Origin of the sequence: Clostridium ljungdahlii DSM 13528 (assembly GCF_000143685.1) — a bacterium.
Taxonomy (GTDB): Bacteria; Bacillota; Clostridia; order Clostridiales; family Clostridiaceae; genus Clostridium_B; species Clostridium_B ljungdahlii.
In genome coordinates this window covers 3574415-3805100 of record NC_014328.1, presented here as the reverse complement: position 1 = coordinate 3805100, position 230686 = coordinate 3574415, and the positions used below count along the sequence as shown (strand labels likewise).

210 protein-coding genes, 6 tRNA genes, 2 other RNA genes, 2 pseudogenes, 1 riboswitch and 3 other annotated features (2 of these 224 cut by a window edge) are annotated in these 230686 nt (G+C 30.6%); of the genes and pseudogenes, 161 read left to right on the top strand and 59 right to left on the bottom strand.

From position 1 onward, the window contains the following. Positions 1-725, top strand: the 3' portion of a protein-coding gene (gene yjfF, locus CLJU_RS17175) for a galactofuranose ABC transporter, permease protein YjfF (RefSeq protein WP_013240108.1). Its footprint begins 283 nt before the window's first position; the window shows 725 of its 1008 coding nt (coding positions 284-1008); its start codon lies beyond the left edge, outside the window; it ends in the stop codon at positions 723-725. Positions 726-795: 70 nt separating this feature from the next. Here yjfF and CLJU_RS17170 read toward each other — a convergent pair whose 3' ends face one another. Both CLJU_RS17170 and CLJU_RS17165 read right to left on the bottom strand, forming a co-directional pair. Continuing rightward, complete coding sequence (locus CLJU_RS17170) at positions 796-1545, bottom strand: DUF2812 domain-containing protein (RefSeq protein ID WP_013240107.1); 750 nt, start codon at positions 1543-1545, stop codon at positions 796-798. Positions 1546-1548: 3 nt separating this feature from the next. Beyond that, positions 1549-1881 carry a PadR family transcriptional regulator gene (locus CLJU_RS17165; protein WP_013240106.1) on the bottom strand — a complete coding sequence of 111 codons (333 nt, stop codon included), beginning with the start codon at positions 1879-1881 and terminating at the stop codon, positions 1549-1551. 203 nt (positions 1882-2084) lie between these two features. On the opposite strand from CLJU_RS17165, the gene CLJU_RS21850 reads away from it, so the two are divergent. After that, a complete protein-coding gene (locus tag CLJU_RS21850; protein WP_013240105.1) occupies positions 2085-2324 on the top strand; it encodes a hypothetical protein in 240 nt (79 codons plus the stop codon). A gap of 184 nt (positions 2325-2508) precedes the next feature. Further along, positions 2509-2781 (top strand): hypothetical protein, encoded by a 273-nt coding sequence (locus CLJU_RS17160; protein WP_013240104.1) that lies wholly within the window; start codon positions 2509-2511, stop codon positions 2779-2781. A gap of 44 nt (positions 2782-2825) precedes the next feature. On the opposite strand, the gene CLJU_RS17155 is transcribed toward CLJU_RS17160, so the two are convergent. The 4 genes from CLJU_RS17155 to CLJU_RS17140 all read right to left on the bottom strand — a co-directional run bounded on the left by CLJU_RS17155 (position 2826) and on the right by CLJU_RS17140 (position 7403). Further along, the gene (locus tag CLJU_RS17155) at positions 2826-3962 is read right to left on the bottom strand and encodes a metallo-dependent hydrolase (RefSeq protein ID WP_013240103.1); all 1137 of its coding nucleotides are present in this window, start codon (positions 3960-3962) and stop codon (positions 2826-2828) included. Between the two features lie 133 nt (positions 3963-4095). Beyond that, entirely contained in the window at positions 4096-5415 is a 1320-nt protein-coding gene (locus CLJU_RS17150) for an MFS transporter (protein ID WP_013240102.1), read from the bottom strand. Between the two features lie 258 nt (positions 5416-5673). Continuing rightward, the gene (locus CLJU_RS17145; protein ID WP_013240101.1) at positions 5674-6351 is read right to left on the bottom strand and encodes an RraA family protein; all 678 of its coding nucleotides are present in this window, start codon (positions 6349-6351) and stop codon (positions 5674-5676) included. 32 nt (positions 6352-6383) lie between these two features. Beyond that, positions 6384-7403 (bottom strand): C-terminal binding protein, encoded by a 1020-nt coding sequence (locus CLJU_RS17140; RefSeq protein ID WP_013240100.1) that lies wholly within the window; start codon positions 7401-7403, stop codon positions 6384-6386. A 259-nt stretch (positions 7404-7662) separates the two neighbouring features. Here CLJU_RS17140 and CLJU_RS17135 point away from each other — a divergent pair, with 259 nt between their 5' ends. Continuing rightward, a complete protein-coding gene (locus CLJU_RS17135; protein WP_013240099.1) occupies positions 7663-8598 on the top strand; it encodes a LysR family transcriptional regulator in 936 nt (311 codons plus the stop codon). A 1-nt stretch (position 8599) separates the two neighbouring features. On the opposite strand, the gene CLJU_RS22435 is transcribed toward CLJU_RS17135, so the two are convergent. Beyond that, entirely contained in the window at positions 8600-8767 is a 168-nt protein-coding gene (locus tag CLJU_RS22435) for a hypothetical protein (RefSeq protein ID WP_158453199.1), read from the bottom strand. Between the two features lie 457 nt (positions 8768-9224). Between CLJU_RS22435 and surE the strand changes: the two genes are divergently transcribed. After that, positions 9225-9974: a 5'/3'-nucleotidase SurE gene (gene surE, locus CLJU_RS17130; protein WP_013240098.1), complete on the top strand. Its 750-nt coding sequence runs from the start codon at positions 9225-9227 to the stop codon at positions 9972-9974. A 276-nt stretch (positions 9975-10250) separates the two neighbouring features. Here surE and CLJU_RS17125 read toward each other — a convergent pair whose 3' ends face one another. Beyond that, on the bottom strand, positions 10251-11357 hold the full coding sequence (locus CLJU_RS17125) for a uroporphyrinogen decarboxylase family protein (protein WP_013240097.1): 1107 nt from the start codon (positions 11355-11357) through the stop codon (positions 10251-10253). Between the two features lie 347 nt (positions 11358-11704). Between CLJU_RS17125 and CLJU_RS17120 the strand changes: the two genes are divergently transcribed. The 5 genes from CLJU_RS17120 to CLJU_RS17100 all read left to right on the top strand — a co-directional run bounded on the left by CLJU_RS17120 (position 11705) and on the right by CLJU_RS17100 (position 19327). Beyond that, complete coding sequence (locus CLJU_RS17120; RefSeq protein WP_013240096.1) at positions 11705-13270, top strand: PucR family transcriptional regulator; 1566 nt, start codon at positions 11705-11707, stop codon at positions 13268-13270. A gap of 65 nt (positions 13271-13335) precedes the next feature. Further along, the gene (locus CLJU_RS17115; protein WP_013240095.1) at positions 13336-14166 is read left to right on the top strand and encodes an ABC transporter substrate-binding protein; all 831 of its coding nucleotides are present in this window, start codon (positions 13336-13338) and stop codon (positions 14164-14166) included. A gap of 203 nt (positions 14167-14369) precedes the next feature. Beyond that, positions 14370-14774, top strand: a complete 405-nt coding sequence (locus CLJU_RS17110) for a hypothetical protein (RefSeq protein ID WP_013240094.1) — start codon at positions 14370-14372, stop codon at positions 14772-14774. 90 nt (positions 14775-14864) lie between these two features. After that, positions 14865-15076 (top strand) — a binding site (T-box leader). 84 nt (positions 15077-15160) lie between these two features. Continuing rightward, the gene (locus CLJU_RS17105; protein ID WP_013240093.1) at positions 15161-17809 is read left to right on the top strand and encodes a valine--tRNA ligase; all 2649 of its coding nucleotides are present in this window, start codon (positions 15161-15163) and stop codon (positions 17807-17809) included. Between the two features lie 171 nt (positions 17810-17980). Next, on the top strand, positions 17981-19327 hold the full coding sequence (locus CLJU_RS17100) for a bifunctional folylpolyglutamate synthase/dihydrofolate synthase (protein WP_013240092.1): 1347 nt from the start codon (positions 17981-17983) through the stop codon (positions 19325-19327). A 562-nt stretch (positions 19328-19889) separates the two neighbouring features. Here CLJU_RS17100 and CLJU_RS17095 read toward each other — a convergent pair. Next, the gene (locus CLJU_RS17095; protein WP_013240091.1) at positions 19890-20141 is read right to left on the bottom strand and encodes a TIGR03905 family TSCPD domain-containing protein; all 252 of its coding nucleotides are present in this window, start codon (positions 20139-20141) and stop codon (positions 19890-19892) included. A gap of 146 nt (positions 20142-20287) precedes the next feature. On the opposite strand from CLJU_RS17095, the gene CLJU_RS17090 reads away from it, so the two are divergent. Beyond that, the gene (locus CLJU_RS17090; RefSeq protein ID WP_041705555.1) at positions 20288-21175 is read left to right on the top strand and encodes a YncE family protein; all 888 of its coding nucleotides are present in this window, start codon (positions 20288-20290) and stop codon (positions 21173-21175) included. Positions 21176-21179: 4 nt separating this feature from the next. Here CLJU_RS17090 and CLJU_RS17085 read toward each other — a convergent pair whose 3' ends face one another. Further along, complete coding sequence (locus tag CLJU_RS17085) at positions 21180-21707, bottom strand: DUF4364 family protein (RefSeq protein ID WP_013240089.1); 528 nt, start codon at positions 21705-21707, stop codon at positions 21180-21182. A gap of 190 nt (positions 21708-21897) precedes the next feature. Between CLJU_RS17085 and pdaB the strand changes: the two genes are divergently transcribed. The 3 genes from pdaB to CLJU_RS17070 all read left to right on the top strand — a co-directional run bounded on the left by pdaB (position 21898) and on the right by CLJU_RS17070 (position 24118). After that, positions 21898-22650: a polysaccharide deacetylase family sporulation protein PdaB gene (gene pdaB / locus CLJU_RS17080; protein ID WP_013240088.1), complete on the top strand. Its 753-nt coding sequence runs from the start codon at positions 21898-21900 to the stop codon at positions 22648-22650. Positions 22651-22814: 164 nt separating this feature from the next. Further along, positions 22815-23312, top strand: a complete 498-nt coding sequence (locus CLJU_RS17075) for a hypothetical protein (RefSeq protein WP_013240087.1) — start codon at positions 22815-22817, stop codon at positions 23310-23312. Between the two features lie 80 nt (positions 23313-23392). Continuing rightward, positions 23393-24118: a single-stranded DNA-binding protein gene (locus CLJU_RS17070; RefSeq protein WP_041705189.1), complete on the top strand. Its 726-nt coding sequence runs from the start codon at positions 23393-23395 to the stop codon at positions 24116-24118. A 111-nt stretch (positions 24119-24229) separates the two neighbouring features. On the opposite strand, the gene dapD is transcribed toward CLJU_RS17070, so the two are convergent. The 4 genes from dapD to CLJU_RS17050 form a co-directional block, all read right to left on the bottom strand. Next, positions 24230-24946 carry a 2,3,4,5-tetrahydropyridine-2,6-dicarboxylate N-acetyltransferase gene (gene dapD / locus CLJU_RS17065; protein ID WP_013240085.1) on the bottom strand — a complete coding sequence of 239 codons (717 nt, stop codon included), beginning with the start codon at positions 24944-24946 and terminating at the stop codon, positions 24230-24232. Positions 24947-25080: 134 nt separating this feature from the next. After that, positions 25081-25971 (bottom strand): Hsp33 family molecular chaperone HslO, encoded by an 891-nt coding sequence (hslO, locus tag CLJU_RS17060; RefSeq protein WP_013240084.1) that lies wholly within the window; start codon positions 25969-25971, stop codon positions 25081-25083. 29 nt (positions 25972-26000) lie between these two features. Beyond that, entirely contained in the window at positions 26001-26741 is a 741-nt protein-coding gene (locus CLJU_RS17055; RefSeq protein ID WP_013240083.1) for a class I SAM-dependent DNA methyltransferase, read from the bottom strand. 136 nt (positions 26742-26877) lie between these two features. Then, positions 26878-27147 carry an alpha/beta-type small acid-soluble spore protein gene (locus CLJU_RS17050; RefSeq protein WP_013240082.1) on the bottom strand — a complete coding sequence of 90 codons (270 nt, stop codon included), beginning with the start codon at positions 27145-27147 and terminating at the stop codon, positions 26878-26880. Positions 27148-27762: 615 nt separating this feature from the next. Here CLJU_RS17050 and CLJU_RS17045 point away from each other — a divergent pair. The 3 genes from CLJU_RS17045 (at position 27763) to dapB (ending at position 30584) form a co-directional block, all read left to right on the top strand. After that, positions 27763-28755, top strand: a complete 993-nt coding sequence (locus tag CLJU_RS17045; protein ID WP_013240081.1) for an aspartate-semialdehyde dehydrogenase — start codon at positions 27763-27765, stop codon at positions 28753-28755. A gap of 56 nt (positions 28756-28811) precedes the next feature. Next, positions 28812-29693 (top strand): 4-hydroxy-tetrahydrodipicolinate synthase, encoded by an 882-nt coding sequence (gene dapA / locus CLJU_RS17040; protein ID WP_013240080.1) that lies wholly within the window; start codon positions 28812-28814, stop codon positions 29691-29693. Positions 29694-29831: 138 nt separating this feature from the next. Continuing rightward, positions 29832-30584: a 4-hydroxy-tetrahydrodipicolinate reductase gene (gene dapB, locus CLJU_RS17035; protein WP_013240079.1), complete on the top strand. Its 753-nt coding sequence runs from the start codon at positions 29832-29834 to the stop codon at positions 30582-30584. A gap of 104 nt (positions 30585-30688) precedes the next feature. On the opposite strand, the gene CLJU_RS17030 is transcribed toward dapB, so the two are convergent. After that, positions 30689-31840: a pyridoxal phosphate-dependent aminotransferase gene (locus CLJU_RS17030; RefSeq protein WP_013240078.1), complete on the bottom strand. Its 1152-nt coding sequence runs from the start codon at positions 31838-31840 to the stop codon at positions 30689-30691. A 127-nt stretch (positions 31841-31967) separates the two neighbouring features. On the opposite strand from CLJU_RS17030, the gene CLJU_RS17025 reads away from it, so the two are divergent. After that, positions 31968-32630, top strand: a complete 663-nt coding sequence (locus tag CLJU_RS17025) for a L,D-transpeptidase family protein (protein ID WP_013240077.1) — start codon at positions 31968-31970, stop codon at positions 32628-32630. A gap of 140 nt (positions 32631-32770) precedes the next feature. Here CLJU_RS17025 and CLJU_RS17020 read toward each other — a convergent pair. The 4 genes from CLJU_RS17020 to CLJU_RS17005 form a co-directional block, all read right to left on the bottom strand. Continuing rightward, a tRNA-Cys gene (locus CLJU_RS17020) sits at positions 32771-32844 on the bottom strand. A 5-nt stretch (positions 32845-32849) separates the two neighbouring features. Further along, a tRNA-Gly gene (locus tag CLJU_RS17015) sits at positions 32850-32924 on the bottom strand. A gap of 12 nt (positions 32925-32936) precedes the next feature. Next, positions 32937-33012, bottom strand: a tRNA-Phe gene (locus tag CLJU_RS17010). A gap of 63 nt (positions 33013-33075) precedes the next feature. After that, positions 33076-33151, bottom strand: a tRNA-Val gene (locus tag CLJU_RS17005). Between the two features lie 329 nt (positions 33152-33480). Between CLJU_RS17005 and ytxC the strand changes: the two genes are divergently transcribed. From ytxC to CLJU_RS16940, 13 genes are all read left to right on the top strand, one after another. Beyond that, positions 33481-34365 (top strand): putative sporulation protein YtxC, encoded by an 885-nt coding sequence (gene ytxC / locus CLJU_RS17000; RefSeq protein ID WP_013240076.1) that lies wholly within the window; start codon positions 33481-33483, stop codon positions 34363-34365. A gap of 668 nt (positions 34366-35033) precedes the next feature. Beyond that, a complete protein-coding gene (thrS, locus tag CLJU_RS16995; RefSeq protein WP_013240075.1) occupies positions 35034-36947 on the top strand; it encodes a threonine--tRNA ligase in 1914 nt (637 codons plus the stop codon). A 199-nt stretch (positions 36948-37146) separates the two neighbouring features. Next, positions 37147-37668 (top strand): translation initiation factor IF-3, encoded by a 522-nt coding sequence (gene infC, locus CLJU_RS16990; RefSeq protein ID WP_013240074.1) that lies wholly within the window; start codon positions 37147-37149, stop codon positions 37666-37668. Between the two features lie 19 nt (positions 37669-37687). Beyond that, positions 37688-37885, top strand: a complete 198-nt coding sequence (gene rpmI / locus CLJU_RS16985; protein ID WP_013240073.1) for a 50S ribosomal protein L35 — start codon at positions 37688-37690, stop codon at positions 37883-37885. Positions 37886-37913: 28 nt separating this feature from the next. Further along, positions 37914-38273 carry a 50S ribosomal protein L20 gene (rplT, locus tag CLJU_RS16980; RefSeq protein ID WP_013240072.1) on the top strand — a complete coding sequence of 120 codons (360 nt, stop codon included), beginning with the start codon at positions 37914-37916 and terminating at the stop codon, positions 38271-38273. 78 nt (positions 38274-38351) lie between these two features. Next, positions 38352-39134, top strand: coding sequence for a TrmH family RNA methyltransferase (locus tag CLJU_RS16975; RefSeq protein ID WP_013240071.1), 783 nt, complete (start codon positions 38352-38354; stop codon positions 39132-39134). A 62-nt stretch (positions 39135-39196) separates the two neighbouring features. Continuing rightward, positions 39197-39421: a binding site (T-box leader), on the top strand. A gap of 61 nt (positions 39422-39482) precedes the next feature. After that, positions 39483-40496, top strand: a complete 1014-nt coding sequence (gene pheS, locus CLJU_RS16970) for a phenylalanine--tRNA ligase subunit alpha (RefSeq protein ID WP_013240070.1) — start codon at positions 39483-39485, stop codon at positions 40494-40496. A 545-nt stretch (positions 40497-41041) separates the two neighbouring features. Then, positions 41042-43423, top strand: a complete 2382-nt coding sequence (gene pheT / locus CLJU_RS16965) for a phenylalanine--tRNA ligase subunit beta (protein WP_013240069.1) — start codon at positions 41042-41044, stop codon at positions 43421-43423. Between the two features lie 162 nt (positions 43424-43585). Next, a complete protein-coding gene (locus tag CLJU_RS16960; protein WP_013240068.1) occupies positions 43586-44185 on the top strand; it encodes a cell division protein ZapA in 600 nt (199 codons plus the stop codon). Between the two features lie 82 nt (positions 44186-44267). After that, complete coding sequence (locus CLJU_RS16955; protein ID WP_013240067.1) at positions 44268-46637, top strand: U32 family peptidase; 2370 nt, start codon at positions 44268-44270, stop codon at positions 46635-46637. Between the two features lie 56 nt (positions 46638-46693). After that, positions 46694-49054 (top strand): endonuclease MutS2, encoded by a 2361-nt coding sequence (locus tag CLJU_RS16950; protein WP_013240066.1) that lies wholly within the window; start codon positions 46694-46696, stop codon positions 49052-49054. Positions 49055-49068: 14 nt separating this feature from the next. Further along, positions 49069-49533, top strand: a complete 465-nt coding sequence (locus CLJU_RS16945; RefSeq protein WP_013240065.1) for a 2-thiouracil desulfurase family protein — start codon at positions 49069-49071, stop codon at positions 49531-49533. A gap of 140 nt (positions 49534-49673) precedes the next feature. After that, on the top strand, positions 49674-50690 hold the full coding sequence (locus CLJU_RS16940; RefSeq protein ID WP_013240064.1) for an alpha-hydroxy-acid oxidizing protein: 1017 nt from the start codon (positions 49674-49676) through the stop codon (positions 50688-50690). A 229-nt stretch (positions 50691-50919) separates the two neighbouring features. On the opposite strand, the gene mntR is transcribed toward CLJU_RS16940, so the two are convergent. Next, positions 50920-51390, bottom strand: coding sequence for a transcriptional regulator MntR (gene mntR / locus CLJU_RS16935; protein WP_013240063.1), 471 nt, complete (start codon positions 51388-51390; stop codon positions 50920-50922). A 194-nt stretch (positions 51391-51584) separates the two neighbouring features. Between mntR and CLJU_RS16930 the strand changes: the two genes are divergently transcribed. From CLJU_RS16930 to CLJU_RS16885, 10 genes are all read left to right on the top strand, one after another. After that, complete coding sequence (locus CLJU_RS16930) at positions 51585-52895, top strand: Nramp family divalent metal transporter (protein ID WP_013240062.1); 1311 nt, start codon at positions 51585-51587, stop codon at positions 52893-52895. Between the two features lie 209 nt (positions 52896-53104). Beyond that, positions 53105-53446, top strand: coding sequence for a PadR family transcriptional regulator (locus CLJU_RS16925; RefSeq protein WP_013240061.1), 342 nt, complete (start codon positions 53105-53107; stop codon positions 53444-53446). 36 nt (positions 53447-53482) lie between these two features. Further along, positions 53483-54460, top strand: a complete 978-nt coding sequence (locus tag CLJU_RS16920) for a permease prefix domain 1-containing protein (protein ID WP_013240060.1) — start codon at positions 53483-53485, stop codon at positions 54458-54460. A gap of 424 nt (positions 54461-54884) precedes the next feature. Next, positions 54885-55454, top strand: a complete 570-nt coding sequence (locus CLJU_RS16915; protein ID WP_013240059.1) for an RBBP9/YdeN family alpha/beta hydrolase — start codon at positions 54885-54887, stop codon at positions 55452-55454. Positions 55455-55588: 134 nt separating this feature from the next. Further along, positions 55589-55849: a binding site (T-box leader), on the top strand. 55 nt (positions 55850-55904) lie between these two features. Further along, positions 55905-57128 carry a tyrosine--tRNA ligase gene (tyrS, locus tag CLJU_RS16910; RefSeq protein ID WP_013240058.1) on the top strand — a complete coding sequence of 408 codons (1224 nt, stop codon included), beginning with the start codon at positions 55905-55907 and terminating at the stop codon, positions 57126-57128. 113 nt (positions 57129-57241) lie between these two features. Beyond that, a complete protein-coding gene (locus CLJU_RS16905; RefSeq protein WP_013240057.1) occupies positions 57242-57430 on the top strand; it encodes a hypothetical protein in 189 nt (62 codons plus the stop codon). Positions 57431-57487: 57 nt separating this feature from the next. Further along, positions 57488-57769, top strand: coding sequence for a P-loop NTPase family protein (locus tag CLJU_RS16900; RefSeq protein WP_013240056.1), 282 nt, complete (start codon positions 57488-57490; stop codon positions 57767-57769). A 123-nt stretch (positions 57770-57892) separates the two neighbouring features. Then, entirely contained in the window at positions 57893-58321 is a 429-nt protein-coding gene (locus tag CLJU_RS16895) for a hypothetical protein (RefSeq protein WP_013240055.1), read from the top strand. 421 nt (positions 58322-58742) lie between these two features. Continuing rightward, complete coding sequence (locus CLJU_RS16890; RefSeq protein WP_013240054.1) at positions 58743-59084, top strand: PadR family transcriptional regulator; 342 nt, start codon at positions 58743-58745, stop codon at positions 59082-59084. Between the two features lie 36 nt (positions 59085-59120). Further along, positions 59121-60104, top strand: coding sequence for a permease prefix domain 1-containing protein (locus CLJU_RS16885; RefSeq protein WP_013240053.1), 984 nt, complete (start codon positions 59121-59123; stop codon positions 60102-60104). Between the two features lie 143 nt (positions 60105-60247). Here CLJU_RS16885 and CLJU_RS16880 read toward each other — a convergent pair whose 3' ends face one another. The 3 genes from CLJU_RS16880 to CLJU_RS16870 all read right to left on the bottom strand — a co-directional run bounded on the left by CLJU_RS16880 (position 60248) and on the right by CLJU_RS16870 (position 63892). After that, positions 60248-61549: a DUF4179 domain-containing protein gene (locus CLJU_RS16880; protein WP_013240052.1), complete on the bottom strand. Its 1302-nt coding sequence runs from the start codon at positions 61547-61549 to the stop codon at positions 60248-60250. A 4-nt stretch (positions 61550-61553) separates the two neighbouring features. Beyond that, positions 61554-62111 carry a sigma-70 family RNA polymerase sigma factor gene (locus CLJU_RS16875; protein WP_013240051.1) on the bottom strand — a complete coding sequence of 186 codons (558 nt, stop codon included), beginning with the start codon at positions 62109-62111 and terminating at the stop codon, positions 61554-61556. 320 nt (positions 62112-62431) lie between these two features. Next, complete coding sequence (locus tag CLJU_RS16870) at positions 62432-63892, bottom strand: aminotransferase class I/II-fold pyridoxal phosphate-dependent enzyme (protein WP_013240050.1); 1461 nt, start codon at positions 63890-63892, stop codon at positions 62432-62434. A gap of 264 nt (positions 63893-64156) precedes the next feature. Between CLJU_RS16870 and CLJU_RS16865 the strand changes: the two genes are divergently transcribed. The 21 genes from CLJU_RS16865 (at position 64157) to CLJU_RS16765 (ending at position 89991) form a co-directional block, all read left to right on the top strand. Further along, positions 64157-65884 carry a phospho-sugar mutase gene (locus CLJU_RS16865; RefSeq protein ID WP_013240049.1) on the top strand — a complete coding sequence of 576 codons (1728 nt, stop codon included), beginning with the start codon at positions 64157-64159 and terminating at the stop codon, positions 65882-65884. Between the two features lie 23 nt (positions 65885-65907). Continuing rightward, the gene (locus CLJU_RS16860) at positions 65908-66990 is read left to right on the top strand and encodes a tetratricopeptide repeat protein (RefSeq protein WP_013240048.1); all 1083 of its coding nucleotides are present in this window, start codon (positions 65908-65910) and stop codon (positions 66988-66990) included. 35 nt (positions 66991-67025) lie between these two features. Then, positions 67026-67943 (top strand): UTP--glucose-1-phosphate uridylyltransferase GalU, encoded by a 918-nt coding sequence (galU, locus tag CLJU_RS16855; protein ID WP_013240047.1) that lies wholly within the window; start codon positions 67026-67028, stop codon positions 67941-67943. A 239-nt stretch (positions 67944-68182) separates the two neighbouring features. Beyond that, positions 68183-70021, top strand: coding sequence for a nucleoside-diphosphate sugar epimerase/dehydratase (locus CLJU_RS16850; RefSeq protein WP_013240046.1), 1839 nt, complete (start codon positions 68183-68185; stop codon positions 70019-70021). A 19-nt stretch (positions 70022-70040) separates the two neighbouring features. Next, positions 70041-71222 (top strand): glycosyltransferase, encoded by a 1182-nt coding sequence (locus CLJU_RS16845; protein ID WP_013240045.1) that lies wholly within the window; start codon positions 70041-70043, stop codon positions 71220-71222. 7 nt (positions 71223-71229) lie between these two features. Continuing rightward, on the top strand, positions 71230-72342 hold the full coding sequence (locus CLJU_RS16840) for a glycosyltransferase (protein WP_013240044.1): 1113 nt from the start codon (positions 71230-71232) through the stop codon (positions 72340-72342). 32 nt (positions 72343-72374) lie between these two features. Continuing rightward, complete coding sequence (locus CLJU_RS16835; protein ID WP_013240043.1) at positions 72375-73376, top strand: glycosyltransferase family 2 protein; 1002 nt, start codon at positions 72375-72377, stop codon at positions 73374-73376. Between the two features lie 38 nt (positions 73377-73414). Further along, entirely contained in the window at positions 73415-74704 is a 1290-nt protein-coding gene (locus CLJU_RS16830; RefSeq protein WP_013240042.1) for an O-antigen polymerase, read from the top strand. Between the two features lie 51 nt (positions 74705-74755). Continuing rightward, positions 74756-75736 carry an acyltransferase family protein gene (locus CLJU_RS16825; RefSeq protein ID WP_013240041.1) on the top strand — a complete coding sequence of 327 codons (981 nt, stop codon included), beginning with the start codon at positions 74756-74758 and terminating at the stop codon, positions 75734-75736. Positions 75737-75916: 180 nt separating this feature from the next. Next, entirely contained in the window at positions 75917-77458 is a 1542-nt protein-coding gene (gene murJ, locus CLJU_RS16820; RefSeq protein ID WP_013240040.1) for a murein biosynthesis integral membrane protein MurJ, read from the top strand. A gap of 40 nt (positions 77459-77498) precedes the next feature. Continuing rightward, complete coding sequence (locus CLJU_RS16815; protein WP_013240039.1) at positions 77499-78704, top strand: sugar ABC transporter substrate-binding protein; 1206 nt, start codon at positions 77499-77501, stop codon at positions 78702-78704. Positions 78705-78785: 81 nt separating this feature from the next. Next, complete coding sequence (locus CLJU_RS16810) at positions 78786-80102, top strand: nucleotide sugar dehydrogenase (RefSeq protein WP_013240038.1); 1317 nt, start codon at positions 78786-78788, stop codon at positions 80100-80102. Positions 80103-80131: 29 nt separating this feature from the next. Beyond that, complete coding sequence (locus CLJU_RS16805; RefSeq protein ID WP_013240037.1) at positions 80132-81235, top strand: Gfo/Idh/MocA family protein; 1104 nt, start codon at positions 80132-80134, stop codon at positions 81233-81235. A 68-nt stretch (positions 81236-81303) separates the two neighbouring features. Then, on the top strand, positions 81304-82053 hold the full coding sequence (locus tag CLJU_RS16800) for an acyltransferase (RefSeq protein ID WP_013240036.1): 750 nt from the start codon (positions 81304-81306) through the stop codon (positions 82051-82053). A gap of 20 nt (positions 82054-82073) precedes the next feature. Then, positions 82074-83126 (top strand): non-hydrolyzing UDP-N-acetylglucosamine 2-epimerase, encoded by a 1053-nt coding sequence (gene wecB, locus CLJU_RS16795; protein ID WP_013240035.1) that lies wholly within the window; start codon positions 82074-82076, stop codon positions 83124-83126. A 34-nt stretch (positions 83127-83160) separates the two neighbouring features. After that, positions 83161-84420, top strand: a complete 1260-nt coding sequence (locus tag CLJU_RS16790) for an O-antigen ligase family protein (RefSeq protein WP_013240034.1) — start codon at positions 83161-83163, stop codon at positions 84418-84420. 395 nt (positions 84421-84815) lie between these two features. Further along, complete coding sequence (locus CLJU_RS16785; protein ID WP_013240033.1) at positions 84816-85919, top strand: glycosyltransferase; 1104 nt, start codon at positions 84816-84818, stop codon at positions 85917-85919. A gap of 14 nt (positions 85920-85933) precedes the next feature. Beyond that, positions 85934-87484, top strand: coding sequence for a murein biosynthesis integral membrane protein MurJ (gene murJ / locus CLJU_RS16780; protein WP_013240032.1), 1551 nt, complete (start codon positions 85934-85936; stop codon positions 87482-87484). Between the two features lie 25 nt (positions 87485-87509). Then, positions 87510-88517, top strand: coding sequence for an acyltransferase (locus CLJU_RS16775; protein ID WP_013240031.1), 1008 nt, complete (start codon positions 87510-87512; stop codon positions 88515-88517). A gap of 105 nt (positions 88518-88622) precedes the next feature. After that, complete coding sequence (locus CLJU_RS16770) at positions 88623-89276, top strand: sugar transferase (protein ID WP_013240030.1); 654 nt, start codon at positions 88623-88625, stop codon at positions 89274-89276. Between the two features lies 1 nt (position 89277). Next, entirely contained in the window at positions 89278-89991 is a 714-nt protein-coding gene (locus CLJU_RS16765) for a WecB/TagA/CpsF family glycosyltransferase (RefSeq protein ID WP_013240029.1), read from the top strand. Between the two features lie 65 nt (positions 89992-90056). Here the strand turns inward: CLJU_RS16765 and CLJU_RS16760 are convergent, their stop codons facing one another. After that, positions 90057-90470: an RrF2 family transcriptional regulator gene (locus CLJU_RS16760; RefSeq protein WP_013240028.1), complete on the bottom strand. Its 414-nt coding sequence runs from the start codon at positions 90468-90470 to the stop codon at positions 90057-90059. Between the two features lie 135 nt (positions 90471-90605). Continuing rightward, complete coding sequence (gene pdaA, locus CLJU_RS16755) at positions 90606-91472, bottom strand: delta-lactam-biosynthetic de-N-acetylase (protein WP_013240027.1); 867 nt, start codon at positions 91470-91472, stop codon at positions 90606-90608. 154 nt (positions 91473-91626) lie between these two features. Here pdaA and CLJU_RS16750 point away from each other — a divergent pair, with 154 nt between their 5' ends. The 4 genes from CLJU_RS16750 (at position 91627) to sigF (ending at position 95371) form a co-directional block, all read left to right on the top strand. After that, complete coding sequence (locus CLJU_RS16750) at positions 91627-93390, top strand: Eco57I restriction-modification methylase domain-containing protein (protein ID WP_013240026.1); 1764 nt, start codon at positions 91627-91629, stop codon at positions 93388-93390. Between the two features lie 437 nt (positions 93391-93827). Continuing rightward, positions 93828-94163 carry an anti-sigma F factor antagonist gene (gene spoIIAA, locus CLJU_RS16745; protein ID WP_013240025.1) on the top strand — a complete coding sequence of 112 codons (336 nt, stop codon included), beginning with the start codon at positions 93828-93830 and terminating at the stop codon, positions 94161-94163. Positions 94164-94177: 14 nt separating this feature from the next. After that, a complete protein-coding gene (gene spoIIAB / locus CLJU_RS16740) occupies positions 94178-94606 on the top strand; it encodes an anti-sigma F factor (RefSeq protein WP_013240024.1) in 429 nt (142 codons plus the stop codon). Positions 94607-94615: 9 nt separating this feature from the next. Beyond that, the gene (sigF, locus tag CLJU_RS16735) at positions 94616-95371 is read left to right on the top strand and encodes an RNA polymerase sporulation sigma factor SigF (RefSeq protein ID WP_013240023.1); all 756 of its coding nucleotides are present in this window, start codon (positions 94616-94618) and stop codon (positions 95369-95371) included. 77 nt (positions 95372-95448) lie between these two features. Here the strand turns inward: sigF and CLJU_RS16730 are convergent, their stop codons facing one another. Then, entirely contained in the window at positions 95449-97800 is a 2352-nt protein-coding gene (locus CLJU_RS16730; RefSeq protein WP_013240022.1) for a transglycosylase domain-containing protein, read from the bottom strand. An 81-nt stretch (positions 97801-97881) separates the two neighbouring features. Here CLJU_RS16730 and yunB point away from each other — a divergent pair, with 81 nt between their 5' ends. Continuing rightward, positions 97882-98595, top strand: coding sequence for a sporulation protein YunB (gene yunB, locus CLJU_RS16725; RefSeq protein ID WP_023162186.1), 714 nt, complete (start codon positions 97882-97884; stop codon positions 98593-98595). Positions 98596-98646: 51 nt separating this feature from the next. On the opposite strand, the gene hpt is transcribed toward yunB, so the two are convergent. Then, positions 98647-99168 carry a hypoxanthine phosphoribosyltransferase gene (gene hpt / locus CLJU_RS16720; protein ID WP_013240020.1) on the bottom strand — a complete coding sequence of 174 codons (522 nt, stop codon included), beginning with the start codon at positions 99166-99168 and terminating at the stop codon, positions 98647-98649. 308 nt (positions 99169-99476) lie between these two features. Here hpt and hflX point away from each other — a divergent pair, with 308 nt between their 5' ends. The 5 genes from hflX (at position 99477) to CLJU_RS16695 (ending at position 105802) form a co-directional block, all read left to right on the top strand. Continuing rightward, positions 99477-101264 carry a GTPase HflX gene (hflX, locus tag CLJU_RS16715; protein ID WP_013240019.1) on the top strand — a complete coding sequence of 596 codons (1788 nt, stop codon included), beginning with the start codon at positions 99477-99479 and terminating at the stop codon, positions 101262-101264. A 155-nt stretch (positions 101265-101419) separates the two neighbouring features. Beyond that, complete coding sequence (locus tag CLJU_RS16710) at positions 101420-102316, top strand: nucleotidyltransferase domain-containing protein (protein WP_013240018.1); 897 nt, start codon at positions 101420-101422, stop codon at positions 102314-102316. Positions 102317-102458: 142 nt separating this feature from the next. Next, positions 102459-103880 (top strand): MocR-like pyridoxine biosynthesis transcription factor PdxR, encoded by a 1422-nt coding sequence (pdxR, locus tag CLJU_RS16705; protein ID WP_013240017.1) that lies wholly within the window; start codon positions 102459-102461, stop codon positions 103878-103880. Between the two features lie 283 nt (positions 103881-104163). Further along, positions 104164-104808 carry a YigZ family protein gene (locus CLJU_RS16700; protein WP_013240016.1) on the top strand — a complete coding sequence of 215 codons (645 nt, stop codon included), beginning with the start codon at positions 104164-104166 and terminating at the stop codon, positions 104806-104808. A 253-nt stretch (positions 104809-105061) separates the two neighbouring features. After that, a complete protein-coding gene (locus tag CLJU_RS16695) occupies positions 105062-105802 on the top strand; it encodes a YebC/PmpR family DNA-binding transcriptional regulator (protein ID WP_013240015.1) in 741 nt (246 codons plus the stop codon). 476 nt (positions 105803-106278) lie between these two features. On the opposite strand, the gene mltG is transcribed toward CLJU_RS16695, so the two are convergent. Next, a complete protein-coding gene (gene mltG, locus CLJU_RS16690) occupies positions 106279-107073 on the bottom strand; it encodes an endolytic transglycosylase MltG (protein WP_242825685.1) in 795 nt (264 codons plus the stop codon). A gap of 316 nt (positions 107074-107389) precedes the next feature. On the opposite strand from mltG, the gene CLJU_RS16685 reads away from it, so the two are divergent. From CLJU_RS16685 to ssrS (CLJU_RS21845), 21 genes are all read left to right on the top strand, one after another. After that, a complete protein-coding gene (locus tag CLJU_RS16685; RefSeq protein ID WP_013240013.1) occupies positions 107390-108214 on the top strand; it encodes a ComEC/Rec2 family competence protein in 825 nt (274 codons plus the stop codon). Between the two features lie 60 nt (positions 108215-108274). Further along, entirely contained in the window at positions 108275-108877 is a 603-nt protein-coding gene (locus CLJU_RS16680; protein ID WP_013240012.1) for a hypothetical protein, read from the top strand. Positions 108878-109065: 188 nt separating this feature from the next. Next, positions 109066-109662, top strand: coding sequence for a Holliday junction branch migration protein RuvA (gene ruvA / locus CLJU_RS16675; RefSeq protein ID WP_013240011.1), 597 nt, complete (start codon positions 109066-109068; stop codon positions 109660-109662). A gap of 13 nt (positions 109663-109675) precedes the next feature. Continuing rightward, on the top strand, positions 109676-110722 hold the full coding sequence (ruvB, locus tag CLJU_RS16670; protein ID WP_013240010.1) for a Holliday junction branch migration DNA helicase RuvB: 1047 nt from the start codon (positions 109676-109678) through the stop codon (positions 110720-110722). Between the two features lie 28 nt (positions 110723-110750). Then, positions 110751-111776, top strand: a complete 1026-nt coding sequence (gene queA, locus CLJU_RS16665; protein WP_023162180.1) for a tRNA preQ1(34) S-adenosylmethionine ribosyltransferase-isomerase QueA — start codon at positions 110751-110753, stop codon at positions 111774-111776. A 15-nt stretch (positions 111777-111791) separates the two neighbouring features. Beyond that, a complete protein-coding gene (gene tgt / locus CLJU_RS16660) occupies positions 111792-112916 on the top strand; it encodes a tRNA guanosine(34) transglycosylase Tgt (protein WP_013240008.1) in 1125 nt (374 codons plus the stop codon). A 35-nt stretch (positions 112917-112951) separates the two neighbouring features. Next, a complete protein-coding gene (gene yajC / locus CLJU_RS16655; RefSeq protein ID WP_013240007.1) occupies positions 112952-113278 on the top strand; it encodes a preprotein translocase subunit YajC in 327 nt (108 codons plus the stop codon). A 60-nt stretch (positions 113279-113338) separates the two neighbouring features. Continuing rightward, positions 113339-113707 carry a TIGR04086 family membrane protein gene (locus CLJU_RS16650; protein ID WP_013240006.1) on the top strand — a complete coding sequence of 123 codons (369 nt, stop codon included), beginning with the start codon at positions 113339-113341 and terminating at the stop codon, positions 113705-113707. Positions 113708-113805: 98 nt separating this feature from the next. After that, a complete protein-coding gene (gene scfA / locus CLJU_RS16645) occupies positions 113806-113943 on the top strand; it encodes a six-cysteine ranthipeptide SCIFF (protein WP_013240005.1) in 138 nt (45 codons plus the stop codon). Positions 113944-114028: 85 nt separating this feature from the next. Further along, positions 114029-115396 carry a thioether cross-link-forming SCIFF peptide maturase gene (scfB, locus tag CLJU_RS16640; protein WP_013240004.1) on the top strand — a complete coding sequence of 456 codons (1368 nt, stop codon included), beginning with the start codon at positions 114029-114031 and terminating at the stop codon, positions 115394-115396. 142 nt (positions 115397-115538) lie between these two features. Then, positions 115539-116813 (top strand): protein translocase subunit SecD, encoded by a 1275-nt coding sequence (gene secD / locus CLJU_RS16635; RefSeq protein ID WP_013240003.1) that lies wholly within the window; start codon positions 115539-115541, stop codon positions 116811-116813. Position 116814: 1 nt separating this feature from the next. Continuing rightward, on the top strand, positions 116815-117690 hold the full coding sequence (gene secF, locus CLJU_RS16630) for a protein translocase subunit SecF (RefSeq protein ID WP_013240002.1): 876 nt from the start codon (positions 116815-116817) through the stop codon (positions 117688-117690). A gap of 158 nt (positions 117691-117848) precedes the next feature. Next, a complete protein-coding gene (locus tag CLJU_RS16625) occupies positions 117849-118697 on the top strand; it encodes a DHH family phosphoesterase (protein WP_013240001.1) in 849 nt (282 codons plus the stop codon). 101 nt (positions 118698-118798) lie between these two features. Further along, the gene (locus CLJU_RS16620; RefSeq protein WP_013240000.1) at positions 118799-119317 is read left to right on the top strand and encodes an adenine phosphoribosyltransferase; all 519 of its coding nucleotides are present in this window, start codon (positions 118799-118801) and stop codon (positions 119315-119317) included. Between the two features lie 106 nt (positions 119318-119423). Continuing rightward, positions 119424-121601, top strand: coding sequence for a RelA/SpoT family protein (locus CLJU_RS16615; protein ID WP_013239999.1), 2178 nt, complete (start codon positions 119424-119426; stop codon positions 121599-121601). A 14-nt stretch (positions 121602-121615) separates the two neighbouring features. Continuing rightward, positions 121616-122065, top strand: a complete 450-nt coding sequence (dtd, locus tag CLJU_RS16610) for a D-aminoacyl-tRNA deacylase (RefSeq protein ID WP_013239998.1) — start codon at positions 121616-121618, stop codon at positions 122063-122065. Positions 122066-122101: 36 nt separating this feature from the next. Next, positions 122102-122701 (top strand): MBL fold metallo-hydrolase, encoded by a 600-nt coding sequence (locus CLJU_RS16605; RefSeq protein ID WP_013239997.1) that lies wholly within the window; start codon positions 122102-122104, stop codon positions 122699-122701. A 535-nt stretch (positions 122702-123236) separates the two neighbouring features. Continuing rightward, entirely contained in the window at positions 123237-124667 is a 1431-nt protein-coding gene (locus CLJU_RS16600) for a coproporphyrinogen III oxidase (protein WP_013239996.1), read from the top strand. Positions 124668-124745: 78 nt separating this feature from the next. Next, positions 124746-125996: a histidine--tRNA ligase gene (hisS, locus tag CLJU_RS16595; RefSeq protein WP_013239995.1), complete on the top strand. Its 1251-nt coding sequence runs from the start codon at positions 124746-124748 to the stop codon at positions 125994-125996. A gap of 15 nt (positions 125997-126011) precedes the next feature. Next, a complete protein-coding gene (gene aspS / locus CLJU_RS16590; protein WP_013239994.1) occupies positions 126012-127784 on the top strand; it encodes an aspartate--tRNA ligase in 1773 nt (590 codons plus the stop codon). Positions 127785-127843: 59 nt separating this feature from the next. Further along, positions 127844-128020: non-coding RNA, 6S RNA (ssrS, locus tag CLJU_RS21845), on the top strand. On the opposite strand, the gene CLJU_RS16585 is transcribed toward ssrS (CLJU_RS21845), so the two are convergent. Beyond that, on the bottom strand, positions 128018-128686 hold the full coding sequence (locus CLJU_RS16585; protein ID WP_013239993.1) for a DUF6483 family protein: 669 nt from the start codon (positions 128684-128686) through the stop codon (positions 128018-128020). The two genes, ssrS (CLJU_RS21845) and CLJU_RS16585, sit on opposite strands and share 3 nt — an antisense overlap. Before the next feature lie 193 nt (positions 128687-128879). Here CLJU_RS16585 and trhA point away from each other — a divergent pair, with 193 nt between their 5' ends. Continuing rightward, complete coding sequence (gene trhA, locus CLJU_RS16580; protein WP_013239992.1) at positions 128880-129518, top strand: PAQR family membrane homeostasis protein TrhA; 639 nt, start codon at positions 128880-128882, stop codon at positions 129516-129518. A 394-nt stretch (positions 129519-129912) separates the two neighbouring features. Then, positions 129913-130449, top strand: a complete 537-nt coding sequence (locus CLJU_RS16575; RefSeq protein WP_013239991.1) for an MEDS domain-containing protein — start codon at positions 129913-129915, stop codon at positions 130447-130449. Between the two features lie 112 nt (positions 130450-130561). On the opposite strand, the gene CLJU_RS16570 is transcribed toward CLJU_RS16575, so the two are convergent. After that, positions 130562-131212 carry a hypothetical protein gene (locus tag CLJU_RS16570; protein ID WP_013239990.1) on the bottom strand — a complete coding sequence of 217 codons (651 nt, stop codon included), beginning with the start codon at positions 131210-131212 and terminating at the stop codon, positions 130562-130564. Between the two features lie 325 nt (positions 131213-131537). On the opposite strand from CLJU_RS16570, the gene polA reads away from it, so the two are divergent. The 4 genes from polA (at position 131538) to CLJU_RS16550 (ending at position 135562) form a co-directional block, all read left to right on the top strand. Further along, positions 131538-134168, top strand: a complete 2631-nt coding sequence (polA, locus tag CLJU_RS16565) for a DNA polymerase I (RefSeq protein ID WP_013239989.1) — start codon at positions 131538-131540, stop codon at positions 134166-134168. Positions 134169-134192: 24 nt separating this feature from the next. Next, the gene (gene coaE / locus CLJU_RS16560) at positions 134193-134816 is read left to right on the top strand and encodes a dephospho-CoA kinase (protein ID WP_013239988.1); all 624 of its coding nucleotides are present in this window, start codon (positions 134193-134195) and stop codon (positions 134814-134816) included. 19 nt (positions 134817-134835) lie between these two features. Then, on the top strand, positions 134836-135423 hold the full coding sequence (locus CLJU_RS16555) for a lytic transglycosylase domain-containing protein (RefSeq protein ID WP_023162173.1): 588 nt from the start codon (positions 134836-134838) through the stop codon (positions 135421-135423). A gap of 54 nt (positions 135424-135477) precedes the next feature. Continuing rightward, a tRNA-Leu gene (locus CLJU_RS16550) sits at positions 135478-135562 on the top strand. 175 nt (positions 135563-135737) lie between these two features. Here the strand turns inward: CLJU_RS16550 and CLJU_RS16545 are convergent. Next, positions 135738-136775: an alpha/beta hydrolase gene (locus tag CLJU_RS16545; RefSeq protein WP_013239986.1), complete on the bottom strand. Its 1038-nt coding sequence runs from the start codon at positions 136773-136775 to the stop codon at positions 135738-135740. A 64-nt stretch (positions 136776-136839) separates the two neighbouring features. Then, positions 136840-138405 (bottom strand): FAD-dependent oxidoreductase, encoded by a 1566-nt coding sequence (locus tag CLJU_RS16540; protein WP_013239985.1) that lies wholly within the window; start codon positions 138403-138405, stop codon positions 136840-136842. Positions 138406-138621: 216 nt separating this feature from the next. Here CLJU_RS16540 and CLJU_RS16535 point away from each other — a divergent pair, with 216 nt between their 5' ends. The 5 genes from CLJU_RS16535 to CLJU_RS16520 all read left to right on the top strand — a co-directional run bounded on the left by CLJU_RS16535 (position 138622) and on the right by CLJU_RS16520 (position 142033). After that, positions 138622-138828: a hypothetical protein gene (locus tag CLJU_RS16535; protein WP_013239984.1), complete on the top strand. Its 207-nt coding sequence runs from the start codon at positions 138622-138624 to the stop codon at positions 138826-138828. A 20-nt stretch (positions 138829-138848) separates the two neighbouring features. Further along, complete coding sequence (locus tag CLJU_RS16530; protein WP_013239983.1) at positions 138849-139109, top strand: spore coat protein; 261 nt, start codon at positions 138849-138851, stop codon at positions 139107-139109. A 281-nt stretch (positions 139110-139390) separates the two neighbouring features. Next, positions 139391-139581: non-coding RNA, 6S RNA (gene ssrS, locus CLJU_RS21840), on the top strand. A 255-nt stretch (positions 139582-139836) separates the two neighbouring features. Continuing rightward, positions 139837-141048, top strand: a complete 1212-nt coding sequence (gene glf, locus CLJU_RS16525; protein WP_013239982.1) for a UDP-galactopyranose mutase — start codon at positions 139837-139839, stop codon at positions 141046-141048. Further along, entirely contained in the window at positions 141014-142033 is a 1020-nt protein-coding gene (locus CLJU_RS16520; protein ID WP_013239981.1) for a glycosyltransferase family 2 protein, read from the top strand. Before glf ends, CLJU_RS16520 begins: the two co-directional genes overlap by 35 nt. Before the next feature lie 60 nt (positions 142034-142093). Here CLJU_RS16520 and CLJU_RS16515 read toward each other — a convergent pair whose 3' ends face one another. Beyond that, positions 142094-142819 carry a phosphatase gene (locus CLJU_RS16515; RefSeq protein ID WP_013239980.1) on the bottom strand — a complete coding sequence of 242 codons (726 nt, stop codon included), beginning with the start codon at positions 142817-142819 and terminating at the stop codon, positions 142094-142096. Positions 142820-143089: 270 nt separating this feature from the next. On the opposite strand from CLJU_RS16515, the gene CLJU_RS16510 reads away from it, so the two are divergent. Further along, positions 143090-144400 (top strand): VanW family protein, encoded by a 1311-nt coding sequence (locus CLJU_RS16510; protein WP_013239979.1) that lies wholly within the window; start codon positions 143090-143092, stop codon positions 144398-144400. A 254-nt stretch (positions 144401-144654) separates the two neighbouring features. Next, positions 144655-146349: a methyl-accepting chemotaxis protein gene (locus CLJU_RS16505; protein WP_013239978.1), complete on the top strand. Its 1695-nt coding sequence runs from the start codon at positions 144655-144657 to the stop codon at positions 146347-146349. Between the two features lie 64 nt (positions 146350-146413). Here the strand turns inward: CLJU_RS16505 and CLJU_RS16500 are convergent, their stop codons facing one another. Further along, positions 146414-148417, bottom strand: a complete 2004-nt coding sequence (locus tag CLJU_RS16500) for an oxidoreductase (protein ID WP_013239977.1) — start codon at positions 148415-148417, stop codon at positions 146414-146416. 280 nt (positions 148418-148697) lie between these two features. On the opposite strand from CLJU_RS16500, the gene CLJU_RS16495 reads away from it, so the two are divergent. From CLJU_RS16495 to CLJU_RS16480, 4 genes and pseudogenes are all read left to right on the top strand, one after another. After that, positions 148698-150014, top strand: a complete 1317-nt coding sequence (locus CLJU_RS16495; protein ID WP_013239976.1) for a M20/M25/M40 family metallo-hydrolase — start codon at positions 148698-148700, stop codon at positions 150012-150014. A 42-nt stretch (positions 150015-150056) separates the two neighbouring features. Further along, positions 150057-150858: pseudogene (locus CLJU_RS16490) on the top strand (DUF3100 domain-containing protein). 1 nt (position 150859) lies between these two features. Beyond that, positions 150860-151312 carry a hypothetical protein gene (locus CLJU_RS16485; protein ID WP_013239973.1) on the top strand — a complete coding sequence of 151 codons (453 nt, stop codon included), beginning with the start codon at positions 150860-150862 and terminating at the stop codon, positions 151310-151312. Between the two features lie 305 nt (positions 151313-151617). Continuing rightward, a complete protein-coding gene (locus CLJU_RS16480; protein ID WP_013239972.1) occupies positions 151618-152592 on the top strand; it encodes a D-2-hydroxyacid dehydrogenase in 975 nt (324 codons plus the stop codon). A 268-nt stretch (positions 152593-152860) separates the two neighbouring features. On the opposite strand, the gene CLJU_RS16475 is transcribed toward CLJU_RS16480, so the two are convergent. From CLJU_RS16475 to CLJU_RS16465, 3 genes are read right to left on the bottom strand one after another with little or no spacing between them, the layout of a single operon-like run. Next, positions 152861-153433: a manganese catalase family protein gene (locus CLJU_RS16475; RefSeq protein ID WP_013239971.1), complete on the bottom strand. Its 573-nt coding sequence runs from the start codon at positions 153431-153433 to the stop codon at positions 152861-152863. A 12-nt stretch (positions 153434-153445) separates the two neighbouring features. Then, on the bottom strand, positions 153446-153700 hold the full coding sequence (locus tag CLJU_RS16470; protein WP_013239970.1) for a spore coat protein CotJB: 255 nt from the start codon (positions 153698-153700) through the stop codon (positions 153446-153448). Positions 153701-153750: 50 nt separating this feature from the next. Beyond that, positions 153751-153948 (bottom strand): spore coat associated protein CotJA, encoded by a 198-nt coding sequence (locus tag CLJU_RS16465; protein WP_013239969.1) that lies wholly within the window; start codon positions 153946-153948, stop codon positions 153751-153753. A 398-nt stretch (positions 153949-154346) separates the two neighbouring features. Here CLJU_RS16465 and CLJU_RS16460 point away from each other — a divergent pair, with 398 nt between their 5' ends. Next, positions 154347-154823, top strand: coding sequence for a spore coat protein (locus tag CLJU_RS16460; RefSeq protein ID WP_013239968.1), 477 nt, complete (start codon positions 154347-154349; stop codon positions 154821-154823). A gap of 244 nt (positions 154824-155067) precedes the next feature. Continuing rightward, a complete protein-coding gene (gene moaA, locus CLJU_RS16455) occupies positions 155068-156036 on the top strand; it encodes a GTP 3',8-cyclase MoaA (RefSeq protein ID WP_013239967.1) in 969 nt (322 codons plus the stop codon). Here moaA and CLJU_RS16450 read toward each other — a convergent pair whose 3' ends face one another. Together CLJU_RS16450 and CLJU_RS16445 are read right to left on the bottom strand one after the other, a co-directional pair. Further along, positions 156037-156849 carry a lecithin retinol acyltransferase family protein gene (locus tag CLJU_RS16450; RefSeq protein ID WP_013239966.1) on the bottom strand — a complete coding sequence of 271 codons (813 nt, stop codon included), beginning with the start codon at positions 156847-156849 and terminating at the stop codon, positions 156037-156039. A 151-nt stretch (positions 156850-157000) separates the two neighbouring features. After that, on the bottom strand, positions 157001-157360 hold the full coding sequence (locus CLJU_RS16445) for a hypothetical protein (RefSeq protein WP_013239965.1): 360 nt from the start codon (positions 157358-157360) through the stop codon (positions 157001-157003). A gap of 147 nt (positions 157361-157507) precedes the next feature. On the opposite strand from CLJU_RS16445, the gene CLJU_RS16440 reads away from it, so the two are divergent. Together CLJU_RS16440 and CLJU_RS16435 are read left to right on the top strand one after the other, a co-directional pair. Next, entirely contained in the window at positions 157508-158110 is a 603-nt protein-coding gene (locus tag CLJU_RS16440) for a DUF2953 domain-containing protein (RefSeq protein ID WP_013239964.1), read from the top strand. Positions 158111-158126: 16 nt separating this feature from the next. After that, entirely contained in the window at positions 158127-158489 is a 363-nt protein-coding gene (locus CLJU_RS16435) for a GerW family sporulation protein (RefSeq protein WP_013239963.1), read from the top strand. A 204-nt stretch (positions 158490-158693) separates the two neighbouring features. Here the strand turns inward: CLJU_RS16435 and CLJU_RS16430 are convergent, their stop codons facing one another. The 3 genes from CLJU_RS16430 to CLJU_RS16420 all read right to left on the bottom strand — a co-directional run bounded on the left by CLJU_RS16430 (position 158694) and on the right by CLJU_RS16420 (position 162391). Beyond that, positions 158694-160850 carry a YhgE/Pip domain-containing protein gene (locus tag CLJU_RS16430; RefSeq protein ID WP_013239962.1) on the bottom strand — a complete coding sequence of 719 codons (2157 nt, stop codon included), beginning with the start codon at positions 160848-160850 and terminating at the stop codon, positions 158694-158696. Between the two features lie 314 nt (positions 160851-161164). Further along, positions 161165-161551: a DUF1634 domain-containing protein gene (locus tag CLJU_RS16425; protein WP_013239961.1), complete on the bottom strand. Its 387-nt coding sequence runs from the start codon at positions 161549-161551 to the stop codon at positions 161165-161167. Between the two features lie 3 nt (positions 161552-161554). Continuing rightward, the gene (locus CLJU_RS16420; protein ID WP_013239960.1) at positions 161555-162391 is read right to left on the bottom strand and encodes a sulfite exporter TauE/SafE family protein; all 837 of its coding nucleotides are present in this window, start codon (positions 162389-162391) and stop codon (positions 161555-161557) included. A gap of 131 nt (positions 162392-162522) precedes the next feature. Between CLJU_RS16420 and CLJU_RS16415 the strand changes: the two genes are divergently transcribed. Next, positions 162523-163395, top strand: coding sequence for a LysR family transcriptional regulator (locus CLJU_RS16415; protein WP_013239959.1), 873 nt, complete (start codon positions 162523-162525; stop codon positions 163393-163395). A 22-nt stretch (positions 163396-163417) separates the two neighbouring features. Further along, complete coding sequence (locus tag CLJU_RS16410; protein ID WP_013239958.1) at positions 163418-163849, top strand: hypothetical protein; 432 nt, start codon at positions 163418-163420, stop codon at positions 163847-163849. Between the two features lie 70 nt (positions 163850-163919). Here the strand turns inward: CLJU_RS16410 and CLJU_RS16405 are convergent, their stop codons facing one another. Beyond that, positions 163920-165227 (bottom strand): aminotransferase class V-fold PLP-dependent enzyme, encoded by a 1308-nt coding sequence (locus CLJU_RS16405; RefSeq protein WP_013239957.1) that lies wholly within the window; start codon positions 165225-165227, stop codon positions 163920-163922. A 125-nt stretch (positions 165228-165352) separates the two neighbouring features. Further along, entirely contained in the window at positions 165353-166984 is a 1632-nt protein-coding gene (gene aspD, locus CLJU_RS16400) for an aspartate 4-decarboxylase (protein WP_013239956.1), read from the bottom strand. Between the two features lie 188 nt (positions 166985-167172). Between aspD and sdaAB the strand changes: the two genes are divergently transcribed. Together sdaAB and sdaAA are read left to right on the top strand one after the other, a co-directional pair. Next, positions 167173-167856, top strand: coding sequence for an L-serine ammonia-lyase, iron-sulfur-dependent subunit beta (gene sdaAB, locus CLJU_RS16395; protein WP_013239955.1), 684 nt, complete (start codon positions 167173-167175; stop codon positions 167854-167856). Positions 167857-167859: 3 nt separating this feature from the next. Continuing rightward, a complete protein-coding gene (gene sdaAA / locus CLJU_RS16390; RefSeq protein WP_013239954.1) occupies positions 167860-168732 on the top strand; it encodes an L-serine ammonia-lyase, iron-sulfur-dependent, subunit alpha in 873 nt (290 codons plus the stop codon). Positions 168733-168861: 129 nt separating this feature from the next. Here sdaAA and CLJU_RS16385 read toward each other — a convergent pair whose 3' ends face one another. Next, positions 168862-169065, bottom strand: a complete 204-nt coding sequence (locus CLJU_RS16385) for a cold-shock protein (RefSeq protein ID WP_013239953.1) — start codon at positions 169063-169065, stop codon at positions 168862-168864. A 450-nt stretch (positions 169066-169515) separates the two neighbouring features. Beyond that, positions 169516-170034: a hypothetical protein gene (locus CLJU_RS16380; RefSeq protein ID WP_013239952.1), complete on the bottom strand. Its 519-nt coding sequence runs from the start codon at positions 170032-170034 to the stop codon at positions 169516-169518. A 165-nt stretch (positions 170035-170199) separates the two neighbouring features. On the opposite strand from CLJU_RS16380, the gene lplA reads away from it, so the two are divergent. The 3 genes from lplA to cbiM all read left to right on the top strand — a co-directional run bounded on the left by lplA (position 170200) and on the right by cbiM (position 173387). Next, positions 170200-171183, top strand: a complete 984-nt coding sequence (gene lplA, locus CLJU_RS16375) for a lipoate--protein ligase (protein WP_013239951.1) — start codon at positions 170200-170202, stop codon at positions 171181-171183. A 72-nt stretch (positions 171184-171255) separates the two neighbouring features. Then, a complete protein-coding gene (gene lipA / locus CLJU_RS16370; protein ID WP_013239950.1) occupies positions 171256-172107 on the top strand; it encodes a lipoyl synthase in 852 nt (283 codons plus the stop codon). Between the two features lie 281 nt (positions 172108-172388). Further along, a complete protein-coding gene (gene cbiM, locus CLJU_RS16365; RefSeq protein WP_013239949.1) occupies positions 172389-173387 on the top strand; it encodes a cobalt transporter CbiM in 999 nt (332 codons plus the stop codon). 278 nt (positions 173388-173665) lie between these two features. Here the strand turns inward: cbiM and CLJU_RS16360 are convergent, their stop codons facing one another. Beyond that, the gene (locus CLJU_RS16360; protein ID WP_013239948.1) at positions 173666-174817 is read right to left on the bottom strand and encodes an aminotransferase class V-fold PLP-dependent enzyme; all 1152 of its coding nucleotides are present in this window, start codon (positions 174815-174817) and stop codon (positions 173666-173668) included. Between the two features lie 510 nt (positions 174818-175327). Here CLJU_RS16360 and thrC point away from each other — a divergent pair. The 3 genes from thrC to addA all read left to right on the top strand — a co-directional run bounded on the left by thrC (position 175328) and on the right by addA (position 182094). Next, positions 175328-176818, top strand: a complete 1491-nt coding sequence (thrC, locus tag CLJU_RS16355) for a threonine synthase (RefSeq protein WP_013239947.1) — start codon at positions 175328-175330, stop codon at positions 176816-176818. A 373-nt stretch (positions 176819-177191) separates the two neighbouring features. Further along, positions 177192-178256, top strand: a complete 1065-nt coding sequence (locus tag CLJU_RS16350) for a sensor domain-containing diguanylate cyclase (RefSeq protein WP_013239946.1) — start codon at positions 177192-177194, stop codon at positions 178254-178256. Between the two features lie 115 nt (positions 178257-178371). Continuing rightward, positions 178372-182094 carry a helicase-exonuclease AddAB subunit AddA gene (gene addA / locus CLJU_RS16345; RefSeq protein WP_013239945.1) on the top strand — a complete coding sequence of 1241 codons (3723 nt, stop codon included), beginning with the start codon at positions 178372-178374 and terminating at the stop codon, positions 182092-182094. Between the two features lie 417 nt (positions 182095-182511). Here the strand turns inward: addA and CLJU_RS16340 are convergent, their stop codons facing one another. Beyond that, positions 182512-184224, bottom strand: a complete 1713-nt coding sequence (locus tag CLJU_RS16340) for a methyl-accepting chemotaxis protein (protein ID WP_013239944.1) — start codon at positions 184222-184224, stop codon at positions 182512-182514. Between the two features lie 193 nt (positions 184225-184417). Between CLJU_RS16340 and CLJU_RS23190 the strand changes: the two genes are divergently transcribed. After that, positions 184418-184540: a hypothetical protein gene (locus tag CLJU_RS23190; protein WP_023162169.1), complete on the top strand. Its 123-nt coding sequence runs from the start codon at positions 184418-184420 to the stop codon at positions 184538-184540. An 18-nt stretch (positions 184541-184558) separates the two neighbouring features. Here CLJU_RS23190 and CLJU_RS16335 read toward each other — a convergent pair whose 3' ends face one another. From CLJU_RS16335 to CLJU_RS16320, 5 genes are all read right to left on the bottom strand, one after another. Then, complete coding sequence (locus tag CLJU_RS16335; RefSeq protein WP_013239943.1) at positions 184559-185197, bottom strand: amino acid ABC transporter permease; 639 nt, start codon at positions 185195-185197, stop codon at positions 184559-184561. A gap of 20 nt (positions 185198-185217) precedes the next feature. Further along, positions 185218-186024, bottom strand: a complete 807-nt coding sequence (locus CLJU_RS16330; RefSeq protein ID WP_013239942.1) for an amino acid ABC transporter substrate-binding protein — start codon at positions 186022-186024, stop codon at positions 185218-185220. An 89-nt stretch (positions 186025-186113) separates the two neighbouring features. Beyond that, positions 186114-186251, bottom strand: a complete 138-nt coding sequence (locus tag CLJU_RS21835) for a winged helix-turn-helix transcriptional regulator (protein ID WP_242825684.1) — start codon at positions 186249-186251, stop codon at positions 186114-186116. Between the two features lie 260 nt (positions 186252-186511). After that, on the bottom strand, positions 186512-187480 hold the full coding sequence (locus CLJU_RS16325; protein ID WP_406541669.1) for a LysR family transcriptional regulator: 969 nt from the start codon (positions 187478-187480) through the stop codon (positions 186512-186514). Positions 187481-187818: 338 nt separating this feature from the next. Beyond that, positions 187819-188253 carry a MarR family winged helix-turn-helix transcriptional regulator gene (locus CLJU_RS16320; protein WP_242825683.1) on the bottom strand — a complete coding sequence of 145 codons (435 nt, stop codon included), beginning with the start codon at positions 188251-188253 and terminating at the stop codon, positions 187819-187821. Positions 188254-188652: 399 nt separating this feature from the next. Here CLJU_RS16320 and CLJU_RS16315 point away from each other — a divergent pair, with 399 nt between their 5' ends. The 3 genes from CLJU_RS16315 to CLJU_RS16305 all read left to right on the top strand — a co-directional run bounded on the left by CLJU_RS16315 (position 188653) and on the right by CLJU_RS16305 (position 191249). Further along, complete coding sequence (locus CLJU_RS16315) at positions 188653-190023, top strand: MATE family efflux transporter (protein ID WP_013239939.1); 1371 nt, start codon at positions 188653-188655, stop codon at positions 190021-190023. A 177-nt stretch (positions 190024-190200) separates the two neighbouring features. Continuing rightward, positions 190201-190560, top strand: coding sequence for a CidA/LrgA family protein (locus CLJU_RS16310; RefSeq protein WP_013239938.1), 360 nt, complete (start codon positions 190201-190203; stop codon positions 190558-190560). Further along, positions 190557-191249: an LrgB family protein gene (locus CLJU_RS16305; protein ID WP_013239937.1), complete on the top strand. Its 693-nt coding sequence runs from the start codon at positions 190557-190559 to the stop codon at positions 191247-191249. The genes CLJU_RS16310 and CLJU_RS16305 overlap by 4 nt, the downstream gene beginning before the upstream one ends. A 140-nt stretch (positions 191250-191389) precedes the next feature. On the opposite strand, the gene CLJU_RS16300 is transcribed toward CLJU_RS16305, so the two are convergent. From CLJU_RS16300 to thiD, 4 genes are read right to left on the bottom strand one after another with little or no spacing between them, the layout of a single operon-like run. After that, positions 191390-192634: an HAD-IIA family hydrolase gene (locus CLJU_RS16300; RefSeq protein WP_013239936.1), complete on the bottom strand. Its 1245-nt coding sequence runs from the start codon at positions 192632-192634 to the stop codon at positions 191390-191392. Positions 192635-192667: 33 nt separating this feature from the next. Beyond that, entirely contained in the window at positions 192668-193279 is a 612-nt protein-coding gene (gene thiE, locus CLJU_RS16295) for a thiamine phosphate synthase (protein ID WP_013239935.1), read from the bottom strand. Next, the gene (gene thiM, locus CLJU_RS16290; protein WP_013239934.1) at positions 193270-194079 is read right to left on the bottom strand and encodes a hydroxyethylthiazole kinase; all 810 of its coding nucleotides are present in this window, start codon (positions 194077-194079) and stop codon (positions 193270-193272) included. The genes thiE and thiM overlap by 10 nt, the downstream gene beginning before the upstream one ends. 30 nt (positions 194080-194109) lie before the next feature. After that, positions 194110-194913, bottom strand: coding sequence for a bifunctional hydroxymethylpyrimidine kinase/phosphomethylpyrimidine kinase (gene thiD / locus CLJU_RS16285; RefSeq protein WP_013239933.1), 804 nt, complete (start codon positions 194911-194913; stop codon positions 194110-194112). 128 nt (positions 194914-195041) lie between these two features. Further along, positions 195042-195143: riboswitch (TPP riboswitch) on the bottom strand. 222 nt (positions 195144-195365) lie between these two features. On the opposite strand from thiD, the gene CLJU_RS16280 reads away from it, so the two are divergent. The 4 genes from CLJU_RS16280 (at position 195366) to CLJU_RS16265 (ending at position 198834) form a co-directional block, all read left to right on the top strand. Beyond that, positions 195366-195779 carry a universal stress protein gene (locus CLJU_RS16280; RefSeq protein ID WP_013239932.1) on the top strand — a complete coding sequence of 138 codons (414 nt, stop codon included), beginning with the start codon at positions 195366-195368 and terminating at the stop codon, positions 195777-195779. A 211-nt stretch (positions 195780-195990) separates the two neighbouring features. Then, the gene (gene splB / locus CLJU_RS16275; protein ID WP_013239931.1) at positions 195991-197013 is read left to right on the top strand and encodes a spore photoproduct lyase; all 1023 of its coding nucleotides are present in this window, start codon (positions 195991-195993) and stop codon (positions 197011-197013) included. A 17-nt stretch (positions 197014-197030) separates the two neighbouring features. Beyond that, positions 197031-197768 carry an ABC transporter ATP-binding protein gene (locus CLJU_RS16270; protein WP_013239930.1) on the top strand — a complete coding sequence of 246 codons (738 nt, stop codon included), beginning with the start codon at positions 197031-197033 and terminating at the stop codon, positions 197766-197768. A gap of 4 nt (positions 197769-197772) precedes the next feature. Then, the gene (locus tag CLJU_RS16265) at positions 197773-198834 is read left to right on the top strand and encodes an ABC transporter permease (protein WP_013239929.1); all 1062 of its coding nucleotides are present in this window, start codon (positions 197773-197775) and stop codon (positions 198832-198834) included. Here the strand turns inward: CLJU_RS16265 and CLJU_RS16260 are convergent. Then, on the bottom strand, positions 198829-199563 hold the full coding sequence (locus CLJU_RS16260) for a DUF434 domain-containing protein (RefSeq protein WP_013239928.1): 735 nt from the start codon (positions 199561-199563) through the stop codon (positions 198829-198831). The genes CLJU_RS16265 and CLJU_RS16260 overlap by 6 nt on opposite strands. 177 nt (positions 199564-199740) lie before the next feature. Between CLJU_RS16260 and CLJU_RS16255 the strand changes: the two genes are divergently transcribed. The 9 genes from CLJU_RS16255 to CLJU_RS16215 all read left to right on the top strand — a co-directional run bounded on the left by CLJU_RS16255 (position 199741) and on the right by CLJU_RS16215 (position 207144). Then, on the top strand, positions 199741-200994 hold the full coding sequence (locus tag CLJU_RS16255; RefSeq protein ID WP_013239927.1) for a membrane protein: 1254 nt from the start codon (positions 199741-199743) through the stop codon (positions 200992-200994). Positions 200995-201045: 51 nt separating this feature from the next. Continuing rightward, positions 201046-201738, top strand: coding sequence for a response regulator transcription factor (locus CLJU_RS16250; RefSeq protein WP_013239926.1), 693 nt, complete (start codon positions 201046-201048; stop codon positions 201736-201738). Next, complete coding sequence (locus CLJU_RS16245; RefSeq protein ID WP_013239925.1) at positions 201728-203191, top strand: HAMP domain-containing sensor histidine kinase; 1464 nt, start codon at positions 201728-201730, stop codon at positions 203189-203191. The genes CLJU_RS16250 and CLJU_RS16245 overlap by 11 nt, the downstream gene beginning before the upstream one ends. A gap of 35 nt (positions 203192-203226) precedes the next feature. Beyond that, positions 203227-203577 (top strand): helix-turn-helix transcriptional regulator, encoded by a 351-nt coding sequence (locus CLJU_RS16240; protein ID WP_013239924.1) that lies wholly within the window; start codon positions 203227-203229, stop codon positions 203575-203577. A gap of 165 nt (positions 203578-203742) precedes the next feature. After that, positions 203743-204327: an ATP-dependent Clp endopeptidase proteolytic subunit ClpP gene (gene clpP, locus CLJU_RS16235; protein WP_013239923.1), complete on the top strand. Its 585-nt coding sequence runs from the start codon at positions 203743-203745 to the stop codon at positions 204325-204327. A 193-nt stretch (positions 204328-204520) separates the two neighbouring features. After that, a complete protein-coding gene (locus CLJU_RS16230) occupies positions 204521-204862 on the top strand; it encodes a PadR family transcriptional regulator (RefSeq protein ID WP_013239922.1) in 342 nt (113 codons plus the stop codon). Next, entirely contained in the window at positions 204855-205511 is a 657-nt protein-coding gene (locus CLJU_RS16225; RefSeq protein ID WP_013239921.1) for a permease prefix domain 1-containing protein, read from the top strand. Before CLJU_RS16230 ends, CLJU_RS16225 begins: the two co-directional genes overlap by 8 nt. A gap of 4 nt (positions 205512-205515) precedes the next feature. After that, on the top strand, positions 205516-206475 hold the full coding sequence (locus CLJU_RS16220; protein ID WP_013239920.1) for a DUF4097 domain-containing protein: 960 nt from the start codon (positions 205516-205518) through the stop codon (positions 206473-206475). Between the two features lie 54 nt (positions 206476-206529). Then, positions 206530-207144 (top strand): methyltransferase family protein, encoded by a 615-nt coding sequence (locus tag CLJU_RS16215; protein WP_013239919.1) that lies wholly within the window; start codon positions 206530-206532, stop codon positions 207142-207144. A 126-nt stretch (positions 207145-207270) separates the two neighbouring features. Here CLJU_RS16215 and CLJU_RS16210 read toward each other — a convergent pair whose 3' ends face one another. Further along, on the bottom strand, positions 207271-208653 hold the full coding sequence (locus CLJU_RS16210; protein WP_013239918.1) for an aspartate kinase: 1383 nt from the start codon (positions 208651-208653) through the stop codon (positions 207271-207273). A gap of 567 nt (positions 208654-209220) precedes the next feature. Here CLJU_RS16210 and CLJU_RS16205 point away from each other — a divergent pair. From CLJU_RS16205 to pglX, 20 genes and pseudogenes are all read left to right on the top strand, one after another. Next, complete coding sequence (locus CLJU_RS16205; protein ID WP_013239917.1) at positions 209221-210864, top strand: sigma-54 interaction domain-containing protein; 1644 nt, start codon at positions 209221-209223, stop codon at positions 210862-210864. Between the two features lie 202 nt (positions 210865-211066). Beyond that, the gene (locus CLJU_RS16200) at positions 211067-212470 is read left to right on the top strand and encodes a sodium:solute symporter family protein (protein ID WP_013239916.1); all 1404 of its coding nucleotides are present in this window, start codon (positions 211067-211069) and stop codon (positions 212468-212470) included. Then, positions 212470-212706, top strand: a complete 237-nt coding sequence (locus CLJU_RS16195) for a hypothetical protein (RefSeq protein WP_013239915.1) — start codon at positions 212470-212472, stop codon at positions 212704-212706. The genes CLJU_RS16200 and CLJU_RS16195 overlap by 1 nt, the downstream gene beginning before the upstream one ends. 22 nt (positions 212707-212728) lie before the next feature. Further along, positions 212729-213271: a hypothetical protein gene (locus CLJU_RS16190; protein ID WP_013239914.1), complete on the top strand. Its 543-nt coding sequence runs from the start codon at positions 212729-212731 to the stop codon at positions 213269-213271. Positions 213272-213293: 22 nt separating this feature from the next. Next, entirely contained in the window at positions 213294-214865 is a 1572-nt protein-coding gene (locus CLJU_RS16185; protein ID WP_013239913.1) for an HAL/PAL/TAL family ammonia-lyase, read from the top strand. Positions 214866-215120: 255 nt separating this feature from the next. Continuing rightward, positions 215121-216269: an MFS transporter gene (locus CLJU_RS16180; protein ID WP_013239912.1), complete on the top strand. Its 1149-nt coding sequence runs from the start codon at positions 215121-215123 to the stop codon at positions 216267-216269. 176 nt (positions 216270-216445) lie between these two features. Continuing rightward, positions 216446-216871, top strand: coding sequence for a YjdF family protein (locus CLJU_RS16175; protein ID WP_013239911.1), 426 nt, complete (start codon positions 216446-216448; stop codon positions 216869-216871). Positions 216872-217258: 387 nt separating this feature from the next. Continuing rightward, on the top strand, positions 217259-217474 hold the full coding sequence (locus tag CLJU_RS16170) for a helix-turn-helix transcriptional regulator (protein ID WP_013239910.1): 216 nt from the start codon (positions 217259-217261) through the stop codon (positions 217472-217474). Then, positions 217461-217841, top strand: a complete 381-nt coding sequence (locus CLJU_RS16165) for a DUF2178 domain-containing protein (RefSeq protein ID WP_013239909.1) — start codon at positions 217461-217463, stop codon at positions 217839-217841. The genes CLJU_RS16170 and CLJU_RS16165 overlap by 14 nt, the downstream gene beginning before the upstream one ends. 393 nt (positions 217842-218234) lie before the next feature. Beyond that, positions 218235-219677 (top strand): MFS transporter, encoded by a 1443-nt coding sequence (locus CLJU_RS16160; protein WP_013239908.1) that lies wholly within the window; start codon positions 218235-218237, stop codon positions 219675-219677. A gap of 138 nt (positions 219678-219815) precedes the next feature. Continuing rightward, a pseudogene (locus CLJU_RS16155) lies at positions 219816-220625 on the top strand (hydroxyacid dehydrogenase); the annotation flags it as partial. Positions 220626-220730: 105 nt separating this feature from the next. Then, positions 220731-221096 carry a MarR family winged helix-turn-helix transcriptional regulator gene (locus CLJU_RS16150; RefSeq protein WP_013239906.1) on the top strand — a complete coding sequence of 122 codons (366 nt, stop codon included), beginning with the start codon at positions 220731-220733 and terminating at the stop codon, positions 221094-221096. Positions 221097-221238: 142 nt separating this feature from the next. Continuing rightward, the gene (locus CLJU_RS16145; protein WP_013239905.1) at positions 221239-221880 is read left to right on the top strand and encodes a DUF3786 domain-containing protein; all 642 of its coding nucleotides are present in this window, start codon (positions 221239-221241) and stop codon (positions 221878-221880) included. A gap of 99 nt (positions 221881-221979) precedes the next feature. Continuing rightward, the gene (locus tag CLJU_RS16140) at positions 221980-223011 is read left to right on the top strand and encodes an epoxyqueuosine reductase (RefSeq protein ID WP_013239904.1); all 1032 of its coding nucleotides are present in this window, start codon (positions 221980-221982) and stop codon (positions 223009-223011) included. A 103-nt stretch (positions 223012-223114) separates the two neighbouring features. Then, positions 223115-223201 (top strand) — tRNA-Leu (locus CLJU_RS16135). A gap of 422 nt (positions 223202-223623) precedes the next feature. Beyond that, a complete protein-coding gene (locus tag CLJU_RS16130) occupies positions 223624-224535 on the top strand; it encodes an Abi family protein (RefSeq protein ID WP_013239903.1) in 912 nt (303 codons plus the stop codon). A 214-nt stretch (positions 224536-224749) separates the two neighbouring features. Then, positions 224750-225358, top strand: coding sequence for a DUF1819 family protein (locus CLJU_RS16125; RefSeq protein ID WP_013239902.1), 609 nt, complete (start codon positions 224750-224752; stop codon positions 225356-225358). A gap of 80 nt (positions 225359-225438) precedes the next feature. After that, complete coding sequence (locus CLJU_RS16120) at positions 225439-226023, top strand: DUF1788 domain-containing protein (protein ID WP_013239901.1); 585 nt, start codon at positions 225439-225441, stop codon at positions 226021-226023. Positions 226024-226049: 26 nt separating this feature from the next. Beyond that, a complete protein-coding gene (gene brxC / locus CLJU_RS16115; protein WP_013239900.1) occupies positions 226050-229616 on the top strand; it encodes a BREX system P-loop protein BrxC in 3567 nt (1188 codons plus the stop codon). A 65-nt stretch (positions 229617-229681) separates the two neighbouring features. Beyond that, positions 229682-230686, top strand: the 5' end (the start) of a protein-coding gene (pglX, locus tag CLJU_RS16110) for a BREX-1 system adenine-specific DNA-methyltransferase PglX (RefSeq protein WP_013239899.1). Its footprint extends 2538 nt past the window's final position; only the first 1005 of its 3543 coding nucleotides appear in the window; its start codon is at positions 229682-229684; the stop codon falls past the right edge of the window.

Below are 230686 nucleotides of genomic sequence, written 5' to 3'. Positions count from 1 at the left end.
ATGGAGTTAATCCATTTTTGGTTATGATTTTTGTCTTAATTGTAGGAATTGTATTTGGAACAGTTCAGGGGATATTAGTAGAGAAATTTGATCTTCACCCATGGATTGTAACATTAGCAGGTATGTTCTTTGCACGAGGATCAAGTTATGTTATAAGTATAGATACTATAAGTATTAAAAATCCGGTATTTACTGCTATTTCAGGTTTTAGAATACCCATTGGTCCAGGTGTAGCTATATCCATTAATGTAATTGTTAGTTTGATAGTAGCTGCAGTTGCTATATTTGTATTAAAGTATACAAGGTTTGGTAGAACCGTATATGCAATTGGTGGAAATGAAAATTCAGCTATGCTTATGGGCCTAAATACTGGAAAAGTTAAAATTCTTGTTTATACTGTATCTGGTTTTTGCTCTTCTTTAGCTGGGCTGTTATTTACTTTATATACACTATCTGGTTATGGCTTACATTGTTTGGGAACGGAGATGGATGCCATTGCAGCTTGTGTAATAGGAGGAATATTACTAACAGGGGGATCAGGATATCCTATAGGACCTGTATTCGGTGTTTTAACTATGGGTATAATTCAAAGCCTTATAATGTTTCAGGGAAATCTTAATTCTTGGTGGACAAAGATTGCAGTAGGAATGTTGTTATTTATATTTATTGCACTGCAGAGAATTATTGTTATTAGAGAAGAAAAGAAAAAGGTTGTTATAAGCTGATGAGTTTTATATTTAAAGTTAGGATAAAATAAAAGGTGTTCAATTCATAATTGGTCACCTTTTATTTAGCTTATTTTATGAACATACTTAATAGACAAGTTATGAAAGCAATTAGACAAATTAACAAAAACGCTGCTTTGCTTATAATTATAATGTTAAATATACTTAAAAGGAACAGAGATATTATTAATATAGGTGAAATTGCTGCTAATGTATCTAATAATTTTTTTAATGCTTTATGCTTTACATGAGTTGGATAACCATCCTTAATTCTATTTAATGTAGTGTAATAAGATATACAAGGTAGTCCTGTTATAATAGTTATTATTAATGTTATTATTAATGTAGGTATTAAAATAATACATCCAATTTTTATATATATATGAGGTATATAATCATATTTAGCAAGTGATGCTAAAATAGTAAATAAAATAGAGCATACAATAAGGCATAAAAGTGATGGCATTGCGATTTTTTTAGCTAATTTATACTGGTTTATATATTTTTCTGATTTAGTATCGCTGTCTGTATAAATTGGTTTTGTGTCTTCAGGGGCACTGAATATATGCATTGAATTTGATGCAGAACATACATGATTCCATCCTGCTTCTTCAAAGTATGAAAAGTATTCTTCATCTGCATTATATCTATAATCTAGAGAATATTGCAATTTTTCAGGTTTAGCTTTTTTGAGTTTGTATCCCATAAAGCTAAATTTATATAAAATCCAGCCTTTGCTTGCATAATCAGAGAGCATTTCCATTTCTTCCTCTTCTCCAAAAGCTACTCCTTTGCTCATGACATATTTTGTGTTGGACATATACTATAACATCTCCTCGTTGCTAAATATTTCTTCTGCAATTTGAACCATCTTACGTTTCCTTTTAACTTCATTTTTTAGAAATTGAATTCCTTTATCTGTAGCAATGTAAACTTTTTTTTGCTCTGATTCCTCTGTAAGTTTTATGAGTTTTGCATCAAGAAGTTTTTTTATACTTGTATATAAAGATGCAGGACCTATTGAAAACTTGCCTTCTGACATCTTTTCAACTGATTTCATAATCAAATAGCCATGTTTAGGTTTTATTAAAGATAGCAAAATATAATAGTATGCGTCTGTAAGTTCACCCATTTCCAAAGAATTATTTCTAGCCATTTTTACCTCCTATATATCATTAAATGACATATCATTTAGTATAATATATCATTAAATGATATATGTGTCAATTATTTATTACTTATTAGTGGGCTGCAATAATATATGTGCAATTATAAAATGAATGTGTAAATATATGTGATTTATATTGTCAATTGATAATTATTCAATCATATTAAAAATTATTGAAAAGAGGTGCTTTAATGAGTTTTTTCTCAAGATCATCAGAAAAAAATGGATATGGAGATAAGCATCGAGGTAGTAACTATTATAAAAGAGAAGGATTTTTAAGCCGTATATTGAGAATGTTTGGGTCACTTTCCAATTCAGGCAGGAAGTATAATAACCAGTATTCTCACAGTTTACATCAAAACCATCATTCCGATAGACGGCATTATTCAAATCAGAGACATCATAGAAGATATAAAAGTTCATGGTCATGATATCGTTTTTTAAGAAAAAGACATATCCAGCAGGCTGTTTTATTAATGAATATAAAGTTATAAGATTAATAGGTGAAGGACGGTTTGGCATATGATATTTAGTTAACAGTACTTATGCAAAATGATTTAATCATAGAAAAATCAATAGCTTAAACATTAAAGTATTATGTAAAAGGTTGTTGCTATGGGAATGCATATAGTTGTTTTGCTGTGCTCAAATGGATGGTTTAAATTAACTGTTTGCTTTCGAATGTGGATTCCAAAGCAAAAATGCGAAGATTATCACATCAAGCTTGAACTGGCAATAGATATGATAACTTTCGCTCACAAATTTGGATTACAGGTCGAATACGCAACATTCGATACCGGGTATTCCTCAAAAGATTGTAAAAGTAAACAGGTAAATGATATTACAAGTCCCATAGTAACAACCATTTGGGATAAGTTAAGTGGTTAAAGCTATTGATTTTTCAATGTTATTTTTGTGCTGCGTAAGTACTGTTAAATATTAAAATCCGTTTGACAATATGCAATCCTACCATTTTCAATTGTAAGAACTGGGACTATCAGTTGGTTTCCCTCATGTGTTGCACCTTTTGAATCACTAAATACAACTTTTTTATCTACGATTTTACAAATAGTAATATCTGCATATGCTCCTTTTTTCAGTGTTCCAATCTTACCTTCCATACCCATTAATTTTGCAGGATTAACAGTTACGGTTTTTAAAACGTCTTCTAAGCTCATACCAAAGCTAAGATATTTTGACATGACAAATGGTAAGCTCTTAACTTGTGCCGGTACATTTAAAGTAACTTTTGTCGTATCCGTACTAATTATATCCGGCAAGAACTTATTTGAAATGGATTGTTTGGCTACCTTATAATCTAAATTGAACCTTCCGTTTGCACAATCAAAAATTACTCCTCTTTTTGCAGCATCTAAAAATGCTGGTTTTATTGTACCATCTTCTTCTAGTAAAGTTGAACCTGTTCCATGATAAATATGACAGTATATATCACCTTTTCTAAGCATGCTTACCAGTTCAGCAGCATCAATTGGCGGATTAGTTGTATGAACACATACAGGTACCCCTAATTCTTGAGCAAGTTTTAACGTCTCTTCCAATGGTTTCGTACCTAAACCTCCCACAGTATTTTTACTAAAACGAATCTTTAAGCCTAATATTGTACCTTTATATTTTCTAATTAAAGATCGTATCAAATCCTTTTGAAACAATTTTGGATCAAGAGGTTCATCAATCCCTGCGCCCGGTTGGCCAATAGATGATACATTTAAAAATGCCTTTATTTTCAGTTTACTATTCATCATTGAATTTTTATAAAACATTTCAAAATTGACACATCCTGTACTTCCTGCATCAACAGCTGCTGTAACACCATTGGCTAATAATAAATCTGGTGAAACCCCAAAATCACTTCCTTCATAAATATGTGTATGAAAATCGATAAGGCCTGGAAAAACATAACAACCTTTAGCATTTATAGTCTGAATTGCTTGCCCATCTTGAGAATAATCTGCAATTTTATCATCTTTTACTGCAACTATATGCTTACCTTTATTTCCGGTAGCCGGATCCAATAAATAACCATTTCTAACAATTAAATCATATTTCATATTTGCTTTCCTCCTAATGCATTATATTTTTAACTAATGTATCTTGTTTTTATAAGGATTTTACACAATATTGAAGCTTCTTTGCATGTGGAAAATCGTTTTCATCTTAATTAAATTATACATATTTTTTAATTTATGCAGAAAAATTTTTTTCCACTTGACCGTTGTCAATTTCCACATTTTTAAATTTTACAAAGAACATACAAACCATACCAACAGCACAGATAATTCCTGCTATGATAAACGCTGCTGAATATCCATAATTTTTTACTAGAGTTCCTGTTAAAGTTGGAGCTATAAATGCAGATGTTTGTCCTAAAAAATGCATAATTCCACTAAATGTACCTGTTTTTGATGGTTCAATGTCTATAAGATTACTCCAATATATGGAGTTAGCTGCTAGAGCTGCAGAATTTCCTAAAGCCATTAAAAGTAAAACCTGCATTGCGCTTCCCATTTTAGGAATTAATAAAAAACATATAGAAGATAGAAGTAATGATATAACCGATACACTATTTCTAGCAAATCTAAGATTTCCAGTTCTCATTCGAATATAATCTGAAATTTTTCCGCCAAGTACTGTAGTAAAAATAGGACCAATCCATGGTATCATTCCTAAATACCATAGAGATGTTAATTTAAAATGATATACATCCTGGAGATACTTTGGTGTCCATGTTAGTAATAAAAAAATGATGTAACTGCAAGCAAAGAAACCAACCGTATTACAAATCAATGATGGATTTTTAAAAAAATCAAACCAGTGAATTTTATCTTGTGAAACATTATCTTTAGTTTTAAGATCGGTATTATATCTTATTTCGGCAAGTTCCTCTTTTGATATTCTAGGATTATCTTCTGGTAAACTCGTAAAAACCCTACTAAAAATTGAAGCCCAAACAAGTCCTAACAATCCCATTGTCACTAACATAACTTTCCAATTAGTTAGTGAAATAATTGTAACTGCTATAGGAGCCGTTATTACTGAACCTAGTGGAGTACCAATAAGAGTTAAAGAGGAACAAAATGTTCTTTCCTTTGGTGCAACCCAGTTTGCCATAGTACGGCTCATAGAAACAAATGAAGGACCTTCAGCAAGACCAAATAATACTCGAACTACAAAGAAACCTGCAAGAGCCGATCCGCCGAATACTGTAATTCCAATATCTCCAGCAAAGGCTGTTAACATCTCAAAAACAGACCAAATAGAACCAAATACAATCCAAGTAAATTTAGGACCTTTTTTATCTGCTAGGAAGCCGCCAAATAATCCACCAACAGCATAACCATATCCAAAGTATCCCATAACTGCTCCCCATGATTGTGCATTTAGTCCATATTCTTTAATAATATCTGCTTGTCCATAAGAAAGAGCTCCTCTGTCTATATAATTTATTGTCATAATAGCCAGTACCATGAAAATAATAAAATAACGATATCTTCCTTTCTTCAATTCAAATTACCTCCTATTTTTTCTATAAATTCTGAATTTTAAAGACATATTTATTTGTTTTATTATATTTAAAGCCTTTACCTTTTGCAAAAATCAAAATTAATAACGTTATTAATTAAATTTTAATTAGTCTACAAAAAAGAATTTATTTTTAATGAAATTGTTTACATTGATAAGATAAATGTATTATAGAAAACATTCTTCTAAAAAGAATGTTTTCTATTAATTTTATATTATTATTAAAATTAATTTAAAATTTTATAAATATTCACAACCAATTTCTTTTAGTTTAGAATCAACCCAAGGCCTAATATATGTTCCTTCTTTCATTATAATGTCCATAATTCCTTCTTCTTTTACTACAACTTTTTTAGCCTTATTAACAAGTTCTTCAGCTTCACTTGGTTTAACAATTATGATTCCATCTCCATCCCCGATAATGATATCTCCAGGATGTACAACTTGTCCTCCAAAACTGATTGTGGTATTAATCTCTCCAGGGCCATTTTTATAAGGTCCGTTAGGTGTAGTGCCTTTAGCATAAACGGGAAAATCCAATTTTGATATTTCATCATAATCTCTAATACACCCATCAACAATAACACCTGCAAGTTTTCTAACTTTACAATAATTGATCATTAATTCACCAAATATTGCACGTGAAGTGTCTCCTCCAGCATCTATAACGACTACATCACCTTCTTGAGCCATATCCATGGCTTTATGAAACATCAAATTATCGCCTTGTGCTACTTTAACAGTGAATGCAGTACCTAGTAACTTTGCTTTATTGACTGGTTTAATATCGTAATGTACAGCTGCTGTTCTGTTCATACAATCATCAATATTTGCAACAGGTATATTCCTAAATCCCTCAACTAAAGACTTATCTGGACGTTTAAAATCACTAATTATTTTGCAACCAATATTTGACATATTATTGTCCTCCTATTATTTTATTAAAATATTTATTTTATGATATTCAAATCTTCAAACTTATTTAAAACATCTTTGTTAGCTACATATTTTCTTTTCACACTTTTCTTGTTCAATACACAATCAACAAGTTCAATGGCAAGTTTAATTTGATTTTTCTGAGCATTCTCACCATAAAACGCACTATGACATGTTAATGCAACGTTTTCATTACTAATTAATGGACTATTTGGTGACAATGGTTCTTTTTCAAAAACATCTAAACCTGCATAACGAATTTCTCCATCTGCTAGTGCCTTTTCTAAATCCTGCTGATTGATAAGCCCTCCTCTTGAAACATTGATAATCATTGAAGTATTTTTCATTTGTTTAAAAGCTTTATAATCAAAAATATGACGTGTTTCTGGAGTTAATGGTGCATGAATTGAAATAATATCAGAATTTTTTAACATTTCTTCAAATGATACAACAGTTACGTCCATACTATTTTGAATACTCTTATCAATAAATGGATCACATACAATTACCTTCGACCCAAATCCTTTTTTAAAGATTTGATACAAAAGTCTCCCTGAAGCCCCAAAGCCAAAAATACCTACAGTCATTTCCTCAAGGTTCCTAGGTACATAACCCGCTGCTTTTCTCCATTCACCTTTTCGAATACCTCTATCATAAAATCCTACATTTCTAATCAAATTAAGAATGAGTGCAGCAGCATGAATGGAAAGCTCCTTTATACAAAATCCTGGCATAAATTGTACTATTACTCCCTTTTTGGTTGCCGTCTCCAAATCTATGGAATTTACACCAATTCCAAATCGTTGAACTAGTTTTAGTTTTGGAAGATTTTCTATAACATCTTTTGTAATTGGCGGATTGCCTGTACCCAGGATAACATCTGCATCTTGACATCCATTAATAATTTCCTCAGAAGTGTTATAGTGCTCTAATCTTAAATTAATTCCATTTTGAAAATATTGTTTCTTAATGTAATTTTGATTTTCAAGACTAACACTTCCATAATCTCTATCTACTATGACAGCATTCCACATAATATTACCTCCTGTATATGTTTACATATAGATTATGCATTGTAAAGGTGATGGCCATCACATGATATCCAGTGCTAAACCTTAATTAAATTATATTAACATATAGAAACTTTGTAAAATATCTATTATTATATTAATTGTATAGACAAAAAGGAATAAAGTTTGACATGCAGAGAGAAAAAGGTATATTATTAATTTATGTAGATAAAAACGTATACAGTTTGACATAGAGAGGAGTGGAGAGGAGTGGAGAGAAGATATGCTATTAAAAAATTATGAGTACTTTCTTACAATTGTTAAAGAAGGAAATATTTCAAAGGCTGCATCTAAATTATATGTTTCTCAGCCTTCACTTAGCAAATATTTAAAAAAGCTTGAGGAAAATGCAGGCACTGAGCTATTTACAAGAGCTTCTCACCCATTAAAACTTACTCCTGCAGGCGAATTATTCATGCAATACATTCAAGATGTTATTAAACGAAATAAAAAATTACAACAAGATTTTTCAGATGTTAAAAATTCAGTCAGTGGGAGAGTGACATTAGGTATTACAGTATGGAGATCCTCTATCTTACTACCAATCGTATTTCCCAATTTTAAAAAAAAATACCCTAAAATAGATATTGAATTACAAGAAGGATCCCATCAATATATGTTCTCATTGCTGAAACAAAACAAAGTAGATTTTTGTATTTTACAGTCACCTAACAGTCACCATAACATTATTTTTGAACATCTTGCATTTGAACATATCCTTTTTACTGTAAACTATCATAATCCACTATTAAAAAAATTAGACTATGATGTGAATAAAAGAATAAATTTTATGAGCCAGAAAGACTTTCTACAATTTAAAGATGAACCATTTTTTATGCTAAAGGAAGGGCAACTTCTCCGTGAAGTTTCACAAAATTTTTTAAACAAACTAGGAATTAACATTATCCCTACTATAGAAACATCAAATATAATGACCGCTGTAAATCTTGTATCTGCTGATATGGGCGTTACATTTGTACCAGAATCAATACTTAAAATAGAAGAAAACGTAAAAAATCTCATGTTCTTTAAAATAGATACTCCTCCTTTGCAATGGGAAATCACAATTGCATATAAAACAGGAACAATATTAAGCAAGCCAGCATTGTTATTTATAAAGTCTATTAAGAAAGTATATACAAATGTTAATAATGATTAGCTCAACTTTTTCCAGCCGCATTAACATATGTAAGATCACTTACTACTATTTCTAAATCACTTCTGTTATCAAATTCTCTATTTACTAAATTCTCTACTTTTATAGTATAATCTGAAACCAGCCTGTATTTGTCTATGATTTGTATTATTTTTCTCTTATAATAAACCAAGCTCCTTGGAATACCTATCGTTCTGCACATTGTGCTGATGCTTTTAATCAACCAGAAATGAATGATATCCGGTTGAAACAATGGGCAGCAGTATAGGTTACCCACACAAGTGAAGTTATTGAACGTATATTTAAGAGTGTAACATAAAAGAACAAGGATATAACTCTGCATTATCAGTTTTGAAATTAAGTAAGAGTTATTCAGGGGAACGTCTTGAAGCTGCATGTGAAATAGCTTTGCCTATGGCATGTGTACCTCATTATAAACACCTTAAATCCATTCTCGCTAGAAATCAAGATATTATCTATCTTGAGCAAAAAATGCCCATCCTAAAATTATAGATTCAAGGAGAATTATAAAAATATAAGTTGATTTTTTATTTATTTCTACATTTAATTTCCTGTATTTGTAGTAGAATAGTTTTAAATGATCAATTTATAAGTGTGGAGGCTAATTTATGAAATTATTATTGACTAACGACGATGGAGTTAATGCAAAGGGAATATATGCATTAGCTAAAGAATTAGAAAAAAAGCATGAAGTGATAATTGTTGCGCCGGATGTTGAAAAAAGTGCCAGCAGTCATTCCATAACAGTAAGAGATCCTTTATTTGTAAAACAAGTGAAGCTTGAAGGAATAAAATCGAAAGCTTACAGCGTCACTGGTACACCTGCAGACTGTGTAAAGATTGCAATAGATAAAATTGTAGATGGAAATATAGATATGGTTTTATCTGGAATAAATAATGGATTGAATATTGGATTGGACGTGTTGTATTCCGGTACGGTTTCTGCAGCTATTGAGGCTGCCATTAATAAAATACCTTCACTGGCTGCATCTATGGAAGTTGAAGATGGAGTTGAAGGAGAATATGAGGATGCAGCAAAATGTGTTTCAGAAGTGCTGGAAAAGCTTCAAGATAGACACATGAAAGATGATGTTGTATTTAATTTAAATATGCCTATGAAGATAAAAAAAGGAATTAAAGTGTGTAAAATTGGGGAAAGAGGATATACTGGTTATTTTATAGAGGTGGATTCCAAAGATGAGGGAAAGACTTTTCAACTAAAAGGTAAGATGAGTGAATCTCTTGTTATTGACACAGATGGATATTTTATAAAACAAGGTTATGCTACTTTAACACCACTTCACTATGATCTTACTAATTTTAAACTGCTTAAACAGGTTGATAAAATTTTTAGTTAATAAATCTTAGTTATCTGAAAGATCAGAAAATTTAAGTGTTTAATTTAGTATATGTTAAAGAATAGTGTTGATATTAGGCTGTATTTTAAGAATATTAAGAACAGAAAAAGAGAGCTTATTCAGGAATGCTCATTATGAGTTATCTGAATAAGTTCGAAAAGAAATTTTTAAATATATTGAATTATTGTAATATTGAAAAGGGTGTTTTTACTTAAACTTTTAACTGAAATCCATTAAGTTTTGTAAATAATGTTGATATGAATGTTTTCAAATTTATTACTTTCCTAGTGCTGCTGCCACCATTGCTTTAACATTCTCGGGTCTTGCATTTGGGGGTATACCACAGCCGGAAGCAAGTATAAATCCTCTTCCCATATCCTTTATCAACTGAGTACTGTAATTGTATATTTCATCAGGAGTTCCAAGAGTAAGTTTTGCAGCTTGTACGTCTCCTTTAATACACATACGGTCTCCTAATTTTTCTTTAATTTTATAAATATCAGTTGTTCCATCTGTTTCAAAAACACAGGTGCCTTTTGGAAAATCTTTAAAATAGTCAAGAGAACGCTGCCAATTGGCATCAATATGAAAGTTTGCAGTTAATCCTGTTTCTATTACGGCATAAGTTATCTTTTTAAGAGGGTTCCATATAAACCTTTCCCATAATTTAGGATTATAGAAGTCAGGACAGCCGCGTCCCATAGCTACGAATACAGAAATAGGATCTACAGCATTTTGAATACTCTGTTTCATTGCCTTAATATTGGCATCAGTTATTATATCCATTACTGCTTCTACCTTTTCAGGTATTCTTCTTATATCTACCATGAATTTTGCCATGGTACGGCCTCCACTCAAGTAATCAACAGGATGGGAAATTGTACCTGCGTAATAAAGAGGATATCCCTCATCCCGCATGTTTTTGTTAAATTGAGGAGCTTTAGTAATTATTTCTTGGGTTTTTTGAAAATCAACATTTATCTTTGAAGCGTAAAAATTGTTCTGAAATTCCTCAAAACCTTTATCTATTATGGTATCATAGTCATCAACGGTCATATATTCGCGCTCATCAACTTGCCAGAGCGTATTATCAGGGAGTTCACGTCCAGGAAGCTTTATATTGGAAAAAAATATCATTCCCATCATTGCTGCATTTGAAAAGGTTCCAGATGAGCCGTCAAATCTAAACATTTTTGCTCCATCTATTTGAACCTTATTTGAGATTTCCAAATTTGATACATAATCAGATAATTTAACACCGGCTACATTAGCAAGGAAAGCATCTGCATATGGAATAACAGGTGTTCTATCAGGTTTTTCAAGTGCTATTGCTTTTTTTATTCTGGTTAAACGTTCATTGTATAATTCTTGTGATGTCTTCATATTATTTCACCTCCGCTAATTTTAAACTTGTAATGTTTTACATCTTAAATATTATTCCATATGTTATAAATATAATCATATATGGTTTTTTTAAAAATAAACTTTGCTATATAATTATAACAAGTTAACGTTTTCATTACAATGAACATTAGGCTGAATATGTATACATAAATTTCAGCAAAAAGCACTGTCCTTTTTTAAAAGTTTAGGCATAACAATAGCTATAAGCTAAAATCAGTTTTTACATTAGTAACTTATGAAAGTTTGAAATACATCAAATATGATGATAATATTTTTAATAAAGGCTTTCCCCTAAGTACTATAATTGTAATCAAGAGGTGAATAGTATGGCTGTGAGTCTGAATAGCATCATACAAGAATTGATAGAGTTTAATCTGGAAGTATTTATATCACAAGATAACGAAATACTAGTACAAGCTGTTAAACTACTGGAAATTAATCAGGTAATATTTGAACCACAGTATTTATATGTTGGCTTAGTTTTAGATTTTCCCAAAAGTATCCCTTCAAATATACCAGTAAATATCATTTGTGTAACTGAAAATACACACTTTGATGTGAATTCTAAAGAGGAAAACCTAAATTTAATTTTGATACAGAGTAAAGTTGAAGTGGCTTGTATCTTTAATAAGATACAAAGTGTTTTCGCCAATGAGCAGAAAATCCAATTAAAGCGTGAGAAATTAATTAATGCATTTATTCATGGAAAGGGTCTGCAGGGTATTATTAATACTGCCTATAAACTGCTTAGTAATCCAATAATTCTTATTGACTCTAGCTCTAAGCTGCTTTCTTATTGCGGCAGTATTGAAGTAAACGATATATTTTGGAATGACTTAGTCTTAAATGGATACTTTTCCTATGAGTCAATATCTATGATTGAAGCTAAGAAGCTATCTGATATTATTAGCAGAAATGTTGACCCGGTTTATGTTGGAAAAGAAATCTTTGACGTTGCACGACTTATTTCTAAGATTGTTTCTGATAATAAAATTGTTGGTTCTATCGCCATGTTAGAGTATGAAAAACTTTTTAGCGAAAATGACATAATACTTTTCAAACTTTTATGTGAAATCATTTCTTCTGAAATGCAAAAAGGAAGATTTATCCAAAATTCAAATGGATATATGTATGAATCCTTTATTACCCAAATTCTTGATGGAAAAAAAATCAATTCTAAAATTATAAATGATCGAATTAAATGTCTTGATTTAAACCTGAAAGAAAATCTATATGTATTGACCATTCAATTTACGGAATCTGACATTATAGAAAAAGTCGATGTTCAATATTTATGTAATATTTTTGAACAAATTATAAGCGGGAGCAAATGTATTATATATGATAATTCCGTTGTAGCAGTTATCAGTTGCAGCACAAAAATGACTGCTCAGCAGAATGATATAAAAAAACTTGCAGACTTCCTTAAAAAAAGCAATATGTACGGTGGGGTAAGCAGATGTTTTTACAATATTTCCAATTTGCAAGAATACTACCGTCAATCTGTAAAGTCAATAGAATATGGAATAATTACAGCAAAGAAAGATCACCTTTATTTTTATGAGAAGTATGTTTTATACTGCCTATTGGACATTTGCCAAAGTAAAGACGAATTAATAAAGTTTTGTCATGTATCTATATTTACTTTAATTGAGTATGATAATAATCAACATACGAATAATATGAAAGTACTTTATACCTATCTTAAAAACGAAAAGAGAATAGCAGCAACAGCTGCTGATTTGCGAATCCATCGGAATACTTTGACATCACATATTAAGACTATAGAAAAAGTTATGAATATTAATCTGGACGATGTGGACACAGCGTTTCATCTCTATTTGACTTTTAAAATTCTAATGTTTACTAAGTCATTAAATTTTAAGTTTTAAGAATAGGCTGCTAAAGTTATTACTAATATTAAAGAGAACGAATTTTACACGTTCTTCGAAATATAATGCTAAAAATAAAAACTTGTGTTTTTGTAATGGTAGCAGATAAGACTATGCAGCAGGTACTTAGTAAAAGTTGTGATATTGGATTTTGTGGGCCGGAGCAGACAATATATATATATAACCAGAAGAGAAAGGATTACCCCGTACTTTTTGCACAACTTACAACTACGGATGGTTCTTTTTTAGTTGGTAGAAAAGCGGAAAAAAACTTTGATTGGAAATCTGTAAAAGGTAAAAGTATAATTGGAGGAAGACCTGGCGGAGTTCCTGAAATGGCTCTGGAGTATGTATTGCAGAAAAATGGAATTCAACCTGGAAAAGACGTTAACTTGATGACTAATATTGCCTATACTGCAACAGGAGGAGCTTTTAAATCGAAAACAGGGGATTATGTTGCACTTTTTGAACCAACAGCTAGTATGCTTGAAAAAGATAAAACTGGATACGTAGTTGCTTCAGTAGGTAAATCTGCTGGTGTGCTTCCGTATACCTGTTATTTTTCAACTAAATCCTATATGGAAAAGAATCCACAGACTATACAAAAATTCACTGATGCAATTCATCAAGGACAAATATGGGTTCAAAAACACAGTGACAAAGAAGTGGCTGAGGCTATAAAATCATTTTTCCCTGGAACAGATGAAGATATCTTGATTTCTGTAGTGAAAAATTATAGAGCTATAAATGCCTATGCGACTACGCCAGTTATAAAACAGCAGGATTTAAACAGGCTTGAGGATATAATACAAAACTATAAACCTAGTTTAATACCTTCAAGACCAGACTTTAATAAGATAGTTAATAACTCTTTTGCAGAAAAAGCTATTAAATAATTTATATACATCAATAGATTATTAGTAATTGAAAATTACATTTAAGTTAAGAATTAATAGTGAAAAATGAGTGAAAATTAATTATAACTATTAATTCTTAACTATTAATTTTAAATTTAAACTCTGCTTACACATAACTTTTGATATAATGGAATAAAATACAATTAGTCTTTTTACTGCATAAATGGTAGGTGGTGTATGTTTTGAATAATGAATATTTAGATTATATAGAAGATTATGCTCGAAAGGTTGATTTTAAGAAAATAGGAGAAGATCCATTTTATTTTGAAAAGGTGTATAGGGATATAGGTATGAAATTTGAAGATCTATATGGAGCTTCATATAATGAAATGGATGAAGCATATATTCCAGGAACTTTGTTAAATGCAGATAATGAAAAATTTATTGCTGTATTTTTTATAGGAGTAAGAAATGGTGGCATAAATTATAGAGCTATTATATTTCATCCTAAATATGGTCTTGTAGATGAAGATGATTTTCAAGATGTATTATCGGAAGAAGAATACCTTTCTATGATACACTATAAATATAGATTGTGTGTAAAATTATTGAATGATTCGCCAGGAAATATGTTTAAAAAATACTAGTTGTATAAGATTGATGTATATAGGAATTTACTATAAAAATTCTTGACAGGTTGAAAAATAACGTTATAATAGAACTATATAAATTTGAATTTGTTAACTGTGAAAAAGAGGATTAGAGATAATGGAGTATAAAGAGAGGAAAATCTGTTAGTTGAGAGGTTTTCTATATGGATTATCTTGAAGGTAGCTTTGGAGTTTCTTTGCTGAAATAACAGTAGGTAAAGACGGTTTTCTTAATCGTTATTTTTTAAGAGCCTGTATTTACAGGAAAAAAGGTGGCAACGCGGGTCTTCGTCCTTTGTGGATGAAGGCTTTTTTTGATTTAAGAATGTAAATACTTGAATTGGTATTAATATTAGAATATCTAATAATTAGGAGGAGATTTGATGGCACAAAAGAAAGAAATGGCAACTACTTATAACCCAAAAGAATTTGAAGACAGACTTTATGATCTTTGGCAAGAAAAAGGATATTTTACACCCAAAGCAGATAAAAATAAAAAATCGTATACAATAGTAATACCACCTCCAAATATTACAGGAAAATTGCACCTTGGACACGCGCTAGATGATACTATACAGGACATAATAATAAGAACAAAGAGAATGCAAGGCTACAGTACACTATGGCTTCCGGGTGAAGATCATGCAAGTATTGCAACTGAGGTAAAAGTTGAAAAAGAACTTCTAAAAAATGGAATAGAAAAAAAGAAAATAGGAAGAGAAAAGTTCCTTGAAAAGACTTGGGATTGGAGTAATGAATACAGGGGAAGAATAAGAAATCAGGTAAAGAAGCTTGGTTGTTCTACAGATTTTACAAGAGAGCGATTTACTATGGACGAAGGTCTCAATAAGGCAGTAAAAAAGTTCTTTGTAAAACTATATAATGATGGCCTTATATATCAAGGAAATAGGATAATAAACTGGTGTCCTAAGTGTCAGACAGCTATATCCGATGCGGAAATCGAGTATGAAGAGCAGCAGGGACATTTCTGGCACATAAAATATAAGATTGTAGGCAGCGATGAATACCTTGAAATTGCAACTACAAGACCTGAAACAATGTTTGGAGATACAGCCATTGCAGTTAATCCTAAGGATGAAAGATATAAGCATTTAGTAGGAAAGAAAGCTATACTTCCAATTATAAATAGGGAAATACCTATAGTTGAGGATGACTATGTAGACATGGAGTTTGGTACAGGAGCAGTTAAGATAACACCAGCCCATGACCCTAATGACTATCATGTAGGAAAGAGACATAACCTTCCTGAAATAATAATAATGAATGAAGATGGAACTATAAAATTACCTGGGACAAAATATGATGGACTTGATAGATATGAAGCTAGAAAGTTAGTAGTAGAAGATTTAGATAAGCAGGGATATTTGGTTAAAATCAAAGAACATGCACATAATGTAGGATGTCATGACAGATGTGGTACTACTATCGAACCTATGCTTTCAAAGCAGTGGTTTGTAAAGATGAAATCATTGGCAGAACCTGCTATTAAGGTTGTAAGAGATAAAAAGGTTAAATTTGTACCTGAAAGGTTTGAAAAGACTTACTTCAACTGGATGGAAAACATTCAGGACTGGTGTATTTCAAGACAGCTCTGGTGGGGACATAGAATTCCTGTTTGGTACTGTAAGGATTGTGGCGAAGTTATAGTAACAGACGGAGAAGCTACGAAATGTACAAAATGTGGTTCAACTAACTTAGAACAGGATAAAGATGTACTGGATACCTGGTTTAGTTCTGCATTATGGCCTTTCTCAACACTTGGATGGCCAGATAAGACAGAGGATTTGAAATGCTTCTACCCTAACAATACTCTTGTTACAGGATACGACATAATATTCTTCTGGGTTGCAAGGATGATATTCTCAGGTCTTTACTGTATGGATGATATTCCTTTTGAAAATGTACTTATACATGGTATTGTAAGGGATTCTCAAGGAAGAAAAATGTCAAAATCCCTTGGAAATGGTGTAGATCCAATAGAGGTAATAGATGAGTATGGGGCAGATGCTCTTAGATTTACCCTTATTACAGGAAATGCACCAGGAAATGACATAAGGTATTATCCAGAAAGAGTTGAAGCATCTAGAAATTTTGCAAATAAAATATGGAATGCTTCAAGATTTGTACTTATGAACATAGATGAAGATTTGATGAGTAAGTATAAAGACTGCAAAGATTACAGTGGTGCAGACAGATGGATAATGTCTAAATTAAATACTCTTGTAAAAGAAGTTACAGACAACATAGAAAAATTTGAACTTGGAATAGCTTCTCAGAAATTATATGATTTTATATGGGGAGAGTTATGTGATTGGTATATAGAACTTGTTAAACCTGTTATGTATGGTGAGGATGAAAAAGCTAAGGGTGTAGCATACAATGTATTAAACAATGTATTATCTACAAGTTTGCAGCTATTACATCCTGTAATGCCTTTTATAACTGAAGAAATATATACTCACCTTTATACAGAGTATGAATCTATAACTATATCAAAATGGCCAGAATATGATGAAAGCCTGAAGGATTTAAAGGCAGAAAAAGATATGGAATATATTATAGAGGCTATTAGAGAAATAAGAAATATTAGAACAGAAATGAATGTACCATTTTCCAGAAAAGCAAAAATCATGGTTCATGTAGCTGAAAAAGATGCATATGAAGCTTTTCAAAATGGAGAAGATTATTTCAAAAAATTAGCTTCTGCTAGTGAAGTTGAATTTTTAAAAGATAAAAATGATGTACCAAAAAATATAGTATCAGCAGTAACTAGAGGAGCAGAATTATTTATTCCACTTTTTGATCTAGTAGATATGGATAAGGAAATTGAAAGACTTAATAAGGAAAAGGAAAAACTAGAGGCAGAAATAAAGAGAGTAGAAAATAAACTTTCAAATGAAAAATTTGTTTCCAAGGCACCGGAAGCTGTGGTAAATGCAGAAAGGGAAAAAGGAGATAAGTACAGAGAAATGCTGAATACTGTAATTGAAAGATTGCAGAATATCAAGTAATTCTAAGACTCAGGTGGAGTTTTGCTAAGAGGAATACCTCTATCTCCATCAGAGTCTTATTAACAGTATTTTTAGTGCCTTTAGCACTTAAAATACGTTATTATTTAGGAAAAGAACTTATCTAGGGACGCAGTCGTTGGATAAAATAAAAAAATGTGGGGATGTGTTACTATGAATTATGATGAAACAGTTGAGTATATAGAAACTACTGCTAAATTTGGAAGTAACTATGGACTTGATAGGACAGAAAAGATGTTAGAGCTTTTAGGTAACCCACAGAAGAAAATAAAGACAATACATGTAGCGGGTACCAATGGAAAAGGTTCTATTACGGCAATGATAAATAGAATACTAATGGAAGCAGGATTTAAGGTAGGTATGTACACTTCACCTTATTTAGAAGTGTTTGAAGAGAGAATTCAGATAAATGGTGTCAATATACCTAAGGATGATTTGAGTAGGGTAGTAACCAAGGTAGCAGAAGTTGTTAAAAAGGTTATTGAACTCGGGTATGAAAACCCTACCGAATTTGAGATAATTACCTGTACTATGTTCTATTATTTCTATGAGCAGAAAGTTGATATAGCTGTAGTTGAAGTGGGACTTGGGGGAAGACTTGATGCCACAAATGTTATGGCACCATTTTCAAAAGAAGAAGATGGAGGAGTATTGCTTAGCATAATTGCATCTATAAGCTATGACCACATGCAGATACTAGGAAATACCTTAGCTGAGATAGCTCATGAAAAGGCAGGAATAGTTAAGTCTGGTATACCTGTAATACTTTATCCTGAAGAGAAAGAGGCAGAAGAAGCTATAGAAAAGGTATGCAGTGAAAGGGGAAGTACACTTATAAAGGTTCCTTGTGATTGTGTAGAGCCTGAAGATCAGGAAAAGGTGGACAATAACAGCAAAGAATATGTGCAAAAGATAAAGGTACATACAAAAAAAGAAGATTACCATATTAAATTATCCCTTTTAGGTAGACATCAGCTTACAAATTGTGCTTGTGCCCTATTTGCTATAGAGGAATTGTCTAGATATGGATTTGATATAGATAAGCAGACTATATTAAAAGCACTTTCTAATGTGAAATGGATTGGAAGACTTGAAGTAATGCACCGTAAGCCGCTAGTTGTAATAGATGGTGCACACAATAGAGAGGGAATTTCCATGCTGAGGAAAAACTTATGCACCTATTTTAACTACAATAAGATGATACTTATATTGGGTATATTGGCAGATAAAGAAGTTGAAGTAATGGTAAAAACTATTGTTCCTTTAGCGGAGAGAGTAATAGCCGTTACCCCAAACAATACAAGAGCTGAAAATTCAAAAGAGTTAAAAGGTGTCATAGAAAAATATAACTCCAAATGCGAAGCTTTGGATACTTATGAAGAGGCTTACGAAAAGGCACTTTCCTACTGCAGCGAAGATGATATCTTATTGATATCAGGTTCCCTTTATATGATAGGCGACATGAGAAAAATTATAAGAAAGCACAATGACATCAAATAAGTTTGAAGTTATGGCTTTTAACTAAAAATAAACTTATGCTTCGAATATTTTACAACCACAAGTACGGTTAAATATTTTGATAAGTCTAAACAGACAGTTTAAAAAAGCTAAGGACTTTTGAAAACTCGTACCTCAGACAATTCAAAAGTCCTAAGTTTTTTTACAAATTTTCTGCTAAGACTTATATACAAAATATTTAAATGTACTTGCTTATTGTAAAATATTTCTACGCATAAGTTTATTTTTGTACAAAACCTATAAATCATAAATATTATTTCCATTTACATTGAGTTTCTAATTGAAATTTTACCTTATACATAAAATATACTAACAAAATTGAAATTACATTTAAAAACTTTTATAAATAAGTCTTAGCTTGGTATTTTAGAAAACCTTAGGTACTTAGATGTGTTTGAGGTACGAGTTTATCTAAGTACCTTTAGGTTTTCAAAATACCAAGATTTAGACTTATTAAAAGTTTTTAGTGTAATGAAATTTGTTAGTATATGGCTGGTATAAGTGAACTTTCTAATTAGAAGATCTATATGTTAAATAAATTTTTTTACTTACGGCTTAAAACTAATTTTTTAAGGGCAGTTGCAAATTGATCGGGACAGGAAGTTCCTTTTCCACTGCAGGAAATTCCTTCTAATTTTTCCACAGCTTCAGCTACATCCATTCCTTCAACTAATTTTGATATACCTTGTAAGTTCCCATTACATCCTCCTACAAAATTTACATTTCTAATTTTGTTTTCTACAACATCAAAATTTATTTGACTTGAACAAACTCCTTTTGTTACATAACTGTACATTTCATCACCTTGTTTCATATAAAATAATGTATTAACAAAATAATTATATAGAATATAAAGTTAATATACAACAAAATAAAATAATTAATTAGTATTACCTATTTTAGCTAACCTTCATATTATAGTTGTAAGGGGGCGATGGTGTGTTGGAGTATCTTTATATATGTAGCACTTCTTCTGATACAGTATCAAAGGTGAATTTAGATGATTTTCATGAAGAAACTAGAATACATTTAAAATCTGAGGACATGACCTATAGAGTTGGACCCCATGGGTTATGTTTAAATGATTCTAAACTTATAACAGCAAACAAATATAATAACAGCATATCTATAATAGATATAAAAAATGAAATTCAGGAAGAAAGTTATTATGTTGGGGCATGCTGCAATGATATTATTACCTATAAAAATAATGCATATATAATATGCAGTGATTTAAATAGCCTGCTTGTTTTTGATCTTAATATGAGAAGAGTAGTTGAAGAAGTTCCCTGTGGAAATCTTCCTTATAGCATATGTTTGAATAAGGAAAGAAAGCTGCTTGTAATATCTAATATGGAAGATGATAGCATAACCTTAATAGACTGCAAAAAAAATGAACCTATAGCTAACATAAGAGTAGGATGCTATCCTACTAAGGCTGTGTTTGCAGTGGATGGACAGCATATACTTATCTGTGAAAGCAATATAGGATCGGAGTTTAGGGGAAGTATAGCCATATTATCACTTAAAAACTATAAAATTATAAATAGAATTATTGTGGGAAATTCGCCAGTAGACATATACTGCAGCAGTAGATATTGTTTTGTATCCAATTTTGGAGATGGTACAATAAGCGTTTTGGATATAAATAACTATAAGGAGAAAAAGAGGCTGATTGTTGGGGGGATGCCTGCAAGTGTATTAAAACGAAGGGGAAGTTTATATGTGGGGGATAATTATAACAATTTATTGATAAAGGTAAATTTAAAAGATGAAAATAAAAAATATATACCTATAGGTGGAGAGCCTACAGGTATGGTTGTGAAATAAATCCTTAATCTTCCATAAGTAATTCAACTATTTTATAATAAATTTCTGAAAAGTTTTTTTCCCACTTTTCACATAGTTTTTGGGCAGTTTTTTTAGAGTCCACATTTAGCTTTAAGTTCATTAAGGTGGAATTACTTTCCGATATTTTTAAATTTACCATAAAACTGTTTTTATGTTTAGTTGTATAGTTGGCATTTACTGAGATTTTACTTTTTATGTCATTAAAATGCTCGTCTATATAGCTGTCTAATATATCTATTTTATCTTTGGAAATCCTATTTCCGAAGAGGGACAACACCTTTATGCCTTTTTTTGTAATTATAAATTTATGGTTACTTTGAGAATCTATCTGCTTGATAAAATTAGAAGATAGAAGCTCATTTAAATATTGCTGAAGAGTAAAATAATTTATGAAGTCATTTTCCAGTATGACTTCGGTTATTTGATTATTGGAAATAGGAAACTTGATTTTTTTAAATATGTAAAGCAGAAGTAATTTATTTTCTGCTAGTTCTAAAGTATTTTCAAACATTTAAAATCCTCTCCATTGAATTAAGAATACTAAAATAATATATATGTATATTATAGCATAGTTGTATAAAATATTTGAATGCATATTTTTGAATGTAATATATCTACAATAAATTTTTTAAATTTTGTAATATTTGTTGTTATAAAATACTATATAAAATTATGAAATAAATATATTGTGGAGGTAAAAATTGAAATCAAGATGTATAAAAAAAATATTTATGGTGTCAATATTATTGCTTATAGCTATTGGCGTATCATTATTTGCAAATTATAGATATGAAGGGGCATTTGCAAGAGTAAATAGGAAATTACCTATTTATTGTGTTGACACAAAAGATAAAAAAGTTGCTATAACCTTTGATGTTAGTCTAGGAGATGAATACATTGATCAGATATTAAATGTACTGGATAAACATAATATAAAAGCTACATTCTTTGTAGTAGGGGACTGGGTTGATAAAAATCCCGATAAACTAAAGGAGATATATACTAAAGGACACGAGATAGGAAATCATTCAAATAGACACCCTAATATGACGAAAATATCTAGAGATAAAATTATTGAAGATATAAACATAAATGAAGCTAAAATAAGAAGCATAACAGGAAGTGGAACAAAATTATTTAGATGTCCTGAAGGATCTTATAATGATGATGTAATAGATACAGTAAAGAATTCAGGATATTACTGCATTCAATGGGATGTAGATAGTATAGACTGGAAAGAGCAGGGGGCAGATCTTGAATACAACAGGGTTATAAAAAGTACAAAACCTGGTTCTATATTATTATTTCATAATAGTGCAAAGTATACACCACTTAATTTAGAAAGGGTAATAGTAAATTTAAAGGAAAAAGGATACAAGTTTGTTAAGGTAGGGGATTTGATATACAAAGATAACTATAAAATGGACTATGACGGAAAGCAGATGAGAAATTAATATGACTTATATTAAACAGTTATTGAAAAACACAATAAATATGTATTATAATGGCAATGAGGGCAAGTATCAATGATTGGATTACAATTTAGAAAATAGTATAAAAAAAACATATCCTGTTTAAAATAATTTTAAAACATATATTTTAACAGGAGGTAATAAAGATGCAATCTATAGAAATTATTGAAACTAATGCCCAGTTTAAGAAATATTTGGTAGAGCTTTTTGATTTAATGAATTTAGACTACTCCACTTTTACAGACAATGATGTTAGTAGAAGGGTAAATTATGTAGTGCTAAATTCTATAAATGAAAGGTACAAAGTTCTAGATGGAGATTATTGTTTTATAAATATGGATTTAATAAGCAAAATGAAAAATAATGTAGATATATCCGGTTGCATCATAACCTATGGACTGGGAAGTAAGAATACGGTTACTATATCGAGCTTAGACTATTCTAGCGGATTTGTATATTGCCTCCAAAGAGATATTATATATGAGGGAAAAAGGGTGATTGAGGCTCAGGAAATTCCAGTTAATATGGCACTCAAAGATATTGATGAACTTTACGCAGCTGTAGTAGCTATAACTATAGGTCTTATGGAAGACAAGTGCATTTATGATTTGATCAAAAATAAAACATTTATGACTTTAAGCTAAATTATAAGTATATTTTTGTTTTTTGATGAATAACTATATGATAGTGAAACATTTAAAACTAAGGGAAAGAGGGGTTTATGATGGACAATTTAATGTTAAACAATAAGATCTATCTTGAAGGTACAGTAGCTTCAGAATTACAATTTAGCCACGAAATGTATGGAGAGGGTTTTTACACCTTTAATGTTGAGGTTCCTAGATTAAGTGAAAGTAAGGATATACTATTCATTACAATTTCAGAGAGACTTATAGGTGGAATGGATATCAAAGTTGGAACTGATGTAATAATAGAAGGACAGCTTAGGTCCTACAATAAATTTGTGGATGGGGCAAACAGATTGATATTAACTGTATTTGCAAGAAATATAGATTTTTGCACTGAAAGGAGTAAAAATCCAAATCAAATTTTTCTTGATGGATTTATATGTAAGGAGCCAGTTTATAGGACAACTCCCTTTGGTAGAGAAATCTCAGATATGCTTCTAGCTGTAAACAGAGCTTATAATAAGTCTGATTACATACCTACCATTGCTTGGGGAAGAAATTCTAGGTTTTGTAAGTCATTAAAAGTAAGTGACAATATAAGGGTTTGGGGAAGATTACAGAGTAGAGAATATCAAAAAAAGATATCAGATACTGAAACTGTAAAGAAAATAGCTTATGAAGTTTCTATATCTAAAATGGAAAAAGTTAACAGAGATAAAGAAAAAATGCAGGAAGAAAACGAAGAAGAGGAAAAAGAACAACCTAAAAATGAAGATGAAAATAGCTTAGGGGATAACATAGGTGATAAGCGAATATCATAAACAGAGTTCTTGGCATCGGGTGGAGTCAAAACTCCACCTGATGCTTATTTACAGGGTATAGACTTTGTCCTTGAAATTTAAGAAGGTTATACCCTGTATTTTCCATATAAATTATTTCCTTAAATCTGATAAAATTTTAGTTTTACCTTTAGTTTTGTCATCTACTGACTTTACTATTTTTGCGGGGCTTCCAGCAGCTACAACTCCTTCAGGTATATCTTCTGTTACTACTGAACCTGCTGCGATTACAGAGCCAGTTCCAATTTTTACTCCTTCTAAGATTACGGAGTTAGCTCCTATAAGTACATTGTCACCTATCTCACAAGGTGATTTACTAGGTGGTTCTAAAACTCCAGCTACTACAGCTCCAGCACCTAAGTGAACATTTTTACCAAGTTTTCCTCTAGCACCTACTACTGCATTCATATCTATCATAGTGCCTTCACCTATTTCTGCACCTATGTTTATAACTGCTCCCATCATTACTACTGCATTTTTGTCTATTTTAACTTTATCTCTTATAATAGCACCAGGTTCAATTCTGGCATTCATGTTTGTTAAATCAGCAAGGGGAATGGCTGAGTTTCTTCTATCCTGTTCTATTCTAAATTGCTTGATCTTATCTTTGTTTTGTTCTAAAAATTTTGATATTTCATCGCTTTCACCAAAAAGAATGAAAAAATCACCACTATTATAATTTTCTATACTGCCTAAATCACAATTTGATATGTCACCTTTAAGGTAAACTTTGACTGGAGTAGATTTTTTAGCCTCTTTTATATACTTTGCTATTTGGTATGGATCTGTAAGATCATATTTTGCTTCCATTTTAAATCATCCTTTCCATTTTATTTATAATCAATAAATTTTAGTCTTTTATAGTAAGCATAACTACGTTTTTAGTTTTTTAAGCAAATTATAACATATAAAAGTTTAAGTATGTAGATAATTTGTATTTAATATCAGGATTTTTTTGTGCAGTTTTTAAGTATTTCACCTATTTGATCATGAGTAAATTTATAAGATGTCTTACAAAAGTTACATTTTAATTCTTCAGTTTTTCCTTCATTATAAATCTCCTCTAAATCTTTTGCACCTATACTTATAAGAGCTTTTTCAACTCTTTCCCTTGAGCAATCACATTTATAAGTAGGTGTTAGTTCATCTAATATCTTTAATCCCATATCCTTAAAAATATCATTTAATATTTGTGAAATACTCATGCCCTTAGCTAGCATATTTGATATAGGAGGAAGTTCTTGTAGCCTATAGGTAACTAAGTCTGCAAGGAGATCTTCTGCTCCAGGAAGCATCTGAATTATGAATCCTCCTGAGGCCTTTATACTTAAATCTACATCTACGAGAACTCCAAGGGCTACTGCAGATGGAGTTTGCTCTGAAACTGTAAAGTAGTAGGCTAGATCATCTCCTATTTCTCCAGTTTGTATAGGAATTTTGCTGGAGTAAGGTTCTCTAAGTCCCATATTTCTTATTACAGTTAAATTTCCATTAATTCCAATGATACCACCTACGTCTAGTTTTCCCTTACTATTTGGGGGAAGATCTGCAGAAGGATTTCCTATATATCCTTTTACATGACAGTCGGCATAGGAAGTTACAGATATTCCTTTAGCTTTACCGCCTCCTGAAATTATAAGGGATAAGCTATCTTTAGGTGATTTTAACATTGATCCCATAAGGCTTCCTGCCGTGAGCATTCTCCCAAAGGCTGCTGCAGCTGTAGGAGCACATTCATGGATTTTAACAGCTGCATTTACTAGATTTGTAGTAGAGGCTGCTATTATTCGAATGTTATCATCTTTAGCTGTAGCTCTTATTAATTTATCTATCATTTAATTTCCATCTCCTAATCATACGTGTATTAAAGTTTAGTTACTATATATGATATTCTTTCAGAAACATCAGTTACAGTTTTATCACTGTAGTTGTCCAATTTATTTATAATTTTAAATCCACAGTTTTTCAATGTGGATTCTATATATTCGCAAGTATAAGCCCTTTCACGGTGGTTTTCATCAAATCGTTTATAAAAATCTTCATGACGTATAAAAAATGTGAGGTACATGTCCACAATGTCATCTTCCAAATAATTTTCCCACATATAGGTAATATCTTCATCGTCGTAAGTATAGGTATTGTTACCTAGTATATTTGTAATTTTGTAATAGGAATTTATATCAAACAGAAATATTCCATTGTTTTCCAAATGATTAAAGACACTTTTAAAGTAACTTTGTAAATCTGATTCTTTTAATATATAGTTTGTGGAATCGAGACAGCAAGTTATGAGATTGAATTTCCTGTTTAACTCGAAATTAGTTATGTCTTGACATATAAAGTTTACCTTTAATCCACTGTTCCTAAGCTTTATATCTGCTTCTGATAGCATTTCACTGGATAAATCTACTGCCCAGGTATTTTTAAAATAAAGTGCCAACTTTTCTGTCATATTACCTGTACCACAAGCTAAATCCAAATAATTTTCTCTATCTATATTTAATTTTTCATATATGTTCATAATTTTTTTAGCCCATGTGCTGTAATCTATATCGCTGTTTATTAGATTGTCATATATATGAGCAAATTTTCCATAGCAGTTCATTTTTGTTTCCGTTGTGAAATTTTCATAACGGTCTTTAACTCCCTTCTTACAGGTATTTTTATAGGTGTTTAAAGTTAAAAAAGGTAAAATTGTATTTATCAATTAATATTATATATTTTTGAGGTATAAGTCAAATTTATTGTTTGTCTTTGCTTTTACTATGGTTTATTATACTTTCATTTTTAGGTATATTTAATTCTTTTTTTCTCTTAGTCATCATGCCACCAATTCTTCCGGTTTCTTCAGCTGTTAAACTGCTCCAGCCAAATGAATTAACTTTATCTTTTAATCCTAGTTCTTCAGCTATTTCATATTTTAATTTTTCTCTAAGTTTTTCAGCTTCTGTAAGCTCTCTGTTTGATTTCAATTTTGCTTTTATGATTTTTTTTAAGGGCGTTTTTGACATTGATACCATCCTCCCACTTTTACTATAGATTATTTTTACCCCAAAAGCGAGATTTATACATACTATAATTATTATAGAATAAACAGAGTTCTTGGCATCAGATGGAGTTTTTAACTCCATTTGATACCTAGAAATCGTTACCTAGGGATGTACCCGCTCTTTAATCCTACTTGGATAAGTGTAGAGTGGGTAGCCATCGGATAAATACATAATATACTATAATAATTATAGTATATATTTTAAATATAATATACATTTAAAGGAGCAATTTCAATGACATGCACATAACTATAGGAATATTATGGTGATTAAATAAGTTTCCCAAGTAGAATTATTATTTGAATTTTAAACCAAAACAATTAATTTTATTCTAAAGTGCATTATATGTTGCATATAATGTATTAACCAGTATGAAGTATGCGCTATTTTTAATTCCCAATAATATTTATTTCTATGAACATATTTCAAAAGTTTAGTGTAAAATATTTAGTAAGATATATTTAAAATTAAATAGGTTATCTTTATTAAGATATCATGGTATTATATTTAATAATAGATCTTAAACTTAAATATTTAATCAATTTATATTATAAAATTTTTAGGAGGAATATTAAAATGAGTTGTAACGTGGCAGTAGTTGGCTGTACTGGAATGGTAGGAAGAAAATTTATAGAGGTGCTGGAAGAAAGAGATTTTCCAATAGAAAAATTGTATTTGTTTGCATCTGCTAAATCAAGTGGGAAAATATTAAAATTTAAGGATAAAGATTATACTGTAGAGGAATTAAAGGAAGATAACATAAAAAATAAAAAAATAGATATTGCTCTTTTCTCAGCAGGTGGAAGTGTAAGCCTTAAATTTGCACCTATATTTTCAAAATATGGTGCAGTAGTTATAGATAATAGTAGTGCTTGGAGAATGGATAAAGAGGTACCTTTGGTAGTTCCTGAAGTAAACCCAGAGGATATAAAATGGAATAAAGGTATAATTGCAAATCCTAATTGCTCAACTATACAAGCCATAGTGGCAATTAAACCTCTTTATGATAAATATGGAGTAGAAAGAATTGTATATTCTACATACCAGGCTGTATCTGGCGCTGGAATGGGAGGATATAATGATTTACTAGAAGGATATAAGGGAAATGCACCTAAGAAATTTCCATATCCAATAGCAGGAAATATACTTCCTCATATAGATGTATTTTTGGAAAATGGATACACTAAAGAAGAAATGAAAATGGTAAATGAAACAAGAAAAATATTACATGATGATACTTTGAGAGTTACAGCTACTACAGCAAGAGTACCAGTAACTTATTCTCACAGTGAAAGTATAAATGTAGAGCTTAAAAAAGACTTTAAAATAGAGGATATTTTTGAATTGTACAAGAATGCTACTGGAGTAGTGTTAAAAGATGATGTGGACAATTTAGTATATCCAATGCCAATAGAGGCAGCAGGAAAAGATGAAGTATTTGTAGGAAGAATAAGAAGAGACTTTAGCGTAGATAATGGATTAAATCTATGGGTCGTAGCAGATAACATAAGAAAAGGTGCTGCTACTAATGCTGTTCAAATAGCAGAATGCATAATTAAGGATAAATAACAATATATTTTAAGATGATAAGCATATTAAATTTGAATTGAGAAGGGGTGCTTTTAATGAGCTTATTTAAAGGTTCAGGGGTAGCTATTATTACCCCATTTAATGATAATGGGGTGGACTTTGATAAATTAAAAGAGTTGCTTGAGTGGCAAATAAAATCAGGTACAGATGCAATAATAATTTGTGGGACTACAGGTGAAGCTTCCACTATGACTGAAAAGGAAAGAAAAGATACAATAAAATTTACAGTAGATACTGTTAATAAGAGAATACCAGTTATCGCAGGAACAGGCAGTAATTGTACAGAATCTGCCGTAAACATGAGCAAGTGGGCAGAAAGTATAGGAGTAGATGGAGTTCTTGTAATTACACCTTACTATAATAAAACTACACAAAAGGGATTGATAGAGCATTTTAAGGCAGTGTCCTCAGCTATAAAAACTCCTATTGTAGTATATAATGTACCTGGAAGAACAGGATTAAATATACAGCCTAAAACTTTAAAAGAATTATGCAAATTAGATAATGTGGTAGCTGTTAAAGAAGCCAGTGGAAATATAAGTCAAATTGCTAAAATGAAAGCTCTATGCGGGGATGATATTGATTTATATTCTGGAAATGATGATCAGACAGTTCCTATAATGTCTTTAGGAGGGCTTGGAGTTATATCTGTTCTTGCAAATATTATTCCTAAAGATATGCATGATATGTGTAAATTATTTTTAGAGGGAAATGTAAAAGAAGCACTAAAGATGCAATTAAAAGCTCTTACACTTATGAATACTATGTTCATAGAAACAAATCCTATACCTATAAAAACTGCTATGAATGTTTTGAATATGAATGTTGGAAATTTAAGACTTCCACTTTGTGACATGTCTAAGGAAAATTTGGATGTTTTAAAATCAGAGCTTAAAAACTATGGACTTTTAAAATAAAAAACAAGTCTATTTAAATTATTGTGTAAAACGAAAGCTAGCTTTCTTTAATTTAACGTGAAAGATTTATTTCTTTCACGTTAATCAATATATGACTTTGTAGTTAATGATTATTAAATAATTTAAGGAGAGGTTTAAATGATTAAAATTATACTAAGTGGATGTAATGGTAAAATGGGAAAAGTAATAACCAATTTAGTAGAGGATTTCCCGGACTTATCCATATCTGCAGGAGTAGATAAGAAGGATGAAAAATCAGCATTCCCTGTGTTTGCCAATATATCAGAATGTAATGTAGAAGGAGATGTAATATTAGACTTTTCAAGACCGGATTCCTTGGATTCACTTCTACAATATGGTAAGAAACATAATATTGGAATTATATTTTGCACTACAGGATATAGTGAAGAACAAATTAAAAAAATTGAGGAAGCTTCAAAGTCTATTCCAATTTTCAGATCTGCCAATATGTCTATAGGTATAAATGTCATAAATAAAGTATTAAAAGATGTAAGTGCTCTTTTATATAAAAACTTTGATATAGAGATAATAGAAAAACATCATAATCAAAAAGTGGATGCTCCAAGTGGAACAGCATTACTTTTAGCAGATACAATAAAGGATTGTATACCAGAAAAGGTGGACTATGTAAATGGAAGAGAAGGAGTTAGAAAGAGAGTTCACAACGAAATAGGCATTCATGCCGTAAGAGGTGGAACTATAGTAGGAGAACATGAAGTTATATTTGCAGGCCAGGGTGAGACTATTGAGATAAAGCATACTGCTATTTCAAGAGAGGTTTTTGCCGTAGGAGCACTTCATGCTTGTGAGTTTATGTATAAGAGAGAAAAAGGTTTTTATTCAATGGAAAATGTAATTAATGGAAAGTAATACAAAGGGCTGCACACTAATTAATCAGTGTGTCAGCCCTTTTAAAGTGTATATATGTTTTTAAATAATTGACAATTAATAGTGGAAAGCTATGGATGGATTATTTATATTTTTAAAGTGTGTAACCATTTTTCTATTTTTGATAGGGATAATTTAAGTTCTTCCATACTGTAGGCATAAGATATTCTCACATGGTCTTCTCCACCTGATCCAAAAGCTGAACCTGGCACTATTGCTACACCACCTTCTTTTAGAAGTTTTTCACAGAAATCATTGCTGTTCATGCCAAATTTTTTTATTGATGGAAATATGTAAAAAGCACCTTTTGGTAGGTTTACCTTGAATCCCAAGGATTTTAAGCTGTTGAAAACATAATCTCTTCTTTCCATAAATTTAGATTTCATGTAGTTTACATCTTCCATACAGCTTTTTAAACCTGCATAAGCTCCCCATTGAGAAATGGAAGGAGCACAGGATACATTGTATTGGTGCACTTTTATTATCTCATTCATAAAGTATGTGTTTGCACATACATAGCCTATTCTAAGGCCTGTCATTGAGAACATCTTGGAAAAACCACCTATTAAAATAACTTTATCTTTTATTTCTTTGTATTGTGCAATAGAGTAATAATCTTTTTCAAAGCACAATGAAGCATATATTTCGTCACTTAACACTAATATATCATTTGCTTTCAGCAAATTAAATAAATTAGTGCTGTCTTCTTTAGATAAAATAGCACCTGTTGGATTACAAGGATAGGAGAGAACTATTAATTTAGGCTTTTCCTTATCTAATATTTTTTTTAAACTGTCAAAATTAATGGAAAAGTCATCGTTTAAACTGTAGTTTATTACACTTCCACCTAAAATTTTTACACAGCTTTCATAAGCAGGATAGGCAGGAGTTGGTATCAATACTTTATCACCTGTATTTACAAGAGTTGCAAATACATCCATTAAAGCTTCACTTCCACCTATGGTAATACAGGTTTCTCCTGCAGTGTAATGTATGCCTAAATTTGCAAGATATTTTGATATTTCTTCTCGGAGCTCTATAATTCCAGCATTTGAGGTATATCCGGTTTTATTTTCTTCAATAGACTGTATCATGGCTGCCTTAATTTTTTTAGGTACATTAAAATCAGGTTGACCTAAGGTTAAAGATATGGCATCCGGGTAGTTAACTAATTTGTTATAAAATTTTCTAATGCCTGAAAGTTCTATAGAACTAACATTTTTTGATATACTATTCAAATTTTCACTTCCAATCTATATATTTATTTATTTGAATTGTACTCTAATTCATAAAATTATTCCACTTTTTATATATACGTATATTTTCATTATGAAATAAAACACTAGTAAAGTGGAGGTGTAATTTTTGAGAAAAATATCTTTTATACTATTGTTAATTTTGTTTTTCCCTAATGCATCGATAATTAGAGCTAAGGAATCCAAGAAAAACCTTGGAATACTGGTAGATGTTACAGAAGAAATGCTGTATCTTATTGATAAAGATAAAAACACAATTATAAGAAAATATCCTGTGGCTAGCGGTAAATCTGAAACACCTTCACCTATAGGAACTTGGAAGGTTGTCAGTATGGCTTCTTGGAGCGGAGGCTTTGGCACAAGATGGATAGGATTAAATGTCCCCTGGGGTAAATTTGGAATACATGGTACAAATAAACCGCATAGTATAGGAGGTGAAGCTTCTCATGGATGTATAAGAATGCTTAACAGCGATGTAGAAGATTTATATAATTACGTTTATTATGGTATGATTGTAGCTGTTTATGGCGGTCCGTATGGTCCCTTCGGAAAAGAATTGAGAACATTAACTCCTGGAGTTCGGGGAGCAGATGTGTATGAAATACAGAGAAGGTTAAAAGATGCAGGATACTACTGCGGAAGTATGGATGGTATCTATGGAGAGAGTATGAAAAAATGTGTGATGAAATTTAGAAGGGATAATAAACTTCCGGAAAGCCATGATGTGGATAAGAATTTTTATAAAAAGCTTAGAATAATATTGATGGATTAATTTGCACAATAATAGCTACTATTACATAGGCTTATTATTTGTGATATATTTTGTGCACCATAAGTAATTGACTTTTAACTGTATAACAATACTCTTCATACAATAAAAAAAGCAGTCCATTGAATAGACTACTTTTTTTATGGAGGCGCCATCCAGATTTGAACTGGAGATAAAGGTTTTGCAGACCTCTGCCTTACCACTTGGCTATAGCGCCATTATTGGAGCGGAAGACGAGATTCGAACTCGCGACGTTCACCTTGGCAAGGTGACGCTCTACCACTGAGCCACTCCCGCATGTTTTAAATCTGGTGGCCAGACCAGGAATCGAACCAGGGACACGAGGATTTTCAGTCCTCTGCTCTACCGACTGAGCTATCTGGCCAAAGACAATATATTGCCTCGAACATTTACAAACTATACTTTAAAAAAGTAATAGTATACAAATTGGTGGGCACAACAGGGCTCGAACCTGTGACCCTCTGCTTGTAAGGCAGATGCTCTCCCAGCTGAGCTATGCGCCCTTACGACAATACTGCCACAACAGTTAATATTATATCTTGGTATAGGTATATTGTCAATACTTGTGCACTAAATATTTGTAATAATTTTATTCGATCGCTACCATTGCTAGCATTTACGTCCTTTCTATACTGTTAATAAGGTTCAGCTGCGGAAAGTCATCCTTATGAGTAAACTCTAGTTGAACCTAAGAATCACTTGCTAAATTAATTTTTATTGGGTATTTTTGGAGAATTTAGCTGTCGATATTTGACAATAGAAATTTGAATATAGATTTATTTTAGACACATACTATTTTGGAAGGGAGTGTTGAGAGGTGCTGTTATTGACGATGGTATATAGTAAAGAAAGAGAGTGTATAATCCAGGGAATAAGAGATTTAAAAGAATATTTTAAAAATAAAAATGTGCTCATTGGAATATATGAAAATATTGAAAAAGGTACTCACTTCCTTAAGGTATTTTGTGACGGGGAAATTAACAATAAACTTATGAATATATTTAATATGTGTGTTTCAAATATAATTTATAACATATTGGTAGATGAATTTTATGAAAAAGATGCTATGCTTTTTTTATCAGATACGTATTTCTTTTTAAAATATGAAGATTTAGAGAAAATTGGAGAAAAGAGCATGGAAGTGTTAAAGGGAAGAAGCACAATTATAGATGAAAACTCCATTTATTGTATAAATAAAAAGAACGATATCTTGAATAAAATATCAGATTGTATGGCTGAAAATAAGGAAATAAATGTAGATGGTTTCATAACTTTTAGGAGAAAAGAGATTTTTAATGATTTAGAAGTTATAGTTGATAAAGTAGTGGAAAAATATATGGTAGAAAAAGAATACGATGAATTTATAAAGCTTTTAAAGTATTTTGTGGATATCCAAGAGAGCAAAATAGATTATGTGAATATAATTATTGATAATGATGGAAGCTATATTATAAAAAATAAAAAGGGAGAAGAAATAACAGATAATTTTTTTAGAGATTTAACGGAATTAAGATATGGAAATGATACTTATTCTGATGATGTTTTAATAAGTGCACTTATAACTAATTCACCTGAAAAAATAGTTATTCACTGCGTGGAAAATTGTAAAAATACAGAACTTATTGATACTATTAAAAAAGTGTTTACTCATAAAGTACAATTTTGTAATAATTGTGGTATTTGCAAAACTATAAAAAATAGTTTAAATAGGGTGTAGATATTTTTAATTAATTTTTCATTATTAATTCTTAACTTGCGAAGCTTTGCTTCGCATTATTTTTACATTAAGTCAAAATCTCATATGTTCAGAAGTTAACTATTCAGAGTATGATTTAAATTTTGTGTAGAAGTCTCCGTATGCTATAGAATTGGACAACTATAGAATAAAAAATTTACATTCTCATATTGACATACCCATTGCAGAATAATATAATAAGCTCAAATAGGATAAAGGCCATGAAGAGGAAAAGTAAGTAAATCAATTACCTTAAGAGAGAAGGATTTTAAGCTGAAATATCCTTTAGGCAAGATTTATTGAATACCACCTTTGAGTTGTATACTGAAATTAAGTAAGTATTTCCCGCTAATCTGCGTTATGGATTCAAAGATAATAGCATGTTGCTTTTAATTTTTTAATTAAAGCAGACAGCTTAATCTTATAAGTAATTGTGAAAAAAGTTTTAATTTACATATAATATGTAGTATGATTTTTTTTGCAGTATATTTATTTGTTTTATTAAAAGGTTAATGCTATTAATTTGGGTGGAACCGTGATAATACTCGCCCCATTTTGTGGGAGAGTTTTTTTTATTGCTTAATTTTAAGTTTCAAGTACTGTTTGAATGTAAATTCAGTATAAAACTAATTATATGAGGAGGAGTAAATATGATAAAGATAGTCTTAAAAGATGGAAAAGAACTTGAAGTAGAAAAAGGATTAAAAGTAGCTGATGTTGCAGCAAAATTAAGCACTTCACTTGGTAAAAAGGCTCTAGGAGCTAAAATAAATGGTAAAGTAGAGGAACTTAACAAGGAAATTAATGAAGATTGTAAACTTGAAATTTTGACATTTGAAGATGAAGATGGAAAAAAGATATTAAGGCATACTGGATCTCATATACTTGCACAGGCAGTTAAAAGATTGTATCCAGAAGTGAAGTTAGCTATAGGACCTTCTATAGATGATGGATTTTACTATGATATGGATGCTGACTTTTCATTTACACCGGAATTGCTTGAGAAAATTGAAGGTGAAATGAATAAGATAATAAAAGAAAATGAAAAATTGGAGAGATTTGAACTCACAAGAGATGAAGCTGTAAAGTTAATGGAAGAAAAGAATGAGCCTTATAAAGTTCAGCTTATAAAAGATTTGCCTGAAGATGAAATTATATCTTTTTATAAACAGGGAGATTTTGTAGATTTATGTGCAGGACCTCATGTACCATCAACAGGTAAAGTTAAAGTTGTAAAACTTCTTTCAATTGCAGGAGCTTATTGGAGAGGAAATGAAAAGAACAAAATGCTCCAGAGAATATATGGTACTGCCTTTGAAAAAAAGAATGACCTTAAAGATTATTTAACAATGATGGAAGAGGCTAAAAAGAGAGATCACAGAAAACTTGGAAAAGAACTTGATCTCTTCAGCATACATGAAGAAGGACCTGGATTCCCATTCTTCCATCCAAAGGGAATGATTATAAGAAATGAACTTCAAAATTACTGGAGACAAGTTCACCATAAAGCAGGATATGATGAGATAATGACTCCTATTATATTAAATGAAGAATTGTGGCATCAATCAGGACATTGGGATCATTATAAAGAAAATATGTATTTTACAAAAATAGATGATGAAGATTATGCTATAAAGCCAATGAACTGTCCTGGTTCTATACTTGTTTATAAGAACAAAATACATTCTTATAGAGACCTTCCTATAAGATATGGTGAAATGGGAATTGTTCATAGACATGAAAAATCTGGAGCTCTTCATGGACTCATGAGAGTAAGATGCTTTACTCAAGATGATGCTCACATATTTATGACTAAAGATAATATGAAAGATGAAATAGTAAATGTAATAAAACTTATAGACAGTTTCTATAAAGTATTTAAATTTGAGTATTTCGTTGAATTATCAACAAGACCTGAAGATTCTATGGGAAGTGATGAAGACTGGGAAGCTGCAACTGAAGGACTTAAAGATGCATTAAAAGCAGTAGGACTTGATTATAAGGTAAATGAAGGAGATGGAGCTTTCTACGGACCTAAGATAGATTTCCACTTAAAAGATTCCATAGGAAGAACTTGGCAGTGTGGAACTGTTCAATTGGATTTCCAGATGCCAGAAAGATTTGATTTAACTTATGTTGGAGCAGATGGGGAAAAGCACAGACCAGTTATGGTTCACAGAGTTGTATTTGGATCTATAGAAAGATTTATAGGAATTTTGATAGAGAACTACGCAGGAGCATTTCCAGCTTGGCTTGCACCAGTACAAGTTGAAGTAATGAATATTACTGATGCTCAGGATGACTACGTAAATGAAGTAGTTGAAAAGTTAAAGGAAAATGATATAAGGGTAGAATCAGATATGAGAAATGAGAAGATAGGATATAAGATAAGAGAAGCTCAAATGCAGAAAGTTCCTTATATGATTGTACTAGGAGAAAAAGAAATGAAAGATAAAACTATATCTGTAAGAAGCAGAAAAGGCGGAGATATGGGAACTATGGCACTAGATGATTTCATTTCAAAACTTAAAGATGAAATAGATAAAAAAATAAGTGATATATAATTAAAATTATATATTGACTATAAGCTATAACAATAGTATAATGTAATTCGTTAAGAAGAAACTAGCCGTTTCTCACCTTACGGCACAGCCAGTAAGGTTATGAAGATTTCTTAATTAAAAGGATTCTTTATTATTGATGTATTCAAAGGACGGCGGCAGCTGTCCTTTTTTATATGCTTTGTTAAATTCCACCTAGGAGGTGAAAATCATTAATAAAAGTTTTCTTATAAATCAGGATATAGTAGAAAAAGAAGTAAGAGTTATTTCAGATGATGGAAGTCAAATGGGAATTATATTATCAAAAGAAGCATTAAGACTTGCAGAAGAAAAGGAATTGGATTTGGTTATGATATCTCCAAATGCAAAGCCACCGGTTTGTAAAATCATGAATTATGGGAAATTTATGTATGAGCAGGTTAAAAAAGATAAAGAGGCTAGAAAAAAACAGAAAGTTGTTAATATAAAAGAAGTTAGATTTAGCCCTAAAATAGAAGAACATGATATTTCCATTAAAGCTAAAAATGCAAGAAAATTTTTACTTGCAGGAGATAAAGTTAAAGTTACTGTAAGATTTAGAGGAAGGGAAGCTGATTATTCCTTTATAGGTAAAAAAATTTTAGATATATTTCATTCTAAACTTCAGGATGTTTGTGTAATAGAAAGGCAACCTAAGCTTGAAGGAAGAAACATGATAATGTTTTTATCAGCAAAGAAAGCATAATTGAGAGGAGGAATTTATTATGCCAAAAATGAAAACTAAAAGAAGTGTAGCAAAAAGATTTAAGATTACAGGAACTGGTAAGTTAAAGAGATCAAAAGCTTTTAAAAGTCATATACTTACAAAGAAAAGTGCAAAAACTAAAAGAAATTTAAGAAAAGCAGGACTTGTTTCAGAAACTCAAGAAAAAATTATGAAAAAATTAATGCCTTACGTATAATTGAAGGATTCTAAAAGGAGGTTTTACTATGGCAAGAGTAAAAAGAGCAGTAAACGCTCGTAAACATCATAAAAAAATATTAAAGCTTGCAAAAGGTTATTATGGCGGAAAAAGTAGATTATTTAGAACTGCTAATGAAACAGTTTTAAGGGCTCTAAGATATTCATATATAGGAAGAAGATTAAAGAAGAGGGACTTTAGAAAATTATGGATAGCTAGAATAAATGCTGCAACTAGAATGAATGGACTTTCATATTCCAAGTTTATAAATGGAATAAAGACTGCAGGCATTAATATGAATAGAAAGATGCTTTCAGAAATAGCTATAAATGATCCTAAAGGATTTACTGAATTAGTTGAAGTAGCTAAAAAACAACTAAATGCATAATATTATATTACATAAAAAGTACAGCATAATTATGCTGTACTTTTTTATAGGTAAATTATCATAATAAGGTGGACTATTATGGATATAATTAAAAGTAAAGATAATGCACATATAAAAGAAGTGAAAAAGTTAAAGGAAAAGAAATACAGGGTTCAAGAGGGCAAGTTTTTAATAGAAGGTTTTAGGTTTGTAAGAGAGGCACTTTATTCTGATTTCAAAATATCTTCAATTTTTCTAAGCAGTGACTTTACAGATAAGTGGGAAAAACTTTTACTAAAAGAAAATTTTCAATGTGATTTCCCTGTGTATTTTATGGAAAAAGGTGTATTTAAGGCTATGGTGAATACTGAAAATCCTCAGGGAATAGCTGCTGTAGTGGAAAATAGAGAATTGAAAGCCTCAAACAAAGAAGGATTTTATATACTGGCAGATAAGATTCAAGATCCAGGCAATATGGGTACTATAATAAGAAGTGCACATGCTTCTGGAGCTTTAGGGGTTATAATTACAAAGGGAACGGTAGATATATATAATGAGAAGACGTTGAGATCAACAATGGGCTCTATATTTCATGTACCTGTAATCTATGATGAGGACTTGAAAAAAGTAGAACTTCTCAGAAAAAGTGGATTTAAGTTGATAGGAAGTTCTCTGGACACTGATATTAGCTTTTATAGCGCAAATTTAAAAGGAAAAGTTATAATTGCGGTGGGAAATGAAGGAAATGGTCTTAGCAAAACCATACAGGATATTTCTGATATAAAGGTAAAGATACCGATGCCAGGTGGTGCTGAATCATTAAATGTGTCTGCAGCGGCGTCCATAATGATGTTCGAAGCAGTAAGACAAAATTTAATTTAATGTTGACAATATGTAAATATATATGTAGAATTTAAAGATATAATAATAAAAGTTGAATAAGGACACTTACTGTGAAAGAGAAAGTAGATATATGATTTTTATCAGAGAAAAAAAGTCAGGGCTGAAAGCTTTTTTTAAAACATTATATATTGAAGTTCCTCCTGGAGTACTGGCTGTGAAATTATAATTAGTAGTCAGCGGTTAATTATCGTTAAAATATACAAAGAGGATATTATTTCTAATAGTATCAATTTGGGTGGTAACGCGGATCAAAGTTCGTCCCTTAGAGGGATGGGCTTTTTATTTTTGTTTTAAATTAAAAAGATTGTAGTGAAAGGAGAGTTTAAAATGAAAGAAGAATTAAAACAGATAAAGGAAAATGCCTTTAACGAATTAAAAAATAAAAAGTTAGATATAGAGGATATAAGAGTTAAATATTTAGGTAAAAAGGGAGAACTTACAAAAATACTCAGGGGCATGAAGGATCTTTCCAAAGAAGAAAGACCTGCAATTGGTAAGCTTGCCAATGAAGTGAGGAGTACACTGGAAAATGCTATAGAAGAGGCATCAAAAAAGATAAAATCAAGTGCTATACAAGCAAAGCTGCAGAATGAAACAATTGATATTACTATGCCTGGCATAAAGCAAACTGTAGGAAAGCGCCATCCGCTAGAACAAACACTAGAAGAGATGAAACAGATATTTATTTCTATGGGATTTACTATAGAAGAAGGTCCTGAAGTAGAGAAGGATTATTATAACTTTGAAGCACTTAACATACCTAAAAATCATCCAGCAAGGGGTGAACAGGATACCTTTTATATAAATGACAATGTAGTGCTTAGAACTCAAACTTCTCCAATACAGGTAAGAACTATGGAAAAACAAAAACCCCCAATAAAGATGATATCTCCAGGTAAAGTTTATCGTTCAGATTCAGTGGATGCTACTCATTCACCTATATTTTATCAAATGGAAGGCCTAGTAGTTGACAAAGGTATAACTTTTGCAAATTTAAAAGGCACTCTTGAACTATTTGCTAAAAAGTTATTCGGAAATGACATACGTACAAAATTCAGACCTCATCATTTCCCTTTTACAGAACCTTCTGCAGAAATGGATGCCAGTTGCTTTGTATGCCATGGAAAAGGCTGCAGAGTATGTAAGGGAGAAGGGTGGATAGAACTTTTAGGATGCGGAATGGTTCATCCTCAGGTACTTAGAAATTGTGGAATAGATCCTGAAGTTTATAGTGGATTTGCTTTTGGAATGGGTGTAGATAGGATGGTCATGTTAAAATACGGAATAGATGATATAAGAAACATGTATGAAAGTGACATGAGATTTTTAAATCAATTTTAATAGAGTTTCTAAATAAAAGTTAACTCATTCTCCGCATGTTTTTACAACCTTCAGCCCATTAAATATTTTGATAAGTCTAAGCAAAAAATTCTAGAAAATCTAAGAACTTTTGAAAACTCGTACCTCAAACAATTCAAAAATTCTAAGATTTTTACGAATTTTTTACTAAGACTTATGTACAAAACATTTAAAAGTGCTTCATTGTTGTAAAAATATGCTTATGAATAGAGTGAATTTTTAAATTAGAAATTATACTTAAAATTTTCTATGTAAAATTTGACCTTATACCTGAGAATATGATGACAAAATTGAAAGCACGTTTAAAAAATTTTTTATAAGTCTTAGTGAGATATTTTAGAAAATCTTAGAAGTTTAGATATGTCTGAGGTACGAGTTTAGCTAAGCTTCTTAGGTTTTCAAAATATCGAACTTTAGACTTATTAAAAGTTTTTATGGTGCTGAAATTTGTCAGCATATTCGGCGGTATATGTGAATTTTTAACTAGAAGGTTTGCAAAGATTAAAAATTTGAAAGGAGATTTTTGTATGAAAGTTCCAGTAAAATGGTTAAAGGATTATGTTAAAATAGATATTCCAGGAAAAGAATTAGGAGATAGATTGACTTTAAGTGGTTCAAAACTTGAAGAGGCAATTGTAACTGGAGATGAAATCCAAAATGTAGTTACAGGTAAAATAATGAAGATAGAAAGTCATCCTCAGGCAGATAAACTTGTTGTATGTCAGGTAGATATAGGAAAAGAAGAACCTATTCAAATTATAACAGCTGCTACTAATATGAAAGAACAAGATATAGTTCCTGTAGCGCTTCATGACTCTACACTTCATGGTGGGGTGAAGATTAAAAAAGGAAAACTAAGAGGTCTTATGTCAAATGGAATGTTTTGTTCTGAGGAAGAGCTTGGCATAGCAGGAGATAAACCTGTATATGGACTTATGATTTTAAAAGAAGATACGCCAATTGGCAAGGACATAAAGGAAGTACTTGATATGACAAGTACTATACTGGATTTTGAGATAACTTCAAATAGACCTGATTGTCTTAGCATTATAGGAATGGCAAGGGAAACTGCTGCAACTTTAAATGAAAGCTACAAAATTCCGGAATTAGATTATAAGCCTTCCTGCAGCGAAAATATTCAAGATACATTAAAAGTAGAAATAAAAGATAAACTTTGCAAAAGGTATATGGCAAGGGGCATAAAAGATGTAAAAATAGAGCCATCACCTTCATGGATGCAGGAGAGACTTTTAGAAGCAGGTGTAAGGCCAATAAACAATATAGTTGATATAACTAATTTTGTAATGCTTGAAATAGGAGAACCTATGCATGCTTATGATGTAAGGGAGATAAAATCTGGCACTATAGTTGTAGACACAGCTAAAGATGGAGAAAAATTTACTACTCTTGATGAAGAGGAAAGACAGCTTAATCAAGATATGCTTACAATTAGAGATGGAGACAGAACTATCGGACTTGCAGGAATAATGGGTGGACTTAATTCTGAGATAAGAGATGATACTTCTTCTATAGTATTTGAGTGTGCTAACTTTGATGGGACTAATATAAGAGTTTCTTCACAAAAGTTGGCACTTAGAACAGAAGCTTCAGGTAGATTTGAAAAGGATCTTGATCCTAATTTAGCTGAAATTGCTATGAACAGAGCTTGCAATTTAGTTGAGATGCTAAAAGCAGGAAAAGTTATGGAAGGTACAATTGATGTATATGATGAAAAAATTGAACCTCACAGCGTAGACGTTGATTCCAACTGGGTAAATAAATTTTTGGGTACTGAAATACCTAAGGAAAATATGGTAGATTATTTAAATAGACTGGAATTAAAAACTCAGCTTAAAGGAGACATTTTACATATAGATGTTCCTACTTTTAGGGGAGATATAAATATAAGAGAAGATGTGGCAGAAGAGGTGGCTAGAATATATGGATACAGTAATGTACCTACTACTGTAATAGAAAGTGTAAGTACAAGAGGAGGAAAGAATCCAAAGCAAAAGCTGGATGATAAATTGGTAGAAACACTTATTTCAAGTGGATTAAATCAATCCATAAGTTACTCTTTTGTAAGTAGGAAAGTATTTGATAAAATACTTTTACCTGAAGATAGCAAGCTTAGAAATGCTATAGCTATAAAAAATCCTTTGGGAGAAGACTACAGCATAATGAGAACAACTACATTAGCGTCTATGATGGAATGCTTAGGTAGAAACTATTCAAGAAAAAATGAGATTGTAAGGTTATTTGAAATTGGAAGAGTGTATCTTCCACTAGAAAATGGTGATACTTTACCTGAAGAAGATAATATTGTAACCATTGGAATGTATGGTGAATGTGATTACTTCAATTTAAAAGGTATAGTGGAAAACATATTAGATACCTTAGGAATAGAGAAGATTTCTTTTAAGAGAGAAAGCGATAATCCAACTTTCCATCCTGGGAGAACAGCTGCCCTTTATGTAAATAGAAAGTTAGCAGGAGTGCTTGGAGAAATTCACCCAACTGTATGCGAAAATTATGGTATAGATGAAAGATGTTATATTGCTGAATTAAACTTAGATGTTTTGTATGAACATGCTGATTCAGATAAGAAATACAGACCTCTGCCTAAATTCCCTGCAGTTTCTAGAGACCTTGCAGTTTTAGTAGATGACAATATAATGGTACAGGAAGTAGAGGACATTATAAGAAAGCAGGGAGGAAATATCCTAGAGAAAGTTAAGTTGTTTGATGTTTATAGAGGAAAACAGATAGAAAGTGGAAAGAAGAGCATAGCTTATTCAATATCTTATAGAGCTGAAAATAAAACTCTTACAGATAAAGAAGTTAATAAAGTTCATAGCAAAATAATAAGATCACTAGAGCATAATTTAGGAGCACAACTTAGACAATAAGGATTCATTGATCAATAAGGCTGGATGAATTTAATGTTCATCCAGCTTATTTTATGATGCTTTAGCTCTTTAAGGTAAAATAAAATATTTCATATGTGAAGAATTTGTGATAGAATGTTGTTATAAAGAATTGGAAACAGCATGATCTAAGAGGGTGTTTAAATGAATATGGTGACGGTTTTTATAAATGGAATTGAATATAATTTAAAAGGTGACGAGCAAGAAGAATACCTACATAAAGTAGCAAGTTATGTAGATAAAAAAGTTAAGAGTATTATAAAAAATAATAGCAAATTAAGCACTTCCTCAGCAGCTGTTTTATCGGCACTTAATGTAGCAGACGATATGTTAAAAGCTCAGGAAAAAGAAGGTCAGTTGTCAGGAAGAGTGGAGGAGTTAGAAAGAGTAGGAAAAGTATACGAGGATCAGATCAGTTCTTTGAGAAAGCAGCTTAGGTATACGGAGGAACTTAATGCTGAACTTAAAATAAAACTAAAGAATAGCAGTAGTAGTGAGGCTTTAAAAGAAAAAGACGAGAAAATAAGCAAATTAGAAGAAGAAATAAAAATTATAAAAGAAGAAGCTCAAAAGTATATGAATGAAAATACCAAAATGGTGGCACAAAACAAAGAACTGAAATTTCAAGTACAATCGGGTAAGTATAAAATAATAGATCTTCAACATAAGCTAGAAGAAAACCAGATAAGTCTGGCAAAAGAGAGAAAAAAGAAAAATGCTCTTTTAAATAATGGAGTAAAATAAAATCCGAACTGACGATGGTCTTGGTTCGGATTTTATTAGTGAGTGAATAAATTCAAATATTTAAACAGGAGAAGATGGAATAATGAAAAAAGTAGAATTATTAGCTCCAGCAGGAAATTTAGAAAGTTTATATGCGGCAGTTCAAGCAGGGGCAGATGCTATTTATCTTGGAGGAAATAAGTTTTCTGCAAGGGCTTATGCTTCTAACTTTGATGACAAGACAATGGAAGAGGCAGTGGAATATTGCCATCTATATAATGTAAAGGTATATGTTACTATAAATACTATAATGAAAGAAAAGGAATTAAAAGAAGCTTGTAAATATGCTGAGTTTTTGTATAATGTAGGAGTAGATGCCCTTATAATACAAGATATAGGATTGGCATCTCTTTTAAGAGAAAAGCTTCCTGAACTTGAACTGCATGCTTCTACTCAAATGACAGTACATAATGGAGAAGCTGCTTTGTCTTTAAGCAAACTAGGTTTTAAAAGAATAGTACTTTCTAGAGAACTTTCATTAAAAGAAATAGAGTATATATCTAAAACTCTCAAAATAGAAACGGAAATATTTATACACGGAGCTCTTTGCGTTTGCTATTCTGGACAGTGTCTTATGAGCAGTATGATTGGAGGAAGAAGTGGAAATAGAGGCAGATGTGCCCAGCCCTGCAGGCTTCCCTATGAAATTGTAAATAAGAAAGATAAAGATAAGGATAAGGGGTATATTTTAAGTCCAAAAGATATGTGTACTATTGAAGATATTAAGGAAATAATAGAAAGTGGAGCAAGTTCCTTGAAAATAGAAGGAAGAATGAAAAGACCGGAATATGTGGCAGGAGTTGTATCGGAATATAGAAATGTCATTGATAATTTCTATCAAGACGGTAAAAAATTAAAGGATTTATCTTATATAGAAGGCAGTAAAAAAAGACTTTTGCAATTATTTAATAGACAGGGATTTTCAAAGGCTTACTTGTATAAAAATACTGGAAAAGATATGATGGCGTATTCTTTCCCTAAGAATACAGGTATAGAAATAGGTGAAGTAAATAGTGATAAAAGCGTTCTACTTACTGAAGATATATCAGAAGGAGATGGAGTGAGAATTGGAACTAGTGGTTTTACTATTTCTAAACTGGTGAAGTCCGGAAAAGAAACTGCAAAGGCTTATAAGGGAGAAAGGGTCAAAATCTTTCCAGCAAATTATAAAGCAGGAGATAGGATATATAAAACCTCTGACTTAATTCAGCTTCAAAAGTTAGAAAAGATATATGAAGATCATTATGGCAAGAAAATTAACTTATGTTTAAAAATACAATTTGAAGTTGGAAAGCCAGTTACTTTGTACTGCAATTACGATAAAAATGATTTTAGGGTAGAAGGACAAATAGTAGAAGAGGCTCTAAAGCAGCCTTTGAGCAAAGAGAGAATATATAAAAGTTTAAATAGAACTGGAAATAATATATTTAAATTTGATAGCATAGAATTTGAAATATTTCAACCTGGATTTTTGCCTATATCTGATTTAAATGAAATTAGAAGAAAACTTTTAGATGAAATCAAGCAATATATACTAAATAGAAATAAAAAAAGTAGTATTTCAAGCAAAAAAGTATATGGAGTATCTGTGCTGAAAAATAATCTTGATAAAGTATATTTACCGCCTAAAATGGTATTTGTAAATACTAATGAGCAATTAAAGGCAGTGATGGAATCAAGTTTTGAACACATATGCATAAATCCCTTTAAACAAATTAAAATAAATAATTTAAATAATCTTGAATCTAAAAAAATATATATTAAAGTTCCCAATATAGTTAAAAACGAATTTAATTATATAGAGAAATTTATAGATAAAAACTTAGATAAAATTGCAGGCATAGTTACTGCAAATTTAGGTATAATAAGTAAGTTTAGAAATAAGCTAAATATATTAGGTGATTATAAGTTAAACATAACAAACAGCTGTGCACTGGATTTTTATAGCAAAATTATGAATGGATCTTGTTTAAGTGTGGAACTAAGTAAACATGAAATAAATGAGCTAATTAGAAATAGTAATTTTAAAGCTCAAATGTTTGTATATGGAAAAGTGGAGCTTATGGTAAGTGAGTATTGTGCTATAGGAAGCACTTTTGGAGGTAAAACTACTTCTAAAAATTGTAAAGGTGCTTGTAAAGAAGGGGAGTTCTTTCTTATAGACAGAAAGAAAAAAGAGTTTCCATTAGACACGGATGAATTCTGCAGAAGCTACATATATAATTCTGTTGCAACTAACCTTATACCACATATAGAAGAACTTAGAAATATGGGAATTGATAGTTTTAGAGTAGATTTTATTGATGAAAATTATAGCAAGACTAAAAAAATATTAGAATGCTTTGAAAAAGAAGAATTTCATGGTGATTTTAGTGAGTTTACCAGAGGACATTATAAAAATAGTATAGAGTAAGGCTACGGGTAACACAAAATTAAAGTCATTTGATCTGAAGGGATTGGTAAATTTAAATGAACGAAAAATCATTAAAGGTTTTAGAATTTTATAAAGTTAAGGAAAGATTAAAGGATTACGCAAATACTGGAGCAGCTAAAGATTTAATAGAAAAATTAAGCCCTTATGACAACCTGTATGAAGTGAGAGAACATTTGCAGGAAACAAGAGAAGCTTTAAAACTTCTTGTAACTAAAGGCAATCCTCCTTTTGAAGGGGTTTATGATGTAAGACAGGGTATAAAAATGGCAGGAAAAGGTTCTACATTAATGCCAGGACAAATTCTTAAAATAGGAGCAATACTTAGGGCTGCGAGGAGAATTCAGAAGTATATAACTGTGTCGGAAGATGAAGAACATTTTAAAATTATAGAAGATATATGTGCAGGTATTGTTCCTTTAAAAAATTTAGAAGATGAAATTTTTATAGCTATAGAAAGCGAAGATGAAATATCTGATAAGGCAAGTTCTCTTCTCTACAATATTAGAAAAAGTCTAAAAGATAAAAATGCTTCAGTAAGAGATAGGGTAAATTCACTTATAAGAAGTTACTCTGATTATCTGCAGGATAACTTATATACCATGAGGGGAGACAGGTACGTGCTTCCTGTAAAAGCGGAAAATAAGTCATCCGTGCCAGGACTTGTCCATGATCAAAGCTCAAGTGGGGCAACTCTTTATATAGAACCTATGGGACTTGTAAATTTGAACAATGAAATAAAGGAACTAAAATTAAAGGAAAAAGCAGAGATAGATAGGATATTAGCTGAGCTATCTCAGCAAATATATGATAATATAACAGTGGTTGAAAGAGATGCAGATATAATATGGGAACTTGATTTTATATTTGCCAAAGCTAAATTTGGAAATGAGTTAAATGGAAATATTCCCAATGTAAGTGAAAATGGAGTAGTTAATATTATAGAAGGAAGGCATCCACTTATAAATAAAAAAACAGTAGTACCTATGGATGTATATATAGGTAGAAATTTTAGCTGTTTAGTTATAACAGGACCTAATACAGGAGGAAAAACTGTGACTCTTAAAACCATAGGACTTTTGCACATCATGGCACTAAGTGGACTTATGATACCTGCTAGGGAGAATTCTACCGTAGGGTTTTTTACAGAGGTATTTGCAGATATTGGAGATGAGCAGAGCATAGAGCAGAATTTATCTACATTTTCGTCACATATGACTAATATAGTAAATATTATTGAAAATTTTGATGAAAAATCTCTTGTATTGTTTGATGAATTAGGTGCAGGTACTGACCCTACAGAAGGTGCAGCTCTTGCAGTATCAATACTTGAAAATTTAAGAAAAAGAGGATGCACTATAGTAGCTACGACTCATTACAGTGAATTAAAAGTATATGCTTTAAAAAATGAGGGAGTAGAAAATGCATCTGTAGAATTTGACGTAGAAACTCTGAGACCTACTTATAGGCTTATGATAGGAGTACCAGGAAAGTCTAATGCCTTTGAAATATCCAAAAGACTTGGATTACCAGAGTTTATAATAGAAGATGCTAGAGAAAATATAGCTAGCGATGCCTTACAATTTGAAGATTTAATTCAAAGCCTTCAGGAAAAAAAATCAAAAGCTGAAACTTTTGCTAGAGAAGCAGAAATACTAAAAAGTGAGGCAGCTAAAATCAAAGAAAAATATGAAGAAAAAGCAAGTAAACTTCAAAATATAAGAGATAAGGCTATTATTGGAGCACAGAGAGAGGCAAAGGAAATAATAAGAAATTCTAAAGAAGAAGCAGATAAAATTCTAAAGGATATGAGAGAACTGGAAAGAATGGGATACACTTCTTCTGTAAGGCATAAATTAGAGGAAAATAGAAAAAAACTCAAGGATAGATTAGAGAAAACTGAAGAAAAGTTGTATGATAATAAAAATGATGTTGGAGAAGAGCTTAAATCTGTAAAAGAAGGGCAGGAAGTATTCATACCTTCATTAAATCAAAAAGCAGTTGTACTATCAAAACCTGACAGCAAAGGGGAAGTACAGGTTCAAGCAGGAATCATGAAAATAAGTGTGAAGTTGAAAGAATTGAGAGCTTCTAGTGGTAATTCAAAAAGTGAAAAGAAAAAGTTAAAAAGAGAAGCCAAATTAAATTTGAGAAATGTTTCAAGTTCAGTGGATTTAAGGGGAATGGACTCTATAGAGGCAACTTATACTGTAGACAAATATTTAGATGATGCATACATGGGAGGACTTAAAGAAGTTACTATAATACATGGTAAGGGTACCGGAGTGCTTAGAAATTCTATAACTGATATGTTGAAGAAGCATTCTCATGTAAAAAATCACAGGCTTGGAGAATATGGTGAAGGCGGTACAGGAGTTACAATAGTTGAATTGAAATAAGGAGTGTGGCTGGAGTGATATTAGTAAGTGCATGCTTGTGTGGCATTAATACTAAATATAATGGGGAAAATAATCTTTGTGAGAAAGTACTAAGTCTCGTGAAAGAAGGAAAGGCGCTACCACTATGTCCGGAACAGTTAGGTGGACTGAAGACTCCTAGAAATCCTTGCGAAATATGTGGTGGTACAGGTAAAGATGTGATAGATGGAAAAGCTGCTGTAATGAGTTCTACTGGAGAAAATTGTACAAGTGAATTTTTAAAAGGAGCCTATGAAACTTTAAAAGTAGCTAAGGCATGTAATATAAAAGAAGCTATTTTAAAGTCTAAAAGTCCCTCCTGTGGTTTTGGTAAAATTTATGATGGAAGCTTTAGTGGAAATATTATAGAGGGTGCTGGAGTAACGGCAGAACTTTTAAGCAAAAACAATATAAGGATATATGGAGAAGATGATTTTAATAAGGCATTTGAAAGAAAATAGGCTGGCATATGGATTAGTTATTTCTTTGAAAATGCCTAAACTTAATATTCAAATAAAATGAGTTATTTTTAATAAAATATTATTTGAAAGGGGTGAAGAACTGCTAAATATTAAAAAATTTAATATTTGGCGGCATTATTATGAACTATAAAGATATATTAAAAAATGCAAGGGAAAATTTAAATGGAAGCTGCAGGGTATGCCCTGCCTGTAATGGAAACGCCTGTGCTGGAGAAGTGCCAGGTATGGGAGGAAAGGGAACAGGAGATTCTTTTAAAGAAAATTTTAATTCTCTGAGCAAATGTAAATTAAATATGAGAGTTATACATGATGCTAAAGATCCTGACACCTCAATAGAGTTATTTGGAAAAAAGATGGACATACCTGTTTTTGCAGCACCTGTATCAGGAACTACTTTGAATATGGGTGGAAAGTTTACTGAGGAAGAGTATATTTCCTCGGTTATAGGAGGATGTCTGGATGCAGGAATATATCCTATGGTAGGAGATACAGCAGTAGATTCTTTTCTTATAACTAATCTTGAAAAGCTTAAAGAATTTAATGGAGAAGGTATAGCTGTAATAAAACCCTGGGAAAATAAAAATGTTATAAGTAAAATAAAACTTGCTGAAAAAGCAGGAGCTTTTGCAGTAGGAATGGATATAGATGCTGCAGGATTAATAACTTTAGCACTTCATGGAAAACCTGTGGGACCTAAGACTTTAGAAGAAATAAAAGAAGTTGTAGAAAGTACAAAACTTCCTTTTATACTAAAGGGAATAATGACTCCAGACGAAGCAGAACTTGCAGTTAAAGCTGGAGTAAGTGCCATAGTTGTTTCAAACCATGGTGGAAGAGTTTTAGATCAAACGCCTGGAGTGGCAGAGGTACTTCCAGAGATAGCGAAGTTAGTTAAAGGCAAGGTTACAATACTTGCAGATGGCGGCGTGAGAACTGGTGTGGATGTACTTAAAATGTTAGCTTTAGGAGCAGATGCCGTACTTATAGGAAGACCTTTTGTAACTGCATCCTTTGGAGGACAAAGAGAAGGAGTAAAGGTTTATGTAGAAAATTTAAAGAGTGAATTAAAATCAGCTATGGTTTTAACAGGATGTAAGTCTGTTAAAAATGTAGATGGTAGAATACTTTATAAATAGAATCTTACTTAGTGGGAAAATCAATAACTTCTGATTATAAAATCAGGGGTTATTTTTTTGTATCTAGAATTAAGAAATGGTACTACTTATAAGGTTCCCCTCGAAATTTTTATTGACAATAGCAAAACAAATAGTTTAGAAAAATGTAAAAACCAAAAAGGGCATTTCTGTCCTTAATGTTATTGTACAGTATAGAAATATTATAAGTTTTTATACTGATGTGCAGTTATTATTTAAAAGTATTTTTATAAGCTTTAAAACTATTAATTACTTCAGGGTTATCTCTAATAAATTCTAAAAAATCTTGAAAACATTTTGTTGTTTGCTTACTTACTGTATGCTCAATTTTTTCAGTTTCTTCCAAAACATTAGACTCTGAAACATCAAGTATCCTTAAAAAGTTTTCAATAATATTGTGACGATTTAATAATTCAGCTCCAAGAGCCTTTCCTTTCTTCTCAAGTATTAAAATTCCGTACTTTTCATATTTTAAAAGTTGCAATTCTGCTAATTTTTGTACCATTTTTGTAGCTGAAGGAGGCTGAACATTAAGTGCATGTGAAAGTTCATGAATTCTTGTAAATCCTGTATTTAAAGATAACCTATATATCATCTCAAGATAATCTTCCATGGAAGCAGTAAGATGTTTATCTTCCTTTTTCATATATTCATTAAAAGTGTAAAAATTATTTTTAGCCATATTTTCACCTACTTTCAGCTGTAGTCTTTTAATAAAGTATATGTTTGAGCAAATAAAAAATTGCTTTATTGGAACATTTTTTTTGTTATTACATAGTTTATATTAGAAAAAAATTTAGTCTTAGCTAACAAGGTTAACTAGTAATAACTATTTTATTTGTGATTAACATATCTAATAAGAAGGGTGGCATTTTAATGCAGAGTGAAAAAAGTTCAATTGATGTTAGTTTAAATCAACCAGGAGATATCTCTATAAAAAAAGATATAAATAGGAAAAATGTAATAGAACAAGGTAAAATAAAAGAATTAATAAAATTTTTAGGACCTGCTTTTGTTGTAAGTGTAGCATATATTGATCCTGGTAATTTTGCAACTAATATTAGCGGAGGATCAAAATTTAACTATACCTTAATTTGGGTAATTTTATGGAGTAATATAATGGCTATATTCTTACAAACTATGTCCGCTAAATTGGGGATAGCTACAGGACACAATCTTCCTGAAATGTGTGCCAAGGTATTCCCTAAAGCTGTAAACTGGGTGTTTTGGATTATTGCTGAGCTAGGAGCTATGGCAACAGATTTAGCAGAATTTCTTGGAGGAACATTAGGGCTATACTTATTGTTTCATATACCTATGATATATTCGGGACTTCTTACAGGAGTAATAACATTTATAATTTGCTATATGGAAAAGTATGGACAAAAAATGATAGAAATTATAATATCAACACTTGTTGCTGTAATCTCTATTGCATATATAATAGAGATATTTCTTGCTAAACCAGATTGGAGTCAAGTAGGCATCCATACAATAATTCCTATGCTGCCTAATGGTCAAGCTGTGTTAATTGCCGTAGGTATGCTTGGTGCAACAGTTATGCCTCATGTAATATACTTACACTCACAATTAGTTCAAGATAGAAGTATTGATTTGTCAGATAAAGGAAAATTAAACCATTTAAGAATGGAAAAAATAGATATTGCTATAGCTATGAATATAGCTTTTATTGTTAATGCTGCAATGGTTGTAGTATCGGCTGCAGTCTTTTATAAAAGCGGAATGATAGTAGATACAATGGAACAGGCTCATAAATCATTACAACCTTTAATAGGTTCTTTATCAAGTGGTGCATTTGGAATAGCATTGCTTGCATCAGGATTATCATCTTCAGCTGTGGGAACTCTCGCAGGTCAAACTATAATGAAAGGCTTTGTTAATTTAAGTATACCTATAAATTTAAGAAGACTTATAACAATGATACCAGCCCTAATTATTATTTCACTTGGAATTAATCCAATGTATGCTCTTGTTTTAAGTCAGGTAGCACTTAGTTTTATTTTGCCATTTCCAATAATTCAAATGTTAACTATAGCTAAACGTAAAGATTTGATGGGAATCTTAGTTAATAAAGGTTCTATACGACTGTTAGGTGTTCTAATAGCTACAATAATAATACTACTAAATATAGTACTTTTATACTTAACGTTTACTGGGCAGGCATAATATTTTCTCTTATTTTTGAGTATTATTTTGCAAGTGAATTTGTTAATTAGAAAGTAAGGGTTCGTTTATCGTACTTTAAAATTCGGGGTACGTTAAATAAAATATGGAAATGTTATCACAAACTACTTTACATTATGCAGTAGTTTGTGATAACATAAAAATGTACTACATTATATGAAGTAATCCTTATTATAAAGAAGAGGTGTGGAATGAAATTTGAAAAGGAAGTTTTAAAAGGGTATATAGACACAATGATACTGTCAGTTCTGTATGAAAGGGATATGTACGGTTATGAAATATCAAAGAGAATTAGAGAAAAGTCTAATGATGAATTTCAAATGAAAGAAACTACACTATATGTATGTTTAAAAAGATTAGAAAAGAAAAATTACATTGAAGGCTACTGGAATGATGAAAAAAATACTGGCGGGGGAAGGAGGCGTTACTATAAAATTTTAGAAGAAGGAAAAGAGATTTTTAAACAAAAGACAAAAGAATGGAAGGCATTACAAAAGATAATGAACCGTTTCGTTTTAGATACTGATGAGTAAAGAGTTGATTCAAATTAAGTTTGGGAGGGGAAGGTCATGGACAGAATTAATAACTACATTAAGCAAATTTATAAAAGCTTTAATAATAAAGATAAAGATGTTAAGATATTAAAAGAAGAAATGAAAACTCACTTGAATGAGCGAACAAAAGAGCTCCAGAATAAGGGATTAAATGAAGATGATAGTATTGATATTGCTATAAAAGAGTTTGGACCAGTAAAGGAAGTAGATGCTGAATTATCATTAATTATTTCAGAACAGAAAAAGTTTTGGAAGTGTTTGTTTTTATGTGCTATAATTATTTACTTAATAGGCGCTGCACTAGGGTTAACATATAATAAAAATTCGAATATCCTTTATAAAAATGGTTTTGGTACCCATTACTATAAACAGTCTTCCTACATAGTTGTAGCTGAAATAACGGATATTTTAAAAAACGAAGATAACTTTAGTAAAGACACTGAAAAAAAAATAACTGAAAAACTTGATAAATATAATTCTCAAAACAATAATGGCATTTATTATTGTTCTGTATGGAAAGATCATAAAGAATTATTTTCATATTATAGAGAAAATAAAATTCCAATGTCAGAAAAGAATTCTGATTTTAAAGTACCTTATATTTATGCTAAGGATAAAAAAACTTTAAAATATAGTGTTACCTTCAAGTATACAAATAGTCAAAATAAGCTAGACGATAAAGCAATGGCTGAGTATGACGATTTGTATTATAAGAGCATTTGGAGTAAATTTAGAAATTATAGCTATATATTATACCTTGCATCATGGATAGTATTTGCTATAGCATTTTTAGGCATAATTTATTCAGAAAAAAAATTACCTATATTTTTTATAGTATTAGTTTTTCTAGAAACTGGTGGGTTATTTTATCTACTCTTTGATAAACAAGGTTTGGTTGAATTTATGTCAAGATTTACTATAGCAGCAATAGTTATTACTGGATTAATATCTGCAATCTTATATAAAAAGATAAATTCAAGGAAAGTATTTTAAATTTGTTGATTTATGGCATACTAAGTTAAGCGTGGGCGACTTTTAAATGATTATTTTAAACAATATCATATTTGTACTTAGCTTATAGTTATCGAAAAGAACAAGGCGCATTACTTGTTAGTGCGCCTTGTTTCAATACATTGATTACTTTAATTTTATGGTGAACCTAGAGGCATCATATAATTTATAAAAGTCTTCTAGATTTTTTTTAAAGTTAGAATATCCATATAGGTTTTCAAAATGCCAAGCTCTAGATTTATTAAAAAATTTTTTGAATGTGATTTTCAATTTTGTCCTCATATTTTCCGAATATAAGTCAACTTTTAGTTATATAAATATATTTGAAATATGAAACATTAATAAATTCAAAATAATAAATAATTATGAAGTAAAAATTATCTATATAATTAGGAGAAATAATAAAATGAAAAGTACTAATATTTATGTTATTCATGGTTATACATCTTCCAATCAAGCAGAGTGGTTTCCATGGCTAAAAGAACAGTTTAAAAATAATCCTGTTAAAATTCATATTCCTAACATGCCTGATTCGGATAATCCTCATCTTGAATCCTGGCTTAAACATCTTCGTAAAAATGTTTTGGATATTGATGAAAATACGATATTTATTGGTCATAGTCTGGGATGTGTTACGGCACTTCGCTATGTTCTTGAAAAAAACATAAAAATTAAAGGTGCAATACTTGTTTCAGGTTTCATAAATGAAAATCCCATGGAGAAACAAACAGAAGGTCTACAAGAATTTGTAGATGGACCACTTGACATTGAAAGAATAAAAAGTCTAGTTCAATCAAGAATTGTTATTACTGCAAAAGATGATGATATTGTTCCAACCAAAGCAACACAAAAATTAGCCCAAGAGTTAGATGCAAATCTTATGATCCTTTCATCAGGAAAGCATTTTATTGCTCGTGATGGATATATTGATTTTCCTGTTTTATTGAATGAAATCCAGAATTTAATTAATGCTTAATATTCTCATTGTAAATTTTAGGGTCGGTGTGATTATATTCATAATGTTTTTATTTTATAAGTGATCATTTAAATGAAAGTATCTAATAAAAATTGACTTGCATTAGATTTAAGTGATATAATATGAGCTAAATATTCAAAACTGCGATGAGAAGAAGTAGAAATCATAAGTTTTCAACAGAAAGCTACCGGTTGATGAGAGGGGTAGAAAACAGATTTTGAAATACATCTCTGAGTGGTACACTGAAAAGATTTATATCTTAGTAGGTTGTTGCCGGGTGCGACCGTTACATCGCTAGGGTATAAGCCTTTTGTGCCGTACCCGATGAGGTTTATACAGTGATGTATAAATAAATTTTGAGGTGGTAACACGTGAGTAAAACTCCCGTCCTTTGCGTAATGCAGCGGACGGGAGTTTTTAATTTTTTGTTTATAAGAAAGGATGACAGAAATGAAAGATGTTGAAGAACAGTTTAAAATTATTATGAAAGGTGTAAGTCAGGTTGTGAGCGAAAAAAATTTAAAGCGAAAGCTGGAGAAAAGTGTGTCCTCAGGAATTCCTCTTAGAATTAAGCTCGGACTAGATCCTTCTGCACCAGATATACATCTTGGTCATGCAGTTGTACTTAGAAAAATCAAACAAATGCAAGATTTAGGACATCAAGCAGTAATCATAATTGGTGATTTCACTGGAAAAATTGGTGATCCTTCAGGAAAAAGCAAAACCCGCAGACAATTGACAACGGAGCAGGTGATTGAAAATGCTAGGACTTATGAAAAACAGGTATTTAAAATACTTGATAGAGATAAAACAGAAGTTAGGTTTAATAGCGAATGGTTATCTAAGCTTAATTTTGAAGATGTGCTAAAGCTTGCTGGAAAAGTTACTGTTGCAAGAATACTAGAAAGAGATGATTTTGAGAAAAGATATAAAAACAATAAACCTATAGGATTACATGAATTTTTTTATCCATTGATGCAGGCGTATGACTCTGTGGCGGTAAAGGCAGATATTGAAATGGGTGGTACAGATCAAACCTTCAATGTTTTAATGGGGCGTACACTACAAGGAGATTATAGCCAGGAAAGTCAAATAGCTCTATTTATGCCTTTACTTGAAGGTACGGATGGTGTTGAAAAAATGAGTAAAAGTTTAGGAAATTATATTGGAATATGTGAGGATGCCATTTCAATTTACCAAAAGATAATGACTATCCCAGATAATCTCATTATTAAATACTTTGAACTTGCCACAGATATTCATCCAGATGAAGTTGAAGCAATTAAGTTAAAGCTTAATAATACAGAAACAAACCCCCGGGATATTAAAATGCAGCTTGCAAAAGAAATAACAACCTTATATTGCGGAGTAAGTGAAGCAGAATCTGCTGAAGAGCATTTTAAGACTGTATTTCAAAAAAATCTCATTCCAAATGATATTGACGAATTTATTTTGTCTCAAGATTGCTTTGCATCAAATGACGAGGTGAATTTAGTAAAAATTATTACAGGAAGTGGAATTGCAGCTAGTAATAGTGAGGCTAAGCGCCTTATAGATCAAAATGCTGTAAGAATAAATGGTAAGAAGTATAATAATTTTCTAATGCAAAATTCAGGTAATAGTTTTGTTATTCAGGTTGGAAAGTCTAAGTTTGTTAAGGTAAGGAATGTTTAGTAATATCTATACATGAGGTCTAAGCAAAAAATCAACTTATACTAATGTTAGTTAGTACAGAATAGTACTTTATAACGAAGAAAAGTTATTTGTATGTAAAGGAGTAATTAAATATGAAAATATATATCGTTGGTTCAGTATCAAGTGGCAAGTTAACACTTGCAGAAAAATTGTCCCTAATATTAAAAATCCTTTACCAACCAATTGATGAAATTGTACATATCTCTGATAAATTAAACCCTTGGGGTAATCGCAAAAGACCCGTTAAGGAAAGGGATAATCTGTTTTATTCAATAATATAGCAACCAAGTTGGATTATCGAAGATACAGGGAGATCTTGTTTTGAAGAGGGGTTAAAGATGGCAGATACAATTATCTTACTTGAAATTTCGCCGAAATTAGGGAATTACAGGATTATTAAACGCTGGGTAAAGCAACGACTTGGTATTGAAGAATGTATTTATAATCCACGATACCAAATGCTTAAATGTATGTTGCAATGGTCAAAAAATTATAATGAAGGAAAAGACAATTTAAAAGATAGAATTTCCCCATACAAAGAAAAAGTTATTACTTTAAAAAACAATAAGGATATTCATATATTTCTTGAGGAATGTCTTAATACAAAAAAATTAGCATAATGTTGGTACGCAACATGAAGTTTATATGCATTAATCTATAAAGTCAAATATATGAATGTTCTTTGAAAATTAAACAATATGGTGTATAATGTAATTAATGTTGTTAAAAGGAGATAATTGGTTATGTTAAGAACCAGAACTAAAATTATACTTACAATTCCAGTGTGTATTTTATCACTTATTTTAATATTACTTTTAGCTATGTTTTTTAGTAACTCTAATGGAAGAGGAAGTTTTACATCTACTAAATCCATTGAATATAATACTAAGAATAGAATGATAATGTATTACTTTAGTTTTATTGGTTACAAATATACTCCTATAAGTCTTAAAAAGGGTGATAAATTGGTCTTAGATGTATCAGTAACTACCAAAGAAGGTAACTTAAAAGTAAGTTTAGAAAATGAAAATAATAAGGAATTATTTAGCACTGAAAATCCTAAAAAACATATTACTAAAACAGTTAATATAAATGAGAATGGTAATTACAAAATACAAGTTGAAGGAAAACATCAAGGTGGCTATAATGTTAAATGGAATATAGAAAGTTAATTAACAGTTTTCTTATTTAATATAACAATTAAAAAGTGAATAATTTACTGAAGCACCGTATTATTTTAAAAAAATTTTACGGTGTTTTTATGTTCGCAAATCAAATAATTATGTTTGTGTATTACAAATTTATGATAGATAGATTTTTAATTATAAAGAAGTAAAGGATATATATGACCATATCGAAAAATATATACGTAAAACATCGTTAGAGAAATCCTATTATTTAGAAGATAAAAATAGAAAATATTTTTTTAAACTGGAGATTTTTGAAAGAGCGAAAAGCTTTAAAATTCGGGGTACGTTAAATGGAATATGGAAATATTATCACAAACTACTTTACATTATACAGTAGTTTGTGATAATATAAAAATGTACTACATTTTATGAAGTAATCCTTATTATAAAGAGGAGGTGCAAAATGGAATTTGAAAAGGAAGTTTTAAAAGGGTATATAGACACACTGATACTGTCAGTTCTGTATGAAAATGATATGTACGGTTATGAAATATCAAAGAGAATTAGAGAAAAGTCTAATGATGAATTTCAAATGAAAGAAACTACACTATATGTATGTTTAAAAAGATTAGAAAAGAAAAATTACATTGAAGGCTACTGGAATGATGAAAAAAATACTGGCGGGGGAAGGAGGCGTTACTATAAAATTTTAGAAGAAGGAAAAGAGATTTTTAAAGAAAAGACAAAAGAATGGAAGGCATTACAAAAGATAATGAACCGTTTCGTTTTAGATACTGATGAGTAAAGAATTGATTCAAATTAAGCTTGGGAGGGGAAGGTCATGGACAGAATTAATAACTACATTAAGCAAATTTATAAAAGTTTTAATGATAAAGATAAAGATGTTAAGATATTAAAAGAAGAAATGAAAACTCACTTGAATGAAAGAACAAAAGAGCTCCAGAGTAAGGGATTAAATGAAGATGATAGTATTGATATTGCTATAAAAGAGTTTGGACCAGTAAAGGAAGTAGATGCTGAATTATCATTGATTATTTCAAAACAGAAAAAGTTTTGGAAGTATTTGTTTTTATGTGCTATAGTTATTTATTTAATTGGTGCTGCACTAAGTTTAATATATAATAAAAATAGGATTACTTTTTTAAAAGACGGTTTTGGTACCCAATACTATAAACAGTCTTCCTACATAATTAAGGATGAGCTAGCGGATATTTTAAAAAACGAAGATAACTTTAGTAAAGACACTGAAAAAAAGATAACTGAGAAACTTGATAAATATAATTCTCAAAACAATAATGGTATTTATTATTGTTCTGTATGGAAAGATCATAAAAAATTCTTTTCATATAATAAAGAAAATGAAATTCCAATATCAGAAAGGGATTCTGGTTTTGAAACATCCTTTATCTATGCTAATGATGAAAAAACTTTAAAATATAATGTTACTTTCAAGTATACACATAGTCAAGATAAACTAGATGATAAAGCAATGGATGAGTATGGAAATTTGTATAGTAAGACCATTTGGAGTAAATTTGAGTATTATAGCTATATAGTATACTTTGCATCATGGATAGTATTTGCTATAGCATTTTTAGGTATAATTTATTCAGAAAGGAAATTACCTATATTTTTTATAGTATTAGTTTTTCTAGAAACTTGCGGTTTATTTTGCATACTCTTTGATGATAATAACCATGGTTGGATGGGATTTATGTCAAGATACACCATAGCAGCAATAGTTATTACTGGATTAATAGCTGCAATCTTATGTAAAAAGATAAATTCAAGGAAAGTATTTTAAATTTATCAATTTAGGGTATATTAAGTTAAGTATGTGCAACTTTTAAATGATTATTTTAAACAATATTATATTTGTACTTAGCTTATAGTTTTCGGAAAGAAAAGGCGCATTACTTGTTAGTGCGCCTTGTTTCAATACATTGATTACTTCAATTTTATGGTAAACTTAGAAGCATCATATAATTTATAAAAGTCTTCTAGATTTGATGTACCTATTTTGTATTTTTTATCCTTAGAGACACCTTTAAAATACATTATAAAGTCATGCTGATTTGATGGATTTATGTTAGTATTATATCTATTTTCACTGATTATACTTTTATTAGTTTGTTCATCTAATAAAAGTAATTTTTGTGATTGCTCAATAGGTATTTTTCCTTCAGCAGAATAGTAGACTTTTAAAACATCATTATCCCATTCTAGTTTGTTCACTATTAATTTCCCTAGTTCTCCTTGAGATAGTTCAAGTGGAAGTTTATCCATATTATAAAATCTTGGAGGTACATAATCTTCTTTATAGTCAAAAGGCAAAAAAGTGAGTGATTTTGTATTGCGGTTTGTTAATGCATTATAATAAAGTTCTCCATGGGATCCATCTCCAGAGCCGCTTTGAGAAATTATCATATTACCACTATCATCAAATAAAAAACAAGAATGCCTAGAAATATCTCCATCAACTTCTATACTAGTAGATAAGGGGGTGATACATATCCTTTTTATTCTATACTTTGTATTTCCAATGCTAATATTTTTGTTAACATTATAAGTTTTAGTTTCTTTTTCTATATCCTTATTATCTACTTTGATATTGAATTTCCAGTTACCGTTTAATCCAGCTATTTGAGTAATATTCATAGATAAATAGAATGTATTTGGAAAGTTATGTTTCATTATATCTATTTCCATAACACCATCATATCTTTTATCACCAATTTGATTTTCACTTCCTATAGAATCACCAAAGGTAAAATTTTTTTCATTAATTTTCAACATTCCCGTAATTCCACCTGGAACGTTCAATGTGTTTTTTAAACTATTGTCACCAATGATAGAATAAGAAATCATAATTTTATTATTGTCACTTGCTATTTCATTAATTACAAATTTAATATTTTTATCATAGGCTGTTAGACTAACGTGCTGAGTATATTTTTTATAGTCTGCATAATCACCTCGTATATTTGCTATTGATTGCGTTAGAGATTCCTTTATATTAACAGCTAAGGTAGGATTACTTATTGCAGCGGTACTTAAACATATTAATATACATGCTGTAACAGCATATTTTATTTTGTTCTTTCTTTTTTGTAATTTCTTTTTAAGGTTCTTTTTAATTCTTTTTGAGGTTAAATCATCTAATTCAAAGCTTTCATCAAACTTATCATCAATTTCAGCATAATTTAGTAACTCAAATATAATATCTTCATCACTATTTACAGTTCCCATATAATTACCTCCCCATAAGCTTTTCCCATTTATTTTTTATAAATTTTCTGCCCCTAGATAATCTATTGTCAATTACAGTTCTGGGTAGATTTAAATATTCAGCAATATTGTTAATATTTTCATTTAGAATATATCGCTTTATAAATATTTGTCTGTCAACTTCACTCATGTTTTTTATAATACCTAGAATAGTATTAACATCATTAGTTTGAATGATTTTTTCCTCAATATTATCATTGGATATTGCTGTATCATCTTTAAGTTCAACGGCTTTAGGTGTTTTATTTAGCTTCCTTATGTAGTCAATTGCTTTATATTTTGATATAGCAACAAGCCATTTTTTAAAAGTTGTAATATTAGCATCATATTTGGCGGCACTTTTCCAAAGTGATATAAAAATATCACTTACGCACTCTTCAATATCCTGCTTAGATGCTGTATCTTTTAATAAATCAAAAACTACCATATATACCAATCCAACATATTTTGAATAAGTGTAATCCAATGCTTTACTATTTTTTCGCTTTAGTTCACTTATATAATTACTTTCATCTATCTTCATCATATACCTCCCGAAGAGCTATTCATAAATCTAATACGATGGTTAATACGTATTTCTATCAAACATGAATAAAATAATTATACAAAAAAATAAAATTACACGGAGAGATATTTTTACAATAATGAAGCCCATTTAAATATTTTTCATATAAGTCTTAGTAAAAAATTTTTGAAAAACTTATGGCTTTTGAATTGTCTGAGGTACGAGTTTTCAAAAGTTATTAGTTTTTTTCAAAATTTTTTACTTGGACTTATCAAAATATTTAATGGGCTGAAGGTTGTAAAAATATCCGCAGTGTAATTTTATTTTTGTTTGAGAAATTATTTTACTACTTTGATATATTCAACTTCAGGGTCTTCTGTGCCTTGAACATACAATCCAGTATCTTTTAGTTCTTGCACGTAGTCTACAATTTCTTTTGTTATTTCTTCACCCGGGCAAAGCACTGGTATTCCAGGAGGATATGCCATTAAAAATTCTCCACTTATCATACCTATGCTGTCTTTTAACAGCACCGGCGTTTTTTCAGAATTAAAAGCATCTCTCGGAATTTTTAATTGTACTGGTATAGAAGGCATATCCAGAAAGTCTGATTTTCTAGTTCCTCTCCCATAGTATTCTGTACTTACTTCTTCTAGAGAATTTATAAGGGCATCTATATTTTCTTTAGTATCGCCAAAAGAACCAACAGCTAAAATATTATATAAATCTGAGAGTTCCATTTGTATATGATACTTATTTGATAAAATCATATCTAAGTCATAGCCTGTAATACCTAAATCTCTACAGGTTATGGTTATTTTGGTAGGATCAAGGGACACTACGCCGGGATTACCAACTATTTCTTCACCAAAACAGTAGAAGCCTGGTACATTGTTGATTTTATACCTGGCATAACTTGACAGGTCAATAGCTTTACTCAGCAATTCTTTTCCATGGAGAGCTATTTGCCTTCTGGCACAATCCAGCGAAGCCATTAAGACATAAGAAGGTGAAGTTGTTTGCAGTAGAGATAAAACTTGTTGAACTTTGTGTATATCAATACGCTCTGAACGAACGTGAAGCAGCGAACACTGAGTCATAGCACCTATTATTTTATGAGTACTTTGGGAACACATATCGGCACCAGCTTGCATAGCTGATATTGGCAAATTATCGTTAAAACCAAGGTGTGGTCCATGGGCCTCGTCTACAATTAAAGGAATATCATAATTGTGTACTATATCTGATATTTTTTTAATGTCTGCAGCTACTCCGTAATAGGTGGGATTTATAATTAAAACAGCCTTTGCATCAGGATTTTGTTTTAAAGTATTTTCTACGGTTTCAGAAGTAACACCATGGGCAATTCCTATTGTTTTATCTAGTTCAGGTTGCATATATACAGGTATTGCACCACTTAATATAATTCCAGCAGTAACGGATTTGTGCACGTTTCTTGGAATTATTATTTTATCTCCTGAATTCACTACAGACATGATCATGGTTTGTATAGCACCAGATGTTCCATGTATTGAAAAAAAAGCAGCATCAGAGCCATAGGCATCTGCAGCTAATTGCTGTGCCCTTTTTATTGGACCAGTAGGATGGTGAAGACTATCCACTAATTTAAATACAGTAACGTCAATTTTAAAGGGGTTTTCTCCCATGAAGTTTTTAAACTCTTCGTCTATACCGTTCCCTTTTTTATGACCTGGCACATGAAAAGGAATGGTATTCCTATTTACATATTCCATTAATGCATCAAACAGTGGAGTTTCACTTTGATCTAATTTATACACCTTGATAAACACCTTCCTTCAAAAAAAATACCCTTTAACTCTTGGAATTAAAGGGATAACCATACTTAGTAAAAACTAATATCATTATATGTTAATTCATATAGAGATTCAATAATACCAATTTATATAAATAAATTAACCTAAAATTAAGAAATAAGTTATATATATATATTATGAGGTAAAAATATGGTTGTATACATGTTTTTAGATATAGTTTATAGTATAATAGTAAATGTTAAATATTGCATATAGGAGGTAAAGATAATGTATAGAGAAAAATATGAATATTGGTTGAGTTCACCTTATGTGGATGATGATGGAAAAATAGAACTAAAAAATATAGAAGATGAAAAGGAAATAGAAGATAGATTTTATAAGGATTTGGAATTTGGCACAGGAGGTCTTAGAGGCGTAATAGGTATAGGCAGTAATAGAATGAATATATATACTGTTGGAAAAGCTACAGAAGGATTATCAAAATATCTTATAAAGAAATATAATACAAGTATTTCCGTATGCATAGCTTATGATTGTAGAATAATGTCCAAGGAATTTGCAGAGGCTGCTGCAAGTAATTTATGTGCCAATGGTATAGAAGTAAATCTTTTTAAAACTCTCCATCCAACACCAATGCTCTCCTATGCGGTAAGAGAACTTAAGAGTAAGGCAGGTGTTGTTATAACAGCATCTCATAACCCAAAGCAATATAATGGATATAAGGTATATGGGGAAGATGGTGGACAGGTAACAGATGATTTTGCAAATGAAATACTATCTTGTATAGAAAGTATCAGTGATTTTTCAGAAATAAAACATATGGATTTAAAAGAAGCTGAAAACAAAGGTATACTTCATATGTTGGGAGAAAATATAGATAAATCCTATATAGAGAAAGTAAAGAACCTTGCTATAAGGAAAGATCTTATAGAGGCACATGCAAAAGATTTAAAAATAATATATACTCCACTGCATGGAACTGGTAATATTCCAGTGAGAAGGGCGCTTAAGGAACTTGGATATGAAAATGTGAATATAGTAAAAGAACAGGAAAGCCCAGATGGGAGTTTTCCAACAGCAGAATATCCTAATCCAGAAGATCCTAGAGTTTTTAAACTGGCTTTAGATATGGCACAGGCTATAAAGCCAGATATAATATTTGGAACAGATCCAGATTGTGATAGAATAGGGATAGTAGTGAAGAATGTAGAAGGCCAGTATAAAACACTTACTGGAAATCAAGTAGGTGTTCTTTTAACCCATTATATTCTTTCATCCTTAAAGGAAATTGATAAATTGCCGAAAAATGGTGTTGTGGTAAAAACTATAGTAACTACGGAGATGGTTCAAGATATAGCAAAAGAATATGGAGTAGAATTAGTAAATGTGTTAACTGGATTCAAATATATAGGAGAAAAAATAAAAGAATTTAAAAGCAAGGAAAATAAAGAGTATATATTTGGATTTGAAGAAAGCTACGGCTATCTGGCAGGAGATTTTGTAAGAGACAAGGATGCTGTAATTGCAGCTACGCTTATATGTGAAATGACGCTGTACTATAAAACGAAGGGCATGAGTCTTTACGAGGCTCTATTAAATCTGTATAAAAAATATGGATTTTATAAAGAAAAGTTGATTTCAGTAGAACTTAAAGGAAGAGAAGGTCACGAAAAAATAGAAAAAATTCTCCAGTACATGAGGCATTCCATGAAAAGAACACTTGGTGATGCAAAAATAGTTAAAAAATTAGATTATAAGTTAAGTGTAGAAAAAGATTTAATAAATATAAATGAAAATATAATACATTTACCTAAGTCAAATGTGCTGAAATTTATTATGGAGGATAAGTCTTGGTTTGTAGTTAGGCCTTCGGGAACGGAACCTAAAATAAAAATTTATCTTTCAATAATAGGAAACAGCTTGAAAGATGCTGAAGAAAAAATGAATGTATTTGAGAAAAGAGTTATGAAAATAATAGACGATGTAAATTGCTAATAAATTGTGTAGGTGGTAAATTAATGGATATAAAATCACATTTTGCAGAAAAATTATCTAAATTATTATTTGTAGAAGTAAATGAAAAAAGTTTAGAAAAAATATTTAAAGTTACTTTCCCAGAAGATATATATTTGCCTTTAAGTTCTAAAAATATAGTTGACGATGTTAAAATTAAAAACAATATGGATAGAATACCAATAGGGTATTTTATTGAAGGCATGTTTTACGTATTAGGTGCAGATGAAAATTTTAAGTTTAGCAAGCAGTATAAGAGCATAATAACCGGAAATAATGAATACATTAGATTTATAAAAGGCATAATAGCAAAGAATGTTAAAAATAAAGAATATGAAGATGCCTATATATTATTAAAAGGGTTATCTACTATGGAAGATTCTATAGAAATATATGACAAACTTATAGCTATGGTAGATGAGATTAGAAAAACCAACAAAATATATAAGGAAGAGGAATTGCAAATATTAAAAAGAGCCGAATCCAAAGAAAATTATGCACTGCCATATCTTTATGAATCCCTTATTAAAAGAGAAGAGGGAGATTATGAAAAAGCATTGTTTTATATAAATAACTATGTAGGAAAAGGCGGAAAAGAAACCTTAGAAATAACAGATATGAAAGAAGAACTTAAATCTATTGTACACTATGACAGGGGAAAAGAGCTTTTGGAAGATAATCCTGAAGAAGCATTAAAATTGTTAATACCTCTTATGGATACTTTTGGAGATAATGCTTCCTTGTATTACTACATAGCAGTTGGATATAGAAAACTAGAAAATTATGAAAAGGCAATTTATTACCTAAACGATGCACTTAATATAGACAGCAGTATAGTAGAAATTGTAAATGAAATGGGCATAAATTATGCATCTATTGGAGACTATGAAAAGGCTATAGCTTATTTGAGAAAAGCATTTGAAGCCACTAGATCCGTAGAAATATGCACTAATCTTATAATGTGCTATTTGGACTCTGGAAATTTACAAGATGCAAAAAAACATCTGGAAATCGCAAAGAAAATAGATCCTAAAGATGAAGTAGTTATTGAAATAGATAACTTTATTAAGAAGATTGAAAAAAAGTAATCCTATGTAACATGAATGTGAAAGGAGATTTTAAGGTGAATGTAAAAAAAGCTATAATACCAGCTGCTGGACTTGGAACAAGATTTTTGCCTGCTACAAAGGCCCAACCTAAGGAAATGCTGCCTATAGTAGATAAGCCTACCATCCAATATATTATAGAAGAAGCAGTAGCATCTGGAATAGAAGAAATTTTGATAATAACAGGAAAAAATAAGAGGGCAATAGAAGATCACTTTGATAAATCCGTAGAATTGGAACAGGAACTGGAGAATAAAGACAAGAAAGATCTTTTGAAAATGGTACAGGATATATCAAATATGGCAGATATATATTACATAAGACAGAAGGAACCTAAGGGTCTTGGACATGCAATAAGTTGTGCAAAAACTTTTGTTGGAAATCAACCTTTTGCGGTAATGCTCGGTGATGATGTGGTAGATAGTAAAGAACCTTGCCTAAAACAGCTTATAAAATGCTATGATGAATATAAAACTTCAATTATAGGTGTACAGGAGGTTCCTAAAGAATACGTAGATAGATATGGTATAGTAAAAGGAATGTATATAGAAGATAAGGTATACAAAGTTAAAGATTTAATAGAAAAACCTAAAGTTGAAGAGGCTCCGTCTAATATAGCCATACTTGGAAGATATATAATAACACCATCCATATTTGAAATATTAGAGAACACTACTCCAGGAAAGGGAGGAGAAATTCAACTCACAGATGCCCTGAGAACTTTAGCTCAAAATGAAGCTATGTATGCATATAATTTTGAGGGAAGAAGGTATGATGTGGGAGATAAACTTGGATTTTTACAAGCCACTGTGGAATATGCCTTGAAGAGAGATGAACTGAAAAAGCCTTTTATGAAATATCTTTTGGATTTAAAAGAACAAAAGATATTTAAAGAAGTTTATGATGATATAACTTCTAATTCTCATAACAAATAGAGTTTAATAAAGCTGCATCTATAATTTTAGAATTTATGTAAAATTATAGATGCAATTTATTTAGTAACAAAAAATTAATTAATTTATCAATACTGCTGGTGAAATAGAACAGCAGTATTAAATTGTGTGATGTGTGACATTACCTGTTAAAAAATGTGTTGAATAATTTTGTTTATGATGTAAAATAGATAAAGGGAGTTTTTATATAAAATTTTTACAATAATTTAGGAAGTGTTGAAATGCAAAAAGACAAAAAACTCATAGTATACGATATATTATTTCTTATAGGTTCCTTATATTTTGCCTTATTACTTAAATTTGATTTTAATATACAGCAGGAATATATAATATTTTTAAAAATTTCAGTTATTCCTATGGTAATTATAACTTTAGTATTTAACAAAGTTTTTAATTTATACGATAGTATATGGAAATATGCATCAGTAGAAGAGTTAATTTCTATTGTATATTCTGTTTCTGTATCCAATATTATATTTGTAATTTACAGCTATTTTATAAATTATAAATTTCTTGAAAATAGGTATTATAGATTTCCATATACTGTACATATAATTTTTTGGATATTATCTGTGCTAACCTTAGGCGGTATAAGATTTATATACAGGTTACTTCAAGATAAAAGCGTAGGACAATATAAAAAGATAAGAAATAAAAGACTTCTTATAATTGGTGCAGGAGATGCATCGGCAGTGCTCATAAAAGAGATAAAGAAAAATAGAAATTTTAATTATGATGTAGTTGGACTTGTAGATGATGATGAAACAAAAAGAAAAAAGTTGATAAATGGTATAAAAGTTTTAGGAGGAAGAGATGACATACCAAGAATATGCAAAGAAAGAAGCATAGAAGAAATAATAATTGCAATGCCTTCTGCAGATATCAAGACTAAAAGGGAAATCATAAATATATGCAAGAGTACAAAATGCAAGCTTAAAACTTTGCCTGGCATATATGAAATGATAGATGGAAATTTAAATATGAGCAAATTAAGAGATGTAAACATAGAAGATCTTCTTGGAAGAGATGAAGTTAAGCTTAACAATGAAAATATAAATAAGTACATAAAGGATAAGATTATAATGGTCACAGGTGGTGGAGGATCTATAGGATCTGAATTATGCAGACAGATAGCTAGATTTGGTCCAAAGCAACTTTTGATACTAGACATATATGAAAATAACGTTTATGACGTGCAGATGGAATTAAACTATAATTATTCAAAATTAAATAAAGCCATAATTATAGCTTCTATAAGAGATGAAGATAGATTAAGAAGTATATTTGATAAATACAGACCAGAAGTGGTTTTTCATGCAGCTGCTCATAAGCACGTTCCACTTATGGAAGGTAATCCGGCAGAAGCCGTGAAGAATAATATAATTGGTACCTATAATGTACTAAAATGTTGTGATGAATTTAAAGTGAATAAGTTTGTTCAAATAAGTACGGATAAGGCAGTTAATCCAACTAATGTTATGGGAGCTTCAAAGAGATTTTGTGAAATTATGGTGCAGGCTTTTGACGAAGTTAGTGAGACGGAGTATGTAGCTGTAAGATTCGGAAATGTTTTAGGGAGTAATGGTTCGGTAATTCCACTTTTTAAAAAGCAAATAGCCCATGGGGGACCTGTTACGGTAACCCATCCTGAAATAAATAGATTTTTTATGACGATACCTGAAGCAGCACAGCTTGTAATTCAGGCAGGTGCCATAGCCCATGGTGGAGAAATTTTTGTACTTGATATGGGAAAACCCGTAAAAATAGTAGATCTGGCCAAGGATCTTATAACTTTATCTGGATATGAACCTGATGTGGATATAAAAATAGAATATACAGGTTTAAGACCGGGAGAGAAATTATATGAGGAACTTCTTATGAATGAAGTAGCTTTAACTTCCACAGAACATGATAAGATATTTGTTGAAAAACCAGCTAAAATAGATATGACTTTTGTAGAGGAGTCTATAAAACAGTTTAGAGAAGTGGTAAATGAAGATAAAGAGGAAATAATCAAACTTATAGAGGAAAAAGTACCAACCTATAAGAGAAAAAAATAGCAAAAGGATGAATAAAGCCATGAAGAATGTACTAGTTATTTCACATATGTATCCCTCATCTTCTAACAGCGTTTTAGGTATTTTTGTCCACAAACAAGTGCAAAAACTCATAAATGAAGGCTGTAGGGTAAAGGTTGTGTGCCCTGTTCCCTATGTACCAGCTTTTTTAGGGAACATAAAGAAGTATAAAGCTTACATTGATATTCCATCTAAAATGGTACTTGATGGTGTGGAAGTTTTTTATCCTAGATATATAGAATTCCCGGGAGGGCTATTCCTTCAATACTCAGGATTTTTTATGTACTTAGGTATAAGGAAAATTATAAGCAAATTGTATAAAAAGTTTAAATTCGATGTAATACATGCACATACAGCTATACCTGTAGGATTTGCAAGTATAAGTCTTAGTAAAAAGTATAAAGTGCCTTTTGTAGTGACAATTCATGGTCAGGATTTTCAATATACTATAAAAAAGAATAATATGTGTAGAAAAAATGTGACTAAGGTTTTGGAAAATGCAGACAAAATAATAACTGTCAGTAATAAACTGAGAAACATTATAGAAAAGAAGGAGCTTCTAGATAAAACAGTAGTAATAAATAATGGAATTAACCCAGAGGAATGTGTAGCAGATAAGCAGGTTGAGCTAGAGGGAGATTATGTAATGCTCAGTGTGTCTGCTTTAATAAAGACAAAGGGAATAGATTTGAATATAAGAGCTGTTTCAAAGCTTGTAAATATATATCCTACTATAAAATATTACGTAATTGGCGATGGAGAGGAATACAGAAATTTAAAAAGGCTTGTAGACAATTTGAGTTTAAATAAAAATGTGATTTTTCTAGGAAAGTTACCTCATTCTCAAGTAATAAAATATATGTCCCCAAAATGTGATGTATTTGCACTTCCAAGCTGGCAGGAAGGTTTTGGAATAGTGTATATAGAAGCAATGAATAGTGGTATACCAGTTATAGGTGTTAAAGGTCAGGGAATAGAGGATGTTATTGTGGATAAAAAAAATGGATTTTTGGTTGAACCTCATGATTTAGATGATCTAGTTTGTACTATAGATTACATATTGAGTCATAAGGATAAGGCTAAAATTGTAGGTGAAAATGGGAAGAAAACAGTATTAAGTGAATTTACCTGGCTTAGAAATGCTCAGAAAACCATTCATATATACAATGAGATTATGAGGTGAAAGAATATTGAATATTGCAATGATACTTACAAATGGATTTGATCCTGACCCCAGGGTATATAAAGAGGCGAAGTCTTTGACAAAACTTGGCCATAAAATTACTATATTATGTTGGGATAGGGAAGGAACTTATATTGATAAGCCTGAAGAAAATTTGGATGGTATAAAAATAGTAAGATTTTTTGGAAATGCCCAGTATGGAAGTGGATATAAGCAGGCTTTTAAATTTTTAAATTTTAAAAAAGATGTATATAACTATTTAAAAAATAAAGATTTTCAGGCACTCCACTGCCACGACTTTGATGGACTTTTTATAGGCTTTAGTATAAATAAAAAACTTAAGTTGAAATTAATATATGACGAACATGATCTTTTCTATCTGTACTTTTATAACAGAAAAGGATTTTTAAACAAATGTATTTATAATTTAATAATTTTAATGGAAAGACATATGTTAAAGAAAGTAGATATTCACATAGTAGTTACCCCAAAAATGAAGGAAGTTTACAGTAAAATAAGTAAAAATATTTACATAGTAAACAATGCTCCTTATAAAAATCTATTTAATAATATAGAAAAAACTCCAAGTGATAAACTTAGAATTGGTTTTATAGGATCTGTCAGATATTATGATGAAATGAAAGCATTAATTGATGCTTCTCAAAAATACAGCAAGTTTGTGCAAATAGTTGTTTGTGGAAGGGGAATATATTCTGAAAAGCTTGCTGAATATTCAAAAAAGTTTTCAAATGTAGATATAAGAGGAGCTTATCATATAGATCAATTAGAAGAACTTTACAGGAACATAGACATAACGTATGCCTTTTATCCTGGAGATACGGCTACTATATCTATGCCAAATAAGTTTTATGAAAGCATAATAACTGAAACTCCCGTTATTGCAAACAAAATTACGGAATTTGGATATGAGGTCTGCAAAAACAATTTTGGATATGGAATAGACGGTGGTAATCTTAAGGATACACTAGAGCATATCATAGGAAAACTCATAGAAGATCGGGAAGAAAAGAAGAGCATAGTAGACAATATGAAAAGATTGAAGAATAATTATTTCTGGGAAGCCAATGAACCTATATTAAGCAAAATATATGAAAAGTAAATTATTTTCATAGAATTGAAAAGGAGATTTGTATGTATAATAAGGATACAGTTTCAATAATAATTCCTGTGTACAATGAAGAAATACATATAGAAAAGTGCCTTAATTCTATAATAAATCAAACTTATGATAATATTATTGAAATATTAGTTTTAGATGGTATGTCTACTGATTCAACTAGAGATATAATAGAGAAATTTGAAAATGAGAAGATTAGAATAATAGATAATCCTAAAAAAATACAATCTGCAGGTTTAAATAAGGGAATAGAAATGGCAGAAGGAGATATAGTTGTAAGAGTAGATGGTCATGCACTTTATGATAAAAATTATGTAAGTGGATGTGTAAGCACTTTAAATAAATTAAAATCACAAAATGTAGTAAATGTAGGAGGACCTACTTATCTTTTAACATCAAAATCTTATATAGAAAATTGTATTGTATTTTTACATGAAAGTAAATTTGGAATAGGTGTAGCTAAATTTAGACAGAAAGATTACCAGGGATTTGTAGATACGGTTTGGAATGGAGCTTTTTGGAGATGGGTATTTGATAAAGTAGGACTTTACAATGAAAGTTTAGCTAGAAGTGAAGACAATGATATGAATAATAGAATATTAAAAGCTGGATATAAAATATACCAGAATAAAGATATAATATCCTATTATAAACCAAGAAGCAGTATAAAAAAGATAATATCTCAAAATTTTGCAAATGGGAAGGAAATAGGAGGTTCTTTAATTACAAACAGGGAAATAGTTAGAATAAGGCATCTTGTACCTTTAATTTTTCTTCTTACCATACTGCTGTTTGGTGCAACATATAGATTATTTTTACTCAGCAAAGTTATAGAAGTTTTAGCACTGGGGAGCTATTTCCTTATAGATATACTGGAATGTATAAAGATAGGTTCAAAGAATGGTATAAAGTATATGCCACTTATGTTTATATTATTTTTCCTACTGCATATTGCCTATGGCGCAGGAACTGCAGTTGGATTTTTTAAATCACTTGTGTTTGGTAGATCTAAATGATAAGTCATAAGTGATCAGTTAAAATAGGAGGTTTCTGGATGATACATAAAATTTACAATATGATAAATAAGGATAGCAAGATATTATCTATTATCTTATATTTATTCATAATAGCTGCACTAACATTTGGATATATACATTCAATAGAGTACTATAAATCTTTTAATTTTATAATAAATCAGGGTATTTTGAAAAGGTCACTTATTATGCTGCCTTTGTTTGTAGTTATAATATATACGGCTGTTTTTTTACTGCCTCATAGAATTGAAGAACTGACAAGTTTGTATTGGCTTTTGTTTTTAATTTTAAGTACTACACCACTTCTAATAGTATATATTATGAGCGGACTTGGAGATAGTAAAAATTCACCAGTATTTATATATACAATAGCTGCAGTAGGATTAATAGGAGTTTTGCTTACTAGTAAGTTTGATTTTAAAATACCTCAAATAAATATTAGTCCTAAAACTTTTTGGATAGGCTTAATAGCATTTATGGTAGTTGGCTATGGTTATATAATCTATAAGCTTGGAATGCCTACTAAAATAATTCAGGCTTTTAAAGATGTATATTCAGTAAGGTTGGATTACAGGGATCATGCAGGGAAATTTGTAGATTATTTTGTACAGTGGCTTGGAAATATAATAAATCCATTTATACTTGCATTTTTAATGTACAAGAGAAAATATAAACTTGTATTCATACCTTTTGTACTGCAGCTTGTGTTATATGGATATGCTGCATATAAGACTCAATTTGCAGTTCTACTCTTAGCACCGTTTTTTGGAATGATATTGAGATATGGAATAAAGAGAAGCTTTATAGAAAAAATAATGGCACTTGCCGTAGCACTTGGAATTGCAGCATTGTACCTAAAAAAATTATCAATATATTTACTCATAATAATAAGAGTGTTCTTATGGCCTTCACTTATAGCACTAGAGTATTTTGATTTCTTTTCTATGTACCCTAAGATGAAGTTAGCTCAGGGCATACTAGGACATTTCTTTAAAAATATATACAATATGGATCCTAATTTCTATATGGCTACAGTTTATTATGGAAGACCGGATATGAGGCTAAATGTAACTTGGTATGGGGATGCCTATATGAATTTTGGAATTATAGGTATAGTCATATTTGCAATACTGCTTTATTTTATAATGATAATCATAAGATCTGTAGAAAGCAAAAATATACTTTTAGTATCAACGCTTCTCTTTGGAGGCATAATGGCACTATTTAATGGGCCTATACTTACTACACTGCTCACTAGTGGATTGGGTCTTGGAGTACTTTTGGCATATTTGCTGCCTAAGGAAATATAATTAATTTTACTAAGTTTTTAGTATTGATTGCTTGTGGAGGAGTAAAGAGTGATGAAGAAGTATTATAAGGATATGGATATAGCTAGAGGAATAGGTATATTTTTAGTAGTGCTGGGACATTCGTTTCCTGATTCAGCGTTTAATGGCAGTGCATTTTATGCCTATATATATAAACTCATATATTCATTCCATATGCCTTTCTTTTTTGTTATATCAGGTTTTTTCGCCTATAAGATATATAGTATAAAGACTGTAAGAGATTATGGCAGTTTTGTTTATGGAAAATTTAAAAGACTTATGGTTCCATATTTTGCAGTGTCACTAGTGGCGGTGCCTATAAAATTATATATGAATAACTATGCTGCGAGACCGGTAAAGCTAAACAGCCTCATAACAAATATATTGATTTATCCTTTAGATATTCCAATACAATATTTTTGGTTTATATATACATTATTTTTCATATTTGCAGTCGCACCAATTTTTAAAAAATTACCTATAAATTTGACTTTAGTAATAACTTTGCTTTTTAATCTGTTGTTTACAAAGCAAATAGGTTTATTTTATGTGTATGGTGTAATTCATTATTTGTTTTACTTTTTCTTCGGAGTATATTTGAAAAATACTTACGATAAATGGAATAATATTAAAAATAAGTACGCTATAGTTTTAGTATTTTCTATAGTTCTTATGGCTATGAATGTATTTGATGTGGGAAAGGAAGTGTATCCTTACTACAACCTAGTTACATCTCTTCTCGGAAGTAGTATATTTTTAATGGTATCCCAACTCATAATGAATACTTCAGGTGGAGAATTGTTTAGAAAAGTGGGAAAATACAGCTATGATATTTACCTCTTGTCCTGGTTTTCACAAACAGGAGCCAGGGTTTTATGTTATCAAATGTTGAAATTAAATTATAGCTTTGTAATTGTAATAATGATTTTAGTAGGATTTATACCTATTTTAATATGTAAATGGATACTTAATAAAATACCTATACTAAGTAAAGTATTTTTAGGACATAAGTAAAGATGTTAACAAGCTATTTTCAATTCGTTGTATATGGAATTGATTAGTGATAAAATACTTGAAGATATAATTTACACATTAGGCATTTAAAAGAAAATAAGATAGCATACTAACTGGCTATTTCTTTGAAAATGCTTTAGGCAGTGCTTAGATGCAGGTAGGATAATTTTGGAGGAAAATATGAAGAAAGATGGACTTGTTAAAGCTGCTGGTGTAGTAATGGTAATTTCAATGGCAAGCAGGGTAATAGGATTTGTAAGGGATGCACTTATTGCCAGTGCATTTGGAGCATCTGCTAGTTCAGATGCCTACACTATGTCACTTACCATACCAAATTTGATGTTTAATTTGTTTGGAATTGCAATTACTACCACTTTTATTCCAATACTCAGTGAAACATATAGTAAACATGGCAAAGAAGAAATGTTTAAATTTGCCAATTGCATAATGAACATCCTAATGATTATTTCGTTGTTTTTATGTGTTTTAGGATGGATATTTACTACAGATATAGTTAATGTAATTTCTAATTTTAAAGGTCAAAGATATAATTTAACCATATTATTAACTAAGATGAGTATGATAAATATACTTTTTTTGAGTTTAAACAGCGGCTACACGGCAGTGCTTCAAACTTTAGACGATTTTACAGCTCCAGCATTAGTTGGAATAGCAATGAACATACCTATAATAGCTTATGTGCTAATGGGAAGTCATTATGGAATTGTAGGCCTCACAGCAGCTACTATGATTGGAAACGGACTTCAGATAGTGGTACAAATTCCATGGCTTATAAAAAATAAGTATAAATATAGTCCTAAAATAAATTTAAAAGATCCTAAGATTAAAAAAATGCTTTCATTGATTGCTCCAGTTGTGATTGGAACTGGCGTTAATCAGGTAAATGAAGTAGTTCAAAAGAGAATGGCTTCTACTCTTGTAGTAGGAAGTATATTGGCACTTGATTATGCAAATAAGTTAAATATGCTTGTTTATTTCACTTTTGCATCTGCAATAGTTACGGTTATATATCCTTCTTTATCTAGGGACGGAAGTCTTAAAAATTATGAAGATTTTAAGTCACATATAAGCATAGCAGTAAATAATATCAATATCATAGTAATACCAGCTATAGTAGGAATGTTGATACTTAGAGTTCCTGTAATAAGTGCACTCTTCATGCACGGTGCCTTTAATAAGCAGGCAGTTAATATGACTGCTGATGCACTACTTTTCTTGGTATCTGGACTGGTATTTTGGGGAATAAGAGATGTATTTAACAGAGCTTTTTACGCTATTCAAGATACTACTACACCTATGATAAATGGTGCATTAGGTGTAGCTGTAAATATAGTTATGAGCATAGTACTTGTGAAAAAGATGGGTATAGGAGGACTTACTTTAGCTACAACAATTTCTGCATTTGTAAGCTGCGTGCTTTTAGCTAAGGATTTAAGAAAAAGAGTTGGAAATATAAATGGATTTAATATGTTTAAAGTTGGAATAAAGATAATGACAGCTGCAGGTACTATGGGAGTGTGTATATTTTTAATAAATAATTTCCTGGGAAATTTACTAGGTGGATTTAAGGGACAGCTTTTGACACTCTTTATTTGCATCATAGTTGGTATAGCAGTGTATGTGATTATGCTGCTTATATTAAAAGTACAGGAGCTTGCTAATATAATAAATTTGGTAAAAAAGAAATTAAAAATTGCATAAATTTGCTAATTAATGCGGTGAAAAGGAGAAGAAAGTTCTAATGAAGAGATTTTATAAACTTATATCTGTGGTTTTGGTATTTGCACTTTTTTTAACTGGATGCACCACAGCAGATACTGCAGGTACAGGTAAAAATGACAAGGAAATAGTAATTTGGTCACATCTTACAGATCCTGAAATAGCAGAACTTAGGACTTTAGCAGATCAGTGGTCCAAAACCTCGGGATACAAGGTGATAATTCATTCAGATAAAGGAGACAACAGGGCTTATATTGAAGCATCCTTACGTAATATGGAACCAGATATAGAATTTGGAGTATCACATGACAGGATGGAAAAACTTCATAATGAAAAATTACTAGCACAGGTTCCAGATAACATTATAGATAAAAATAAATATATACCATCGGCACTTGAAACTGTATCTTTTAAGAATAAGATGTATGGAATACCTATATCTGTGGAAACCTATGGACTTTATTATAATAAGGATAAAGTTAAAAAGGTACCTAATACACTGGAAGAGCTGATTTCAATGGGAGAAAAACAGGGATTTCAGTATGATATAAATAACTTTTATTTAAGTTTCCCAATTCTTCAAGCAAACGGTGCTTATATATTTAAAAAGGAAAATGGTGATTACAACGTAAAAGATATAGGACTTAATAATGAAGCTGCAATTAAAGGATATACCATGATTCAGGATATGGTGCAGAAGTATAAGTTGATGCCCGAAAATATAGATAGTATAACTGCAAGAAACAATTTTAAAAATGGAAAAACAAGTTTCTATGTAAGTGGATCTTGGGATCTTCAAGAGCTAGATGCATCAGGACTTAATTATTCTGTAGTACCTTTCCCAAAATACAATGGTAAACAGATGACATCCTTTGTAACGGCACAAGTAGGTTATGTAAGTTCTAAGTCCCAGCATCAAAAAGAGGATTGGAGTCTTATGAAATATCTCATTAATCATTCTAGTACTCCACTTTTTAAAATAACAGGAAGAATTCCTCCGTATAAAGTGGATTACAACATAAAAGAAGTGAAAAATGACCCTAAGGAAAGAACTTTTGTACAGCAGTCTGAGTATGGGCAAATACTGCCAAATGTATCTGAGGTTCAGGCTCTTCAAAATGCAAACAAGGTAATGACAGAGCTTACTTCCAGAAAGATAACTCCAAAGGAGTGTGGACAAAAAATAGAAAAGGATATACTTGATTTTATTGTAAAAGAAAAGCAATAGTATGTATATGAAGATGACAAAGAAATTGGGTTGTATTATAATGAAAAAAGTAGAAATGATGCTAAACTAGGAGGTAAAAAGATGTCGCAGTTGAGAGATGAATTAATTCAAAAATTAGAGGATAGGAAAGCTAAGTTAGGAGTAGTAGGATTAGGATATGTAGGACTTCCACTTGCAGTAGAAAAAGCTAAAGCAGGATATGAAGTTATTGGATTTGATGTTCAGGATAAAAAAGTTGAATCCGTAAATGAAGGACATAACTATATTGGTGATATAGTGGATTCAGATTTAGAGAAATTGGTTAAGGAAGGAAGACTTAAAGCTACTACAGATTTTAGTTTTGTAAAAGATGTAGATGCAGTTTCTATATGTGTGCCTACTCCATTAGATTTATATAAACAGCCAGATATATCATATGTAGTTAGTTCCACTAAAAGTGTTGCAAAATATTTGCATAGAGGAATGCTCATAGTACTTGAGAGTACTACTTATCCAGGAACTACAGAAGAAGTGTTAAAGCCTATACTAGAAGAAGGCGGGCTTAAATGTGGAAAAGACTTTTTCCTTGCATTTTCACCAGAAAGGGTAGATCCAGGTAATAAACAGTATAAGACAAAAAATACCCCAAAGGTAGTAGGAGGATGTACTCCTGAATGTACAGAAGTGGCAGCTACATTATATAGAAACATATTGGAAAGTGAAATATATACTGTATCCTGTCCTGCAGTAGCAGAAATGGAGAAGATACTTGAAAATACTTTCAGAAATATAAACATAGGTCTTGCCAATGAAATGGCTGTACTTTGTGAAAGAATGGGAATAGACGTATGGGAAGTAATAGATGCAGCCAAAACAAAACCTTATGGCTTTATGGCTTTTTATCCAGGACCAGGACTTGGAGGACATTGTATACCTCTTGATCCATTTTATCTTTCATGGAAAGCAAAAGAATATGATTATCATACAAAATTAATAGAGACTTCTGGAGAAATAAATGATTTTATGCCAGAATTCGTAGTTGATAATGCTATGAAGCTTTTAAATGGACATAAAAAAGCTATGAATGGTGCAAAAGTACTTCTTCTTGGAGTAGCTTATAAGAGGGATATAGATGATTTAAGAGAGTCACCAGCCCTTAAAGTAATAGATCACTTGGAGAAAAATGGAGCAGAGGTAATTGTAAGTGATCCATTTATTCCTGAATTTAAACGTAATGGAAAAGTATATCACACAGTAAAATGGGAAGATGTAATAGATGAATCCGATATAGTAATTATAACTACAGATCACAGCCCTTATGATTATGAGGCTATAGCAGAAAGAGCTAAAATTGTTTACGATACAAGAAATGCTACTAAAGATGTAAAAAATAACAGAGAAAAAATTCATAAACTATAAACAAATATTACTTTTTAAGAGGTGTTTTTATGAGTAAATTGAAATTTGCCATCTTAGGATGTGGAAGAATTTCTTACAAACATGTAGAAGCTCTAGCAGCTAATAAAGATGAAGCTGTTTTAGTAGCAGTTTGTGATTTGGTAGAAGAAAAAGCAGAGCAAAGGAAAAATGAGTACATAGAAAAAGTTGGAGATGCTAAAGTAGCAGTTTATACTGATTATAAGAAAATGCTTGAAGAGCAGGATATAGATGTAGTTACTATAGCTACTGAAAGTGGATATCATCCTGAAATAGCAATGTACTGCATGAACGACAAAAAGCATGTAATATGTGAAAAACCTATGGCACTTTCAATAAAAGATGCAGATGATATGATAGAATGTTCTAAAAAGAACAATGTAAAATTGTGCGTAAGCCATCAAAATAGATTTAATAAACCAGTGCAGCAGCTTAGATCTGCTGTGGAGGAAAATAGATTTGGCAGACTTGTAAATGGTACAGCTAGAATACTATGGAATAGAAATATGGGATATTATCATCAGGCACCTTGGAGAGGAACTTGGAAGCTGGACGGTGGAACATTGATGAATCAATGTATACATAATATAGACTTACTTCAGTGGATGATGGGAGGAGAGATAGACACTGTTTATGCTCAGTGTGATACTTTCTTAAGAGATATAGAAGCTGAAGATTTTGGAGCTATTGTTATAAGATTTAAAAATGGAGCTATAGGTATAGTTGAAGGTACTGCTTGTGTTTATCCTAAAAACTTAGAAGAAACTTTAAGTGTCTTTGGAGAAAAGGGAACAGTATGCATAGGTGGACTTGCAGTAAATAAGATAGAAACCTGGAATTTTGAAGATCACAAGGATTTAGATGATAAAATATTAAAATCACAAGAGGGAGATCCTGATACTGTATATGGTTTTGGACATATACCTCTTTTCAAAGATATGATAGATGCAATAAATAATAATAGAAAGCCACTTATAGATGGAGAAGAAGGCAAAAAGGGAATGTCTATAATTTTGGCGGCTTATAAGTCAAGACTTACAGGTATGCCTGTAAAATTCCCTATGGGAGATTTCTCAACTATGGATATGGTTGGAGTGAAAAAAATAAATAGGTAGCAGTTAATAATTGAGAATGGAGGCCTTTCATTCTCAATTATTAAATATGCAGGAAAAGGAGAATATATATGTCTGAAAATTATATATCGGATACTTCAAAAGTTGGCAATAATGTAAGTATAGGAAAATTTGTAGTTATTGAAGACGATGTTACAATAGGAGATAACTGCATGATAGGTCATAATGTAGTTATACATAAGGGAAGTAAAATTGGAGCTAATGTAAGGATAGATGACAATAGCGTAGTAGGTAAAGAGCCTATGAGATCAGTAAATAGTATATTTAAAGATGAGAAAAAATTTGATCCAGCTCTAATAAAGGATGGATGTCTTATTGGAGCAGGAGTTATAGTATACTGCGGTTGTGTTATAGGTGAAAATACACTTATTGCAGATTTGGCTACAGTCAGAGAAAACGTAACTATAGGAAGTAAAACAATAATAGGTAGAGGAGCTGCTATAGAGAACTTCTCTAAAATAGGTTCTAACTGTAAAATTGAAACAAATGTATATATTACAGCTTACTCAGAAGTAGAAGACAATGTGTTTATTGCACCTGGAGTTGTAACTTCAAATGATAACTTTGCGGCAAGATCTAAGGAAAGATACAAACATTTCAAAGGTGTTACAGTAAAGAAGGGTGGAAGAATTGGAGCTCAAGCTACTATACTTCCAGGTAAGATAATAAATGAAGATGGATTTGTAGCAGCAGGCAGTGTTGTTACAAAGGATGTGGAAAAGGAAATTATAGTAGCAGGTAATCCTGCTAAACAATTTAGAAAAGTTCCAGAAGATCAACTTCTTAAAAATCAACAGTAAACTTTGCAGGGAGGAAAAACATGAAGGTATTAACAGTTGTAGGGGCAAGGCCTCAATTCATAAAGGCTGCTGCAGTATCAAATGTAATAAGAAAACACCATACAGAAATATTGGTTCATACGGGTCAGCATTATGATGAAAATATGTCAAAGGTATTTTTTGATGAACTCAATATACCAAAACCAGATTACAATTTGGAAGTGGGTTCTGGAAGTCACGGAAGACAGACTGGAATGATGCTTATAAAATTAGAAGAGATATATGAAAAGGAAAAGCCAGATTTTGTACTTGTATATGGAGATACAAATTCAACTCTTGCTGGAGCATTGTGTGCAAGTAAGCTTTTAATTCCTGTAGCTCACGTTGAGGCAGGACTTAGAAGTTTTAACAGGGATATGCCCGAAGAGCAAAATAGAGTTCTTACAGATCATTTATCTAATCTTTTGTTTGTTCCCACAGAATCGGCAGTGGAAAATTTAAAAAAGGAGGGAATTACAAAAGGCGTTTATAATGTAGGAGATGTAATGTTTGATGCAGTACTTAATTTTAAAAAGTTAGCAGAAAACAAGAATCAGATTATAAAAGAAATTGGGCTTCAGGGTAAGGAGTATATACTAACTACTATACATAGAGCTGAGAATACAAATCACATAGATAGATTAAAAAATATAGTTGAAGCTTTAAATGAATGTAATAAAGCAGTGATACTTCCCCTTCATCCTAGAACTAAAAAATATATGACAGATTATGGACTTAAATTTAATGAAAATATAAAGGTTATAGAACCTGTGGGATATCTAGAGATGATAAATCTTGAAATGAATTCTGAGAAGATAGTAACAGACAGCGGTGGAGTACAAAAAGAAGCCTTTTTCATGAAAAAACCTTGTATAACTATGAGAGATGAAACTGAATGGGTAGAAACCGTAAAAAATGGCTGGAACGTAGTAGTTGGAACTGACAAGGAAAAGATATTGGATAGCATAGTGAATTTTGTACCTAATAAGGATCAAAAAGATATATTTGGAGATGGAAACGCTTCTGGAAAAATACTAGAAATATTAGATAAATAATTTATCTGGAAATATTTGATATGGAGGTGAGGTTTTGTTTTTAGATAGATTTTTGTACGTATTGATCTGTGCTTATATAGTACTGCTTCCTCTTTTGCCGAATAAGATGGCACTAGGAAGAATAAATATTCCTCCTGCAGATTGTATACTAGCACTTATTTTGTTTGGATACTTTGTAAAACTTCTTACATCAAAAGAATGTAGAATTAGGTTTTTTTCTGGAATAAGGGATTTCATTACTAACTACCTTACTGTTTTTATGAGCATACTGGCACTTATGATGTTAGTTTCAGTAAGTTATGCGGCAGACAAAAAACTTGCACTTAGTGAAAGCTTTAGATTTATATCCTATATTATATTGTTTTTTATGATCAAATATGAATGGAATAGAAAAGAACTTTTAAATGGAATTTTAGGTTCTTATATATGCACCAATATCATAATATGTATCTATGGCATATATCAAAATTTTACAGGATTTGGACTTAGTGATAAATTCAAAAATTATGGATATACAAAGTTTAAGATAACTGCTACTATGGATAATCCTAATAATTTGGCAGCTTTCTTGATATTAGCCATATTTCCAATGATCATGCTAGCTATATATGAAAAGAAAAGGGAAAGAAAGTTATTTTATTCCTTGCTGGCAGTTTTGATGCTTTTGAATCTAACATTTACAGGTTCTAGAAATGCTATTGTTGGAGTGGCAATAGGAATGGTTATATTAGTGATTATGTATAGTCTTAAGTTTATACTACCTCTTTGTGTAATTGCAGGGGCATCTTTATTTATACCGGAAATAAGAGAACGAATAATGGCTATAAATGACCCGGTTCAAAATCAATCTAGAATATACCTTTGGAAAATTGCACAAAAGATGATAAAAGACTATCCTTTATTTGGGGTTGGAAATGGGAATTACGTTAGCTTGTATGATAAATATACGAATATATATCCTCAGTATAAATTTTATGGTTACAGTAAGTGGCCCTGCCATAATTCTTATTTAAAAATGGAGACAGAACTTGGAATTATAGGTGGAGTATCCTTTGTGGCATTGCTTTTATCTTCTTTAATTAAAGTTAAATCTTTTGTAGATACAACAAAAAATAAATTTTATAAGCATTTTTACATAGGATTTTTAGCTTCTATGGTAGCTTTTTACGTTATGAATTTAGTTGACAACTTATTCTTTGTACCAAAGACTACAACTTACTTCTGGATACTCTTAGCAGTATCTCAAGGAATGATGTACAGGGAAAAGAAAAATGAAGGCATGTTTTTGAGTTAAAGGGAATATACTGACAAATTTCATCACTATAAAAACTTTTAGTAAGTCTAAAGCTCGTATTTTGAAAATCTAAAGAAGCTTATATGAACTCGTACCTCAAACATATATAAGCTTCTAAGATTTTCTAAAATGCGAGCTAAGACTTACCAAAAAAGTTTTTAAATGTGATTTCAATTTTGTCAGATATTCCTAAGCATGATTCAAATTTATTTTACATGTATTATGTAAAATTACTAAGTTGAAAATTACTGTATACTAAAGGATGTTTTTACAATAATGAAGCTCTTTTAAATACTTAGACTTATCAAAATATTTAATGAGCTGAAGATTGTAAAAATATCCGGAGTATAAGTGAATTTTTCACTTAGGAGTTATTTGAAGTGGAGGTGAAAGATATGAAGGTGCTACAGGTTATATCAGGAAACGATGTAGGCGGCGGTGGAAATTATGTGTTGAATTTGAGTTTTTATTCAAAGGATAAATTTCAGTCAATTATAGGTACAATAGGTGGCGGAGGCCTTTATGATAAAAGTAAAAGTATGAATATAGATACAGTAAAGTTTAAAAGAGCTGTCACCTATGATAGATACTTAATAGATTATGTAAGAGAAAATCATATTGATCTTGTAAACTTTCATGGGGCAAAAGCATTTTTTATGCACTATTTTTTGAAAAATAAAATAGATGTTCCTACAGTAGCCACAGTACATAGTGATTATAGAAGAGATTTTTTAAATAATAGGATTAAATACCTGTTTTTCACTCCACTTAGTGCACTAGGGTTAGGCAGCTTTAAACAATATATATGTGTATCGGATTATATAAAAAGCCTTTTGGGTAATCAGAAATTTATAGGAGAGAAATTTGTAGTAAATAGCGGAATGGATTTTAATAGTAGAGTTATAAAGGAAAGTAGAGAAAGTATACGAGCAAGATACAATATATTAGAAAATGATTTTGTATATGTAAATGTAGCAAGATGCCATCCTATAAAAAATCAGTTATCTCTCATAGAAGCATTTAATATGTTGAAAAAGCAAATTAAAGATGCAAAGCTTATGATAGTTGGAGATGGGCCTATGGAAGAGACGCTGAGACAAAAAGTAGCACAGCTTCATTTAGAGAATAGAGTAATATTTACAGGATATAAACCCAATGCACTGGATTTTGCAAACGCAGGTGAAGTAGGAATTTTAACTTCCTTTAGTGAAGGTGGAGCACCTCCTATGACTTTGCTTGAAAGTGCAGCAGTGAAAAAATATTTCATAGCGCCAGATGTAGGAGACATAGGGAAAGTTTTAGGTGATAATTTAATTTCATTAATAAATCCTAATTCTGTAGAAGACATATACAAAAAAATGAGAGAAATTTATGAGGAAAGAAATGAGATATACCTAAAAGGAGAAAAATTATATGATGCTGTAGTTGACAAATTTTCCATAGATAGCTTTTGCACAAAATATTATAATGCTTATACTAAAATACTTTCAGAAAAATAGTTGGAGTGAAGAATATGGCAGAAAAGAAATTAATAAAAAGTTCCATTATAGTAATGCTTTTTATAATTGGCGGAAAAGTTTTGGCACTTGTAAGGGATTCCCTTATAGCTGCAAAATTTGGAGCTACCTATGTTACAGATATATATAATTTTGCATTGGGTATGGTATACCTTTTAACTACTATAAGTTACGGACTTACTACTACTTTTATACCGCTTAATTCGGAACATATCGAAAATAGCACTATAAGTGAGAGAAATAAATTTGTAAACAATGTAATAAACATAGCGTCCCTTTTTACAATAGTTCTCACAGCTGTACTCATAATATTTTCAAAGCAGATAATATATGTTTTTGGACATGGTTTTACTTCCAACAGTGTAATATTTGCTCAGTCTGTTGAAATAATAAGGATAATGTTTTTATCACTTATATTTGTAACTTTAGGGAGTGTGGTTACAGGAGTACTTCAGTCCCATAAAAGGTTTTATGAACCTGCTGCTATGGCATTTGTGTCTAACTTAGTTTATATAGTGTATTTAGTGTTCTTAACTTCCAGGTATGGTATAAAGGGATTTGCAGTAGCTACAGTAATAGGATTTTTCGCTCAATTTGTAATAAATTTGCCAAGGTATAGGAAACTTAAGTATAGATATAAATTTATATTGGACTTTAAAAATAGTGATGTACATCAGATGTTTAAGCTAATGATACCTATAGTTATAAGTACCTCAGTAGTTCAATTAAATTTGTTTGTAAATAGGTGTTTTGCAAATAATATATATTTTGGAGCAGTTACAGTCTTGGACTATTCAAATAAAGTAAGTACCTTGGCTTATGAAGTTTTTGCCATAGGTATAGCTATGATTGTATATCCTACTTTATCTGAACTAGCAGTTAAAAAGGATGTTGTGAAGTATAAGAAATCCCTTATAAGTGCTATAAATACCATAATGATAATAATGATACCTGCATCAGTGGCTATAGGAATTTTAAGAGACCCACTTATAAATTTAATTTTTAGGAGAGGGGCATTTACAGCACAAGCTGCAAATTTAACTTCCAGTGCCTTATTATTTTACTGCCCTGCGATGATTGCCTATGGAGTAAGGGATATTTTAAATAAAGCATTTTATTCTGTTAAAGATGCAAAAACCCCTATGTCAAACAGTTTTGTGGGCATAATTATAAATATAATTATAAATATAATTATAATAAAATATATGAAGGTTTCAGGGCTTGCTTTAGCTACAACTATCTCTGCAGTTATTACTACCTTACTTATGATGTGGAACTTGAATAAAAAGTTAGAAGGAATGAATATTAGAAAACTTGTTTTAAGTTTTGCTAAAATAGTTTGTTCTTCTGCTATTATGGGAATAGTTATATATGTTATAAATAATTTCTGTATGAATAAGATTTCATCTATTATGCAGCAAAGTATGATTTCGATTTTCATATCTTTTGTATTTGGCAGTGTAGTTTACTTTATATGTTTGTATTTTACTGGATTAGAAGAGTATAGGAACCTAATAAATGGACTTAAGAATAAAATTGCAAGGTAGATATTAAATATTTTGTACAAGGAAGGTGGCAGACATTACAAAAAGACGTGTTTTGGAGATGGATGTAATAAGAGCACTTGCTATAGTTGCAGTAATAGTATTACATGTTTCTGCAACTATACTGTATAGGAGCACACCTTATTCTACGACTTACAATGCTAACTTTATATTGAATCAGTTTTCAAGGTTTTCTGTTCCTGCATTTATAATTATTTCTGGAATGGGACTCACTATAAGTTATAAAGAAGGATGCGGTTATTTTAAATTCATAATTAGAAGATTTTTAAAAGTAGTACCACAGTATATAGTGTGGTGCTTACTATATATAGTCATTATAACTAAGGACTTTAACATACATACTGATTTAAACAATATAGTATATGGAAATGTATTTTATCACTTTTATTTTGTACCTTTAATTATTGAGCTTTACATAATATTTCCTTTCATATACAAATTTATGGAAAAAAAGTGGTGGCTATTACTTAGTTTTTTAATGACATCATTTTTTATTATATATACCTATTACTTTAAAGTAGTGACTCCAGATCAGTGGTTTTGGAATAAAAAAAATTTATTTTACTGGATCTTTTATTTCTCATTAGGAGGATATATGGGAAAAAATCTAGATAATATATCCCAGAAATTAAAGAAAATTAGACCTATAGTGTGTGTTATGTTTTTACTTTCAATTTTTACACTGCTGTATAGTTTTATAACGGGAAATCAGTACGGTAAAAGTATAGACTACATTACGACTTTTCAGCGTCCCTCAGTAATTTTTTATTCTACATTTTTTGTGATTTTCATATTCAGTTTTGAATGGAAGAAAGGATTGTTTATGAAAATTATAAGATATATATCAAATACTTCTTATGATATTTATTTATCCCAGGCAGGTATACTATATTTGTATACTCAATATTATATAGGAAGATATGTGCATGTGGATAATTTAAGCTTTGGTGTAAAGGCTTTTGCAGTTACATTGATAGGATCCATAGCACTCAACGAGATAAAAAAACTTTTATAAAGAGATAGCCGGATAAAGTATATGCAATATGATATAATAAGTAAAAATATAATAAGGCAGGTGAAGTAACTGATTTGTAGGTTTAAATTTACAGATCATAAAATTATGCAGACAGAAGATATAAAAATAGATGTGGATAAAGATATAAAAAGTAAATCCTTTCAATTATTTCTCAAGAGAATAGCTGATTTTATATTATCTCTTGTAGGAATAATTATACTTAGCATAGTATTTGTAATATTGGCTATATGGATTAAATTGGATTCGAAGGGCCCTGCTATTTTCAAACAGGTTAGAGTGGGTAAGAATGGAAAGAATTTTACCATATATAAATTTAGAACTATGGTAGTAAATGCGGAAAAAAAGAGAGAATTAGACATTGATCCCGGTGATTTGCAAAATTTTGTATTTCAAAGTAAGAATGATAATAGAGTGACTAGATCAGGAGCTTTTTTAAGAAAAACAAGTTTGGATGAAATTCCACAACTTTTTAATGTATTTATTGGAAATATGAGCTTGGTTGGACCAAGACCTGAAATACCAGATGTAGTTAAATTTTATCCTGATTCGTATAAACAAAGATTACTTGTAACACCAGGAATAACGGGATTGGCACAAGTAAGCGGAAGAGGAGAAATAGAGCTTGGAAAGACCGTATATTATGATTTAATGTATATAAAAAAGTTTTCGCTGTGGATGGATATAAAAATCTTACTAAGGACAGTCTCATCTGTATTTAAAAGTGAAGGTGCATTTTAATATGTTTACAAGATTGTTAAAATATAATGTGTTTAATGGAAGTAAGATGGAGCTTATGGAGTATATAGAGAAGTTTTCTAAAGTAAACATAGTTTCTGGTAATCCAGAAGTACTCTATAATGGACTAAAAGATAATTTACTATTGACTAGTTTTACGGCAAGTCGAAGTGTAATAATTCCAGATGGAATTGGAACACTTTTGGCTTCTAAAATAGTGAAAGTGCCTATAAAAGAAAAAATAGCAGGTATAGAAATAATGGAAGAAGTAATAAAAAAATGTAGTAGGGAAAATAAACCTATATATCTTTTAGGGGCTAAGCAGGAAATACTTGAAGGATGCAAAGAAAATCTAAAACGGAAGTATCCTAAGATTAACATAGCCGGAAGTCATAATGGATATTTTGATCTAGAACATTGCGAAGATATAGTGTGCGATATAAAGAAAAGCAATGCTTATGCACTTTTTGTAGCTATGGGTGCTCCCAAACAGGATATATTTATAGCAAGGAATATGGACATACTTCCATGTAGGGTGTATATGGGTGTAGGAGGAAGCTTTGATGTTTTGGCGGGAAAAATTAAAAGGGCTCCAAAATGGATGATAGAACTAGGACTTGAATGGTTGTACAGAGTTTGCAAGGAACCTTATAGAATAAAGAGACTTTCTTCTATACCCAAGTTTTTATTAAAGGTTGCAGAATATAATAAAAAGTAAATGTTAAATTATGAAAACTTATATTTAAGGCTGTGTGATACTTAGTTATCAATGGCCTTAAAATTTTAAATTTTATCTTCCATTATATCTTTAAAATTAATACTCTCTAGTTCGTTAATTAGAGTACCCTGTACCTTTGAAAGAGCATTGTGCACACCACAATGTCCTTTTTTATGGGCATTGCAATGCTCCGTATCGTATAGGCATCTGTTTAAGTAAATAGGCCCATCTATAGCCTCAATAATATTTCTTAAAGTAATATCTTCAGGCATACGATTTAAAGCATAGCCTCCATTAACTCCTCTGAAGGATTTTACTATACCCGCTTGAGTCAGTTTTCTTAAAAGTTTAAGAAGAAATCTTAGAGGCACATTTTGATCTTTAGCTATGGTTTTGGCTTCAATTTTTTTACCGTACCCCAAATTTGACAAATAAAGTACAACTCTAAATCCATAATCTGATTCCTGTGTAATTTTCATAATATCTCCCCAAACATAAATATATTTACCTAGTTCAAAATAATGTAAATTAGGTATAACATACAGTTATATACAAGTTAATTATACCTAATTTACAGAACATTATAAAGTATAATATAGTTAGAAAAGATATTTTTAAGGCAATTTATCCAAACCCTCTAAAACATACCCTTTATTTTTCCAGTCTTTTATAAGTGAATCCAGTATTTCAGAGTTTGTTTTTGATACTGCGTGAAGTAAAATAATGGCTCCATTATGAGTCCTGCGACTTATCATTTTTTTTGCTTCCACAGGTGAAGGCTGTTTTTGTCTATTCCAATCATTGTAGGCAAAACTCCAAAATATGGTTTTGTATCCTAATTGCTTGGTATAGAATAAGGATAATTCACTGTATTTTCCCATAGGAGGTCTAAAGAATTTAGGCATTTCTTTACCTGTAATTTCTTTATAAGTATTTTCTGTTACTGTAAATTCTCTTTCAAATCTTATAGGATCTTTTGCAGCATCTGCCATTGAAGGATGTTTTTCTGAATGATTGCATACTAGGTGCCCTTCATTTACCATTCTTTTTACAAGTTCCGCATTATCTTTTATATAAGGGGTAGTAACAAAGAAAGCGGCCTTAACATTGTTGGATTTTAATATATCTAACATCTTAGCAGTATATCCGTTTTCATAACCTTCGTCAAAAGTAAGATAAAGTATTTTTTTTGAAGTATCTCCTAAATAATATCCAGAGTATTTGTTTAAGAGTTTTAGTATATCTGCAGGTTCCTCTGAAGGCATACCAGAATTATTAGGCTTGAAAAACCAATTTTTTTCTCTTCTATCTAAGTTTTGAGTGTTTAGATTTTTTAACCTAGAAGGAGCATTATTATCATCTAGAGTAGTTATGCTTTTTGTATTTGTTAAAGTAATTTTTCCTACCTGGTAGCCTTTAACACTATAAGGACATAGAAAAATTGTACATAGGAGAAATATGGACACAAACTTTTTATTCAAATATAATCACCTACCTTATAAGATATATTTTATGGTATACTTAATTTAATAATTTATACTTGAGATTAATAGAGATTGTAAGAAAATTATAGCAGGGAAACGTTGTATAGCGATGTTTCCCTGTAATGCATATATTGAGTATGGAGACAAAAATATGAACAGTTTTATTGAAGATGTTGAACAAATTTACAATTTTATTAAAAAAAATATAGATGTAGAAGAGAAGATGCATTTTATAGAAACTTATAAGCAAAAATCTAATATGAAGAAAGAAATTAGCTTTTCAGAAGAATACTATAAACAGAAAATTATGAATGGAAAAAATGGAGTAGTGTATACTCCTCCGGAAATGGCAGCATTTATGGTTAAAAACTTGATAAATGTCAATGATGTAATTGGAAATCCATTTATAAAAATAATAGATCCTTCCTGTGGATCTGGGAATTTAATTTGTAAGTGCTTTCTATATTTAAATCGAATATTTATTAAGAATATTGAAGTTATAAATAGTAAAAACAATTTAAATTTGAAACTAGAAGATATAAGTTACCATATAGTACGTAACAATCTATTTGGATTTGATATAGATGAAACTGCAATAAAAGTTTTAAAAATAGACTTATTTTTGATTAGCAATCAGTTTAGTGAAAAAAATTTTCAAGTAAAGGATTTTCTAGTGGAAAATATAGATAGAAAATATGATGTGTTTATAGGAAATCCTCCGTATATAGGACATAAATCTGTAGATTCTAGTTATTCATATGTTTTAAGAAAAATATATGGAAGTATATATAGAGACAAAGGAGACATATCCTACTGTTTTTTTCAAAAATCATTAAAGTGTTTAAAGGAGGGAGGAAAACTGGTTTTTGTTACTTCTAGGTATTTTTGTGAATCTTGCAGCGGAAAAGAACTTAGAAAGTTTTTAATTGAAAATACCTCTATTTATAAAATTATAGATTTTTATGGTATAAGACCTTTTAAAAGAGTAGGTATAGACCCAATGATAATATTTTTAGTAAGAACAAAAAATTGGAACAATAATATAGAAATCATAAGACCCAATAAAATTGAAAAAAATGAAAAAAATAAATTTCTTGATTCCTTGTTTTTAGATAAATCTGAAAAATGCAAAAAGTTTTCTATTTCTCAAAAGTCTATAAATAATGATGGATGGGTATTTGTTGACGAAGTTGAGAAAAATATAATAGATAAAATAAAAGAAAAAAGTAAATTTATTTTAAAGGATATATGCCATAGTTGTCAGGGTATAATAACGGGATGTGATAGGGCTTTTATAGTTGATAGAGACATAATAAATAGTAGAAAAATTGAATTAAGGTTAATAAAACCCTGGATAAAAAGTAGCCATATACGAAAAAACGAAGTAATTAAAGGTGAAAAATTTATTATATACTCAAATTTAATAGAAAATGAAACAGAATGTCCTAATGCTATAAAGTATATAGAGCAGTACAAAAAAAGGCTTATGGAAAGAAGAGAATGTAAAAAAGGAACAAGAAAGTGGTATGAACTTCAATGGGGGAGAAAACCGGAAATTTTTGAAGAAAAGAAAATTGTGTTCCCATACAAGTCCTGTGACAATAGATTTGCTCTTGACAAGGGAAGCTATTTTAGTGCAGATATATATTCCTTAGTATTAAAAAAAAATGTACCTTTTACCTATGAAATACTTTTAAATATATTAAACAGTCCTTTGTATGAATTTTACTTTAAAACTTTCGCAAAAAAATTAGGAGAAAATCTATATGAGTATTACCCTAATAATCTAATGAAATTGTGTATTCCTTCTATTGATTTTGGAGGAGAAAATAATATAGAAAAAAAGCTGTATGATTTTTTTGGACTGACAGATAAGGAAATTGAGATTGTAGAAAAGATAAAAGATAATTGCTGAGTTCATATTTGGTAATTATCTTTTTAAATTTTACTAAAAAAATTATCAATATGTGTTTAAAAACATAATAGGTGGTAAAAATAAATAGTAAAATTACTAATAAAAAAAGAAGGAAAATTATTCCAAATGGAGAATAGTATTAAAGTACAGGTTTTGACTTTACGGAGGGTTACTAATTAAAAATTACAACTATATGTACACATTTTTGGTTTATTGTAACTCTAGATTAAAAATGAAAGAAGGGGGGTAAAAGTGTCTGGCTCGGACTATGCATTATTTATGCATATGACTAAAATTCTTAGTATGAATTTCAGTCATATAACAATACGCCTTTATTGTTATATGGTAAATTAAAGTTAAAATTGAGATTTTAACGCTGAGGCTATATATGGCAGGTACCTTATTTAGTATAGCTTTAGTAGAGCTTTAGATAATATATGAATTTGGAATTTAATGTAAAGGACAATAAACTTATAGTTTATATGAGAGGAGAACTAGATCATCATAGTGCAGAAGAAGTCAGAAATAAAATAGATGACAGATTGGATAGAGAGAGTTTAAACAAGTTGATAATGGATTTCTCAGGAGTAAGCTTTATGGATAGCTCTGGAATAGGGGTGGTAATAGGAAGGTATAAAAAATTAAATTCTGCAGATGGCAGCGTATGTATTGTAGGCGCAATCAATTCAGTAAAAAGAGTATTTGAACTTTCAGGTATGTTTAAAATTATAGGACTTTATGACAGCGTTGCGGAAGCACTTCAGAATATTTAATGGGGGGATAAATTATGTACGATAACAGTATGAAAATAGAGTTTATTAGTAAATCACAAAATGAAAGCTTTGCCAGGGTCTCAGTAGCAGCTTTTGTGTCACAACTTGATCCTACAGTGGAGGAATTGGCAGATGTAAAAACTGCAGTTTCAGAGGCAGTTACAAACTCTATTATTCATGGCTATGAAAATAAAGAAGGTGTAGTTAAAATTCAAGCCTTTATTAAAGAAAAAGAACTTACGTTGATAGTAGAAGACCAAGGTGTAGGTATAGAAAATATAGAACTCGCTAGACAACCCCTTTATACTTCAAGACCTGATCTTGAGAGATCAGGTATGGGATTTACTGTAATGGAAACTTTTATGGACTCCCTTAAAGTAGAATCTGAAAAAAACAAAGGGACAAGATTAACTATGAAAAAAGTTTTTAATTCATTAAGTTAGGTGAATAGTATGAGTGAGGAAACAGCAAAAAAATTAAAATATAGTTATAATGATAATTTGGAATTGATTAAATATGCAAAAAAAGGAGATAAAGATGCCCTAAATAAATTGGTAGAATTGAATTTACCATTAGTGGCATCTATAAGTAAAAAATTTCTAAATAGGGGATACGAGTATGAAGATATATTTCAAATAGGTTGTATGGGACTTATGAAAGCAGTAAATAATTTCAATGAAGAATACAATGTAAAATTTTCTACATATGCTGTACCCATGATATTAGGGGAAATAAAGCGCTTCTTAAGGGATGACGGAATGATAAAAGTAAGCAGAAGTGTAAAAAATACTGCAAAAAAAATCCACTATGACAGAGAAGCACTTACTAAAAAATTAAATAGAGAACCTACAATACAGGAATTAGCAGAGTATTCTGGAGTAGAAGTAGAAGAACTGATTTTTGCCACAGAATCTGCTAGCAGTTTGCAGTATCTGTATGATACTATACATCAAGATGATGGTTCACCAGTGCTTTTGATAGATAAGATAAGTGAAAATCCAAAGGAAGATGTAGAGATGGTGGATAAAATTGCACTTAAAGAAGCTTTGAACAATTTAGATGTGAAATCGAGACAAATTATAATGCTGAGATATTTTAAAGATAAAACTCAGGTACAGGTAGCAAAGATGCTAGGTATAAATCAAGTACAGGTTTCTAGAATTGAAAAAAAAGTGTTAAAAACTATGAGAGAAATTTTAACAGGTTAACATCAGATAAAAGGGGATGTTCAAAGCAATTTTTTAAATTGCTTTGAACATCCCCTTTAAATTAAATCAGTATAAAGTTAATTTCCTGTACTAGGAATTGTAGTAGGTAAATTATTAACATCCTTTGAGTTTTCATCGTTGGTAGTGTCTTTTTTATCTTTAGTGTTTGTATCAGTAGTTGTATTAGTGTTTGTATTAGTATTATTAGGATTATCATTTGTATTACTATCAGAATTCCAGTTATTTTTATTAGAAGCATTATTTTTTTTGCTTTTATTCTCAGGTAAGTTATCAAGTGCATTCCATGAATGAGATACATTACAATAATCTGAGGGAACTGTTCCATCTATAAAATATTCAGTATAAACTTTATTACCTGTAGGATCTGTATGACAATCTGAAACAGGAAGTTTTCCTGATTTAGAACATATAGGAGAAGTTACAACTCCATCTGGCATTTCAATATCTTTTGCCTCTAAACCTTGATGGAAAGGAGACATTATATTAGCCCAAAGTTGGGCTGCAGAATTACTGCTTAAGGAGCCATCTAATACAGAATCATCATCATTACCAATCCACACTGCAGCGGAATAATAAGGGGTTAGTCCTACAAACCACAGGTCTTTTCTATCCTCAGAAGTACCTGTTTTACCACTTACAGGCATATCTCCTAAGTTAGCATTGCTACCAGTTCCTTCTGCACTTACAGGGCCTTTTAACATTTGATATAGCACATAGGCACTTTGTGGAGAAAGTGCTTTTTTAGTTTGAGTTTTATTATCAAGTAAAACTGTACCATTTCTATTTACTACTGTAGTGTAAAGTTTTGGAGTAGTGTATTTTCCAGAATTTCCAAAAGTCCCATAGGCAGCAGACATCAAAAGTGTATTTGTACCGTGATGGAGCTCTCCAAGGGAAAGTGCTGCTATACTGGATCTATCATGCTCGTCTAAAGTTATACCAAATTTTTCTGCATAATCAGCTCCAGTTTTTAAACCCATTCTATCTTCTACTTTAACGGCTACCGTATTTAAGGATTTAGTTAAGGCAGTTCTTAAAGTTACAGTTCCGAAATCAGTATCTTCATCATTTTTAGGGTTATAAGGTTCTCCATTAGAAGCATATTTATTGGCAAGTTCAGGTGATAATGGAGAAGAATCTACTGTAGAAGCTGCAGTAAATTGTTGTGAATCTACAGCAGGACTGTATACAGTTAAAGGTTTTATACTGGAACCAGAAGGCCTTAAATATTTTTCAGATGCAGCTCTATTGAAAGATCTGGCTGGCTGGCTTCCCCTTCCACCAACTAGCGCCTTTACCTCACCTGTATGATAATTCATGACTACAGCAGAAGCCTGAGGTTGAACTATTCCATTTTTATCTGGAGATGAAGAATTAAAAATACTGTCGCTATTTAAGGTGTTTTCAGTTTTTTCCTGTAGGTCTTTATTCATAGTAGTATGTATTTTTAAACCACCATACATAAGTAAATTCTCAATCTGTTCATCTGTATATTTGTATTTAGATTTTAGATCTTTTTTTACTGCATTTATAACAGGTACAGTAAACCATTCATTGTTATATCCATTATTTACAGTAGGTTGAGACATTATATCCAGTTTACCATTTGCAATGTCATTTACAGCAGTTGTGTACTGATCCTTTGATATATATCCATTCTCATACATTTTTTTTACTACAGTAGTAGTTCTGTTTAAATATATAGATGGATTTTTTTTAGCTGTAGGAGAATAAGGATAATATACAGAAGGACTTTGAGGCATACCTGCAATAAAAGCACATTCAATTAAGTTTAAATCTTTTGCTGATTTGCCAAAGTACTGTTTAGCAGCAGCTTCAACACCTAATGCTCTTCCTCCTAAATAAATTGTATTCATGTAAGCCTCAAGTATTTGAGTTTTACTCAATTTCTTTTCAAGTTTTAAGGAAAGATATATTTCTTGCATTTTTCTCTTATAAGATATTTGAGAAGATAAATATATATTTCTAACTAATTGTTGGGTTATGGTAGATGCACCTTGAATTCCAGTATTTCCACTAAATTTGCTTTTAATATCTATAAATACTACACCTATGAGTCTTTTTAAGTCTATGCCTTTATGTTTATAAAATCGTTCATCTTCTATACTTACGAAAGCATTTTTTAAATTTTGGGGCATACTGCTAAAAGGTATTACCGTCCTTTGCTGTGGGGTAACTAGTACGTCCATTGAATTATTTTTATCATCATATAGAACGGAAGGTTCGTTTAAATTCGATATTTGGCTTATGTCTAGTGGAGGAGAATTTTTTATAACAGCTGCAGTTAAACCCAATGCTGCAGCAAATACCAATGCTAATAATCCACATAAAATTGCAGCTCCATGTTTAAAAACCTTTTTTCGAGCCTTTTTACGCTTTTTGACCATAAATTTCCTCCTTATTTTGAAGTGTACATTTTTTAAATTATTATAACATAAATTAAATCTTTAGGTAAATACACGAAGTTATTGTCATATATATATTATGTATCAAATCATAAGGATGTGGAAGAGATAAAAAAATTTAAAGTTCCCATTAAGAAAATCAAAATTATATTAATAATATCTGTTATAACTATATCCACAGTAATGTGTCTTTATTTTGTAAATTCAAGGATAACTCCTGCTATAATTACAGCTTCAGATGTAGAAATAAGAGCTGTAGTTACACAAACTATAAACTCAGTTATAATGCAGGAGTATTCAAAACAATTTACTTATAAAGATATTATACAGGTGGAAAAAGATAAGGAAGATAATATAGTTATGGTTAGAGCAGATACACTAAAAATGAATAAAATAGCTTGCGATGTGGCATTGGAATCCCAAAACAAGCTAAGAAATGTAGGAAAAGTTGGTTTGAAGATTCCTATGGGATATATAATGAAAAACAATTTGCTAGCGTTTTTTGGACCTAGCATTACAATTAGGATGCAGCCTATAGGTTACATAGAGACTAAATATTTGTCAAGCTTTGAAAGTGCAGGTATAAATCAAGCTAGACATAAAATAAGTGTACAGGTAAAGACAAACATGAGGGTGATGATTCCTTTTGGAAGTGAGGATATACAAGTAAAAAATGAAGTGCCCATATCAGAAACAATTATAGTGGGAAAAGTACCAGAAACAGCCATAGATTTAGGTCTTGATAAAACTGGAGTTAAGTTAAAATCCGGTAATTAAATAATGGCAAAGCTCAATGTTAAAAAGAGCTTTGCCATTATTTAAACAAAATTATTCCCAGTTAAATATGTAAGGTACATTCCGATAATAATCTCCATAATTTAATCCATAACCTGCAACAAATACATCGGGAATCTCGAAACAACAAAAATCTGGGGTCAATGAAATTTTTCTTCTGTCAGGTTTGTCTAGAAGAACGCAGCATTTTACACTGGAAGCACCTAGAGATTTTACATGGTCTATAGCAAAGTCCATAGTAATACCTGTATCTGTTATGTCATCTACAATTAAAACATCATACCCTTTCAGGTCGTCTAATATATCATTTACAATTTTTATTTCACCAGATGATGTTTCAGAATTTCCATAACTTGAAGTTGTCATAAATCCTATTTTTACAGGAAGCTTTATTTGTCTTACTAAATCTGCTGTAAATATAAAACTTCCTCTTAAAAGGGATAATACATATAAATTTTTATCTTTATATTTAGTGGTTATTATTTTACCTACTTCTTCTATCCTCTTTCCAATTCGTTCTTGGGATATCAATATGTTTTTCGATTTGTTTTCCATAATATTCCTCCATGGTGTATATTAAATTAATGATTGCCATAATATAAAATTATATTATCAATATTAACAAGATTTCTGAAAATTTTCAATGACATGAAGTAATGTGTTTACAATGTTTTTTATTTAGTATAGAATTATACGATAGCTATAAACTCAATTTTTGTGCATACAAAATTTTAATTTAATATAAAAATAATATGAAGTGATCAATTTATAATGAACAATTCACAATTAAGGACTATTTTCTGTTGTAATAGAAAACCTACTGAAATTGTAAACTGTGAATTGATAGATATGGAGATGATATTTTGATATATGGAAATACAGAAGGAATAAAAAATTCGACATTAGATGAATTGGAAAAGATTTATGATATAAGAGTTTCAAAAGAAAGCATATGCAGCAGGGAAATTGTAGAAGTGCTTTCTAGAATTACTACTTATTTAAATAGAGAATTAAGCCTGGCAATTGATAAAAGAGGAATAATCGTAAGCATATCTGTTGGAGATAGTAGTACTGTGAGTATTACTGAAATTGAGGGAAACCAAAATAAACTCTGTGGTATTAGGATAGTACATACCCATCCTAATGGAGATTCAAGACTTTCCGAAATTGATATTTCAGCTTTAGTAAAATTAAGATTAGACTGTATAGCGGCTATAGGGGTTGACAAGGATGGAATTACGGGTATTACCATAGGATTTTGTAAGGTAAAAGATGGAGAAGTTATAAGTGAAGTTTCAGAAAAGCTTACTTTAGAGGACGCAGTTAACTTTAATATAGTACAAAAAGTAAATGAAATAGAAAAGTCGATGAATGATGAATATGTGCTGCAGGAAGCAGGAGAGAGAGCATTACTTGTGGGCACAGATACTGAAGACAGCTTGGATGAATTAAAAGAACTGGCAAAAGCCTGTAATGTTAATGTGTTAGAAAAAATACTTCAAAAAAGAGACACTATAGATACTGCTTTTTATGTAGGAAAGGGAAAAGTAAGTGAGATAGCATTAATTGCACAGCTCAGTGGTGCAAATATAGTAATTTTTGATGATGAATTATCTGGTTCTCAAGTTAGAAACTTAGAAGAAAACCTAGGAATAAAAGTAATAGATAGAACTACTCTCATACTTCATATATTTGCTTCAAGGGCAAGGAGTAAGGAATCTAAGTTACAGGTGGAACTTGCACAGCTAAAATACAGGTTAGCTAGGCTTTCAGGACTCGGTATAGTTCTTTCAAGGACTGGAGGAGGAATAGGTACTAGAGGACCTGGTGAAAAGAAGTTGGAAACCGATAGAAGACATATAAGAGAAAAGATATATGAAATTAGTAAAGAACTGAAGAAAATAAAGCAGGTTAGAAAAACTCAAAGAAAGAAGAGAGATGAGATAAATAAGGTATCACTGGTGGGGTATACTAATTCGGGTAAATCTACTTTAAGAAATAAGTTGTGTGAAGTAGCTGTCACTAGAGAAAATGTAAATAAAGAAAAGGTATTTGAAGCAGATATGTTATTTGCTACTTTGGACACTACTACTAGGGCTGTGGAATTGGAAGATGGTAGAACAATTGCAGTGACAGACACTGTAGGTTTTATAAAAAAACTTCCCCATGATCTGGTAGAAGCATTTAAATCTACCTTAGAAGAAGTACAATATGCTGATTTATTATTACATGTAGTAGATGCATCATCCGATTATGCAGAAGAACAGATAGATGCAGTAAATGAAGTGCTGAGCGAACTTGACGTAAATGATAAACCTGTACTTATCGTATTAAACAAAATTGATAAATTAGAAGATACTAAATTGAGCGGTATAAAAGATAGATACAAAAATTCAAATGCAATATTTATATCAGCTAAATATGGTACAAATTTAGATGAGCTCTTGAAAAGAGTATTGGAAATGCTTCCTCATAATATAAAAAAAGCAGAATATTTAATTCCTTATACAGAACAGTCTGCAGTGTCATTTATTCATAAATATTGTAAGGTAAAGAATGAAGATTATAGGGAAGATGGCACCTATGTAAATGCACTTGTAGATGAAAAAACATACAATAAATTTAAGAAGTTCATAATTAACCCAAAATAATTGGATATTAAAAAAGAGAGTATTAGTATGAAAATATTAGATGCTCTTTTTTGGTAAAATAGCAAAAAAATAATTTTACCATTGAATTTTTATAAAAATATATTATATAATATATAGAAATTCAAGTTCATAAAGTCCAAAAGGGGGAGACTAAATTGGAAAAAACTATATTACAATATCAAAAGGCTTTTAACAGTACCATTGATAGACTTAAAGCAAATGATTTTGTCCTTGCAGTTATGGTTTTTGGGAGTATGGTCACTGGCGATTTGTGGGATGAATCTGATATCGACTTACTTGTAGTGTTTGATAATAAAAGGGGCAGTATTAAAAACATATACACTGAAGAAAAGGGAATTCAAATTCATGTTAAACTTGTAAGCAAGAGTAACTTCCTGCAGATGCCTGAAAAAAATTTAAAGGGTGGATTTATATCTAGAATAATATCTTCATCCAGACTGGTATTTTCAAAGGATAAGGAAATAACTTCAAAATATGATACTGGAAGATATTATTCAGATTTAGATAGAGAAAGATGGAATATGTACTATATTGGAGAGTTATTTAAAAGTATGGGTATATGTAAAAAATATCTTCAAAATGACAATGTATATACTGCATATATTGCTGCAGTACGTTCTGTTGAAGAGTTTTCCAGATTATATGTAAATTCTTCAGGACATATGATAAGTAAAGATTCTATGACTATTTCTATGAATTTAAATGACAACTTTAAAAAATGTGTAGACAAATTATTTTTTAAAAATGAAAATGTAGTTGATTCTATAAATAGTACTATAGATTATTTAACAGAAAATGTAAATAGAGATATAAGAAATACGACTAAGTTATTATTAAATTATATGAGAGAAAAGGATTGTTTTTTAAGTTCAGAAGATATAAAAAATGATGAGTTATTTTATCATTACAATATAAATATGGAAGAAATATTAAATAAGTTATGGGAAAGAAATATACTTAAAAAAGAAACGAGAAACTATAAGTTAAAGGATGGAACTGTATTATTTAAGGAAAATGTATATTTTATTTAATTGGATAAATTAAATTTGTATTAACATAATGCAGTTATTGTTATAAAATAGAATTTAGCACTAGGAATGTTTTGTGATAATTGACAGTTGACAATTAACAATTGACAACTGTCAATTATCTATTGTAAATTATAGCAGGGAAGTGAATTTTATTTCTAATAAATATTTTGTGAATCTAAATAGAGAAGAAACTGTTAAATATCTATTAATAGAAAAACATATAAAAAAATTGATAGATACAAATAAAATTGAAGACGGGGAGAAACTACCTTCTATAAGAGAAATGGCAGAATTTTTAAATGTAAATAAAATCACTGTGGTAAATGCATATAAAAGGCTTCAAGCTGAAGGCTATGCTGCTCAAAAAATTGGCAGTGGAACTTATGCTAAAAAGAGGGATATAAATAAGAACTTTAGTAGAGAATACTCAAAGGTTCTGAAGAAGATATCTAGCGATGAAGTAAAAAATTATATAGATTTTACCGGAGAAACTCCAAGTGGTGAATTTTTTCAGATAAGTTTCTTTAAAAGTGTTTTAAATGAGGTTCTGGATAGGGATGGCTCATCGGCTTTGATATGTCAAGAATCTCTCGGATATGATGGACTCAGAAATAGTATAAGTGATGTGTTCTGGAATGGAAATATAGATAAGGATGATATACTTATAGTTTCAGGAGCGCAGCAAGGTATAGATGTGGTTTCAAAGGCTATTTTAAATACAAATGATACTGTAATAGTTGAAAAACCAACATACAGTGGGGCACTATCTGTATTTAAATGGAGAAGAACTGAAATAATCGAAACTCCTATTGAAAAAGATGGAATTAATATAGACAACCTTGAAAAAATACTTAAAAAAAACAAAGTGAAATGTTTTTATACAATGAGTTATTTTCAAAATCCTACTGGGATAAGCTATAGCAATGAAAAGAAAAGGCAAATACTCAGATTAGCCGATATATATGATTTTTATATAATAGAAGATGATTATCTTTCAGAGTTAATTTATGATGATAGTATAAAATATAGTAGTTTTAAAAGCTTAGATAGTAGTGACAGGGTTGTTTATATAAAAAGCTTTTCAAAAATATTTTTGCCAGGAATACGAATTGGATATTTGATACCTCCTAAGAAATTTAAAGAAAGCATTCAAAATTCAAAAATAAATACGGATATATCTACATCCAGTCTTATGCAAAGGGCTCTGGATTTATATATAAGAAAAGGTTTGTGGCGAAGTTACATAAATGATTTAACTGTAGTCTATAAAAGAAGATATGTATATATGAAAAAATGTATAGATAAATATTTAAAAAATCAAGTAGAGTTTGTAGAACCAGGTGGAGGACTTCATTTTTATTTAAAAATAAACCAGAACATAGTTATAGATTCTATAGAGCTTTTTAGAAAATCAAAAAATAGAAGAGTTTTAATTACACCAGGTACGTTGTTTTATAAAGTACCTTCAGAAGGTAAAAAGTACTTTAAAATTGGTTTTTCACATGTGGATGAAAAAAATATAGAAAGTGGAATTCAAATATTAAGTGAACTTATAATTATGTAATTTGTCCGATGACTACCCGCACTAATACTCCCACGCACTCTGTGAAAGCGACTATCACCAAATCAAAGATTTGGGATATCTGCTTTTCTTCAAGTGTGAGTAAAGAGCGGCTACGTCCCTGGATAACGATTTTCCCTAAAGGATAACGCCTTCTAAGTGCTGAAGCACTAAGAAGGCTGTTAATAAGCATCAGATGGAGTTAAAACTCCATCTGATGCCAAGAACTCTGTTTATAGTATATATTAAAATAGTTTAGAGGGATATTTTGAAAGGTGGGTTATCTGTGAGTTACTTTACAGTAAAGGATGAAGCTAGTTGTCAATTTGAGGAAAAAAAGTCTATATTTATAGGAAGTATAAAAAGAGTTTATACTGAAAACGAGGCTAAAAAATTTATAAGTAAAGTAAAGGAAAAGAATATTAAAGCAACACATAACGTATATGCTTATGTAATTGGAGAAAAAATGAATATACAAAGATACAGCGATGATGGAGAACCTCAAGGAACTGCAGGAATACCAGTACTAGATGTCATAAAGAAAAAGGGAATAACAGATGTGGTAATAGTAGTTACTAGATATTTTGGAGGAACACTTCTAGGTAAAGGAGGATTAGTAAAGGCTTACACAAAGTCTGCTGCTCTCTCAATTGATGAATCTGGAATAGTGGAAAAAGTAAAAGGATGTCAGTTAGATATATTTATAGAGTATGATACTTTGGGAAAATTACAATATATGTTTGAACAAAAGTCGATTCATATAGAGAATATAGACTATACGGAAAAAATTTGTGTGTCGATAAACTATATTTCGGAAGATGTAGATAAATTAATAAATGAGATTATAGAACTGACAAATGGGAAATGTGAAGTGATAGTTGGAGATGAGGAATTTTATTTTAAGATTGATACAAGGCTTATCAAAGAATAAATAGAAGATAATGATAATTTTCCTCCTAACGTCAGAAAATATTAAAATTATAGATTTCCTGAGGTATGAAAGAAGTCATCATTGTCTGAACTTTGATATTTCAGCTTTAAACTTTTAAAAACTTTGCAATATTCAATTCTTAAATGATTAATTATAGGTAGGGTACATTTGTGTTTAACAGCTTTTATATGATATAATACAATTTGCATAATTAATATAAATAATTATAACCGTAAGTTAGGGGGAAATTTGTATGTCAGGACATTCAAAATGGCATAATATACAAGCAAAAAAAGGTAAAGCAGATGCAAAAAGAGGCAAGATATTTACTAAAATAGGTAAGGAACTGGCAATCGCTGCTAAAGAAGGCGGATCAAATCCAGATTCCAATTCAAAATTAAGAGATGTTATAGCAAAAGCTAAGGCAAATAATATGCCTCAGGATACAGTACAGAGGGCAATTAAAAAGGGTTCAGGAGAACTTACAGGAGTAAACTACGAAGAAATATCCTATGAAGGTTATGGACCAAGCGGAGTTGCTATGATAGTAAAAGCTTTAACTGATAATAAAAATAGAAGTGCTAGCAATGTAAGGGCAGCATTTTCAAGACATGGTGGTAATTTAGGTGCTAACGGCTGTGTAGGATGGATGTTCCAGGCCAAAGGCCAGATAGTAATAGAGAGAAAAGAAGACATGGATGAAGACGAAATAATGATGCAGGTATTAGATGCAGGTGCTGAAGATTTTATTGCTGAAGAAGAAGTCTTTGAGGTAATTACTACTGTAGAAGACTTTGGTACAGTAAGGGAAAAACTAGAGGAACAGGGTTTTGAATTCCTGTCTGCAGATATTACAATGATACCAGACAATACTGTAGCTGTTGATATGGAAACTGCAGGAAAGGTTCAAAGACTTATAGATAAACTTGAGGACGATGACGATGTTCAGGACGTTTATCACAATGCTGAATTCCCTGAAGAATTTGAAGGATAAAAGATTTCAAGTAGTTTTACATATAGCAAAAACTTGAATGTTTGTCATTACCGCAGATAAACATTTAAGTTTTAATACTTATTGATTATGACAACCATTTTTCATGTGAATATAAAAAGTTTACATGAGGAGCAATGTTATTAAGTTAAGAAATAAATATTATAGTTATGGAACAGAGTGTGTTAAAAAATACATACCTGTTCTTTTTTATATAATAATTTTTATCAAAATCTTGAAAAAGACTTGACAAATAGTAGGAAAAGTGTGGCGAAGTCTTTTAGGTACAATGATTTTTAAGGAGGTTCACCCATGGACGAATATGCAGATTTTATAAAGGAAAATTAGATACTGTGTTAACTGAAATGCAGGAATATTCAGGCATGTTTGTTGATAACCCTTAGAGAACGTGCCTAGATTTGATTTACACAAATCTAGGCACGTTCTCGAATATAAATGTTATTCAAGAAAAAACTTTTTTACTTTCCATATAAAGACACATTCTTAATATGCTGGGCATAGGTTTCTGCAAATACATGTGTATTGGTTTTAGTGTCCAGTACATAATAAAGGTAATTAGTTCTTTCAGGATGCATTGCAGCATTTATGGATTTTGTTCCTGGATTACATATTGGAGATGGCGGCAATCCTTTATTTAAGTAGGTATTATAAGGAGATTTTACAGTTAAATCCCTATTATATACTTTATCTTTATGTCCTATTATGTAGAGAATAGTTGCATCTATTTGTAAGGGCATATTTTTATTTAATCTATTGTAAATAACACTGGCTATCTTTGGCCTGTCCACATCTTTTCGCGCTTCTTTTTCTATTAGAGAAGCTGTTATTATAACATTTCTTATGCTTAAATTATTTTTAGTTATATAACTTTTACTTGGTTCTATATTTGTTTCAAAAGTTCTAAGCATTTCATTTATGATTTCTTTACTTGATGTGTTTTTTTCAAAAGTATATGTAGCAGGATATAAAAAACCGTCTAGCTTATGCTTGTCCTGAGGAAGACCTTTTAAAAACCAGTAATTGTTATCTGACCAGTTTTCTGCTGTATTCATAAAATCTTTTTCTGTAACTAATCCTGATTTCTCTAATGTCTTTCCTATTTGTTCATTTGTATATCCTTCAGGTATAACAACTTTTACTACAGCTCTGTTAACTCTATTATGCCTATTAATTAATTTATTCCTTACATAAAATGAACCGTATAATGCTAAAACAATAACAACGAATATAGATATGATTTTTCTAAGTTTCATAATTATAATGTCTATATCAACCATAAATTATTAGGTTAATAAGAACAACTTCACTCCTTTTTATTGTTTAAATATTTTTATTATTAGTATACCATATTTTACTCAGGCATATTAAAAAAATAACTAGTCAGTATGCTAGTATATTTTACTGATTATTTTCTTTTATATACCTTAGATTATTTTTTGTGAAATTTTAGAATATAACTGATTTTTATACAAAAAATAAATATAGTAATTAAGGCATTTTCAAAGAAATAACTAGTCAGTATACTGCCCTATTTTTTCAAATGCCTAATGGATGGAGGCTTGTATTAATTTGAAGAAAAAATTAATTGTTATAGTAGTTATTCTTATAATGTTCATGGACAATAGTACTTTTGCTAAATATGGTATTTGTGAAGTACATTTTATAGATGTAGGCCAAGGGGATTGTACTTTAATAAAATTAGGTAATAAAAATTATTTAATAGATTCAGGAGCTGCATATTATACTAATAGGGTTATAAAATATTTAAATTCAAATAATGTAAATAAAATAGAAGGTATAATATTAACTCATTATCATGATGATCATTATGATGGCATATATAATATAGCTAAGTCGACAAAGGCTCATAAAGTATATTTACCTGACTATGAAAATAATATTAAATATTCTATAGCAGATAAATTGCTTAAAATGGGAGTATCTGTGGAATACATAGGAAAAGGCTGGAGTGTGAAACATTATGGTGTGAATCTTAAAGCTGTTGGGCCTATCTATAAAGATGGTAGTGTAGAGAACAACAATTCAATTGTACTTCAAGGTAAAATAGGAGGTTTGAATTATCTATTTGCGGGAGATTGTGAGAAAAGAGAAGAAAATGACATGATAACGACAAAACAGCTAAAAAAATGTGATGTACTAAAGGTACCGCACCATGGTCTTAATACCAGCACAATGGTAGAATTTTTAAATAAGATACAACCTAAAGTAGCAATTGTAACTAGTGATGGAATAAATACACCAGATAAACGAGTTGAAAAAAGGTTAGCAAGTAAAGGGATTGTAGTATGGAGAAGTGACAGACAGGGAAATATTGTGATTAAAAATAAAATTCTATTTTCCGATAGAAATAATACTACTATAAAATTAAAATAATCCTAATATAGTGTATATAATTAGGATAAGTGTCCATAATATTCAAAAAGGAGGGATATTATGGATAATAGAAAAGTTCGTACAGTAGTATTGGTTATATTTACTATTTTAATTTTAGGTTTAAGTTGTTACATATGTGTAGTTGGATTTCAAAATGTAAATATGAATAGAGAAATAAAACAGGTTAGACAAGGAAATAAAACTTATGACACTGTAAACACAAATTCTAATATAAGTACAACTGTTCCTGAAAAAGCTAAAATTATATTTAAAATAAAATATAATAAAAGTGGAGAACTTAAGACGGAAAAAGAAGAATTGGCTGGAAAATTAGCAGGTAAAAGCAAAAATGAAGTTGAAAATATATACAAGACTGCTGGATATAAGGTTAATAAGTTCGGTGCAAAAGAAGTAGTACTTGTAAAAGAAGTGGATAAATATGAGCCTAATAAATATGTACTTGGAATAAAGAATGGTCTAATTGCTATATATAAGACAGACAATCAGGGGAATATGTTTATAGAAAATGAAAAGAGAGATGTAACTGATATAAAGACAAGCAAATTAAAAGAAGAAGATATAAGGCTTTTAACTAAGGGAGATAAATACTTTGAGTGTAATACAAGAGATGAAGCAGAATCACGCCTTGAAGACTATGAATAATAGCCTTTGAGGCTTTTTCTATATTTTTTGACGTTAGTGAAAAAAGTATCATTATTTGTTATTTAACAAATTCCATATTGTGAATTGCAGTACTTGAACTAAAGTACTTAAAATGATAAAGTATTATATGTTACAATATAACGCTTTGCTTAATTTTAATAAGTCTCTATATTTTGGAGGAATTTTAGATGTATGAATACATAAAGGGAATATATAAAGGTGTAAATAAAGATTATATAGTAGTTGAGAATAATGGAATTGGCTATAAAATAAATACATCTGGCAGTACGATTGCAAAAACTCCAAAGGTAGGAGAAAATATAGTGTTGTATTTGCAGCAGATAGTGAGAGAAGATTTTATAGGATTGTATGGCTTTTTAACTAAAGAAGAATTGAGTATGTTTAACCTTTTACTTACTATAAATGGTATAGGGGCAAGAGCAGCACTTTCGATTTTATCCATAAGTGACGTAAATAATTTGAAATATGCTATAATATCTGAAGATGAAAAAAATTTGGTAAGGGCACCTGGAATAGGTAAGAAAACTGCCCAAAGAATCATACTTGAACTTAAAGACAAGATAGATGTAGGTGAACTTACGAATAGTGAGGATGATATTGACAATATAAATGCAACTCAAAATACTTCTGAGGTCTTGGAGGCTCTTATAGCACTTGGATATTCGGAAAAGGAAGGAAATAAAGCCTTAGCTTCCATAGATAAAACAAAAGAAAGTTCTACTGAGGATATGATAAAGAAAGCTCTTAAATTTTTAATGAATTAGGTTAGGTGATAGTATGGAAGATAGAATAGTTACCCCCCTTAACATTAAAGAGGATACAGAAAATGAGTATAGTTTGAGACCTAAGAGACTCAATGAATATATAGGGCAGAAAAAGGTAAAAGATAAACTAAAGATATTTATAGAGGCCGCTAGAAATAGGAAGGAAGCACTAGATCATGTACTTCTTTATGGACCACCAGGTCTTGGAAAAACTACTCTTGCTAATATAATTGCTGTGGAAATGGGAGGAAACCTAAAAATTACTTCTGGACCAGCTATAGAAAGGGCAGGAGACCTGGCTGCAATACTTACCAGTTTAAATGATATGGATGTACTTTTTATAGATGAAATACACAGGTTAAATAGAAGTGTAGAGGAAATATTATATCCTGCTATGGAGGATTATGCACTAGATATAGTTATAGGAAAGGGAGCTGCAGCAAAGTCTATAAGATTGGACCTACCTAAATTCACTTTGATAGGTGCTACTACAAGGGTGGGACTTTTAACAGCGCCACTAAGGGATAGGTTTGGAGTACTATGTCCTATGGAGTTTTATAGAGAAGATGAACTCAGTGAAATCATAGTAAGATCAGCTGATATACTTAAAGTAAAAATAGAAACGGATGCAGCTTTTGAAATAGGAAAAAGGTCCAGGGGAACACCTAGAATTGCAAACAGATTATTAAAAAGAGTTAGAGATTATTCCGAGGTTAAGGGAAATGGTATAATAGACGTTAAAACGAGTCAAGCAGCTCTTGAATTGATGGAAGTTGATAACGAAGGTTTTGATAGCATAGACAATAAAATATTAAAAGCTATAATTGATAATTTTAATGGAGGACCTGTGGGGATAGAAACCTTAGCCTATTTTATAGGAGAAGAGTTAGATACTATACAAGATGTGTATGAGCCTTATCTACTCCAAAAAGGTTTTATAATAAGAACCCCAAGAGGTAGAGTGGCATCGGACAGTGCTTATAGACATTTTAACAGAAAGAGAAGTATAAATTCTAAAAAAAATTTTAACCAGTCTTCATTGTTCGACGACAAAATGTGATTTACACAAGATGAATGGAGTGAAAATATTGAAAGTTACAGATTTTGATTTTTATTTACCAGAGGAATTAATTGCACAGCATCCTTTAATGCAAAGGGATGAAGCTAGGCTTATGGTGCTTGATAAAAAAACTGGTGATATAGAGCATAAGGTATTTAAAGATATATTGGATTATTTGAATCCAGGTGACTGCCTTGTATTAAACGATACTAGAGTTTTGCCAGCAAGGCTTATAGGTTCAAAAGAAGGCAGTGGTGGTAAAATGGAAATTTTACTTCTAAAGAGAAATGCAGATGACACCTGGGAAACTTTAGTTAAGCCTGGAAAAAGAGCTAAGGTAGGAAGTAGGTTTGACTTTGGAGATGGAGAACTTAAGGCAGAAATAGTTTCAGTGAAAGAAGATGGAAATCGAATTGTTAAGTTTGAATATGAAGGAATATTTGAAGAAGTACTAGATAGGCTTGGTCAAATGCCTCTGCCTCCATATATAAAAGAAAAATTAGAGGACAAGGAAATGTATCAGACAGTGTATTCTAAAGAAGAGGGTTCTGCAGCAGCCCCTACAGCAGGTCTTCATTTTACTAAGGAATTGCTGAAAAAAATAGAGGATAAAGGGATAAAACTTGCGTTCTTGACTTTACATGTTGGACTTGGAACTTTTAGACCTGTAAAGGTTGAAAATATAGAAGAACATAATATGCATTCAGAGTATTACTGTATGACGAAAGAAACTGCAGATATGATAAATGAAACCAGGGAAAAAGGAGGAAGCATAATTGCAGTGGGGACTACTTCCTGTAGAACACTTGAAACCATTGGAGATGAAAACGGAAAAGTTAGGGAACAGTCTGGTTGGACGGATATATTTATATATCCTGGATATAAATATAAAGTAGTAGATAAACTTATAACAAATTTTCATTTACCCCAGTCTACACTCATAATGCTTGTAAGTGCGCTTTGTGGAAGAGAAAAAATACTAAATGCATATAACTGTGCAGTTAAAGAAAAATATAGATTTTTTAGCTTTGGAGATGCTATGTTCTTAAAATAGATTTGAGGTGTTTGAATGTATAAATTACTAAAGAAACAGGGAAGTGCTAGAAGAGGTGAATTTACTACACCTCACGGAGTAGTTCAAACTCCAGTTTTTATGAATGTAGGTACCTTGGCAGCTATAAAAGGAGCAGTTTCTACCTGCGATTTAAAAGAAATTGGATGCCAGGTGGAACTTTCAAATACTTATCATTTAAGCTTAAGACCTGGAGATAAGATAATAAGAAAACTTGGTGGATTACATAAATTTATGAATTGGGATAGACCTATTTTAACTGATTCTGGAGGATTTCAGGTGTTTTCTCTGTCAAAGATTAGAAAGATAAAAGAAGAGGGAGTATATTTTAATTCACACATAGATGGAAGTAAAATATTTATGGGACCTGAAGAGAGTATGCAAATTCAAAGTAATTTGGCATCTACTGTAGCTATGGCTTTTGACGAGTGCATAGAAAATCCGTCTCCCAAAGATTATGTTCAGCGTTCTGTTGAAAGAACCACAAGATGGCTCAAAAGATGTAAAGTTGAAATGGATAGATTGAATTCTTTGCCAGATACTATAAATAATAAGCAGATGCTGTTTGGTATAAACCAGGGCGGTGTCTACGATGATATAAGAATAGAGCACGCTAAAATAATAAGTGAGATGAATTTAGACGGATATGCTATTGGGGGTTTAGCTGTAGGGGAAACTCATGAGGAAATGTATAGAATTATAGAAAAAGTAGTTCCTCACCTTCCACAGGATAAGCCTATATATTTGATGGGAGTTGGAACCCCAGCAAACATACTTGAAGCAGTAGAAAGAGGAGTAGATTTCTTTGATTGTGTACTTCCTGCTAGGAATGGAAGGCATTCTCATGTATTTACATCAGAGGGAGAAATAAATCTTTTAAATGCTAAATATCAGCTGGATGATTCCCCTATAGACAGAGGATGCCAGTGTCCTACTTGTAAAAATTACACTAGGGCATATATAAGACATTTGTTTAAGGCAAAAGAAATGCTTGCTATGAGGTTATGTGTGCTTCATAATTTGTATTTTTATAATAATTTAATGAAAGAAATAAGAGATTCTATTGATGGAGACTATTTCCCTAAATATAAAAAGGAAAAGCTTGAACAATGGAATCAATAAAATTAAAACTCTGTTAAAAAAAGGAGGTGAAAAAATTGGATTCATTGGTTAGATTAGCACCACTTTTATTTATAGTAGTAATCTTTTATTTACTTATATTTCTACCAGAAAGCAAGAGAAAAAAGAAATATAATGCAATGCTTGAAAGCCTTAAGGTTAATGATGAAGTTATGACTAAGGGTGGCATAATAGGAAAAGTTGTAAATATCCAGGACAGAAATATAACTATTCAAACAGGACCGGATAGAGTAAGAATAAAGTTAGATAAAACAGGAGTACTAAATATTCTATCTGAACCTAAAAGTCAAGAAAGTTCTTCTAAGAAAATAGAGGAAAAAAAGGAAGAAAAAAAAGAAGTTTAAAAATTAGGTATAAAGCACCTTTTATCTACATAAATACTATTAGATGGGAGGTGCTTTGATTTGGAAAAAGGTAGTAATTACCTTTCTGCAGTGGAAGGAGTTCTTAGAGGTTTTATAATTACAGTTATTTTACTTTTAATTTTTGCAGTTATAATGACTTTTGTAGATATAGGTTCAAGAGTAAGGTACATATTTTACGTTATTACAAACATACTTAGTATAATGTATGGAGTTATTTATGCAGTGCGAAGAATAGGTAAAAAAGGATGGCTTGTGGGTATTGGAGTAACTCTTTTATATTTGCTTATACTGTATGTAGTTTCTATAATTTCTGGAAACTCTGCAGCTATAAGTTCCTATGGAGTAAAACGATTGCTACTTGACCTTATAGTAGGAGCTTTATCAGGTATGATCGCAATTAACTTATGAGAATCTCTTAGACTTCGTATTTAATGGACAACTTTATTTTATTATAGCTTTATGTTATAATCAAACAGATAACTTTATTAATTGGAGGAGCTTAGAGAATGAAGCATATAAAAACTTTAAATAATGCTAATATAAAAGAAAGTTTAAAAAAACCAGGATGTAAGGAATGTGCTAATTCATGTCAATCAGCATGTAAAACTTCTTGCACAGTTGCCAATTTAGCTTGTGAAAACTAATATAAATTTTAGGCAGTAACAAAATAGTTACTGCCTAAAATTTATATAATGAAAAATTATACACTTTTATTAGGAGGAGAACAATTTGGCTAATATTCATAAATTTGTCCAGGGTGGATATAGATATGTTATAGATGTAAACTCTGGTGCACTTCATGAAATTGATGAACTAGTATATGATATTTTAGATGATGAAGGACTGCCAGAACTTGAAAAAGTGGTAGAACTTCTTAATGATAAATATAAAAGAGAAGAAGTTGTGGAGGCTTATGGTGAGATACAACAGCTAATTGAAAAAGAAATGTTGTATTCTAAAGATTTATATGAAGGAATTGCAAAAAAGCATGAGAGTGAACCTTCATTTATAAAAGCATTATGCCTTAATATTGCCCATGATTGTAATTTGAGATGCAAATATTGTTTTGCAGATGAAGGTGAGTATAAAGGACGCAGAAAACTCATGTCTGCAAAAATAGGAAAAAAGGCTATTGATTTTGTTATAGAAAAATCGGGACCTAGGAAGAATATAGAGGTTGATTTGTTTGGTGGAGAACCACTTATGGCCTTTGATGCAGTAAAGGAAATCGTAGAGTATGCTAAGAAGCAGGAAAAGCTGCACAACAAAAATATAAGATTTACAATGACTACCAATGCTACCCTGTTAAATGATGAGATAATGGATTATCTTGATAAAAACATGGGAAATATAGTACTAAGTATTGATGGAAGAAAAGAAGTAAATGACAAAGTAAGAGTTAGGGTTGATGGTACAGGAAGTTTTGACTCTATACTTCCTAAAATAAAAAAGATGGTAAAAATAAGGGACAAGTCTAAGCAATACTATGCTAGAGGAACTTTTACTAGAAATAATATTGATTTCTTCGAAGATATAAAATATCTTGCAGATCAGGGATTTGATGAAATATCTGTAGAACCCGTAGTACTTCCAGAGGATGATCCATTGTCTCTTAGAGAAGAAGACCTTCCGATTATTTATGAACAATATGATAAATTATATGAGGAAATGATTAGAAGAAACAAGGAAGGAGGAAAGTTTAAGTTTTACCATTTTAATATAGACATTGCAGGCGGTCCTTGTGTATATAAAAGAATATCAGGATGTGGGGCAGGACATGAGTATGTAGCTATAACACCAGATGGAGATATATATCCTTGTCATCAATTTGTAGGTAATGAAGCTTTTAAAATGGGAAATTTAAGTGATATTGATAACCTAAGGCAGGATATTTCTAAACAATTTAAGGCTGCTCACATATATAACAAACCTGAATGTAAGAAATGTTGGGCAAGATTTTACTGCAGCGGCGGATGTCAGGCTAATAATTACAATTTCAATAAGGATATGAACGTACCTTACAGTCTTGGATGCAAAATGCAGAAAAAGAGAATTGAGTGTGCCATTGCACTTAAAAGTAGAATTTTGAAAAAATAGTAATAACATTTACAAAAACTTAATACATCATATTACTTTATTTGTAATATGTGTATTGACGGTGTTTTTCTTAAGTAATATAATTGCTAATGTAAATAGGTGAGGATAAGAGGTAGTTGGTTATTGACGAAGGAGGATAAAAATGAAATCTAAGGCGAAAAGTACCGTAGTTTTCTTTCTATGCATAATTTTAATAGGCTTTTTAGCTTATACGGGAGCATATGGAGTAACTTTTGGTGGATATAAATTAAAGCCATTTAGCCAAGTAATAAATAAAGGACTTGATCTTCAAGGTGGAGTTTCTGTACTTGAAGAAATACAGTCTAAAAATGTGGATCAAGATACTGTAAATAGAACTGTAGACATGATCTCACAAAGGGTTAACAAGTTAGGAGTAAGTGAAACTACGACTGTAAGAGAAGGAAAAGACAGGATAAGAATTGATATACCTGGAAAATTTGATGCAAAAGAAGTAGTAGATGGTGTAGCAAAAACTGGTGATCTTAAGTTTGTTGGGCCAGACAACAAAACTATACTTACAGGTAAGGATGTAAAAAATGCCACAGCTTCTATTGACCCTCAAAATGGCAGCCAAGGTGTAATAAATCTGGAGCTAAATCAATCAGGTGCTCAGAAGTTTGCAGATGCCACTCAAAAATTTATGGGGCAAAAAATTACCATTTACTTAGATAAGGATAAACTATCAGATCCACAGGTAGATGCACACATAACTGATGGTAGGGCTATTATAAGCGGTCACATGACTATGAAAGAGGCTCAAACAAAGGCAAATTTGATAAAATCAGGTGCACTTCCAGTTACAGTAAAACCAGTACAGGTTAAAACTGTAGGAGCTTCTCTTGGTGCAAATGCACTTCCACTTAGTATATTGGCAGGTAAAATAGGTATAGGGTTAGTAATGATATTTATGCTTTTATATTATAGATTACCTGGACTTGTTGCAGATATAGCACTTGTACTATATGTATATATAGTTTTAGCAGCTTTTGCCAACGTAAATGTAACTTTGACATTAGCTGGTATTGCAGCGTTTTTGTTAACAGTAGGTATGGCAGTAGATGCCAATATACTTATATTTGAGAGAACTAAAGAGGAGCTTAAAAGCGGTAAATCCATTAGGGCCTCTGTAGATGCGGGATTTAGAAGAGCCATGACTTCAATACTGGATTCAAATATAACTACTATTATTTCAGGATGTGTCCTTTATAATATTGGTACAGGTTCTGTAAAAGGATTTGCACTTACCCTTATTATAGGTACAATTTTGAGTATGTTTACGGCTATAACGGTAACTAGAACTCTTATGAAGTTACTAGCTAATATGGGTTGGTTTAACCATAAGGAGACAATTGGAACCTTTGGTGTGCATGACTTTAGAAAGGGGGTAGTAAAGTAATATGTATAAGATTATTGAAAAAAGAAAAATATGGTTTACTATATCCCTTATAATAATTGCTATTGGAATATTTACTATGGCTACTAAAGGTCTTGAATATGGACTGGATTTTAAAGGTGGTACAGTAGTTGAAATAAATGTGGGTCAGGATTTTAATAAACAGGACGTAGATAATATAGTAAAGAAATACTCTGGTGATTTTCAATCCAATAAAGTAGATAATAAGTCTATATCTATAAAGGCTGCTACTTTAAGCAATAATGATGTTAGTAATATTGTAAAAGCTGTAAAGGCAAAGTATAAAAAAAGTAGTTTGACGAATCAAGAAAATATAGGTGCGGTTATAGGCCAAGAAACAAGGACCAAAGCTCTGCAAGCTGTTATAGTGGCAATCATAGCTATGTTTATATATATAGGTATAAGGTTTGAGTTAAGTTTTGGTATAGCAGCTATTATATCATTAACTCATAATGTGCTTGTAATGCTTTCTGTATACGCAGTACTTAGAGTCCCTATAGACTCTAACTTTATAGCAGCAGCCCTTACGGTTATAGGTTATTCTGTCCATGATACTATAGTTGTTTTTGATAGAATAAGAGAAAATCAAAAATACATGAGAGGACAGGAACCTATAGTAGTTGCAGATGCCAGTGTAACTCAGACATTGGCAAGATCTATAAATACAGTATTGACTGTTGTAATAACATTGACAGCAGTATATGTTTTAGTACCTTCTGTAAGAGTTTTCTCAGAACCGATACTTATAGGAATAATTACAGGATGTTACTCTTCTATATGCATAGCTAGTCCATGTTGGGTAATTATAAAGAAACATATGCTTCGAAATAAAAAAAAGTTGCATACAGTAAGTGAATAAGCTATAAAATATACATTAAATATGATAAAATAAAAAATCTAGAGTATATTGGTACTCTGGATTTTTTTATTGCACATAATCTAACTATAATGTATTTGTAATAGAAGACAATATCATTTATAATATAAGTGCTTTCGATAAATTTGGAGGATTTTATTATGGAGAGGCAAAAAGATAATATACAGGATTTTAATTTTTTAGGTATGAATAACCCTTTTCTTTTAAAGGATATGGAGAAAGCTTTAAAAAGAATAATAAAAGCAGTAAATGAGAGAGAAAAAATTGTAATTTATGGTACATGTGACTTGGATGGTATAACTTCGGTGTCACTTATGTTATTAGTGTTAAAATATTTAAATGCAGATGTAGAATATTTTATCTCTGATAAAATTAATGATTATAGTATAAAGTCAGATATAATAAAAAACCACATAAAATTTTTAGGTGCAAAGGTTATAATAACAGCTGGCTGTGGAATTCAAAGCGTTTCACAGATAGAGTTATGCAAAACTTTGGGTATTGATGTTATAATAACAGATTACCATAAATCTGGGGAAATTTTGCCGAAAGCCATTATTGTAAATCCCAATCAGAAGCAGTGTACATATCCATTTAAAGATTTAACAGCGGTAGGTGTTACCTTTAAGTTATCTCAGGCTATATCAATGTATTATGATATGAAGTACATAAGTAAGTATTTAGATCTTGTAGCTTTAGGTATTTTTTCTCGGGGAATTGATATAACTGGTGAAAATAAGATAATGGTAAATGAAGGTATGTATTATTTAAAATGTACAAATAATTATGGAGTAAGGGCACTACTTAAAGTGAATGATATTTCTAGTGTGAATATAGAGAATGTACGTGAATTGTCAAATAAAATGATGTGCTCAATTAAGAACAAGAGATATATAGATAATGCAAGGATTGCAGTAGAGCTTTTTATAACTGAAAATATGGATAGGGCAGAACAAATAGCTAAATATTTGAAAAATGAGATTATATAAAGGTAAAATATCTTAAACTTGAATATGTATCAATATTTAATATATAATTGTAAAGTAGGTTTCTATTGGAATGATTAAGTTATTTTTAGGGGGGATTACAGGTGGATTTAAAAGATAAAATAAGAGTAATAGATGGGTTTCCAAAGGAAGGAATAAGTTTTAAAGATATAACTACTTTGCTGCAGGATAAAACAGCTTTTAAGCATACAGTAAATAAAATAGCTAGATATTTAAAAAATAAACATATTGACGTAGTAGTAGGGCCTGAAGCAAGAGGATTTTTATTTGGAGCACCTATAGCCTATGCCATAGGTGCAGGTTTCGTTCCTATAAGAAAAAAGGGAAAGTTGCCTTATGATACTTTTAGTGTTAGTTATGACTTAGAATATGGCAGTGATATACTTGAAATGCACAAAGATGCAATAAAAAAGGGAGATAGAGTGGTAATAATTGATGACTTGCTTGCAACAGGTGGCACTACTGCTTCTGTGGTGAAACTTATAGAACAAGCAGGTGGGGAAGTTGTTACTATAGGATTTGTTATAGAATTGACGGATTTAAAAGGCAGGGAAAAATTAGAAGGCTATGATGTAATTTCTCTTACTAAATATAATGTTTAGGATATATAAAATTTGAAATTGCAAGTTTTTTTAGTATATAATATAATATTAGTAAAAAATAATGGCTGGTTTGTTAAACCAGCCATTGATTTTAGGGAGTATCGGTATGTTAGAAAAATTAATGGAGTTAATAGATAAAAACTGTAATAATGTAGATAAAAAAATAGTAGAAAAGGCTTATTATTTTGCCGATGAAGCTCATAAAAAACAGAAAAGGGAATCGGGAGAACCTTATATAAGCCATCCTGTAGAGGTAGCTTATATATTGGTAGAAATGGGACTCGATACCAGCACCATAGTAGCAGGACTCCTTCATGACGTAATAGAAGATACGCAATTTAGCTATGAAGACATAAAAAGGGAATTCAGTGTAGAAGTTGCAAACTTAGTAGAAGGTGTTACTAAATTAGGTAAAATAGAATGTAAAACTAAGGAAGAGCAGCAAGCTGATAACGTTAGAAAGATGCTCCTTGCAATGGCAGATGACATAAGAGTAATACTTATAAAATTAGCAGATAGACTTCATAATATGAGAACACTTAAATACATGCCTGTGAAAAAACAGAAAGAAAAAGCAAAAGAAACTTTTGACATATATGCACCTCTTGCCCATAGGCTTGGAATGTCTAAAATTAAATGGGAACTTGAGGATTTAGCCTTTAGGTATATAAATCAAAATGAATATTATTTTATAGTTAGAAAAATTGCTGAAAAAAGAGTAGAAAGAGAAAAATATATTGATGAAATAATATCTCAATTAAAAGATAACCTTAAAAAGTCGGGAATAGATTCAGACATTGAGGGAAGACCAAAGCATTTTTATAGTATATATAGAAAGATGGTAAAGAAAAATAAAACTATAGATCAAATTTTTGATTTAACTGCTGTAAGAATTTTAGTAAATACAGTAAAGGATTGTTATGCTGCACTGGGAATAGCACATACAATATATAAGCCTATGCCAGGAAGATTTAAGGACTATATTGCTATGCCTAAACCAAACATGTATCAATCACTACATTCTACAGTTATAGGGCCTCAAGGCAAACCTTTTGAAATACAGATAAGAACTTTTGAAATGCATAAAACAGCAGAATATGGAATAGCAGCTCACTGGAAATATAAGGAGGGCGTTGATACAGCAAATGATATAGATAAGAAACTTACCTGGTTAAGAGAAATACTTGAGTGGCAGAGAGAAACTTCAGATGCAGAAGAGTTTATGGAAAGATTTAAAATAGATTTGTTTTCAGATGAGGTATTTGTATTTACTCCAAATGGAAAGGTAATAAATTTACCTTATGAAGCAACCCCTATAGATTTTGCATATAAGATACATACTGAGATAGGAAATAGTTGTATAGGTGCAAAAGTAAGTGGTAAGATGGTACCTCTTGATTATCATTTGAAAACAGGGGAAATTGTAGAAGTGCTTGTATCAAGTACACCCAAAGGTCCAAGTATTGACTGGCTAAATATGGCGAAAAGTAATCAGGCAAAAAGCAAGATAAGATCCTGGTTCAAAAAGGCAAAAAGAGAAGAGAATATAGTAAAAGGAAAGGACCTTCTTGAAAAGGAAACAAAAAAGCAAGGATATAATTTTGGGGAAATTGCTAAGAAGGAAATCCTAGATACAGTTCTTAAAAGGTATAATATGAATTCTGCAGATGACTTGTATGCTTCTGTAGGAATTGGTGCTGTAACCTCTTCTACTATAGTTTCAAGAATAAAAGATATTTATATGAAAACTTCAAAGATGGATGAAATTGACTGGAAGAAGATTCAAGAGAATCTGGATCAACCTATGGGTAAGTCTCATAAAGCAGAGAAAAAATCTCCAGGGATAATAGTAAAGGGTGAAAGCAATGTATTAGTTAGATTTGCCAAGTGCTGTAATCCTGTTCCAGGTGATGACATAATAGGATATATAACAAAGGGAAGAGGAGTATCAATCCATAGAAAAGATTGTAAAAATGCAGAATTCCTATTAAAGAATAAAGATAACATGGTGGTTGAAGTTTCCTGGGGAAGACCAAAAGGAGCAGAGTATATTGCTCAGATTAAAATAGAAGCTGAAGATAGGGGAAAACTTTTGGCTGAATCTATGGAAGTTATAAGTAATAGTAAGACTGCACTTTATGCTGTAAATGCTAAGCCAGTAAAAAATGGATTGGCTGTTATAGATATAAAATTAAAAATATCAAATGTAGATGACTTAAAGGATGTAATGAAAAAGTTTAGAAAATTAGAGGGCGTTATTCAGGTTTATAGAACCAAAAATTAAGGAGATATGTTATTATGAGAGCAGTAGTTCAAAGAGTCAATAGCTCTAAAGTTGAAGTGGAAGGAAAGGTTATAGGACAAATACAAAAGGGGTTAAATGTACTACTTGGAATATCTAAAGAAGATACAGATGAGGATATAATTTATATGAGGGACAAAATATTGAACCTCAGAATATTTGAAGATGAAAATGGAAAGCTCAATAAGTCCTTACTGGATGTAAACGGAGAAATAATTATAGTTTCCCAGTTCACTTTATATGGAGATTGTAGAAAAGGGAGAAGACCCAGTTTTATAGAAGCATTGGGTGGGGATGAAGCCGAGAAAATATACGAAAAGTTTGTAGATCAATGCAGAAATTTAGTAGGCAAGGTTGAGACAGGAAGATTTGGTGCAAATATGTTAGTGAGTATAGAAAATGATGGACCTGTCACTATTATGATAGACAGCAAGAAGAAGTTTTAATTATCAAAGTAAAGGAAAAGATAAGGAGGTATTTTTATGAAACTGACAAAAGTCATAGTAGGGGTATATGCAGCTAATTGTTATATATTGGCAGATGAAAAAGAGGGTAAGTCTGTAGTAATTGATCCTGGTGATGATGTAAAAGATATAATAGATGCTATAGATGCTTCAAAGACAAAAGTAGAATATATATTACTGACTCATGGTCATGCAGATCATACGAGCGCAGCTGAGGAAATAAGAAATAAATATAATGCACCTATAGCAATAAGCAGAGAAGACTATAACATGATGAAATCAAGAGAACTTATGTATGGAAAGCTTATAGATGAAGTTGACATATATATTGAAGATAACCAGGTGTTTGAATTTGGAAATATAAAGTTAAAAGCACTTTATACACCTGGACATACACCTGGTGGAGTAAGCTTCTTAGGAGAAAACATGGTGTTTACAGGAGATACACTTTTTAAAAGATCTGTAGGAAGAACTGACTTTACAGGAGGAGATTTTAATGCAATCATGGGCAGTATAAAAAATAGGCTTATGACTTTACCAGATGAAATGGTTGTATTTCCAGGTCATGGTTCTAAAACTTCTATCAAAGAAGAAAAAATGTATAATCCATTTTTATAGCTTTAAACATTGTAGTAAAAAATGACATATACTAGGGCTATGCTGTCAAATTTCAACACCATAAAAACTTTTAGTAAGTCTAGAGTTCGGTATTTTGAAAATCTAAAGGAGTTTAGCTAAACTCGTACCTCAAACATAGCTAAACTCCTAAGGTTTTCTAAAATACCTCCCTAAGACTTATAAAAAAGTTTTTAAAGGTGTTTTCAATTTTGACATCATATCTTCTAGTATAAGGTCAAATTTTACTTACAATTCTACATAGCATTTTTAAAACTTAAACTTATTCGCAGGATTATTTTTACAACGATGAAGCACATTTAAATATTTTGTTTATAAGTCTTAGAAAAAAATTTAAAAAACTTAGAACTTTTGAATTGTTTGAGGTACGAGTTTTCAAAAGTTCTTAGATTTTTTAAAAATTTTTTGCTTAGACTTATCAAAATATTTAACGTGCTGAATGTTGTAAAAATATACGGAGAATAAGTTTTAATTTTACAATGTATGAAGAAGAAAAGAGATGACAATTTTAATTGATATGGAGATAAAAGTTAAACTAAATAGTAAGGAATATAGATATCACATATTTCAAATGATCAATTTATTTTATGATTTTGCAGATATAAATTTTGTAGAAGATGAAAGTTGGAATTTTAATATAGAGTTATTACAAAATGAAGTTATTATAGATGATAAAAATGACATATGCAAAATGGAATTTGAAAGTGGTTTAAGTGAAAGAGAAAATATAAAAAAAGCAATATTTTTGTATTTTACCAATAGAACAGGGAAGACTTTACCATGGGGAACTTTAGTTGGAATAAGACCTAGTAAGATAACTTTAAAATTTATAAAGGATGGCAAGAGCAGGGATGAAATAATAAAATATTTTGACAAACATTTTTGTTGTAATAAAAGTAAGGCAGAACTTTGTATAGATGTAGCAAATTCGGAAAAAAACTTAGTGAATTCAAATAGCAGAAATATAAGCGTATATGTAGGAATGCCTTTTTGTCCAACTAAATGTCTTTATTGTTCCTTTGCGTCTAATCCTATTAAAGGTTGTAAGGAATTAGTAGAACCCTATCTTAAAAGTTTGACTTATGAGATAAAGAAAATGTCTGAATACATAAAACAACATGAGTTAAATATAGAATGTATATATTTTGGAGGAGGGACTCCAACTTCTATAGATAATGAAAAATTTGAAAAATTAATGCATGAAATATATAATAGTTTTGTACGGGACTATAAAATAAAAGAATTTGATGTAGAATGTGGCAGACCTGACAGTATTACTTCAAATAAACTTGAAACCATGAAAAGATATGGAGTAAATAGGATTAGTATAAATCCACAGACTATGAATGACAGCACATTAAAATTTATTGGAAGAAATCATTCAGTAAATGAGGTAAGGGAAAAGTTTCATATGGCAAGAAAATATGGATTTGACAACATAAATATGGATTTGATTGTAGGATTGCCTGGGGAAGGAATAGAGGAGGTAAATAAAACCTGCGATGAAATTGAAAAACTTGGGCCAGATAATTTAACCGTACATGGTATGTCTGTAAAAAGAGCATCTAGACTATATGAAAATATAGTGAATAATATAAGTTATTCTATTGCAGGTCATGAAGAATTAAATTTGATGTATGAAAGAACTGCACTTTTGGCTAAATCAATGAACATGAAACCATATTATATGTATAGACAAAAAAATATGGTAGGTAATATGGAAAACATAGGATATACCTCAGGAAAACATAGAGGGCTTTATAATGTGGAAATGATTGAAGAAAGGCAGACTATAATAGCTTGTGGAGCAGATGCTGTTACAAAAGTCATGTTTTTAGATGAAAATAGATTCGAAAGACAGGCAAATATAAAAGATGTAGGAGAATATGTGAGAAGAATAGATGAAATGGTGAAAAAAAAGATAGATCTTTTAAATACTTTGTATTAAAATTTTTAAATGTACTTTTAAATTTCACTTATAATTTATAATTTAAGAAAATATAAAATAAAAAAGGAGTAAATTAATATGGCTATACAAGCACCTAAAGGTACTAAAGATATATTACCTACGGAGTCTTATAAGTGGCATTATTTAGAAGATAAATTCAAAAATATAGCAGCTTCTTATGGGTATAGAGAAATAAGGACGCCAGTATTTGAATATACTGAACTTTTTGAAAGGGGAGTAGGTGAAACTACAGATGTTGTTCAGAAAGAAATGTACACCTTTCAAGATAAAGCTGGCAGAAGCCTAACCCTTAAAGCAGAAGGTACATCCCCTGCAGTGAGGGCTTTTGTGGAGAGCAGTTTGTATAATGAAGTTCAGCCAACTAAGTTATTTTATTTTACCCCGGTTTTAAGATATGAAAATGTACAAAAAGGAAGACTTAGAGAACATCACCAATTTGGTATAGAGGCATTTGGGGCAGAAAATGCTTCACTGGATGCTGAAGTTATAAGTTTGGCTATGCGAGTATATAAGGAACTGGGAGTAAAGGGAATTGAATTAAATATAAATAGTATAGGATGTGCTACTTGCAGAAAAAAGTACAATGAAGCATTAAAAAAATTCTTGAAGGAAAATTATGATGCATTATGTGACACCTGTAAAAGCAGATTCAGTAAAAATCCTATGAGGATATTGGATTGTAAAGTGGAAAGCTGTAAAGAAATAGTAAAAGATGCACCTTTGATGATTGATTACTTATGTGATGACTGTAAGGAGCACTTTGAAAGTTTACAAAAGTATTTGTCTGCTGTAAATATAGAGTTTAAGATAAATCCTTTAATAGTAAGAGGACTTGATTATTATACTAAAACCGTATTTGAAATAATAAACAATGATATAACAATATGCGGTGGTGGAAGGTATGATTATCTAATAGAGGAAGTTGGAGGCCCTAAAATGCCTGCTGTAGGTTTTGGAATGGGAATAGAGAGGACACTTCTTACTCTGGAAGAAAATAAAATAGAGATACCTAATAGGCCATACATAGACTTATATGTAGGAGCTATGGGAGATGACGCTAAGTTAAAGGCTCTTAATTTAGTAAATCAATTGAGAGAAAAAAATGTAAGATGTGAATGCGACCATACAAATAGAAGCGTAAAAGCTGAAATGAAGTATGCAAATAAAATTGGAGCTAGGTTTACAGTAATACTTGGAGACAACGAGCTAGAATGTGGAATTGCTAAATTTAAGAGAATGGAAGATGGCAATCAATTTGAAATTAAATTAGAAGAACTAGACAAAATTTCAGATTTAATTAGATTATAAACGGAGTGTGTTAACATGGGAGAATCATTAAATGGACTAAAGAGAACCAACATGTGTGGTGAACTGAGAGAAAGTAACATAGGTGAAAAAATTACAGTAATGGGATGGGTTCAGAGAAAAAGAAATTTAGGTGGACTCATATTTGTAGATTTAAGAGATAGAACAGGAATACTTCAAATTGTATTTGGAGAGAAGATAAATAAAGAAGCTTTTGAAAAATCAGATAATGTAAAATCTGAATACTGCATAGCAGCTACAGGAACTATTGTAAAAAGAGAATCCCCAAATACGGAAATTCCAACAGGTATGGTAGAAGTAAAAGGAGAGTATATAAAGATATTTTCAGAGTCTCAAACACCTCCTATATACATAAAGGAAAACTTAGATGCAGCTGAAAACATAAGACTCAAATACAGATATTTAGATTTAAGAAGACCAGATATGCAGAGAATACTTATGACAAGACATAAAACAGCAAAGGTAGTAAGAGACTTTTTAGATGAAGAAGGATTTTTAGAAATAGAAACTCCAATGCTTGGCAAAAGTACACCAGAAGGTGCTAGGGATTATCTCGTACCAAGCAGAAATTACAATGGAAAGTTTTATGCCCTTCCTCAATCACCACAGCTTTTTAAACAGCTTTTGATGGTTTCAGGATATGACAGATACTTTCAGATAGTTAAATGCTTTAGAGATGAAGATTTGAGGGCGAATAGACAGCCTGAATTTACCCAGATAGATATGGAGCTTTCTTTTGTAGAGCAAGATGATGTAATAAACTTGAATGAAAGGTTTATTCAAAGGGTATTTAAGAAAATCCTAAATGTAGATGTAAAACTACCTATAGAGAGAATGCCTTATAAAATTGCCATGGAGAAATATGGATCAGATAAACCTGATTTAAGATTTGGCATGGAAATAAATGATATAAGTGAAGTTGTAAAGAATATAGATTTCAAGGTTTTCCAAAGTGCAATTGAAGCTGGTGGTTCTGTAAGAGCCATAAAGGTGCCAAATTCAGCTAAAATGGGAAGAAAACAGATTGATAAGCTAGTTGAATTTGTAAAAGACTATGGTGCCAAAGGACTTGTATGGATAGCATATAAGGAAGATGGAATTAAATCTTCTATATCAAAATTCTTAACTGAGGAAGATACTAAAAATATATTAAATAAATTGGAAGCAGTACCAGGAGATCTTATTCTTGTTGTGGCAGATAAAAATAAAGTGGTGTTTGAAAGCCTTGGTGCACTCAGAGTTCATATGGCAAAAGAAACAGGCATATTGGATGGAAATGATGAGTTTAGATTTGTATGGGTAACTGAGTTCCCTCTTCTATCCTATAATGAGGACGAACAAAGATATCAGGCAGAGCATCATCCATTTACAGCACCTATGGACGAAGATATACAGTATTTAGAGAGTGATCCTGGAAGAGTAAGAGCAAAAGCTTATGATATAGTTCTAAATGGAGAAGAATTAGGCGGAGGAAGCATAAGAATACATGATACTAAACTTCAAGAAAGAATGTTTAAAGTAATTGGTATTTCACAGGAAAATGCCTGGGAGAAGTTTGGATATTTGCTTGAAGCATTTAAGTTTGGACCACCACCACACGGCGGACTTGCTTATGGATTTGACAGGATGGTAATGTTTTTAGCAAAAACCGATAATATAAAAGATGTAATAGCTTTCCCTAAAAATCAGAATGCATTTTGTCCACTTACGGAAGCTCCTAATGTAGTAGATGAATCTCAGTTAAAAGAATTGGGTATATCTATAAAATAATATGAATTATTCAAAGGGTAAACATAAATATTAAAAAATGTAGTATAATAAAATTATTAATATTCCTGCTGTGTGCGTGGAATGAGTTAGTCTTGACCGAACATTTTATAAATGGGAATCGGACTCTTCTTGTGGAATGATATCCATTTATAATGGAGACAGGAAGTAAGAAGGAGATTCCCACCTGCTTTGGGGCGGGTTCAAAATAACTCATAATACGGCATGGTGGGATTTTATTTGTTTTGTAATATGTTTCTTAAAGAAGACAAAGACTCTTCTATTTCTTCTCTTGGTAAGTTTCCAGAGTTTAAATCATTATCATTTTTTAAAAGTAAATTTTCGTAAAATTTTATTGCGAATTTTATATGTTTTGCATCATGATTATTTTCTTCAAGTATTTCATAGATTATATCATCTGCTTTATCATATCTTTTAGTCTCTGCATAGTAATCTGCTATTTTACTTAAAAGAGTAAAAGAAAGCTTATATTCACAAAGTTTATTTATTAAAGGATCTATATCTGAAAAATAATTTTTTAAATCACAATTGGTGCTTTCATTTAAATAAGCTTCCAAAAACAAATTTAATGATTTCTGATGTATATAAAAGGCATCATCCAGTTTGTGCTGAAATTCTAAGGCGTTTCCTTCTTCTTCCAACAATTTAGCCATGATTATGCACTTGTCTGTAACTATGCTCCCATTAATTTTTACCATTTCCATTATATTTTCTAGAGATAGGGAATTGAAAAATTTTATGCTCAATCTAAAAATGTCTTTGAAAGCGGTATCTATTAAATCTAAGGCTCCTTCATAATTTTCATTATCCATATCATCTAGTATTTTATATAGCATTTCATTAAATTTTTTAATTAATTCAGCAGTAATAGTTCTTTTTAACATTTTGTATGCCTCCATAAATTTTGCAAATAATAATATAACAATACTTATTATACTAAAAAATCAATCTATTTACTATAAAAATAGAAATAGATATTGAACTTATATATATACCATGTTATCATATATACATATCACAAAGTAGTTTTAATAACTACGTATGAGACATGCAAAATTTATTAAGGAGTGGTTTAATATGGATAATCAACTTAAGTTTTATACAAGAGGAGAGGAAGTAGCTAATGCTGTAACACATGGAATAGGTACGCTTCTGTCAATTGCAGCTCTTGTATTATTGATTGTATTTTCTGCTAGGATGGGAGATAAGTGGTATATAGTAAGCTATACTATCTATGGAGTTTCTATGCTTATTCTATACCTAGAATCCACTTTATACCACAGTATAACTAATTTAAAGGTAAAAAAGGTTTTTAGAATATTTGACCATGCATCTATTTATCTATTAATAGCTGGAACTTATACTCCTTTTACACTTACTATTTTAAGAAATTCTATAGGTTGGATGATATTTGGAATAGTATGGATTATGGCTATTTGTGGGATAGTAATGAAAATATTTTGGATAGGCAAACATGAGGTTGTGTCTACACTAATATATATTGCCATGGGATGGATAATAATTTTTGCTATGAAAAGACTTTTATTACTTCTTCCTCCAGCTGGAATAGCTCTTTTGGTGGCAGGTGGAATCATATATACAGTGGGAGCTTTTTTATACATGTTAGATAAAATACCTTATAATCATGCCATATGGCACCTTTTTGTTATAGGTGGAAGTGCCTGTCACTTCTTCTGTGTGCTTTTATATCTATAAATGACAGGAAAGTTTTATCCGATGACTACCTGATCTAATATTCCCACTTCTCCAAGTGTACGTTGCGAGCAGCTATATCCCTGGATAAGTTCTTTCCCTAAAGGATAACGTATTCTAAGTGCTAAAGACACTAAGAATACTGTTAATAAGGTTCAGATGGAGAAAAGGATTCCTTATAAGCAAACTCCACCTGAACCTAAGAATCACTTGATGATATAATAAGTAGAATAGAGTGGAACGATGTAAAAAATGAAATACTTTATAAAAATTAAAGTATAAAAATACAGATATGTGACGAAATATTTTGTAATATACTTATGAATATTAAGAGGAGTATGTATATATTATGTAGAATACATAAACAATAAACTTATTTTGTAAAGGATAAAAAGATATGATTAATCATAGTATTTTTGGACTTAATTCTTCATTTTATTACTTTGGATTAGAACATTTAATTATAAATATGTGTCAATATATAAAAGAAGGTATTGAAAGAAAAGAGAAAATCTGTGTATACACGGATTTAAAACTGTATAAAAAATTATTAAAGTATGTTGACACAAAAAATAATTGTGTGGAATACGTTGATATGACACAAGTGATTAATGAGTATCCAAAGTTGAAAGTAAATAATATAAGAAGAGAAGTTTTAAAGTATATAGATAAAATTAATAAAGAGGGATATGTAGGCGTAAGATTTATTATACAGGTTGATTATGCCATCTATAATACTTCCCAGAATAATTTTCTGAATTTTAATAGAAATATATTAAATATAATTTTAGAAATGAGTGCTTCTTGTATGTGTATTTATAATTTTGAAGATTACTTAAAGAATAAAAGGTTTATAAATGAAAAGGTTATCAAAGAATCCTATAAAATTCATAATTATAGACTATATAATAGAAAATTAGTGAGTGTAAAATAATCCTAGTTTTAAACTAGGATCATTTTACATAGAATTAATGGGAGTTATCATATCATCAAGGCAGTATAAGTTTAACCTAAATTAACAAAAAGTATTCTTAAAAATTTAAAGTTTAGGCACTATGGTGACATGTAGAATAATTTATGTAAATATTTTGTAATTTTCTAGGTTGAAAAGGAGGTAATGTGGAAGAATTTAATATATCTAAAGATTCCTCTAAATTATCTGATAAGGTTGCATTATTAGATTCTAAGTCTTCTTTTAAGCACTCATTAAAATAGTTACAATAAGCATAATAATCCTTTCGTTCTCGAGAATACATGGTGTATACTTTACCTGCCAATTGAAGGACCTCTCTACATAAATATAAATTACATGGATGTGGTCGTAAAGAAAAACTTAATTTGCACCCATCTTTTTTTAAAAAAGGACATAATCTAAAAAAGAGACTATTGTCAAAATCACTGTATTTTATATTGTTTTCAGTGTAATTGTCATATTGATTTTTAAAAAAGATTCCTTTTACCCTGATATCATAATTTTCTACACAATTTGGAATAGAAGATAAATAGTATATAAAATCTATGTTCCCATTGTTTATTATATTTTTAATATCTACTAGATTGTATTTTGGAAAGTACCAGCAGCAACCTCTGTTCTTTATATTTGTATAGGATGTGGATTCTACAAAATTACTGCAGTTCCCGCAAATATCACATTTAAATAGAGGAATGTTGTTCGAAAATTTATAGCTTAGTAACATATAAAAGCCTCCTTGAAAATAGACTGCAATTAGTAATATATAGGATATTTATATATTTAGTATAGAAATTAAATAGAAAATATTTTGAATCTGAATTGCTATATTAAAGATTTTTAATTAGTTGAAATTATTAATTGCAGTGAAAGTAAAAATTAAATATAGAATTATTAACTTGTACATGATATAATTATAATTTTAATGTGTTTATATTAATTTTAGAATAAGATAAAAATTTTTACAATACTTTATTTCTAATTTACAATAAAAATGATACTATATATAGAGTGTACAGTTTCTTCATAAATGAAATTTTGGAGGTAATTCAATGAATGATGAAAAGTTGCTGATATTAGATGGACATAGTTTGATGCATCGGGCATTTTACGCACTCCCAGATCTAACTAATCTAGAAGGAGTCCATACAAATGCAGTTTATGGTTTTTTAAATATGCTTCTTAAAATGAAGGAGGAAATTAAACCAGATTATGTGGTATGTACTTTTGATAGAAGTGCACCTACTTTTAGACATAATAAATACAGTGAATATAAAGCTGGAAGAAAAAAGATGCCTCCTGAATTGTCAGAGCAATTTCCAGTAATCAAGGAAATATTAAAAATGATGTCCGTAAGTATTTTTGAAATAGATGGATTTGAAGCAGATGATCTTATGGGAACACTATCTGTCTTTGCTGAAAAAAATGGTATACAGGTCTATATAGTTACAGGAGATAGGGATGCCCTTCAGCTTGCTACAGATAAAGTAAAGATAGTTATAACTAAAAAAGGTATAACTCAAAAAGAGATATATGATAGAAATAGGATGATAGAAGAGTATGGGGTAACTCCTACACAGTTTATAGATGTTAAAGGACTTATGGGTGATACTTCAGACAATATACCTGGGGTTCCTGGTGTAGGTGAAAAAACTGCTTTTAAATTAATAAAACAATATAAGAGTATAGAAAATGTATATGAAAATGTAGAGGATATAAGTGGAAAAAAGCTAAAGGAAAACTTAAAAGATAATATGGAGCAGGCTATTTTTAGTAAAAAACTTGCAACTATTATGACTAATGTACCTGTGGAAATGGATCTTGAGTCCATTGAGTCAAAGGAAGAGTATGATGCACAGGGATTAAAGAAGGTATTTGAAAAACTTGAATTTAAATCTTTGATAAGCAAAATTCATGGGCTTAACGAAATCCAGAAGGATAAAGCACAGGAATTTGATGTTGAATTTACGGAAATAGATACTTTACACAAGTTTAGTGATTTTGTAAATTCTTTAAAAAATAATGATTTAGTATATATAAACTTTAAAGTAGAAGACGAGGAAAGTTATTCTAGAAATTATATAGATAAGGTATTTATAAGTTTAAATGAAAAAAACTTTCAGATACATATAAATGAAATATATAATGAAGATAAAAATAAAGCAGTAGAACTTTTTAAACTTTTATTTGAAAATGAAGGTATATCCAAGGTAGGGTATGATGTAAAAGTTCCTTGCAGCATATTATATAAAATGGGTATAAGATTTTTAAAATTAGAATTTGATATAAAAATAGCAGCTTATCTTATAGATTCATCGAGATCTGACTATGAGCTTAAGGATATTATAAGACAGTATACGGGAGTTGAAATTTCAGAAGATGACGAAAAATTTTTTTCTAAGGAAACTGTGCTTTTTAGTAAGGTTTATTCCGAGCTTACAAAGAAAATAGAAGAAGCTCATATGGAAGAGCTTTTGTATAAAGTAGAACAGCCTCTTATATACGTGCTTGCATCTATGGAATGTGAAGGCTTTAAGGTTGATAAAGATAAGCTTGTGGAACAAGAAGGTAAATTTAAAATTGAAATAGATAAAGTACAGAAAGAAATATATTCTCTTTCTGAAGAAGAATTCAATATAAATTCTCCAAAACAGCTTGGAAAAATTTTATTTGAAAAGTTGGATCTACCTGTAATAAAAAAGACTAAGACGGGATATTCCACTAATGCAGAAGTACTTGAAAAATTAAAAGATAAACATCCTATAGTTGAAAAGATAATTTACTATAGACAGCTTACTAAATTGTATTCAACATATATTGAAGGACTTAAAGCAGTAATACAGGAAGATGACAAAATTCATTCCAGTTTTAATCAAACGGTAACAACTACGGGAAGACTTTCAAGTACAGAACCTAATCTTCAAAATATACCTATAAAATATGAGATGGGTAAAGAGATAAGAAAAATATTTGTTCCAGAAAATGAAGACTGTGTTATACTTTCAGCAGACTATTCACAGATAGAATTGAGAGTACTTGCTCATATTGCTGATGATGAAAATTTGATAAGTGCGTTTATAAATCATAGTGATATTCATACAAAAACTGCTTCAGAAGTGTTTAAGGTACCTATAGATGAAGTTACATCTGCTCAGAGAAGTAATGCTAAAGCAGTAAACTTTGGTATAGTCTATGGAATAGGTGACTTTAGTTTGGCTAAAAATTTAAAAATATCTAGAAAAGAAGCAAAGCTTTATATAGACACTTATTTTGAAAGATATCCGAAGGTAAAGTTATATATGGACGATATAGTAAAAGAGGCTAAAGTAAATTCTTATGTTACTACACTTATGAATAGAAGGAGGTTTATACCTGAGATAAAATCTTCAAATAAGATAGTGAGGTCATTTGGAGAAAGACTTGCAATGAACACACCTATTCAAGGCAGTGCAGCGGACATAATAAAAATAGCTATGGTAAATGTGTATAGAAGATTAGAGGAAAATAAATTAAAAAGCAAACTAATACTTCAGGTACATGATGAACTAATTCTAAATGTGTATAAAGAGGAAATTGATAATGTAAAATCTGTAGTAAAAGAAGAAATGGAAAAAGTTTTACAACTGAAAGTCCCTCTTGAAGTAGATATAAGTGTAGGAAGTAATTGGTATGAGGCTAAGTAAATTAGTATAAAGGGGAAGAAAACTGTGATTAAAATAGGGCTTACTGGAGGTATAGGAAGCGGAAAAAGCACTGTTTCTGATATACTGAGAGAGCACGATATAAGTATAGTGGATGCAGATATTATAGCTAGGGAAGTAATTGAAAAATATCCTGTAATAATTGAAAAAATTAAATGTATTTTTGGAGAAAGATTTATTGATCTTTCAGGTAAACTTAGAAGAAAAGAATTTGGAAATTATATATTTTCTAATGAAGGAGAAAGAACTAAATATGAAAGTATTATAATGCCTTTCATTAAAAAGGAAATATTAAAAAAAGTAGAAGAATTAGAACAAAAATGTGAAAAAATTTGTGTTATAGATGGAGCTACCCTCATAGAAAATGGATTTTGTAGTTATTTGGATGAAATGCTATTAGTTTGGGTAAATAAAGAGGTACAGATAAGCAGGGTAAAAAGTAGAGATAAATTAACGGAAGGTCAAGTGCTTAGCAGAATAAACTCTCAGATGCCTTTGGAAGAAAAGAAAAAGTATGCGGACTTTGTACTAGATAATTCTAATACTTTAGATGAAACTAAAACACAATTAAAGGAGATATTTATAAGAATAAGCAGAAAATATGGGGGGGTGAAGTGTCCTAAAATATAGTTTTTAAGACACAAAAAAATTGAGGTTTCTAAAAAAAGTAGCAATAGTTATAATACTAATAATGGTAGCTGTATTATGTGTAAAAAGTATTGCAAGATATTGTTATCCATTAAAGTATTCAACTTATATAGCAGAATATGCAAAACAATATGATTTAGATCCCTACTTTGTAATGGCTGTAATTAAGACAGAAAGTAACTTTAAAGAAAATGTAAGGTCCAACAAAAATGCTATAGGACTTATGCAGATAACTCCAGATACTGCAGAATGGGCGGCAGATAAGATGGGAGTATCAAATTTCCAAGATAACATGCTAAATGATCCTGAGTTTAATATAAGAATGGGATGCTGGTATTTGAACAATTTAAAATCAGAGTTTGATAACAATATGGATTTAATTTTGGCAGCTTACAATGGAGGTAGGGGAAATGTAAAAAAGTGGTTGAAGGATTCCGATCATTCTAAAGATGGAAAGAATATACAGTACATACCTTTTAAAGAAACGGATAAATATATTAAACGTGTAAAAGTAAATTACAGGGTATATAAGTACTTATACAAGAATTTGCAGATGAATACTTCTATAATTATTGTAAATTTTTTGTAATTTTAAAATTTAGTTGACAGTTTAATAAAAAGTCATTATAATAACTATTGTAATGCGAGGGTGGCGGAATAGGCAGACGCGCACGTTTGAGGGGCGTGTGAGTAACATCGTACGGGTTCAACTCCCGTTCTTCGCACCATTTAAGAAATGTTAGGCAAGTTTAAAACTTGCCTTTTTTTATTTGTCCGATGACTACCTGCTCTAATACTCCCACTTCTTCAAGTTGGAGTAAAGAGCAGCTACGTCCCTGGATAACGATTTCTAAGCATCAGGTGGAGTCAAAACTCCATCTGATGCTTAGAAATCTGTTTATATTATTTATGTTTGTGAAACTCTTTTTGAAGGTAGAGAGAAATCTCATTTAAGGCTTTCTCTGATTTATTTGTTATTTTACTCATTGAAATAAATCCATGGGGTACACCATTGTACCGGGTAACTTGTGTATTTATTCCTGCATCCTTTAACTTTTTACCATAAGCTTCACCTTCATCCCGGAGGGGATCAATTTCTGCTGTTATTATAAGTGTATCAGGTAACTTTTTAAAGTCTCTAGCTAAAAGAGGAGATGCATAAGGATTTTTTCTATCCTCTTTTTTGGGAACATATAGTGAGATATATTTTTCCATGTCTGTTTTTGAGATGTTAAGATTATTGGCAAAATAAGACCAGGAATTACTATTTAATTGAAATATATTTGTGGATGGATATATTAGCACTTCACAAGTTACAGGAGGACCATTTTTATCTCTTGACATGAGAGAAACTGCAGCAGAAAGATTTCCGCCTGCACTGTCCCCTGTAAGTGCTATATATCTTCCATCTCCATTTATACTTGATGCATTTTTATGAGTCCATTGGAGTACATTATACATATCATTAACTGCAGCAGGAAAAGGATTTTCTGGAGCAAGGCGGTAGCCTACAGATATTACTATTGCATTCGTATTCTGCGAAAGTTTTCTACAAATACTATCGTAATTATCAATACTTCCTGCAATCCAGAAACCACCATGAGAGTAAATAATAATAGGAAGTTTGCTGCTATCTTTAGGAGTATATATACGTACTGGTATTTTTTCAGAGTTTACCTTTATAGTAGTGTTTTTTATATTAGAAAATGGTATGGGATTGTTAGACCATTTAGTTGATTGGGTATTTAAGTATTCTCTGATTTCTTTTATTGATTTAGCATCTATTGAATTAGGGCTTAAAATTTTGTTTAGGTGTAATTTTATTGCGACATAAGTATCAAGTTTACCACTATTTGTTTTAGTTAAATTTTCAATAATAAAAAAACCCGCTGCTATAATTATAAATAGGATAACTGATGTTATTTTAATAAATTTTTTCATTCTATTTACATCCTCCGCCTATTGTGGAATTCAGTAACGCGTATTTCTGCTGGAACATTATATATCAAACAATGTTTGGGTCAGGTTTATTTGGTTTCTCCCTAAAATGATTTAACCTGCGATGTGCAGGACCTTCTACTACATCACCTTCGTAGCTGAATCTAGAACCATGACAAGGACAATCCCAGGTTTTCTCAGCATCGTTCCACACTAATTCACATCCTATATGGGTGCAGGTGATATCTACTATGTGGGTAATGCCATCTTCATCTTTATAAGCTCCATACTTATTCCCATTAAAAGTAAAAACTTTTCCTTCCCCTTTTTTAAATTTGAGTTCACTGGAGGCATAACTAAGTTTTCCCTCCAGTAGTTGTTTGGCTACATCAAAGTTTTCTACAAAAAAGTTTTTAGTAGAATTAAGTGTTATAGAACGAGAAGGGTTATAAATTTGCTCCCAAGGATTGTCATGATTCATAATTAAATCCTTTAATAGGACAGCGGCAGCGGTGCTGTTCGTCATTCCCCATTTTCCAAAACCTGTGGCTACATAGATATTTTTTGATGATGAAGTCAATTTGCCTATATAAGGTACCCCATCTAAGGTTATGTAATCCTGTGTAGACCATTGATACAAAATCTTTTCAACACTAAATATATTTTCAGAAAAGCATTTCAAATTATTATAATGATTTATAGTGTTTTCACCATGGGCTGTTTTATGACCTTCTCCTCCAATAAGCACAATTTCTTTTCCATTATCAGTCTGAGAACGAAGGGAGCGGCCGGGACTTTCTGCATTTATAAATGTACCTTCTGGAAATTTTTCTTTAATTTTTAATGCTAATACATAAGACCTATCTGGTTTAAGTCTAGTAAAATATAAACCTAAGTTATCATAACACGGAAAATGTGAAGCTATAATGAGTTTTGATGAGGTTACTTTTTTTCCATTACGGGATAAAAGTATACAGGGAGCTTCGCTTTCTACATCTATTATAGTAGTCTTTTCGAATATATAGCTGCCATTTCCAGGTATTTTATCAGCAAGGGATAAAAGATACTTTTTAGGATGAAATTCAGCCTGATCTTTAAAATAGACAGCGCCTTCTATGGGTAATGGAAGAGGTATATTATCCAAGTATTCTGCTTTTAATCCAAGACTTTGGGCAGCTTTTACTTCCTTTTCTAGACTTTTTACATAATTTTTGTCCTGGGTATACATATAAGCAGGTACATGTTTATAGTCACAATCTATGTTGTATTCTTTTACTAAATTTTCTATAAATCTAATGGAAATTTCATTTGCTTCTGCATATTGTCTTGCCTTTTCCATTCCAAATTCATTTATTAATTTATCATATATTAAATGATGTTGGGAAGTTATTTTAGCAGTTGTATGACCGGAGGTACCGTTTGCTATGTTGTCTGCTTCTAATACAGCAACTTTAAAACCTTCTTTTTTTAGTAGAAAGGCACAGGTAATTCCAGCTATGCCGCCTCCTATGATTGCAATATCAACTTGTATGTCTTCTTTTAAAGAAGGGTAATTTGTTTTGGATGTGGAGTCTATCCAGTAAGACTCTAAAATTCCTTCTATAGCATTAGGATTAGTACAGCATTTATTCATAAACCTACGCTCCTTTATATATTCAGATAAGATTAATTTTTCCTTTTAATAAAAAAATATTCAATAAGGCATTTGAAAAAATAGACTAGCATGATGATTGGTTATTTCTTTGAAAATGCCTAAGAGCTTATGTTCAATGATCTTGAATATTATATACATAAATTTGATTTATAAGGTAATAATATACTTGTAAAAAAAATTAGGGAGGTAGAAATTATGACAACTGGCAACAAACAATTGGATACTGGAAATTTAAAGGTATTGAAGGATCAAATTGAATACGAAGCATTGATGAACAAGAAATTTAATGATTGTTCAGGAAGATGCAGTGATACGCAAATAAAAAATTTGTGTAATGAAGCTGCTCAAGTCCACAAACAAAATTTTACATCTTTAAAATCCTATTTAGATTCACATCAATAAAAAGAAAGGGGAATTAGATTATGAATGAACAAGAACTTATGCACGACCTTTTAGCTAGTGAAAAACAGGTTATTTCAGCATATAGTACAGGAATAACAGAAACTTCTTGTACTAATTTAAGAAACACCTTAGTAAACAATTTTAAAAATGCCCAGGATATTCAATACAAAATTTTTGATACTATGAGACAAAAGGGATGGTATCCTACAAAAGATGCCCCAGAATCGGATGTACAACAATTAAAAAATGAATCTAATCAAATGATGAGCTCATTAAGATAGTAAGATAAAAAACAATCTCAATTTGAAAATTGAGATTGTTTTTTATTTGCTAAGTGTTTTCCAGAAGGTATATTTTAATGAATCTAAAGTAGTGTTAAAATTAAATTGAAATGTTTAATTTAATGTGATAATATACATATATAGAATGATAGCAAACTTGTTTTAAGTTTACTAAAGGTATTGATTTACAGTAGTTTAGGGTAGTTTCTAATAAGTGAAGTTTGAAGAACGTGTGAGTAATTACTAGAGATTTAACTTCCGTTCGTCACATTAAAAGAAAATAATTTCTGAAATATTCGATTAGCTTCTTATCTTGATCCTACAGTATTTATAAGGGAGTTCAATATTTTGATGTGTATATGTACCTTCTGTGAGACCTTTAAGGCATTTAAGAGATAGAAACATCTGTGAGGGCACCCACCTATCAGTGTGATAGGTTTCAAGAAAAAAGCGGCGGTATTTCGGATAAACATTAGATAAGTGAAGAGAGGTATTTATATCTCTCTTTTTGTTACAATTAAAAGTAAACATTTTTTTAAAAACAAATAAATATTGTACTAGAGTCTTGCTATGAACAAGAGGTATGTGTACTATTAAATTATAAGGGTACTTATAAAAATGAAAAATAAGTGAGGTTAATTTTATATAATAATGATTATTTTAAGATGAAGTATATAATTTTTTTGCATAAGACACAATACATAATGAATGGAGGAAATATGAACAAATGAATAAAACATATGATTGCCTAGTAATAGGCTGTGGGCTTGCAGGGGCGGTGATATCTAGGGAACTAGCAGAGCGGGCAGGTAAAAAGGTATTGATTATGGAAAAACGCAGCCATATTGCAGGTACTACTTATGATTTTTTAAATGAGGATGGTATACTAGTACATAAATATGGACCCCATATATTTCACACTTATAACAAGCGTGTATTTGACTATGTCTCTCGATTTACAAAGTGGAGGGATTATTCTCATGAAGTTTTGGCAAATGTATATGGAAAATTGATGCCTGTCCCATTTAATTTAAATTCTCTTTATATGGCCTTCGATTTGAAAAAAGCAGATAGGTTAGAACAAAAGCTTGTTTCTGCTTATGGTATGGGTCAGCGATTAACCATTGCAGAACTGGGAAATAATAAGGATAGTGAATTTCAGGAACTTGCTGATTTTATTTATAATAATGTGTTCCTCAATTATACTCAAAAACAGTGGGGGGTTACTCCAGAAGAAATAGATTCGTCTGTTATAGCTAGAGTCCCAATACTAATTTCACGTGATAATCGTTATTTTCAAGATACATATCAGGGAATACCAGCTAATGGATATACTTCCCTTTTTGATAAGTTATTAGACCATCCTAATATAAGTTTGCGTCTTGACACTGATGCAAATGAACTCTTGAAAATTATAGAAGATGATATATTTTTTGAGGATAGACCGTTTAAAGGTACAGTAATATATACTGGTGCTTTAGATCAATTTTTTGACTGCCAGTTTGGACGTCTTCCCTATAGAACTGTAGATTTTTTATTTGAAACACATGATGTAACATGGTATCAGTCAAAGGGAACTATAAATTATACAGTAGACCAGCCTTTTACACGAATTACGGAATTCAAACATTTAACAGGTCAGAGTGTTTATAATAAGACGACTATAATGAAGGAATATCCAAAGTCATATACAGGTTCTGAAGGTGAGACACCTTACTATCCTATAATTAGTTCAGATAATTTTAAGCTTTACGAAAAATATAAACAACTCACTAATAGTTTACGTGATTTTTATTTGTTGGGTAGACTTGCAGAATATAAATACTATAACATGGATGCAATAATTGAGAGGGCACTAATTTTGGCAGATGAAATTATTTGTAGCAGGAAAGGAAATAATATTGATGAAGATAATAACATTTACAGTTCCGTGCTATAATTCAGCAGATTATATGGGACATTGTATAGAAACTCTCCTTCCAGGTGGAGAAGATGTAGAGATAATAATTGTTGATGATGGTTCTTCTGATAATACTGCAGAAATTGCAGATGATTACGCAGCAAGATATCCTAATATTATAAAGGCAGTACATCAAGAGAATGGAGGTCATGGTCAGGCTGTAAATACGGGTATTAAGAATGCCTCGGGTATATACTTTAAAGTTGTAGATTCTGATGATTGGCTTGATGTACCCGGAATGTTGAAAGTTATAGATGTGCTGAAAAGACTTTATAAAGAGGGAAAAATACTAGATATGATGATATGTAATTATGTCTATGAGCATTCTAAAGATAATACCAGTCATGTAGTTAACTATAAAAATGTGTTACCTGAGAATCATATATTTGGATGGGATGATGTAGGTAAATTTAAGATATCTCAGTACATTCTCATGCATTCTGTTATATATCGAAAATCTCTTTTGTGTGAATGTGGACTTGAGCTTCCAAAGCATACTTTTTATGTAGATAACTTGTTTGTTTATGAACCTCTTCCATATGTGAAGACAATTTACTACATGGATATCAACTTATATAGATATTTTATTGGCAGGGAAGATCAATCTGTAAATGAAAAAATCATGATAAAAAGGATAGATCAACAGCTTTATGTGAATAAACGTATGATAGACTTTTACTGTAAATTTGATAAAATACCTAATAAACGTTTGGACAAGTACATGAGAAACTATCTTTCTATGATGATGACAATTTCTTCAGTGCTCCTTATAGTTTCGGGAAGTGAGGAAAACTTTAAAAAGAAAACTGATTTGTGGTCCTATTTAAAGAGTGTAAATAAAAATCTCTATTCAGATATGAGATACTGTTTATTTGGTATAATATCTAATGCTCATGGCAGTTTTGGAAAAAAAGTAGTTGAATATGGCTATCGTTTAACCAATAAAAAATATAAATTTAATTAGATAAACAGAATTCTTGGCATCAGGTGGAGTTAAAACTCCATCTGATGTCAAGAACTCTGTTTATTGAATGTTTTTTCCTTTACTTTTTAAGAAACTGAGAAAATCCTTTTTACTTCTGTTTATGATTAGTTCCTCTGGCATATCTATTTGTTTTAACATTTCTATTGCACTTTCGAAGCCACCGATGCGGTAAGCAAAATGGGAATCACTATTTAATACTATTTTTACTCCGTATTCCTTACATAAACTTGCTATTTTCGTACAATTCTTTTCGCTGCCTTTTCGTGAACTTACGAAGGAACTATTGTTTATTTCAATAAGTATACTTTTTTCTTTGGCCTTTTTAACTACTTCTTCTGCATGAATTGGAAACTTTGGATTACCAGTATGGCCTAAAATATGTACATTAGGGTTATCCATAACTTTTAATAGAGCGGAGGTATTTAGGTCTGGATTTTTATTTGCCTCCATTATAGGTTCGTGGATACTTGCTATGATTATATCCAATTTTTCCTGCAGATCTGTTGATAAGTCGAGATTTCCTTCATAATCTATAATATTTGCTTCACATCCATAAAGCATAGTTACACCAAAAAGTTTTCTTGGAAGTACCTTAAGATTTTCAAAATACCATTTATGAGGGGCACCAGGCATAGAAGGTCCATGTTCTGTTGACCCTAAAAGCTCTAGTCCTATTTCGCTAGCATATTTGGCATTTTCTAATAAAGTAGAGTAAGCATGGCCACTAACTATAGTGTGGGTATGTACGTCAAGAACGTATTTCATTTATATTAACTCCTTTCAAAATCAACAAATGTTGTTATATTAATTATATATTAGAATTTGCATTTTTGTCATTTAAAATCCAATAAAAGTTCAAAGTATTGGAAAAGCATGAATATATGATAAAATCCATAGTAAAGGTTTCAAAATAGGTGTATTATATATAGTATAAAATAACATAATTATATAATTTAGGTGAAGTTTCGTGTATTTATTTATAAAATTAATCCATTTTAATAGAGTTTTAGTTTATAGGAGGATTTGCAATAGTAAATGGTAAAAATTACAGAAAAAGAAAATGAGAAAAAGACAATAAAATTTAAAATTAATAAAAAGAAAATGATAAGGTCACTATGCATATTGATCTTATCAATTTATGTTTTACATGTATTCTTAGTACATTTTGTAGTTAATAGATATAATGAGCGTATATATCCAGGAGTTAAAGTAGAGGGCATAAATTTAAGTGGAAAAACTGAAAAAGAGGCTGTAGATACTTTAAAGCACAAATATGTAAATGAAGCATTGAAAAAAAATATATTGATTAAAGCTGGAAATAAAGTATATAAAATAAACTATTCGAAGCTGAATATGAATTATAACATAGAGGATACTGTAAAAGATGCTTTTAAATATGGTAAAAAAGGTAGTATTTATGATAAATATAAAATTATAAGAAGTGCAAAAGAAAAGCAGTTTAGTTTAAAGTACAGTTATAATAAAAGTGAGGCTGAAGAAATTATATCAAAAATAGAGAATGATTTTGATAAAAAACCAATAGATGCCAAAATAACTAGAGATAAAAATGATAAATTTCAAGTTACTTCGGAAAAGCAGGGCCAAGAGATTGATAAGGACAAGCTTATTGAAGATATGGAAGCTGAAATTAATAGCAAAGATACTAAAGATGTAATGGTTAATGTTAAAATGAAAGAAATTCAGCCTGTAATGAAAAAATCAGATTTAAAAAAGATAGATACGAAAATATCTAGTTTTACAACTGATTTTTCATCATCCACAGATAGTAGAGCTAATAATATTAATGTGGCGGCAAAGAGTTTAGATGGAATTACAATAATGCCTAATCAAATCTTTAGTTTTAATAATATAGTAGGAGAAAGAACAGAAAAGAGAGGATATCAAGCTGCTGGAGTTATTGTAGGTGATAAGTTAGAATCTGGCTTCGGAGGAGGAGTATGTCAGGTGTCAAGTACTCTTCATAATGCTGTAGTAAGAGCAGGTATAGTACCTATAGAGAGGGATCATCATAATTTACCTGTTAGCTATGTTGAACTTGGAATGGATGCGACAGTAGACTATGGAAATATAGATTATAAATTTAAAAATACATTGAATTATCCAATATATATAGAATGCTTAGTAGAGGATGGAAATTTAACATTTAATATCTATTCTAATTCCAAATTAACTGAAAAAACCTATAACCTTGTAAATAGCGTTAAAACAACAAAGGAAGATAATAAAACAGTACTAACGGTAAAAGCTTACAAAGTTACTTATAAGGATGGGAAACAAATTTCTAAGCAAGAAATAAATACTGATAAATATAGACTCCCAAATTAGGAGTTCTATAGAGTTTCTAAACGAAAAATCAACTTATACTCTGATATTTTGGTAAGCCACAAGCTCGCTAAATATTTTGATAAGGCTAAACAAGAAATTTGAAATGCAGTGCTATTGAAGTTAGAGGTGTTTTTTACAAATTTTTATTAATGACTTAAATATTATAACAAGTTATAATATTTATAGGTATATATTTTTAATTTAATACAAAAAGCATTAATAGATTTCATTTAAGCTAGGGGGATTTTAAAATTATGAGTAAACTTGGGACTAAAATTCTCAGGTTAGTATGTGTAGTTGTTGGTGCTATTGTAGCAATATCTTTGATAAGTTGTACTGTTATACTTAAGAGGGCGGAATCACAACTGAGGGATAAAGCAAAACAGTCTGTCACAGAATCAATTAGTATTATTGACAAGAATAAGATAGAAAAGATAATAAAGGATAAATCTAACAATTCTAAAGAATATGGTGAAGTATTAAATTCTATGATAGTATTCAAGGCAAAAAAAGATATCAAAAATTTTTATGTTTACATAGAAAAAGATAATGAAACTGCACAATTTTTGATAGATGCTTCACCTGATCCAGCAGATTATTTGGAAAGCTATGAAATGCAGGGTGGAATGATCAGTGCTTTTGATGGTAGTATTGCTGTTGATAGTGAACCGTCATCAGATAAATGGGGAACTTATATGTCAGCTTATGCTCCAATAAAAAATTCATCTGGACAAGTTATAGCTGCTATTGGAGTAGATGAAGATGTGTCCACATTTGAAAATATTAAAAAATTGTTCTTTTATCTCTCCATCTTACAAGTTATAATTGCTGTCATTATATCCTTAGTTTCGGTGTGGTTATTTTCAAAAAAATTAAAGTATAACATTGGCATAATTGAAAGTAAATTAGTAGATATGAGTGAGGGTAATTTGCAGGGGAATGTGGAATTGAAGACAAAGGATGAAATCGAACAAATAATGTATTCTTTAAATGATTTTAGATTAAAAGTTAGTAATATTTTAATAAATATAAAAGAACACGTAAGTAATGCCCATGGAAGTTCTGATGATTTATATAGTATATCTAAAGAAATGTCGCTGTCTGCAGAAAATGTTTCTTTAATCATCCATAAAGTGTCAGAAAGTTCCAAAAAACAAGTCTGTCATATTGTAAGTATGGAAGAGGTGTTTGATGAATTTGGAAAAAGAATAGAAAATGCGACTAAGATGATAAATGAATTTAGCGTTATGGGAAATAATATTAGCGAAAAGTCCAAGAAAAGCAGCGCAGATGTGAATTTACTAATAAAATCAATAAATGATTTAAATGTTCAATTCAAATCTGTTGCAGAAAAGATTCAAGGATTAGGCGCTAATATTGATAAAATAAGTGACATCACAAATTTAATAAATGATATATCAGATCAGACTAATTTACTTGCATTAAACGCATCTATAGAAGCATCTAGAGCTGGGGAAGCTGGAAAGGGATTTAGTGTAGTGGCAGATGAAATTAGAATTCTTGCAGAACAGTCAAAAACTTCATCTGAAAGTATTAATGAACTTTTAAAAAATGTTTCTAATCAAAGTAATGCTGTTGTTGCTGATACTAAAAATGTAGATTGTCAATTTTCAAATCAAATTGGTATTGTAAACAACATTGCAAGTTCTTTTAGGGTAATAATTGATGATATAGAAAAATTGCTGCCAGGAATAAATCTAGTTAATAAATCTATGATTGAGGCTGACAATAACAAATCTATTATAATAAATAATTTAGAGACGTCATCTTCTTCAGCAAAAGAAATTTCTACATCTTCTAAAGATATAGCTGCCATAGCTGAGGAATTAAGTAGTTCTGCAGAAGAGGTTACTAATTCAGCTGAAAAGCTATTGCATATTGTCAATAATGTAATGGAAAATGTAAATAAGTTCAAAACAGAAGAATAAAACTTATAGAGTTTCTCAATTGAAATTAACTTTCAATCTAGAAACTCTATAAGTTTTTTATATTTTAGCAGTTGAGCCCAATTTCGTTGGCACTCCAAATTGCATTCATTATATTAGCAGATTGGTATGCATCTCCGATTAAGTATAAGTCAGCTATATTTCCATTTAGCTTGTTGTATAATTCTCTATCTGATTTAAACCCGACGGCAATTGTAACGGTATCTGCAGATACTTCTTGTTTTTTAAATTTATTATTAATAAGTACTGCACCTTTATCGGTTACTTCCAAGAGGGAATTATTTGTAATGGCTTTCACATTATACATATTTAAAAGATCTATGAGCATGATTTTGTTCATATGTGGAATTGGTTTACTTGAATTTAATAATGTATCTTTTGCTTCAACAATGGTGACATTTTTACCTTGTTTTGCAAGATAAAGTGCAGCTTCACAGCCTACAAGTCCGCCACCTACCATAAGTACGTCATTGCCAACTTTTTTATTGTCATTTAAAAGTTCCAAAGCTGTTATAACTTTATCTTTTTCTATACCAGGAACATTTATTTTAATTTCTTTTGCACCAGTTGCAATTATAACTACATCTGGTTTTTCTTCTTCTACAAGCTCTTCTGTTACTTTTGTATTGAAATTAACTTTAACTTCAAGCTCCTTTATTTCACTTTTATACCAATCAATTAGCCTTCTGTCATCTACTTTGAAATCAGGTACGGAACCTGGAATAATTACTCCGCCGAGTTTATCTGTACCTTCATAAATTGTAACATCATGTCCTCTCATTTTTATAATTCTAGCTGCTTCCATTCCAGCAACTCCGCCTCCTACAACCATAACTTTCTTTGGTGTAAGCGTAGGTTTTATTTCATAATACCTTTCTCTACCTACAGCTGGATTTACTGTACAGCTCAAAGGTTTTCCTTCAAATCCTCTTCCAAGACATCCAGTATGACATCCAATACAAGGACGAATTCTTTCAGAATTATCTGAGAGAACTTTTTTTGGCCAGTATGGATCTGCTAGAAGTGGCCTTCCAAGTCCAATCATATCTGCTGCTTTATCATCAAGAGCTTTTTCTGCATCTTCTGGTATACCTAATTTTCCTGCAACTATAACTGGAATTTTTACAACTTTTTTTAGTTCTTTGGTATAAGGTAAATATAATCCGTTCTTTTGGTAAATAGGGGGATGTGACCAGTACCATGCATCATAAGTTCCTAAATCTGTATTGAGTTCATCATATCCTGCTGCTTCTAGAATTTTTGCTGCATCAAGGCCTTCTTTTAAGTCACGACCTTTTTCAAGGTAGTCTTCATCTGGGAGTCCTCCCTGCCTCCAATCTTTTATGCAGCTTTTTACACTATATCTTAAGCCTACTGGGAAGTCATCTCCTAATCTTGCTTTTATGCCCTGAACTATTTCTATAGGAAGCTGAAGTCGTCCTCTTAAATCTCCGCCGTATTTATCTGTTCTTCTATTGAATATGGAAAGTGTAAACTGGTCAAGCAAGTAGCCTTCATGTACAGCATGTATTTCAACACCATCAAAATCTGCTTTTTGAGCAATATCGGCACCTTCAATGAACTTTGAAACTATCCATTCTACTTCTGAAGTAGTAAGTGCTCGACAGGTAACAGTTGGGTCCCAATAATTTGGAATATCTGAAGCGGAGACAGGTTGGGATGTTAAAAGTGTTCCTGGAGCCCCGCTTCTTCCGAAGCCCATTGTTAGTTGTAAAAATATTTTTGCACCATAAGCATGAACTCTTTCTGTCATCTCTGAAGATGTCATTAGAAATCTTCCTGGGTTTGTTGAAATAACAGGAATAATACCTGGTACAACCTTATCTAATTCATTTTCAACTTTAGTGATACTTGTTATAATAAGGCCAGTACCGCCTTTGGCTCTTTCTACATAATAGTCAATAGCTCTTTGATTATAGCAACCTTCATTATCCACAAGTCCAAAAGCCCCCATAGGTGCCATTGATATTTTGTTTTTTACTTCCATCTTCCCTATTTTAATAGGTTGAAACAAAGATTTATTTTTCATAATAACTTACCTCCATATATTTATTTTCCCTAAATTATTCGACATAATCCATGTTGTTTTTCGTTAAAAGTGAATTTGTCATAAAATGTGCTATAATTGTATTTATCCGATTGCTACCATTGCTAACTCCCCATCTTCTTCAAAATGGGGAGATAAGCACTGCTACGCACCTGGATAAGTTCTTCTAAGGTTCAGATGGAGAAAAGGTATTTCCTTATAAGCAAACTCCATCTGAACCTAAGAATTACTTGATAAATCAAATTTAGGGGGGCATTACATAATGGAAGAAGAAGAGATTAAAAAATTAAAGGAGTTGGTATGTAGTACAATTGAAAAAAATGCAGAAAAAATAATAAACTTTTCAAAATCTGTAGAAAAGGAACCAGAATTAGGATTCAAGGAACAGAAAACGTCAAAGAAGGTAAAAGGCATTTTTGACGAAATAGGTTTAAAATATCGAGATGGTCTTGCTTTAACTGGAGTAAAGGCAAAATTAAAAGATCAGTGTGAAGGTGTAAATATAGCTGTACTTGGAGAGTTAGATGCCGTTATATGTAGGGGAAATAAAAATTCAAATCCAGAAACTGGAGCAGCTCATACTTGTGGTCATCATCTTCAACTAGGAGCTTTAATTGGTGCTGCTGTAGGATTAAAGCTTTCTGGAATTTCAAACAAATTAGATGGAAATGTGACTTTTTTTGCAGTACCTTCAGAAGAATGCATTGAATTTGACTATAGAGAAAAACTTCGAAAGCAAGGCAAACTTCATTTTTTTGGAGGAAAGCAGCAGCTCATATATGAAGGTGAATTTGATGATGTAGATATAGCTATGATGATGCACTCTCTAAAAAATAGTCCTAAACCTACTGTTTCAATAGGTAAATCCAGCAATGGATTTGTTGCAAAGACAATACAATATATAGGAAAAGTAGCTCATGCTGCTGAAGCACCAGATGAAGGTGTAAATGCGCTAAATGCAGCAATGCTGGGACTAATGGGTGTAAATGCTCTTAGGGAAACTTTTAGAGATGAAGATTACATAAGATTTCATCCTATTATTACTAAAGGAGGAGACGTAGTAAACAGCGTACCTGATGATGTAAGAATTGAAAGCTATGTGCGTGCAAGAACTATAGATGCCATGGTAAAAACCAACAAAAAAGTTGATAGAGCTCTTAAAGCTGGGGGAGATGCAATAGGTGCAAAAACAGTTATTAAAACTATACCAGGTTATCTACCTCTTGAGTGCTGTGCTAAATTAAATGATATATATAAAGATAATTGTAAGGAATTTCTTCCTGAAGAAAGCATTTTAGATGGAGGACATTTTTTTGCTTCAACGGACATGGGAGATATATCTCAGCTAATACCAAGCATACACCCTTATGTAGGCGGTGTAAGTGGAAATTTGCATTCAAAGGAATTTAATGTAGAGGATTATAGAGCAGCTTGTATTCTGCCAGCTAAGTTATTTGCAATGACAGTAATAGATCTTTTAGTCAATGGTGCAGAAAAAGGTAAAGATATAGTAAAAAATTTCAAGCCTAAGTTTTCTAAAGAAGAATATCTAAAGGTAATGGATGAGTTTAATAATTAACATAAATTCATTTTAGCTAAAAAATTATTAGGGGGCAAAATAATGTTAAAAAAATATTTTAAAATTTTTATCCTAGCTCTTATATTAGTTGTAGTAACAGAGCTAATAGGTCAAAAGAAAATAAAACTAGGGCCAGGATATCTTGTGTTTCTACCAATGCTCTATGCATTAGTTATTGGAATAATTATAAGTTTACCTAAGTTAAAAATTATGTCGGAAGATGAAATGAAGCTGTCAAATGATATTATGGGAATTGTAGTAATATTGTTTGTCGCCAAAATAGGTGCTACAAGGACCTTCTATTGTTATGTTGGTTAAATCAGGATGGGCACTTTGTTTCCAGGAACTCGGCCACTTTTTAGGTACAGTAATTTTAGGACTTCCAATTGCTCTTTTACTTGGTCTTAAACGTGAAGCAGTAGGAGCTACTTTCTCTATTGATCGTGAACCTAATATTGCAATTATTGCAGAAAAGTATGGTATGGATTCTCCAGAAGGACGTGGAGTAATGGGAATTTATATCTGTGGAACTTTATTTGGTGCAATTTATATAGGACTTCTTGCTGGATATATTGGATCAGTAAAAATATTTAATCCATTGGCACTAGCCATGGGATCAGGAGTAGGATCTGGAAGTATGATGGCTGCAGCTTCAGGAGCTATTACTGCTGTTTTCCCTGCAAAGGCTAAGGAAATAGCTAGTTTTGCAGCAGCATCTAATTTAATAACAACCATAGTGGGAATATATTTTACGCTATTTGTTTCTTTACCAGTTGCCAATAAATTATATGGTTGGTTAGAACCTAAAATCGGAAGAAATAGCAAAAAGAGAGGGGAAATCTAGCATGAAAAGACTTATTCAGGAGGCATTTATTTTATTTTGGGTTGGAATAATTGCTTTAGTAGGAAATACTATAAAAAATAAAGTTCCTTTAAAGATAGGAATTATTGGCATGGCTATATTATTAGCTATTACTTTATTAGGTATTATAATTAAAAAAATTGTGCCTGCTAATATTCCTACAGTGTTTTGGGTATCTATAGTAGCCGTTTTGGTTACAAGCCCTCTTAATCCCTATGGTGCTTTTTTGGACAAACAGTATTTAGAAAAAATAGATATGATTGCTCTTACTACTCCAGTTTTAGCTTTTGCCGGTTTGTCACTAGGCAAGGATTTAAAACTTTTTAAATCCTTAAGTTGGAAGATAATTATTGTAGCATTAACTGTTTACACAGGTACTTTTGTTTTTGCTACCATGATTGCACAAATTGTTTTAAAAGCTACAGGCCAAATATAGATTTTTGTGGTTAAAATACTTATAATTATTTTATAAGTATTTTAATCTACACCATATATCAAGGTGTATAAAGTTACTTTTTACTTAGAAAATTCAACTCTCGCAGTTTAAAAACTTTGCGAAGCAATTTTTCATTATTAATTCTTAACTTGCGAAGCTTTGCTTCGCAAGCTTTTTATATTAAGTCAAAATTTTATATGTGCGAAAGTTGAGTTTATAGGTATTTTAATTTATACATAATCCTATATTGATGTGTATAAAATTATTTTATACTTAGAAAATTTATAATTATGAGGAGAGTTAGCATGAAAATTGTTGTATTGGATGGATATACGTTAAATCCCGGAGATATAAGCTGGGAACCCCTTGAAAAGCTTGGAGATTTGAATGTCTATGATCGTACTTCCCATGATAACGGTAATAATGATTTAATATTGGAGAGAATAAAAGATGCAGAAATTGTTTTTACCAATGATATAACATTATCTAGAGGTATATTGGAAAAGTCACCTAAATTACGATATATTGGAATATTAGCTACAGGGTACAATATGGTGGATGTAAATGCAGCTAAGGAATTAGGAATTACTGTAACAAATATTCCGACATATGGGACAAGTTCCGTAAGCCAAATGGCAGTAGCACTGCTTCTTGAACTGTGTCACCATGTATGGGCTCATAGTGAGGCAGTAAAAAACGGAGAATGGGCAAGCAATGGAGATTGGTGTTTTTGGAAATATCCCCTTATTGAGTTAGCTAATAAAACTGCAGGAATTATAGGTTATGGTAGAATTGGACAATCAACAGGAAAAATACTACAGGCATTTGGCATGAAAGTACTTGCTTATGATAAACATGAGAATAAAAACTTAGAAAGTAATAGTATGAAATACGTAAAATTAAATGAATTATTTCAAGAATCAGATGTTATTTTCTTACACTGTCCACTATTTGATAGTAATAGAGGTATCATTAATAAAGACTCCATAAGTAAAATGAAAGATGGAGTAATTATAATAAATAATGCTAGAGGACCTTTAATTGTAGAGAAAGATTTAGCAGAGGCGTTAAATAGTGGGAAAATTTCTGGAGCCGCTTTAGATGTAGTATCTACAGAGCCTATAGAGGAAAGCAATCCCCTGATGAAGGCAAAAAATTGTATAATTACCCCACATATTTCTTGGGCACCTAAAGAATCAAGACAGAGACTTATGGAAATTGCAGCAGAGAATCTAGAAAGATTTTTGGAAGGATCTCCTGTAAATGTTGTAAGTAGGTAATATGTGTTTTTGAATTAGAAGACCTTTGAAGTGATTCTGCTTAAAATTTAAGTTTGTACATAAAATACATTTAAAAATTGAGAGTGGAAAGTTGATAGTTAGGGATGACTTTCTTCGATAATACTACGGAAAGTTTAAATATAGCGCTATTTAAGCAAAGCTTCAATAGGCTTTAAGTTTACTATCCACTTTCAACTATCCACTCTTAATTTACGCTTAAGATATTAAAATTTGTTATTATATGATTTGGCATAAGCTAACTTTCAATTTAGAAACACTTTTTAGCATCCATATTATCTTGTACATGTACAAGGGCTTCACCAAAGCGTTGAAAGTGAACAATTTCTCTTGCCCATAAAAATTTAAGCACATCTATTACATCTGGATCATCTGTTAGAGTTATAAGATGTTCATAAGTTGTTCTAGCTTTTTGCTCAGCTGCCATATCTTCATGTAAATCTGTTATAGGATCTGCTGTAGCTTGGATGTAAGCAGATGTCCATGGAACGCCATTAGCATCTTGAGGAAAAGTAGCCCTTCCATGTTGGGTATAGTGGGAGGCTAATCCTGCTTCTTTAAGTTCATCTATGGTATCATCTTTTAGCAGTTGATATATCATGGTAGCTATAATTTCAACATGTGCTAACTCTTCAGTTCCTATATCAGTAAGTAATCCTTTAGTTCTACCGCTGGGCATAGTATAACGTTGATTTAAATATCTGATAGCAGCACTTAATTCTCCATCTGGACCTCCGTATTGAGCAGTAAGATATTTAGCCATTTGAATATCCTTTGTTTTAATTTTTACAGGATACTCTAATTTTTTTTCATAAATCCACATATGCCAATCCTCCTATTCTCCACATTCCCAAGGCCAGGGTTCGTTTATCCAAGTCCATGGAAACTGGCTCTCGGAATATCCAAAGTTAGTTAAAATACCAAATCTGTCTTCATAGTTTCTTTTTAAACGGATGAGTTGATTTGTGAACATATTGTAATCAGACAGAGCTTTCTTGTTATCAGGAAAATTATCTAGATACAAATTTAAATCTACTGTGGCAAATTCAAGCTGGCGAATTTCATCTAGTAGTTTTTTACGATCATTCATATTAGTACCTCCTCGTATAATAGGTTTACAACTAGTTAAATGACTACTATTTAATCTTCGTTTTCAGGGAAAGGCATAACTAAATTTGGAAATATGGTACCTTTTTTTAATGCCATATTTAAAGGAAGCAGTCCAATATAAGGCTGCATAGGAACGTAAGCCCTTGCTAATTTTTTACCTGAATTATGAGGAAAGCCAGCAGATGGCATTGATCTTGAGTTCACATGTGGAACAAATTTTGAATACACTATTTTCACCTCTTAAGTCTCTTTACAATGATAATATATTCAATACTTATAAATTGTGTTAATATAAATTGCTTTGTAAAATTTATAATAAAGGTTTTAAATGCTGATGTTTAATGGTATAATCATCTTGTTAATAGTATTAAAATATAGTGACTGGAATTGAATAATCACGTATTTGGTAAACAAGTTTGTGTAAGCTTCTGTAGTATTTTTACTATATAATTTGTGTACCCTCCAATTATATATTTTTGTATTTTATAGGAGTTTGCATAAACCTTCCTATTTATTTAGACGGTTGAAATATTTTTTTTGCTTCAAATGAAATTATATTTTTTTGTTTGAAGCATTTTTGTATAAATTCACTTCTAATTATACAAAATAATTTTGGAGGTGTTTTTATGGCAATAACTTTAAGCAATAAAGAAAGAATGCTTTTAGAAGATGAAAAAAGTCATGAATCCATGTGTATACAAAAATATACAAACTATGCTAATCAAACAAATGATTCACAGTTGAAACAGCTATTTATAAATAATGCATCAGTTGAGCAAGAGCATTTAAATTCTATTAACTGTATTTTGGGCGGTGAGGTACCTAATTTAAACAGTAATCAAGGTACAAGCAAAATGAATACATCAGGTATAGCTAGCCCGTCTATGTCACCTGTAGGTATGTGTGAAGTACGTGACGAGGATATGTGTAAGGATATGCTTATGGCAGAAAAATATATTTCAGGAGTTTATAATGTAGCCATATTTGAATTTAGAGATACGAATGTCCGAAATGTATTAAACCATATACAAAAAGAAGAACAGCAGCATGGGGAATCCATTTATAAATATATGGAAAGCAAAGGTATGTATAAAATTCAGTAAGAGTACGTTCACTTGGCTTTAATGAAGTTGTTCACTAATTAGTTTATATACAAATAAAGCTGGAAGTTAATTAAAGTTTAAATTTTCATTAATTTCCGGCTATATAAAGCTTATAAGGAAGGTATAGAGAAATTTTATTGAGTATAGAACTAACAATTGTAAACAATTTCATGTATAATTGAGTTATGCAGTACAGCGTAATAGATATAAAAATTAATTATAGTGACTTAGGGGGATTGATTGTATGAAAGATAGCTATGGAAGAAGTATAAACTATCTTAGGATTTCACTTACAGATAGGTGCAATTTAAGATGTATCTATTGTATGCCAAAGGAAGGAATAGTAAAAAGACCTTATGGTGATCTGTTAAGATTTGAAGATATATTAAAAATTATTAAAGCAGCAGCAACTCTTGGAATAAATAAAATAAGATATACTGGTGGAGAACCTCTTATAATGAAGGATATAGAGTATTTAATAAGGGAAACTGCTAACATAAAAGGAATTACGGATGTGGCAATTACTACCAACGGCATACTGCTCTGTGATATGGCAGATAAATTAAAAGAAGCAGGATTAAAAAGGGTAAACATAAGTTTAGATACCCTAAAAGCAGATAAGTATAAATTTATAACCAGGTGTGGAAACTTGGACGCAGTATTAAAATCTATTGATAAATGTTTAAGTATAGGATTGACTCCTGTTAAAATAAATACAGTTTTATTAAAGGGTTTTAATGATACTGAAATTATGGATTTTGTAGAGTTTACGAAGAATTTACCAGTAGATATTAGATTTATTGAACTTATGCCTATAGGAGAAGGAAAAAAATTATACGAGAATGATAATCTTTCTTCAGAAGTTGTTTTAAAGGAAATTCAGGATAATTTTGATGTAATTTCCCAGCCTACTTCTAAAAGTAGTACTGTTTCCCTATATAAGGTGAGAGGATATAAGGGAAACATAGGCTTTATAAGTCCAATGAGCTGTAAATTTTGTAAAGATTGCAATAGACTAAGACTTACGTCTATAGGAGATTTAAAACCATGTCTTCACTCGGACAAAGTTATAAATTTAAAACACTGCTTAAATGACGAAAAACTCCTTTTAGAAGAATTAAAACGAGGAATACTAGGAAAACCCGAGGAGCACAATATGAGTTCTAAACACAAAAGTGAAAGTGAGAAGATGATGTATCAAATAGGTGGTTGATTACTGTAAGTTTATACCCATGGCTGTGAATATTTTTAGTTGGGCTAATTTTTCTTGGGACAGGCTGTCTATCTGGTAGGATCTTGAATAACCTGTTTTAGCCCAAATTACAAAATGTTCACAGTTATTTTGTAATAAATTGTAACTTCTTTCACCTTCTCGCATATCTGCTCTTTTAACGGTTTCTTTTGAATCAAATTGTGAACCACCTTTTATGTTTAAAATAAAATAATGTCCTTTTCTAAAATAAGGGGACATGTCTGTTTCCTTTATCTTGGCATCTTTAGAATTACCCGTAGTACTACAGTAATGAATAACTTTATTATTACCTACATATATTCCATAATGTGTATATTGATAGCCCATAAAGGTATCTTCAGTGCCTATTATATCTCCATATTGAGGCTCTTTATGTACCTTGGACAGGGTAATATCATTTCCACTCTTCACCTGAAAATATAACTTCTTTTCTTCCGTCATTTTATAATTTTTAAAATGTAAGTTAGGAGATAAGGTAACGCAAATTTTATCATCATCGTAAAAACCATCTATAGGTGGATTTATAAAGAGAGTTTTGCCATCCACAGATGGAAAAACATAGGTATCCATAGTTTCATTGTCTTTACTTTTTACAGAAATATTTTTTATAGAAGTATCATCCCATATAATTTTATCTTTTAAAGGTATTTGAATTTCGCTATATTTATAAATAGTTGTAGTTCTATTATTTAAAGTATAAATTTTATAGCCTAAAAAACTAACTGCAATTATTATAAATATAGATATTAATTTTAAAAAAAAATGATTTCTCATTTAAACCATCCCTTATACTGTTTCTAAATTAGTTCTATTTGTCAGATACAAATAGTTTTATTATAGTGTATTCAGCTACTTTTTCACACTTGGCATTTTCTTTATTAGTAGTTATTATTTCTGCAGATTTGCTGTCGAAACTTTGGAGATCTTACTTAAATGGTTCCCCCACATTTACAATATATGATTTAACATCTTTATCGGTTACTTCTTTTATATATTGATTTTTATTATAAGGAAAAATAGGAGATAAATTGTCAGTTTCTATAATTTTATCTACGCCCCCTACCTCTTTAGGTGATAATGTCCATATTAAAAGAGGAAGTAGAAGTGATACGATTATTACCACTAAGCACATTATCATTATATTTTCAGTCGCTTTTTTTGCAAAGTAGTGTAATATAAGTTCATCACTATAATTTTTATTTTTTATTTTTTTACTTTGTCTTTGGAATAAGGTTACACCAAGTAGCATGGCTAAAATTCCTGATAAATATAAGAAAAAAAGCATAATTAATTTCTCCTAACGTAAGTCACATATAGATTTTAACAAAAAAAATAATAAAAATATATATAAATTTGTTAAACTTTTAAGTATTATAGATATATAGTAGATAATAATGGATATTTTAAGTTTAGTCTGGGGGGAATCCTTATTTTGATTATTTTGAAAGTAATGGGATCTATAATTTTAATCCTTATAATTCTTTTAATATTTTTGTTGATAAGTAATGTAACATATAGGGGAAAGTCTACTTTTGAAGAAAATAATATAATATATAATTTTGAAATTGGTTTATTTTTTAATATTATTTCTATAATATTAAAAGGGAGTAATAGTGATAGCCATTTATCTGTAAGAATATTGTGTTTTACTAAAAAGTCAAATATAAATTCTAAAAAAGACAAGATACAGGATGAATCAACTTATAAATTTTCTCATATCATACAAGGTGTTAAAAAACTTTATGAGTATAAAGATTCTATAATAAAGATTATTTCTATAATCAAGCCTAAGTATGTTAAGATAGAAGGTAATTATGGATTTGATGATCCTAGTATGACAGGTATGTTGTGTGGAGTTTTTAATGTAATTTATTCATTTTTACCTAAAAATTCTATAAGAGTAATTCCAGATTTTTTTAATGAAGTTTTTAATTTGCATTTAGAAGTTAGTGGAAAATGTAGAATAATATTGATTGTAATTACACTATTTAAAGTATTTCACATATCATGTATAAAAAAAGAAATAAGCTATTAAAAATGGAGGTATTTATATGGATATTAAAGAAAATACAGAAGTTTTATTTTCCAAATTGGAAAACTTTTTTAAAACAGAGACTGTTGTAGGTAAACCAATACAGGTAGGAGATATAACTCTTGTACCATTTATAACAGTTACCTTTGGATGTGGAACCGGTGGTGGAGAGGGAACAGATCCGAAAAATAAGCAGGAAGGTGGAGGCTCAGGTATTGGTGCAGGAGCTAAAATAACTCCAAATGCAGTACTTGTAATAAAAGAAGATACAATTCAAATGTTGCCTATAGGTGATAAGAATAACCTTAGCAAACTTATGGAACTAGTACCCAATATAGTTAGCAAGTTGAAAAAGAAAAATGAAAAAAAGGAAAACATATAGAAAACACCTAAGAGGAGATACTCATGTACAAGTTAGTGGCAGCAGATTATATAACTAAAAGTAATGTGGAAGACGGGGTAGCCTATGCTCTGCAAAAATTCATATTAAATGCTTAAATAGAGTGTGATAGTATTAAAGTAGTTAGTCATTAGATAAAATAAAGAAATGTAGATAGGTATCAAGTTTTTATCTACATTTCTTTATTTATTCATTTGAAAGACCACTTTTACTAAACTTCTTAAAAAATTTTTCTACCATATTTTTAAATACTTTTTTCCATATAAGTCCTGTAATTAAAAATATAAAGAAATATACAAGGAGTGTTAAAGCATCTTTTAGTAATAAGCTAGAAATAATACCACCTACAGTTTCTCTCATACCTGCTACAGCATGGGTGAAGGGTAGAAGAGGATTTATTATTTGAAAAAATTTAGGAGTCACCTGTATTGGAAAAGTACCACCAGATGCTGAAATTTGCAGCACCAGGAGTATCATTACAAGAGCTTTTCCTACATTTCCAAGTACAGATACAAGAGTATAGATTATCATGGTAAATATAATACTTATAAATATTGCAAAAAGTACAAACATATATTTGTTTGCTACGTAAGTTCTCAATATAAATAAATCTCCTAAAGTTACTATTAAAGCTTGAAAAATTGATATAGTCGCAAAAGTAAGATATCTTCCAAGAAAGATTTGGTTGAGTTTTATATTTTTAATTTTTGTGTTTTTAACTTCCGTAGAAAGCATTGAAACAAGAATAAGGTCTCCTACCCATAGTGATAAAGTGGTGAAAAAAGGTGACATAGCTGAACCATAGTTAGGTATAGAAAAAATTTTATTCATTTTTATATTAACAGGATTTGCTATGAAATCTCCTTCTTTTTTTGCATTTAAACCAAGTATTTTTATGAGTTCGTTCAATTTGGCATCCTCATCTAGATTTCTAAGTTTTGAAGCAATGTTATGAATTGTGTTTTCCACTCCAGGGAGTACTTTTTTAATCTTATCTATATCTTCTACTGCTATTTTTGTATCACTAAATGCATTTTTCAATATGTTTTGTGCTGTTGGAAGGTCACCTTTAGCATCTTTTAGTATTTTCAAAGTATTATTTGCCACCTGGATAGAAGATTTCATTATGTTGTCTATGGTAGGAGCTAAAGATGTATCGTAGTTATTTATAATGTTATCCAAAAAAACTGTGATGGAAGCAGCACCTTGTTTTAAATTACCAAGAGCATCTAGTGAAATTTGTTCTCCGTTGTCTATAGCAGTTATTAGCAAATTTATGTTTTCAATACGACTTTGCATCATATTTTTTATATTGTTTAGTGTTGATATAAAATTTGATAATACCGTATTATCTTGTTTATTTAAAGAATTTAAAATGTCTATTATATTGTTAATTCTTGAAATGCTTGATGTATAATGATCTCGCACAGTTGCTAGTATTGTTTTAGCTGACTTAGGATCTGTATTTATGAGGGTTATGGCTTCATCAATAAGCCCTTCTAAAGTTTTGTTAAGATCCCTTATGGATGTAAGTTCAGATTTAATAAAAGGAGATAGATTAGTCATTGAATCTCTTGCTTTTGTAAGAAAAACTTCTCCACTTGATACCACATTTAAAGCTATATTTATAGTATCTTGAATTAGAGGAAGTTCATTTTGAATTTTACTGATAAAATCATTTAAATTAGAAGCCTGGTTATAAACATTTTCTATATTTTGATTTATTTCAGGTATTTTACTATCGATGTCAAATATTATATTTATAAACTCTTGTAGTATAGGTTTACTGTTTGTAAGGTCTATTCCTAGCCTATTAAATACGCTAAATATTGATTCATCTACTGTTTGTACAAAGGTTGTAGTTATCTGCTGCTGTATTTTTGTAACTCCTGCTTCAGTTATTTTTGGAGCCACTGCGTTTAATTTTTCATTAACTGAATAAATCAAATCTGCTTTTTGTGGATTTGATTTTAAAAGAGAACTTATTTTAAAGGAAAAATCTTCTGGTATTGTAATACTAGCGTAATAACTGCCATATTTTACTCCACTAGCTGCATCATTTTCATTTGTAAAATTCCATCCCATACTTTTATTTTTCTTTAAATTTTCTACTAAGCTATTACCTATATTTACATTACTGCCATTAAATTCTACGCCTTTGTCCTTATTTACTATTGCTACAGATATTCCACTGGTGTTTTCATAAGGATTCCATAATGATTTTATATTAAACCAGGCGTAAAGTGCAGGAAGTATCATAAGTGCTATTACTACTACTAGGGCCACCCAATTTGTAATTATATTTATTATATCTGTTACGTATATATTTATTATATTTTTCATAAGTTTATCTCCTAGTTTAAATTCCATCTATGAGTATTAACCGTGATGGTGAGTTCAACTAAGATTATTATGTGCTGATATGAAAAATAATATATAGTATATATTTTATGTATAAGGTAAAATTTCAATTAGAATATCTCATATAATATTATTCATAAAAATGAACGTATATGTAGAAATATTTTTACAATGATGAAGCTCTTTTTAGTATTTTGCATATAAGTCTTAGAAAAAAATTTAAGGAGCTGAAGATTGTAAAAATATTTGGAGTATACGTTCATTTTTCGTTTAGAAACTCTATGATGTTTAAAGATTTAGCCTACTTTTCCCATGAGAATACTGCATAAAAGTATTACAAGTACCAAGGAAGTAATTTTTACATATAGGTAGTCCCCTTCTTTAAAAAATACTAATATGGATACCGCTACTCTTAGTACAGGTATTGCCATTAAGATCAAAAGACCGAACAGCATGATTGCATAAGGCTTAAAATATTTACAACCTTTTAATATTTCAATAGGTTTAGTTGGATAATAATTTCCAGCATAGCCACTGTGGCCAGATATTAAAAACATTAAAAGCCCTGTTAATATTACAATTGAACTTAATATGACACCTATCCTTAAAAACGTACTTATTATAAGTTCTAGTTCTTCTGCACTTTTTTCATTCTTTTCAATAGTACTATTTTGCTGTGGCATTAGTTACCTACCCCCAAATCCTTTCAAAACCATTTCTACAGATATATAAATAAGAAAAGGTACAAATATCTTTCTTATGGTTTTGCTTTTCATATTTTGCATAATTCGAGTGCCCATAGTCGCTCCTGCTAGTACACCTAGAGCAACAGGAGCAGAAATTTTAGGATCTATATTGCCTCTTAAAAGGTAAACACCTGCACTGGCAGCAGCTGTAACGCCCATCATAAAATTACTGGTGGCACTTGATACTTTTAAAGGCAATTTCATAAATAAATCCATAGCCATGACCTTAAAACTACCACTTCCAATTCCAAGAAGACCAGAAATGATACCGGCACCATACATTACTCCAAATCCGCTGGGTACATTAGCTACGTTGTAGCATACGGTTTCGCCTACAATTTTGTCATAGTACTCACCATTTAGTTTAAGTTTTTTTGCAAGAGGGTGAGTTTGTACACCCTGAGGCAGTTCACTTTTGCCTTTTTTCGCCATAGCTAGTGCGGAGTATAGGAGCAGCAATCCGAATAAAAAGTAAAGATACTTTGGATTTATAATTCCTCCAAGAAAGGCACCAGTTACAGCACCTATAGTTGTGGCTATTTCAAGAAACATACCAACTCTTAAATTTGTTATTTTATCCTTTATATAAGCTGCAGCGGCTCCACTTGAAGTGGCAATAACAGATATTAAGCTAGCACCTATAGCGTATTTTATATCTATTCCAAATAAAAGAGTAAGTGCTGGAGTAATTACTGTTCCACCTCCGAGACCCAGTATAGATCCTGCTATGCCTGCAATAACGGATACACTGAGAATTTCTAATGTTAATATTGACAAAATGTCATTCCTCCTATGTTGAATAAATTTTTGTTTTCAAGTATTATTATAGCAAGGAAACTTATATATTTAAAATACATAATTAGTATTCAAAGTATATAGAAATTATATAGTAGGAGTGATATCTTTTTATGGATATTAAGCAGCTGAAGTATTTTCTGACTATTGCTAAAGAAGGTAAAATAACTAGTGCAGCTAAAAAACTAAATATGGCGCAGCCACCTTTAAGTTATCACTTAAAACTCTTAGAAGAAGAATTAGGCGTTAAACTTATGGATAGGGGAAGTCATAAGATACATTTAACAAGTGCAGGAGAAATACTTGCAAATAGAGCTGAACAAATACTTAAATTAGTAAGTTTTACTGCAAAGGAGCTAAAGGATTTTAAAGAAGGAGCAAAGGGAACACTTTCCATTGGAACGGTATCTTCTTCAGGTGCTACATTGTTACCAGAAAGAATAAAGATTTTCCATAAAGAATATCCAGAGGTAAATTTTAATGTATGGGAAGGAAATACCTTTAGAATATTAGAAGTATTAAACAGTGGATTGATAGAAGTTGGTATTGTAAGAACCCCTTTTAATACGGAAGGGCTTGAAATAACTGCACTACCTAAAGAGCCTATGACTGTTGTATTTAACAAGGAGAGTGATTTGTTTGAAGATAGAGAAAGTGTGAAATTAAAGGACTTGAAAGGGAGACCTTTAATTATATACAGAAGATTTGAAAAGTTGATATTTGAGTGCTGCAATAAAGAAGGTTTTGTACCTAATATAATTTGTAACACTGAAGATGCAAGAACAGCACTTTTATGGGCAGAATCAGGTATTGGAATGGCCATTGTTCCAAGAACATCTATTGATGTGGTTAAAAATGTAGATTTGAAAAGAAAAAAGATAGATGAAATTGATTTGGAAACTAGTATAGCTGCTATATGTGTAAAGAATAGATATATGTCATCAGTAGCTAGAAATTTTTTACGCATTTTTTCTATGAAAAAGTAGAATATTTTAGGAGACGATTTTAATGAATGAAAAAAATTTTAACTTTAATGTTAAGGTACTGTTTTTTGTTGCTGTCTTAATCACTGCTTATTTTTACATAGATAAATTTCAAATAATTGCACTCGTACCTTTGGCATTATGTGTGTACGATGGATTTTGTATATTTTTTAAATTTAAAAATAGGGACGGGCTTAGAATAATTTTTTTTATGGCTACCGTTTTAACACTTATATTTGTACTTCATGTTTTAGTGGTATATGGAGTATCCAATCCAATTCCTATAATTATTGCTTTTATAGTGACTAATTTGTTTTTTATATATAATTTAATTATCTACAAGTATTTTAAATACAATTTATTAAGCCTTATAATTATAATTTTAGGTTGGATCATATGTGACGGTTTTCCTATACTCATGGTATTTGTATTATCAGCAGGACTTTTAAGTAAATAGTAAATAAAACAATTAAACTTTGGGATAGAACACCTAAAGCTTAATTGTTTTTGTTCTGTAATATTTTTGTTTAAGTTTTATTTTTAATTATTTTCCTTAAGGTATCAATTAGAATATCTACTTCGCTATAAGTATTGTATAAACCAAAGCTCAACCGAACGAGACCCGGGTGGGAGATGTCATTGTAATTGTGTTTTAAGTAGGTTATATCTTTACGAGAAAGCCTAAGAAGTCTTTGTACATAAGGTTGAGCACAAAAGCAGCCACTTCTGACTGAAATACCAGATAAATCTGAAAGAAGTTTTGCTGTAATACCATGATAAAGTCCTTTTATGTTAAAAGGAAGTATTGCAACCTTATCGCAATTTGGATTGGGATCACAATATAAGGTGATGTTTGGGAGACTAGTAATTTTATTCAAAGCATAATTGTATATTTTCATTTCACTTTTGTCTATATTTTTTATTCCCAATTTGTTTAACATCTCAATAGCAGCAGTTAAGGCAATTACTCCAAGTACATTGGGAGTACCAGCTTCATTTTTTTCAGGTGGATCATTCCATATTACACTGTTATCTGTAACTAATTTTATAGTACCTCCTCCGCTATATTCAGGTGATACACTACAGAAAGTCTCCTTGGGACCTATCAATACACCTATACCAAAGGGTGCATACATTTTGTGTGCTGAGAAAGCTAAATAGTCAATAGATTCCTCTTCATAATTCTGCTTCATGTATATAGGATAATGAGGTACAAGTTGGGCGCCATCTACTAGAATTTCTGATCCATAATTGTGGGCAATTTTTGCAATTTTATATATAGGGTTTTTGTATCCTGTTACATTAGAAGCACCAGTTACACATACCAACTTAACTTTGCCATCATGTTTTTCTAATTTACGTCTTAAATCTGAAATAATTAGTTTACCGGTTTCATCCACCTCCAAATAATCTACTTTAAATTTGTTCCTCCAGGGTAAATCATTAGAATGATGTTCCATTCTAGTCGCTAATATAACAGCATCCTTATATAGATAATTAAAAATATAAGATAATTTATTGATAGCTTCAGTAGTGTTTTTTACATAGATTACTGTATTTTTTTCGGAATCACAGTGAACAAAGTTGCATATAAGTTGCCGCGATGTTTCATAGATTTCAGAGGATAATGTAGATTTAAAACCGGTTCCCCGATGAATAGAAGAATAATAGGGTGAAAAACTAACTACTTTTTCCATAACATAATTAAAGGGAGGTGTAGTAGCTGCATTATCAAAATTTATAGCAGTTACCAGCTTTCCATTTTTTAAAGGTATTTTTGTATCTACACCGGTTATTAATTCTCTGTAATTATGATTTGTTTTATCATAGGACATATTAAAATCACTCCTATAAGGTACTTATATATAATATGTAGTATGATTTTAAATGTACCAAATAAGTGAAAAGTTTATCAATAAAATAAACATAGGAATAAGCATAGACTATATTTACACTATCCTTATTTGCTGCTTTCCCAAGTATCTTTATATTCTTGTAAAATGTTATGGAGCACATTTCCTATTTTAGAATAGGCACTGTCGTTTAAATTTGCAAGTGAAATTCTTACAGACCACTTAGAGGCATAGAATCCGGAGCCTCCTAATAATACAATAGAAGATTTTTCGGCTAATTTAAAGAGTATATCTATTGGTTTATAGCTCATGTCTAAATAATCTCCAAAGGCTTTTCCGTAATGAGTATTTGCCCATTTTAATAGGTCAAATTCTGCATAGTAACTTGCGTCATAAGGATCTTCTGGTATATTTATGTCAAGACTTTTAAATAGCAACTTTTTTCGCCTTTTACATATGCCCTTTATCAGGTTTTTGTATTCGCTTTTAGTATCTAGCAGTGAGAATATTGCAAAAAAGGCCATTTGAACCTGCTGGGGCGTTGACAAACCTGCAGTATGGTGAAGTGCTACCTGACGGCTGTCTGCTGCGATCCTATCTATAAAATTAATTTCCGTTGGATCGGTTGAAATGGATTCATAACGTTTTTTTATAGTATTTTTTTTATCTTCTGGCAGCTCTTTTAAAAGCTTATCAAATACATTGTTTTCATGAATAGCTATAGTCCCAAGTCTCCAGCCTGTTACACCAAAGTACTTTGAAAATGAATAAACTCCTATACAATTGTAGGGGAGAGCTGATACTATAGAATTAAATTTGTCTGGAAAACTACCATATACGTCATCTGATATAATCATTAAATTTGGATTGGAATCCTTAATAGTTTCTATAAGGTATTTAATTGATTCAGGTTCTATAGCTTCTGAAGGCGGGTTGCTTGGGTCTACTAAAAATAAAGCCTTGATAGTTTTGTCACCTAGTTTTTTTAGTTCTGATTTTGGATATTGCCACGGACTACTTCCTTCTTCGGGATCTTCAGAGGCCATTATCTTAACTAAATTAAAATTATATCTTGGAATAATTGGAATCTCTAAATAGGGAGTAAAAATAGGAGTCATAATTGCTACTTTATCACCTTTTTTTAGAAGTTCATTGGCAATTAATGAATCAAATATATAACATATGGCAGCAGTAGCACCTTCTACAGCAAATAATTTGAACTTAGAATCAAACTCCTGTAAGTGATATATCTCCTTGAGTAAATACTGAGTTACTATTTTTTCTACATGGATTAATATTCTGCTTGGGTCTGGATAGTTATCACCTATAATTCCATCTGTCAGTTCATAAATCCAATCTTCAGCATTGAATCCTTGATAATTTATACCATAATCTATAAATTTTTTTAACATATCTATGCCTGGACAGGTTTTGTGACTTTCAATATAATCATAAAAACGTATATGTATATTTTGCTTTTCAGGCATTCCGCCTAAGTTTTTTTCATTCCATATTCGCCGTGATTCTTCTAATGCAAATTGCCCAAAAGCAAAAAAGGCCTCTCGGGGAGAAGTGGATATCCAGTTAGGATTCCCTCTTCCTGCATCTAAAAGAGCATGTGCACTTTTTACCTTTTGACCTTTAGCAAGACTAATTAGTTTGTTTTTTAATTCAAAAGGACTTATTTTACCGTAAATGCGCTCTAGTTCTAGTAGTTGAATATTTTTATCTGAATACATTTTATGTGCTTCCTCCAAAAATTTTATATATTATAAAATTTATATTCTGCAAATATAAACAAAAATATGCACATAAAAAGTACCAGCCTAGTGCAATTTTTTTAGTTTAATTATATACTAGTTCTTGAATGACCATAATATAATAAAAGCTGTTATATTTTAGACTAAAATGAAAGGATGTGCTTAATATGCGAGAATATAGTGCTTTTGATATTCTAGGACCCATAATGATAGGACCCTCTAGCTCTCATACTGCTGGGGCAGCAAGACTGGGTAAAATTGCAAAGACTATAGCAGGAGGCAAAATTTTAAAGGTACAATTTCTGCTTCATGGATCTTTTGCTAAAACTTATAAAGGACATGGTACAGACAAGGCTTTAGTTGCTGGAATACTGGGGATGGATCCCTGGGATGAAAATCTAAAAGAATCTATTATTTTGGCAAGGGAAGAGGGAATTAAAATTGAATTTAAAGAAATAGATTTAGGAGACGTTCATCCTAATACAGTCAAATTTATTATAGAAAAGGATAATGGGGAAACTTGTGAAATGGTAGGCTCATCTATAGGTGGAGGAAATGTAGTAATAAGTGAAGTAGATGGAGACAAAATAGAATTTACAGGAAGTTACCCTACTATATTGATAAATCATATGGATGTACCGGGTATGGTTGCAAAGGTATCTGATATACTTTATAAGCATAAAATAAACATAGCTTTTATGAGAGTGTATAGAAAAAGCACTAGAGGTTCTGGAGCAACTATGGTGTTTGAAGTGGACGATTTAATTTCTGAGGATGTTGTAAATGAAATAAATGAAATTTCAAATATAAAAAAGATAAGAGCTATAAATCCTATAACAGAGGAGGAATAATAGATGGCTAATACCGGAAATGAACTTATAAAAATATGTAGAGAAAAAAGTATGAAAATATGGGAATATACAGTTGAGGAAGAAATTAAAAGGGGAGATTCTAGTAGGGAAGAAATTTTAGGGAAGATGAGAAAAAATCTTAAAGTAATGCAAAATGCTGCAGAATATGGTATGAAAAACAAAGTAAAATCTATAAGCGGACTTATAGGTGGGGATGCTTACATATTAAATAATTATTGTAGGGAAGGAAAAAGTTTAACTGGAGATTTTATGATAAAAGCAATGGCAAGGGCGCTTTCATGTTCGGAAGTTAATGCTGCTATGGGAAAGATAGTGGCTGCACCTACAGCAGGCTCCTGTGGAATAATACCTGCGGCAATAATAAGTGCAGGAGAAAAGCTAAACAAGAGTGAGGATGAATTGATTCAAGCGCTCTTCACAGCAACTGGAATTGGAATGATAATAGCTAGAAATGCCACTATGTCAGGAGCTGAAGGTGGATGTCAGGCAGAGTGTGGTTCTGCAGCTGCTATGGCAGCAGGAGGAGTAGTTGAGATGATGGGCGGTACTCCAGAACAAGCCTTAAATGCCAGTGCTATAGTGATAAAAAATGTATTAGGATTAGTTTGCGATCCTGTAGCAGGTCTTGTAGAAGTACCTTGTGCCAAGAGAAACGTTTCAGGAACTGTAAGCGCACTAACTACAGCAGATATGGTTATGGCAGGTGTATACAGTAGAATACCTTTTGATGATACTGTTTCGGCAATGTATAGGGTTGGAAAACAACTTCCCTGTGCACTTAGGGAGACAGCACTTGGAGGACTTGCAGTTACAGAAACTGGCCTTAAATTAAAAAAGCAGGTACTTGGAAATTAAAAAAGGGATATACAAATAGTTGTATATCCCTTTTTTCAAAGGTATAAAAAACCACCTTTTATTCAGAGGTGGTAAAACATTCTATTCATTTATGTTAAGATGTTTTATTCTAATATTGTAAGCTATAAATTATAGTTTTACAACGTTAGCAGCTTGAAGACCTTTTGGTCCTTCTTCAACATCAAATTGAACTTTTTGACCTTCTTCAAGATTTTTTCTTGGTTCATCACTTTGGATTGCAGTGAAGTGTACGAAAACATCATTTTCGCCAGGTACTTCAATAAATCCAAATCCTTTTTCTGAGTTAAACCATTTTACTGTTCCTATTTTCATTTATTATCCTCCTAAAGATAAAACACTTATAATTGATATAGCTTGATTTTGTATATCGGTGTTTATTATTACATTAGTATAACACAAAAATGTAAAATTAACAACAAATCTTAAAATTTCACATTAAATATTGATGTTACCTAATAAACATATTATACATTAATTTGACTCTATAATCAAAGTAATTTTTAAAATAATTTTGCTGCAATTAAAAACTTTTTTATTAGTATTAGTATTTAACATTTAATACTTTTTAATACATTGTTAATTTACGGTAATGTATTAAAAATATTTTTACTTGATCCTTTTAGACATTAGGCGTTAAAGGGATCTCTTATGTAAGCTTATTTGAATTAAAAGAGTCATTTATATTGTCCATTATCATAGTTGTTGTATTTGAGATATTGCTTATTATATGTTTATAAGTATGGCTTAATTGAGTCAAAGAAGTTACCATTTGGCTATTTTTTTTCTCTTATAATAATCTATTTTACGTAGTACCTCTTTATTTTCTTCTCTAAACATCCAGGTTAAGGTTGTACCCGTTTCGTATTGTTTTTGAAATTTAATTAGTGATGAATAAGACATCTTCGTAGTGTTTTTGGCAATGTTTTTAGTAAGTGATTTGATAAGTGAATTTGAAAAATTATTTAAGGTATCTTTAAATGCATTGTCAAGTAAGCTCATGTACTTTTGAGTATCACTTCCATAAGCACCAGATAAAATTTCTTTTTTTATCTTTTTATATTCTGAAGTATATTTTGATAGTGAAGAAAGCTTAGCATTGTCTTTACTAGAGCTTTCAATGCGGTTAAAAAAGTTACAGAGTACAGTTCCATCTTTGGATATATTTGAATCATCTTTGCCTTTAAAATTTGTAGTATTATTGTTACTAGATGAAGTTTTATGCTCACTGACATTACACTTGGCTTTACAGGAAATTAATTTGCTAATTGTAATTGAATCCACAATAACCCCTTCTTACATTTTTATCTATATATTACAAGTATCGAAATATAATTTAATTACTGAATAATTACTTTTAAATATTAAACTTATTGTGTATAATTCATTTTAGGTAGCTTTGTAGATAAACGCTAGTGAAAAGTCTATTCTAAAAAAGGAGTAATGAAAATGTTATTTATTGAGCACCAAAATACGAACCCATATATGAACCATGCAATTGAAGAATATGTAATGCAAACATTCAATGAGGATTGTTTTATCCTTTGGAGAAACAGACCCTGTGTTTTAATAGGCAAAAATCAAAATACCCTTTCAGAAATAAACATAGACTATATAAAAAAGCATAATTTATCAGTAGTAAGAAGAATGTCAGGGGGAGGAACTATATTCAATGACCTGGGAACTTTAAATTTTACCTTTATATCTGTAGGCGAAAACAATGCTTTTGCGGATTTTAGTAAGTTTACGTATCCTATAATAAGAGCATTGAAAAAGCTATCTATAAACGCAGAGCTTTCTGGTAGAAATGATTTGGTTATAGATGGTAAAAAAATTTCAGGAAATGCCCAATATAAACATGGAAATAAAATTTTGCATCATGGAAGTATTTTGTTTTCTGTTAATATGAAAAATTTGAATGATGCTCTTTACGTAAACCCTATAAAATTTTCAGATAAAGCTGTTAAATCTGTAAGAAGCAGGGTTACGAATATATATGATTATATTAAAAGTGATATGACTATAATTGAATTCAAAGAATTTTTAATGAAATCAGTTATAAGTGAAGATGAAAATCCTAAAATATATATATTTTCAAAAGAGGAATGGAAAAAAATAAAAGAAATATGTTATCATAAATATAAGACGTGGGAATGGAATTATGGACATCTTAAAAAGTTTAATTATTCCAACCAGAAAAAATTTCCAGGAGGAATTGTACAGGTTAATATATATGTAAAAAAAGGTATTATAGACAATATAAAATTTTTTGGAGATTTTTTCAGCAGTTGCGAGATTAGTGAATTGGAAAATGAGTTTCTAGGAATTAAGTATGAAAAAGAAGAAATTCTGAAATCACTTGAAAACGTAGACATGGAAAGATATATGCATAATATAAACAAAAAAGATATTATGGAGGTTATGTTTAAATAGTAGTATACTAATTTTGTGGAGATGTGTTAAAAAATTAGCATATTTTAAAGAAGAAGCGAGGGATTGTATTTTATGTATAAGAGAAAACCTGAGTGGTTAAAAATAAAAATAAGAGGCGGACAAGTTTCCCAGGATGTAAAGGATATACTTAAAAAATATTCTTTAAATACTGTATGTGGTGAGGCAAATTGTCCTAATAGAATGGAATGTTTTAATAAAAGCAGGGCAACTTTTATGATACTTGGGAAAAATTGTACTAGAAATTGTACTTTTTGTAATGTAACTAAAGGCAAACCTGAAAAAGTTGATAAAAAAGAACCTTTTAATGTGGCACAAGCAGTGGATAAACTAGAATTGAAATATGCGGTAATAACTTCTGTTACAAGAGATGATTTAGAAGATGGAGGAGCTTCTCATTTTGCTAATGTTGTAGAAGAAATAAGAAAGCTTAATAAAAATATAACAGTAGAAGTTTTAATACCGGATTTTAAAGGAAATGAAACTGCACTTAAAAAGGTAGTGGATTCAAAACCTAATGTAATAAATCACAATGTAGAGACTACACCTGCTCTATATAAAGAAGTAAGACCAATGGCAGTTTACAAGCGTTCACTGGAACTTTTAAAAAGAGTTAAGATTATGGATAACTCAATTTTAACAAAATCAGGATTTATGTTGGGGCTTGGAGAAAAAGAAGAAGATATTATAGAAGTATTAAAGGATTTAAGAAGGGCGGATTGTGACATTGTTACAATAGGTCAGTACTTACCACCTTCTTCAAAACATCATCCTGTTGTAGAGTATGTTCATCCTGATCTATTTAAAAAGTATAAAGAAATAGCTTTAGAGTTGGGTTTTAAATTTGTATCATCTTCCCCACTAGTAAGAAGTTCCTATCATGCAGAAGAAATGATTGAAAGCTAATCTGATGCCAAAAACTCTACTTATATCGAAATGAGATAAAATTGAAACATAATCTCATTTTGATATAAATTTGGTATCATTTTGATACCAATGGACTTAGAAAAATTTCTTAGCACAAAATATTAAAACTAAATATTAAAGCTTATCCCACTATTAACATCTATTTGAGAAGGTTGTGAAAAATTATTAAAAATATATAGAAAATTGGCATATAAATTGCTAGATATATAAGAGAAAGATAAATTCGTATATTTTTTTTAAAATTCTAGGAGGTCTTTATTATGCATATTCCAGATAATTATTTAAGTCCATCAACCTGTGCTGTTATGGCAGTGGTAATGCTGCCAGTTTGGGCAAAGGCCGTAAAAAAGGTAAAAAGTGAAATAAGTCCCAAGAAAATGCCTATGCTTGGTGTTTGCGGAGCATTTTCTTTTCTTATAATGATGTTTAATGTACCTATACCAGGAGGAACAACAGCTCATGCAGTAGGGGCAACTTTGATAGCAATTTTACTTGGACCTTATGCAGCAACTATTGCAGTTACTATAGCACTACTTATACAGGCACTTTTCTTCGGAGATGGAGGAATACTTGCATTTGGAGCTAATACTTTTAACATGGCTTTTATAATGCCTTTTGTAGGGTATACCATATATAGTATTATAAAAAATAGAGTAAAGAGCCCTAAAGGAGAATATATTGCAGCTTTTATAGGTGGATATGTAGGAATTGTGGCGGCATCTTTTATGGCATCCATTGAATTTGGCCTACAGCCTTTATTATTTACAGATGCAGCTGGAAAGGCACTTTATTGTCCTTATGGTTTAAATGTGGCTGTACCAGCAATGGTAGGAACTCATCTTTTAGTAGGTATACTTGAGGGGGCAATAACTGCAGCAGTATACGCTTATGTGAAGAAAATGTCACCAGATGTTGTATATGAAGACAAAATTGGAAATAAAAAACCACTTTATGGACTTTTGGCAATTTTAATAGTTTTATGTCCTCTAGGACTTTTAGCAGCTGGAGACGCGTGGGGTGAATGGGATTCAGAAGGTATGAAGTCACTTATAGGGTACATACCTAAAGGATTTCAAAATGGCATACACTTTAATGCTATTGCAGCGGACTATTCTGTAAAAGGAATGAATGATGTTGTAGGTTATATTATTTCAGCAGTGGCGGGAGTTGCACTTATAATGATTGTGTTTAAAATAATATCTTCTTTAAGAAAAAACGCGGTGGATATAGATAATAAAAATGTTAAAGTAAATAAATAAACAGAGTTCTAAGCATCAGATGGAGTTTTGACTCCACATGATGCTTATTAACAGGATTCTTAGTGCTTCAGCACTTAGAAGACGTTATCCTTTAGGGAAATTCGTTATCCAGGGATATAGCTGCTTTTTACTCATACTTGGAGAAAAGCAGATATCCCAAATCTTTGATTTGGTGATAGTCGCTTTCACAGAGTGCGTGGAAGTATTAGAGCAGGTAGTCATCGGATAAATGGGAAGCCCCCCTTTTTACATATAAACAAATTAAAAAGGGGGCTTTTTTATTTTTCAGAAACTATATTTTTTAAAGCATTTACTAATGCATCTATATCTTGCTTTTCATTAAAATATCCAATACCTATTCTCATAGCACCAATTTCATAAGTTCCCATTATCCTGTGGGCTGTTGGAGCACAATGAAATCCAACTCTTATCATTATGTCATATTCCTTATCCAGCTTAAAAGCAATATCTTCACCAGACATATTCTCTATATTAAACGAAATGACACCTACTATTTTTTTCGCATCTTTTGGACCATATATATGGATTCCTGGAACTTCCTCTAATCTCTTAAGGGCATATTCAATTATTTCATTTTCTTTATCTCTTATTTTTTGTACTCCTAGATCATATATGTATCTAATTCCTTCTCCTAAACCAACTATTCCAGCTACATTTAAGGTTCCTGCTTCTAATTTATTAGGATAATAATCAGGTTGGTATGGATTTTTCGAATCTTCACCGGTTCCTCCAGATTTTAATGACCTTATACAATTAGTGTCACAATTTATTAAAAGCCCTCCTGTACCAGTAGGTCCCAAAAGACTTTTATGACCTGTGAAGGCAAGAATATCTATGTTGTCTTTTTGTACATCTATAGGGTAAGCTCCGGCTGTCTGGGCGCTGTCTACTAAAAATAGAATTTTATGTTTCCTGGCTATAGCTCCTATTTCCCTTATAGGTTGAATAGTTCCAAGCACGTTAGAAGCATGAGTGAATACAATTAGCTTAGTGTTTTTTTTTATTAATTTTTCTATGTCACAGGCTTTTGATATTCCTTCATTTGTGCAGGGAAGAGTAGATATTTCTATACTTCTGTCCCGTTCAAGAGTTTTTAAAGGTCTCCATACAGAATTATGCTCCAAGCTACTTGTGATAACATGATCTCCTTGATTTAAAACTCCGTTTATTATTAGATTAAGTGAATCTGTTATGTTGTAAGTAAAGATTATGTTAGATGGGTCTTTACCGTTAAATAACTTACATATATTATCTCTGCAGTTAAATACAAGTCTATCAGCTTCAATAGCTGATTTGTAAGCCCCTCTTCCTGCAGTGGCTCCTATGTTCTTCATAAAATCTGAAATTTTGTCTATAACTATAGATGGTTTGGGGTAAGATGTAGCAGCATTGTCTAAATAAATTCCCAATATGATTATCTCCTTTCTTTAGGTTCCCTAGATTTATAAAATATAATTAAGTCAACTTTTGTACATACGAAATTTTGACTTAATATAAAAATATTGCGACGTAATTTTTTAAATTAATAGTTAAGAATGAAGAATTAATAGTTAATGTGGATTTTTTTCCGTTACACTATAAAAAATCTTTGATTAAGCTTTTCATCACTTGTTTCGCTAAAGCGAAACATTGCTGATTTATATAAATTAAAGATTTTTTGCGATAGCTAAAAATCGTCTTTCACTATTAATTTTTCATTATTAATTCTTAACTTGCGAAGAAGCTTTGTTTTTAACTCCTATAAATATATTATAACTTTATTATGCGGAGTTAAAAGGGGGAAATTTGATATGTAAAGGATATGTAGAATTATTATAAATTTATAAATTAATATAACTGTAATTTTCAAGTTATATTTCGTATGTTATTATATAGGTATAAATATTTTAGTAAAAATTATAGAAAAGGGAGAGATACACTTGAAAGAAATTCATTATAACAGTACTAGAGGATTAAATGGAAACTATACTGCATCTCAAGCTATACTAAAAGGAATATCAGAAGATGGTGGATTGTTTGTTCCAGACAGCATACCTTCTGTGAATGAAGAAGAATTACAAAAATTCAAAAATATGACTTATAAGGAATTAGCTTTATGCATAATCGGAAAGTTTTTCACCGATTTTACTGAAGATGAGTTGAAGAAGTGCATAGACCTAGCTTATGACAATAAATTTGAATCAGATGAAATAGTGCCACTAAAGAAGGTTGGGGATGTGTTTTATTTAGAGTTGTTTCATGGACCAACTTTAGCTTTTAAAGACATGGCATTGTGTCTTCTACCACATCTAATGCAGACTGCTGCAAAAAAACAAAATTTACATAAAAAGATAGTTATACTTACAGCAACTTCTGGAGATACAGGAAAGGCAGCACTAGAAGGCTTTGCAGATGTAGAGGATACAAGAATAGTAGTATTTTTCCCTGAAAAAGGGGTAAGTGATATACAAAAAAGACAGATGGTTACCCAGGTAGGCAAAAATACTAAAGTTATAGGAATAAAGGGAAATTTTGATGATGCCCAGACTGAAGTTAAGAAAATTTTTAATGATGAAGAATTAAAAAAAGAATTGGATGAAAAGTCTTATATGTTTTCTTCTGCCAATTCCATAAATATAGGAAGACTTATACCTCAAGTAGTATATTATTTTCATGGATATATGGAACTTTTAAGGAAAGGGCAAATAAAATTAGGAGAAAAAATAAATTTTGTAGTTCCTACAGGTAATTTTGGAAATATACTTGCAGCTTATTATGCAAAAAAAATGGGCCTACCTATAAATAAGCTTTTATGTGCTTCAAATGATAATAAAGTATTATATGACTTTTTAAAAAGTGGAATTTATGATGCTGAGAGAGAATTTATAGTAACTATATCTCCTTCTATGGATATACTCATATCCAGTAATCTTGAAAGATTCATATATGATATAAGTGGGAAGGATTCTTCAGTTGTACAGGGATTAATGAAAGATTTAAATAAAAATAGGAAGTATAGTGTAAGTGAAAATATGAAAGAAGAATTAAAACCATTTTATGGTGGATTTGCGACCGAAGGGGAAACACTTCACTCCATAAGTGATGTCTTCAAAGATTATAAATACCTAATGGACACACATACTTCAGTGGCTTATTCCGTGTATAGAAAGTATTTTCAGGATACAGGAGATGACACAAAAACCATTATTGTTTCTACTGCAAGTCCTTTTAAATTTACAAAATCCGTAATGAGTGCTTTAGACGATAAGTATAAGAATCAAAAAGATTTTGACCTTATAGAAGTAATGAGCAAAACTGCTTCTCTCGAAATTCCTAAACCTATAGAGAAACTAATGAAAAGTGAAGTTATTCACAGTACTGTATGTGAAAAACAACAGATGAAAGATGAGATTAGAAAATTCTTAGTATAATTGGAGATAACTTTCCATTTTTTACGAAAAAGTAATTTACATATAATAACATAAAATATACATCAATATAAGTACAATAGTAAGTCGAATATTGAAAATTAAAGTTATAAATATTCGATATATAATGTATGAAAATGCTAGGATGTATTTATAAACAGTAGTATAATATAAAATTAGAAGGTAGTTGAAAATTAGTGTAAAATTATTTTTTGTAGAGAAACTAATAAAATAGCATGAGCAGTTTATATTAATTTATAATAATATAGTATGAGGAATTGTTGTATATATTCATGAGGAAAAATTTTCTTGTGAATATATACTTTTATAGAGAAAATTTTGGCTTAGATATGTATTTTTAATAGGGGAGAGTTTTATGTTGACATCATTATCAGATGAATATAATCAACTTAAAAATGAGTATGAAGCTTATCAAAAGATGGCTGAAGGAATTATACAAAAACAAAGTATAAAGATTATAGAGTTAGATAAAAAACTAGATATGTTGTCTTTGATAGTTGAGATAAGTCAGTATATAAACAAGCGAATAGGTAGAGGAGAAATAGTTTCTATAATAAATGATATAATGATAGGCATTCTAGGGGTAACTTATTCAAGCGTATATCTTTTAGAGAATAGAAAACTTCAATTAAAATCTACAAACTTGCCTAATACAAAACATCACTATAGTATTAACGATTACAATAAAGGAAATATAAGTAATCTAAATGCTAGCATAGTAAATTGTATTGATAATATATATATATATGATAATATTCAAATTCACTCTTCCATACTCATGCCTATATATTTAAAAGATAATCTATTAGGTGTTATCGTGGTTGAACATCATATATATAACTATCTAAATAACGAACATATGAAGTTATTGACTGCACTTACCAATCAGATAGCTATATGTATAGAAAATAATAAACTTTATAACAAGATAAAACAAAATTCTCAAAAGGATTTTTTAACAGGGCTATTTAACAGAAATTATTTTTTTTCGGTGATAAGAGAAAAGGTAAAAGACTGTGGCAAAGGTTTTGCTATTGTAATGATTGACATTGATGATTTTAAAAGTTTTAATGATAGATTTGGGCATCAATATGGAGATAGGGTGCTGAGAAAAGTAAGTGATATAATAAAAGATAGTATAAGAGACGAGGATATGGTAGCTAGATATGGAGGAGAAGAAATTATAATATATATGTATAATATTACAGATTCCATGTCTGTATATGAGAGAATGATAAATATAGGAGAGCTTATAAAAAAGAAAGCTGTAGAGTATAATGAAGTCTCGTCTTATGTAACGGTTTCAATGGGTATAGCAGTATGCACAAATAAGAATAAAGATGTTGAAGATACAATAAGAAGGGCTGATATGAACTTGTACAGAGCAAAAAATTCTGGAAAAAATAAAGTGGTTTATTAAATAAGTATAGTTATTGGCATCAGAGGGAGTTTTAACTCCCTCCTGATGCCTATTAACAAGATGATTAGTGCTTTAAGCACTTAGAAAGGCGCTATCCTTTAGGGGGAAACCGTCAATGAATTTTAGTAAGGTGGTACATATGGATACAAATTGGACAGAATCTCAAAGAGAAGCTATTTTTACTCCTAAGTGTAATTTATTAGTATCAGCGGGTGCGGGAACTGGTAAGACAGCAGTGCTAGTGGAGAGAATAATACAGGAGATAACAAGCATTGATGAAGATGTGGATATAGATAAATTATTAGTTGTTACCTTTACAAATGCGGCAGCTTCTGAAATGAAAGAGAGAATAGCGGAGGCAATTTCTAAACTGTTAGAATCAAATTATGGATCAAAAAATCTTCAAAAACAACTGACACTTTTAAATCAGGCTAATATAATTACTATACATGCTTTTTGTCTTAAGGTTATAAAAAGTAATTTTCATTTAATAGATTTAGACCCTAATTTTAGAATATGCGACAGTACAGAAGCAGTTCTTTTAAAACAGGATGTACTTGAGGAACTTTTCGATGAGAAATATGATATAGAAAATACAGAATTTTTAAAACTTGTAGACGGTTTTAAAAGTAAAAATGATATTAAGCTTAAAGACATGGTACTTTCTCTCTATGAATTTTCAAAAAGTAATCCTTGGCCTGAAAAGTGGTTAAGGCAAGCAGTAGAAAATTTTAATGTAAAAGAAAACTTTGATTTTGGACATACCCACTGGGCAAAAATAATTATGCACAGCCTAGAGGTAGAGGTTAAGGGATGCAAGAATAGAATAGAAAGAGAACTTACCATAATCCAAAGAATAGAGGGACTTGAGCACTATGCAGATACTTTTAAAAAAGATTATGAAAATATAAAGGAATTATTGCTTTTAAATTCTTGGGAAGAACTAAAAGAAAAGTTTTTACAATTGAGTTTTGACAAGCTTTCCACTAAAAGAGTAAAAGATGAAGTTAAAGAAGTGAAGGAAAGGGCTAAGAATGTAAGGGATGAAGTTAAAAAGAAGTTAAATAGTATAAAAGAAGATATATTTTTAGGTTCTGATAATATGTATAAAAATATGCAGGAAGTATATCCTATGATGAAGTGTCTGGTTTCTCTTGTAATAGAGTTTGATAAAAATTACAGCTTGAAAAAAAGGGAAAGAGGGATACTGGATTTTAGTGATATAGAGCACTTTTGTCTTGAAATATTAACAGATAGAGATGAGGAGGGAAATATAGTTCCTTCGGAGGCAGCTTTAGAATATAGGAGATATTTTGAGGAGATATTTATAGATGAATATCAGGATAGCAATGAAGTTCAAGAAGTTATAATGAATATGATAAGTAGAAAATCAAAAGACTCAAATTTGTTTATGGTAGGAGATGTAAAGCAGAGTATATACAGATTTAGGCAATCTAAACCTGAACTTTTTTTGCAGAAATATAATAGTTATTCTGAAAAAAAGACGGCTGAAAACAGAAAAATAAAATTATCTGAAAATTTTAGAAGTAGAAAAGAAATAATAGAAGGTACTAATTATTTGTTTAAACAAATAATGTGTAGAGAAGTAGGAGAATTAGATTATACGGATGAGGAAAGCTTAAAAAGTTCAGCAGATTATGAAAACTCATCTGGAAACTATAGTAGAGATATAGAGGTTAATATAATAGATAAAAAAGAAGAAAGTGAAGAAATTCAAGAAAATGAAGAAGTTTTAGATAATGTTCAGGTAGAAGCACGGCTTGTAGCAGAGAAAATAAGTGAGCTCATAAATGGTAAAGAAGAAGTAGAGCCACTAAAAGTATATGACAAAAATACGAAGTCCTATAGGAATGTAATGTATAAAGACATAGTAATATTAATGCGTGCCACGCAAAATTGGGCTCCTATTTTTGTAGAAGAACTTAATAGTTTAGAAGTGCCTGTATTTGCAGATATATCTGCCGGATATTTTGAGAATATAGAAGTAAAGACAATAATATCAGTACTTGAAATAATAGATAATCCACTTCAGGATATTCCACTTGTAGCTGTGCTTAGGTCTCCTATAGAATCCTTCTCTCCAGAGGAACTTATAGATTTGAGAATGGTAGATAGAAAAATGCATTTTTATGATATATTAAAGATAATTTCGGAAAATGACCCTGAATCAGATATATCATTAAAGTATGTGGAAAATGGCTTGAAATATAAAGTAAGTGAATTCTTGAAAAGACTTAACAACTGGAGAAAAAAAGTAAAGTATATGCCAATAGATGAATTTATATGGCATCTTTATACTGAAACGGGCTATTACGGTTTTATAGGTGCTATGCCTGGGGGAATTCAGAGGCAGGCAAACCTAAGGATGTTATTTGAAAGAGCAAAACAGTATGAAAAGAGCAGTTACAAAGGACTTTTTAATTTTATAAATTTTATGAACAAACTTAAAAATAGCAGTGGGGATTTAGGAAGTGCAAAAATACTAGGAGAAAATGAAGATGTAGTCAGGATAATGAGTGTTCACAAAAGCAAAGGGCTTGAATTTCCTGTAGTAATACTTTCTGGTACAGGAAAAAAGTTTAATTTGATGGATATGAGTAAAGGAGTACTTTTTCATGAAAAGTTAGGTCTCGGGCCGGATTATGTAAATGTAAAAAGGCATATATGTTATCCTACTGTTATGAAACAGGTACTTAGAAAAAAGCTAAAAGTAGAAACTCTTTCAGAGGAAATGAGAATATTATATGTTGCCTTTACCAGAGCAAAAGAAAAACTTATAATAACTGGAATGGTAAATAATATTGAAAAAACAACTCAAAAATGGTGTGAATGTGCTTCTTATAAAGGAAATAAACTTCCTGAGTATTCACTTATAAGTGCTAGAAATTTTTTGGATTGGATAGGGGCTGCACTGGCTAAGCATCCATGTGGAAAGTCTATAAGAGAAATTTCTAAAATTGAAGATAATTTAAATCTAGTTATAGGGGACAGTTCTAGATGGAAGATAAATATTTATAAAAAAGATGACTTTAAAACTGTATCTCAAGAAAAGGAAGATGTAGATATACTGGGTAAAATTGAAGAACTTAATTTAACCGAATATGATGGACAATATATGGATAAAGTGGATAGAAGGCTTAACTGGAAATATAAATATGAGGAAGCTTGTAAGATACCTGCTAAATTTTCTGTATCAGAGTTAAAGAGAAGGTTTGATTTGAATGATATAGAAGATAGTGCGAATTTGGTAGAATTGGTACAATTAAAAAAACCACTTTTTTTAAGAGAGAAAAAAGGTATGACAGCTGCTGAAAGAGGAACTCTTTTGCATTTAATCTTGCAGCATATTGATATAAAAAAAGTTAATTCTTACGATGAAATAAAAGAACAGGTAGGTAAACTGGTCCAGAGGGAATTTATAAGGGAAGAGGAAGTTAAGTCAATACCCCTAGGTAAAATATTGAAGTTCTTTAATTCTGAAATTGGAAGCAGAATGAAAGAGGCAGAGAATATCTATAGGGAAACTCCATTTTATATGGAAATAGAAAGTAATGAATTATATAAAGAGCTTCCAGATAAAATATATAAAGATGAAAAAATAATTATTCAAGGAATAATAGATTGCTATTTTGAAGAAAATGGAGAATTAGTGCTTATAGACTATAAGACAGATTATGTAGATGATATAGATGATATAAAAGATAAATACAAAAACCAAATTTATTATTATGCAAGGGCACTTGAAAAATTAACTGGTAAGAAAGTAAAAAATAAATATCTCTACTTATTTTTTAACAACAGCTTAGTTGAAATGTAAATGTATGCCTACCTTTTGCTATGTAAAAAGAGGTACAGCTTATAGCCAAAATAGATGAAATAATCTGCTCTTTACTCTTGCTTTAAGATATGAAACAGTAGGCATTCTACATAAAGTTTTAGCTTTATGTATTATAGATAGTTAACTCTACAATCTATAGGGTTTCTAATTCAAATTTAAACTTATACATAAAATGTAATGACAAAATTGAAAGCACCTTTAAAAACTTTTCCATAAGTCTTAGCTTAGCATTTTAGAAAATCTTAGGAGCTTAGATATGTTTGAGGTACGAGTTTAGCTAAGGTTCTTAGATTTTCAAAATGCTAAGCTTTAGACTTGCGAAAAGTTTTTATGATGTTAAAATTTGTCATTACATGATTTGTATAAGTTAACTTTCAATCTAGAGACTGTATGTGATTATAATTTAAACTTTTGAACTATTTCATTTAAGTTTTGAGCCATCTCTGCTTGGCTTTGTGCCGTAAGAGAAATCTGATTTATACCTATTGAGGATTCACGAGTACCTTTTTCTATAGAATCAGTGTTATTAGATGTTTTTAATATATTTTCTGTCATGCTTTGAATGGCAGTGCTTACTTGATCTGTGGTTGCACTTAATTGTTCTGACATTGCAGCTACCCTTTCAGATATAGAACTTATAAATTCAGAATCTTTATAATATTCATTGCTCATTTCTTCAAAATTTTTAAATTCTAGAGCTATATTACTTTGTACAAAGTCCAATATATCATTGCTGTTATTTGAAAGATTTCTGAAAGCATATTGAACTTTAGAAATTGTATCTTTAATATTTGCCACTGCTTTTGAGGATTGTTCAGCCAACTTTTTAACTTCTTCTGAAACTACCACAAATCCTTTTCCCTGTTCTCCAGCTCTTGCTGCTTCGATAGCTGCATTAAGTGCTAGAAGATTAGTTTGCTCTGCAATTGCAGCGATGGTATCTGCCATGTTATTAATGTTTTCTACTACTTTTCCATCTTCAATGGCCCTAATTATATTTTCTTGTTTTTCATGATATATATTATTTATTTCTATTAAGGAGTCATTTATATGTTTTTTGAAATTAGCAGCTTTATTTTTTGAATTAATAGAAGCTTTACTGCTATCATCAGCATTTTTTGCTAATTCATTTACACTAGAATCTACTTCCTGAACGGAGGCACTTATTTCTTCACAAGAAGCACTATTTTCTTCAAGTTCATTTAGTATATTTTTAGTATCATTTTCTATACTTTCAAATTTTGCTGTTATTTCTTGTACTGATGCTGAAAGCTCTTCACTTGAGGCGCCTATTTCTTCAGAATTATTTGTAATTTTTAATATAAGATCTTTTACATTTCTTTGAGCTTTATCAAGTTCATTAATAGCTTGTCCAAACTCATCTTTTCTTTTTACATTATACACATGTGATAAATCATAATTACAAAGATTTTTGCCTAGAGTTACTATTCTGGATAATGGATCATTTATGTATTTAGCTGTAAATAAACCTATTAATATGGACAATATAAAGCCTATTAAAGATAATGCGATACTTAATATATTTACATAGTTAGATACATTATTGTTATTAACGTTTGTAATCCTTGAGGTTTCGACAGTACTCTTTATAAGGCTGTCAACGCTTTTAAAAGTATTTGTTTCAAGAGTAGACATTTTTTCAACTCCTGATTTAGCATGAGTATAATCTGAGTTAACTGCAAAATTAGTTGCAATTTCAGTAACACTCATATATTGTTTAACTTGATTTTGAACAGATGACCATTCTTTCTTTTCTGAAGATGTTAAAGACAATTTATTATATTCCTGCATATGTTGATTTATAGTATTTTTAGCTTTTTTCATATCGCTAATTGCAGAGCTTTTTTCATTAGCATTTGTTTCATAAACTAATTTTGTAAGATCTGCACTCATCTTTGTTAAATTTTGTTTTGTATCAGTAAGAAGGTAAATACTTTTAAAATTTTTATCATACATATCTTGACCTTTTGTATTGATTAATTTAATGCTGGATGTTCCTACCATGCCAACTATGAAAATAAACATCGAAATGATTATAAAAGATATAATTAGTCTGGATTTTACATTTAATTTTTGTAAAAAGTTCATTTCTTATCTTCCTTTCTAAGTTACAATAAATTATTGTGTTACATTTTGTTGAGTATATTTTCCAACATGAAACTTAAAATAAACTTAAAATAAAGATAAATTTTATAAATATAATTTAAATATAAGTATTAACACTTTTTGATATTGTTAATACTATAGTAATATGATATTAAATTGATGTGGAGGGCCAAATTTGGAGGATAATAATAAGTTTGAGATTACTATGGAAGTAATAGAAGAATGTTTACAGGAATGTTTGGAAAATAGCAAAGAAAACAAAGAAAATGAAAAATCAAGTCCTGTTAGCACCAAATAGCAGGACTTGATTTAAATATTAATTAATAGAATATTTTTTTTCTAATTTTCTAAAGGCCATAACTAAAACTGAGGTTAAAATAAGATATAGTATAGCAGCTATTATAAAAGGAGTAATTGTAAAATCACGAGTAACTACTTCTTTTGCTGCCCTTAGAAGATCTCCCACACCTATAGTTGCAACTAAAGCAGAATCTTTTATTAAATTGATACTTTCGTTACAAACAGGAGGAATTACATTTCTAATGGCTTGGGGAATTATTATCTTTATCATAGTTTGACAGTAATTCATACCTAGAACTTTAGAAGCTTCAAATTGTCCTTTGTCTATTGATTCAATACCTGACCTAAAAATTTCTGCCAGGTATGCGGCATAATTTATAGTAAAAGCAATACTTGCAGCTGCTAAGGGAGATAATCTTATGCCAATTACAGGAAGACCAAAATAGGTGAAAAACAACTGTAAAAGTAAAGGTGTTCCCCTAAAAGCCCAGGTGTATAAGCTGAGTACAGCCTTTATGGGCTTGATTTTAGATATTTTCCCTAAGGCTACTAGGCATCCTAAGGGGATAGAAAAAATAGCCGTTATAAAAAATAGTTGTATAGTTATTAAGCTTCCACTTAGTATAAATCCTGTAATGTCCATGATATCAGACATATAAATCACATCCTAACCAATTATTTTGCAATTATATCTTTGCCAAACCATTTTTGAGATATTTTATTTGCCGTTCCATCTTTTTTCATTGAATCTAATGCTTCATCAAGTTTTTCTTTAAAGCTTTCATCGCTTTTTCTTATACCAACACCGTAGTCTTCTTTACCAAAGTTATCTTCAAGTATTTTGTATAAGCCAGGTTTCTTTTGTAAATAGTATCTTCCTACTACTTCATCTACAACAACTGCATCTATACGACCCTGGTTTAAATCAAGTAATGCTTCTGTATTGTTAGAATATTTTCTAATATTCTTTAGAGATTTTGCTGTAGCAGCGTCTGAATTCAATGCAGTTTCACTGCTGCTTCCCATTTGAAGACCTACTGTTTTACCCGACAAGTCTTTTTTGTTCTTTATGTTAGAATCATTTCTTACTACAATTATTTGCTTATTTTGAAGATATACTTTTGAAAATGCTATTTGCTTTTTTCTCTTATCAGTTATAGTCAAACCATTCCATATAACATCTATGTCTTTGTTATTTAAGCTAAGTATAATGCCATCCCATTCTACTGGTTTAAAAACTACCTTTACCCCCATTTTTTGTGCAGCTGCTTTGGCCATATCTATATCAAATCCTACGATTTGACCTTTTTCATCTCTAAAGCCCATTGGAGGAAAACTATCATCTAGGCCAACTACAAACTGACCTTTTGATTTTATATCATCCCAGGATTTATCACTTGATTTCTGGCCTTGTCCACATCCTGTAAGTATTATTCCAAGCAAAAATATTACCAAAGTTAAAATTCCTAATTTCTTTTTCATTTCACAGACCTCCCAATTTATATTAAATTAATTATAATAAATATTATAGTTTACCGTGCTAAATTTGTAAACTAGTAAATTAATTATAGTTATAAAATATTACGTTTAATAATGATGCTGTAATTGCATTTGAAGTAGTCTTCGCCCCATTTACAAAGAGATTTTACTATAGAAACAAATGTCTTACCGAGTTCAGTAAGTGAGTATTCTGTCTTAGGAGGAACCACAGGATAAAGAACACGATTGATAATGGCTTCTTAAGTGTATTCAACTTGGTAAGGAACAAGGTATTAACATTCCTACAACAGAAAAATCCGCTTGCACAAATTTCATCCGTTAGCGTTTTTATAAATTTCAATTTATAGTGGGGTATTGAGTATTATCTCAATACAAGAAGTATAATTAAAACTCTCTTTGTACTTTAGTAACTATTTTGTTGAGTCGGGTAACACTGGCTCAACAAAATAGTTACTAAAGTAATACTAGCTCAATGGTTAATTTTCCTTTTATAAAATTCAGTAGTGTAATCAATAAAACGCTGAGTTGCTTTGGTAACATAAATCTTTTTGCTATAGGCAATGGAGACTTCCCGTTTTGGCATGGGGCAGTTAAGTTTATAAAAGCGAAGATTTTGTGCATTAGGGGAACACTTGACAAGGGTATCCGAAATAAAAACGGCTCCAAGCCCCTTTGAAGCAAATTCAAAGGAAGTCATCTGTTGATTAAATGACATCTTTACTAATGGTTCAATATGATAATAATTAAAAATTGCCTTTGACCTTCCGAAAATTTCATTTGTTGGCTCTAGCAAAAGAAAAGGAAGATTCCCCATATTATATAGGTCAATGGCTGGTTGATTCTGAGAAAGATGTTTGTTTGATCTGATTTCTTCGGATGTCATGCCGCAAGCAAAAATTTTTCTATCTACAGAAAGATTCAAAGGTATGGCAAGTAAAACTTGGTTTGTAAATAAAGGAATGGATTGAAAGATGTCTTCTTCAAACCAATTAGTGTCTAAAATTAAATCAATGTTTCCATCTGCTAGCATACTTTTAAGTACTGGAAGAGATGCTTCTTTTGCAGCAATTTCAATTCCTGGATATTGATAAAAAAAACCAACAATAAGTTCAGGAAGTAAGTAGGTCATAGATATAATAGCACCACCAATTGTAACTTTTCCAACTTTGACCTCATTTAAGTTTTGAAAGTAATCAGTGCATTCTTGTTCCATTGATATAATTTTTTCCACTTTCTCCATATATATGCGTCCTGCATCAGTTAACTTAAGTGGTGATGTTTTTCGCTGAAATAAAGGTTGACCAATTTCTTGTTCCAGTTTACGAATTGCAATACTCAAGGCTGGTTGCGTCATATGCAAGTTTTTTGATGCCTTTGAGAAGCTTCCACACTTATATACTTCATAAACATAATTCATGATTTGAAACAATTTCTTCACCTCTGCATAAATGAAATTTATATATTAACTAAAATATATAAATTTGATTATATATCAAAAAAATAATAATATCAATTTATTAGTAAAGTTTATAAGAGAATTGAAAATTAGTCAGTATATTATCCTATGATCATTGATAGAATCACCACTTGGTGCGATGATTGCGTTAAAAATAATTTGGATGTATGAAAAAAACTAACTATTATTAAAGGAACTTTTTTAGGAGTTCCCTTATATTGCATTATCAACACTATTCTTTAACATAGCCTAATTAAAAACATAAGCAGATTTCTAAGCATCAGATGGAGTTTTGCTCCACCTCATGCTTAGAAATCTTTTTATTGTTTTTTCCTTTTGTCAAAAGTATCAATCTTTTCTTCAAGAGAATTTAAAAAATTTTTCAAGAAAGACTTTTCTGTATCGGAAGCATCCTTTAAAATATCATTAACAATGTCATCAAAATTATTATGAATTTTTTTATGGTACATATTGGCTGTTTCGCCTTTTGGTGTTAAACGGAGATTCAACCTTGAAGAATTACGAGGATCAACTTCTTTAATTATCATACCCTTTTTTTGAAGTCTCATGATTATTTGGGAAACTGCTCCTTTTGTCACTCCCAGTTTTTCTGCAAGACCACTAACATGAATACCTTCATTTTCTTTTATAGCTCTGATCATATGAATTTCAGCGTAAAAAAGAGGAGTATCTGTTCCATAATAATTAGTTTGTTTATCAAGCTCAGAAAGCTTTACACCTAATCTTAAAAGCATGTAGCTAATTTCTAACTTATTATCAAAATTAAAATTCATCATATTATTAGCGTATAGCATATAAACACTTTTGTCAATATAGGGGTTAATTAAGAAAGAGAAATTTCAAGTAAAAAAGGTAAGTATTGCTTGACAATAGTGTATACGTACTATACACTATCTGTATAGAAAATATAAAATTTCAATTTGTTTAATAAATAATCGAGAAATGAAAAGATGAAGGGGGTAGGTTTTATTATTTTTAATAAGGAATTTCTTATACAAAGTGTATAGTACCTATACTTATAAGTAATGAAAATTAAATTTTGAATCTTGGCTACTTTAACAGCAAATTGAAGCAACGATATATTTTTAAATATATCGTATAGCATATATACACTTAAGAAAGGATATGATATTTTGAATTTGAATAATGAAAAACTTAAAATGATGCGTGATGAGAAAATCTCTAAAGTATTATTGAAAATGGGTATACCTACCATGATAGGCATGATGGTTTCTGCACTTTACAATGTTGTGGACGCTTACTTTGTGGGTGGCCTTGGAACCAGCCAGATGGGGGCGGTGTCCATTACATTTCCTATTGCGCAGGTTATAGTAGGACTTGGTATGACATTTGGTAATGGCGCTGCATCTTATATTTCCAGGCTTCTTGGTGAGGAAAATGAAATTAAGGCAAATGAAACAGCTTCTACTGCACTGGTTTCCAGTTTAATTGTGGGTATTATTTCCATAGCTGTATCTCTGTGTTTTCTTGATAATATATTGATAGGTCTTGGAGCTACAAAAACAATATTACCCTATGCAAGAGAATTTGCAGTTATATACATTACAGGTTCAATTTTAAATATATTTAGTGTAACTATGAACAATATTGTAACATCTGAGGGAATGGCAAAACTAACAATGACTTCTATGCTGCTCAGTGGTATTTTTAATATTATATTAAACCCAATCTTAATATATTCTTTAGGTTTTGGAATCAAGGGGTCAGCTATCTCAACTGTTATATCACAAGCTTTAGCTTCTATTTTATATATCTGGTATATGTTAAATAAAAAAGGTAGTCTGAGGTTTTCTATATACAACTTTAGATTTGATAGTACGATTTTTATTCAAATTTTTAAAGTGGGAATTCCAATTTTGGTCTATCAACTTCTATCAAGTGCTTCAATGGGACTTTCCAATACTGCTGCAAGAAGTTATGGTGATTCAGCGGTAGCAGCCATCGGAGTGGTAACTCGTATTATGGCACTTGGAAGCTATGTTGTGTTTGGATTTATGAAGGGCTATCAGCCGGTTGCAGGATACAATTATGGTGCAAAAAACTATGATCGGTTAAATGAAGCCACAAAAGTATCACTTAAGTGGGCAACGATATTCTGTACTGTAATTGCACTTATTCTGATTATGGTTCCTGATCAGATCGTGTCACTGTTTTCTAAAAATGATGCAGTGCTCATTAATATAGGAGGCAGGGCACTTAGGGCAAATGGAATTATATTTATTTTGTTTGGATTTGAACAGGTATATATGTGCTTATTTCTTGCTCTTGGAATGGGAAAAGAAGGCGGAATTCTCAGTATTAGCCGTCAAGGAATGTTTTTTATCCCGGCTATTTTGGTTATGCCGCAATTTTTGGGGATTGAAGGCGTAATTTGGGCACAGCCTGCAGCAGATTTACTAACTGTTATTTTAACAGCACTATTTATGCTTGGGGTAAACAAGAAATTGAATAATTTTATGAATCAAAAAGAATATTTGAATTAGTGTACAAAATTTAAATTTATTTTGATTACAAATTGAAAGTTGTAATTTGAACTACAAGAAGTGCTGTGTATTTAGTGAAATATTTTTTTTAGTACCATTTTTAAAATTTGCTTGACATGGAAAGTTAGAGGTTGTACAATTCTGAATTGTCATTACCAATTTAGATGAGGTGTTTATATGAAGTATATTTGGCAATTTGGAATTATTATGACAGTTACCTTTATTGGAGAGGTGTTAAAATATATCATTCCTTTACCTATTCCTGCAAGCATATATGGTTTGATTCTTATGCTTTTTGCATTAAAGAAAAATATAATTCCCATTGAAGAAGTAAAAGAAACTGGAAATTTTTTAATAGAAATTATGCCGCTAATGTTTATACCTGCCGCGGCTGGTTTATTAGTTTCATGGAAAGCACTAAAGGATATATGTATTCCCGTTATCGTCAGTACGATATTAATTACAGTAATTGTGATGGTAATCGCAGGAAAAGTTACACAGCTTATGATTAGAGTTGAGAGAAGGAGCAAAAGTTGAAAGAATTATTATGCAGTTCGGCATTTTTTGGAGTATTGGTTAGTATTATTGGGTATGAAATAGGATTATTTCTTTATCAAAAGTTTCGTAAGCCAATTTTAAATCCATTACTTATTTCGATTGTATTTGTAATGGCTATTTTAGTTATTTTTAAAGTAGACTATAAAAGTTATAATGATGAAGCAAAATATTTGAGTTATTTGTTAACTCCCGCTACGGTATGTCTGGCAATACCACTATATCAACAACTTGAATTACTAAAAAGCAATATAAAAGCTATTATGGTAGGAGTTTTATCAGGAGTAATATCAAGTCTTGGGAGTATATATTTGTTTTCCATGCTTTTCCGATTTACACATGAACAGTATGTAACATTATTACCAAAGTCTATTACTACTGCAATTGGTATGGGTATTTCAGAGGAGTTAGGTGGAAATGTAACAATTACAGTAGCAGTTATTATTATTACAGGAATATTTGGAAGCATGCTTGCTGAAGTAGTTTGCAAGATATTTCGCATTAATGAACCAATTGCCCAAGGAATTGCTATTGGAACTGCTTCTCATGCTATTGGAACATCAAAAGCAATGGAAATGGGAAAAGTTGAAGGAGCCATGAGTAGTGTGGCTATAGTAGTATCTGGTTTGCTAACAGTAATTGGTGCATCAATATTTGCTAATTTCATGTAGAGATGATACATATAAAAAACATGAGCATGTCAAAAATACCTTTAAAAAATGGTACTTTTGGCATGATATTTAGGCTTTTAATTGCATCTTTAGTATAAAGTACCTTATATATTTTTTTAACATAGAGTATAGAACATTAATTAACGTATATATGAAACTCTTTCTTTTTCTAAGGCATCTTTAAGCCATCTTGGATGCATTGGTAAAAGATTTTTTGGTAAATAATTAAAATCGAAGTAATCTACATCTAAGGTTTCTTCTCCTTCTTTAATTAATTTACCACCTACAACTTCACATTCAAAACAAGTTGTAATAAAATGATTAACTTTTCCACTTGGATATGAAAAAACTTGTGAAACAGGATCAGAATATATGCCAATTAATCGATTTACTTTAACTTTTAAACCAGTCTCTTCATTAATTTCTCTTATAATTGCTTCTTCTACAGTTTCTCCAGGTTCAACATGACCTGAAGGGATTCCCCATAATCCATTGTCAGTACGTTTCATCAAAAGAACCCTTTGAGATTTATCAAATATAATACCGGCAACTCCTGCCTTAACACCATCGTTAGGCCATGGAAAATGAGGAGAACTCCATTTTTTTATGGTTACATTATTGTCAAATAAACCTTTTAGGTTTGCAATAGTAGCATCAGCATTATGAAAATCCCTAGCAGATGGAAATTTGTTTGTTTTTTCACTTGATACTAAAATAGCTGATATTCCTGCCTGATGCGCCCCTAAAATATCTGTATAGGGATTATCACCTATCATTACTACTTTAGATGATGTTTTTAAATTATCTAGAGCTTTTTTAAACATATATGAATGTGGCTTTCCTATAATTAAAGGTTTTTTCTCTACTGCTACTTGAACAGCTTTCACAATTGACCCAACTGCAGGTGATGGACCATCTGTACTTGGAAAATTATTATCACTGTTTGTGCCTATAAATTTTGCACCGTTATTAATTAATTGCACTGCTTTTTTAATATCATGGAAGCGTAAATCATCATCCCAACCTATAACAACTGCTTCTGCATCAGCTATATCATTAGTATTAATGCCTACCTGATGACATTCCCATTTTAAGTTTTCATCACCAAGAACAAATACATTATTTATATTCTTATTTTGTAAATACTGAGCGGTCACCCAGCCTGATGTAATCACTTCATTACTATTTGCTTCTATTCCAAGTGCATTTAATCGTTTTGCTATTTTTTTACGAGTTGTGCATGGATTATTTGTTAAAAATCGAATTGCTTTCTGATTTTTACGAAGTATTTCAAGAGATTCTACTGCTTCTGGAAGAGGCTTATTTCCTATATAAATTACTCCATCTAAATCAAATAGAAATGCATCAAATGCATCAAATATCATATTATTCGCTCCTTAAATTTTATTCCTATAAAGTTATTTGCAAAGAGCCTTACTAGCAGCTGTTATATCGCTTTTGCCTAAAATAGCAGATATAACTGAAATACCATCAACTCCAGTTGAAAATACCTCTTTAAAGTTAGTTTCATTAACTCCACCTATGGCAACAGCAGGTATATTTATACTACTGTATATTTTACGGAGACCTTCTATACCTATAGGAGTATCTATATCTTTTTTAGTTCCTGTGAAAAAAATTGTACCTATTCCAATGTAATCTGCACCATTTTTTTCTGCCTCTAAGGCTTCATCCACATTGCCTGCAGATATTCCAATTATTTTATCCTTACCTAATATTTTTCTAGCTGTGTTTATAGGCATATCGCTTTGACCAAGGTGAACTCCATCTGCATCTACAGCTTGGGCTATATCAAGTCTGTCATTTATTAAAAAAGGAACTTTATAGTGATCAGTTACTTTTTTAACTTCCTTAGCAATTTCATAAAATTCTCTTGTGGACGCATCTTTTTCTCTAAGTTGGACAAGAGTTACTCCACCTAAAATTGATTCCTCTACGGCTTGCTGCAGAGACTTGTCTTTTAAAAAACTTCTATCTGTAACAAGATATAAACTATAATCTACTTCCAAGTTATTTTACCTCCTTTCTTTAATTTTTCTTCAGTTAATTCATATATAGAATCTATTAGTTTAACTCTAAAAGTTCCAGGAGCTTTTGCTGCTTTATAGGCTTCTTCACCAGCTATATTCATTGAAAATATAGCACTTACAGTAGCTATAAATTTATCCTCATAGGCACCTATGGCAGCACCACATAATGCTCCAAGCATGCAGCCCGAACCAGTTATTTTAGTTAACATTTCCACCCCGTTTTGAATTACAACACTATTTTTACCGTCTGTTATAAAATCTTCTTTGCCAGTTGCAGCAACTACACAGTTGTACTTTTTGGCTAAAGCTACAGCTGAATCCAAGGCTCCTTCTCCATTATCTAAGGAATCTACTCCTCTTACGTTAGAAGATTGTCCTGCAAGAAATTTAATTTCACCTACATTTCCTTTTATAACATCTACTTTACCAACTTGCATAATTCTATTTATAACTTGAGCTTTCCTTGGTATAGCAGCACAAGCTACAGGGTCAAGTATTACAGGTATATTGTGGATTTTTGCAGAGGTACTTGCTAGGATTACTGCAGCTTCCTGTTCTTTTGTGAGGGTTCCTAAATTTATATATAGGGCAGAAGATATTTTTACAAAATCAAAAACTTCATCATAAGCTTCACACATGGCAGGAGAAGCTCCATAAGATAATAGAATGTTTGCACAGTCATTTATAGTGACACTGTTTGTAATACAATCTACAAGAGGTACTTTATTTCTTACCTGTGTTAATACTTTTGACACACTGTCTAAGTTTAAATTATCCATTTTTCATACTCCTTTATATTAGAAATCTGTTTATTTGAAATCTACATCAGCTTTTTTATATAATTCAATGAAATGTCCCACGGGACCAACGCCACTTCCTATGGAAAAGGAATTTTCTATAGCCTTAGTTATATATTGCTTTGCAAGATATACGGATTTGTCAGTACTTTCACCTTTAGCCAAGAAGGAGGCTATGGCAGAAGATAAGGTACATCCTGTTCCATGAGTGTTTTTAGTATCTATTCTATGACCGTCTATGTTTAATATTTTGTTTTCATAAAGAAGAACGTCGTTGGCATCATTGCATCTGTGGCCTCCTTTTACAAGCACGTTTTTAGCACCTAGCTCTTTTATGCTAAAAGCTGCTTTTTCCATGTCGCTGCTACTTTTTATTTTCATTTCTGTCAGAACTTCAGCTTCTGGAATATTTGGAGTTACGACGTCTGCAATGCTTGTCAGATCTTTTATAGCTGTTTGTGCTTCAGGTTTTAAGAGAAAGTAACCACTTTTTGATACCATTACAGGATCAATTACTATGTTTTTAGTTTTGTATTCTATTAAAAGCCTCTTTATTACAGATATGGTTTTGCTGTTTGAAACCATACCAATTTTTACTGCATCTACTTGTATGTCATCAAATATAGATCTTATTTGTGCTTCTACAATTTCAGGAGTTACATCCATTACGTCCTGTACTCCTATGCTATTTTGAGCTGTAACAGCAGTTATGACACTCATACCATATACGCCAAGGGCACTCATAGTTTTTAAATCAGCTTGTATACCAGCTCCACCACAGCTGTCAGAACCTGCAATTGTTAATACCTTTTTCATTTTTACCCCCCTAATTTAGTAACTTTAAAATTAATATCAATTGAATTTTACTTAGTGGGAGTATTACAGTAGGCAGCCATCAGGTCAAAATAAAAGGTATATGCAGAAAAGCATATACCTTTAAAATCAAAAATATGTAAGTTGCTTCCCTACGCCAGTTTTATCTGGATCAGGTTCAAAGGGTTAGAGAAAGATCTCTTCTCAGCCTTGCAGCACCCCCACAAAAGTATTAAGTTTTATACATTAATTTTACTACAGTGATAAAAATTTGCAATATGAAATTTTAATATTTACTTCATTGACTAAGTCTCCCCATATGTACATAAATGGAATGTGGGAGGGTGTTAGCAATAGCAGCCAAATAAAAGTTTTTGCAGTACGTGTGATATAATGGCATTAATTGAAGATTTTTGTTACAAAACAAATTAATAAAAATGATAGGATGTGTTGATATGGAAAAGAAAAGAATTTTAGTCCCATTAGATGAAACAGAGAGAAGTATGCATTCACTTGACTGTTTAAAAAAATTGTTTTCCAGAGATGAAGTACAGTTAACTCTTATGTATGTATCTGAAATAGTTATAGTAAATGAAACGGGTGTATCAAATAGCATGGTAGATATGGCAAGGAAAAAAGGTGAAAACATCTTAGATAGAGCTGAAAGAAAGATTCAAGAATATAAACCTGAAAAATATTGTGTTTTTGGACGTGTAGCAGATGAAATACTGAAAAAGGCAAATTGTGATGAATTTGATATGATAATTATGACTAAATCTAATAAAAAGGGTTTGGCTAGAATGATCGGATCTGTAACAAGTAAAGTATTAAAAAATTCACAGGTTTTAGTTATGATTGTTCCAGAATAAAAATGGTTTAAAATAGCCATAATGTTGTACAAGCATTATGGCTATTTTTATCTGCATATTAAAATATTTGTCTGGGACTTGGAATTATAGATGATTTTATTTAGAATATTTTTATTGATTTTTTCACATACTTTAATGAGCATCCTATGAATTGCTTGAGGTATAAGTTGAGTTTTGTTTAGAAACTCTATATCAGGAAGGTGTGTAATTAATGTTTGTTCCACATAGAGTTATTTTTGAAAAAGGTACCCTAGAATATTCTCTGGGAAATGAGATATATAATAGATTTAAAAATGATGACAAGGTTGAGATAATAAAATTGTCTTCAAATAGAATTATGTCAGCTGTGCCAGGAAAAGATATATATGAAAAGTACAGGGAAGGTAAAAAAACTTTAGTTGTGGGTGTAAAAAAAAGCTTGAAATTTCAAAGTTGTAAGCCTTCGGCACATTATCAAATGCCCTTAGTTAGTGGATGTATTGGACAGTGTGAGTACTGCTATTTAAATACACAATTAGGGGAAAAACCTTTTGTGAGAGTTCATGTCAATGTTGATGACATCTTAAAACAGGCTCAAAAATATATAGATGAAAGAAATCCTGAAATAACTGTATTTGAAGGTGCTGCAACCTCCGATCCAGTTCCTGTGGAGCCTTATACCAATTCACTTAAAAAGAGTATAGAATACTTTGGAGATCAAAAGCTTGCAAGATTTAGATTCGTAACAAAGTACAATGATATAGATGGATTTTTAAACATAAATCATAATGGTCATACGGAAATAAGATTTAGTTTAAATACAGATAAGATAATAAAACAATATGAGCATTATACAGCTTCAATAGAAAAAAGAATAGAATCTGCTTTTAAACTTGCTGAAGCAGGTTACCCTATAGGTTTTATAATAGCACCTGTATTCATATATGAAAATTGGAAGCAGGAATATGAAAAAGTTTTAGACATGTTATATGATAGAATGCCTAAAAATTTAAAGAATCCTATTGGATTTGAAGTCATATCGCATAGATATACAACTAAAGCTAAAAATATCATACTACAGGTATTTCCTAAAACGACGCTGCCAATGGAGGATAGTGAAAGAAAATTCAAGTATGGTCAATTTGGATACGGTAAATTTTTGTACACGAAAGAGCAAGTGGAAGAAATTAAAACCTTTTTTGAAAGAGAACTTTCAAGTAGATTCTCAAAAGAAGATATAAAATACATTATATAAACAGGAGAATTTTAATCGTGCAGGAATTAGAAAATGTAGTTAAAATAAAGGATGCAGAAGTTAGATATGATAAAAAAGTTGTATTAAGAAGCATTAATATGGATATAAAAAGGGGAGAAATAGTTGGACTTTTAGGACCTTCTGGTTCAGGAAAGACCACTATTGTAAAATCTATTATTGGAATGAAAGAATTATCTAAAGGATTTATTGAAGTGCTTGGTGAAAAAATGCCGTCCCTTGGTGTAACTTCAAAAATAGGATATATGGCACAAAGTGATGCACTGTATGATGATTTAAGTGCAATTGATAATATATTGTTTTTTGGAGAACTCTACAATATTAAAAAAAGTATTATAAGAAAAAGAGCTAAGGATGTTTTAAAACTTGTTAATTTGGAAGAGCAGTATAAGTATCCAGTTAAAAACTTTTCAGGTGGAATGAAGAGGAGATTATCATTGGCTATAGCACTAGTACACAGACCTAGATTGCTCATTTTAGATGAACCTACAGTTGGCATAGATCCTGTTCTTAGGAAAAAATTCTGGGATGAATTTTATAAAATAAAACGAGATAAGGGAACTATAATTATAACTACACATGTAATGGATGAAGCATATAAGTGTGATAGACTTTTTCTAATAAGAAATGGAATTGTAATAGCAGAAGGAAGTCCAGATAAAGTAATAAAAAGTTCTGGTGGAAAAACTATTGAAGATGCTTTTCTATACTTTAGTTCTTTAAAGGAAGAGGTGTAGTTATATGAATACTTTTTCTGTAGCAAAAAGAGTTATAAAACAAATCTTAGGAGATAGACGATCTCTTGCATTATTATTTGTGGCACCAATATTTGTTCTGTATTTGCTAAGTATAATGTTGAATTCAGGTATAGATAAGCCCAATTTAGAAGGAATAAATTTACCACAAACACTTATGGAATCACTTAAAAATGAGACAAATATAGTGGAGGTTAAAGATGAAAATAAGGCTCTTGACAGAGTAAAAAATAATGTTATAGATGGACTAGTTAAATTTGAAAATGATAAAATTATAGTGACTGTTGAAGGAAGTGATATGGCAGTTTCAAATTCAGTTAAAAAAGCAGTTTCAAAAGCTTTTAACCAATATATGCATACTAGTATTGCATCAAATCCAATGCTGAAGCAGCTGGGTTTTAGAATGATTGATAGTGAGTATAAATATATAAACGGTTCTGAGAATATGACAACTTTTGATACGGTTGCTCCGCTGATGATGGGATTTTTTATATTCTTTTTTGTATTTCTTATGGCAGGGGTATCTTTCTTAAGGGAAAGAATTAGCGGTACATTGGATAGACTTATGGCAACACCTGTTAAGAGAATAGAAATTGTATTAGGATACTTTTTAGGGTTTGGTATATTTGTTATGTTTCAAACTCTAGTGATTCAACTGTTTATGGTATATGGTCTTGGCATTATCATAAAAGGAAGTCCAATTTTAGTTTTACTTGTAAATGTGCTGCTGGCAGCAGGATCATTGACTCTTGGAACTTTACTTTCTGCATTTGCTAAAAATGAATTTCAATTATTTCAATTTATTCCTATAGTCATAGTACCTCAAATATTGTTTTGTGGATTATTTCCCCTTAGAGAAACGCCAATATGGGTAAATATACTTTCTAAAATATTTCCACTAACATATGGTGCAGATGCCCTAAAGGGAATTGTGCTTAGAGGGTATGGACTTTCGAAAGTTTATATGGATATCTTAATACTTTTTGGTTATGCACTATTGTTTATAGTATTAAACTCATTGGCACTAAAAAAATACAGACGGTTATAAAGAAATTGCTCTACTTAAATTTATTATGTTAGCATCAGGTACATAGTCTTCTATTATTTTTCTTGCTATATTAAACCAACTTAAACAGCTGTCAAGGACTATGGAGTCACTTGTTACAATTCTGCCCATTTTGGAGAGAAGAGGGTCTGCATTTGGTATTAATTCTATTTCAACAGGAATATTCCATTTAATTGAATGTTCAAGTATAAAATTTTTAAGTCTGCCCGAATTTGAAACTCCAGAATCAAGAAAAAATTTAACCTTTGGTATACCTAAAGTGATAAATTCCTGGCCAATTAAATTTAAGGCTAGGTGGGTTTTATCTACAATACTATAAGTTCCCCTAAGTCCTGCTATATCCCTTATGGTACTATCACTGCATAATATTAATATTCCTTTTGAAAGGGCAACTTCTAAAGTTATTATAAGGTTAAATCCGTCTATGTATATGCAGTCCTCAGATATGCATGAAAAAGGCAGACATTTTGATTTCCTTTTTTCGCAGCTTACTTTAGAAGAGGTTGAACGCTGAAGAGCATTTCTCTGTCTTAGTGAAAACTGGTAATGATTACCTACCATCTCTATAATTGAATGCATTTTGTAACCTCTATCAAGTAACCAGGATACTTCTACCTGTGCTTTTTGAAGTTTCAAAACGGATTCTTTTGAAAACCATCTATTGTCACTGGGATCACTTCCTCTCCTAACTGTTCTCAAATTATAGTTCATTTTTAAAACCTCCTTTTGAGATTAATCTTCATAAAATCTTCATAAAATTAATAGGCAATTCTTAAAAAATATCTTGTAAAATCAAATTGAAAGTTAAGAATTACAGATAATTTATTTATGTGTATAAATTAGAATTTAATTCAAAAATTTGTATGCATTCAGTACAGGAGGATTATAATGGAAGATATACATATGAGCAGATATTACAGAAACATGACACTTGCAGCAATGTTAATTAGCATATTGTGGGTTATTTTAGTAAATACCCAGCCATTTTCAGATTTTGCATACTACAATAGGATTGCAAATCAAGTGGCAAGTGGCGGTCAATGGGGAGATACTTATACCTCTGTCGGGTATTCCATTGTTCTTGGATTTATATATAAAATCTTTGGGAACAGCTTAGCTTCAGCAAAAGTTTTTAATTTGGTTTTGACATTTTTAAATTATGGAATGTTTTATATTATACTACAAAAAGCAAATTTAAATGAGAAAAGGCGTAAAATTATTTATGGGTTATTTGTATTTTTCCCAAGCAATATTTTCTATAACAGTGTTTTGGCAACGGAAATATTATTTACCACTGTATTACTTTTTATAACACTAATATATTTTTACGATATTAAGTACAAATATGTAATAATTGGTATTTTAACAGCTGCTGATGCTATGGTAAAACCATTTTTTATGGTGTTCTTTTTTGCTATATTCATATTGGAGATATGTTTAAGGATGAAATTTAAAGATGTTTTAAAACATACAGCTGTAGTACTCATAGTTAGCTGTGTTTCTATATCTCCATGGATATATAGAAATACTAAGTTAATTGGTGAGTTTACATCTATATCAAACAACTCTGGAATAGTACTTTATATAAATAACAATTCTCAAAATAAATCTGGTGTTTGGATGGATGCTAAAAATGTTGAGAATTCTATTGTCAATACTAAAGAATACATAAATGCAAATGCTACAGAAAAAAATAAAATGCTGTCTAAAGCAGCTAAAAAATGGATATTAAGTCATCCATTATCCTTTGTAAAGTTAGGTTTTACAAGATTATTTAAGACCTATCTTGATGGAGGTGATTTATTTTACAGTTTAAATGGAACAAATTTAAATTTGTTCTTTAAAATATTATTTGCAGTTTATACTTATATAGCAAGGTATGTAATATTTATTCCCGCAATAATTTTAATGCCTTTGTACAGTGTAAAAGTAATTAGAAATTTGATTAAAAAAAGAGAAATTGATTCATACTCTCTATATAATTTAATTTGCTTTTACATGTTTTCTTGTGTTTACTTTATAACAGAGGGACAGCCGCGTTATTCATTTCCATCTATATTTATAGTTGTTTATTTTTTCTCATATTTTGGAGAGAAAATAAGTATACCATTTGTTAAAAAAAGCAAAAGTTTAGGCAACTAAAGTGGTGTATAATAAAAATAGTTTATATAGCATTAAGAGGAGATATTTTTTATGGATAGTACTATACTAGTAGTGGATGATGATAAGGATATTTTAGATATAATAGAAATTTATCTAAAAAATGATAACTTCAATGTGATTACTGCCCAAGATGGTTTAATAGCAATGGACAAGCTTGAAAAAAATAATATAGATTTAATAATACTCGATATAATGATGCCAAACTTAGATGGTATACATGCATGTCTTGAAATTAGAAAAAAAGAAAAAATACCTATAATAATGCTTTCAGCTAAAGATGATTCAAGCAGCAAGATATTAGGATTAAATGTTGGAGCAGATGATTATGTTACTAAGCCTTTTAATCCGCTGGAGCTAGTTGCCAGAGTCAAATCACAAATTAGAAGGTATTCTCAATTCAATATGGAAAGACCACAAAGTAAAGAAGAAATTGTTATAGATGATATGATAATAAATACAGCATCTAGAGAAGTATTTATTGGAGAAAAGTTAATAGAACTTACACCAATTGAATTTTCAATCTTGGAAGTACTTGCAAATAATAGGGGAAGGGTTTTAAGCACGGAAAGTATTTATGAAAGTGTTTGGAAAGAACCTTTTTACAATGCTAAAAATACAGTTGCAGTACATATAAGAAATATAAGAGAAAAGATAGAAATAAATTCAAAGGACCCCAAATATATAAAAGTTGTTTGGGGGGTAGGTTATAAAATTGATAAATAAAATAAAGAAGCTTGCATTTAAGAGCATATCAAGGGAATTTTTGATTATAAATATACTTAGCTTTGTTATACTTATAATTGGTATAACTAGTGCTCTTAGTGTTATAATGCAGGATACAAATAACCCTCAAAATATTGAAAATGCATCAAATGACATTTATGTTCAGGTAAATAGATATGTGCAATCTACAAATACTGAAGTTCAAAGTTATATAAATAATTTGGCTGACGAAAACAATGTAAATATAGCTATTACAGATACCAAAGGCTGTATAATTTTTAAATCAAGTGAAGTAGAAGGCAAGTATATTGATCTGAATAATATAAAAAATATTATACTTACTACTACTCCAAGGGATGGAGATGTAGTATATCAGGTGTATAATATAAATATATCAGGTACTAAATACATACTTGTTACATGGAAAGGCACAGGTATGTATCATAATATTTTTAGGTATACGTCAATGATACTAATTCCAATAATTATTTCACTGGCAGTTGTATATTTAGTTTCATATAGAAAGACCAGGTATATAAAGTACATCTGTAATGGAATAGTGAAAATTTCCCATGAGGATTTAAATTATAGGTTGGAGAAAAAGGGCACAGATGAACTTGGAACGTTGGCAGATGAGATAAATAGCATGTCACTTAATTTAAATAATATGATAAATCGTGAAAAGTCTGTCCAAAAGTTTAAAGATGAGCTTATAACCAATATATCACACGATTTGAGGACACCTCTTGCCTCATTAATGGGGTATTTGTATTTGATAAATGATAAGAATGTTTCTATAGAAGATAAGGAGGTATACAGCAAAAAATCTATGGAGAGAGCGGAAAAACTAAAAGTTTTAATAGAGAACTTATTTGAATATTCAAAACTGGAAAGTGGAGCAATAAGTCTTGAAATATGTAATGTTAATATAATTGAAATTATAGAACAAATCATAGGGGAGCTTTCTATAATTGCCAGCAAGTCTCAAATAAGTTTTGTAAAAAAGTATAGTATTACAAAGTTGAATTTAAATATTGATCCATATCTCATCAGCAGGGTATTTCAAAATATTTTATCAAATGCTATAAAGTACAGTGTAAAAAATAGTGAAGTCTATATAGATATTGTCCATAATGTAAATGACACTATAATTAGTTTCCAAAACTTATCAAGTAGAGAGTTGTCCTCTGAAGATATGAATAAAATATTTGATAGATTCTATATGGGGGATAAGTCTAGAAATTCTCATAAAAACAACTCTGGTTTAGGGCTTGCCATAGTTAAAAATATTGTGGATCTGCACGGTGGAGAAGTTTGGGCGGAAGAAAATGATAATATTTTTAAAATGTATATTAAGTTAAAGAATAATTCATCTAAACTTACTGTTAGCAATGGTACCGATGGGATAAATGAGCAAAAAAAGACAGGATTTACATCAAAGGCTAATATATAATATAGGAAAAGGTTTAAGGAGGTAGGTATTCTAAAATGAATTACAATGCTTGTATTAGGAAGTCTATTGAATATATAGAGCATAATTTAGAAAATAAAATAGAACTTGAAGATATTGCTCACAAAGTCTTCCTGTCAAAATATCATTTTCATAGAATTTTTCATTCTGTTGTTGGAGAACCTGTAGCTGAATATATAAGAAGGAGAAGACTTAAAGAAGCTGCAAATGAGCTTTTAAATACACGTAATAAAATTGTAGATATAGCATTAAAGTATCAGTTTAGTTCTCAGGAATCTTTTACAAAGGCCTTCAAAAAACTTTATGGAATGCCTCCAAGGGAATTCAGAAGAAATAGAACTGCAAGTAGTATTTCTATGGCAGCTTAATATTTATCCGATGACTACCTGCTCTAATACTCCATCTCCAAGTGGGAGTATTAGAGCAGCTACGTCCCTGGATAACGATTTCTAAGCATCAGGTGGAGTTAAAACTCCATCTGATGCCAAGAACTTTGTTTATTAAGACAATATTTTTACGAGGTGATTTGAATAATGAGTTATGTACCAGTAGTAATTGATCATACAAATGCAGGAGAACGTTCTTACGATATATTTTCAAGGCTTTTAAAAGATAGGATAGTAATGTTAAATGGTCAGGTAACAGATGAAGCTGCAAGTTCAATTGTGGCACAGCTTTTATTTTTGGAATCAGATAATCCTGACAGTGATATCAATTTTTATATAAATAGTCCAGGAGGATCTATTACTGCTGGAATGGCAATATATGATACAATGCAGTATATAAGATCCGATGTATCCACAATATGTGTTGGTATGGCTGCCAGCATGGGCTCATTTTTGCTTGCAGCAGGGGCAAAAGGAAAGAGATTTGCTCTCCCAAACAGTGAAATTTTAATACATCAGCCCTCTGTATACGGTGGAATGCAGGGTCAGGCCACAGACATAGAAATTCACACAAAATGGCTTTTAGGAATAAAGAAAAAGATGAATAGATTATACAGTGAAATGACAGGTAAACCTATTGAAAAGATAGAAAAGGACGTTGAGAGAGATTATTTTATGTCAGCTAAAGAAGCTTTAGATTATGGATTAGTGGATAAAATACTTTCAAAATAGTTTTTTAAACAGCAGCTGCATAATGAAGAAAACTTCATTATGCAGCTGCTGCTTTTTTATTTGGACATATATTCACATTATATATATGTCCAAATAAAATATACCTTGACAGGTGAGGTATGATTTTATATAATATAACTAAATTATTAAAGTAATTTAGTTTACAATTTAATATGTTGTAAGGAGTGAGTAGATGTCTATAACTTCAGATGTTATAAGGGGGCATACAGAAACCATAATTTTGGCGCACTTAATTGAAAAGGACAGCTATGGTTATGAAATCAATAAATTTATAAAGGAAAAGACGGATAATAAATATGAACTTAAAGAAGCAACTCTTTATTCTGCTTTCAGAAGGCTGGAAAAAGCTTCTCTTATAACTTCTTATTGGGGAGATCAAAATACAGGAGCAAGAAGGAGATATTATTCTATAACAGAATTGGGAAAAGAAGTACTAAATCAAAATAGGCTAGATTGGAATGAATCAAAGGAATTAATAGATAAGTTAATTAATGGAGGTAATGAAAATGCATGAAAGATTGAGAAATAGTGTAGAAGAATTATTTGAAAATGCACCTAAAACTCATAGAGCAACAGAGCTTAAAGAAGAGCTTTTAGCTAATCTTATAGATAAATATGATGATTTGGTATCTTCAGGAAAAGGTGAAGAAGAAGCCTTTAAAATAGCTATTTCAAGTATAGGTGATGTGGATGAACTCTTAGAGGGGTTAAAAGATAAAAATATGTTTGATTATGATGAGGAGCAAAAATATCGCAGGAAAAATGCACTTGTATTGTCTGTGTCTGTAGGATTATATATTATGAGTGTAGTGCTTTTAATGCTGTTAAATCAAGTTTTTATGGTAAATAATGTTGTATCCGTAAGTCTTATGCTTACAATAGATGCTATTGCAACATGTCTTATAGTCTACAATCATGCTTCAAAGCCTAAATATGTAAAAGGAGATGATACTATCGTGGAAGAATTCAAACAGTGGAAATCTTCTAATGACAGCCAAATGGAAATTATTAAATCAATTAAATCTATAGCATGGCTAATTATAGTTGCCCTATATTTTATATTGAGTTTTGTTTTTGATGCTTGGGGATATTCCTGGGTTATATTTATAATAGGTGCTGCCGTAGAAAAAATTATAACTTTGAGCTTTAAGTTGAAGGAGTAGAAATATGAATAGAAATAGAAGCCTAATAAAAGTATTAATTGTAATGTGGGCTGTCATTGCAGCAGCAGGCATATCTTTCTTAATATATGGATTTTCTCACGGAGAGGGTTTCCCAATATTTGAATATGGAAATAAAATAACAGGTGCTAGGTATGTTGTACAGAAAAGTGAAAGCACATCTGTAAATAATTGTAGTAAGATAAGCTTGAGATTTTTTAGAGGAGATGTGATTGTACAGGCAACAGATGAATCAAACTTAAAAGTTGTACAAAGTGCATCTAGAAAGTTAAAAGATGGAGATAAGTTTGTAATAGAAAAACAGGGAAATGACATTGAAATTAGAAGGAGAGATGAAAATAAAGTTTTTCACAATAAATTTATTAATATATTCGATGGATTCAATACAAATGAGAAAATAGAATTGTATGTACCTAAAAGCTATGCTAAAGATTTAGATATAAGTACAACTTCAGGAGATATCTTATTTAACTCTGACATGAAATTGAATGATATAAATTGTATACAAAGTTCTGGAGATTTTAAGATGGATGGTAGTATTACTGCAAATAATGTCGATATAAAAACAAATTCAGGAGATATAGGTATAACTAGCCTGGATTCTAAATATTATAATATACAAGCTATATCAGGGGATATATTCGTAAAGTCTATTTCAGGCTCTGGAAATGCAAAAATTGTATCAGGAGATATAAAAATGAATTACAAGTCCATTGATGAGTATGCTAAGGCAAGCTCTACTTCTGGAGATGTGAAGATGGTACTTCCTCAAAATTTGAGTTTTAAATTTGAAGGAAAGTGTACTTCTGGAGATATAAAAGGAGATTTTCCATTAACCTATGAAAATAGTAGAAAAAGCAAAGCATCTGCACAAGTAGGAAATGGACCATATAAGACAATAAATGTAGGTACAGTATCAGGTGATATAGATATTTCAAGCAAGTGATGAATATGGAAAATAAAGAAAAGGGATTAAATAAAATGTTGGAGGTGGAAAGGCTTGGATATTAGTGACTTCGCAAAATTTTCAAATATGTTTGAATATAATATATATATTTTTGCAATTGGATTTATGTTTCTATGTGAATTTATAATATGGATATTTGCTTCAAGTGGAAATAAAAAAAATAGGAAAAAATCTGATAGAGGTTCAATTTGGTTAATAGTTTTAGGATATTGGTTAAGTATTTATGTAAGCTATTATTTCACAGGTTCAGAAGTAAGTGAATTTATAAGAAATCTTGTATTCCCACACATATTTTATTATTTAGGTATTTTCCTAATAATAGCAGGTACTATAATCAGGGCTTATTCTGTGTGGACATTAAAAAAAGCATTTACATTATCAGTACAAACAACATCTGACCAACATTTAATACAAAAAGGGTTTTATCGATATGTAAGAAATCCTGCTTATACAGGAAGTATACTAAGTCTTTTGGGAATAGCATTTTCATTGAGAAATATATTGGCACCTATAGTTGTTTTAGTCATTTGTGTATTATGTTATGGGATTAGAATAAAAGTTGAAGAAAAGGCATTAAGGGAACAATTTAAAAAAGAATTTGAAGATTACTGTAAGCGTACGTATTGTTTATTTCCATTTGTGTGGTAAGATATGAGGACTTGATTAGTTTACAAAAATTGTTTTGCAAACTAATCAAGTCCTCTAAGTGTATTATCAGTACAGGTAACTTTTTAGTATTAGAATGAGTACATGCTTTGAATAAGTTTGAAAAATTTATTTACTTAATACATTAAAATAAATAGGAAGGGATTCATTTTCCGTATTTGACTTTTCAATTAATACAGGATTATTAATTGATTCATAAATTAGTTTAATTGTCTTAGAAAGATCAGCGTCCTCTACTCCAAAAATAATATTGGATTCACAAGATGGCTGTATAATTATTTTTATTTTAACATTTTGGTTAGATAAATTTTGAAAAATCCTATGGATAATTTGCCTAAATTTATTTATATTTCTTATAATTATTCCGACTAAAGATATATTATGATTTATAGTTATGGAACCTGGATTAAGCTGAGTTTCTATTTTACTAATAAAAGAACTTTCACATTTACGTAATTGGAAATCTGGTACAATTAATGATACAGAATCTGAATTAAAAGATAAATGTTCTATAGAAATATTATTAGTGTTTATAATGGAAAATAGATTATGCAAACCATCATTTATCAAATTGAGCTTTTCCAATGTTACTATTGAAAAATTTTCTTTGCCGGATATTCCAGCAATAGTATTTTTATAATCTTCATCGGGTAAATTATCAGATATAAGAGTACCAATGTCGTCTGGATTATTGGTGTTTCTTATATTTATTGGAATTTTACTTTCCTCAGCTGGAATAATTGAATCTTCATTAAGAACATTTGCTCCCATATGAGAAAGATTTTTTATTTCTTTATATGTCATGTTTCTTATATTTTTAGGGTCTTTTACAATCTTTGGATTTGCCATTAACACGCCGGATACATCAGTCCAGTTTTCATATATAGAAGCATTCATAACACTTGATATTATGGAACCAGTTATGTCTGATCCTCCTCTTGGAAAAGTTTTAATCGATCCATCTTTATTAGAACCATAAAAACCGGGTATTACAGCTTTTTCTATATGGGAAAGTTTACTCAAAATTAACATTTTAGTAGCTTCTTTATCTAACTGGCCATTTTGCTTAAATGAGATTATATCTGAAGGATCTATAAACGTAAAATTCATAAATTTTGAAAAAATTAAACCATTCAGATATTCTCCACGGCTTAAAATATAGTCCTTAGAGGCACCGTTAAAAAAATCATTTTTTATACCATATAAGAATTTTTTTATATCTAAATCTAATTTTAAATTATTACATATAGAAACATATTTTCCTTCGATTATATTGAAATAATTTTCAAATAGATTTTTATTGTCAACACAACAATAGCATTTATATAGAAGATCTGTGACTTTATAATCTTTTTCAAAAGTTTTTCCTGGAGCAGAAACTATGATATATCGTCTCCTTTTATCTTGCAAAACGATTTCCTTTACTTTTTTAAATTGTTTATCATTAGCTAGTGAGCTTCCTCCAAATTTAGCAACTATTAATTTATTCATTTTTAAGGTCTCCTATGAATTATAATTTATTAAATCAGATTTTTTTATTATAGCTTTATTATATTATAGTTTAGAATTTTACACTTTTTATTGCTTTTAATGCTAGAAATATTGCTAAAAATGCTTTTGAATAAAGTACTATAATATTTTATGCAATTTAAAGGCAGAAGGTATCTGTAAAAATTCAATTGGTTATTTTCATTTATATTGTAAAATGTTATCAATTACAACATTTTACAGTATGTGCGCGCTTTTTAGGTAAGAATGATTATTTTATATTTGTTAATAGAATATGATATTATGAAAAGGTATACAAGGACTTTATAAAATTTTGTTAATAATTTGACAAAATTTACTTTATAATTTTATGAAATTATTATTAATCTAGAGGCATATTTAAAAAATATGAATTACAAACTATAAATAATGTGTCTTAAAGTGGTTTTATATTAGTAAAAATGATATAATCATATAAAAATTGAAGACAATATGCATTTAACTAAAAATGCAATAATTATTGATTTTTAGAATTACTAAATATGAAATCAACTTTAAGGGGGTAAAGGTATGATTTCCATTGATATTATGTTATTTATTGATAATGATAATGTTCTAAGACATGTCAAATTTGGAGATTTAACGAGAACAGATAAGAGGATATATATTTTAAAAAAATATATAGGAAATGAAATCACTAGTTTTTTAGATGTAGATTTGAAAATAGATAGTGGTTATATAAAATGGGGGGAGCTATTTCTTAGATATTTTAAAACCGAGAATTTTACAGGCAAAGGATACATTTTATACATAACTCAGGCAGAAAGTGATGAAGATCTATATAGGGCGGCTTTTGACTGCTTATCAGAAGGAATGCAGATATATGATAAGAATGCACATCTTGTATTTTGCAATAAATTTAATGAGAAAATTGAAAAGATGGATAGAAGAAATATAATTGGAAAGCATTTATTGGATATTTATAGTTTAGAGGAAGATTATAGTACGATTTTAAATACAATGAAAAAGGGAGAAGCTATAGTAGATAGATGTGATAATTTTAAGAATAATAAAGGTGAAATAATTTCAACAATGAATTCAGGTTATCCTTTATTTCTAGGAAGTAATTTAATTGGAGCTGTTGGGTTAGTACAAGATGTGTCAGTTTTCCAAAAGTATAGGGAGAAAGCTGCAATTTTTAAGAATTTTATAGATACTAAAAAAAGTAATAAATATTTAAAGTCGCCAAAAAAGTACTATGCATTAAAATATTATAATTTTGATGATATAATTGGAAAAGATGAAAATTTTCTTGAAGCAATTAATTTAGCATGTAATGTTGCTGAAAGAGATTGTTCTGTACTTATATATGGGGAGACTGGTACTGGCAAGGAATTGTTTGCACAGAGTATTCATTCTGCAAGTAAAAGAAAATATAAGGAATTCATTGCAGTAAACTGTGCTGCTATTCCTGAAAATTTAGTAGAGGGTATATTGTTTGGTACAGAAAAGGGAGCCTTTACTGGAAGTTATGATAAGAAGGGACTATTTGAACAGGCTGAGGGCGGTACATTATTTTTAGATGAAATTAATTCAATGAGTCTTCAAATGCAGTCTAAACTTCTTAGGGTTTTGCAGGAGAAAAGTTTTAGAAGGGTAGGAGGAAGCAAAGATATTGAAAGTAATGTAAGGATCATTTCATCTACCAATGAAAAACCATTTTCATTGATTAAAAATGGCAAGATGAGAAGTGATTTATATTATAGAATAAGTACAATAACGATTAACATTCCTCCACTTCGGGAAAGAAAAAAAGATATTGAACTACTGGCACAATTATTTATGAAAAAATTATGCCGTAATTATTCAAAAAATATAAATGTAATGTCAGATGAAGTTATCAAAGTATTTAAAGAATATGATTGGCCGGGAAACGTAAGGGAGCTGCAGCATTGTATTGAATATATATTTAACACTATAACTGAGGATACTATATATATAAGTGATTTACCCCAATATATGAAAAAGAAAGCTAACAGGGACTGCAAAAAAGGTTTGCAGCATAAAACACTGGAACAGATACTTAATGAATATGAGAGAGAAGTAATAAAAACTGCTCTTAGAAAAAATAAGAATAATGTGACAAATACAGCAAAATACTTGGGAATGAAGAGACAAAGTCTGCAATATAGAATGAAAAAATATGGATTATAGATGCATAATGATTTTGCACTTTTGCAAAATCATTATGCATCTTTTTTAAAATCATAGGATATGAAAATGCAATAAGCTAGAATAAAACCTGATATTTTCAGCATTTTTAATATATTCACACAATACTGAAGCTGGCATGACTTTTGCTATAAATTATTTTATTAATTAGATACAAAATATAAAATAAGGTAGGTGTTGGATTATGTTATTATCAAGCTTTGACAATGTAGTTATCATTTTATGCTCAATTCTACTAATTTTTATTGGCTGGTATTTTTCAAGGGCAGTAAAAGATATGGAGAGTTTTTATCTAGGTAATAGGAGTCTTCCATGGTCTCTTACTGTTGGAGCACTAGTTGCAACTTGGTATGGTGGAGTTGGAACAATTGGAACAGTTGAGTATTCAGCAATGTATGGATTATCTGTTTGGGTTATTTGGTGTGTTACCTCCCATTTAGGACGTATGCCATTAGCACTTTGGGTAGGACCTAAAATACATATTAGAACAGACATTACAGTTCCAGATTTATTGGAGAGTGCATATGGCAAGGGAGTTGCAGTCCTTGGTGCTATATTAATGCTTACGTACTGCACTCAAATAGGTCAGTTAACGTCATTTGGGTTTATAGGAAAGGTTGCCTGGGGAATTAATAATTTTACGGCAGGTATAGTATGTATTGTAATGGTTATTGTAATTGCAGTTTTAGGGGGACTTATGGGAGTTGCAGTTACTGATATGTTAATGTTTTGGTGTATGTGTTTTGGACTTACAATGGTGCTGCCTGGACAATGGGATAGTGTTGGCGGATGGGCTGGACTTCAGCATGCATTATCTAAAACTCCAGCGTTAATGGATCCATTAGGTGGACTTACGCCTATGAAAGCTTTAATGCTCTGTGTACTTTCATTTGGAGTTTATGCCGATCCAACATTTTACCAAAGATTTTCTGCATCAGATTCACCAAAATCAGGAAGACGTGCACTTCTATCATGCTTTGTTTTGTGGGTTTGTTTTGATATTGTATTAACTCTTACAGGACTCATTGTTAAGGTAAGGTATCCAAATATGGTACCTGGAGAAGGATATATAAAACTTGTATTAGGAAGTTTACCTCAAGGAGTAAGGGCATTATTTATAATTGGTCTTGCAGGTTCAATAATTTCTGCATTAGATGGATATTACCTTTCAGGTGGAGCAACTCTTGCAAATGATATATACGGTAGGATTAAAGGAAATGTTACGCAGGACAAACTGGTTCTACTTACAAGAATAGGTATAATAATAGAATCAGTAGCAGCATTATCAATTGCATTTAAATTTACTACAGCACAAGATGCATTTATATTTGTAAGCAGTATCTGGATGGCAGCAGGATTTGTCCCAATAGTTGGTGGACTTGTTTGGAAAGGTAAGAAAACGGCATTAGGAGGTTATCTTGGGATACTTGTAGGGGGATTTGCATTTGCATATTTTAAGTTATTTCCTATTAAGGCTTTCAATGTGGAAGCACTTGTTGTTGCACTGCCATTGTCTTTAATAGCATGGATTTTAGGCAATAAGTTTGGTAAGTCTATTCCTGAAAAAGTAGCTAAGGAGGTAGTATAATGTCAAAGAAAAATGATAAACTTGAAATTTCCTGGTTTGGAATTGATGGGTTTCTTGTATTGCTTTATTTTATAGTAGTAGGGGTAATTTATTATGCAATTTCAGCTCATAATGACTTTATAGTGGGAAGGTTAATTCCCTATGGGATTATGATTGCTGTAACTTTAATTTTTATAAATTATCTTGGAATAATATTTAAATTTTCTAGAAAGTCTAAAGGCAATAAGGAAAAATAAATTTTTATTAGGAGTAGATATTATGGATATAAGAGCATTCCCTATTAAAGTTGAAAAACAAGAAGCAGAGAAAAGAGCTCAAGCTATGGGAGGAGTTTTATGGAAAGTTATATTTTTAAATAAAAAGCTTTCTGAGGTTAGAAAACATTTTGTTGAATTTAAACTTGTGACCCTTGAAATTATCCATAAACCAACAGTTATTGAAAGAATGGTATCAAAAAAAGCTCATGAAAAAAAACAAACAATTACTTTGCTTGCCAATGGATCAACAGGATCTGTTTCATGGGTAGATAGTATGCCTGACATAATTGAATTAAAGGAAGTTGATAGTAATGCTATTCAACTGTCTGATAAAGATGATGATTATCTTATATTAAAAGCAAGAAAGCTTGCATTAAAAGTTGTGCACAGGCATGTCGGAGGAATACCAGAATTCAAAGTTTTAAAAATAGAAAGTGTTTTTAGACCATATTGGGTTGCTCTTTATGGTGATGTGGCAGAAGGCAATAAGGTTCGATATATGCCTATTGCAGCTGATGGATGTGGATCACATAGGAGTATGTAACTAAGATGAAGAGGTGATACTATTGGAATATGAAGATGAGAAAGACTGTATTCAATATGCAAAAAAGTTAAAGCAGGTAGTTATAGGATGTAAAGATATTACTCTTGAGGAGTTTATAGCAATATCAAGGTATAAGGCAACAGTTATATTATCAGATGCTTTTAGAGAAAGAGTTACTAAATCGAGAGGACTGGTAGAGAAATTTTTAAAGGAGAAAAGAGTTATATATGGTTTAACTACAGGATTTGGTGATAACTGTGATAAGATTATTGAGCCTGAAGATGCAATTATTCTTCAGAAAAATATACTGAGATCCCATGCTTGTTCAATAGGGGAAGCATTAGAAGGGGAGTGTGTTAGGGCAATTCTATTAATGATGATTTTGAATATGGGACAAGGTTATTCAGGAGTAAAACTGGATACTATTGAAACTATAGCTAGCATTTTAAATAGTAATATAGTTCCATTTGCGCCCTGTCATGGGTCAGTAGGATATCTTTCAGTAGAAGCACATATCAGCTTAGTTCTTATAGGTGAAGGTAAGGCTTTTTATAATGGCAAACTAATAGATGGTTATGAGGCATTACAATTGGAAGGGATAAAACCAGTTGAATTAGGTTGTAAGGAAGGACTTGCTTTGGTTTCCGGAACTACTTCGGTTACTGCCCTAGCTGCATTGGCAATATACGATGGAATAAAGGCTGCAAAAACTGCAGATATTATCGGAGCAATAAGCCTTGAGGCTTTAAGGGGAACTACAAGAGCATTTGACCCTAGACTGCAGTCTGTAAGACCCCATGAGGAACAGAACATGACAGCTAGAAATATTCTAAGGATACTTAAAGACAGTGAAATTGCCATAAAATATAAAGATTATAGACTTCAGGATGCGCTTTCTTTAAGATGTATACCTCAGCTGCATGGAGCAGCTAAAAAAACTCTAAAAGATGCTGCAAAAACAATAATTACTGAAATCAATTCCTGCTGTGATAATCCTGTTATATATCCAATTAAAGATGATGGTGTTGCACTTATGGGTTGTAATGCAGATGGATCATATGTTGGAATTGAAGCAGATTCCTCATGCATTGCTATGACAAGCATTGCCAAAATGTCAGAAAGAAGAATAGATAGGCTTGTAAATCATCATATAAGCGAATTGCCGGCATTTTTAATTGAGAAGACTGGACTTAATAATGGTTTTATGATTCCACAATATACGGCTGCAGGACTTTTAGGGGAGATGCGTATATTGTCAACACCAGCAAGTATTGATAACACTCCAACATGTGCAAATCAAGAAGATTATGTGAGCATGGGTTACAATGCTTCAAGGAAAGCGTATAAGTGTGTGGGATTATTGGAAAACATATTATCCATTGAGTTATTAAATGCACTTCAAGCTGTTGAGTTTCTAAAACCACTAAAGATGTCTACGGCAACAAAATCGGTGTATGATTTGATTAGAAAAGTTGTTCCTAAGATAGAAGATGATGAGCATTTATATCCTTATATTGAGTATATAAATAATCAAATACATGAAGGCAATATTTTAGAAGAAGTTGAAGATGTAATAGGTGTTTTGGAAATTTAAAATGTAGGCCTTAATATAATAAGGGCATGAAAGTAAGCAGGAAACTTTCATGCCCTTATTATATTATAAGAAAAATGTTATAATCCAGAAAGGGATGTATATGAAAAGTCAGTATCAAATAGAATTATAAAAAGATCTCGTTTTAAAAGTTAATTTTATATACTATAATGAACTTTGTATAATAATTGGATTTATGTTTTGAAAAACAAGGTGGAAAGTAAAACTAATTCAAAAATTTTTTGTAGGAGAAATTTAATGGAAAAAAACTTTAAAGCTATGGTAACTATTTTTATAGGATATTTTTTATTGTCACTGTTTTCTAATACATTATCACCTTTTATAACAACTATAAAAAGTACGTATAATGTGTCATCATATGTCATTGCATTTATACCATCAGTAGTATATTGTGCCGCACTTATAACAAATATTGTAGGGGCAAAACTTATGCCGTGGCTGGGAATTAAAAATGGACTGTATCTGGGAATTGTATTTGAAATTTTTGCAAGTCTTATAATTGTATTTTCCAAATCATTTTATGTTATTTTAACTGGATATTTTATGGCAGGATTGGCAACCGGGATGGCATGCTTGTATTTGAGTACGATGCTTTCACTTCTTCCACAAAAATATCAAAAATTTAGTTTTGCAAATGCATGCTTTGGATTAGGTGGAATTTTAATTTTGCCAATAGACAGATTTATATTAAAGATGGGTATAAAATTTAATTACACATATATTATTCATATATTACTTATATCTTTTTATATTATTCTTGTGTCAAAAATGGATAGAAGGACATTTTATAAAAGTAATTCTAAATGTAACACTTCTTTTTCTATATTAAAAAACCCTATGATTTTATTGCTTTGTATTGCGGTATTTTTCTATGTCGGAGCGGAGATCTCAACTACAAATTGGACAGGAACTTTTCTTAAAAAATATTATGGAATTAGTAAAATCGAAGTACCAAATATACTTTTAAGCTTTTGGATCTTGTTTACTATAGGAAGGAGTTTAGGAGATAAATTTTTAGAAAGGGTTGGACAACTTAGATTCCTTTCCATATCACCTTTAATATCAATTTTAGGAATTATTATTTTACTATTTGGAAAAAGTAAGCTTCAAGCTTTAACAGGATTTGCAATTATAGGAATATCAATATCAATTATGTATCCTGCACTGCAAGGATATATTGTGCAGCATGTTACTGAAAAAAATATACCTTCTGCATCTGCTGTTACTATGATTTTCAATAACTTGGGAGCTACATTTTTAACCTATATAATAGGTTTTGCAGGTGGTATAAAAATAACTTATGTATTTATAATACAAATATTGTTTTACATATACATAGCATTAATTTCTGTGTACTATAGAATTTTTAAACCTGGTAAAGTTTAGGTTTTGAAAAAACATTGCATTTTAGATGATTTTTGCTATTATGTTAATAGAGATAAAAACACAGTTTTGGTTGGTAGTCCAAAACTTGGCTTGTACTTTATAAGTTAGCAGTAACCTGCCCTCCTGGGGTTGTCCATTCTCTAGATTTTTTATTTGTTAAACAGGAGGAATATAAAATGACAGCTAATATTAAGCTAACAGTATTTTTTGAAGAGCCATTTTGGGTTGGCGTGTTTAAAAGGTGGGATTCTGATACAATATATCTTTCAAGGGTTGTATTTGGTGCTGAACCAAAAGACTATGAAGTATACGACTATATACTAAAAAATTTTAATGATTTAAAGTTTAGTAAACCGTTGGATATCAATTATTCTGATAAAAGCATTGATAAAAAGATAAATCCTAAAAGACTTCAGAGAAAAATTAAAAAAGAGACTAAAGACAATGGTATAGGTACAAAAGCCCAAATTGCCATGAAGCAGCAATATGAAGATTTTAAACTAAAAATAAAAAAGGTCTCAAGAGAAAAAAAGGAAGAAGAAAAAGAGAAAAAATTTAAATTAAGGCAGCAGAAAAAATTAATGAAGCACAGGGGACATTAACTAGAATTGTCAATAATTTAATTTGTTTGGTGTGGTTTTTAAAATTATCTTATGGCTATTTTTGCTAAGATGGTATCTACGAAAGGGTTTGATTTTTTAAAACCTTTTTTTATCCGATCGCTACCATTGCTAACACGCCCCATCGCGCACAGTGAAAGCGACTATACCAAATCAAAGATTTGGTATAGTCGCTTTTCTATCAAAGTGGTGGGATAAGCACTGCTAGGCGCCTGGATAACGATTTCTAAGCATAAGTTGGAGTCAAAACTCAACCTTATGCCAAGAACTCTGTTTATAACAACGATGGAAAGCAAACTTGACATTGCAAAAAAACAGTAATATTCTAATATTACAAAGTCACTTTTCATTGTGATTGGAGGCATTAATTTGAAAAACAGGCTTGAAAAAATTAGAAAACAACATGGCATCACACAAGAGGAGCTAGCACAAAAACTGGAGGTATCAAGACAAACAATTGGATCCCTTGAAAATGGACGCTATAATCCATCTATATTGCTAGCTTTTAAGATTTCTAAATTTTTTAATGTGAGTATTGAAGAAATATTTATTTATGAGGAGAGTTCAGAAAATGAAAACTTTTAATTATGTATTTATCGTGGCAGTAGTTGTAATGCTAATTAGTTCAGCAATCGGTATGTTTTTTGTAGGTGGATATACGTCTAAAACCATACCTTTAATTCTTATGGCAATGGCGGTAGCTTCAATTACTAATGGCATATATCATAAATTTCTTGTGAAAGAAAAAGATAAAGATGAACGGAACATTGCTATTGAAAATAGAGCTAAGGCAAAGGCTTTTGATATTATGGAAATAGTATTTGGTATTCTTGTAATTTCATACGTTTTTTTGAGAGTTAATTTACTTACAATTTTCCTTGCAATTGCAGCATATTTGGTTATTTTTGCATCCTATATGGTGTCTTTTTCTAAGTATCATAAGGAAATGTAAAAAACAACAGATAGTGAAAGTAAAAACTTATTGACTATGAATAATAAGGCGTTAACTTTGAACAAACTAACTAATAACATATATAGATGTATACAGGCTTATTTTTATAAACAGAGTTTTTGGCATCAGATGGAGTTTTGATTCCACCTGATGCTTATTAACAGGATTCTTAGTGTTTCAGCACTTAGAAGGCGTTATCTTTTAGAAAAAATTGTTATCCAGAGACGTAGCTGCTCGCAACGTACACTTGGAGAAAAGTAGATATCCCAAATCTTTGATTTGGTGATAGTCGCTTTCACAGAGTGCGTGAGAGTATTAGATCAGGTAGTCATCGGATAAAAAACTTGAAGGATTTAAAAAATGAAAAAGCATTTGTGAGAGGATGAGTGAAGGTTGAAAAAAATTGAAAGTGAAATGAATAAAAAAAAGTGGCTGATTCTGATTACAGTTGTTTCTGCTACATTTATGTCAACACTTGACGGCAGCATTGTAAATGTAGCACTGCCGGATATGGCATCTAAATTAAATGTAGGAATGTCAGGTATTACATGGGTTGTTACCAGTTTTTTAATAACTGTTGCAGCAACTATTTTAATATTTGGAAGGCTTGGAGACATGATAGGAAAGACAAAAGTTTTTAAATTTGGAGTCGTTCTTTTTACAATGGGTTCACTGCTGTGTGGGCTCACAAGTTCACTGCCCTTACTTGTAACAGCAAGAGTTATACAGGCAGTAGGAGCATCAGCTACCATGGCTACTAATCAAGGAATCATAACTCACGTTTTTCCGGCTAATGAGAGGGGGAGGGCACTTGGAGTTTTAGGTACATTTGTGGCATTGGGTTCTATGGCAGGTCCTCCAATTGGGGGCATTATTGTTTCCGCTATAAGCTGGGAATATATATTTTTAATAAACATACCAATAGGAATAATTGTATTTATACTTACATTAAAGATATTTCCTAAAGCACATACTACTTCTGATGAAAAACTAGATATAAAAGGAGCTTTACTATTTGTAGTAACTACAGTTTCGCTGTTTGGAGCATTGGGACAAGGCCAGGTAAAGGGTTATGACAATATATTTATAATTTTAGCTTTTGTAATTTCATTTATAACTTTTGTATTGTTTATTATATTAGAACATAAAATAAGCATGCCAATTTTGCAATTGAGTATTTTTAAAAACAGTTTATTTTCAATAAGTATAATATGTGCTTTTATTTCATTTATTGCAATTAGTGCATCAAATATAATACTTCCTTTTTACTTTCAGGATACATTGAAATTTTCACCGGCAGCATCTGGAATGCTCATGATGGTATCTCCTATTGTTTTATCTGTAGTGGCTCCTTTTAGTGGATATATGTCAGATAAAATTGGATCCGAGATACTTACCTTATTTGGACTTAGTTTTACGAGTTTAGGGTTGTTTTTCTTATCTAGTTTAAATGAAAGGTCTTCTGTACTTTTGATTATAGGTTATATAGTAATTATGACTCTAGGAAATGGAATGTTTCAATCTCCTAATAATTCGCTAGTTATGTCTACTGTTAGTAGAGATAAGCTTGGAATAGCAGGAAGTGTAAATGCCCTTATTAGAAACTTAGGATTTGTTCTAGGTACATCTCTTTCCACGTTATTACTTTACAATAGAATGAGTCATAAAATTGGGTACAGAGTGGTGGATTACATAAAAGGCAGAGATGATGTTTTTATTTATGGCATGAGATCAGTATATATAAGTGTTGGTATTATGTGCTTATTTGGAGTTTTGATAACTGCATTAAGGCTTTACTATAGTAAAAAATTAAGGGGATTATATATGAAGGGGTGATTTAGTATGAGTTATAAAGTTTTGATTACGGAAAATATATATGAAGAAGGCAAGGAGTATCTTAGAAGTCATGGTTATGAATTAAAGATGGCTTCTGATATTTCAGAAAATGTTTTGGTATAGGAAGTAAAGGACTGTGATGCAATATTAGTTAGAATGGCAAATATTACTGAAAAAATTATGAAATCAGGAACAAAGTTGAAAGTCATATCTAAGTTTGGTGTGGGAGTAGATAATATAGATGTTGAAGCTGCATCAAGTCTTGGAATAAGAGTCACCAATTCTCCTGAATCCAATAAGAATAGTGTGGCTGAGTATACTATGGGCCTTATACTATTACTTGCTAAAAGATTACTTATTTATGATAGAGAACTTAGAGATGGGAATTTTCAAATAAGAAAAAGTTTTGGAATGGATCTTGAAGGTAAAACCCTAGGAATTATAGGAGTTGGAAGTATAGGAGAGCTTGTTGCTTTAAAGGCTTCAAAGGGATTTGGCATGAAAGTTATAGGATTCAAGCGAAATATAGCTGCAAATCAAATCGATAATATAAAACTTACTGGAGATTTAGATTATGTACTTAAAAATTCTGATTTTGTAAGCTTGCATGTTCCACTTACAGAGAAAACAAAGGGTATGATAGGAAAAAGGGAGCTGTCTATTATGAAGCCTGAAGCATTTCTTATAAATACGGCACGGGGAGAAGTAGTTGATGAAGATGCCTTGCTTGAAGCACTTTTGCAAAATAAAATTGCTGGAGCTGCTATTGATGTATTTAAAGGAGAAGAACCATCGAAAGATAATCCTCTTTTTAAACTTGAAAATGTAATTGTAACGCCTCATACTGCAGCACATACAGAAGAAGCAGGTATAAGGATGTCTCTTCATCCAGCCATTGGTATAGATGAAGTGTTAAGCGGAAGAGAGCCTTCCTGGCCAGTAAATTGAGTTTGATGTTTCTAGGGGTGTATTTGCTTTACATAGGAGAGAAACATTTATGAGAAGAAACCATCACCGTGTAATTGTCTTAATATTAGAAGGGCTTCACAAGCAATGACTAAAGTTTACGATGAATTTCTTGTACCAAGTAACTTGAAGATAAGCCAGTTAGCATTACTTAGACATATAAACCAATTAGGACCAGTAAGTGTAAGTGACTTAGCTGTAGTCATAAGATTAGATAGAACTACCCTTGTGAGAAATCTTAAACCTTTAGAAAAAAGTGGATTTGTAGAAGATATATCAACAGAAAAAACTAGAAATAGACAACTTAGATTAACAGATAAAGGAATTGAAACTTATAAATATTCAGAAGAACTTTGGGAGAAGGCACAAAGTTTTTTAGAAGAGTATCTTGGCAAAGATAATATATCCACTTTTACGACATTACTTTCTAAAATTGAGGCTTTAGTTTCTTAAATTTTTTACCAGTTATCGTGTATATACACGATAACTGGTATATACTTAAGTTTAAAGTTTTTAAATGGGATAAAAAAGTTAATTTTTAAACCAAACTGCATATATGAAAGCTAGGTAATTATGAAAACGGGAGATTATTATTATGCAAAATTATAATAAAAACAATTATGATCTATGCTATGAAAATCTTTGTATAGAATTTGCTAAGCATGACCCAGAAGAAATGGCAAATAAAAGCGGTGCTAAATATAATTTTGAAAAAAAGGAATTTACTTTAACTTATTTAAACAGAGAATATATAATTTCTTATCCACAGGGAAGAATTGTATTAAAAAATGATACACAAAGAAATTTATTTAGAGATAATGTAATGAAAAAAATGTTGATAATTAGTTATTTTCACAGATGTACTAAAGCCACCCACCAAAATAAATGGGTACCATACAGAGAATTAGATGGAGCTGTTTTATATAATGTTTCAGGTGGTATTACTACAAATAAATTATCACAATTCTTTGGGCATAAAGGAGATCTTTTCTTAAAAGTTGGACATATTCTTGGTGCAAAAAAGATATCATATGGAGATATAGCTTTAAAAATTGATGTGTTCCCGAACATTCCAATAATTCTAGTTTTATGGCTAGCAGATGATGAATTGGAGGCTAATTCTAATATGTTGTATGATCCTTCGGTGGTGAAAGAGCTACATCCAGAAGATGTGGCCTTGTTATCCTCTTTGCTAATTGATGAAGTGATTGAAATTGCTAAACAAATATCAGAATGATTAATAAACTATAGTAGTGAAAAAATGCTTAAATAATTTAACAATATGAAGTTAAAAAATAAATATATTAAGCCAAATTTATAAAAGGTGGTAGTCAATATGAATATAATTGAACAAATGATTCAAAAAAAGGCTTACGAACTGGGCTACGAAAAATGTGGTATTATTCCGATTGGTTTGATGGATGGATATGCTAAAAAATTTGAAGAACGTATTGAAAAAGTTCCAAAATCAAAGATGTTTTATCAAAATCAGCAGCGCTTAGTTAATACATTGGCAACATATCCATGGGCGAAGTCTGTAGTAGTACTTGCGGTACAATATGGAAAATATAAAATTCCAGAGGTAGTAAAGGGACACATAGGTAAGTCATATTTATTTGATATACGTGTTGATAAAAATACAAAAGAATATCAGAATAATCGAGCATTGGAAAAATATATGCAGGAACTTGGTTTAAAGGTAGAGACAAATCAAAAATTTGGAGTGGTTGGAATGCGCTGGGCAGCTTTGCAAGCTGGAATTGGTATTGTTCGCAGAAATAACTTCTTATACACAGAATCTGGTTCATGGGTTCATCTTGAAGCTTGGGTAACTGACAGAGAAATGGAGTTAAAGGAAACAAATGATGTTTTACAGTGTCCAAAGAACTGCAATCGCTGCATGGCATCCTGTCCTACAAAATCTCTTTCTGATCCCTATACTATGTCACCAACTACATGTATTTCTTTTTTGACAACCTTTGGTGGGCGTAATTTGCCCCAGGAACCATTAAGTAGAACATTTGGAAATTGCATTTATGGTTGTGATATTTGTCAGGACGTATGTCCTATGGACAAAGGAAAGTGGAAGGAAGAAGAAGAATTTCCTGGCCTTGCAGAATTATCTTCTGTATTAACTCCAGAGAATATTTTAAATATGGAAGAAGGCTTTTATCGTAAGAAAGTCCAACCAAAATTTTTCTATTTATCATCAGAAGAACTTTGGAAATGGAAAGTAGATGTATTGTGCTATATGCGTAATAACTATAAGGAAACTTATAGACCACTTATTATAAATGCCTGCAATAATGAAAATTATAAGGTACGTGAAATGGCTTACTCAATTTGTAAGGAACTTTGTTTACAATAATTATTATTTTTTTAAAAATTCTAACTTGACAAATGTGCTAGCACCTGTTATCATATTATATGTTAACCGCTAAAGTATAGAAATTAACAGCGGATACAGATATGCCGAAGTGGTGGAATTGGCAGACGCAACGGATTCAAAATCCGTCGTTGGTGACAACATGCGGGTTCGACTCCCGCCTCCGGCACCATGAATATCAACAGTTAAGAGCATTTTGGAATTTATTCCAAAGTGCTCTTTTTGGGTTTATGTCCTCCAAATGTCCTCCAAAAAAATATCACAAATTGAAACAGATTAAAACAAAATAACAAAAAAATGATCTCGCGTTAGAACTTATAAAGATGAAATTAAAGGAGTAATTGAGAGGAGCGTTAAAAGATAAAAAGAAAGATATATCGAGATATATGAATATAATTTAACGCAATTGAAATATTTAAATGAAAAATAAGTATACAAATTTGCAAAATTGTTATACTATAATAGTAACAGAACTTACAGCGCCTCTTAACAATGCGAAACGTGTAAGTCATTAAACTTGTTATATTATTGTAAATCCACCGCGCCTCTTAACAATGCGAACCGGGTGGATTTTTAGATATATGTGGAGGGTTTATGGAAGATGAGATAAAGCTTAAAGAACCTAGGACATTTGAAGAACAATTAGAAATATTAAAAGATAAACATATGAAAATAGATAATGATGATAAGGCTATTAATGTTTTAAAGATAACAAATTACTACAGATTAACTGCGTATGCATTGCAATTTAATAAAAATGATGATTATGCTTATAAAATTTCTTTCACGGATATGTACAAACTGTATGAATTTGATAAAGCATTGAGAAGTTTAATTTTAGATATATTGGAAGATATAGAAATAGCATTTAGAACATATATGGCATATAGTTTATCAATTAAATATGGTACTGAGGCATATAAAAACTCAGACTTATTTAAAGATGAAAGATTTTATAATGGATATGACGATGTTGCAGGAAAACATCATAAAGGATTAATTGATGAAATAAAACTTGAAATTCATAATAATAGAAAAGAATTATTTGTAAAGCATCATTTAATTAAATATAAGGGACGTTTCCCAATATGGGTACTAGTAGAAATATTTTCGTTCGGTATGTTATCAAGAACGTATTCTAATTTAAATACAGCTGATCAAAAAGATATATCTAGAAATTGTTTTAACATAAATAATCAGTTGTTGGAAAGTTGGGCTGAAAATTTGTCATACATCAGGAATATATGTGCGCATTATGGTAGATTATACAATAAGAAAATGGCAATAATACCTAAATTACATAATAGATATAACGAATATAAAGAAAGTATAAATTCAAATAGATTATTTATATCTATATTAGGTATAAAAGAACTTACGAAAAATGGTAGTAAATGGGGCATATTTCAGAACAAATTAAAAAAGTTACTTAATGAGTATAAAGATGTTATAGATTTAAGATTGATTGGTTTTCCTGAGAATTGGGTAGAAATATTATCAAAGTAGCATATCAACATTTAAGAGTACTTTGGAATTTATTCCAAAGTGCTCTTTTTGGGTTTATGTCCTCCAAATGTCCTCCAAAAAAATATCACAAATTAAAACAGATTAAAACAAAATAACAAAAAACTGTATGTAGTTTAAAAGAAGTATTTTGATTTTTCCTATTATGCTATAATAATAGGAAGTATAAATTTTGGGACCGAAGGAATGGTAAAATATGACTAAACAATTAGAATATAAATCCACAATAAAATCGATGCCTTACCTTTATATAGAAACAAAAAAGGCTGCAAGCCTTATTTTAAAAGGATTTAATGATTATGAAATAAAAAATATGTCTATTAAAGAAAATATTTTCCAGATGAAATCTGAAGCACGAAAAAAAGAAATTGCGTCAATAACATTAAAAAGATTAAAGAGTTTAGATGAATTCCTACTTGATAAATTAGTGAATGGAGATTTAGAAACGAGTAAGCAAATTGTGATTTATATGATTATGAAAACTGATAGGCTATTTTTTGAGTTTATGAGCGAAGTTTATAGGAACAAAAATATCTTGAGGGAAAAATATATTACAGATAGTGACTTTAATGTTTACTTCCAAAGAAAATGCGAACAAAGTGATACTGTAGCATCATGGAAGGAATATACCTTTTATAAACTCAAACAGGTACTTACTAGAATTCTTTTTGAAGCAGGATTCATTAAAAATCAAAAGGGTGATAAGGAAATAACTATACCAATAGTAGATTGTGACTTAGCACAACATTTAAAAGAAATAGGTGACGGTATATACTTAGAAGTGATGTTAGGACATAAGTCTTAAGTAGAAGTTATATGAAAAACTTGTAAAGGATAACGAGGCGGACTATTAAGTTGTTAAAATGCCTAGAGGAGAGTTAAAAAATGAAAACTATATATCAAAGATTGGATGGAATAATACCTAAGATTACAGATAAATCCTTTAGGGAAAATAAAGGGTTAGGTAATGAGATAAGTTATTATATATTTGATTATGAACCTAAGTATGAACTTTTGGTAAGAGATCATATTCAGTTCATAAAACAAAAAATTAGCGATGAATACTCTAATATTCATATAAAAGAATTTGATTTATATGAAATAATATTAGAAACGATGGATAAAAAAGGATATCTGCAAAAAAACATTGAAATGGAGAAGAAAAAAGGTAGCAAATATGTTTTTAATGCTATTAGAAAATCACTTAGATTGACTCTTAAAAATGATATGGTTTTGGATTATATAGTAAATAGAGTTGAACCTAATGATATTGTGTTTATAACTGGTGTTGGCAAAGCATGGCCAATTATGCGTTCACATACAGTATTGAATAATTTACATAATGCAATTGATCAAGTGCCTGTAGTTATGTTTTTTCCAGGGGAATATGATGGCTTAGAATTGATTTTATTTAATGAGATCAAAGATGATAATTATTATAGGGCATTTCAATTAATAGATAAATATTAAAGACTGAGATACGGAGGGGTTTAAGCATGGAACTTAAGAAGATGTTCTTAAAGGATATAGAAAGGGATATAAAAGGAGTTATTAAAGTAGGACAGGATGATGACTCCGATATTTTTCAAGAACTAGATGAATATGTAGTTACAAATGAATTACTAGGACATTTTGGTGACTTCTTTGAAGCATATAAAAAGGGTATATTAGATCATACAGATAAAATGGGAGTTTGGATATCAGGTTTCTTTGGTTCTGGTAAATCACATTTTCTAAAAATATTATCATATTTGCTTGAGAACAGGGTGGTAAATGGCAAAAAATCTATTGAATACTTTGATAATAAAGTTTACGATCCAATGGTTGTGGCAGATATGAAACAGGCAGGGGATATTACAGCAGATGTTATTTTATTTAATATTGATTCAAAGAGTGAATCAGATTCTAAGGCAGACAAAGATTCCATATTAAAAGTATTTAATAAGGTGTTTAATGAAATGCAAGGCTTTTGTGGTTCTATACCATGGGTTGCAGATTTAGAAAGACAAATGGTTAAAGATGAAGTGTATGAAGATTTTAAGGCAGAGTTTGAAAAGATATCAGGGAGCAGTTGGGAAGATTCAAGAGAAGATTTTTTCTATGAGGAAGATTCTATTGTAGAGGCATTATCTAAAACTACTAAAATGAGTGAAGAAACAGCAAGAGATTGGTACAACAAAGCAGAAGAAAATTATAGTTTAAGTATAGAGAAGTTTGCTCAAAGGGTTAAAGAATATATTGAAACAAAAGGTAAAAATCATCATGTACTTTTTTTAGTGGATGAGATTGGACAATACATAGGCAGCGATTCTCAGTTAATGCTAAATTTGCAAACAGTCGTTGAAGATTTAGGAACATACTGTGGTGGTAAAGCATGGGTTATCGTTACTAGTCAGCAAGATATAGACTCTGTAACAAAGGTAAAAGGAAACGATTTTAGTAAAATTCAAGGCAGATTTAATACTAGATTGTCACTATCATCTGCAAATGTAGATGAAGTAATTAAAAAGCGTATACTACAAAAAAAACCAGGAGCAGCAGATTCATTGAAATTGCTGTATGAAGATAAGTGTTCTATATTAAAAAATTTAATAACTTTTTCAAATGATACGGCTGAAATGAAAGTATATGAAAACGAAAATGATTTTGCCGAAGTGTATCCATTTATACCTTATCAGTTTAATTTACTTCAATCGGTATTTACAGGAATTAGAATACATGGTGCATCTGGTAAGCATTTAGCTGAAGGTGAAAGGTCACTACTTAGCGCATTTCAAGAGTCATCAATTAAATATGAAAATGAAGAAATGGGCGTATTAATACCATTTTCAGCATTTTATGATACCATAGAATCATTTTTAGATGCTAATATAAAAACCGTCATAATTCACGCAAAAAACAACTCGAAGCTTAACGAGGAAGATGTAGAAGTATTAAAACTTTTATTTATGATTAAGTATGTAAAAGAAATACCTTCAAATCTTGAAAACATATCTACATTATTAGTTAAGCATATAGATGATGATAAATTAGAGATTAAAAAGAAAGTAGAAGAATCATTAAAGAAATTAGTAAGACAAACCCTTATTCAAAAAAATGGAGAAGAATATATATTCCTAACTCACGAAGAGCAGGATGTTAATAGGGAAATTAAGAGTATAACAATTGATATGGGAGAAGTCATACAAAAAGTTGGTGGAACAATATTTGAAGAAATTTATACTGAAAAGAAATATAGATATTCTTCAAAATATGATTTCCCATATAATGCAATGATAGATGACATACCAAGAGGACAGCAAAATAATGAAATTGGGTTAAAAGTAATTACACCTTATTTTGAAACAGGTATAGATCTTACCCATCAAGAATTAAAATTGATGTCTGCAAGAGAGAATAATGTAATTATAAAATTACCAAATGATACAACATTCCTAGAAGAAATGGAAGAAATATTAAAAATTCAAGCATATCTAAGAGTAAAAAGTGGTACTGCATCAACACAGGTCATAGAGGATATAAAAACTAGAAAATCAAGAGAAGTTTCTGAAAGAAAAGATAGAGTTAAAAATCTATTAATTGAAGGGTTAAAAACTGCTGAAATGTTTGCAAATTCGGAGCTTTTGGATATTAAAGAAAAGAACCCAGTTGAACGTATAAATGATGCATTTAAGACATTAATAGATACGCTATATAGCAAACTAAATTATATTAAGGAATATATAGATAGTTCAAGAGAGTTACAAGATATTCTATTAAACAATAATGTTCAGGGAAGTTTTATTGAAGAAAAAAATAAGTTAGCAATAGATGAAGTAAATAGTTATATTGAAAGAAATACATCAAGAAACATTCCTATGACCATGAAAGGGATTATAGGATTATATTCAAAAGCCCCCTATGGATGGGTAGAACTTGATATTGCAGCAATAATAATAAAATTATTTAAGGCTCAGGAAATAAAGATAGAATATAATAGTCAGTATTTAACTACTGATGATAGGGATGTAGTAAAATATTTAACAAAGAGGGATTATTTAGATAAAGTATTAGTCAAGAAGAGAGCAAAAACTCCAGTAAAATATATAACTAATGTTAAAGAATTATGTAAGGAATTATTTAATTATTCTGCTGTGCCGGCTGATGAAGATGGACTTATGAGTAGGTTTAAAGACTTAACACAGGGAGAAATAGCAAGTATAAGAGAACTCCTAGTATATTATAAGCAAGCAAATTATCCAGGTAAAGATATACTTGAGGAAGGAAAGAGAATTTTTGATGAAGTAATAAGTATAAAAGATACTATGGAGTTTTATGAAAAATGTTATGAGTTAAAGGATGACTTTTTAGATTATGCAGATTATTCTGAGGATGTAAAAAAATTCTTTAAGAATCAAAAGAAATTCTTTGATGATGCTTTAGAAAAAATTGAAATCTATAATAAAAATAAGACTTATGTTTTAGATGAACAGGCTATAGATTTAATACAAAAGATTAATGAGATAGTTAGAAGTAAAGAACCATATTCTAAGATACCTCAATTACCAGGATTGATTGAAGAATTTTCAAATAGATTTACTGATTTACTAGAAGTAGAATGTGAGCCAGTAAGAAAGGTAATTCAATTAGACTGCGAGAAAGTATTAAATGAACTTAGTTTATATGAATTTAAAGATGAATTAAGTGCCAAGTTTCAAAAGAGATTTGATGATTTGATTAGTAGACTAGATAGGGCTAACAATTTCTATGAAGCAATAGCAATGAAAGAAGAAAGCGATAGATTAAAAATGCGTTCTTTTGAAGAAATATCAAAAGAAGTAGAAAGAAGAAAGCCACCAGTAGTGCCAAATCCAGAACCAGTTGTAGGCGGCGGTGCTGATATAATAAGGGGAGAAAAGCCTCCGGTATATAAGATAAAGAAAACAAAGAATATAAGCATAGCCAACATACTTCATGGAGCCAAAACTATAGAAACTGAAGCTGATATTGATGAGTTATTAAAGGATATAAAAGCAAAGTTAAAGCAGGAATTAAATGAGGATACCAGAATAAAACTTGTTTAAATAGTATTTTATACAAAATATATTAAAATTTTTATTTTGCATAGATATATGAAGGGAAGATACTTATGGATAAATCCGCAATTAAAAATTTTGCAGTTAATGCAAGGGTTAAATTAAAGGAGCAAATAGAACAAAAGGCATATACTTTTGGCATAACAAAGAATGAAATAAAAAGTGTAGAAACTTTTGAAGATGCATTTGAGGTGAATGGTAATAGGTATGACAAAAGATTACTTAAACATAGGGAAAGTTTAGTTAAAAAGATAAATGAAAAAGGGTTTGATCAAGTTATTGAAGAAGTCGCATATACCTGGTTTAATAGATTAATTGCCATTAGATTTATGGAAGTAAATGAATATTTACCTAGCGGGATAAGGGTTTTATCATCTACTGATAGTAATAAAGCAGAACCTGATATCATTCGTGAAGCAGCAAACTTAGATTTTGAAAATTTAAATGTAGATTTAATTTATAAATTTCAGGATGAAAACAATACAGAAGAATTATTTAAGTATTTACTTATAAAACAATGTAATGAACTTGGGAAAATAATGCATGTAGTTTTTGAAGAAATAGAAGATTATACGGAATTACTATTACCAGATAATTTACTTCAAGAAGGATCAATAATAAGAGATTTAGTAACATCTATCACAGAAGAAGATTTTAAAGAACAAGTAGAAATTATAGGATGGTTATATCAATACTATATTTCACAAAAGAAAGATGAAGTTTTTGCAGATTTAAAGAAAAATAAAAAGATTACAAAGGAAAATATACCAGCAGCCACACAATTGTTTACGCCTGATTGGATAGTAAAGTACATGGTGGAAAATTCGTTGGGAAGGCTTTGGCTAGAAAGTCATCCAGATGATGAATTAAAGGCTAAGTGGAAGTACTATTTAGAAGAAGCAAAGCAAGAACCAGAAGTTATGAAACAGTTACAGGTTATAAGGGATAAAAATAAAGATTTAAAACCTGAAGATATAAAATTCCTAGATCCATGTATGGGATCAGGCCATATTCTTGTTTATGCATTTGACGTATTATATGACATTTATAAATCAGCA

Coding starts and splice junctions, on each gene's coding strand:
- CLJU_RS16195 (WP_013239915.1), top strand. CDS start 212,470: ATGTCAAAGAAAAATGATAAACTTGAAATTTCCTGGTTTGGAATTGAT.
- CLJU_RS17135 (WP_013240099.1), top strand. CDS start 7,663: ATGCTATTAAAAAATTATGAGTACTTTCTTACAATTGTTAAAGAAGGA.
- CLJU_RS16145 (WP_013239905.1), top strand. CDS start 221,239: ATGCAAAATTATAATAAAAACAATTATGATCTATGCTATGAAAATCTT.
- CLJU_RS16300 (WP_013239936.1), bottom strand. CDS start 192,634: ATGATATTTGATGCATTTGATGCATTTCTATTTGATTTAGATGGAGTA.
- CLJU_RS16205 (WP_013239917.1), top strand. CDS start 209,221: ATGATTTCCATTGATATTATGTTATTTATTGATAATGATAATGTTCTA.
- aspD (WP_013239956.1), bottom strand. CDS start 166,984: ATGTATTCAGATAAAAATATTCAACTACTAGAACTAGAGCGCATTTAC.
- CLJU_RS17145 (WP_013240101.1), bottom strand. CDS start 6,351: ATGTCAAATATTGGTTGCAAAATAATTAGTGATTTTAAACGTCCAGAT.
- CLJU_RS17165 (WP_013240106.1), bottom strand. CDS start 1,881: ATGGCTAGAAATAATTCTTTGGAAATGGGTGAACTTACAGACGCATAC.
- CLJU_RS16250 (WP_013239926.1), top strand. CDS start 201,046: ATGGATAGTACTATACTAGTAGTGGATGATGATAAGGATATTTTAGAT.
- spoIIAA (WP_013240025.1), top strand. CDS start 93,828: ATGAATTTGGAATTTAATGTAAAGGACAATAAACTTATAGTTTATATG.
- CLJU_RS16450 (WP_013239966.1), bottom strand. CDS start 156,849: ATGAGAAATCATTTTTTTTTAAAATTAATATCTATATTTATAATAATT.
- CLJU_RS16545 (WP_013239986.1), bottom strand. CDS start 136,775: ATGAAAAAATTTATTAAAATAACATCAGTTATCCTATTTATAATTATA.
- CLJU_RS16320 (WP_242825683.1), bottom strand. CDS start 188,253: ATGCTTTTAAGATTAGGTGTAAAGCTTTCTGAGCTTGATAAACAAACT.
- thiM (WP_013239934.1), bottom strand. CDS start 194,079: ATGGATAATTTAAACTTAGACAGTGTGTCAAAAGTATTAACACAGGTA.
- CLJU_RS16825 (WP_013240041.1), top strand. CDS start 74,756: ATGAAGAAGTATTATAAGGATATGGATATAGCTAGAGGAATAGGTATA.
- CLJU_RS16225 (WP_013239921.1), top strand. CDS start 204,855: ATGCATGAAAGATTGAGAAATAGTGTAGAAGAATTATTTGAAAATGCA.
- CLJU_RS16405 (WP_013239957.1), bottom strand. CDS start 165,227: ATGTCCTATGATAAAACAAATCATAATTACAGAGAATTAATAACCGGT.
- CLJU_RS17050 (WP_013240082.1), bottom strand. CDS start 27,147: ATGTCAAAAACGCCCTTAAAAAAAATCATAAAAGCAAAATTGAAATCA.
- CLJU_RS16900 (WP_013240056.1), top strand. CDS start 57,488: ATGGCAGATACAATTATCTTACTTGAAATTTCGCCGAAATTAGGGAAT.
- CLJU_RS16845 (WP_013240045.1), top strand. CDS start 70,041: ATGAAGAATGTACTAGTTATTTCACATATGTATCCCTCATCTTCTAAC.
- CLJU_RS16810 (WP_013240038.1), top strand. CDS start 78,786: ATGTCGCAGTTGAGAGATGAATTAATTCAAAAATTAGAGGATAGGAAA.
- thrS (WP_013240075.1), top strand. CDS start 35,034: ATGATAAAGATAGTCTTAAAAGATGGAAAAGAACTTGAAGTAGAAAAA.
- secF (WP_013240002.1), top strand. CDS start 116,815: ATGTATAAGATTATTGAAAAAAGAAAAATATGGTTTACTATATCCCTT.
- CLJU_RS16130 (WP_013239903.1), top strand. CDS start 223,624: ATGGAAGATGAGATAAAGCTTAAAGAACCTAGGACATTTGAAGAACAA.
- wecB (WP_013240035.1), top strand. CDS start 82,074: ATGAAGGTATTAACAGTTGTAGGGGCAAGGCCTCAATTCATAAAGGCT.
- moaA (WP_013239967.1), top strand. CDS start 155,068: ATGAAAGATAGCTATGGAAGAAGTATAAACTATCTTAGGATTTCACTT.
- CLJU_RS16505 (WP_013239978.1), top strand. CDS start 144,655: ATGAGTAAACTTGGGACTAAAATTCTCAGGTTAGTATGTGTAGTTGTT.
- dtd (WP_013239998.1), top strand. CDS start 121,616: ATGAGAGCAGTAGTTCAAAGAGTCAATAGCTCTAAAGTTGAAGTGGAA.
- hisS (WP_013239995.1), top strand. CDS start 124,746: ATGGCTATACAAGCACCTAAAGGTACTAAAGATATATTACCTACGGAG.
- CLJU_RS16310 (WP_013239938.1), top strand. CDS start 190,201: ATGAAGTATATTTGGCAATTTGGAATTATTATGACAGTTACCTTTATT.
- CLJU_RS16410 (WP_013239958.1), top strand. CDS start 163,418: ATGAATGAAAAAAATTTTAACTTTAATGTTAAGGTACTGTTTTTTGTT.
- hpt (WP_013240020.1), bottom strand. CDS start 99,168: ATGGAAAACAAATCGAAAAACATATTGATATCCCAAGAACGAATTGGA.
- CLJU_RS16330 (WP_013239942.1), bottom strand. CDS start 186,024: ATGAAAAAGAAATTAGGAATTTTAACTTTGGTAATATTTTTGCTTGGA.
- CLJU_RS16150 (WP_013239906.1), top strand. CDS start 220,731: ATGACTAAAGTTTACGATGAATTTCTTGTACCAAGTAACTTGAAGATA.
- lplA (WP_013239951.1), top strand. CDS start 170,200: ATGTTATTTATTGAGCACCAAAATACGAACCCATATATGAACCATGCA.
- CLJU_RS16180 (WP_013239912.1), top strand. CDS start 215,121: ATGGAAAAAAACTTTAAAGCTATGGTAACTATTTTTATAGGATATTTT.
- CLJU_RS16520 (WP_013239981.1), top strand. CDS start 141,014: ATGAAGATAATAACATTTACAGTTCCGTGCTATAATTCAGCAGATTAT.
- CLJU_RS16415 (WP_013239959.1), top strand. CDS start 162,523: ATGGATATTAAGCAGCTGAAGTATTTTCTGACTATTGCTAAAGAAGGT.
- lipA (WP_013239950.1), top strand. CDS start 171,256: ATGTATAAGAGAAAACCTGAGTGGTTAAAAATAAAAATAAGAGGCGGA.
- dapD (WP_013240085.1), bottom strand. CDS start 24,946: ATGGAAGCAAAATATGATCTTACAGATCCATACCAAATAGCAAAGTAT.
- CLJU_RS16265 (WP_013239929.1), top strand. CDS start 197,773: ATGAATACTTTTTCTGTAGCAAAAAGAGTTATAAAACAAATCTTAGGA.
- aspS (WP_013239994.1), top strand. CDS start 126,012: ATGGGAGAATCATTAAATGGACTAAAGAGAACCAACATGTGTGGTGAA.
- brxC (WP_013239900.1), top strand. CDS start 226,050: ATGGAACTTAAGAAGATGTTCTTAAAGGATATAGAAAGGGATATAAAA.
- CLJU_RS16895 (WP_013240055.1), top strand. CDS start 57,893: ATGTTAAGAACCAGAACTAAAATTATACTTACAATTCCAGTGTGTATT.
- CLJU_RS16770 (WP_013240030.1), top strand. CDS start 88,623: ATGCAGACAGAAGATATAAAAATAGATGTGGATAAAGATATAAAAAGT.
- CLJU_RS17075 (WP_013240087.1), top strand. CDS start 22,815: ATGCAATCTATAGAAATTATTGAAACTAATGCCCAGTTTAAGAAATAT.
- CLJU_RS16515 (WP_013239980.1), bottom strand. CDS start 142,819: ATGAAATACGTTCTTGACGTACATACCCACACTATAGTTAGTGGCCAT.
- CLJU_RS16530 (WP_013239983.1), top strand. CDS start 138,849: ATGAATGAACAAGAACTTATGCACGACCTTTTAGCTAGTGAAAAACAG.
- CLJU_RS16445 (WP_013239965.1), bottom strand. CDS start 157,360: ATGCTTTTTTTCTTATATTTATCAGGAATTTTAGCCATGCTACTTGGT.
- ruvB (WP_013240010.1), top strand. CDS start 109,676: ATGGAAGATAGAATAGTTACCCCCCTTAACATTAAAGAGGATACAGAA.
- CLJU_RS16730 (WP_013240022.1), bottom strand. CDS start 97,800: ATGGTCAAAAAGCGTAAAAAGGCTCGAAAAAAGGTTTTTAAACATGGA.
- dapB (WP_013240079.1), top strand. CDS start 29,832: ATGATTAAAATTATACTAAGTGGATGTAATGGTAAAATGGGAAAAGTA.
- addA (WP_013239945.1), top strand. CDS start 178,372: ATGAATTTTAGTAAGGTGGTACATATGGATACAAATTGGACAGAATCT.
- CLJU_RS16905 (WP_013240057.1), top strand. CDS start 57,242: ATGAAAATATATATCGTTGGTTCAGTATCAAGTGGCAAGTTAACACTT.
- CLJU_RS16960 (WP_013240068.1), top strand. CDS start 43,586: ATGAATATGGTGACGGTTTTTATAAATGGAATTGAATATAATTTAAAA.
- CLJU_RS16570 (WP_013239990.1), bottom strand. CDS start 131,212: ATGTTACTAAGCTATAAATTTTCGAACAACATTCCTCTATTTAAATGT.
- CLJU_RS16280 (WP_013239932.1), top strand. CDS start 195,366: ATGGAAAAGAAAAGAATTTTAGTCCCATTAGATGAAACAGAGAGAAGT.
- CLJU_RS16230 (WP_013239922.1), top strand. CDS start 204,521: ATGTCTATAACTTCAGATGTTATAAGGGGGCATACAGAAACCATAATT.
- CLJU_RS16605 (WP_013239997.1), top strand. CDS start 122,102: ATGAAACTGACAAAAGTCATAGTAGGGGTATATGCAGCTAATTGTTAT.
- pheT (WP_013240069.1), top strand. CDS start 41,042: ATGAAAGTTCCAGTAAAATGGTTAAAGGATTATGTTAAAATAGATATT.
- CLJU_RS16815 (WP_013240039.1), top strand. CDS start 77,499: ATGAAGAGATTTTATAAACTTATATCTGTGGTTTTGGTATTTGCACTT.
- sigF (WP_013240023.1), top strand. CDS start 94,616: ATGAGTGAGGAAACAGCAAAAAAATTAAAATATAGTTATAATGATAAT.
- CLJU_RS16975 (WP_013240071.1), top strand. CDS start 38,352: ATGGATATAATTAAAAGTAAAGATAATGCACATATAAAAGAAGTGAAA.
- polA (WP_013239989.1), top strand. CDS start 131,538: ATGAATGATGAAAAGTTGCTGATATTAGATGGACATAGTTTGATGCAT.
- CLJU_RS17170 (WP_013240107.1), bottom strand. CDS start 1,545: ATGTCCAACACAAAATATGTCATGAGCAAAGGAGTAGCTTTTGGAGAA.
- CLJU_RS21850 (WP_013240105.1), top strand. CDS start 2,085: ATGAGTTTTTTCTCAAGATCATCAGAAAAAAATGGATATGGAGATAAG.
- CLJU_RS17125 (WP_013240097.1), bottom strand. CDS start 11,357: ATGAAGACATCACAAGAATTATACAATGAACGTTTAACCAGAATAAAA.
- ruvA (WP_013240011.1), top strand. CDS start 109,066: ATGTATGAATACATAAAGGGAATATATAAAGGTGTAAATAAAGATTAT.
- CLJU_RS16350 (WP_013239946.1), top strand. CDS start 177,192: ATGTTGACATCATTATCAGATGAATATAATCAACTTAAAAATGAGTAT.
- CLJU_RS16165 (WP_013239909.1), top strand. CDS start 217,461: ATGAAAACTTTTAATTATGTATTTATCGTGGCAGTAGTTGTAATGCTA.
- CLJU_RS16585 (WP_013239993.1), bottom strand. CDS start 128,686: ATGTTAAAAAGAACTATTACTGCTGAATTAATTAAAAAATTTAATGAA.
- CLJU_RS16695 (WP_013240015.1), top strand. CDS start 105,062: ATGTCAGGACATTCAAAATGGCATAATATACAAGCAAAAAAAGGTAAA.
- CLJU_RS17140 (WP_013240100.1), bottom strand. CDS start 7,403: ATGTGGAATGCTGTCATAGTAGATAGAGATTATGGAAGTGTTAGTCTT.
- CLJU_RS16210 (WP_013239918.1), bottom strand. CDS start 208,653: ATGAATAAATTAATAGTTGCTAAATTTGGAGGAAGCTCACTAGCTAAT.
- CLJU_RS16120 (WP_013239901.1), top strand. CDS start 225,439: ATGAAAACTATATATCAAAGATTGGATGGAATAATACCTAAGATTACA.
- CLJU_RS17055 (WP_013240083.1), bottom strand. CDS start 26,741: ATGAACTGCTATGGAAAATTTGCTCATATATATGACAATCTAATAAAC.
- CLJU_RS16260 (WP_013239928.1), bottom strand. CDS start 199,563: ATGAACTATAATTTGAGAACAGTTAGGAGAGGAAGTGATCCCAGTGAC.
- CLJU_RS16255 (WP_013239927.1), top strand. CDS start 199,741: ATGGAAGATATACATATGAGCAGATATTACAGAAACATGACACTTGCA.
- CLJU_RS16175 (WP_013239911.1), top strand. CDS start 216,446: ATGACAGCTAATATTAAGCTAACAGTATTTTTTGAAGAGCCATTTTGG.
- CLJU_RS16930 (WP_013240062.1), top strand. CDS start 51,585: ATGCAGAGTGAAAAAAGTTCAATTGATGTTAGTTTAAATCAACCAGGA.
- CLJU_RS16220 (WP_013239920.1), top strand. CDS start 205,516: ATGAATAGAAATAGAAGCCTAATAAAAGTATTAATTGTAATGTGGGCT.
- mntR (WP_013240063.1), bottom strand. CDS start 51,390: ATGGCTAAAAATAATTTTTACACTTTTAATGAATATATGAAAAAGGAA.
- spoIIAB (WP_013240024.1), top strand. CDS start 94,178: ATGTACGATAACAGTATGAAAATAGAGTTTATTAGTAAATCACAAAAT.
- CLJU_RS17120 (WP_013240096.1), top strand. CDS start 11,705: ATGGCTGTGAGTCTGAATAGCATCATACAAGAATTGATAGAGTTTAAT.
- sdaAB (WP_013239955.1), top strand. CDS start 167,173: ATGCGAGAATATAGTGCTTTTGATATTCTAGGACCCATAATGATAGGA.
- CLJU_RS16625 (WP_013240001.1), top strand. CDS start 117,849: ATGGAGAGGCAAAAAGATAATATACAGGATTTTAATTTTTTAGGTATG.
- CLJU_RS16140 (WP_013239904.1), top strand. CDS start 221,980: ATGAATATAATTGAACAAATGATTCAAAAAAAGGCTTACGAACTGGGC.
- CLJU_RS16875 (WP_013240051.1), bottom strand. CDS start 62,111: ATGAAGATAGATGAAAGTAATTATATAAGTGAACTAAAGCGAAAAAAT.
- CLJU_RS16950 (WP_013240066.1), top strand. CDS start 46,694: ATGAACGAAAAATCATTAAAGGTTTTAGAATTTTATAAAGTTAAGGAA.
- CLJU_RS16915 (WP_013240059.1), top strand. CDS start 54,885: ATGAAAAGTACTAATATTTATGTTATTCATGGTTATACATCTTCCAAT.
- CLJU_RS16540 (WP_013239985.1), bottom strand. CDS start 138,405: ATGAATAAATGCTGTACTAATCCTAATGCTATAGAAGGAATTTTAGAG.
- CLJU_RS16480 (WP_013239972.1), top strand. CDS start 151,618: ATGAAAATTGTTGTATTGGATGGATATACGTTAAATCCCGGAGATATA.
- CLJU_RS16850 (WP_013240046.1), top strand. CDS start 68,183: ATGCAAAAAGACAAAAAACTCATAGTATACGATATATTATTTCTTATA.
- trhA (WP_013239992.1), top strand. CDS start 128,880: ATGGATAATCAACTTAAGTTTTATACAAGAGGAGAGGAAGTAGCTAAT.
- murJ (WP_013240040.1), top strand. CDS start 75,917: ATGAAGAAAGATGGACTTGTTAAAGCTGCTGGTGTAGTAATGGTAATT.
- CLJU_RS16240 (WP_013239924.1), top strand. CDS start 203,227: ATGAATTACAATGCTTGTATTAGGAAGTCTATTGAATATATAGAGCAT.
- CLJU_RS16800 (WP_013240036.1), top strand. CDS start 81,304: ATGTCTGAAAATTATATATCGGATACTTCAAAAGTTGGCAATAATGTA.
- glf (WP_013239982.1), top strand. CDS start 139,837: ATGAATAAAACATATGATTGCCTAGTAATAGGCTGTGGGCTTGCAGGG.
- CLJU_RS17095 (WP_013240091.1), bottom strand. CDS start 20,141: ATGTACAGTTATGTAACAAAAGGAGTTTGTTCAAGTCAAATAAATTTT.
- thiD (WP_013239933.1), bottom strand. CDS start 194,913: ATGAAAAAGGTATTAACAATTGCAGGTTCTGACAGCTGTGGTGGAGCT.
- CLJU_RS16190 (WP_013239914.1), top strand. CDS start 212,729: ATGGATATAAGAGCATTCCCTATTAAAGTTGAAAAACAAGAAGCAGAG.
- CLJU_RS16475 (WP_013239971.1), bottom strand. CDS start 153,433: ATGTGGATTTATGAAAAAAAATTAGAGTATCCTGTAAAAATTAAAACA.
- CLJU_RS17045 (WP_013240081.1), top strand. CDS start 27,763: ATGAGTTGTAACGTGGCAGTAGTTGGCTGTACTGGAATGGTAGGAAGA.
- tyrS (WP_013240058.1), top strand. CDS start 55,905: ATGAAAGATGTTGAAGAACAGTTTAAAATTATTATGAAAGGTGTAAGT.
- CLJU_RS16430 (WP_013239962.1), bottom strand. CDS start 160,850: ATGAAAAATATAATAAATATATACGTAACAGATATAATAAATATAATT.
- splB (WP_013239931.1), top strand. CDS start 195,991: ATGTTTGTTCCACATAGAGTTATTTTTGAAAAAGGTACCCTAGAATAT.
- CLJU_RS16435 (WP_013239963.1), top strand. CDS start 158,127: ATGGATATTAAAGAAAATACAGAAGTTTTATTTTCCAAATTGGAAAAC.
- CLJU_RS16125 (WP_013239902.1), top strand. CDS start 224,750: ATGACTAAACAATTAGAATATAAATCCACAATAAAATCGATGCCTTAC.
- CLJU_RS17070 (WP_041705189.1), top strand. CDS start 23,393: ATGGACAATTTAATGTTAAACAATAAGATCTATCTTGAAGGTACAGTA.
- CLJU_RS17085 (WP_013240089.1), bottom strand. CDS start 21,707: ATGTTTGAAAATACTTTAGAACTAGCAGAAAATAAATTACTTCTGCTT.
- CLJU_RS16890 (WP_013240054.1), top strand. CDS start 58,743: ATGGAATTTGAAAAGGAAGTTTTAAAAGGGTATATAGACACACTGATA.
- CLJU_RS16955 (WP_013240067.1), top strand. CDS start 44,268: ATGAAAAAAGTAGAATTATTAGCTCCAGCAGGAAATTTAGAAAGTTTA.
- CLJU_RS17160 (WP_013240104.1), top strand. CDS start 2,509: ATGGGAATGCATATAGTTGTTTTGCTGTGCTCAAATGGATGGTTTAAA.
- pheS (WP_013240070.1), top strand. CDS start 39,483: ATGAAAGAAGAATTAAAACAGATAAAGGAAAATGCCTTTAACGAATTA.
- CLJU_RS16860 (WP_013240048.1), top strand. CDS start 65,908: ATGGATATAAAATCACATTTTGCAGAAAAATTATCTAAATTATTATTT.
- CLJU_RS16535 (WP_013239984.1), top strand. CDS start 138,622: ATGACAACTGGCAACAAACAATTGGATACTGGAAATTTAAAGGTATTG.
- hslO (WP_013240084.1), bottom strand. CDS start 25,971: ATGATAGATAAATTAATAAGAGCTACAGCTAAAGATGATAACATTCGA.
- CLJU_RS16940 (WP_013240064.1), top strand. CDS start 49,674: ATGAACTATAAAGATATATTAAAAAATGCAAGGGAAAATTTAAATGGA.
- cbiM (WP_013239949.1), top strand. CDS start 172,389: ATGCATATTCCAGATAATTATTTAAGTCCATCAACCTGTGCTGTTATG.
- CLJU_RS16885 (WP_013240053.1), top strand. CDS start 59,121: ATGGACAGAATTAATAACTACATTAAGCAAATTTATAAAAGTTTTAAT.
- CLJU_RS16880 (WP_013240052.1), bottom strand. CDS start 61,549: ATGGGAACTGTAAATAGTGATGAAGATATTATATTTGAGTTACTAAAT.
- CLJU_RS16470 (WP_013239970.1), bottom strand. CDS start 153,700: ATGAATGATCGTAAAAAACTACTAGATGAAATTCGCCAGCTTGAATTT.
- CLJU_RS16835 (WP_013240043.1), top strand. CDS start 72,375: ATGTATAATAAGGATACAGTTTCAATAATAATTCCTGTGTACAATGAA.
- CLJU_RS16460 (WP_013239968.1), top strand. CDS start 154,347: ATGGCAATAACTTTAAGCAATAAAGAAAGAATGCTTTTAGAAGATGAA.
- CLJU_RS16920 (WP_013240060.1), top strand. CDS start 53,483: ATGGACAGAATTAATAACTACATTAAGCAAATTTATAAAAGCTTTAAT.
- CLJU_RS16495 (WP_013239976.1), top strand. CDS start 148,698: ATGGAAGAAGAAGAGATTAAAAAATTAAAGGAGTTGGTATGTAGTACA.
- CLJU_RS16615 (WP_013239999.1), top strand. CDS start 119,424: ATGTTAGAAAAATTAATGGAGTTAATAGATAAAAACTGTAATAATGTA.
- dapA (WP_013240080.1), top strand. CDS start 28,812: ATGAGCTTATTTAAAGGTTCAGGGGTAGCTATTATTACCCCATTTAAT.
- scfA (WP_013240005.1), top strand. CDS start 113,806: ATGAAGCATATAAAAACTTTAAATAATGCTAATATAAAAGAAAGTTTA.
- CLJU_RS16340 (WP_013239944.1), bottom strand. CDS start 184,224: ATGAACTTTTTACAAAAATTAAATGTAAAATCCAGACTAATTATATCT.
- CLJU_RS16785 (WP_013240033.1), top strand. CDS start 84,816: ATGAAGGTGCTACAGGTTATATCAGGAAACGATGTAGGCGGCGGTGGA.
- ytxC (WP_013240076.1), top strand. CDS start 33,481: ATGGTATATAGTAAAGAAAGAGAGTGTATAATCCAGGGAATAAGAGAT.
- CLJU_RS16760 (WP_013240028.1), bottom strand. CDS start 90,470: ATGAAAATTACACAGGAATCAGATTATGGATTTAGAGTTGTACTTTAT.
- CLJU_RS16805 (WP_013240037.1), top strand. CDS start 80,132: ATGAGTAAATTGAAATTTGCCATCTTAGGATGTGGAAGAATTTCTTAC.
- CLJU_RS16200 (WP_013239916.1), top strand. CDS start 211,067: ATGTTATTATCAAGCTTTGACAATGTAGTTATCATTTTATGCTCAATT.
- CLJU_RS16575 (WP_013239991.1), top strand. CDS start 129,913: ATGATTAATCATAGTATTTTTGGACTTAATTCTTCATTTTATTACTTT.
- mltG (WP_242825685.1), bottom strand. CDS start 107,073: ATGAAACTTAGAAAAATCATATCTATATTCGTTGTTATTGTTTTAGCA.
- secD (WP_013240003.1), top strand. CDS start 115,539: ATGAAATCTAAGGCGAAAAGTACCGTAGTTTTCTTTCTATGCATAATT.
- CLJU_RS16750 (WP_013240026.1), top strand. CDS start 91,627: ATGAACAGTTTTATTGAAGATGTTGAACAAATTTACAATTTTATTAAA.
- CLJU_RS16485 (WP_013239973.1), top strand. CDS start 150,860: ATGAAAAGACTTATTCAGGAGGCATTTATTTTATTTTGGGTTGGAATA.
- tgt (WP_013240008.1), top strand. CDS start 111,792: ATGTATAAATTACTAAAGAAACAGGGAAGTGCTAGAAGAGGTGAATTT.
- CLJU_RS16865 (WP_013240049.1), top strand. CDS start 64,157: ATGTATAGAGAAAAATATGAATATTGGTTGAGTTCACCTTATGTGGAT.
- surE (WP_013240098.1), top strand. CDS start 9,225: ATGAAATTATTATTGACTAACGACGATGGAGTTAATGCAAAGGGAATA.
- CLJU_RS16600 (WP_013239996.1), top strand. CDS start 123,237: ATGGAGATAAAAGTTAAACTAAATAGTAAGGAATATAGATATCACATA.
- CLJU_RS16385 (WP_013239953.1), bottom strand. CDS start 169,065: ATGAAAATAGGAACAGTAAAATGGTTTAACTCAGAAAAAGGATTTGGA.
- CLJU_RS16765 (WP_013240029.1), top strand. CDS start 89,278: ATGTTTACAAGATTGTTAAAATATAATGTGTTTAATGGAAGTAAGATG.
- CLJU_RS16510 (WP_013239979.1), top strand. CDS start 143,090: ATGGTAAAAATTACAGAAAAAGAAAATGAGAAAAAGACAATAAAATTT.
- CLJU_RS16335 (WP_013239943.1), bottom strand. CDS start 185,197: ATGTCTGATATCATGGACATTACAGGATTTATACTAAGTGGAAGCTTA.
- CLJU_RS16925 (WP_013240061.1), top strand. CDS start 53,105: ATGAAATTTGAAAAGGAAGTTTTAAAAGGGTATATAGACACAATGATA.
- CLJU_RS16830 (WP_013240042.1), top strand. CDS start 73,415: ATGATACATAAAATTTACAATATGATAAATAAGGATAGCAAGATATTA.
- CLJU_RS16425 (WP_013239961.1), bottom strand. CDS start 161,551: ATGCCACAGCAAAATAGTACTATTGAAAAGAATGAAAAAAGTGCAGAA.
- CLJU_RS16500 (WP_013239977.1), bottom strand. CDS start 148,417: ATGAAAAATAAATCTTTGTTTCAACCTATTAAAATAGGGAAGATGGAA.
- rpmI (WP_013240073.1), top strand. CDS start 37,688: ATGCCAAAAATGAAAACTAAAAGAAGTGTAGCAAAAAGATTTAAGATT.
- CLJU_RS17155 (WP_013240103.1), bottom strand. CDS start 3,962: ATGAAATATGATTTAATTGTTAGAAATGGTTATTTATTGGATCCGGCT.
- sdaAA (WP_013239954.1), top strand. CDS start 167,860: ATGGCTAATACCGGAAATGAACTTATAAAAATATGTAGAGAAAAAAGT.
- rplT (WP_013240072.1), top strand. CDS start 37,914: ATGGCAAGAGTAAAAAGAGCAGTAAACGCTCGTAAACATCATAAAAAA.
- clpP (WP_013239923.1), top strand. CDS start 203,743: ATGAGTTATGTACCAGTAGTAATTGATCATACAAATGCAGGAGAACGT.
- CLJU_RS16680 (WP_013240012.1), top strand. CDS start 108,275: ATGGATAATAGAAAAGTTCGTACAGTAGTATTGGTTATATTTACTATT.
- CLJU_RS17115 (WP_013240095.1), top strand. CDS start 13,336: ATGCTAAAAATAAAAACTTGTGTTTTTGTAATGGTAGCAGATAAGACT.
- murJ (WP_013240032.1), top strand. CDS start 85,934: ATGGCAGAAAAGAAATTAATAAAAAGTTCCATTATAGTAATGCTTTTT.
- CLJU_RS17105 (WP_013240093.1), top strand. CDS start 15,161: ATGGCACAAAAGAAAGAAATGGCAACTACTTATAACCCAAAAGAATTT.
- CLJU_RS17100 (WP_013240092.1), top strand. CDS start 17,981: ATGAATTATGATGAAACAGTTGAGTATATAGAAACTACTGCTAAATTT.